Source organism: Persicobacter diffluens (assembly GCF_036244895.1).
Lineage (GTDB): Bacteria > Bacteroidota > Bacteroidia > Cytophagales > Cyclobacteriaceae > Persicobacter > Persicobacter diffluens.
The window spans coordinates 230,685-411,990 of the sequence record NZ_BQKE01000005.1 but is presented as its reverse complement, the minus strand read 5'-3'; the positions used below and the strand labels follow the sequence as shown (position 1 = coordinate 411,990).

Annotated in this window: 97 protein-coding genes and 1 pseudogene; 40 read left to right on the top strand and 58 right to left on the bottom strand. The window is 42.7% G+C overall.

The features are described 5' to 3' along the window. From AAA970_RS24685 to AAA970_RS24660, 6 genes are all read right to left on the bottom strand, one after another. Positions 1–1,312, bottom strand: a 1,312-nt coding sequence (locus AAA970_RS24685) for a GH39 family glycosyl hydrolase (RefSeq protein WP_338239572.1), incomplete at its 3' end; no start/stop codon positions are given. Between the two features lie 198 nt (positions 1,313–1,510). Next, positions 1,511–3,034 carry an IS5 family transposase gene (locus AAA970_RS24680; protein WP_338236349.1) on the bottom strand — a complete coding sequence of 508 codons (1,524 nt, stop codon included), beginning with the start codon at positions 3,032–3,034 and terminating at the stop codon, positions 1,511–1,513. Between the two features lie 446 nt (positions 3,035–3,480). Next, positions 3,481–6,147: a glycoside hydrolase family 2 TIM barrel-domain containing protein gene (locus AAA970_RS24675; protein WP_338239571.1), complete on the bottom strand. Its 2,667-nt coding sequence runs from the start codon at positions 6,145–6,147 to the stop codon at positions 3,481–3,483. Positions 6,148–6,160: 13 nt separating this feature from the next. Then, positions 6,161–7,930: a heparinase II/III domain-containing protein gene (locus tag AAA970_RS24670; RefSeq protein ID WP_338239570.1), complete on the bottom strand. Its 1,770-nt coding sequence runs from the start codon at positions 7,928–7,930 to the stop codon at positions 6,161–6,163. Positions 7,931–8,252: 322 nt separating this feature from the next. Next, positions 8,253–12,803 (bottom strand): Ig-like domain-containing protein, encoded by a 4,551-nt coding sequence (locus tag AAA970_RS24665; RefSeq protein WP_338239569.1) that lies wholly within the window; start codon positions 12,801–12,803, stop codon positions 8,253–8,255. A gap of 949 nt (positions 12,804–13,752) precedes the next feature. Next, the gene (locus tag AAA970_RS24660) at positions 13,753–14,457 is read right to left on the bottom strand and encodes a GntR family transcriptional regulator (protein ID WP_338239568.1); all 705 of its coding nucleotides are present in this window, start codon (positions 14,455–14,457) and stop codon (positions 13,753–13,755) included. Positions 14,458–14,602: 145 nt separating this feature from the next. Here AAA970_RS24660 and AAA970_RS24655 point away from each other — a divergent pair, with 145 nt between their 5' ends. Genes AAA970_RS24655 through AAA970_RS24645 form a run of 3 tightly spaced genes read left to right on the top strand, consistent with a single transcriptional unit; the run spans position 14,603 to position 17,040 of the window. Then, the gene (locus tag AAA970_RS24655; RefSeq protein WP_338239567.1) at positions 14,603–15,463 is read left to right on the top strand and encodes a ketose 1,6-bisphosphate aldolase; all 861 of its coding nucleotides are present in this window, start codon (positions 14,603–14,605) and stop codon (positions 15,461–15,463) included. A gap of 4 nt (positions 15,464–15,467) precedes the next feature. Next, complete coding sequence (locus tag AAA970_RS24650) at positions 15,468–16,034, top strand: D-lyxose/D-mannose family sugar isomerase (RefSeq protein WP_338239566.1); 567 nt, start codon at positions 15,468–15,470, stop codon at positions 16,032–16,034. Between the two features lies 1 nt (position 16,035). Next, the gene (locus tag AAA970_RS24645) at positions 16,036–17,040 is read left to right on the top strand and encodes a carbohydrate kinase family protein (RefSeq protein WP_338239565.1); all 1,005 of its coding nucleotides are present in this window, start codon (positions 16,036–16,038) and stop codon (positions 17,038–17,040) included. Positions 17,041–17,280: 240 nt separating this feature from the next. On the opposite strand, the gene AAA970_RS24640 is transcribed toward AAA970_RS24645, so the two are convergent. The 10 genes from AAA970_RS24640 to AAA970_RS24595 all read right to left on the bottom strand — a co-directional run bounded on the left by AAA970_RS24640 (position 17,281) and on the right by AAA970_RS24595 (position 34,964). Further along, positions 17,281–18,804 carry an IS5 family transposase gene (locus tag AAA970_RS24640; RefSeq protein ID WP_338236349.1) on the bottom strand — a complete coding sequence of 508 codons (1,524 nt, stop codon included), beginning with the start codon at positions 18,802–18,804 and terminating at the stop codon, positions 17,281–17,283. A 151-nt stretch (positions 18,805–18,955) separates the two neighbouring features. Continuing rightward, complete coding sequence (locus AAA970_RS24635) at positions 18,956–19,540, bottom strand: alpha-amylase family glycosyl hydrolase (protein WP_479531372.1); 585 nt, start codon at positions 19,538–19,540, stop codon at positions 18,956–18,958. A 30-nt stretch (positions 19,541–19,570) separates the two neighbouring features. Next, complete coding sequence (locus AAA970_RS24630) at positions 19,571–20,611, bottom strand: alpha-amylase family glycosyl hydrolase (RefSeq protein WP_338239563.1); 1,041 nt, start codon at positions 20,609–20,611, stop codon at positions 19,571–19,573. Positions 20,612–20,740: 129 nt separating this feature from the next. Next, on the bottom strand, positions 20,741–21,874 hold the full coding sequence (locus tag AAA970_RS24625; protein WP_338239562.1) for an alginate lyase family protein: 1,134 nt from the start codon (positions 21,872–21,874) through the stop codon (positions 20,741–20,743). A gap of 192 nt (positions 21,875–22,066) precedes the next feature. Further along, a complete protein-coding gene (locus AAA970_RS24620; protein WP_338239561.1) occupies positions 22,067–23,617 on the bottom strand; it encodes a RagB/SusD family nutrient uptake outer membrane protein in 1,551 nt (516 codons plus the stop codon). Between the two features lie 23 nt (positions 23,618–23,640). Next, a complete protein-coding gene (locus tag AAA970_RS24615; protein ID WP_338239560.1) occupies positions 23,641–26,700 on the bottom strand; it encodes a SusC/RagA family TonB-linked outer membrane protein in 3,060 nt (1,019 codons plus the stop codon). A 471-nt stretch (positions 26,701–27,171) separates the two neighbouring features. Beyond that, entirely contained in the window at positions 27,172–28,173 is a 1,002-nt protein-coding gene (locus tag AAA970_RS24610) for a hypothetical protein (RefSeq protein ID WP_338239559.1), read from the bottom strand. Positions 28,174–28,403: 230 nt separating this feature from the next. Beyond that, the gene (locus tag AAA970_RS24605) at positions 28,404–30,245 is read right to left on the bottom strand and encodes an AGE family epimerase/isomerase (RefSeq protein WP_338239558.1); all 1,842 of its coding nucleotides are present in this window, start codon (positions 30,243–30,245) and stop codon (positions 28,404–28,406) included. Positions 30,246–30,400: 155 nt separating this feature from the next. Then, positions 30,401–32,602, bottom strand: coding sequence for a glycoside hydrolase family 2 protein (locus AAA970_RS24600; protein WP_338239557.1), 2,202 nt, complete (start codon positions 32,600–32,602; stop codon positions 30,401–30,403). A gap of 193 nt (positions 32,603–32,795) precedes the next feature. Beyond that, positions 32,796–34,964: a GH36-type glycosyl hydrolase domain-containing protein gene (locus tag AAA970_RS24595; protein ID WP_338239556.1), complete on the bottom strand. Its 2,169-nt coding sequence runs from the start codon at positions 34,962–34,964 to the stop codon at positions 32,796–32,798. Between the two features lie 455 nt (positions 34,965–35,419). Here AAA970_RS24595 and AAA970_RS24590 point away from each other — a divergent pair, with 455 nt between their 5' ends. Next, the gene (locus tag AAA970_RS24590; RefSeq protein WP_338239555.1) at positions 35,420–36,631 is read left to right on the top strand and encodes a glycoside hydrolase family 88 protein; all 1,212 of its coding nucleotides are present in this window, start codon (positions 35,420–35,422) and stop codon (positions 36,629–36,631) included. A 287-nt stretch (positions 36,632–36,918) separates the two neighbouring features. Here AAA970_RS24590 and AAA970_RS24585 read toward each other — a convergent pair whose 3' ends face one another. The 3 genes from AAA970_RS24585 to AAA970_RS24575 all read right to left on the bottom strand — a co-directional run bounded on the left by AAA970_RS24585 (position 36,919) and on the right by AAA970_RS24575 (position 43,743). Beyond that, entirely contained in the window at positions 36,919–38,040 is a 1,122-nt protein-coding gene (locus AAA970_RS24585; RefSeq protein WP_338239554.1) for a redoxin domain-containing protein, read from the bottom strand. A 728-nt stretch (positions 38,041–38,768) separates the two neighbouring features. After that, positions 38,769–41,162 (bottom strand): glycoside hydrolase family 94 protein, encoded by a 2,394-nt coding sequence (locus AAA970_RS24580; protein ID WP_338239553.1) that lies wholly within the window; start codon positions 41,160–41,162, stop codon positions 38,769–38,771. A gap of 298 nt (positions 41,163–41,460) precedes the next feature. Further along, positions 41,461–43,743, bottom strand: a complete 2,283-nt coding sequence (locus tag AAA970_RS24575) for a glycoside hydrolase family 3 N-terminal domain-containing protein (RefSeq protein WP_338239552.1) — start codon at positions 43,741–43,743, stop codon at positions 41,461–41,463. Between the two features lie 676 nt (positions 43,744–44,419). On the opposite strand from AAA970_RS24575, the gene AAA970_RS24570 reads away from it, so the two are divergent. Then, positions 44,420–45,340, top strand: a complete 921-nt coding sequence (locus AAA970_RS24570; protein ID WP_338239551.1) for a DUF4380 domain-containing protein — start codon at positions 44,420–44,422, stop codon at positions 45,338–45,340. Positions 45,341–45,349: 9 nt separating this feature from the next. Next, complete coding sequence (locus AAA970_RS24565; protein ID WP_338239550.1) at positions 45,350–46,282, top strand: alpha/beta hydrolase; 933 nt, start codon at positions 45,350–45,352, stop codon at positions 46,280–46,282. 815 nt (positions 46,283–47,097) lie between these two features. Here AAA970_RS24565 and AAA970_RS24560 read toward each other — a convergent pair. The 6 genes from AAA970_RS24560 to AAA970_RS24535 all read right to left on the bottom strand — a co-directional run bounded on the left by AAA970_RS24560 (position 47,098) and on the right by AAA970_RS24535 (position 52,652). After that, positions 47,098–48,048, bottom strand: coding sequence for a phosphotriesterase family protein (locus AAA970_RS24560; RefSeq protein WP_338239549.1), 951 nt, complete (start codon positions 48,046–48,048; stop codon positions 47,098–47,100). Continuing rightward, positions 48,038–49,426, bottom strand: a complete 1,389-nt coding sequence (locus tag AAA970_RS24555; RefSeq protein ID WP_338239548.1) for an FAD-dependent oxidoreductase — start codon at positions 49,424–49,426, stop codon at positions 48,038–48,040. Before AAA970_RS24555 ends, AAA970_RS24560 begins: the two co-directional genes overlap by 11 nt. Next, a complete protein-coding gene (locus tag AAA970_RS24550) occupies positions 49,410–50,204 on the bottom strand; it encodes a sugar isomerase domain-containing protein (RefSeq protein WP_338239547.1) in 795 nt (264 codons plus the stop codon). Before AAA970_RS24550 ends, AAA970_RS24555 begins: the two co-directional genes overlap by 17 nt. 2 nt (positions 50,205–50,206) lie before the next feature. Further along, positions 50,207–51,094, bottom strand: a complete 888-nt coding sequence (locus AAA970_RS24545) for an ROK family protein (protein ID WP_338239546.1) — start codon at positions 51,092–51,094, stop codon at positions 50,207–50,209. Between the two features lie 62 nt (positions 51,095–51,156). Continuing rightward, positions 51,157–51,939, bottom strand: coding sequence for an SDR family NAD(P)-dependent oxidoreductase (locus tag AAA970_RS24540; RefSeq protein WP_338239545.1), 783 nt, complete (start codon positions 51,937–51,939; stop codon positions 51,157–51,159). After that, positions 51,939–52,652, bottom strand: coding sequence for a GntR family transcriptional regulator (locus tag AAA970_RS24535; protein WP_338239544.1), 714 nt, complete (start codon positions 52,650–52,652; stop codon positions 51,939–51,941). Before AAA970_RS24535 ends, AAA970_RS24540 begins: the two co-directional genes overlap by 1 nt. A 733-nt stretch (positions 52,653–53,385) precedes the next feature. Between AAA970_RS24535 and AAA970_RS24530 the strand changes: the two genes are divergently transcribed. Further along, the gene (locus tag AAA970_RS24530) at positions 53,386–54,975 is read left to right on the top strand and encodes an ATP-binding protein (protein ID WP_338239543.1); all 1,590 of its coding nucleotides are present in this window, start codon (positions 53,386–53,388) and stop codon (positions 54,973–54,975) included. Positions 54,976–55,095: 120 nt separating this feature from the next. On the opposite strand, the gene AAA970_RS24525 is transcribed toward AAA970_RS24530, so the two are convergent. The 3 genes and pseudogenes from AAA970_RS24525 to AAA970_RS24515 form a co-directional block, all read right to left on the bottom strand. Next, positions 55,096–56,781 (bottom strand): AAA family ATPase, encoded by a 1,686-nt coding sequence (locus AAA970_RS24525; RefSeq protein WP_338239542.1) that lies wholly within the window; start codon positions 56,779–56,781, stop codon positions 55,096–55,098. Between the two features lie 140 nt (positions 56,782–56,921). Then, positions 56,922–57,446, bottom strand: a pseudogene (locus tag AAA970_RS24520) (RNA polymerase sigma factor); the annotation flags it as partial. Between the two features lie 134 nt (positions 57,447–57,580). Then, the gene (locus AAA970_RS24515) at positions 57,581–57,835 is read right to left on the bottom strand and encodes a hypothetical protein (RefSeq protein WP_338239541.1); all 255 of its coding nucleotides are present in this window, start codon (positions 57,833–57,835) and stop codon (positions 57,581–57,583) included. A 52-nt stretch (positions 57,836–57,887) separates the two neighbouring features. On the opposite strand from AAA970_RS24515, the gene AAA970_RS24510 reads away from it, so the two are divergent. Then, complete coding sequence (locus AAA970_RS24510) at positions 57,888–59,081, top strand: IS256 family transposase (protein WP_420916752.1); 1,194 nt, start codon at positions 57,888–57,890, stop codon at positions 59,079–59,081. A 1,827-nt stretch (positions 59,082–60,908) separates the two neighbouring features. Here the strand turns inward: AAA970_RS24510 and AAA970_RS24505 are convergent. From AAA970_RS24505 to AAA970_RS24415, 19 genes are all read right to left on the bottom strand, one after another. Continuing rightward, positions 60,909–61,166: a beta-galactosidase small subunit-related protein gene (locus AAA970_RS24505; protein ID WP_338239539.1), complete on the bottom strand. Its 258-nt coding sequence runs from the start codon at positions 61,164–61,166 to the stop codon at positions 60,909–60,911. Between the two features lie 32 nt (positions 61,167–61,198). Then, a complete protein-coding gene (locus tag AAA970_RS24500; RefSeq protein WP_338239538.1) occupies positions 61,199–62,050 on the bottom strand; it encodes a beta-galactosidase small subunit-related protein in 852 nt (283 codons plus the stop codon). A gap of 15 nt (positions 62,051–62,065) precedes the next feature. Then, a complete protein-coding gene (locus AAA970_RS24495) occupies positions 62,066–63,919 on the bottom strand; it encodes a glycoside hydrolase family 2 TIM barrel-domain containing protein (protein WP_338239537.1) in 1,854 nt (617 codons plus the stop codon). Continuing rightward, complete coding sequence (locus tag AAA970_RS24490) at positions 63,916–66,015, bottom strand: glycoside hydrolase family 3 N-terminal domain-containing protein (protein WP_338239536.1); 2,100 nt, start codon at positions 66,013–66,015, stop codon at positions 63,916–63,918. The genes AAA970_RS24495 and AAA970_RS24490 overlap by 4 nt, the downstream gene beginning before the upstream one ends. 254 nt (positions 66,016–66,269) lie before the next feature. Further along, on the bottom strand, positions 66,270–68,174 hold the full coding sequence (locus AAA970_RS24485) for a right-handed parallel beta-helix repeat-containing protein (RefSeq protein ID WP_338239535.1): 1,905 nt from the start codon (positions 68,172–68,174) through the stop codon (positions 66,270–66,272). 13 nt (positions 68,175–68,187) lie between these two features. Next, positions 68,188–69,732 (bottom strand): RagB/SusD family nutrient uptake outer membrane protein, encoded by a 1,545-nt coding sequence (locus tag AAA970_RS24480; RefSeq protein ID WP_338239534.1) that lies wholly within the window; start codon positions 69,730–69,732, stop codon positions 68,188–68,190. A gap of 11 nt (positions 69,733–69,743) precedes the next feature. Next, a complete protein-coding gene (locus tag AAA970_RS24475) occupies positions 69,744–72,443 on the bottom strand; it encodes a SusC/RagA family TonB-linked outer membrane protein (RefSeq protein WP_338239573.1) in 2,700 nt (899 codons plus the stop codon). After that, positions 72,410–73,237 carry an STN domain-containing protein gene (locus AAA970_RS24470; RefSeq protein ID WP_338239533.1) on the bottom strand — a complete coding sequence of 276 codons (828 nt, stop codon included), beginning with the start codon at positions 73,235–73,237 and terminating at the stop codon, positions 72,410–72,412. The genes AAA970_RS24475 and AAA970_RS24470 overlap by 34 nt, the downstream gene beginning before the upstream one ends. Before the next feature lie 48 nt (positions 73,238–73,285). Then, complete coding sequence (locus AAA970_RS24465) at positions 73,286–74,350, bottom strand: FecR family protein (protein WP_338239531.1); 1,065 nt, start codon at positions 74,348–74,350, stop codon at positions 73,286–73,288. Positions 74,351–74,433: 83 nt separating this feature from the next. Beyond that, the gene (locus tag AAA970_RS24460) at positions 74,434–76,788 is read right to left on the bottom strand and encodes a hypothetical protein (protein ID WP_338239530.1); all 2,355 of its coding nucleotides are present in this window, start codon (positions 76,786–76,788) and stop codon (positions 74,434–74,436) included. Between the two features lie 483 nt (positions 76,789–77,271). Beyond that, on the bottom strand, positions 77,272–78,795 hold the full coding sequence (locus AAA970_RS24455; RefSeq protein ID WP_338239529.1) for a RagB/SusD family nutrient uptake outer membrane protein: 1,524 nt from the start codon (positions 78,793–78,795) through the stop codon (positions 77,272–77,274). A 21-nt stretch (positions 78,796–78,816) separates the two neighbouring features. Continuing rightward, the gene (locus tag AAA970_RS24450) at positions 78,817–81,867 is read right to left on the bottom strand and encodes a SusC/RagA family TonB-linked outer membrane protein (protein WP_338239528.1); all 3,051 of its coding nucleotides are present in this window, start codon (positions 81,865–81,867) and stop codon (positions 78,817–78,819) included. 1,021 nt (positions 81,868–82,888) lie between these two features. After that, positions 82,889–83,191 (bottom strand): early set domain-containing protein, encoded by a 303-nt coding sequence (locus AAA970_RS24445; protein WP_338239527.1) that lies wholly within the window; start codon positions 83,189–83,191, stop codon positions 82,889–82,891. Then, the gene (rbsK, locus tag AAA970_RS24440; protein ID WP_338239526.1) at positions 83,181–84,116 is read right to left on the bottom strand and encodes a ribokinase; all 936 of its coding nucleotides are present in this window, start codon (positions 84,114–84,116) and stop codon (positions 83,181–83,183) included. Before rbsK ends, AAA970_RS24445 begins: the two co-directional genes overlap by 11 nt. Positions 84,117–84,161: 45 nt before the next feature. After that, the gene (gene deoC / locus AAA970_RS24435; protein ID WP_338239525.1) at positions 84,162–84,875 is read right to left on the bottom strand and encodes a deoxyribose-phosphate aldolase; all 714 of its coding nucleotides are present in this window, start codon (positions 84,873–84,875) and stop codon (positions 84,162–84,164) included. Between the two features lie 593 nt (positions 84,876–85,468). Then, positions 85,469–89,083 (bottom strand): malectin domain-containing carbohydrate-binding protein, encoded by a 3,615-nt coding sequence (locus tag AAA970_RS24430; protein ID WP_338239524.1) that lies wholly within the window; start codon positions 89,081–89,083, stop codon positions 85,469–85,471. A gap of 198 nt (positions 89,084–89,281) precedes the next feature. After that, positions 89,282–90,190, bottom strand: coding sequence for a glycyl-radical enzyme activating protein (locus AAA970_RS24425; RefSeq protein WP_338239523.1), 909 nt, complete (start codon positions 90,188–90,190; stop codon positions 89,282–89,284). Positions 90,191–90,194: 4 nt separating this feature from the next. After that, on the bottom strand, positions 90,195–92,408 hold the full coding sequence (locus AAA970_RS24420; protein WP_338239522.1) for a pyruvate formate lyase family protein: 2,214 nt from the start codon (positions 92,406–92,408) through the stop codon (positions 90,195–90,197). Positions 92,409–92,421: 13 nt separating this feature from the next. Beyond that, a complete protein-coding gene (locus AAA970_RS24415; RefSeq protein ID WP_338239521.1) occupies positions 92,422–93,177 on the bottom strand; it encodes a phytanoyl-CoA dioxygenase family protein in 756 nt (251 codons plus the stop codon). Between the two features lie 122 nt (positions 93,178–93,299). On the opposite strand from AAA970_RS24415, the gene AAA970_RS24410 reads away from it, so the two are divergent. The 3 genes from AAA970_RS24410 (at position 93,300) to AAA970_RS24400 (ending at position 95,960) form a co-directional block, all read left to right on the top strand. After that, a complete protein-coding gene (locus AAA970_RS24410) occupies positions 93,300–94,184 on the top strand; it encodes an AraC family transcriptional regulator (protein WP_338239519.1) in 885 nt (294 codons plus the stop codon). A gap of 569 nt (positions 94,185–94,753) precedes the next feature. Beyond that, positions 94,754–95,014, top strand: coding sequence for an SDR family oxidoreductase (locus AAA970_RS24405; protein ID WP_338239518.1), 261 nt, complete (start codon positions 94,754–94,756; stop codon positions 95,012–95,014). A 1-nt stretch (position 95,015) separates the two neighbouring features. Beyond that, positions 95,016–95,960 (top strand): NHL repeat-containing protein, encoded by a 945-nt coding sequence (locus AAA970_RS24400; protein ID WP_338239517.1) that lies wholly within the window; start codon positions 95,016–95,018, stop codon positions 95,958–95,960. A gap of 222 nt (positions 95,961–96,182) precedes the next feature. On the opposite strand, the gene AAA970_RS24395 is transcribed toward AAA970_RS24400, so the two are convergent. The 10 genes from AAA970_RS24395 to AAA970_RS24350 form a co-directional block, all read right to left on the bottom strand. Beyond that, complete coding sequence (locus tag AAA970_RS24395) at positions 96,183–97,136, bottom strand: hypothetical protein (RefSeq protein WP_338239516.1); 954 nt, start codon at positions 97,134–97,136, stop codon at positions 96,183–96,185. A gap of 801 nt (positions 97,137–97,937) precedes the next feature. Then, complete coding sequence (locus AAA970_RS24390; protein WP_338239515.1) at positions 97,938–100,460, bottom strand: TonB-dependent receptor plug domain-containing protein; 2,523 nt, start codon at positions 100,458–100,460, stop codon at positions 97,938–97,940. Beyond that, positions 100,444–101,385, bottom strand: coding sequence for a FecR family protein (locus AAA970_RS24385; protein WP_338239514.1), 942 nt, complete (start codon positions 101,383–101,385; stop codon positions 100,444–100,446). Before AAA970_RS24385 ends, AAA970_RS24390 begins: the two co-directional genes overlap by 17 nt. 63 nt (positions 101,386–101,448) lie before the next feature. Continuing rightward, entirely contained in the window at positions 101,449–102,018 is a 570-nt protein-coding gene (locus AAA970_RS24380; RefSeq protein WP_338239513.1) for an RNA polymerase sigma factor, read from the bottom strand. Between the two features lie 848 nt (positions 102,019–102,866). Further along, positions 102,867–103,670 carry a glucose-6-phosphate isomerase family protein gene (locus AAA970_RS24375; RefSeq protein WP_338239512.1) on the bottom strand — a complete coding sequence of 268 codons (804 nt, stop codon included), beginning with the start codon at positions 103,668–103,670 and terminating at the stop codon, positions 102,867–102,869. Beyond that, the gene (locus AAA970_RS24370; protein ID WP_338239511.1) at positions 103,667–105,403 is read right to left on the bottom strand and encodes a class I mannose-6-phosphate isomerase; all 1,737 of its coding nucleotides are present in this window, start codon (positions 105,401–105,403) and stop codon (positions 103,667–103,669) included. Before AAA970_RS24370 ends, AAA970_RS24375 begins: the two co-directional genes overlap by 4 nt. Continuing rightward, positions 105,396–106,352: an ROK family protein gene (locus AAA970_RS24365; RefSeq protein WP_338239510.1), complete on the bottom strand. Its 957-nt coding sequence runs from the start codon at positions 106,350–106,352 to the stop codon at positions 105,396–105,398. The genes AAA970_RS24370 and AAA970_RS24365 overlap by 8 nt, the downstream gene beginning before the upstream one ends. Further along, positions 106,349–106,909, bottom strand: coding sequence for a glucose-6-phosphate isomerase family protein (locus AAA970_RS24360; RefSeq protein ID WP_338239509.1), 561 nt, complete (start codon positions 106,907–106,909; stop codon positions 106,349–106,351). Before AAA970_RS24360 ends, AAA970_RS24365 begins: the two co-directional genes overlap by 4 nt. 5,254 nt (positions 106,910–112,163) lie before the next feature. After that, a complete protein-coding gene (locus AAA970_RS24355) occupies positions 112,164–113,189 on the bottom strand; it encodes a ParB/RepB/Spo0J family partition protein (RefSeq protein ID WP_338239508.1) in 1,026 nt (341 codons plus the stop codon). Beyond that, a complete protein-coding gene (locus AAA970_RS24350) occupies positions 113,182–114,156 on the bottom strand; it encodes a ParA family protein (RefSeq protein WP_338239506.1) in 975 nt (324 codons plus the stop codon). Before AAA970_RS24350 ends, AAA970_RS24355 begins: the two co-directional genes overlap by 8 nt. Before the next feature lie 888 nt (positions 114,157–115,044). On the opposite strand from AAA970_RS24350, the gene AAA970_RS24345 reads away from it, so the two are divergent. Then, positions 115,045–116,544, top strand: a complete 1,500-nt coding sequence (locus AAA970_RS24345) for a replication initiation protein (protein WP_338239505.1) — start codon at positions 115,045–115,047, stop codon at positions 116,542–116,544. A 135-nt stretch (positions 116,545–116,679) separates the two neighbouring features. Here the strand turns inward: AAA970_RS24345 and AAA970_RS24340 are convergent, their stop codons facing one another. After that, positions 116,680–117,558 (bottom strand): AraC family transcriptional regulator, encoded by an 879-nt coding sequence (locus AAA970_RS24340; protein ID WP_338239504.1) that lies wholly within the window; start codon positions 117,556–117,558, stop codon positions 116,680–116,682. 246 nt (positions 117,559–117,804) lie between these two features. Here AAA970_RS24340 and AAA970_RS24335 point away from each other — a divergent pair, with 246 nt between their 5' ends. The 28 genes from AAA970_RS24335 to AAA970_RS24200 all read left to right on the top strand — a co-directional run bounded on the left by AAA970_RS24335 (position 117,805) and on the right by AAA970_RS24200 (position 180,298). After that, positions 117,805–119,223, top strand: coding sequence for a sugar porter family MFS transporter (locus tag AAA970_RS24335; RefSeq protein WP_338239503.1), 1,419 nt, complete (start codon positions 117,805–117,807; stop codon positions 119,221–119,223). 64 nt (positions 119,224–119,287) lie between these two features. Further along, the gene (locus AAA970_RS24330) at positions 119,288–122,584 is read left to right on the top strand and encodes a DUF5107 domain-containing protein (protein ID WP_338239502.1); all 3,297 of its coding nucleotides are present in this window, start codon (positions 119,288–119,290) and stop codon (positions 122,582–122,584) included. 439 nt (positions 122,585–123,023) lie between these two features. Next, a complete protein-coding gene (locus tag AAA970_RS24325; protein WP_338239501.1) occupies positions 123,024–123,611 on the top strand; it encodes an RNA polymerase sigma-70 factor in 588 nt (195 codons plus the stop codon). Positions 123,612–124,450: 839 nt separating this feature from the next. Next, on the top strand, positions 124,451–127,618 hold the full coding sequence (locus AAA970_RS24320; RefSeq protein ID WP_338239500.1) for a glycoside hydrolase family 2 TIM barrel-domain containing protein: 3,168 nt from the start codon (positions 124,451–124,453) through the stop codon (positions 127,616–127,618). Positions 127,619–127,672: 54 nt separating this feature from the next. Continuing rightward, a complete protein-coding gene (locus AAA970_RS24315; protein WP_338239498.1) occupies positions 127,673–128,980 on the top strand; it encodes a GH39 family glycosyl hydrolase in 1,308 nt (435 codons plus the stop codon). 105 nt (positions 128,981–129,085) lie between these two features. Then, positions 129,086–132,112, top strand: coding sequence for a SusC/RagA family TonB-linked outer membrane protein (locus AAA970_RS24310; RefSeq protein ID WP_338239497.1), 3,027 nt, complete (start codon positions 129,086–129,088; stop codon positions 132,110–132,112). A gap of 30 nt (positions 132,113–132,142) precedes the next feature. Further along, a complete protein-coding gene (locus tag AAA970_RS24305; RefSeq protein ID WP_338239496.1) occupies positions 132,143–133,900 on the top strand; it encodes a RagB/SusD family nutrient uptake outer membrane protein in 1,758 nt (585 codons plus the stop codon). A 79-nt stretch (positions 133,901–133,979) separates the two neighbouring features. Next, the gene (locus tag AAA970_RS24300) at positions 133,980–135,221 is read left to right on the top strand and encodes an FISUMP domain-containing protein (protein WP_338239495.1); all 1,242 of its coding nucleotides are present in this window, start codon (positions 133,980–133,982) and stop codon (positions 135,219–135,221) included. Positions 135,222–135,340: 119 nt separating this feature from the next. Continuing rightward, entirely contained in the window at positions 135,341–137,638 is a 2,298-nt protein-coding gene (locus tag AAA970_RS24295) for a sugar-binding protein (protein WP_338239494.1), read from the top strand. Positions 137,639–137,766: 128 nt separating this feature from the next. Continuing rightward, on the top strand, positions 137,767–140,877 hold the full coding sequence (locus AAA970_RS24290; protein ID WP_338239493.1) for a sugar-binding protein: 3,111 nt from the start codon (positions 137,767–137,769) through the stop codon (positions 140,875–140,877). 33 nt (positions 140,878–140,910) lie between these two features. Further along, positions 140,911–142,284, top strand: coding sequence for a DUF5018 domain-containing protein (locus AAA970_RS24285; RefSeq protein WP_338239492.1), 1,374 nt, complete (start codon positions 140,911–140,913; stop codon positions 142,282–142,284). A gap of 227 nt (positions 142,285–142,511) precedes the next feature. Beyond that, positions 142,512–144,956, top strand: a complete 2,445-nt coding sequence (locus AAA970_RS24280) for a glycoside hydrolase family 2 TIM barrel-domain containing protein (RefSeq protein WP_338239491.1) — start codon at positions 142,512–142,514, stop codon at positions 144,954–144,956. A 395-nt stretch (positions 144,957–145,351) separates the two neighbouring features. Beyond that, complete coding sequence (locus AAA970_RS24275) at positions 145,352–147,157, top strand: heparinase II/III domain-containing protein (protein WP_338239490.1); 1,806 nt, start codon at positions 145,352–145,354, stop codon at positions 147,155–147,157. Between the two features lie 4 nt (positions 147,158–147,161). Further along, entirely contained in the window at positions 147,162–149,696 is a 2,535-nt protein-coding gene (locus AAA970_RS24270; protein ID WP_338239488.1) for a BNR-4 repeat-containing protein, read from the top strand. 1,401 nt (positions 149,697–151,097) lie between these two features. Beyond that, positions 151,098–153,560: a glycosyl hydrolase 115 family protein gene (locus tag AAA970_RS24265; RefSeq protein ID WP_338239487.1), complete on the top strand. Its 2,463-nt coding sequence runs from the start codon at positions 151,098–151,100 to the stop codon at positions 153,558–153,560. A gap of 110 nt (positions 153,561–153,670) precedes the next feature. Continuing rightward, on the top strand, positions 153,671–156,094 hold the full coding sequence (locus AAA970_RS24260; RefSeq protein WP_338239486.1) for a T9SS type A sorting domain-containing protein: 2,424 nt from the start codon (positions 153,671–153,673) through the stop codon (positions 156,092–156,094). A gap of 101 nt (positions 156,095–156,195) precedes the next feature. Next, the gene (locus AAA970_RS24255; protein WP_338239485.1) at positions 156,196–158,268 is read left to right on the top strand and encodes a glycoside hydrolase family 2 protein; all 2,073 of its coding nucleotides are present in this window, start codon (positions 156,196–156,198) and stop codon (positions 158,266–158,268) included. Between the two features lie 542 nt (positions 158,269–158,810). Then, positions 158,811–160,283 carry a sulfatase family protein gene (locus AAA970_RS24250; protein ID WP_338239483.1) on the top strand — a complete coding sequence of 491 codons (1,473 nt, stop codon included), beginning with the start codon at positions 158,811–158,813 and terminating at the stop codon, positions 160,281–160,283. A 385-nt stretch (positions 160,284–160,668) separates the two neighbouring features. Beyond that, positions 160,669–162,012 carry a trehalase family glycosidase gene (locus AAA970_RS24245; protein WP_338239482.1) on the top strand — a complete coding sequence of 448 codons (1,344 nt, stop codon included), beginning with the start codon at positions 160,669–160,671 and terminating at the stop codon, positions 162,010–162,012. A gap of 752 nt (positions 162,013–162,764) precedes the next feature. Further along, complete coding sequence (locus AAA970_RS24240; protein WP_338239481.1) at positions 162,765–163,763, top strand: FecR family protein; 999 nt, start codon at positions 162,765–162,767, stop codon at positions 163,761–163,763. Positions 163,764–163,820: 57 nt separating this feature from the next. After that, positions 163,821–167,105, top strand: coding sequence for a SusC/RagA family TonB-linked outer membrane protein (locus AAA970_RS24235; RefSeq protein ID WP_338239480.1), 3,285 nt, complete (start codon positions 163,821–163,823; stop codon positions 167,103–167,105). 1 nt (position 167,106) lies between these two features. Then, positions 167,107–168,585 carry a RagB/SusD family nutrient uptake outer membrane protein gene (locus tag AAA970_RS24230; RefSeq protein ID WP_338239479.1) on the top strand — a complete coding sequence of 493 codons (1,479 nt, stop codon included), beginning with the start codon at positions 167,107–167,109 and terminating at the stop codon, positions 168,583–168,585. A gap of 528 nt (positions 168,586–169,113) precedes the next feature. Further along, entirely contained in the window at positions 169,114–171,306 is a 2,193-nt protein-coding gene (locus AAA970_RS24225; RefSeq protein WP_338239478.1) for a glycoside hydrolase family 3 C-terminal domain-containing protein, read from the top strand. A gap of 27 nt (positions 171,307–171,333) precedes the next feature. Beyond that, the gene (locus AAA970_RS24220) at positions 171,334–173,757 is read left to right on the top strand and encodes a glycoside hydrolase family 2 TIM barrel-domain containing protein (protein ID WP_338239476.1); all 2,424 of its coding nucleotides are present in this window, start codon (positions 171,334–171,336) and stop codon (positions 173,755–173,757) included. 262 nt (positions 173,758–174,019) lie between these two features. Continuing rightward, positions 174,020–176,167: a glycoside hydrolase family 3 N-terminal domain-containing protein gene (locus tag AAA970_RS24215; protein ID WP_338239475.1), complete on the top strand. Its 2,148-nt coding sequence runs from the start codon at positions 174,020–174,022 to the stop codon at positions 176,165–176,167. An 85-nt stretch (positions 176,168–176,252) separates the two neighbouring features. Further along, positions 176,253–177,164, top strand: coding sequence for a family 43 glycosylhydrolase (locus tag AAA970_RS24210; RefSeq protein WP_338239474.1), 912 nt, complete (start codon positions 176,253–176,255; stop codon positions 177,162–177,164). 299 nt (positions 177,165–177,463) lie between these two features. Then, the gene (locus AAA970_RS24205; RefSeq protein ID WP_338239473.1) at positions 177,464–178,732 is read left to right on the top strand and encodes a glycoside hydrolase family 27 protein; all 1,269 of its coding nucleotides are present in this window, start codon (positions 177,464–177,466) and stop codon (positions 178,730–178,732) included. An 18-nt stretch (positions 178,733–178,750) separates the two neighbouring features. Continuing rightward, positions 178,751–180,298, top strand: a complete 1,548-nt coding sequence (locus AAA970_RS24200; protein WP_338239472.1) for a sulfatase-like hydrolase/transferase — start codon at positions 178,751–178,753, stop codon at positions 180,296–180,298. The last annotated feature ends 1,008 nt before the right edge of the window (positions 180,299–181,306 follow it).

The window sequence follows — 181,306 nt, the reverse complement described above, 5'->3', positions numbered from 1 at the left end:
CCATCAATGCCACCCCGCTTTTATCTTTTGTAGCCATACAGCCGTAAAGGTTACCCGCTTTTAGGTTCTTTACCTTTACACGTGTTTGCTTTAATTGAGCAAGTAATTCATAGGCCGACAGAATGGGTTTAGGTACATTTCCGCGTGTCATCAGGTCTCGTGAACCACGGAAGATCGGTCCCGTTTTGGCATTGAACCAACTTCCCCAATATCCCAACAGGCTTGTTTTTAAACCGTGATTATCTTCAATCGCAAATAGACAATCGACCAATTTCACCATGAACAAAGCCGAAACCTCTGAATTTCTGTATTCCAACTGAGGATATTCATCAACGAATTTACTATCGCCATGCGAAGATAAGCCCCACTCATTCAGATGAACCTCCACCCCTTTTAGCGAAGGGTATTGATACCTCAATCGTTGCAACCAAAGCATATCGGCTGAAAATTTGGAAACCTGTGGGTAGATATCGGGTGCAGGCTTGAGCCAATAACCCGACAATGCATAGATGTGATAGGAAAGGAAATCGACAGGAGAGCCCGTCTTTTTGGTGATATAGTTTTTGCCATGAACCACATGCTCAATGAATTGCTCGAGGAATGATAAGTGGTAACAGGCAGGGCCACCCACTTTAAAATCGTTATCGTATTTTTTGACTGTGTAAGCGAACAAATCATACATTCTGAAAAAGTCTTTCAGGTCTTGTCCTTTCCAACCATCAGGCTCATTCCACACCTCAAAATACCAAGATTTTATTTCCTCTTTGCCGAACTCATCGACCAAATTTTTCATGAAGGCGTTCAGTAAATCTTCCCACGCATTCCAATCTGCGGGAGCACCGACCATCGCCTCAAACTCTTCGTCATTCATCTTGCGCTGCCCTTCGGAGGCAAAACCATCAGGATAAAAATCACACTCGACGATTGGCTTCATTCCTCTTTTGACATACTCGCGGAAGGTTTGATTGACAATGGAAAAGTCGTAATATCGTTTGCCGTTTTTGTCGGTACGAACGACTTGCCCACCCACTTTTCCACCTGCGCGTTCATCGACCATCGAGGTATTGGAAAAGGTATAATGTGCTCGGTAATATTTTACAGAATGCTTTTGTTGAGCCCTGTCCAAGAAGTAATGACCTTCGGGCTCATTGACGATTTTGAATAGAAAATCATAGCCCAAAGCTTTCCAGAATTGGTGGTTTGCTCCCAACTCTTCTGAAAGGTCAATATTTATGTCCACCTGCTCCTGCTTTAGCTGAAGATTGCTGCAGGAAAAGCAAATCAAAAAAATTAAAAAATAGGTGTTCTTCATCGTATAAAATATACAATTAATTCTCAAAACTATTGATAGACAAACAAAGAATATTTCAACTATAAAAGGGTGGATATAAACTCTTACTAATTGCATGAATAATCACTCACTCATTAGTAAAAATAGAGCAACAAATGAAAATTACTGAGGTTTAAGGATTTACATTTTGATTACTGAAAGAAAATTTGAAATGGCTAATTAGGGTCTGCTTAAAAAGGTCTCTTTATTTTTCTTGAAATTTGGTTGACCAATTCCAGCTTCGATTATTGATGTTACTAATGCCCATAAATCATATTCATAAATAATGAAAAAAAGGTCAAAAAAGATTCCTTTCATGAATCTTTCAAGGTTAGCAATAAAGAAGATGGCACCAATCCAAGAATTTGTGGTGTCTGATCTTCGTGCCTTAATATTATTCAATCCATACCCTCTTTTAGTTTGTCCAAATTTTCCTTCTACATGACTCCTCAATTTTTGATGGATAACCTTATTCTCTTCCCGCTCTTTAATTTTTTCAGGATCTTTAGGAGGAGCTCCAAGAGGTGAGCCGACGAAAGTTATATCATTTTGATCATAAACTTCTCTAGCATTTCGATTTCCATAAATTTTGTCTCCAACAATTCCATTTAGCTTAGTGTGAGGGTGCCGTAGTTTATGTGCTTCAATATGCTTTTTGATAATCTCCTCTTCCCCTTCATAGTATGCTTCAAAATCATGATGGTCAATATAAGAATAGCCTTGGTCAATAGATATTGATATTTTAGCTCCAAATTCAACATTCGCTCCAGACTTCCCTCTTATGATGGGGCGAATATGTGGTTGATATAAGTTTACAATACGGAAACCAACCGTATTTTTCTTCTCTTCAATCATTTCCATTTGTTGGCGATACACTTCTTGAATAACATACAATAGCTTCAAAAAACGCTTATTCAAAGGAATACCTACCTTAATTTGGTCTAATAGACGATGAATATGCCCTATATTTCGATGAAGATACTGTAGTTGTTTTCGATTTGCAGCCCTCCAAAAATCGGCGCCTTTCTTCTTTTTTCTTGTCAACGCTAGAAATTCTTTTTGGGCTTTTTGTCGATAGCTTCTAGGTTTCTTAGCATCTGTTTTAACAAATTCCCATAATATATCGATGATTTTTTCTGATTCAATGCGAGCCTTATTGATCAAAGCCAGGTCGGTCGGATAAGGAATTTCTTGCACCGCTACAGTAGCATCAACTGAAATCGAGTTTTCAATTTCAGGCTTCTTATATTTTGTATCACTTTCTACATTTTTTTCATCACGAAGTTCGCTTTGCTCATCAATACTAACGTCATGACTCTGGAGTAAGTGACTTAAATCATTAAAGTCTTTTATGGTCAAACGCTTTCTAATTGTCGGAAATAATGAAGAATCGAATACCTGATCATGTTGAAATTTATGCAATCCAACAAAGTATTGTAGATATGGACTTTCTTTGATTTGTTCAATTGTTTCTCTATCAGACAACTTATATTTGTGTTTGATAATCAAGGCTCCAATCACTAAACGCGCTGGTTTAGGTCTAGCTCCTTTGTCGAAGGACATGTTCCGTTCATAGATCCTTTTTAATTGACTCCAAGGAATTTCTTTGGCCATAATAATCCATCTATTATTGGGATTAAGGCCACCCAAATACGGGTCCATAAAATCAGAAATCTCAAGTTGATCAGGGGAATGCTTAATCATAGTGCAAGCTAAAAAAGTAGGAAAGGAGCCCTGGGGCTATTTAAAGGACAATTTACAAAATTTCCCCTTGCACTAAAAGAGATTTAATGTGATTTAATGAGCTGATCTTCAGTCGTTTTTAGATAATTCGAGCTATTTCAGCAGACCCTAATTACCCTCGGGTATTCTCCTAAGGCAATTGGAAAATCTCATAGGGTGATGGCTAAATATTAGCCCGGATTATTCATGCTTTAATCCTCCTTTAGCTGCAAGGCGGGAAAAAAGAAGGAATAGTTTCCTATTTCGAGTTTTTTCCAACGAAGCAGATGAATGAGGAGAAAGCAAGCTTGCCCAAATTTGGGCTATAAAAAATCAGCTGGCTCGAGAATAATGAGTTGATAATAGGTTAATTAAGGCGAGTCACTAAATCTAGCGGTGAATAATTCGGGTTAGTTCTCGGTTAAAGCCTATTTTCCCATAGGCGTAATCTTGATTCCGTTCAAAAATGCTTGTCCGTGGACGGCTTCAAACTGAATCCCGATGTATCCATTTTTATCGGTCTGACAAATCACCTCTTTCTCCAAAGCCTTCAAGACACCTGCTTCTTTTTTGATATTTAACTTCGATATTTCAAGACTTCCATTGATGCGGAGATTGAAAATATCTTCCGATGTAGCGACCTTTCCGTCTTGCTCTCCCCAGGCAATTTCGGCCTGAGAAAGTGGTCGATTTTTCTGATCTTTGAATGGATATGCCCAATAGAAAGTCAATTTATATTTGCCAGTTTTGAGCTTCATATTTAGTGCTTCCACTCCCCAACGGAAAGTCTGATACATCGGATCATCATCACTGTTGAAGATGTTATCGAAGATTCCTTCACGTACGCGAAGGGCGGGATTACCTTTGTAAGCTTGATGATAAATCTCTCCACCTAATATTTCAAAGTTATGATCATCAGCAAATGCCGATGCAGGTAACCATCGTTCGTTGCCTTTGAAATATCGGTCAGTTTGTCCGATATTAATCGCCAGTCCCTCCGTTGGTATTTCGATTCCCTGCGTATTGCTTTTGACCGTTTTCAGGAAGATTTTTCTTTCGTATCCGCAGTTGTTTTGTACATCAATTGCCTCAATTTTATTCCATCCTTTTTGTAGATCAATGTCAAATTCAACTTCCCTTTGCTTCAGTACGAGCTCTGAAATGGATTCTTTATTGTGGCGTAATTTTACTTTGTCGCCATTACCGTAAACATGTAATTTTACTGTAAAAGTATTCCCCTCGGTAACAGCCACCACGGTGTCCATCGGCGCACCTTCGATATAAACCATCGGCTTTTTCGACCAGTTTGCCTGCACGAAATAATAGGCATCTTTGGGCTGACGATCCGTTGAGATTAAGCCTTTGTTGTTCACATTCGGAACGGCATCCTTACGGCTGTCGCGTTCAAAATCATTCAAAATCCAGATGCTATATCCGACCATCCACGGGCTTTCTTGGTGGGTGGCAAGGTAGGGTTTCAGAAAATCCACCTGATAGCGATTGCTGAAATCATGAATGCTCGGTTTTGCGCTCCAAATGCGGGGATCGGCGCCCGCCCCAAATTCTGATAGCATGATGCACTTGTTCGGAGAGTAGCTTTTCAGGCTGTCCATATAGGCGTCAATGGTTTTGTAAGTATCCTGATACCAACCCTGATAGACATTGAAACCATTGATGTCGGAAACGTTGAATATTTCTTCGCCCAATTTCCCTTTATAATTCTTCAAAAAAGTACCCTGAAAAGCCATGGCCGTTAAACGGGATGGATCCGTTTGTTTCGAAATTTGTTCCATGGCTTTGGCATGCAAAACCGCCTCTTCGTGTGCTTGCCAGATCTCGTTATGATAACCCCAAATAATGACTGATGGATGGTTATAGTTTTGATAAATCATCTCGCGCATCATCGTTCGGCTGTTGTCCAAGAAGGGCTGACCGAATGGCACCCAGTTCACACAAGGTATCTCGCTCCAACTCACCATGCCGAGTGAATCACAGGCTTTGTAAATCTCGGGCGAATGCGGATAGTGGGAAATACGGACGAAATTCGAGCCCAAATCCTTGGCAATGAGCATATCCTTTTGATGTTGATCATCGGTCAAGGCGCTTCCCTGATGATGGTATTGCTGATGCCTTGCCACCCCTTGCAGTTTGATCGGCTCATCATTCAAAAGCACGCCTTTTTGCTGACTGATGCTTACAGTTCTAAAACCGATTTTCTGTTCAATCTCATCAATCACCTTATTGTCTTTAGCGTCGATGATCTGACTTTTAAGGGTGTACAAATTGGGTTTTTCAACGGACCATGTCTGAATATTATTCGCCTTGCTGTCGATTTCCCAATGGGAAATATCACCTGAATGAGTAAGTTTGTCAACTGAGGTTTTCCAAATGACTTTCTGATTTTTGTCTAATATCTGATGACGGAAAAGCACCTGACGATCAAAGGGTAATTCCTGACGGTAGTGGGTACTGATCTTGAATTGCGCTTTGTTGTTTTTCAGTCCTGTGTTCTGAAAAAAGACCCCCGATGCGCCATAAAAGTTATGATCAAAATAGAGCTTGTTTTTGGTGACCAAGAAGACATTTCGGTGAATGCCACCGAACATGCTGAAGTCCCCTCCAACGGGCGGAGCGGTGAATTGCAGGTTTTCCGAATTATCCGTTTTGATAGCCAATTGATTTTCTTCCCCAAAATTCAATAGCCCTTCGATGTCTTTGTAGAAGGAAGTATAACCGCCCAGATGTTCGCCAACATAATGATCATTAACATAAATTTCACATTTAATGGCTACGCCTTCAAAGTTTAGACTTACTTTTTTATGGCGCCAATCCGTTGGTACCTCAAACTTTTTGCGATACCATGCTTCGCCTCGATAATATCCTATCGGATCATCAATGATGTCCTGATCATTGTATGTATGTGGTAGGTGTACTTTTTCCCATTTACTGTCGTCGAAGTCATGCTTCAAAGGAGCATCTTTCAGACTGCCCTTATGGAATAGCCAATCGGCATTGAAATTGACTTTTTCTTGTTGTGCAAAGGCTGATACCGCCAAGGCAAGGGTCAATAAAATATTTAAAAATAAAGTTCTCATCAATCTCCAAAAATTATTCAATGATAAAAGTTAGTGCGCCCGCTTCTTTGGCATTCAAGTCTATGCTCAACATACTGATTTCCTTGTTCGGGCTATCCATTTCGGTGAAGTGGGGGTTCATCACTACTGTATTAAATCGAGCGTCTTTTACGCCTTTTAATTTTATGGTCAGGGATTTTCCATCGCGTTGAAGGGTGGCTTTTTTACCATTTTTCGCAACGACTACTTTGACTTTTGTGAAGAATCTCCAATTCAATTCCTTGCCTAAAGATGATGAAAACTGATCGGTCATTTTCAGCTTTTCACCATCACAAAACCAGTTCCTTTTGACTGCCTGTTCCTGCGTATAAAGTGGGGAAAGATCAGCGCTTACCTCAACCATTTCGTTGCTGATTTGATTGACATCGAGGGCAACAAAACCATCGGGATTGAAGGCCTTTTGATCAATAGAAACAGTATTATGACCAAGGTTGTGATGGCGGAAAAATTCCCATCGGGGAGCTTTGCTGTCATAAGTCCAAACATATTTCCCAAAGCTTTCGATGTGGGTGTAATTCTCCCGTCCGAGGTCTTCAAACCAACGGATGCCGTCTTTCTCATAAATAAAACTTCCCGCATCGAGGTGCCCATGGCTGAGGTTTCCCTTTCCTCCTTTGACTCCCAAAAAGACCGCTTTACCATCTTGCTGATGATGCCAAAAGATCACGGGGTTTTCTCCCCCACCCACAAAATAAGTTTGGTCATTACCCACTTCTGCCGAGGAGCTGTTGCCCACCAACCACAGCAAAAACAAAGGAGCAAGTCGATCTTTGGATGATTTGACCTGTTGCTCACCGTAGTTCTCCATGAATGTTTTCATTACGGCTCTTTCGGCGGTCAGGAAGTCGGGCCTGCCATTGATTTGAGAGAGCATCGCCATGGCGGGAGACAGTCGTATGGGTCCTTTGCAGTCGAAATAATTGTAATAGGCATTATTGCTTCCGATGGACCAGCGATAGTAATCCCCACTTTTCCAAAATCCAGCGTATTGTTCAAAAGTAGAATAATCTAAGTTATTGACCTTGAGTAAATCGTAAAGGATAAGATTAAAGGAGGTGCCGTAGATCCAGTAGCTTGCCCCTTCGGGGAAGTTGCCACTGATGTCATAGCTCTGAAGACCATTTTTGATTTCCTTTTCGGCACGATGAATCAAAAAAGAAGCTTCTTTTGGATATTGTTTTTGACATACCAAAGCGGATGAGGTAATGCCCGCATGACATACGGCATTCCAATTGTTGGTGCCCTTGACATAGGGGCGCTCCTCCATCGAGGGAACAATGGCCAAGCGATATAGCTGATCCACCCAAGTTTTGTGCTTTGGATGTTCTTTTAAGGTATTGATCCCGATACTCACCCCCAATGCCATTTCTGCCACATCGAGGTAATGTTTGGGGTTCCAGCTATCATAACTTAGTGCCTCATCCAACAACTCGGCGATCTTATCAGCATATTTTTGCTGATGGGTAAATTGATAGGCATAGCTGAGGTGAAAAATGTATTTTTCGAAGGTGCTACAGGTATTGAGCAACCGTCGGCCCGCCATCTTTTTTTCGGGTACAGGTAGGGTACACAATTGATCTGCGGTATGGATCAAATGTTGATGAAACTGCTGATAGAGTTCATCCTGTTCGACGAGTTTTTCGATTTTATCAATCCTGTCTTGGGTGAAGAATAAATGCTGAGCATGAACTGATCGAACCGTTAGGCTAAATATTAAAACGAATAAAAAATACTTCAACTTCATGGCTAAAAAATGTTTGAGGCAAGGTCTTACATTTTCGATGGTATTTTGTGCATGAACCTACCTAAAAGGAGGACAATTGTAATAGGTGGCGAGTTATTTGTTTTGTCCACCGATTACACAGATTTCCAAAGATTTTCTTTGCTGAAACTTTTACAGTCGATACTCACAAATAGAAAACAAATAGTCGTGGCAAACCTATAAATCAAGGTAATCTTGGCCTGTAACAGCCAACCAATTTGTAGTTTTTATCCTTTCCCGAACACAAAAAAAAGACCCAACAAAAATGTTGGGTCTCCGAACTTTTTATGCTTAACGTATTAAATTATTGTTTCACGAATCGATGAACCTGAGAGGATCCATCGGAATGAATGATCGTCAATAAATATATTCCCGATGGCATCGCCGATAGGTCAATTTGCTTTTGTACATGTCCATTCATTGTTTGGTTCAATACCAATTGCCCACTGATGCTATTTACTCGGAGGCCTGTGAAGGCTTTCTGCGTTTTGATCGTCAGGCTGCCATTGGTTGGATTTGGATAAATTGAAACTGAATACTTTCCATCTACATCCGTTGGGACTTCGGGTTCAGGCTCCACCACCGTTATCGTCAATGTATCTGTCAATTGCTTGTCCATATTGGCTGTGGCAATGATTTGTGCCGTGCCCAAACCGATGGCTTTAAGCATACCATTTTCATCAATCACTGCCACTTCTTCGTCTGAACTTGTCCATACTGCGGTTGGATCTTCCACTACTACGGGCAGCACCCTTGCGAAAAGTGCCGTGCTGTCACCGAGCGTCAATTCGATGTTTTTCTCTCCCTCGATGGAAATAGATTCCGCTTTTACTCCCGCAAAAGCGATATCATCCACCAAGATGTCCATCCGTGAAGTGTTGCCAACATCGGGCATGATGATGAATTGCTTCACCTTTGTCAAAGACTTGCTGTCGTCGCCAGCAAAAGTCATATCGGCAATCGGAAATTCAATGGTGATCCATTCGTTTGGTCTGACATTCGGTGTATCGATTGTTCCTTCCAAACTGCGCAATTCCTTCTCCTCTTCCTCCCCGTCTACTTTGCCATATTCCACAATTTTCAACAGACAACGCTCCATATATTCAGTCGTTTTGACCTTCATGGTTACTTTGGCTGCCCTTCCCAAATCATATGCATTTTTTACCTGAATACCGAAACCTGCTCCAGCGTTATTCCCTGTACGGTTGAATTCAAATACTTTTTTGGATGGGTTAGCTTCAGAAGAATCGTTGTCAATGATGTTATAGTTGAAATTCGGTTTACCGTTGTCAAGTGTATCCTGTGGATCATTCCATCCAAAAGAGCCATACCCACTTACCCAGTCGAGCTTGATGTTTTCAAAATCAAGTACCACGCGGGTGTCATTTTCCTCTTCACACACTGCATTGGGATCCTGTCTGAATTTAAAATCATCAAAATACATGTCATAACCTCCAGCTGCATCTTCGGGATTGGTGAAGATCACAAAGGACTTCATCAATCCATTAGCAGGGACAGGCAGGCTTACCCTTGTCCATGTGGTAGCAGGTTCGACCGTAATTCTTTCTTCAATTTTATTGCCTGAAAAGGTTTCCATGGAATAAAGTACATCTGTTAAATGCTCTCCATAATACAGGAAGGTCAGTTCGTTGTGTTCACACATTGAAAATGGCTCGTAATTAGGTGATGAAAACCCAAATAACTTCCACTCACCATCGGCTTTGGTAACCTTCAAGACTTTGTCTGATGTATTCAAACCCTCTTTCAGGGGGTTTTCTGCTTCTATATCCACTGCCGCATTGGTGGTGAAGATCTCTACGGCTTCATTTTGTGGCCCTTCATTAAAAACGGGAATGTATTCGTCAAAATCCGCCACTACCGTGTAGGCAGCGGCATTAACCTTTACCGATAATGCGGCTGTGGCTTCATCGTTGTTGTTTGAAACGGCATGCACCGTTGTTGTCCCTGCTTTCAAAGCAACAATAAATTCGCCATCAACGCCTACAATGGTTTCATCTTCCGACTCCCAGTGCCATGTTTTATCTGTTGCGTCTTCAGGTAAAATTTCCACATAAAACTTGCGTCGGGCGCCTTCCAAAACTTCCAATTGATCTTCATCAAAATCAATGCGGATACTTGATACAGGACGTTCCTTCAGATTGGTGTTTTCGACGTCAAAAGTAGTAGATACCGAGCCATCCAAAGTCTTACAGGTAATTGTTGCGGTACCATTTCCGACTGCTGCAAGGCGACCAAATTGATCTACTGCCATTACTTCAGGGTTTGAACTTTCCCATTTCAGCGCTGCGATCGTTGCTTTTTTATTGTCAATTTCTACGCCGATAACAGCGGTCTCATTGAAATATTCAAAAGTGTGATCGGTATTCGTTAGGGTGATGTTTCCTACTTTCTGAGCGGCGGTTGCATTGCTAAACTGGCGACCATTGGCTACGCCATAAGCTATCGCGGCATAGACTGTATTTTGGTGAAGTGTATTCTCCGAACTTAATGGAGTAAACACGTTATTCACCTTGCGCTCGTGTCCAGGCCAGTGATCAACGATTGGTGTCAAAGAGAAATTAAACCAGTGCGAAGACCATGGTCCTTGTCCACCCTGACGCTCAATACCGTCGGGCATCGTCCATTTTTGTCCATCCACTCCTGCTCTGTCCTTATCCATATAAGTCCATGGTCCGTAAGGAATCCAACCAGGATAAACGCCCCAGTTATCGGTAATTATGCGACCATCCAGGTTGAATGCCTTGGTCATCGGCCGTGGTCCCACGCCTGTCATCCAAGTGGTGTGATTTGGGTTTGTTCCGAGGAAATAACTGGTGGTATTGTCCACAACATCCAAATAGGATTTGTCTCCTGTATATCCATAGGCAACGATATTTTCAAATACCCATGGAGTTGTTCCTTGCCCAACCAACATTGGGAAATCGAATAATCCACCCCAACGACAAGCACGACGTTCCGCAGATACCGCCCCAAGGTTGTTGGCGGTTGACCTCATCGTTCCTTCCAAAGCGGTTTTCAATTGCTCATCGACATTATAATTGTCAGCCAACAAATAGGAATATACCGCCCAGCGTTGGTCTTCGGCCAAAATCGTTGCGCCTTTCATGCGGTTCAATCCTTCGATGGCTTCAGCATGATATTTGGCTTTGCCAGTCAATCGATAAAGGTTGACCGCTGCATAGGTGCGGTAGGTATATAAATCTGACAATTCCTTATTTTTTCCTTCAGGCTGATTTTTTGCTGCATGTGCCCAGTCCCAGCTTTCTTCTGCTTCTTTGATCAAATCCACTTCATCACGGCTCATTTGGTCAAAGTCCACATTATCCAACATTTCGATTGGGAATTTCTGTGGATCGCGACCCAATTTTTTCAGAATCATCGCCAGCTGTGCTGCTTCACCCGCATACATATAGGTCATGAAAGCATCCGCTTCCGTAACGGCATAAAAACGTTCATCTTGCCATGAAGGCTTTCCTTCATCTTCGGGGTTACCCGCACCTTCTCGGTGCGTAAAAGGGTCAGGAGCTACACGCGCACCACCTACTCCACCATCAGAGTAGCCTTTGGCCATAGTTTCTTTTCTTAAGCGATAGTTGAATTTAATCAACCAGGAAGCCTCATCCACAATGTCAGGAATACCATTGCCGCTTTCGGGCAAATCCATTTCATCATCGCCAAACATCTGTGGCAAGTATTCATAAGTGGCCATCAACAACATCGGTATGCGCTGATGGGAATAATAACCATCCCAGTCACCTGCGTCATGATACCATCCAGCGACATTCAGCACATTGCCCTTGGCTTTGGCGATAACTTCATCACGGGCATCCCCACCATCCTGACTTGTCCATTTTGCAAAAGGAACTTTGGAATAAAGGATTTTATCTTTGAAACTGATTCCTCCTTCTCCCTGAACCATTGGGTTTTGGGTAACTGGGCGAACATAAGGTGTTTTGATACCATCTCCGTTGATGTCGTATGCTTCTTCAATTCGGATACCTGAACGCTGATGATACAGCGCACGCATTGTTGTACGATAAGCGGCCAATATCGGGTCGTCCCCAATTTTGAAAGGGAATGAACAACCCATCCCTTCGACCGAAACGACGTACTCACCTGGGGCGCTCAGACCTGAAAAGTCAGCATCATAAACATCCGCCCCTAAAAAGTTTTGGTTTGGTGTGTCTTGTTTCTGAGCTGTTTCGTGATTGTCTTTGCTTTTTCTGAAACTCAAGGTTCCTTCATAGGCAACAGAACCGTCATGTGTATTCACTACCTCAAATTTCTTCCCGTCATAATAAGTCAAATCGATTCCGCCCAGGGTACCTGCCCAATGATAGATATAAGCAAATTTTTGCTCGTCAGGTCGGTAACCAAGGGTGTTTACGTGTACCGATTCGGAACGCAATTGATGGGTGTTGAAAGTGAATGTTTGCTCGGGAGCATCGATGGTTCCGAGCGCCGAAAGGTTCAGGGTATAGGTTTTTCCTTCTTCAAATGCCTGATCAAACTTCAAATAAACCCAGTGTTCTGTGATCCAAGGTTCTGTTCGTGGGTCAAAGGCGCCACCTGCCCATTGCATTCCTTTATAGGTGAAATGATCGGCCTTGGATTTACGTCCCACTTCAATAGGCTGTAAATTGTTAAAATTACCATCATCAGCGCTGTTAATGGTATAGGAGGTGGCATCGTCGGCAAGCTCAATGTTTAATGCCGTTTTATTAAGGGCGAAATCATTCTTAGTTTCTCGCTCATAGAGCACCTCCCCCTCACTTAGATGTACCATCAATATGTTCTGGGTAACAGGCGTGATGTACTTCACTTTTTGCGCCATTGACTTACTAAAAGTCCCTATTAAAAAAAATAGAATAGCAAAAACTGTAAACCTACAATTTCTCATCGCAATACTAATTAATTAAAAAATGTTCCTTACAAACATGCGAGAAGCATGGATGAATTCTGTGGACTTTTTACAGAATAAAGTAAATAAATAGACAATGATTCGCTTTTTTAATAAAAATTGATCACTCATCACAAAGGCCACCAACCTAATACATTAAAGGAAAAACGCTCCAATAAGCCGGATTATTCATACTTAAATCCTCGCTTAAAGCGGGTTTAAAAAGCGAAAATTTGAAGTACTGCAGAAGCGGTAACCGATTATTATGAGAGAATAGCATCACTATTATTGAGAATTTATCCAAAATCGCTGCCAATAATTCGAATTTGCAGCCGGATAGTGTGCTTTAAACTTGCTCATAGCTGTAATAAAAAAATGAGCAAATTTTTCCTATTTCCTTTTTTCTCAATCAAGCAGATGAATGAACAGGAAGCAAGCTCAGGCGAATTTCAACTTAAAAAATGAGCAAGATGAATCATAATGCGTTGAATTTGAGGTCCTAAAGTCGTAGGTAATAAATCTTGATAATAATAATTAAGTAAATAAATACTTATATTATAAAAATGAATGAAACCACATAAAAAAAGACATCACCTTAATAAGTAATGTCTAATGGTAAGTCATGAAAATATCAAAAATCTTACTCAAATTAAATCGATCACTTTCCCCCAAAAGATAATCGACTATATATAATTGCAAACACATAACTAGGCCGAATAAAATAGTTAGATTATTTTATCCACCAACAGGTAATGCTTCTAAAGCATTGCCATTTTATTTACAAACAAATATAAACCTCCGTCAAGTTTATAAGGTGAATAAATCACTTTCACTGGAAGACATTTAATCATTTATTGCTTTGAAAGGGATCATATCAAGGGTGCTAAAACCTCCCCTGCAGAAAATAATCAACGGTTAAACAGTGGATTGAAGAATAAATATTAAATCCGATTTTATTAGTTTCAATTTTTCGCTCCAAATGTAGAGTAGGGAAATCTTTCTCGATTTTTAGCTTATCAGCAAGTGCCTGATCCGCAGTGATAGCCCGAATTTTTTGGTCCCCACTCATCGGTTTAATATTGAATTGGTGAAGCAAAATCTGAAACAAAGATTTATTTTCCAGATTGATCTCCATAAAACCCCCTAGATAAAGGTTGGGAAGATAAGTCACTTCCAATAACAGCGGCTTCCCTTTTATTTCCCTAATTCGTTCGAATGTGATACATCCGGCCTTTTGTTCCTGTTCGCTTAAGGGATACCAGAAATCTAATGGCCATTGCTGCTGAACTGGCGCATGAATAATTTTGGTGTACATTTCTTCCGGTGCAAAATTTGAACTTGTTCCCTCCAAGGAAAGGATACCGATCCCTTTTTTTACCACCTGTACAATACTTCCCTTACCATGTTGTTTCTTAATCAGTCCCTCGTGTTCGAGCTCAGTCATCGCCTTACGAACAGTAGCTCTAGTCGTATTAAAATCCAGACATAGCTGATTTTCAGAGGGTAGTAAATCGCCAGCGGAATAGTTTCCCGCCTCAATTAGTTGTTTAAATTTGAGATACAGGGTTTTATAAATGGGTTTTTTCATAGGGTTAGGCTCAAATCCTTGCCACTCTTGGGCAATGGTGCTCCTCCAAAGTTTAAAATTTTAGAGAAAAATACAAAACCAACTTGTGTATACAAGTTAGCCTTTCTATATTTATTCCATCATCATTTTTTAAATATTATCAGCTATGGCTTTAGTAAGTTTGCGCGAAATAGTCCAGGATGCTTATCAAAAGCAATATGGGGTGGGCGCATTTAATGTGGTAAATTTAGATTTTTTAGAAGCGATTGTAGATGCTGCGGAAGAAAAGCAATCGCCTGTCATCTTGAATATTGCAGAAATTCATTTTCCCTTTGTTACGATCGAACATATCGTACCAGCGATTAAGGCGATATGTGAAAAATCAAAGATTCCTTTTGCGCTCAACTTGGATCATGGTTTAACTTTTGAGGCCATTATGCGGGCTGTACGAAATGGATTTACTTCCGTGATGTTTGATGGCAGCCATTTGAGCTTTGAAGAAAATATCAAACAGACCCGTAAGGTAGTAGAAATTTGCCATGCCGTTGGTGTATCCGTAGAGGGAGAACTCGGGGCAATTGGAGGAGAAGAAGGCGGAGGACTTGTTGGTGAAGCCAATCCAGATTTGTTTACCAATCCTGATTTTGCGGCGCAATATGTGGAACAAACCGGGATTGACGCATTGGCGGTGGGCATTGGAAATGTACACGGAAAATACAAAGGAGAACCGGACTTGGACTTTGCGAGATTAGGACAAATCCGTGAGTTGGTCAAGATCCCTTTGGTACTTCATGGTGGGTCAGGCATCGGTAAGGAAGATTTCCAAAGAGCGATTAGCATGGGTATCAGCAAAATCAATTTCTTTACAGGCATGTCCCAAGTGGCACTTGAAACGACGGCTTCCACTTTGCAAAAGACAGGAAGAAAATACAATGACTATCCATTGATGCTGAATGAAATTAAAGCGGGTATCACGAAGGTAGTCGGTGAGCAAATGGATATTTTTATGTCAACCAATAAAGCATAATTTTATGAAACGTTCGACAATCAATCAGGCAATTAAAAGGGCTACGACATTTTTTGAATCCAATGGTTGGGTGTTGCCGCATAATGCCCAATGGGATGTTACCGATTTTGGTTTGGGAGATTTTCAGGATTGCGGATTGGTGTTGGTGAATTTGGCGGAGGAAGAGGAATATTGTGAAAAGCTGATGTATGCGCAGCAAAACCAGGTAACGCCCATGCACTGCCATGCCCAAAAAAAAGAGGACATTATTGTTCGGACTGGCGCCATGGCGATCGAGATCTGGAAAGGAGTTCCAGGTAAAAACACTGATGAGATTGATGTCAAAATCACGGGTGAATATCAGAAAATCAAGTCAGGTGATATTGTTGAATTGAAGGCGGGAGAAAGGGTAACGTTGACTCCTGGTTTATACCATAAATTCTGGCCTACCACTTCCGAATGTATAATCGGTGAGGTATCGACGGCAAATGATGATGTGAACGACAACTTTTTCATTAATGCTGACATCGGTCGATATTCGGAGATCGAGGAAGATGAGCAACCGTTGGTTTCACTGCTAAGCGATCATTGATATGGAAAAAAGTGGAATCACGGCTGCAGGGAACTGGATCGTTGACAAAACGAAAGTTATTGACGATTTCCCGCCGCAGGATGGTCTGGCCAATATTTTAAATGAAACCGCAGCCAATGGTGGATCGCCTTACAATATCCTGAAAGATCTTTATCAGTTGGGTGCTGAGTTCCCTTTGCAAGGGATTGGCACCATTGGCAATGACGATGCCGGGCAGTTTATCATAGAGGACTGTGCCCGACATGCTATTGACAGCCAATATTTGAAAACCGTTCCTGAGGTAGGCACCTCTTTCACTGATGTAATGACTTCGAAAGCGACTGGTCGCCGGACCTTCTTCCATTACCGTGGGGCGAATGCGGTATTGGATCAGGATCATTTTCCCGTGGATCTACTCGACTGCAAAATCTTCCATTTGGGGTATTTGTTGCTGTTGGATAAATTGGATCAGATCGATGTGGACGGAAAAACGGGCGCCTCCAAAATCCTCCAGGCTGTTCAGCAAAAAGGAATTAAAACGGCGGTAGATATTGTCAGTGAAAATTCTGACCGCTTTCAGCAGGTGGTCATACCATCCCTTCCTTTTGTGGACTACTTGTTTGTGAATGAATATGAAGCGAGCAAGATTACGGGCGTCAATGCCGATCCCACGGATTTGGAATCGATGTTTGCGGCATCGCAAGCTTTACTTGATGCGGGGGTGAAAGAGATCGTGTTTTTACATGCCTCCGATGGTGCGGTTGCTTTGACAAAGTCGGGAGAACGTTTTGTACAGGGAAGAATTCAATATCCAAAAGAACTGATCAAAGGAGCTTCGGGTGCGGGCGATGCTTTTGCAGCTGGGGTGCTTTATGGATTGCATGAAGGGTTTTCAATTGAAAAATGTCTGCAGCTTGGTGTTGGTACTGCCGCCTCATCTTTGAGCGAACCGACCTGCTCGGACAGTGTCTTGAAAGCAAATGAAGCATTGGCTTTGGGTGAAAAGTACGGTTATCTTAATTGGTAATTGAGATTGCATTCTACTGAAATAAAAAAGCCGATACATTGGGTAGATCCCATCGTATCGGCTTTTCTTTATTGTCTTATGAAGTGTATGATGCCATTACGTTGAATGTGAATTTGTATGTATGTAGAGACGTTCGGCAGAACGACTGACACAATTATTTGTGCCGTTCAAATGCATTCTATCAAAATTCAGCATTCCGTTAGACGTTCTCCCGAATGTCTCTACATAAAATAACCTTAATTAGGGTCTGCTTAAAAAGGTCTCTTTATTTTTCTTGAAATTTGGTTGACCAATTCCAGCTTCGATTATTGATGTTACTAATGCCCATAAATCATATTCATAAATAATGAAAAAAAGGTCAAAAAAGATTCCTTTCATGAATCTTTCAAGGTTAGCAATAAAGAAGATGGCACCAATCCAAGAATTTGTGGTGTCTGATCTTCGTGCCTTAATATTATTCAATCCATACCCTCTTTTAGTTTGTCCAAATTTTCCTTCTACATGACTCCTCAATTTTTGATGGATAACCTTATTCTCTTCCCGCTCTTTAATTTTTTCAGGATCTTTAGGAGGAGCTCCAAGAGGTGAGCCGACGAAAGTTATATCATTTTGATCATAAACTTCTCTAGCATTTCGATTTCCATAAATTTTGTCTCCAACAATTCCATTTAGCTTAGTGTGAGGGTGCCGTAGTTTATGTGCTTCAATATGCTTTTTGATAATCTCCTCTTCCCCTTCATAGTATGCTTCAAAATCATGATGGTCAATATAAGAATAGCCTTGGTCAATAGATATTGATATTTTAGCTCCAAATTCAACATTCGCTCCAGACTTCCCTCTTATGATGGGGCGAATATGTGGTTGATATAAGTTTACAATACGGAAACCAACCGTATTTTTCTTCTCTTCAATCATTTCCATTTGTTGGCGATACACTTCTTGAATAACATACAATAGCTTCAAAAAACGCTTATTCAAAGGAATACCTACCTTAATTTGGTCTAATAGACGATGAATATGCCCTATATTTCGATGAAGATACTGTAGTTGTTTTCGATTTGCAGCCCTCCAAAAATCGGCGCCTTTCTTCTTTTTTCTTGTCAACGCTAGAAATTCTTTTTGGGCTTTTTGTCGATAGCTTCTAGGTTTCTTAGCATCTGTTTTAACAAATTCCCATAATATATCGATGATTTTTTCTGATTCAATGCGAGCCTTATTGATCAAAGCCAGGTCGGTCGGATAAGGAATTTCTTGCACCGCTACAGTAGCATCAACTGAAATCGAGTTTTCAATTTCAGGCTTCTTATATTTTGTATCACTTTCTACATTTTTTTCATCACGAAGTTCGCTTTGCTCATCAATACTAACGTCATGACTCTGGAGTAAGTGACTTAAATCATTAAAGTCTTTTATGGTCAAACGCTTTCTAATTGTCGGAAATAATGAAGAATCGAATACCTGATCATGTTGAAATTTATGCAATCCAACAAAGTATTGTAGATATGGACTTTCTTTGATTTGTTCAATTGTTTCTCTATCAGACAACTTATATTTGTGTTTGATAATCAAGGCTCCAATCACTAAACGCGCTGGTTTAGGTCTAGCTCCTTTGTCGAAGGACATGTTCCGTTCATAGATCCTTTTTAATTGACTCCAAGGAATTTCTTTGGCCATAATAATCCATCTATTATTGGGATTAAGGCCACCCAAATACGGGTCCATAAAATCAGAAATCTCAAGTTGATCAGGGGAATGCTTAATCATAGTGCAAGCTAAAAAAGTAGGAAAGGAGCCCTGGGGCTATTTAAAGGACAATTTACAAAATTTCCCCTTGCACTAAAAGAGATTTAATGTGATTTAATGAGCTGATCTTCAGTCGTTTTTAGATAATTCGAGCTATTTCAGCAGACCCTAATTAAATCCCTACATTCCTTAACTTAAAAATCTGGTAACACCTGCCCTCACACTCCACAACGGTTTGTCCCTTTTGGGCTTTTAGCTTTACGCCTCCACCCATCAGACTTTTTGGACGGCTTGAGGCTTCAATACCGATACTCACCTTTTGTTTTTCAGCAGAGGGATTCAGTACCACTAGGATTTCTTCCTTATCCAACTTACGGGTAAAAATCAACGGGTACTGGTCTTTTTTGGCGTAAAGAATATCGTAGTCCGCTTCAATACCAAGGGCGGGCTCCGATTTCCTTAATTCAATCAGCGCTTTTACCCTGTAAAACAAGCTTTCCTTGTGCTTTTGTTGGGCTGCCACTGATGGCTGCGTTTTGTCTGTTGGCATCGGCAAATACAATTGATCTGCAGAAGCGGTGGAAAATCCCCAATTTTCACCCTGGTCCCATTGCATTGGGGTACGATTTCCGGAGCGGGTGCCGAAGGAACCTTCAACAGCCAATTCATCATCAAGGGCTTGCTGAAACATGCCAATCTCGTCACCATAATAGACAAATGGAATGTTGGGGAAGGTAAATTGAAAGGCATAGATAATCTCCAGGTCCTTCTCATCTCGTCCATAATTTCATACCCGGACCATGTCATGATTATCCACGGGAATACTGATAAATCCTTTGCCTTTTGTTCGTTCATATTGGCTTTCAAATGAACGTAAAAACTCGGTGATATTTCCTTTACCTGCTGCCTCAAAAAAACTGTGTTGGGTAGGGTCATCTTTATGAAACCACTTTTTATGAAACAAATCATCGTAGCCCTTGAACCAGTGCATAAAGTCGGCATGAAAACCAGACTCCACCGCCATTGCAGGTTCTCCCCATTCGGATATCAACAATGCTTCAGGATATTCCCGATCAAAAGTGGAGCGTACATCTTTCCAAAAATCCGCACCTGCACTGCCCGCCATGTCCACACGGAATCCGTCTGCGCCAGCTTTCAGCCAAAACTTCAAGACGTTTTTCATCTCATTTTTCAAAGCCATCACGTCAGGATGATCCAGCGGCAACTGCCAGTCATATTTGATTTGATCCTCGGGGAAGCCATAATTCAGCTTGGGCTGACAATAAAAATAATTGGTCATAAACGCTCCTTCCCGCGGTCCATAGCCGATGATGAATTTACCCGCATACTCCTTGGGGATGTTCCAGTTATCTTCGGTCCAGATGAACCAATTTTTATATTTAGGATCGTTTTGTGATGACGCTTTGAACCACGGGCTTTCTTCACTGGTGTGGCCGACCACAAAATCGAGAATGATTTTGATCCCCCGTTTATGGGCTTCAATAAATAACATTTCAGCATCTTCATTGGTGCCATACCGTTCGGCTACTTTGTAATAATCCGCCACATCATAACCCGCATCACAAAAAGGCGATTCATAAAAAGGGCTGATCCATACGGCATTCACACCAAGGGAATCCAGATAATCGAGTTTGGAGATGATCCCCTGCAGATCACCAATACCATCGCCGTCGGTATCTTTGAACGTCTGAGGGTATATCTGATAAAATACCGCCTGAGAAAGCCATGATGGATAATGATAAGGTTGCCCCAATAAAACCGGGGCAGATATCACCAACAAAAAAAATAAGGATATTAAAGTTCTCATAACCAAAAATGCGTTTAATTATTCCTATAAAACAAAAAATAAATTATTGTTTTAGGTAAACTTACATACAAAAATATTGCATTCAGTTCTCCACATTTAATTATCCACATCTAATGATTAAGCTTCCACCTAAGATCGACCCTTGGCCATACTTCTGGCTTTGATGATAAGCGATTCGATGCTTTCATATTGCTTTTTCTCCTTGATATACATCTTCACATATTGGTTAAGTTGATAATCAAAAAATTGCGCCAGTTTCATCACTTCCAATCCACCTTCGGGATCCCATGGTCGCCCTGGACGGTAAAAGTCATCACCCGATTCCCAGCGTTCCCGATCAAAAGCTACCTCGGAATTTCTCCACTGCGGGTAGACTTTCTCTTTCTTCATATAAGGAATGAGCAATTCCACTGATTTTTGAATAGAACCCTGGTTCTGATTTTCCCATGGATAATAGCCCTTGCCGTTTTCACCCATTGCTAAAAGCGTCGAAAGGATCGGTTTGAGTCCTCCGCAGTGATAACTCAATGCATCGCGATGGCGCAGGTCGATGGTGGTGCTGTCGCCAAAAAAATTACGGTTGATGTAATCCTCTACGCCTTTAGCTACAAATTGCTCATATTTTTGATCTTCAAGTAACTGACTGCTGAGGGCGATGATTTTAATTCTTTTACTTCGCCAATTCCCTCGCTCCCCATCATATCCTGCCTTGATACAGGTATCAGAAAGTTCGACCAACCATTTTTGGATCAGCTGCTGTTCACTTCGGCTCGCAAAATCCATCAGAAGCGGAAGTGCCGTCAGCATGGGCGTCAGTTTATTTTCATTGATGGGGTTGCCATTCGGTACATAAGTTTGCATCCAGGCCAAGGATAATTGAAGCGCTTTTTTGGCGTATTTAGATTTGCCCGTACCCGCATAGGCATAGGTCAGCTGTTGAATACTTTCCATCTGCTTGAGTTGCTTAATCGACTGAATACGGTCGGGATTGCTACTGACCAATCCTTCATAATTGATAACTGCAAGGGGAACAGGTTCTTCCTTGAGGTGAGTATTGGCTTTTTCAATTATGGTGTCAAAAAAAACGCGAGCTTCAGGATCATTTTTGAGCAATTCTTGAATCTGTTTACAATCCTGTTCTGTGAGCGGAATGCTGGTTTTCAAATTCAGCTTGGCGGAAAAGCCTGTCAGGGATCCACAGAATAAAAAGCATAAAAAAAGGGTCTTAATCATGGTTTGCATCGTCTCTATTATTTTGAGCATGTTTAAAAATCTATCCTCCACAGCCACCGAAATTTTGAATTGGGTTGGGTATTATTTTTCAACCATAAGGTTGCTACACTCCCAATATCGCTTTACAATACTCCGTATTTTCGTTAGAAATTTCAAATTTTAAACACGCGCTGCATGCAAAAGCCCCAAACAGATGAATGGGGCCTTTGAAAAAATGATCATTTATTTATAATTCGGGGACTGAATCAACACCCCTCCACTCTTATCAATTTCCTGTTGCGGAACAGGATAGAAAGCCCTGCCTTCAATATATCGGGACTCCCCGTCAATTTTAGAGACAATGGTATTTAAATCTCCCCAGCGCCGCAAATCATTATAGCGGTGTCCTTCAAAACACAGTTCCTTCCGCCTTTCATCCTTAATCACCTGCATCAGCGATTTACCCCCATTGACCAATTCCTGAGTGCTTAGGTGAGGTCTTACTTCCTGATCAATAGGGCTGTAAAAAGCACGATCGCGCACCAGGTCAATGTATCGCATGGCTTCGGCCTCATTGCTGCCAATCAGGGATTCCGCATACATCAGATAAATATCTGCAAGGCGCATGACTGGAAAACTTTCGTCATTCCCGGCAGGATTGTTGGCCTTCGATGTCAATCCTTTGGCAATCACTGGATCATCACTGGTTGAAATTACATAATCTCCAACTTCCCCCCCGATAATTCGTGGATTTCGATAATAGAGGGTATCTCCTTTTTGCCGGATAAATGCCGTAAGTCTGAAATCGCCCGGTTCAAAGGTATTGATTAAATCATCGGTGGGGCGTAAATTTTGGTATCCACCAATTTTATCCGGATCGTTACCATCCTGGACCATTGCTTCCAGATACACATTTCGCTGCGTCCCTTCTGAGGCATTTAATCCATCATCAAACCAAAATAAAGGCCCACCCACCTGGTGGTCGTAAAGCACTTCGAACAAATTTTCAGGACTAAAGCGATTATTTACATTCATGATATCCTCCGCATTCTGCATCAACACAAAACCACCATTTTCAATAATATCTTTGAACAGAGGCTGCGCTTTCTCGGGTTCATCAAAGAATAAATATGATTTTGCCAAAAGGCCTTTGGCAAACCACATGGTTACCCTACCCTGCTCCTCATTTACCTTACCACTATAACTATTGGGTAATGATTTTTCCGCTATAATCTCCTTTAATTCCAACTGAACGAAATCAAGTATTTCCTCTCTTGTGAATTGTGGCACCGTAAATAAATCCATATTATGCTCGTCACGGAAAGGAACAAAATCCCATTGCATAATAAGAGTGAAATAATAGTTTGCTCTGAGCAATTTAGCCTCTGCCTTTGCCCGTTTTATCAGGAGGCTATCTTGTATGGTCTCAGGTCGCTCCTTGATGACGGTATTGGCCCGGCGTATCCCTTTATACAAGGAAGACCAGATTCCCCGAAGCTCCTTACTATCTTCACGAAAATTAAAATTATAATTCCCAGCCAGATCATCTTCTGTTTCAATGGTAAATACATCATTGGTCAATAATGCTCGTTGCCTCCAATAATGATTGGCATATAAGCGCACATCCGCCATATTGGAATAACTTGCTGAAAGCATGCGCATCAAATCCAGGTCTGTCTGGAAATACGTATCACGATCGAGCAAAGTATTATTTTTAACATCCAAAAAGTCGTCACAGGAACTGATCAATGCCCCTGCCAATATCAATAAAAAATATATTTTTAGATTTTTCATATCCTTTAAATTATTGCGGTTCATTAAAAATTCATCTGTACTCCGGCAGTATATACTCGTGGCGTAGGCCTGGCATTATAACCCTTTTCAATGGAAGCACCGGAAGAAGATCCCGAATCCCACACATCAGGATTATAACCTTGATAATTAGTGAAGATATAGGCATTAGAAATGGCGATATAAGCACGCAATCTTGTGATGGTGTCCAAATTAATTAGATTTTGAAAATCATATCCTAATTGAATGTTTTGTATATTCAAATAAGCACCATTCTGTATATGTCGGTCAGAAAACCTATTGGAGGCAGAAGAGGCATTAACCGTAGGATATTCCGCATTGGGATTCTCCTCCGTCCAGGTATTCCCCACCAATTCTTTCAATCTGTTTTCTTTCTTATTGGTTAATGTAAAATTGTAAAGATTTTCATTAAATACTTTATACCCCGCCTTACCCTCCAATAAAACACTCAGGTCAAAACCTTTATATTGAGCACTGAAATTCAGCCCAAAATAATACTTGGGTATGGAAGACCCGAGATTCACACGATCGTCATCATTTATTTCACCATCTCCACTGACATCAACAAAGCGCACATCTCCGGCTTGGGCGGTAGGCTCAATATCCTCATCCTGTTGATCCGTACTATATAGCCCATCTGTTTTATAGCCATAGAAATACCACATACTTTGATCCACCTCTAATCTTTGATATCCATCACCGGACATAATAGGCGTATCTCTACCATCCACTTTAACAAGTTCTGAGGCCTTATTGGACACATAGGTGAAATTACCCCCTATGGAATAAGTAAACGCTCCTTCAAAATTATCATAATTAAGTCCCAACTCCACCCCTTGATTTTGAATGGAACCTACATTCCTTAACCCATTACCTATATAATCCCCATCCACATCTGTACCAGTTCCAATATCGGCCATTTGCTGAACGCTCAGAATCATATCCCTTGAAGTTTTTTGAAAAATTTCTCCGGTAAATCTTAGCTTGTTATCAAATAAGCCGGCATCTATACCAAAATTAAGTTGCTCGCTGGTCTCCCAACGTAAATCATCAGCAGGCAATCCTGCCACAATATGAGCAGTCGTATTCGGGTTGCCGGCTCCCCCTGCCCAGGGATAGTTAATATTGGGCCACATGGCCGCTACAAACCTGTCGGTCAAACTTAAATCACGACCCACTTCACCATAACCGAGGCGTAATTTCAAATTATTAATTACCGCATGATCCCTTAAAAAAGCCTCCTCGGAAATCGTCCATCCGGCAGATAAAGATTTAAAAATACCTGTTCTATTCTCAGCTTTAAATTGGGAGCTGGCATCTCTACGAATGGACCCATTGAGGGTATATTTGGCATCATAGGTATAAATAAAACGTGCGAAGCCCGATAACATTCTTTTCGTAAAATTATCAGCGCCGTAAACTTGTTTACTGCCTCCCACTATTGATTCGAGACCATCCCGATTGCCATCTGCGGTAGCGAAGGTGAAGGATGTTTGTTCATTTTGCACAACACCACCTGCGGTAAGCACCACATCGTGACGATCGGCGAAGGTTTTTTTATACGTCAGGTAATTGTCCCAGAAGAGCCCCAAATACCGCGAATAATTTTCGCCATATCTGGAATTTACAGAAGCATACAAGGCGGTACCCTGATCCATTTTTGGATTTCTGGTTTGTTGAAAACTACTGGAGAATGACCCATTAAGATTTGATTTAAACGTCAGTCCCTCAAAAATATCGACCTCTGCCCACAGGCTTAAACTCGTCCCCACAGATTGTTGATCCTTTTCTTTAATGGTCATGGTGTACACCGGGTTGGCAGTATTAACTGCGCCAGTAGTTTCCACAGTGGGTACGCCATATCCATGGCTTAAAATGTTGGCAGCATCGTATACCGGGATTTGGGGTGCAATCTGATACACCGCTGAAGGATCGCCCTGCTCTGGCGTTTGCTGGCGTTGCGACAAGTTAAACATGACCGTTTCTCCCATTCTGAATCGACCTCTTTTCAAATCCGACTTGACATTCAGGTTATATCGCTGGTATCCCGTATTGATTTGCATTCCCTGCTGATCGGTATATCCCATTGAAACGCGGTAATTGCCACTCTCTCCCCCACCCTGAGCGGAGAAATTATACCTTGAAATTGGCGCTGGCTTAAAAACCTCCTCTGCCCAACGGGTATTGGTGGTAATATTTTCGTCTCTTACCCAACGATTTTGACGAATCGTCCCATTCTTAACAAACAGCTCATCCGCATAGGCCTTATATTCATCAATATCCATCGCATCATAGAGGTTCATAGGCGTTTGCACGCCATATTCGGCGGAGAAATTAAATTTTGCTTTCCCCTTTTTGCCGCTTTTGGTGGTAATGATCACCACCCCATTAGCACCACGGTTACCATAGATAGCCGCAGAGGCCGCATCCTTCAAAACATTCAACGATTCAATATCATTCGGGTCAATATTCAACATGGAATCTGTCAGCACTCCATCAATCACATATAAAGGATCAGACTTTCCTGACACCGTTCCCACCCCCCGAATTCGCACTTTAATTCCTCCTCCGGGTGTGGTGGAATTACTGACTTGCACCCCTGCCATACGTCCCTGCATGGCTTGGGCCGCATTGGCTGTAGGGATTTTCTGAAGCTGCTCAGACTTAACCATACCTATAGAGCCTGTGATATCCCTTTCTTTTTGTTCCCCATATCCAATAACCACTACCGTTTCAAGTTCCTTGACATTGGGGGCCATAGTTACATCGATGACCGACTGGTTTCCAACTTTTACCTCCTCGGCCATATAGCCGATGAAAGAAAAAACAAGCACCTCCTCCGGGCTGGCAGAAATGGAAAATTTACCGTCGATATCCGTTACCGTGCCGACAGTTGGTTTAGATTTTAGCGTGATATTTACCCCTGGCAAAGTGGCGCCGTCCCTCTCGGTCACGGTTCCGCTGACCATCTTTTGAGCGAAAACACTATCTCCCAAACCTATAAACACCCCTATGAAGAACAACACAAAAAATAACTTACGGCCTATAGTATTATTGCATATCATATCAATAATAAATGTTTAATTATAAAAAAATTATATGGTAAATAAATTATACATTTAGAGAACCATTTTTAATAAATAAGAATAGTATTAATGGTTCAAAAAAGCTACCCAAAAGATAGCTTTTTTGAGATTTAGAGCATGTTCGAATACACAGCAATAGGCTGCAAATTTCAAATATTAAACACGCTCTTAGCAACAGCATTAAAACCAGAATGCCCAATAGATTGATCCTATAAGTGGTTTATTCAAAAGGACCACTTTTAACTCTAAAGATATAGTGATCCTTTTAAAGACATATAATTTTAGATTGACTAGTTAATCACCACTCATTTTGACTACAGCAACTGGTTATTAGAGCACAATTCCTAGCGTATCCTGATGCTCGGTATGCCATATGCTAAAAATAACCTTGTATCGTTGTTGCAATAATTCCCTACTGCTTTGAGCGTGTGTATCCCACGCTTTAAAGCATTACTCGTTGATCTCGAATAAAAATGCTTGCGTCTCTACATTGAAAGTGAGGTGTAAACCTTTATCCGCACTTCCCGGTACTTTTACTCTACACCCTCCCGTGTTAGGACCTTCATTTACCCCCTCGTCATTAATTTTATCCGGAGCATTAGTGCATTCTGCAAGCGTTTCATTTCCATCTTTATCTTTCGTAAAAGATTTCACATACCAGGTACCGGATAAAGATTCGGTATCATCTTCAGGCCCATTTCCCCAGTCCACATTATAAGTGCCGTCGTCCTCTCCCCATACGCCTTGTGCATTATATACTACTTTGAAATTGTAATCTTCCAAATGGGCATTGGGTGTTTCAGACCAGGGGTTATACCCCCAAATATCAGCCTCCCAGATGGCAGGATTATCTGCTGACTGTGTCATCGGTACACCTTGCCCCCAAGCATTTTCAGGCGCCTGATTAGGAACGGTATTCACCTGTCCAACCATCCAAAGTATTTTCTTATTACCTTCGGCATCAGTATGGTCCCAATTGAAATCAATACAGGTAACCTGATCTACCACCTCAACCGAATAAGTCTTCTTATCTGCATGAGCATTGATGGCAGCTACCTTAGCCTCTGCGTTGGGAACCACAATTTTATCCCAAAGCTCTCCGCAATCTTCCCCTTTCACCTGTAGATCTCCGGCCAGTTGATCCCCTTTGCCTGAAACTGCCCCATAAGTAAAGGCATTATCTGAGGTCGCAAAAGAAAACTCTGTGTCCCCACTATTCCCCAAAACTACTCGTTTTACAAATTCGCCCAAATCATTGCCCTCATTCATGAGGATTTTCTCTTCTCCTTTCATAAGCACAAAATCATCAGGAGTAGCTACATTACACTCCTCCACTGGTGGATCAACTGGTTCGGTAGGTTCATCGGTTGTTGATTCTGAACAAGCCGACAAAAAAACAATAGGCAGTGAGAAAGCAATGGCTTTCAAGGTCATAGAGTTAAATACTTTCATCTTAAAAATAAGTATAGTAAAAAAAATAATTTCCGAATTAACGCCGGCCATTTAGGCGGGCTGGTTAATCATTTGATAGTTCCAAATTGGAGGCTGATGAAAGATTTAAGGTGGATTAACCTTCAATTATTAGTGTAATTTTATTCTAATCATTGATCCCACTACCTTCCAAGGGCTCATTGTAGCAGGTTAAACATTTCTCCACTGTAGCAGAGATGATTTATCAACCTTTACCGCTGTTTCAAAAGTTTAATCATTTGTGTCTGCTGATTAATACCGTCTAACCGAAGCAGATACATCCCGGTAGCCAGCGTATTAAGTTGTAATTTTTGTTGATCAAGGGAAGGATCAAGGTGATAATGCCCCACTTTTTTTCCGCTTATGCTGAACAGGCCTGCTTGTTGAATGCCTTTCCCCTCAATCGTCAATTGCTCATTAAAAATGGTCGGATAAACTTCGAAGTTCTGAGTCTTTTCAGCCAATAGTGGTGTTTGTGGATCAAGTGGATTACTGTTGGGTTGATAAGTAACCTTAAAAATGCCCGAAGTGCTTTCATCCAAATTCACCGTCATGGCTTGGGCGTCAAAATCGGTATAAGGCTCCCCGTTGAGGGTAATGGATGCAATGGATAATCCGTCTTTCTTAACAATGACTGGCGCTAACTGAACCTGCTCGGTGGTTTGGCCATCAAAGTGATAATACAATGAAAAGGGCCGTGCATGCAAATAAGTGTTGGCATACAAATAGGTCATATAGCCTAATTCCGCATCGTGGAAGCCTGCTTTGAAAGTGTTGGCCAATAAATCCCCAAAAGGCTGACTGCCATCTTGTGATACGTTCATATACGACACGCCATGAGCACTTAATAAATGCTGTTCAAAGAATGCCATGGATTCATCGGCTAATTGAAGGTATTTTTCCCTTTTTTGATCATCAACCGTACTGTAATAATTCATCAGGCCTCCTGTAAGCCCTTGCTCGAGCACCCAATGATTCTTGGTCGCATTTTTCCTTTTGCCTGTCTTCCAGCTGATATCCGAAAAAGGTGCACCGTAATGGTAGTCGTATAAATCTTCATGCTCATGATTATTACGCTCCAACACCTGATCAAGCAATTGTTCTGCAGCGGTTTGGTAACTTGCATTTCTAAAGAAAACGGCCGCCCTGCCCAAGCACCAGGCCGTTTTCAGAACATGTCCCACCCCGCAGTGGTCGTTAGATTGGTCAATATTCCAATTACTATCAAAAATCTCCGGAAAACCTGCTTTTACAGCAGTTAACTCCATCGAACCAGCCAGATGATCCCTTGCAATATCAGAGAGGTCTTTAAATCTCTGAATGGTTTCCGGAGTCCGGTAGCTATTGGCCAACAAGGCCGCATGTGTATTAATGCCATCAATGGTACCGGTAAAACCTTTGCCCTTTTGGCCGGAATTTCGAATGCTGCCTTTTTCATAAAAACCAAGATAATTATCCCGGCTATCCCACCAATTTTCATCCAGGTTTTGAAGCGATTTATCTATAAATTCCTGTTCGATTGCAATTCCATTAGATTCAAAAGGTGTTCCGCCGAGAGCTTCTTCCATGGCTACAATTCCCACCATGGCATATTCTTGTTGGAAAATCCATCGTTCGTTTTGAGCCCAGGGTGTGCCAAAGGACTGATCATTATCGGTATCATAGGTAAAAAACCAGCCGTCATTTTGTTGATCCCAACCTTTATCATACAAAAAATCAAGTGCCTTTCTCGCATGTTGTAAATATTTAATATCACCCGTCATCTGAAATGCGCGGGCAAAAGCATAGGCCGTTCGGCTTGTGGCGCAAAGGCTCTTGTACTGAAATCCTTCCCAACCTCCGCTTTGATCCGCTTTGGCATGACCATCCAATCCGGCAAAGGTATGGTAACCCCCGAGGTTTTTGTCCTCCAGTTTAATATGAAAATCAGCCACGCCTTTCACGAAGTCAATATTTTTGTCGGGGTTTTTAAGGTGTTCAGCAATAAGTTGATATTGACTAAAGCCTGTATGATAAAAAAATAGCAGGCATAGAATAGATATAATTTTCCGCATTGTCATACTTTTAATGTAAAATCATAAAAGTACAATCAACCCGTTTTTATATAGATACTCATGTTCTGAATTAGGAGACAATTAATCGGATAAGAAAAAAGGTCGGAGTAAAGTGCTCCGACCTTCATATATGAAATATTACGACTAATTATAAATCAAATATTCAACACTGCAATAGCGTCTTTCCACTTTTCCATTGGCTTGACCATCAACTCGTAATAGCTGTCCAGTGCAGAATGATTTTCCACTTTTAATTTTATATTAAATAAACCTTGATGATGCTGTGGAATCTTCACACGCAAGCGAGGACCGACTGTATTTTCAAACGACTTGACGGCGATACCATTCCAATATTGTTCCTGAGATTCTTCTCCAAAACAAACTTCAATGGTCATGTTCAATCCGTCGAACTGCTGTGCTCCATCATTGAGCATCCACAAATCCATCTCCATCCACTCGCCAGCATCATAGGAGAAACGCTGGAACTGAGCACTTGCCAATACGGGCCGCAAGGCATCTTTGATACCATAAAAGGCAGGCTTGATCTGATTGTCATAATCGATAATGGAGTTATTGGCAGCCGTTGGCCATGGTTCATTGAAGCACCAGTTCAGCGCCATGCTACAATAAGGCTGTTTTTGGCGGGCCGCTTCAAATATACACTGATAACCAATCCTTTGCAGTTGCTGACCCCGAGCTACCAAAGTGGATAAATCTTCACTTTTCCCGAAAAATTGCTCGATAATGTGGGCATTCAACCACGTTTTTTCAGTCCAGGCATCATAGGCATGATGCGCTTTCCACGCTTCCGTTGGGCTTGGTGGGAACTGTTCCTCGGCGGGAATGATTTTTTTGATGGTATTTTCGAAAGCGGGAGATGGCATTCCAAATTCAGAGTAGGCCGTGCAATCTGCCGAGAACATCCACTGAAAAACATCCTGTTGGGTATCCTCATCAAAGAAAGCATAATGGCCGTGCCCCATACCCATCACGGGTGCGGTAGGCAAAAACGGGGTGTTGGAATCATGCTCAAAACACACACTATTTAACAGACGCAAGGCATGCGATTGATCGGTCATGCCCGACCAGCTGTTGAACAGTTCATTTCCCCCGCACCACAGCACCGTTGAGGCAAATTGCTTCAATCGCTTCACGATCGCTGTCGCCTCCGATTTCAACACCTTCAGGTATTGCTTATCATCGGGATGGTTGTTACAGGCCAAAGGAAATTCCTGCCAAACCAACATTCCCTTGTCATCGCAATACTGATGGAAAGCATCCTTATTCACAATCCCGCCGCCCCAAACACGTAGGATATTCATGTTCGCTTCCAACGCCAGATCAATCAATTCATGGTAGCGCGCATCGGTGATGGTGCCAGGGAAAATTTCAGGGTTCACCCAGTTGGTGCCTTTCAAAAAGATTTTTTGCCCATTCAATTCCATCTGAACCGGAGGGCAACTGCGGGACTTGGGGAAAGTATTGGTCCGCTCATAAGCCCCCTCATTCATCACCAAGGCCACTTTTCGGAAGGCGACCTTACGACTGATTTGCTGTTTCGTTTCCAGATCAGTCAATACAAAATCATACTGAAAAGGATCGCCCTGCCCGACACACCACCATAACTTAAGATCCGCCAATTCAAAACTTGAGGTATTTCCATTGAATCGAATTTCCTTTACACATTTGCCCTCGTCCAACACTTCTAGCAGGTAGGATCCATCCCAAAAATTACCTCCCCAATACGACACCTCCATATTCACCTGCGCCATCCGCTGCTGCAGATCAAGCTCATAATCCACCAACAGACTTTTTACTGCCTGCGGTCCTATGACGATACAGCGCGCCTCGTCCCAGATCCCCGATGGGATCAAGCGTGGGTGCCAGTCCCAGCCGTAGCTCACTGCAGGCTTAGCAGTATGGTCGGCCTGCGATCTGTCATAGGAATTGTGATGTGATTTTGGAACAGGAAAAACAATCACCTTTAACTGATTTTTGGCTTCGGTCATATAAGGATTAAGCACCACTTTCACCTCACTGAACATCCCGGTATGGTGCGTGAGCAATTGATCATTCAGGTAAATTTCACATTCATAATCAATGCCTTTCGCCTGGAAAAACACCTTCTTTCCTTCCACATCGTTCGGAAGGTCAAGCACCGTTTGGTAGGTCCAATAACAGTCTTCCATCCAAACCCATTGTTTGTAATTGTCGCCGAAATGGAAGTCGGGATAGTCGTTCGCCCTCGCCCAATCCAACTGCGCATTGCCGGGAACATTTGCTTTTACCCATTGCTCAGGTGTCTGCTCTTTTCCAGTATGATGCCCGAGTTCCCAATTCATTTCTATATTTTTCATTGCTTATATTTTCTAAGTTCTTGATCCATTTACAATTAAGCAATACACTGTTGGAAGGGTGCTAAAGGCCAGGATTACCATAGTTTATTATTTTACCTACAATGTTGATTTATTAGAATAGATCCCGTCAAAAATAATCTGTATAAATCTGCGTAACCTGTGGACAAATCAACACCTCAAATTCCTACCGTACCTATCCTTCTAATTCCTTCAATCGGTAATAAGTATAAAGCGGATAGGCATGCGCATGGGCATTATAAGGCATATTGAAAGCATGGCCCTCCGTTTCAGAAAGCGAGCCGTCGATATAATCCGATGCCGTCCATTGCCCTAACCAAAAATCAGGAAAAACCTGCCCGATATGCCGAAGGCTCATGCGGTTAAAAAGATCCCAGGCCAATGATAAATTTACCTGCGCCACCCCAATGACATATTGAGCGTAAGGAGCAAACCAAAAGCCGCCATTCTCACCAGCACCATCCTTGCAATAATGTTCCTTTACGCCAGGCAATGGTCCTTCCATCAATCGCCCACCCGCTTTTTCGGGATAAACCAAGCGCTCATTGACCACCTCAATCATTTTTGCTTTCAGCTCACTATCCAAATGAGGGATCTGCAAACCAAAGGCCTGTGGCCACATATAAACCTCCTCTTCTCCAATCGGCTCATCCACCCAATAGAAACGCTTGAAAAAGGAGGCACTCCCAATGTCTTTCATTAAATTTTCATACAAAACAGTTGCCTGCGTTTGGGCAATAGATTTCAGCATATCGACCTGATAGGTATATTCATCAGTGGGCGTTAAGGACGAAAAATTTTGAGCCAATTGTTGATACATCACAATCGCCATTGTGGTATTCAAATGCGATTCGGATTTTTCATACATTCGGTTAAAAGGCTCTTTTGCCAATACAAAATGAATATCATCGTTCCAGTCCGAATTCAGCAACCGCACCAATCCACGCGGACCAAGGCCAATTTCATCCCGAAGAAACAAAATCAGTTTTTCAATATGGTCAAGCACCGTTCCTTCCGCCTTGCTCTCCAGGGGGTAATAAGGAAGCAGCTCGAATAAAAAATCGATATCACCCGTGATGCGCAAATATTCATTGATTGCATGCAGTAAGAATAGCTGATTATCAGACTGTATATAGACATCGTCGGTCTGATAGCCAAAGCCTTTCTCCATGATCGGCACTTGTCCTCGCGCATTTTCCTTTTTCAACGCATAGCGCAAAGCTGATTTGGCCACCGTGGGGTTATAATAACACATCGGTAACAGGTGTTGCAGGTGATCCCGAACGCTTGCATGTAAGCCCCACCAAAAATCATATTGACTTCCCTGCGGTGTTTTGGTTTCTTTGAAATACCGAGAATATTGCGACATGGCCTCCAATATATGAGCATGCCAGATCAGCTCCGACCGTCGGTCATTATCCAGCCCAAATTCAGGCAGCACCTGTTTCCATTGATCTGCTACGGAAGTTTTTTCTTCACAAAATGCGTTCCATTGGGCTTGATAATCTGTATCAAAACTGAAGCCCAATTGATAACTGAAGGACTGTTTATACCCCCCTTTCAACTTCACTTCATAATTGGCTTGAAGATAATTTGCTCCTCCATTAGCATTATGTTCAATAGAGGTTTTATCCTTTGATCCCATGAAAAGCACAGGTGGAAATCCCTCATATGCTGCAATAGTATCTTTGTCTTTCCATAAAAAGGGCTCCCGTGGCTTGGCTTCGAAGGCGATGGCACAAAAATCAACACCACGCTCCACTTCCCGCACTCCATAATCCACTTTCTTTGGCCATTTTTGCTGATAATGCATTTCATAATCCGCAACAATCGCATCGATAACCTTCAGTTGTTGGCAATGCGTATTATTGTTCTTTATTTCGATATCTACCTGCATGATGGACTGCCCCCCTGTTACAGAAAGCGATGGTCTGACGGATATTTTTTTGGTAATGACCATTTCATTAAACGCATATTCCCAAATCACATAACCTACCCCACATCGGCAATTCCGTTCAATTTGAACCTTATCCTGATTAATATCTGTCAGGTCAATTTTATGCCCATCCCATTCCACAATAAGATGATTCGCCCCACTGTTATCTTCTTTTCCCAGATTGAGCCTTCCCCACGATCGCTCCCCTGTAATCAGTTGATATTTTCCACTGACATGAGGCAAAAGCAAGAGCCGGTAATTCCCCAAAAGGAAATAAGGATCCTCGGTTTGTGAGGTATCAGAACGATCCAATTCCATTGGAAAAGGAAGTGGGCCGGTATATTCCACCACAGGAAAAAAATCATCATCCAAAAGCCATCTGCTTACTGTTGTATCTTGTGTTATCATAGCACTCATATTTACTATAAATAAACACGGTCAGTACTTGAAATAAAAACTATAGCTTAAAACTGTACTTATTTAGTAAAATAATACCCTTCAACATTTCACCCTAATAAAAATGCACATCAAATGGACATTTATCCTCTTTTTCCACCAAAGGCCTAACGATCTTAATCTCATTAATTCATATTAGCGAGCATAAAAGCTAAAATTCGCTACGGAATTTTGATTATTGCAGAAATGTTACTCAATTTTTTTGAGAGCATAGCATCGCTATTGTTGAGAAATTATCCAAAAGCACTTCCAATAATTCAAATTTGCAGCCGGATAGTGTGCTCTTAAACACGGTCAAAAGAAAACCCTTAACCAAGCACGTTTTATGAACTCCAAATTTTCAACGTAAAAAGTACGTTTTCAAAGTACCCTTTAAATTGACTTCATCATATTTTTATTTAGGCTCTATGCGATACTTCATTACTTTTTTTCCCATTTTTTTGCTTTTGACCAACTGTAGCCAAGAGCGCCGTACACCCCAAAACAAAACATTTTCCGCTCAAAAGGCGAAACAGGCCATGGCTCTATGCGCCCTCCAATACGAGGGATTGGCCAAACAATTGAGCCCGGGACAATTTCCCAGATCATTCGAAAAGGGCAAAATGATTACCAGTGATAAATTCTGGTGGTGCAGTGGTTTCTATCCGGGAACGATGTGGTATTTGTATGAAGCCACCAAGAATGAAAAGTGGAGGGATCTGGCCACCGAAAAAACCTTGGAACTGGACTTGGTCAAAAACCAAACAGGACATCATGACCTTGGTTTTATGCTTTTTTGCAGTTATGGGAATGGCTTTAAAATCACAAAGGACGAAAAGTTCCTGGAACCATTAACCACCGGTGCCTATACTTTAGCCAGACGTTTCAACCCCAATGTGGGCGCCGTAAAATCCTGGGACTGGGATGGTCGTCGTGGTTGGAAATACCCAGTAATTATTGATAATATGATGAATCTGGAATTACTTACGTGGGTTGGCGGACGTGAAGGACAGTCGTCATCCTTGTTGAAAATCGCCAACGAACATGCACAAACCACGATCAAAAATCATTTTCGCGATGATTACAGCTCTTATCATGTGATTGACTATAATGCGGAAGACGGATCAGTTTTACACAAAAATACTGCCCAAGGATTGAATGATGAAAGTAGTTGGGCACGTGGCCAAGCATGGGGGTTGTATGGCTATACGATGATGTACCGTTACACTAAAAACCCAATTTATCTGGAGCAGGCTCAACACATTGCCGGCTTTATCCTATCCAACCCGAACTACCCTGCCGATGGCGTTCCTTATTGGGATTTTGAAGATCCCAAAATACCGCATGCCTACCGTGATGCCTCAGCGGGAGCAATCATGGCTTCAGCGTTGATTGACTTATCCAAACTAACTAAGGATGAGGTTTTAGGGAAGAAATATTTTGATCAGGTGGAAACGATTTTAAACACCTTGAGTGGACCTGAATATTTGGCTAAAGTAGGTGAAAATGGGCATTTCTTACTGAAACATAGTGTGGGGAATTTGCCAAGAAATTCGGAGGTGGATACGCCGTTATCCTATGCTGATTATTATTATGTGGAAGCCTTAGTGAGGTATTTGGCTAATGAAAATGAAGTTTAGATTGTAGGTATAATTTGAATTTTAAATGTTGGTTGCCTCAGATTTATGTGAAATCTGAGGCATTTTTTTGCCATCAAATAAACTTGTATTGTTATCCCATAGAGATATTATTTTTAACATCTAACACATTGCTGATGGTATGTAAGTCGTTAAGAATAAACCCTATACAGGTATTTAAAATTTCAGGGTTTAGTACCATTGAAAATCTTTCACTTAATAGCATGTGGTCAGCCCATACAGCGAAAAAAATATTCCATTGTACAATACCCAACTATCGCCAATACCATTTATAATTTTTCATTTAAAAGCAAATTTAGTTCTCCCAGCGGGATATTTTTAGCAATTATTTTACCATCTTTATCAATCAAAAAATTTGTTGGGAAAGCTCTGACAGATAATCTCTTTGACTCTTCACCATTCATATCCCAATACTGCTTCCAAATAAGCTTTTCAGTTTCAATTACATTTTCCCACTTCTGCTTATCCCTTTCTTTATCTATTGAAATAGCAACTATTTCAAATCCCTTTGTGTTAAACTGACTATGTAAATCTTTTAGCTTCTCGAATTGAGCTCTACAAGGGCCACATCCACTATACCAAAAATCAACTAATGTGAATGTATTGTCTGTAAATAAATCTAAAGCAAATGGTTCATTATTTTTATTGACACATTGGATTAATGGAAAGTGTTTTCCTACGGAAAGCTGTTTCCCCTCCAATAATTTCGATTTAAGAACTCTTCCTGCATCCCCATTCTTTAGGTTATCAGAAAAGGCATCGTAAATAGAATCAAATATGGGTTCATACCCCCAACCCATTAAACTAACAAGCCTCCAAAAAGCGATTTCTGACTTTGGATTTTTTTCAGTATAGCTTAACAGTAACTTATCATGTTCTTTATGTAGAATATCAAGCTCTTTTTCCATTTTAAATCTAATATCTTCAGGAAGAATGTAATTATTGTCCCTATATATTTTATTATATTTTTGGTCGTGTGTATCCCTCTTCCTCTTGTGCTGTTTAAAAAAGGCTAAATAAAGTGGATACTCCTTTTGCATTATACTATTGGATACATCAGGTACCTTATCACGCTCATCTTTATTAATAGCAACTGTTTGCACGCCATTTTCTATAACAAACGGTGCTGATCTATATCCACCATCAGAATAAATAGTTACTCCCTGTGGTTCTGATAGGAATCCAGAAAACGAGAATTTGTTATTTTTTACTGTTGTAACGAGTTTACCCAGTTTATTTTCATTGTAGTCACTTTCGAACATTAGAGTTATCTTTCCTGAGTCAGCTTTTATAGTGCCATCAATTTCAAATTTAAACTGTTTTTCGGTTTGCGCCTGGGCGGTAATTTTTACTAAAATTAATATGATTAATAGAAGAATACTTTTTTTCATTTGTTCGTTCAATTGAATCTCCCTTTTAAGTTGAAATTTTTGAATTGGTTAAGATACCTTGTAATACTCGGTCTTTTGGTTTGAGACTATCATCCGGGTATAGGTAACCAATTAAAATGATCGCCTCACGGACAGCCCCAAGTAATTAACAACAATATATTATTACGCATAGTCACCCTATACCGTAGCTAAGCATGACTTTCAAATTATATATAATCATTCAACAATCCTAATGTAGCAACTCCAACAATCAGCCATGGTAGTGTTCACCACCAACGAAAAGTATACCACCTACCAATCAAAACGTGTCTCCTTTCACCTATTTAATCCTATAAAATATCGAGGTATAATTTATTCTTATCCAAGGACTTTGGTATTGTAAAACTATACTACATCATTCTTGCTACTCTAATTGAATAAATTTATAAGGGGTAAATTAGGCGCGGACAGCCTAAAGGAGTTTCAAGAACAAGCCTATTCTTGTTATTCCAGGGTAATTATTAAAAAGCGTAGGAAGGAATTTCAAATGAGCCAGCAGAATTTGGCCGATACGGTGAGGAAAAATCGTCCTTAAATCACAAAAAAACAGGAAATCTTCAAGCGTGCCTTTCAGAACTTATGAGCCGAAAGTACATTTTGCAAAAGCTTCGAATTTTAATCCGATGTAAATAAGTATTGAAATAAAACACTGATTAAAGCGATCCGCTTAAACCAGTATTTTATAAAAATTATTTCATCACCACCAATATTTCCATCTGATCAACCAACAATTCGTTAGGAATCAGGCTTCCCTCGATGCGTTGATCGCCAATGACGATATGGCTTACACCACTGCAATTTCTATTAGGATTTTGCACCTTGATATTGATCTTTTTATCTCTGAACAAACGGCTACACTCGAAACCATCCCAGCTTGACGGAATACAAGGATTCACTTCCAGTCCTTCCAACTGAGGGCGAACACCCAAGATGTGTTGGGTAGCTGAGAAGTACAACCAAGTAGCTGCACCCGAAAGCCACGGCACACGTGAAGCACCGAATCGAGGGCTGTGTTTGGAGTGTGTTGATTGACAAACCACATAAGGCTCAATCTGACGGATCTCTGCCTGATCATTGTAAGAAGCAGGACTGGTCGCTTTGAAATATTCATAAGCCTGATCGCCATTGCCTACCATCGCTTCAGCCATGATTCCCCAACCTTGGGTATGATTGAAAATACCTGCATTTTCTTTCATTCCAGGGTTCATCAAAGTCGCACGAACCACGCGGTAATCGGTCTTAACGAAAGGAGGTGTACAAACCATGATTCCGTGGTCCGTTGCCAACTGCTTTCTTACAGCAACCAATACCTGCTCGGCGCGTGTTTCTTGAGCGTACTCACTGATCACCGACCATGCCTGTGGGTTCAAGAAGATTTTTCCTTCTTCGGCTTCGTTGGTTCCGAACTTCATACCGTCATCACGGAAAGCACGCAAGAACCACTCGCCGTCCCAGGCGTGATCTTCAATATTTTTATCAATAACAGCCAATTGCTCCGCTGCCCATGTTTGTTCTGCTTCTTGCTTCAGCATTTGAGCGATTTCGCCATATACTTTCAAAGCATAACGCAATTGGAAAGCAACGAAAACGGTCTCTCCTTTTTGCCCCAATTCCAAACAGTCATTCCAGTCTGCCAACAAACCACATGGTAAGCCATGCGCACCCAAACGATCCAGGTTGAACTCAATCGCTCTTCTCAAGTGCCCAAAAACAGTCGCTGATCCTTGGTCTGCAAAAGGAATGTCCAATTGATAGAAATCAACATCACCCGTTTCACGAACATACAATGGCACGGCATTGAACAACCACATCGCATCATCCGAACGGTATTCTTCTGCTTTTGGCGCCGACATTTGACCAGGGAAATGTGCGTAAGGCTTCACTACTGGAATCGCTCCACCGTTGGCTACCTGACCCGAAAGCATCAAAATCAAGCGCTCACGAACTTCTGATGGAATCAAAGCGGCGGTACCCATCACATCCTGAACAGAATCACGGTAGCCCAAGCCGTCACGCTCACCATTATAAATCAACGATGCGGCACGCGACCAGAAATAAGTGATCAAACAGTTATAAGGGCTCCAGGTATTGATCATGCTATCAAAAGAAGCGTCAGGTGTTTTTACCCAAAGGCTTTCAATTTTGCGGTGCCAGTTGTTTTTCACTTCTTCAAAAGCGACTTTAGCTTTCTCAACAGTATCGAAAGTGGCAACGGCCTCAGCTCCTTCTTTTTCTGCTGATCCCACACCCATCAATACCACAAATTCTTTCTCTTCGCCAGGCTGCAACGCTACCGGAACCTGGAATACACCACAGCCATTATCACCAGCTGCCTCAGTATTTCCACATTCGCCACGCTCTACCACCAATGGGTTAGCGTAAGTGCGGTATGGTCCAATAAATGCCTCACGGTCGGTATCAAAACCTTTCACCAAAGCACCAGCAACCCCCATAAAGGTATGTCTTCCCTGATCTTTCTCTTCGAAATTTTCAGGAAGCGAAGGTAGGTTTACGTTCGTTCCGTGATCAATCAAATTGCCTTTGGCGGTCATCTTGACCGTATATTGGGTGTACTGCAAGTTTACCTGGTCGTCTTGCGCATTCCAGTTACCAGCATACTCCACATAGGTGAACAATGACATCTTGCGGAAACGATCGCTGTCATTTTTCACTTTTACAATCCAACACTCATAATGCTTCCCTTCAGGAACAAAATAAATAACCTCACTATTGATGCCTGAATATTCAGCAGAGATTTTGGTATATCCCGTGCCGTGACGACAAACACTTTTGAACTGATCCACTGGTTTGCCTACTGGCTGCCAACTGTTTGACCAAAAGTCTTTGTTTTCGTGATCGTGCAAGTAAATATATCTACCCGGCTGATCCATCGGAATGGAATTAAATCTCAATCGTGTAAAACGGCCTTGTGCCGCAGACCTGAAAAAACTGTAACCGCCCGCATGGTTGGTGATAACCGACCCAAAATCTGTTGAACCCAAATAATTGGTCCACGATCGAGGAGTTTCGGGATTTGTAATCACATACTCTTTATTCTCATCATCAAAAAATCCGAATCTCATAACTATTTGTAAAGGGATGAAAATGATTACATAAGCGCTAAACAAGAATATTGGAGAGGAGTTAAAGGCCATGATTTCCTTAATTTAAAGGTTTACCATGATTATTTATTGCCATATTAATTTGTGACCAACAACAGGATAGATCTGATCAAAAATATCTGTGCAACCTGTAGTCAGGTCAATCCCCTTTCCTTTTTTTGTTTGGTGCTTACCTATATTTTATAGGTAAAAGTATTATATAAAAAAAAGAAAGATGACTGTTCATTTCTCAAAAACAGCCACCATTTCCCTCAACCTATTATTGTACATTTTTGCTAAAGGATGACTTATAGCCTTTTAGCTCAACAGTAACCTCTTGCACGTTATCTGAAGCTGGGCCGACCATGATCTTGAAGGTTCCGTCTTCAACATCAAAGTTCATTTTGTCATTCCAGTATTTAAGGTCATCAAGCGTCAAAGTGAATTTAACTTCCTTCTGCTCGCCTTTTTTCAAAGAGAAACGCTGGAATCCTTTCAATTCTTTAACCGGTCTTGCTACTGAAGCAGCAATGTCTCTGATATAAAGCTGAGTGATCTCGTCGGTATCATAGTTACCGGTATTTTTCACCGTGCAGCTTACCTCCAAAGTATCGTCTGGTCCGAAAGTGGTTTTGTTTACTTTCAATGGACCGTACTCAAATTCAGAGTAAGTCAATCCATGACCAAAAGCGAACAATGGCTCATTCGGTACATCCGACCAAGAATTCAAACCCCATCGTTTGTCGGTGGGATCCAATTTTGGACGACCAGAGCTCAACTTGTTATAGTAAATCGGCACCTGACCCAAAGCATATGGCAAAGTCATTGGCAATTTCGCACTTGGTGATTTTTTACCGAAAACCAAATTAGCGATTGCCTCACCTGCCATGGTGCCTGGTTGCCAACAGTAAAGCACAGCAGGGATTTTGTCAATAACAGAAGTCAATACCAATGGACGCCCCGCCATTACCAACACCGCGAAAGGCTTGTTCAATGCAGCGATTCTTTCGATCAATTCTTCTTGATTACCTGGCAAAGTGATGTCAGCGCGAGAGCCACACTCCCCAGAGTTGTAGCCTTGCTCACCCAATGCCAAAACAATAAAATCTGATTTTTTAGCGATTTCTACCGCCTCATCCATCAAAGCATCAGGACAGTTGCCCCACGCTTCACATGCTTGGCTAAAAATAATTTCCTGATCTTTGGCTTTCACATCGTTGAATCCCTGATCAAGCATAATGGCATCTTCTGGTTTAGAAAATCCAGTCCAGTTACCAATCAAATCCTTGAACTCTCTTGAATTTACCAATGGCCCCATCAAAGCGATTTTCTTTGTTTTTTTAGTGATTGGAAGCGTATGATTTTCATTCTTCAACAATACCATTGACTCTTCCGCCAATTCTAAAGAAGCCTGTTGATGTGCTTTGGTAAATATTTCTTTTTTAAATCTTTTTTTGTTGAAATACTGATAAGGATGATCGAACAATCCCATTTTATATTTATAGGTCAAGATCTTTCTTACTGAAGCATCAACGTCTTTTTCATCAATGTATCCTTCTTCTACCAATTCTGGCAAATATTCCATATATACATTGGCCCAAAGGTCGGTGTCCGAACCAGCAGTAAAGGCTTTGTAAGCAGCTTCTTTTTTGTCGGCCGCATAACCATGAGGGATCAACTCATAAATCGAGTTAGCATCCGATACCATGAAGCCTTTGAATTGCCATTCTTTTCTCAACACTTGCTTCAACAAAAACTCATTCGCTGTCGCTGGAATACCGTTGATTGCATTGAAACCATTCATCATACAAGCGATGCCCTCTTCCTGAGCCGCCTTAAATGGAGGCAAGTAGATTTCTCTTAGCGTGCGCTCTGAAACCTCTGTAGAGTTATACTCCTGCCCACCTTCGGCACGGCCATAAGCTGCAAAGTGCTTGGCTGTAGCCATCATGGTGTTCGGTTTTGAAAGGTCATCGCCCTGAATACCACGCACACGAGCACGGGCAATCTGCGATACCAAATAGGGGTCTTCTCCCCCACCTTCCATCACACGACCCCATCGAGGGTCACGGGCAATATCCAACATCGGAGTGAAGTTCCACATCAAGCCGGCCGCCGTTGCCTCAACGGCAGCAATGCGCTCAGCATTTTGTATTTTTTCCATATCCCATGAAGAGGCCTGCCCAATCGGTGCCGGGAAGATCGTGCGGTAACCATGGATCACATCTGCTCCGTAAAGCATCGGGATTCCAAGGCGAGAACTGTCTACAGCCAATTGCTGCCATTTCTTCATTTGATCCAAATTGGTATAAGGAGTCAATGCGCCCACTTCACCTCTTTTGATCGCTTCGTTCAGATCAATATTCTGTTCGTAAATGTCCGTTGAATAATTTCCCTTTAACTGATTGAGCTGCCCTATTTTTTCCTTGAGGGTCATTTTCTTCAGCAAGGCGTCTACTTTCTGCTCGATTTGCTGGTCATTCATTGCAGGCTGCGCAAAAGCGGTCATGCTGCAAAAAATAAAAAGTACAATCGAGAGATTGATTTTGTAATGAGTATCCATAAAAAATATCCTGTATTTACTAAGCGCATGTTAACCCGAATGATTCACCGCTAAATTTATTCACTAATCGCAAATAATTTATTTTCAGTGTATTAAAACATATTCCTTTGACATTTAATCGCCCAAATTAAGACAAGCTTGCTTTCTCCTCATTCATCTGTTTCGTTGAAAAAACTCGAAATAGGAAACTATTCCTTCATTTTTTCCGCCTTACAGCTAAATGAGAATTCAAGCATGAATATTCCGGGTTTAACAGTCAGAATTCAGAATGAAAATTTGATTATTGCATCAAGCAATAATCAAGTAATTTTCTGGAATTCGAATTCACAGACGGATGATCCACCTTTAAACATGTGCTAACAAAAGAAGAATTTTATCCAAGCTCAAACGTGGAGAAAGAATTTAAATAATGGCACAAATAAACCAGCTGCGATAAATAAATTGTAATAATGGCACTGCAGGCGAAGAATAGCATGATTCCCGAAGTTTTCGGGCAATTATTGCCCTATTATGTAATCACCAAATCTCTTACCAGCACTTCTACCTGAAAAAGGGGACATATCACCTCAATAGGTGTGCACTTATTCTTCCCTTTTTAGAATAATGGAAAAGTTTAGATCTTCCCCAAAAGTAAAATTTATATTCAACAAAGAAGGTGATGTTATATTTCTTAGTTTTGTGGGGAATTATTCCATTTTTTAATAATAACATAAAGAAAAGGGTGATTGAATCAGGCACAATTCGAATCGAAATTGACGGCAATTTCGGCGGACGGGTAAACCAAATATTTTTTAAAGACCGGCCATTATTATTTTCCTCTAAGGAGCACGAAGAGTATTATGGATCTATTTGGTGGCCAAGTCCTCAACGTGACTGGCATTGGCCTCCACCAGCATGTATCGACAAAAACCCCTACAGGGTCGCAATTGGAGAAGATAAGGTTTCAATGCACAGCGTTCCAGTTCAGGGAAGTGATTTAAAACTCCATAAGCAAATTCAAATCATCAATGATCATAAAATTCGGTTTATTTATACCGCTACCAATATTGGTCAACAGCATAAGCAATTTGGACATTGGGAAGTCACAAGGTTATTTAAGGGGGGAAGATTAATATTCCCCGCAGGAAAACCTTTTGAGCAGTCGGCTTATGGAAAACTTCCGGGGACTTTATTTTTTACCCATGGAGATGCCACAGCTAAATTAATAAATGAAAAAGAATACTGTTTTGATATCCCGATCCAAACAACAAATAAAAGCATACCATATACTGAAAAAACTAAATTACTGGCAGATGCGCGCGAGGGTTGGGCTGCGTATTTAAATGAAGGAATACTACTTATTAAACATTTTGGCAACACTCCCCTGGAAGAAATCGCACCTGAGCAAGGAGAGGTAGAGCTATTTGTTAATCCGGAGTTGGATTTCATCGAATTTGAACAGCATGGTGCTTACCAGTTGGTTAAACCTCAGGAGTCATCTATTTGGACTGTGGATTGGTATATTTATCAATACCCGGAAAATTTACCGGATAGTACGCATAATATTCGTGAATTTATATATAGCAAAGTAAATCTTTTGAGTCAAAATTTGGACTAATCTTAAATCATGAAAATAATACTTTTTTTCTTATTAATCCCTTTTTTTGCCATGGCCAATAAGGATAATGATCGTCATCAAATCATCCCATTATATGATGGTGTGCCCCCAAACAGTCTACATGATATTAGAGAGGAAAAACAAGACTTTTCAGATAATATTCTAAAAATATCTCATGTCACCCGACCTACCATTGAAGTATTTTTGCCAACACCAGAAATCGCAACAGGGGAAGCAGTGGTCATCTGCCCCGGGGGTGGTTATTGGATTTTAGCTTATGACCTTGAAGGAACCGAAGTAGCCAAAATGTTCAACGAGCAGGGTATCGCAGCCATAGTTTTGAAATACCGTTTACCCACCAGCCATGAAAGTAAGGTACGTCATGAGTCCGCATTAATGGATGCTCAACGGGCGATAAGAATGGTCAGGAAAAATGCAATACAATGGGGGATCGATCAACAAAAAATTGGCGTTATGGGCTTCTCTGCCGGAGGACATTTGGCTTCAAGTGTGAGTGTACAATATGATTTAGGGAAGGCTAATGATGAGGATCCCGTTGAACGATTTTCCTGCCGACCCGATTTCAGTTTATTAATCTATCCCGTTATCAGCTTTGAGGGTGAATTCGTACACAAGGGTTCCCGTCAAGCCTTATTAGGAGAGCATATCTCCTCTCCTTCTTTACGTAGGCGTTTTAGTGCAGAACGACATGTGGATCGACTGACGCCTCCTTCTTTTTTGGTGCATTCAATTGACGATGATGGAGTTCCCTGTGAAAACAGTATGTTTTATTTCAATGCGTGCAGAGCCGCAGGAGTTAAAACCGAATTACATCTTTTTCCAATGGGGGGACATGGATATGGACTGGGAAAAAAATTTGAAGGCCTGCGAGAATGGCCTCAATTAGCCGTGACCTTTATCCGTCAATTAGAGGGTATTTAAAAGCGCACCATCCGGCTGCAAATTCGAATTATTGGAAGCGATTTTGGATAATTTCTCAACAATAGCATTGCTATGCTTTTATAATAATCCTTTATCGCTTCTGCAGAAATCAAATTTCCGTTGCGAATTTTGCCTTTTAAACACGCTGTTACATAAAGAGATCGGCCAATAAAGATGGCAAAAGTGATTTTAATGGATTTTCACTAGCCCAATTTACCTGTCATTAACCCAAATCAATCATTAATACAAATGATTATTACGATTCTCTGCTATAGATTAAAATTAATAAAAACCATATTTATTAGTCAAAATTTGTAAGGAAGTTTTGAATCCATGGATGATAGAATTGTTATGGAAGAATTTTCAGAGAATAAACTCGCTATCAATAGAGGATTTCCCAAAACAGCTTCCCATTATTCTAATTTGCTTTGGATGGTATCGTTTAAAATAAGTTCTAAACCAATTTATTAACCTCCAGATTCATCAAATCGACCTAAACAACTCATTATCTTTGTTTTTCATTTGAATTTTCCGATTTTTCAATAACCCAAATTTGAGAAAGCTTACTTTTTTCTCATTCATCTGCTTCGCGGGAAAAAACTCGAAATGGTAACCTTTTCTTTTATTTGCCACGCCTTGCAGCTAAAGGAGGATCATTTGTCGATACATATTATGGTTAAATTCCCAGGATGTCAATGACTTTTTAGGTCAAAAATTACGCTTACATTTAGCACTCAACGAACCGGACAATCAAAAAAAGTGATCCATAAAATCGTTCTCACCTACCGATGTTGACCTTATTTTTTATATACAAATTATAAAAAGAAAGAAAATAATTCCATAGGTGTTTGGTGAAAAATATTATTCAAATACTTCTCTTTTCCATTTTCATACAACACCTCCTTTATTTTTGGATACAAATAGCATAAGCCAGGAGTACCGCCGTAAGATTCCCAATAGGCATTTTTTGCCATGTCCATCCCCACAACAATCTGCTCGGGATAACTTTCAATGAGTGCAAGCAACTGATCTACCGAGTGATTGTCCTCTCCTTTCCACCTGAAGAAACTGTCATATTCCAAACTCACTCCCAGATCAAGAATACGGCGGTGCTCATCCAAATCAAGGTTCCTGTCCACATGAGAAAGCACCACATGCCGCAGGTTGGCACCAAGTTCGGCGAAGCGTTTCCCCTGTGCAAATGCCTGTTTCCCAAAATTGGTATGGGTCAAAATCGGTGCTCCTGTCTGCAAGTGCGCATCCACTACAGCGCGAAAAATCATCTGCTGATGATCTGTAAATGCATCATTGTCCGTAGCCAATTTAATCAGCCCCGCTTTATGGTTCGTTCGTTTGATGATCGGACTGCCATAGTCAAATGCGTCAATTCCGAGTTCAATATCATCAATAAACAGTTGCGTTAATTCTTTTTGATTAATATGATATCGCCAGTGATTTTTGGGGTAATATTGCTCGAGGTGTATCCCTGTCGGAATGATCATGTTTACTCCTGTTTTTTTGCTGATCTCTGCCGACAAAACAGGGTTGCGCCCTGCATTCGCAGGCATGGTGTCGACCACCGTCTGTCCTCCCATAGCTTTAAAAGCAGATAATTCCTGCGAAATGCGCTGCTTATCATTAAGCAAAAACTCAGGATGTGCCGCCGTTACGTACCCATCATCAATCACAATATGCTCATGTGAATAGGTCAGCCCGAGTTCTTCTTTAGGAATATCCCCAAGGATGGTTCTTACTTTATTTTTCATAGCTCACTTTATTTTTTGTCCATGCATTTCGGTCGGTTTGTGCAATCTCAGAGGGGCTTTCAAGGACTGCCCCAAGCTTCAACAGGCGATCACAAAGCGTTCCTCGGTTGATGTCCCACGCCCCACAATCCTGTTCAAGCGACAGCACGGCCGAGAGTCCTGCTGCCTGCCCCATCGACATGGTCTGCCCCATGGATCGGCAAGAGGCATGTGCCTGATGGGTAGCCGAAAAACAACGCCCCACCACCCAATCGGTTTGACTTTTTTCAGGGACAATACAACCATAGGGAATGCCGTAAGTCCCCTGATCGGGAATGTATTTCCAGAAGGTTTCAGAACCTCCATCGGGGGTTGATCGATGGTCCTCGACAGGTGCACCACAGATCAGAATCTGATCCTCAAATTGCCTTCTTTGATCAAAATCATCCATGCTCAGGCGATATTTTCCATACACCCGACGGGTTTCCCGAACGCCTATCTGTGTGGACAGCCCGATGATTTTTGAATGCTCGTAGCCAGGGACCATATCACGGAAAAAAGCCTCAAAAATAAATGCCTGACGACGCCCCTCGATTTCGGCAAGGGTCAGACTTTGCGGATCGAGCGCATCATGCCCTGCGACCTTAACTGCAACGGTTGAGACACACCCCATGACATTCATCTCATGTGCAGAACCTTCTTTTCGTGGCAAAGGGTGTTTTCCGCTTTCCACTGCCAAGTGCATCTTTTCTTTCAGCATTTTCTTGCCACCCGCTTCTTCAAACTTCCGCAAGTCCACATTCGCCATTCGAAAAGTGGTTGTCATGCTTTGGGCAACTTCCTGCTCTCCCGCTTTCTCATAATCATGCCCCTTCCAGTGGCAATAATCAGCATCGCCCGAAGCATCAATCACACGTTTACAGATCACCTCAAAAACACCCACTCCCTTATGAAAAAACAGGCATTTTTGCTGCTCACCATAAGGCTCAACGCCAATCAGGGTGCTGTGATAAATCACGTCCACCCCATGACTCAAAAACAGCTCATCCCAGACCCTTTTCAGCCGTTCAGGATTATAATTGACTCCCGTACCTGCACCATAGGTGTTGGGTCGAAGGAAAATATCCCCACTTTCAATCAGGCGATTAACCACCCAGTCGGGTATGCCTCCGACAATCTTCCAAGGACTTTCCCCAGGTGTAAAAAAACCATAGAAGGTATCCAGCATTTGGGTCGAAGTTCCCCCCGCAAAGCCCAGCCGCTCGACAAGCATCACCTTATAATCGGATTGCGCCGCCGCAATTGACGCTACGGCTCCCGCCGACCCACTACCTATGACGAGGATGTCGGTGAATTTTCGGTTGGCAGATGAGCGATGGATATTATACAACGGTTTCATCGGCTCCTATATTTTGGTATTGCTTGGCAATCAATCGGGCATGCTGATCATAAGCCGATTCAAAAAGTTCCGTGGCACGTTGCTGCCCGACAATCTTACCACTGCTCAACACCTTGGGCGTATGCCCCATCTGATGCAACAGTGCCGCGGTTTCCGCCTTGATGCAGTTGATCAAAGCCACGCCTCCGAGGGTACTTCCAGGCGCCACGGGCGTATCCATGCCCTCGATTCTGATCATCGCATCTCCGAGTGGTGCACCCGTGTCCAGCACCAGATCAGCAAAATCCGTCAGCTTTTTACCCCTCGAATCTTTGGAATCTGAACCTTGAAGATGTTCCATAGAAACCAGAGTCACGACCTTCAATCCTTTCTTTTTAAAACCTTCCGCCATCTCAATTGGCGCCACATTGCAACCACTTGAGGAAACTACCAGGGCAGCATCCTGATCCGAAAGGTCAAAATTCCGCAAAATGCGATCTGCCAATCCAGGAACATTCTCCAAAAACATCGCCTGTCGTTGCCCATTGGCACCGATGACGAGGTTATGAAAAGAAAGCGAGAGCTCAACAATGGGGTTGAAACCAGGAAAGGAGCCATAGCGAGGCCACATTTCTTCCACCATCATGCGGGAGTGACCCGATCCAAACAGATGCACCATGTGATCGGTCGCGATGCTCTTAGCAAAGAGTTCCGCTACTTCCTTGATCGTGTCGGACTGTTGGCTCACCACCTGACGGATGCGGTCCATTTGCTCAAGGTATTTTTCAGTATAATTCATCTTTAAGGTAAGTTTGGAATACAAATTTGTTTATTGGCAAAAAGAGCGGCTCCAATGGCTCCCGCAAAATCATCAAATCCTGCGGGTACGATGGGAGTAGATTGCCCATTGGGGCACCACTCATATTGTGTCATGAAGTTATTGAGGGGAGTAAAAAGGTCTGCTTTGGCAAGTGTCAAACCGCCTGCGAGTACAACCGCCTCAGGAGCAAAAGCATTGATCAGGCCGCTTATGCCCACGGCCAATGCCTCCATCATTTTGAGCCATAGCAACTGCCCAAAAGGCTGACCCGATCGATAGGCCTGCAGGATCTTGAGGTTATCCGCAAAAACACCATCGCTACGCTCGGTAGCTGAAAAATTGCCGAGGTGCCATTCCAGACTACCTGGCATTTGGGTCATGGTTTTTCCCAGATTCATCTGCAGGGGGGTATGCCCCAAATGACCCGCCCGCTGTTGTGCTCCCTGATACAACTGCCCGTTGATGATCACGCCCCCACCAACACCCGTACCCAAAGTGAGCAATAAAAGGTGTTCGTATTTATCCCGAAAATGACACTCATATTCAGCCATCGTTGCCGCATGCGCATCATTCAAAACAAACACCTGATCCATGCCCAAAAAGGAACGCCAATCCAGCCCCATAATTCCTGCGAGCCGCTCAGGCAGGCAGACAATCTGATCATTTTCTTTATTGACAAGCCCAGGAGCGGCAATGCCCAGCGCATGAGTCCCGAACCGTTGTTGAACCTGCCCAACAGTCTTTTCAATTGCCGATTGCCAGTCGTCTTTGGTAGGATACTTGGACTGATGCACCACCTGTTGGTTACCGTCAAGCACCACCGATTTGATATAGGTTCCACCAATATCTATTCCATGATAATATTCCATAAGCACGCATTTAGAGTTAAAAAGTAATCTGCCTGCCCCTCGAAACTTACCCCTCAAAAAATCTATGCATATTGACCTTCAGACAAACACCATCCGCCATCAACAGCGAGTACCTGCCCAGTCATAAAATTATTGTCCGTCGAAAGAAACATCTTTACGGCATCATTCAAATCCTTGTCAATCCCCATTCTTCCACCGTCCAAAGGCTGCTTCGTTTTAATGAAAGCTTGAATTTGGTCATCCTCCTTTGCACGCTGTGCCATGGGGGTTTCCACCAGTGCAGGCGCAATCACATTGACCTGAATACCATCCTTGGCATAATGTGCCGCAATACTTTTACTGAAACCGATGATGGCAGACTTGGTCGCCGCATAGGCATGGGTGGTGAAATAGGCAGGGCTCGGAGAAAAGCCGAGTACTGAACCCATATTCAGGATTTTGCCTGCAATGCCGTGCTTCAAAAAGTATCGGATAATCGCCCGATTGGAAAGCATGATGCTGGTGAGGTTAAGCTCAAAAGTCTTGTTCCAGCCCTCATGCGTCATCTCATGCAAGGGGCCATCACCGAAGCGTCTGCCACTGCCTCCCGCCACATGGTACAGCCCGTCGATCCTGCCCCAATGATGGTGCATTATTTCGATCGCTGCTTCAATCGTTTCGGCTTGACAAGCATCCCCGACATGCCCCATACACGATTCGCCAAGTGCACGCTGTGCAGCTTCAACAGTATCCTGATTTCTACCGATAATCATCACTTTTGCCCCCGCATTTACCAGAGCTTCTGCGGCGGAAAATCCCATTCCCGTACTGCCGCCAACAATCAAATAGTGGTTAGATTTTATCATTATACAGAAATTAAAAAATGTTCCGTTTTACAATACACCGTAGAGAAAAGCACCACATTGGGGTCATTGGTGTGCAACACCCGATCTACCCGAAGGATGGGAAAACCGACCGAAACCTCAAGGTGCGCGGCGATCTCGGCAGTACAAGCAATCGCCTGAAAAGCCTGATTGACCTTCATGATTTCCACCCCACAAGCATGATCCAAAAACTGGAAAATAGAAGTGGTTGAAAAATCAGGAATATCTGCCTCGGTCATTTCCATGCCAGCAATATAAGTATGCTCAATCATGACCGCTTCCTTATCCATTCCCCGCTTTCGGAAAACACCGATGACCGAATCGAACTCATTCGCCTCCTCAAAGAGCGTTTTCAAATCTGCGGGAATCTCTACCCACTGAGTCGCTGAAAGCAAGTCCGTCCATTGATCTACATTCAACTTCTTGGACAACTCACTGAAGCCCTGAAGCGAAAGCAAGCCCACCGTTTTTCGATTACGAACCACCTTGCTCCTTTTTCCTCTGTGCCGAACAATCAAGCCCTGATCCGTCAGCGTTTGTAGCGCCCTTCTGACCGTCATCCTGCTGCATTGATACTGTTCACACAGCTCCTTTTCCGTCGGTAAGTGCGCACCGATTTCAAACTGCTTCTCGGTGATCTGCCGAGACAGGTCCTTTGTAATTAACTCACTTGTATATTGTTTGGCTTGTTCCATGATGAAACTAATGTACAACAAAAAAGTTGTCTAGACAACTTCCTTGAGAAAGTCATTGGATTACTCCAGTTACTTTTGCCCTACACTTACCTATCAAAATTGATCTAAGCCGAATTATTCATGGCTAGATACATCCCGTTACTTTCCGTGACTTTATTTATTTAGATTTGTAAATACTGTGTTTCCTAATTTTCCATTAGCCCAAAATTGGTTAAGCTTGCTCTCCTCATTCACCTGTTTCGTTTGAAAAATAAGATATAGAAAACTATACTTCATTTCTCATCCTTGTACATTAAAGAAGGATTCCAACATGCCTATCCGGGCTAAGCCCCCTGGGTTTCTGAAAAAATTACACTGTTCATTGACTAACTCTTTTCATATCAGCAGAGAAAGAAATCCACCCTGGCTAACTAGAGGCAATTGAGCAGCGAAGCAAAAAGCTCAGCGATGACCAAGACCGTGATTAACAGCCATAATTCGCAGCAAAAATTTAAAGTCTTGCAGAAAGGATACCGGATTATTTTGAGAGAATAACATCGCTATTGAGGAGGAATTATCCGAAATCGCTTCCAATAATTCGAATTTACAGCCGGATGGTGTGCTTTTCAACGCGCTTTGGTGGAAATAAAAAGTGCAACCAAGTTTAACCACCAAAATAAGCTTATCCACATTTCACCCCCCTTTCCTAAAAAATCAGTATCTTTAACCACCAATTCAAAATTTGGATAATCCCATGAACCAAAGAAAAGCATTACCGATCGGAATACAGACGTTTGAAGACCTCCGCATCAAGGAAGCGAATTATGTTTATGTTGATAAAACTCAACATATCCATAATATGGTTGCTTTGCCCAAAGGTTATTACTTCCTGTCACGTCCGCGCCGTTTCGGAAAATCCATGCTTTGTTCAACCTTGAATGCACTTTTTGAAGGAAAGCAAGAACTGTTCGAAGGCTTATATATTTATGACAAATGGGATTGGGCGCAAAGTTATCCTGTGGTTCGGATCGACTTGAGCGGGGTGAATTACAAATCGGTTGAGGACTTAGAAAACCATTTAACCAATAGTCTGATTGACAACTGCCATAAGCATGAGCTGGCCTTTGAGACTTTCAAAAAATTAGGCCATGGCCCACAGCTATCAGAGCTGATTCAAAGGCTGTATGAAAAGTACAATACCAAGGTGGTCATCCTCATTGATGAATATGACAAACCCGTGCAAGATACGCTATCCAATGATGACCAATTAGCTTCTGAATCTTTGGATGTTTTGCGAGGGTTCTATTCGGCTATCAAGGCATCGGATCAATACACCCGTTTTTGTTTCATGACAGGCATTACCAAATTCACAGGAGTTGGACTGTTCAGTGGGGCTAATAATTTTAAAGACATTACGCTGAGCCCTCAATACGGAGCAATCTGCGGTTTTACACAAAATGAGTTGGATTCATGTTTTGGGGACTTCTTCGATCATCTCGATATGGAAGAGGTAAAAGCATGGTACAATGGCTATAATTTCCTCGGAGAGTCAGTTTACAATCCTTTCGACATATTGTTGTTCCTTAGTGAAAATGGTGCGTTTGACAATTATTGGTGGGACTCAGGACAGCCTAATTTCTTAATTAAAATGTTCGAGAAGGGAGTTTATGAAACTTATGAACTTGATAATCTGGAGCTTTCATCTCAGGAGCTGAAGCAGTTTTCATTATCGAATCTAAATTTGGTTTCATTGCTTTGGCAAGCGGGTTATCTGACGATTACTGAAGTCATTCAAGAGCCATACGGCGGGAAAAGCTATGTACTATCGACCCCGAACAGAGAGGTTCAGATGACCCTTAACATGCTTTTTCTGATGAGTCTGACGACGGTAGAATCCAATCGCCTATTGAAAAGAAATGATGCCATCCGAAGCCTATACAAAAATGACCTAAGTCAATTTGAGGCAAGTGTTCGGGCGATGTTTTCAGCCATTCCATTCAACAACTATGTGCAAAGCAACATCCAAAAATATGAAGGCTACTATGCTTCGGTGATGTTCAGCTTTTTGGCAGGACTTGGGCTAAAATGCCGCACTGAAGAATCCACTTCCAAGGGACGCATTGATATGATCTTGGAAACACCCACCCATATTTATGTGGTTGAATTCAAGGTAAATGCCCCGAAGCCTGAGAACAACAAAAAAGGAGAAGCCATCCATCAGATCCACGAGAAAAAATACTATAGCCCCTATTTAAATGATGGGCGAAAAATCATTTTGATCGGTATGCACTTCAATGAGCAGGAGCGTAATTTGGATTGGTTTGAGGTGGATGAGACTATTTAATGTAACCAAGAATAAAGCCTTGCGATAACAGAGATAACCCCATTGAAGTAGGTTGATCTTTCACCTATCGAAAATGATCACCCTTTCTTTAACATCCTTCTCATGATAGCCAACAATCCGTCATTTTTTATCCCAGGCACAAACAACTTCTTTCCCATCAAAAGCGACGCCCATGGCTAATATCTCAGTATGACCTGACTCGATCAGTTCCGTGTAATATTGCTTGGTTTTGATTTGCTTCAAAGCGATATCTGCCAACTCGGCTAGGCTTTGTTTAATATCCAGATTCTTCTTTTTAAACTCTAAAATCCATGCTTTCGGATTGGTGTAATCTTTGGGAAAAATAATGATATCCGATCTACCCAAGCCACTTTCGCGATTGGATTTAACATGATATTCTTCGCTCAAATGTGCCATCAAGCCCAGCATAAAGGCGTGATAAATCTTTTCGGGAGATTCTCCCCGATGGTCAAAATCAAAAAAGCTAAAAGAATTCAGGAAGAACCGCTCCAACAGATCTGCAAAAGTTGCGGGTTCCTGACGTAAAAAGGATTCGATCAACAGGTTTTGTTTAATCGAAGTCGCATCGAGATAGTGCTTCAAAATCCGCTGATACATCTGCTTAATTTCCAGGTTGGGGATGCGCAGTTTCTTCTTTCTGGTTTCCGAATATGACGCGGTGGTCAGATAACCACTAAAGAGCAACAAGCCTAAAACCATTTCGGACTTTCCATCATACAATTCCTCAAATACCATGGAGTCTTCTACCTCTGCCTCGACCGTTTTTCCTTCCAAAAGTCCAAATAGCAGATCCTGGGTGATCCTATCCGATTTGGGCAATATTTCTTTAATCAGGTCGTTGGAAGAAGTATTCACCCAGTAAGGGATTAATCCATCCTGCAAATGAGCCACAAAATTCAATATTGACCAAGGGTTGTACATTTGGCTTTTCCCGCCAAAGGAATAGCCATTGTACCAGTGGGCCACCTCTTCCCGACGCGCTGAACTACCCGAATCCATCAACAACTGATCGACTTCTTCCTGCGTCAAGCCAAAACAGTCCGAAAACTGATGATTCAAAATTGAATAGGTAACAATATTGTTTAATCCCGAAAAGATATTTTCCTTCGCCACACGAAGAATACCCGTGATCACCCCTTTGGTCAGGTTTTCATTGTCCTTAAAGCCTGCCGAGAGGAAATTACGCATGAAAGAGATCATTTCCTCCAAATATCCATTTTTATAAGAAGCATGGATAGGCGCATCGTATTCATCAATAAGAATGACCGGGCCCACCCCATGGTATTTATATAAAAAATTACCTACTTCCCCCAAAAACTCCTCAAGGTCATAACGATCTAACTGCCCTTTTTTAAGCTGATCCAGATAGTCACGTTCGTGATCCTCCAAATGATCAGACGTCAGCAAATAGGAAAACTCATCCAACACGTACTTTTGAAGCATCCGACTCAATTTCTTTATTGTCCCCTCAAAAGAAGCCTGTTTTAAATCCTTAAAACTCAAAAAAATCACTGGATACTTTCCCTGATGCTTCCATGCCTCGGACTGCTCAATGGCTAATCCTTCAAATAGCGTGCTATTCTCCTCTGCTTGTTCAATGTTGAAAAAATAACTAAGCATGCTCATGTTAAGTGTCTTCCCAAAACGGCGGGGACGTGGAAAAAGAGATACCTTCGCCTGATTATCACTCATTAATCCTTCAATCATAGCGGTCTTATCGATATAATATGCCTGTTGCTCGATAAGCTCTTTGAAGTCCGATGAACCGATAAGGATGTGTTTCATGATGCTGCTTGTGCGATTTTCATGCAATATAAATATTTTTCAAGGAAATCGCTTTTATCATCGATGCACCACTACCCTTAACCTCCCGGATGCACAACATGCTTTGCTCGTAGGCTCCTGTATTCGCTCCCATCAAAAAATCACCCCATTAAAAAGTATAAACTTATTATCAATAAAGTAACCACCTTCACCATCACGGTTTTCAATTTATCCAGTCCGCGAGTAACCAAATTTCGGGCGGACTGCTCATTGACTTCCATTACCTGAGCGATTTCTTCATAGGAGAAATTATTATAGAATTTAAGGATCAAGGCTTCGTATTGGCGAGCGGACAAACCGTTCATCTCGGATTTGAGCGATTGGATGTGTTCATCCCTGCTTTCATCGGCAATGATTTTTTCCTGAACATTGAGGGATTCAAATGCCTGATCGAGGCTCAGGTCATAGTCAAAGATTTTTTTGCGGTCAGCGAGCTGATCGTTTTTAACAATTTTTCGGCGTAAGGATCTGAAGAGATAGAACTGTACAGAGGTGGTGTCCGAAAGCTTCTCTTTGTATTTCCATAAATCTAAAAATAAATCATGGATAGCATCTTCAACCACATCGTGATCCTGAGCGATTTTCTTTCCATAACTATAGAGCCGATTAAAAAATGTTTGGTATAGCGATTCAAAAGCGAGATAATTTCCCTTTTGGACTTGCTTCTAAAGTAATTGTTCTTCCATAGGTCATGTCTTTCTATTAAAATAATAAAATTTAAATAAAATTTAAATAAAAGCTAACATAAAACCTTAGAAAATTACATCAATCCCTTCTGATAGACCAATAGGCATGCTCCACTTTTCAGCACTTTTGGAGGACTACTAACTACCTCATTATAAATATTTAGAAATTTATCATATTTAAAAACATCGTTTGCACTTACCGTTTCTTCACCAATATTCACCCATAACTCAATCTTTGTATTATTATAAACAAAGGGCAAGCGTAAAAGCCCGATGAGACTGTAAAATAAACGCTGTCCATATTTGTTAAATTTATAACTTGCAAACATTATGGATACTTACCAGAACAAAGACCAGCAGTCAGAAACTAATTTCGAAGAGATGCGCGATTTAGCCATCAAGCAACTTAAATCAGGCAAATCCTTGACAGGAGAAGGTGGCGTTTTTGCCCCTTTACTTAAACAATTCCTAGACAGTGCTTTGGAGGCTGAGATGGAAGCGCACTTGCGAAAGGAGAAGCAGTCTGACAAGAAAAATAAAAGAAATGGTAAGCGAAAGAAAACGGTTAAAACCTCAGCTGGAAAGGTTGAACTAATCACTCCTCAAGATAGAGAGAACAGTTTTCAGCCTGAAATTGTGCCTAAACGTTCGACTGTTTTAGCAGATAGTCTATCCGCTAAAATCACGGCTCTTTATGCTAAGGGGATGAGTCTTAGGGATATTTCCGAGTACATTGAAGACATGTATGACACGAAAGTAAGCGCACAAACGCTCTCTTCGATAGTTGACAAGATTTTACCAGAAGTTAAAGCCTGGCAAAACAGAGATCTTAAATCGGTGTATCCCATTGTCTGGATGGATGCATTTCACTTTAAGGTGAGAGGAGAAGATGGTCGGGTAACTAGTCGAGCCGTTTACAATGTTCTTGCACTGGATGAAGAAGGTAAGAAAGAATTAATTGGCATGTATGTATCTGAATCCGAGGGCGCTAAGTTTTGGCTAAATGTTCTGACTCATCTAAAAAATAGAGGGGTTGAAGATATTTTGATTGCCTGTACCGATAACCTGAAAGGTTTTTCAGAAGCCATCCAGAGCATCTTTCCAAAAACTGAAATTCAGAAATGTGTCATTCACCAGATTCGTAATTCGACTAAATATGTGGCCTCCAAAGATCAAAAGGAATTCATGAAAGATCTTAAACTGGTCTATAAGGCAACAACTAAGGAAGTGGCTGAAACAGAGCTAGGCAACCTGAAAAATAAGTGGGGCGGTAAATATCCGGTGGTGATCGAGTCCTGGGAACGTAATTGGGAGGAATTAACCCATTACTTTCAGTATGATACGCACATCCGTAAGATGATTTACACCACCAATGCGGTAGAGGGTTTTCATCGTCAGGTTCGTAAAATCACCAAAACCAAGGGTGCTTTTACCAACGATAATGCGTTGCTAAAACTCATCTATCTGGCTTATATGAACATCTCCAAAAAATGGACCTCTGCTGTTCAAAACTGGGGAATAACCGCTCAGCAGCTTAGAATCCACTTCGGAGACAGAATGCCAATGGATATCTGATCCCACAGAAAACAAAGTGTCAGATACAAAAATAAGAGATGAGCGCATCCACGCAAGGGTATATAAATAGGCTCCTTCGTCGCCTACCCTTGCATGGAGCCAGCACATCTCTTAAAAAGTACTGAACACTTGGCTTTCAAAAGAAATAATCTGATATTATTTCTTTAGCTTAGCAGGGCTTATCTGCAGAGAGGAGAATTTTTAAGAGACAGCGTTCAGTTTACACTCCCTTTTGAATTTTAAATAAAAACCAAAAACCATGGGGGAAACATCTTTCCATAGTAAATAATTTGGGTGAGAAAAAAATAATAAAGTCCCCAATTGAGCATATCAAATACAGGAATGAAGATCAATCCCTGATCTGTAGTATGCAGCATTTGGAAAAAATTTACATGGAGGTCTTATCTCTATAAAGGTTGAATACCAAACTTTTAACTCAGTGGAAATAAAAAAATTAGGTAGAAAATTTCTACCGACCTGAAAAATGGTTCTCTCCGCTGTTCGTAGACTCTGATCTATATCCCATCCACGCTGTAAAGGCATAATTTATTATGTCTCACGGCTCGCTTGTATTATTATTTCTCACGGGTTGGACCCGAGGCTATTGAAAATTACCTTCGGCACATTCCCTTTTCTGATCGTAGACTCCGATCTACGATCCATCCATTATTTAACCAAGTTTGAAACCTTGGCCTAACAAGGTGAAACCCATTAAAATGGGTTGGCCTTGATATTCAAATGAATGCCCGCAGTAGACAAAAAGGTTTTATGTCTGGGGCGTTTTAACCATGAAATCCGCACCAACCTGCTTTAGCAGTTTTAACGCTGTTAGGCCATTGCTTTAGCTGTGGTTAATAAAAAAATCGATGGAACCTCCTTTTGATTGAGGTCTTGATCATAGATCGCTACGATATTTCCTAATGCATCTCGCACGTAGTATTCGGTTGATTGAGATTCTAAATAAACCTTTTTCGCACGGAATCCAAGGGGGTGTAGTGATAGCTTGCCAATGGATTGCTGTCGGTCATGGTTATTGCGAAAAATTAAACTTCATTCATAATCACGGTTAAAAAAATATACTATATCATTGAAATAGTATTAACAGAAAAGAATTTATTAGCAATCTGATAAAGCCCCCTATACTAGAGATTACTAAGTACTTATTTATCCTTATCCAACTCAAGGCAATCTTCATTCTTTTATTTAACTCTACATTGTCACATCCAATATCAATATTCCTATGAATAAGTTTTTGGGACGAAACCCAAACATAACTATTCTTATCACAAATAAAATCCTTTTCACTCTCTATGTACAAACTAAAATATACTCTATACACAACTATACTAAGGCAGTAAGCAATAAATGACGTTACACAAAAATAACCAAATATAGCACCCATAAAATTTAATTTGCAACTCCCTTTATTTCAATCTCCACAATATCAAAGATCCACATTAGCGGTAAAAATGAACACCCAATCGGCCACTACCATAGAGCGGTATCTCCTTTTGGTTGAGGTTTTGATCATAGATCGCTACGATATTTCCTAAGGCATCTCGCACGTTGTATTCGGTTGATTGGGATTCTAAATTAACCTTTTTCGCTCGGAATCCAAGGGTTTTGTAGTGATAGCTTGCCTATTGGGATGGATGCGCCGAAGGTACATTTTCAATAGCCTCGGGTGAGAACCCGTGGAAAATAATAATAAAAGCGAGCCGTGAGACATAATGAATTATGCCTTTGCAGGATGGTAAAAAAGCTATCACGAGAGGGACTCTCGCGATAGAAAGGCAAGAGAAGATTCTCGTGATTGTGAAATGAATTTTATAGCTTTGACAATGATTGATCATTTCCTATTTCAACCACCAACTCCCAACTGATCGCCTTCGGATAAATCAAATATTGTGCATGTGGTTTAGCACCCCAGGAAGTATCGCCCCCAACGCCCATGTGTAGGGCATCGATTTCGAGTATCGGCTCGTCGAGTGGAAGCATATCGGTGGTATGCAAATTCCGCTGATTTGCTTTTTGGGGAGAAAGGGCTTTGGACTGAAGATTGAATTCAAAAGTGGGTTGGCCCATGAATCGGAGGTAGTCCCCTGCTTCATTGGTGATTACACTGTTCTGTGCCCGTATTCCTGCGGACGAACATAGGGCACGTAAAATTCAGCTACAGATTGTTCATAATGACCCAAAAATGCTCCTGAGTTGCGGTCAATGTAGTTTTCATAAGGCCCCCGACCGATATATTTTACTTTTGAAAAATCCTTGTTGATTGCTGTTTTGAGTCCAAAACGGGGCATCAAGGGTAAGTCTTTTTGCAAAGGCAAGAATTGCGTGCTGATCTTGATTTGCTGATCCCCCACCAAAATGATGCTTTGATCGATCTGACAAACACCGTCGGCATGCCATGACAATCGCCAGCCGTTTTCAAGCTGTATTTGCTGTGTCAATACTAAATTATTCTGAAGGTCTTTCCATATTTTTGAATGCTGATCGAGCTGATAGCCATAATCATTATCAATCGTTCTTCGCCAAAAATTAAAGGTCAGAGGCTGAGCCAAAAGCGCTTTTCCATCGAATGTTATGGAAGCAATTTGCCCCTTTTCATTCAGGCTCAATTTCAATCGATCTTTACTCAATTCCTGTTCCGAAAGATGGTCAACTTTCATTTGAGTAGCTTGAAAAGCCATCGGAAATTGAACCACCACTTGCTCCTGTGCAATCACATTTCCTGCGCTCACAACATCGAAATTCAGCCATTGAACGCCTTTCCGTTTGACTTTTTCCCACTGATCCCATTGCCAAATCTTCCGTTGCTGAGGTGAAATTCTCAAAGAGGTATTACGATAAACGCCTACTTTTTTCCCTTGATCAAAAGCCGTAATGACCATCTCTACATCTGATAGGTTTTTGAAGAAATACTCATTAAAAATCTCAAATTCGCCCTTGTTCAAATCATGCACTTGCAGGTGAATATCCTAATACACCTTCTTGACTTCTGCCAAAGCGGGCTGTGGTCTGCCATCGGGAAAAACCAATCCATTCAAGCAAAAACTGCTGTCATTATACACCCCATCAGGCTCAAAATCGCCTCCATAAGCAAAATATCGCTCTCCCTTTGCATCGATTTTTTCCAATCCCTGATCCCGCCAGTCCCAGATAAATCCTCCTTGATGCCGTGGATTCTTACGTACTTCTTTCCAAAGATCATTCAAGTTACCTGTGCTATTGCCCATCGAGTGGGCGTATTCACACCAGATAAATGGTCGGTTGGGATTCGTCCAAAGTATATAATTCAACTTTTCTACACTTGCGTACATCCAACCCAAAACATCGGAATGGCGGGTATGGGCGAAGGCAGGATCAATCTCCGCCCGATCATACACACAAAGGCGTGAAGGGTCGGCTTTTTTTGTCCATTGGTAAGCATCAATAAAGGCCTGACTGCTCCCACTTTCATTCCCCATCGACCAAGCGATGATGGAAGGATGATTTTTATCCCGCTCCACCATTCGCTGTGTCCGCTCCATGATCGCCTTTTTGTAATTGGGCATTGTCGCCAACTCATTCACGCTCCAGCCATAGTCATGCGCCTCCATATTCGCCTCATCATAAACATACAATCCATACTGATCGCAGAGTTTGTACCAATAGGAATCATTGGGGTAATGGGACGTTCGTACCGCATTGATATTGGCTCGTTTCATTTGCTGAATCTCCCTTTCCATCTCCTGCCGACTGACCACATGGCCTGTTTTTGGATCATGCTCATGACGATTTACCCCCTTGATCAATATCGGCTGACCATTGACCAGCATCTGACCACCCGAAATTTCAACGGTTTTAAAACCTACCCTCATCGGTACAAATTCAACGGTCTTCCCAGCCTGATCTATTCCCGTCAATTCCAAGTTGTAAAGGTACGGACGCTCTGCCGACCACGAATGAACCCTGCCAATATTTAAAGAATCCATCACAAAAGGAGCTTCCAAAAATCCCGCTGTCTTCACTTTTCCCTTCAGATCCAACAGTCGGTATTCAATTTTTTTTAGGTGATTTTGATCCGCTTTGACCTTCAAGCCAAAGATGCCTTCTTCATAATTTTCACCCAAAGATGCGGTCAGCTGTATGTCCTCCATCGCTCCTTTGCCTTTACTGAAAAGTTCGACGGAACGCTGAATGCCTGAGAGTCGCCAGAAGTCCTGATCCTCCAAATAACTTCCATCGCAATATTGATAAACCGCCAAAGCAATCGTGTTTTTCCCTGTTCGAACAAATGGACTAATATCAAAGTCTGAGGATAATTTGCTGTCTTGACCATAGCCCACAAATCCCCCATTGATATACAGGTAAAAAGCAGATTTCACCGCCCCGATACGTAGGATGGTCTGTCGGTTTTTCCATGATTTAGAAAGGGAAAATGTCCGTTTATACTGCCCTACTCGGTTAAGTGAGTCGGGAACAAAAGGTGCATTTTTTGGGAAAGGATATTTGATGTTGGTATAATGCGGATAGCCATAGCCGTGCATTTCCCAATTGGAAGGCACGGGGATTTCGTCCCAATTATTGGTCTTATAATCTTTTTCAAAAAAGGATTCAGACCATAAAGAAGGCGCAACGCAATACCTGAACTTCCATTGGCCATCCAAAGAAAGATGATACTCATTTTCATCTTTCTGCCAAGCTGTTCGGTTGGGGAAGCTTATAAAATCCGCCACCATTTCCATTCGGTTCACAGCCGTAATTTCGGGATCCTGATGATAAGCAGGCTGTGCATAAAGTAGTCGCCCCATCAGAAACAATAACAGTAGAATAAAGAGTGCCTTTCTCATGACGATGAAATGTTGATTGGGGTAAATGATTTGACCTGAGCATCTTTACCTGAAAAAATATGGATAGCACCTTCTTCCAAAATGTACTTTCCTTGTGAATCGTAATATCCTAATGCCTGCACAGGAACTTCAAATTTAACAACCTGCTCATCTCTGCCTTCCAAATCAATCTGTTTGAAAGTCAATAAGCGTTTAACAGGTTGGCTCTGCCACGCCACAGGATCATGGAAATACACCTGAACCGTTTCCTTTACAGTAAGATCCGAATTATTTTTCACCTTAACTTCAAAAGTCAAAGTATCAGATTTCTGAAAGGTATCTTTTGAAAATATAGGCTCGGAAATTTCAGTATGCCCATAGGATAAGCCGAAACCAAAAGGATACAGCGGTTGCCCCAACTCCCCTTTATAGTTATTGCTTTGGGGTCGGCCACTTGGTTTATGATTGTAATAAATAGGGATCTGCCCCGTGGACTTTGGGAAGGTGATCGGTAATCGACCCGATGGATTGTACCTGCCCGTCAATACATCCGCAATCGCATGCCCAGACTCAAGCCCCAAATGCCAAGCGAGCACAATGCCCTCGACCTGCTTTTCTTCTTCGGTCAGCACCAAGGGGCGACCATTGAAAACCACCAACACAACAGGAATGTCCCCTTCGGACAAGGCCTGAATTTCTGCCCTTTGTTCTGCGGACAATCGGCAATCATACTTACTGTTGGCCTCTCCAAATTCCTCTTCCTGCTCCCCTGCACAATAGATGATCAAGTCGGTTTGTGGGCTTATTTTCGGAGAAATATTTAGACCTTTTTCCATGGACAATGCCTTAGACAGGCTAACAGCATCTGCTGACTTACCAATTGATTTCCAATAGCCCAATACCTTTTGGGTATCGGCGAAAGGTCCCATCAATGCAATATTTTTCTTACTTTCTGTTAAAGGTAAAACCTGATCATTTTTAAGTAAAACGATACTTTGCTGTGCGATTTTTTTGGCCAATTTGCGGTTTAGCTTTTCTACCGAAGGGTCTTGTGAAGCATAAGGATTGTCGAACAAGCCCAGTTTAAATTTTGCGGTCAAAACCCTTCGACAGGCTTCATCGATCGCCGATTGCTGTTCTTCAGTAAGTCCTTTTTCCAAAGCTGAAAAGTAACTGTCCGATTTCATTTCCACATCGACACCCGCCAACAAAGCTCGCTTTCCTGCCGTGGATTTGGTGTCTGCCACCCCATGATCCATCAGTTGCACCACCGCATCCCAATCGCTGACCACTACCCCATCAAATTGCCATTGTTCTTTCAATATATCGGCAATCAGATTTTTGGAAGCCGTTACGGGCGTCCCATCAATTTCATTGAATGAGCTCATGGCACTAAAAGCCCCTGCCTCAACCGCTGACTTGAAAGGAGGCAGATAGGTATTGAAAAGAGAGGTTTTGGAAAAATCTGTGGACTGATAATCCCGCCCGCCATCAGGTGCTGAGTAACCTACAAAATGCTTCATGCACGCCATCAAAGCCGACTTCTCCGATAATTCATCTCCTTGATAGCCCTTCACCACTGCGGATCCCATCAAAGCATTAAGCAATGGATCTTCGCCATAACATTCACTCACCCGACCCCATCGAGGATCACGACTAACGTCCATCATGGGGGCGAATGCCCAGTCCACACCCTGCGAACGGGCCTCTTTCCCTGCTACCACTGCCACCTGCTGAACCAAATCAGGGTTCCAGCTACACGCCTGCGCTAAATTGATCGGAAAGCTTGTTTTGAAGCCATGCACCACGTCATGAGCGAAAAGCAAAGGAATGCCCAATCGGGATTCTTCCACCGCTATGCGTTGCATTTCATTTCTATCCTTCAGGGTATAAAAAGTGGTTCGGCCATTGAGCATGGAACCCATTTTTCCAGCTTTGATTAAACCCATGATGCTGTCGGTGGGGCGCTCAACATATGCCTGATGCAGTTGTCCGACCTTTTCTTCCCAAGTCATTTGGCGCATCAAAGCATCCACTTTTTGCGGAATACCTTCGGGCGTTTTTTCGGCTTGACAAGAAATAAAAAATAGGTACGAAAGAAAGATATAGCGTTTCATAGGCGGTAAAAAAATGGAAGGTGTTATTAATTGTGTTCAAGTGCGATGCCTGAGCTGAACATAGATTGAATGTTTATCTATCAGGAGAGGGACGCTCGTGATAATGGGAGACTTTGTCCCGTAATCATCATTTGATTTTGTATTAGAAAATTTTATTTGATCGCTGTATGGGCTGACCTATGTGTCTGCCCAAATCATTAGAAATACTGAATAGTTTGGATACACACATAGGTGCATCCGAACAGTTCATAAAACTACCTTTCCACATACCCAATATCAGGAGCCGATCCATTAAAAGGATCCTTCAAAATTTTTCCAGCATCAATCAAAGGACTTCCCTGCTCGGGGGTATAAAATTGATAATCATCCCCACTGCCATTAAGCATTGCATCGCCTGTCAGATTGTATTCGGCAGATTGGGGATCTCCATCAATCACCCATTCCGTTTGGTGTTTGAAGTTATTTGAAAAGTAAAGCTGTCCCCCATCGATTTTCAGATCTGCGGTCTTCGAATCGATGAACAGGTTGTTGGTGATCTCCACCTTTTTGATTTTCGCTCCTTTTACCTTGATTCCGAAAACATTTTTATCAAAAACATTATGATTAATGCGGAAATCATTGAAATCATTATCTGTACTATTATCGATATAAATTCCACTTCCTCCAGCCCAGTTAAATTGGTGTTTTTCGTTAATAAAGAGGCTATGGTGTATCTGAATGTTGTGATTTCCTGCATTCCAGATGGCAATGCCCATTCCTTTATTTTTGACCAAGACCTTACTGATGTCCACATGTGGCAAGCCAATCTCTATTCCTTCTTTGCTACTTTTGCCATCATTGTCTATCACCTCAATATCCCGAACGGTCAGATTCCAACCGCTTTCAGGTTTATCGGTAAAGATTCCACCGTGATTTACCAATGATAGCCAGGTGTTGGACTTCACATTTTCCACCAGGTTATTTTCTCCCAAATTCCATAATTCCACACCAATGTCCTCGCCCCATAGTTTGTCCTGCTCACTGAGTTGGGTTTCAATATTTCGGAACACACAATTTTTGTAATAACCATCAATGATGAACTTGAGGCCATAACCTTCATCATCTTCAATAAAAATATCCTCAATTAGGGCGCCATCCAACTGTGCCACATTCAGGTTTCCGATACTTTCATCTTCAAGATCCTTTCCACTGTTTTTAAAAGACAGGTCGTGCAGGTGAATATCGGTCAAATAAAATTCAGGTTCCAGCATCCAAAGTTTAGGTGCCGACATCACCACCATACCCCGATATTTCATATTTTCGATGTGCTGATCAGCAATCTCAACGGCATTTCGGTTTTCCACCCACAAGCCCGTTTTGGCTTGTTTGTTTTGCCCGTCCAAGGTCAGATTTCTCACCTGCTGATTTCCCTGCATCGGTGCAATCGCTTTTGATGCAGGATTTCTCATCGTTTCCCTTGAAGGAGAAACGAGCTGAATCATCGACCCATCGAAAAAGAGCTTGTCATATTTTTCCTCCAGCGGATCGTAATATTTGGTGATTTCGGTACCAAACAAACGCACCCCTTCCTTGCTCTCCCCTATCAAATGCGTACCCGTTTCAAGGAGGATCGGGTCGGTGATTTCATAACTTCCATACTTGATAAAAATCTCATCGCCCTCATCTTTTGGAACCAGTCGGGAGGCATAGGCAGGACTTTTCCACGGGCGGTCTTCTGTCCCTGCCTCGGGCGTATCTTCCCCATTAGGAGCAACAAAATATCGACTAATATTCGGAGAAGAAGCAAAACGAACCAAAGGGGTTTTGAAATGAAAAACTTCACTGCTTACGCTAAGATCCGATTCACTCATTGCCTCAACTTTCCAATAGTAAGTCTGATCCATGGACAGCGCATCTAGCACCATCGTAGTATCTTCGATGTCCATTTGTTCGAAGAATATTTCATCAAAAGCGAGCGAAGTGCCGACCGTCAGGCGATAGCTAGTTGCCCCTTCGGAAGCTAACCAAACAAGTTGTGCCTGTAGTTCCTCTTGCATACTACCATCGACAGGCGCAAACAATGAAAAGTCTTGAGGCTCAATTTTAATTGGATCAGGCTCGATCGCTGTTTCTTGACAGGCACACAGAACACATATCAAAAGGAAAAAATAATTTCTCATCAGGATGATCGGTTTAATAATAGATCCACTCTTCCGCAGGAATTGCCCAGACTAATTTACCATCGTCAAATGATAAAGGAGCAGTATTTTCACGGTCGCCAGCGGGAATATCCATTTTTAATGCCCGCAAATATTCTATTCGATCAGCCTCATTGAACATCTCAATCACCCGCTCCAAATGAATCATTTCTGCCGTAATTTCTGAAGCAGTAACAGGTACAAAGGGGCCTCCGACGGTTTCATCCCAAGCCCTTTGCTTTACCATATTGAGATCGTCGGTGGCTCCCTGCTTGTCATTTTCCATGAATCGGATAATTGATCTTGTCAAATAAACCTCCGCCAACCGAATCATCGGAACATTGGTGTTGAGGTTGTCAGGGCTTCGGAAATATTTGTAGGGCCACAAACTCATGCGGTCGGAAATTTCTTTGCGACCATCCACCACGCCTCCTTCAGGGGCTTTTCCCTCCGGATAGCGTACGGCCATCAACTGCTGAAACCGCTTATCTGCCTTAGCCTTGATGCTGAAATCCGTTTCGGTCATTGGATCCTGCATCCAGTCGAGCTGACGCATCATGCTTTCGGACATGCGGGTTTCTGCCCATGCGCAGATATCTCTTTCATTGGTATAGGTATGATTCAAAACACTCAGGTGGTGGGGTGTTCCCAGGGTGGTATCGAAAAAGGGAACATAAAAAATCACCTCACGTCCACGGTTTACGCCCGACTTGTTAAAGGCCTCAATGGGATCCTCCGTTAGGTCAAAAAGTCCTCCATTGTTATCAATTAATTCATTGGCAAATTTGAGTGCCTGATCGTTTTCTCCTCTCAGAAAATGCAGGCGCATCAACATAGCCGAAGCAACAAACTTGTTGGCACGTACTTCATAACTTGGATGATGACTTCCCTGAACAAACTGATCGGGTAACAAATCATGCGCCCTTTCAAAATCGGATAAGATCAAGTCAAAGATCTCCTGCGTTGTTCCGATGGTTGGTGTCCGTGCCTCTTCCAAATTCTTAGGATAGTTGAGCCGTAGCGGAATACTCTCTTCTCCATTCCCTGATGGTTTATAGGTCGGCCCATAGAAGGTCTGAAGAAAATAATAAGCCATTCCACGCATGAAATAGATCTCTCCCAAAATACGGTTAAAGCCATTGGTAACTTCTTTGGGCGTCAAGCCTTCGAAGGGCATGCCGCCTGCTTCTTCGACAAACTCCAATGCGAGATTAGCCGAGGAGATGGTTCTGTACAACAGGTAAAAATTCCGCTCCGACCATTGATTGTGCTGATCGGTTTCTCGCCAATATCCCCAGCTTGCATCCGACACCCAGGCAATATCATCTCCCATGGAGGTTTTAAACATATAATAATTTACAAAAGGGATGTTCCAGTTATCCCCCGAAAAGACACTCGCATACAAACCGATGGGAACCCTTTCAAACTCCTCCAAAGACGTCCATGGGTTCTGAGGTGGTCTTTCCAGCTCAAAAAAATCATTACAGGAAGCCAAACTCAATGGCAATAACAAAGCAATTATTTTAAAAAGTTTTCTCATCTCCATCATCATTAAAAAGTTACATTTGCACCAAAGGTAAAGGAAGTGGTTTGAGGGATTTGGGTATTGTATTTCACAAAAGCCATTCTCTCGGGATCAAAGCCAGGATAATCGGTTGAAGTCCATAAATTATTAGCCTGCACATACACGCGCATGGACTGCATATGAAATTTGTCCGCGATCGTTTTTGGTAAATTATAACCGAGGGTGATGTTTCTTAAGCGAATGAAATCCCCTTTGAAAAGTTCCCGATTGTGGTACATGTCAGGATTATCAAAACCATTGACCGTTTTGCCATCAATAATGTACCTTCCTCTTTGGGTCAGTTGCGGATATTTGGCCACGTCGCCCTCCTGCTTCCATGAATTTTCTTCTATCTCTGCCAACATGTTCCGGGTTTCATTCGGCATGGTGGCAATCGTGCGATCCACATCCAAAATGTAATTACCACCAGAGAAGGAAAACATAAAGCTGAAGTCAAAATTCTTCCAGCTGAAGCTGTTGTTTATACCGCCATAATAGGTCGGATCCGCCGACTTACCTTCCTGAATAAATCGGTTTTGTTGCATGTTGGAAGGATCCGCAGGAACACGCACATCGTTGCCGTCGGCATCGGTGAGTCGTTTGGTTTCACCCGTAACATCAAAGTGATCTTTGTCCAAGGCATAAATCATCGGCACGCCCGTCTGTGGATCGGGTCCTGCCCAATCGGCAATGTACCACACCTGTCGCTTCTCCCCTGTCCGAGAAATCGTCGGCGTATCCGAGTGAATGATGCCCTTTCCTGCATCATCCAAACTTGGCGCCAGGCTACCGATAATATTTTTATTGAAAGCGATATTGAAGCTCGTTTTCCAAGTAAAATTTCCTTTATCGATATTGATTGAATGCACATCAAACTCCCAACCGCTGTTGAGCATATCGCCTACATTACCCCAAACAATATTGACGTCCTTATCATAAGATCCTTGTCCAAAATCAGAATTGTCCGAAGAAATACCCGACGACCACGGCACAGGAACAGGCATCAACATATCGGTTACATTACGCTGATAGTAGGCCACCGAACCATTAATTCGGTTGTCCAAAAAACCATAGTCAATACCAAAATCCAAACTTTTGGTGGTTTCCCATTTTAGCGTAGCTACTGGAACATTAACAGGCATCGATCCATTAACGCCCGAAACGCCAGGTCCACCATAGGAGATATTCCCCAAAAAGCTGATCTGATTCAATCCCGAAGGAATCGCCTGATTACCGATTTCACCATAGCTTCCCCGCAGTTTTAATGTTGTTCCACTGCCCACAAAATCCATAAAAGGTTCATCTGACAAAAACCACCCTGCCGAAAAAGCCATGAAATTTCCCCATCGATTTTCAGGAACAAAGGTCGATGAACCATCACGTCGAGCACTCAAACCAAAAAGGTATTTGTTGTTCAGCTTATAATTTGCTCGTCCAAAAATTCCGAAAAGGTACCTTTCCTCCCCGAATCCACCGAATAAATCAGTACGCAAATTGGGCTGTCCTATTTCCTGATAACGGCCGTTGAGTTCCTGTCCCATCATGTAACGGGTGTATTGACCTTGCCTTGTGGCTTCAAGTCCACCAACCACATCGAGTTGATGAATACCGAAGGTTTTGTTGTAAGTGCCGTAGGCATTGATGTTGGTTCCCACATAAGTGATGGCCTCTTCCATTGCTTCGGAGGTAGGCTCAAATTTACTATTGACGTTGATCGTTTTCCCTCTCCAGTCCACATTATTGCTTTGCACAAAATCCATGGAGACTTCAGAACGGAATTTCAACCCTTTTACCCAAGGCACACTCCATTCGACAAAGGCGCCCCCCAAAACTCGGTATTGCTTAACGTTGAGCTTAACATGCTCGGGGTCATTTTGAGCCGTTGGATTTCCGGCCGTAAGCGGATTATAATATTGGTTCAAATCATAAGGATCCTGCACGGGAAACCACGGCAGGGCATAGAAAATGATGCTTGTGGTCCCACTTTCCCGCTTCTCATTGTTGGTGTATCCCATATTGACCTTCAGCCCGACCTTGACGTTTTTCCCGGGCTTGAAATTAAAGTTAGAATTGACAGCCAATCGCTCAAAATCATTATGGCGCTGTACCCCTTTTTCTTTGCGATAATTGGTCGAGATATAAAAACTTCCTCCCTTGAATCCTTTGGAAGTACTGACATTGAGATCTTGAAAAGTTCCGGTCCGAAAAACCTGATCATACCAGTCGGTAGAAATGTCTTCGGCCAATTCGCGGGATATTTTTGAGCTCGCATTGGCTACATATTGATAATGGTCGGTGGTAGTGAAATTCCTGTTCAGCGAATTTTGATAGGCCCTGTCCATGATCGAAAACCATTGGGAAGTATTGGCATAGCCAATATCCTGTGGAGTGCGGATCAGGTTGGAGATGCCTGTGGTGTAGTTAAAGGTAGTGGTCGCCTCTTCATTGCCTTCCCCTGTTTTAGTCGTTACCAGAATCACCCCATTTGCTGCCCGGCTACCAAAAATAGAGGTGGCAGCCGCCTCTTTCAATACTTCTATGCTTTCGATATCGTTGGGATTGATCGTTGCCATCGGGCTCTGCCCCGAAGACCCCAGGCCCGAAGGGTTGGAGATCACCAGCATCCCATCGATCACCCACAACGGATCCGTACTCATGGAAATAGAGTTCGTACCACGGATCTTGATGGTCGAAGGAGCACCAGGCGCACCACCCTGCGTCTGAATGGAAACCCCTGAAGCGACCCCTGAGGGCCTGCCTCAAAACTCGAATTGGCCTTGATCGCCAAATCAGCTCCCTTTACCGAGGCTATGGAACCGATAATATCTGATTTTTTTTGGGTACCGTAACCTGTAATAATCACCTCTTCCAAATCCGTAACGGTCGAAAGCAGGGTAATATTGATGGTCGATTGGTTGCCCACCATGACGGTCTGCTCTTCAAATCCTACAAAGGAAAAAACCAATTGATCCGTAGCAGAAGGCACCTCGATACTATACCGCCCCTGCATATCGGAAAAAGTGCCGGTTGTCGTGCCTTTTATATAGACCGTCACCCCGGGCAAGGGACTATTCCGATCATCATAAATGCCCCCACTCACCTTAATAGGTTGGTCGGGCTGAGCTTGCCTGGTCGGTTTGGGTGCACCAACATTTTTCAGCACAATCTGACCAAATTGTATATTGTAGCTGATGCCGGTATTCTTAAAAACCTGCTCCAACACCTGTGGAACCGTCGCCTGATCCAGCTCTACCGAAACATTTCCCCGTCCGTCGAGCAGCCCTGTAACATATACAAAATCGAGCCCGTGATCCGTTTTCAGTGTCTGTATAGCCGTAGGAAGTGGTGTGTTTTTAAAGCTCACACTTAACCTCTTTTCCTGCTGAGGCACTGCCCATCCCTGAATTTGAAACAGGCTGGTAAAGACCCACAGGAGCCCAAAAACAATTTTCCCCTTAAAAGAATGATGTCGAATATTCATCGTCAAAAAGTAGTCAATTAAAAAATTAAGGGGATATGGTTTCACACATTAGCACCCCCCACCGACTAATGCAACGCTATTTTTATCGAGTTTAAACTCACAGCCCAAGGCTGCACTTAATAATGCTATTTTATGTTGTAATGACATGTCCAGCAATTTGGCGTTGAGTTTACAATTGCCAATTTGCTGTTGGTCATAACTGATTTCAACGCCATACATCTGTTCTAATACCGACACAATTTCCCGAACAGGCGTGTGCTCAAAATTCAGGGTTTGACTGATATGGTTCTGATAAGCATTCCGGCTAAATTTTGACTCCTCAGGATAGAAAACCAAGCCTTCCTCCGCCTGTAAAAGCTCTGCAGTGGCCACCCCATTTTTGATATCCTGATGCCCTATGGTGGACTCATAAACAGCCACCTTTCCAGTAACCACCCCCACCTCAGCACGGTAGGCTTCATCATTATCCTTAATCATAAAACTTGTACCGAGCACCTTGGTGGTCAAATGACTTGACTGCACCAAAAATGGTCGATCCACCGATTTGGCCACTTCAAAGAAAGCTTGTCCTTTCAGCGAAACTTCCCTGATGTCCGCAGCAAACTTCTTAGGGTAAGTCAACGACGCCCCAGAGCTCAAAATAACAGAACTTCCATCCTGCAACATGACGGTGCTTGCCTCTGCCTTGAGGTTTTTCACTGTTACCAGATCATGGTTTTGACGGCTAAAGTGGTATAAAATCCCACTGCAAAACGCCATTAACAAGAAAGCTGCAGCCACTTTCATCCATCTTCTTTGGGATGGATAGGCGACAGGTAATGCTTTCTGTTTCCCTTTGGCCTGCTCTATTTCCGTTTGCTGTTCCGCAATGATGGATGATTGTAAGCGGGACCATACCCGTGATTTCTCAGTTTCAAAGGGACCTTCCGGCATTGCCAGAAGATCATGAATGTTTTTTGCTCGCTCTATTTCCTGCCTTTTTTCAGGATGAAGCGCGACCCACTGCCCCCAGAAGCGAATATCCTCCGTTTCTCCGTCAGGGTTTTTGCCCCAATCCACAAAGCCATCTTCCTGCAGGAAGTCCGTTGCTTTGTATGCTTCAAATTTTTTCATCAATTAATCAATAAAATAAAAACCGGTTTTCATTGATATAAAGACCAAGCGATGGACTTTTAACTCAGTTGAGCAATCTTTTTTTATAATTTTATTTTTCTCAGTTTTACCTGCTGACTGAAGTAGGGATGAGGGTATTGGAGCAGGTGAATGGTGGGGGTAAAGTCCAAATGTTGGGCATCCATTCCAAGGACAAACACTTCAATGGTCTTAGCCTGATATTCCGCAGGCATTGGAAAAAAGAAGGTATAATTGGCATCCATCGGTTTAACACGATATTCCCATGGAACCACAGGATAGGAAGGAGCCCGATCCTTCGGGCCCACCCACCGTCCATCGACTCGCAATGCACAAACAGCACCCTCAACACCATGCTTCCCTTCGAGAGCCACACACAAATAGCTGTTTGGACTCAGCTTGCCGACGGTCAGTTCCTTCTTCCACACTTTTTGGGCATAGTGGTGTTCCTCCTTGTTCCAATGCCAATCAAAAACATAGGGCGCCTGAAGGTTGGAAGCACGCCAGCGGTCCATCGGTAATGCTTTTCCATTATAAAAAGCCTGAACCTCCGACAGCCTGATAAATGCATAAGGAAAAGTGAAGTAACGGACCGCTTCCTTGTGATCCAGTTTGACGACCATTCGCTTGCCTGCCAAAACAGAAAAGTCTTTCCATTCAGCAAAATCTAAGGTAGCCTTAACGGTAAAAGCTTCTCCCATTGGATAGGGCTGAAGGGCAAAGGCATCGGGAACGGTCAGTACCAAGGAGTCCAGTTTCATGGCCGAAGGTGCCTGAATACGCAAAGCATGCTGGTAAGGATTGTAGGGCAAATGACGAAGGGGCACACTGAAATGAGTGGCTAAATTGCCATCAAAAAGATAATGATCCCATGCCTCCCGCTCAACAAAAGCCTCCTGTTCAAAAAAAGCATTTCGAGCATTGGTCACCGCCTCAAATTTGGTTTCACCCGCCCGATAAAACGCATCTACCTCCAATGCACTATTGCCCACAGCATGTTGAGCGGCCTCATAAATGGAGTAGATTTCCTTAGGTGTTTCGATCACTGCAAATGGATCAACATCAATATTCACCCTCCCAGACTGTTGATAATTTCCTCCTTCATTGGACAAAACCTCCTTTTGATTGCCTTCAATCTCTACGTGCTCCCGAAAGGAGTTGGTTAATAATTTCACTGTTAAACTCGTACTGTCTGTGGTCGGCTCGCTTAGATAGGGCGTTTCTTTCACCAAAACATCTACCGATTCAGGCGTCCCGATTTCTACCAATGCCACACGAAAGGGAAGGACCTCTATTTCAATTTCATCCTTCAAATTAAAATCGCCCAACCATTGCTCCCACGGATGATGCAACTTTACCCGCCAATGTTTTGCTGTTCCCAAACCAAGCGACTTGTCCAGCTTCAGTCGTTGCTTTTTGGGTTGCCAACTTAGATTCCTTAAAATAATAAACCGTCGATGCTCATCCCCCCGGCTGACGATATCATCATCCTTTTTGCCTACCCATTGTCCATTTACCAAAAGGGCTTTATGCTGTCGATGTAAATTCCATAAACGAGCCAGTTGCCCAAACTCTTCATCTTTGAGCAACCAGGGATTTCCATAAATCTGTGGGGAAACGATCAAATTTCGACCAAAAGCGTGCAAGACAAAATCATCCTCCCAATAGTCCGTTCCCGAACCAAAGCAAACGCCATGATCCTCGGCCAGACGTTTCAATTCCGGATCATAGGCCCTGCTGATCGCTTTCACCCGATGATGTCCTCCGGTGGTTTGGTTCACCTGATGCACATCGATATAAGATTCCTCACCACCTAATAAATAAGTGGTGGCGTATTGCTGACCTTTTTCCCCAAGGTCGAGTCGGTGATTCAGCACCACCAAATCAGGATTCGAAGCATAACATTGTTCCATCATTCTGATGAAAAGGTTTCCATGCTCAGCGGCTAAGGGTCCACAAACGGCATCAAATTTAAAAAGGCCAAAATGCTTTTCCCTGACCAAACCCACCATCATTTGCAATCGCTGATCGGCAGTCGTTAGGCTGTTACCAAAACCATCCGGTCCAGCCCATAAGCCCAAGCGGGTATTTATAGATTGGGCTTTTTTAACCAAAGGATCAAAACCGTTCGGGAACTGCTTTTTAAATCGGGCTGATGTATCTGAACCATAAAATCGAAAACCGTCGATAGCGCCAGCATCCAAAGCATAGATATCCAACTGAACACCATACTTTTTATTCATCCATTCAAAAAATGAAAGATTCGCTAAAGTTTGCTCCGCCGAGGGACCTTCATTGGTATGATTGATCCAGCTGAAATATTCCGAAACACTGGGAGAGGAATTGGTGTAATTACGCTGTCCAAAGGTTATGCGGAACGAAAAAATAAGCAACAAGAGAAGGGTAAAAAATATTCGCATTTTATTTTATAAAAGGCGAAGAGGAGGGGTTTTAACTCAGTGTACTTATATTAACCCGAATCATTCAACGCTATATTTATCAACCGATCGCAAGTAATTTAATTTCAGTTTATTATAATTAATTTTCTTTGATTTATAATAGCCCAAATTTGGGCGTGCTTGCTTTCTCCTCATTCACCTGTTTCGTTGGAAAAAACCCGAAATAGGAAACTATTTCTTCCTTTTTTCCGCCTTACAGCTAAACGAGGATTTAGCATGAATTATCCGGGTTAAACTTGAATAATTCGGCATAGATAGCTCGCTTCAAATTGTTCAGGATCCAACTTTGCTCCATGGCAAGTTTTCATTTTGTAAACTTGATCTATGCTAAAAATGGCGGCTGCCTTGTTCTACACAAAAAAACCTCCATAAAGGAGGTCTTTATTGTAAATAAAAATTGGCTTTGTAAATGACACAGGCTACTAATTTACCCAGTCCCCAAAATTATGGCGTATAGTTGGGTGACTGCGTCATGAGTCCTCCGGATTTGTCAATCTCCTGCTGTGGTACCGGATAATAAGCCCTTCCTTCTATAAAGCGCTGTTCACCGGAAATATGATCCACCAGAGTTGTTAACATCCCCCAACGACGCAGGTCATTATAACGATGACCTTCAAAACAAAGCTCCTTTCGGCGCTCCTCTTTAATGACATCCAATAAACTTTTTCCCGAATCCACTAATTCCTGCGTACTTTTGTGCGGTAGTACCTCATCTCGCCATGGGTTGTAAAAAGCACGATCTCGTACCAGATCAATAAAACGCTTCGCTTCCGCCTCATTCTTTCCCACTTGCGTTTCGGCATACATTAAATAAATATCCGCAAGGCGCATCACTGGAAAACTTTCATTATTTCCAATGGCATTAACAGGCATAGAGCTATGCCCCTTAGCCACCACGGGGTCCACCCGATCGGAGAGAAAGTCGTCCGGACTTCCGCCCACAATTCTCGGATTACGATAATAAATGGTATCACCTAACTGTCGGATAAATGCGGTTAATCGGAAATCATCCTCCTCAAAAGTATCAATAAACTCCTGAGTAGGACGCAAATTCTGGTAGCCGCCAATGTCTCCCATCGCTTCTAACCATATATTGCGCTGCGTACCCTCAGAAGATTCTACCCCATCATCAAACCAGAAGTTTCCCCCACCCACATCACGATCATACAATACTTCAAAAAGATTCTCCTTGCTGAAGCGGTTGTTCACATTCCAAATGTCTTCGGCATTTGGCGTCAGCTCAAAATCACCATTGTCTATTATATCTCTAAAAAGTGATGCCGCCTGGTCCATCTTTTCCTGAAACAGGAAAATTTTACCCAATAGCCCTTTCGCCAACCAAATAGTGGCTCTTCCCCGCTCATAATCTTCACTTCCATCATAGGAAACAGGCAAAGCCTTTTGATCAATCAGATCCTGTAAATCTGCTATTAAGAATTGATATACCGTCTCAATATCAACCTGCTCAATGGCATAGGCATCCATATTTTCAGGAGTACGCAAAGGAATAAAATCCCATTGTTGTACTAATTGAAAGTAATATAAGGCCCTTAGTACCCTGGCCTCCGCTTTTACCCTTGCCACTAAATCGGGATTTTGAACCGTTGCGGGCACCTCCCGAATCACAGTATTAGCCCTACGAATCCCTTTATAATGCGAAGACCACAAGCCCCTCAATTCTCCACTGGAAAGGGAAAAATCGAAACGATAATTTCCTGCCAGATCGGCATCTGTTTCAATAGTAAAGGCATCATTGGTTAACAGTCCTCTTTGCTTCCAATAATAATTGGCATAAATCCGGACATCCTGCAAATTAGAATAAGAGGTGGACAACATACGAAGTAAATCCCGATCGGTCTGAAAATAGCTGTCCTGAGAAATTAAAGTCTTATTGGGTACATCCAGAAAACTATCACAGGCTCCCATACTGATCATTACTGCTGCGAAAAATATTTTTAACTTTTTCATCTTAAAAATCTGATCATCATACTAAAAATTCATTTGTAAACCCGCCAGGTACACCCTCGGTGTAGGCGTGGCATTATTTCGGAACTCAATGGAGGCGCCGGAGGAAGATCCCGTATCCCAAACGTCCGGATTATAGCCATCGTATGCCGTTAAAATGTAAGCATTATTCACCCCTACATAAACCCGTAGACGATTGATGACATTAGATTGAATCAATGACATTAAGTTATAGCCGATTTGGATATTTTGAATATTGAGGTAGGCTCCGTTTTGCAAATGACGATCGGAAAAATTTTGCGAAGCACTGCTGGCATTAATCACCGGGAATTCGGCATTTCTGTTTTCCTCTGTCCAGGTATTGCCATCTAATACCGCCAAACGATTAAACTTTAGGGTAGTATTGGTTAACTCGAAGTAATTTTGATTAAATACTTTATATCCGGCTTTCCCTTCCAGAAGCAAAGAAACATCAAAACCCTTGTATTGAGCACTAAAATTCATACCATAAAAATATTTCGGTAATGAATTCCCCAAATTAACGCGGTCAGCATCTGTGATATCGCCACTATTATCAGTATCCACAAAGCGAACATCCCCGGCTTTGGCCAATGGCTCCAAATCATCATCGGTCTGATCTTCATTATAAAAACCATCCGTTTCATAGCCATAAAAATACCACATAGGTTGATTCACCTCCAGCCGTTGATTGCCCTCCATAATCGGGGTATCAACCCCTGCCACCTTCACTAACTCGGTCGCTTTATTGACAATATAAGTGAAATTACCCCCGATTGAATAGGTGAAATCCCCTTCGAAGTTATCATAATAAGTACTCAGCTCGACCCCCTGATTCCGGATCGAACCAATATTTTTTAAACCTACTCCCATAAAATCTTTGTCCCGGTCAATGCCCGTACCCAGATCATTCATCTGCTGAACATTCAGAATCATATCACGGGAAGTCTTTTGAAAAAACTCGGTGGTAAAACGGAGTTTGTTCCGGAAAAGTCCCAGATCCACCGCCAGGTTGATTTGTTCCGAGGTCTCCCAACGCAGGTCTGTGGCCGGTAATGAGGCGATTACATGCCCTCCGGTATTGGGGTTGGCGGCACCTCCCTCCCAGGGATAATTGATATTGGGATACATAGCGGCCACATAACGATCCGAAAGGGCAAGGTCGCGACCTACCTCTCCATAGCCGGCTCTAACTTTGAGCAAATCTACTCCACTGACCTGCTCCATAAAACTTTCCTCACTGATCGTCCATCCCGCAGATATCGATGGAAAAAATCCAAGCCGGTTACTTTTAGTAAACTGAGAGGTGGCATCTGCCCTGATGGAGCCATTTAGGGTATATTTACCATCATAGGTATAAATAAAACGACCAAAACCCGAAAGCATTCTTTTAGTGAATTTATCCCCACCATAGGTTTGCTTCACCCCTCCGACAATACTTTCCAGCCCATCACGGTTCCCATCGGCGGTGTGAAAGGTAAAAGCAGAGTTCTCATTCTGCAATACGCCCCCGGCAGTTACGGTGAGTTCGTGTTTATCCGCAAAAGTATTTTGATAGGTCAAATAATTATCCCAGAAAATCCCACTGTACCAGGAAAAATTCTCATTGTACCGAGATAAAATGGTAGCGAAAAGCGCCGTTCCCTGGTCCATAGCAGGATTCTTGGTCTCCTGAAAAAAAGCACTGAAGCTACTGTTGACATTAGACTTAAAACTTAAACCCGGCAACAATTCCACTTCAGCCCAAAGGCTTAAATTGGTCCCAAAATTTTGAGCCTCCCGCAATTTCATTTCATTAATATATACCGGATTCGCCGTATTGACACTTCCGCTAATTTCTTCCGTAGGGATGCCATATCCATGGGAATTAATGTTCAGAGGATCACGCACCGGAATCTGTGGCGCAGTATGAATCGCAGCGCCGGGATTGGATTGTTCCGGTCGCTTTTTCGTCTGGCTAACATTAAACATCAGGGTCTCCCCCATCTTGAATCGCCCTTTTTTCATATTTGATTTCACCGCCACATTATAGCGTTTGTAACCCGTTTCCAGCATCATCCCCTGTTGATCCGTATAGCCTAACGAAACCCGATAATTGCCCATCTCACCCCCACCTGCAGCAGAAAAATTATATCTTTGAACTGCCGCCGGGTTAAACATTTCTTTGGACCAGTCCGTGCTTTGGCTAATATCATCATCTCGCACCCAACGGTTTTGGCGGATAGCGCCATTGGCCACAAAGAGATCATTTGCATACGCTTTATAGGCGTTGATATCCATCATTTCATATAGGTTCATAGGCGTCTGCACCCCAAACTCCCCATTGAAATTAAATTTTGTTTCCCCTTTTTTACCACTTTTCGTCTGAATAATCACAACCCCATTAGCACCCCGATTTCCATAAATAGCGGCTGAGGCCGCATCTTTGAGCACTGTCAAGGATTCGATATCATTCGGATCAACTGAAATCATAGTAGTAGAAAGCACCCCATCGATCACATATAAAGGGTCCGACTGCCCCGAGACCGTTCCTACGCCTCGAATACGGACCTTTGTACCCCCACCAGGCTCGGTGGAGTTGGATACCTGTACGCCGGCCATCCGCCCCTGCATAGCCTGAGCGGCATTTGCCGTGGGAATTTTGGTCAGCGTCTCTGGTTTTACCATCCCAATGGAGCCGGTAATATCCTTCTCTTGTTGCTCTCCATAACCGATCACCACTACCGACTTCAATTCTTGAATATCCGGTAACATCGTTACCTGAATTTGGGTTTGATTACCCACTTTTATTTCCTGAGTAGTGTAACCAATGAAAGAAAAGACCAAAACATCTTCAGGGGATGCCTCCAAAGAAAATTCTCCTAGCACATCTGTAACTGTTCCGATAGTGGGCTGGTTTTTTATAATAATGTTAACGCCAGGTATGTGGAAGCCATCTTCCATGCTAACCGTCCCTTTTACCTGCTTTTGCGCCCAGCTAAGTTGAGGGAAATGCATAACCATCAAAAGGAGCAATATCCACCTGAGGTGCTTTTTAGAAAAAATCATGTATTTCATTATAACCTACTTAAGGATTAAAAAATAGGTATGCCGTTCAAATTCCCCAATGGTAATCAGAGTGCTTTTATGGCATACAATTAATTATTAACCGCGTTAATAATTAATTAGATTCTAATTAAATGGATGGTACTCACAAATTCAAGCTCTGGATAGCAAATGATTATTTATACACTTTTTTAAAATAATACTGCATCAAAAGATCAATAATTAGAGCAATGTTTAAGTAATAAATCCACAGGTCATGACCTGCAACGGACAAAGCCTAAGCCCTATTTACAGGTAAACATAAATCGGTAAGCCCACGTTTTGCTTAACCTGGGTGGAAACATTCCATAAAAGGGAGAGGGGCGATGCCTCTCAAAAGCATCCGGCCATTATTGCCCTTAGCCCAAATTATTCTTATTCACCCCTAAATAAATTGAGTTGACTTAAGTCCCTTATTTTCACCTCAATGACATTGTGATTATTGAGGTGTTAATAGCCTAAATTTGGATGAGCTTGCCTTCTCCTCCTTCATCTGCTTCCTTTGGAAAAACGCTAAAGTAAAAGATTATATCTTCATTTTTCCCGCCTTGCAGCTCAATGAGAATTTAAACATGAATGATCCGGCTTAAGCATCATTAAATCACATAAAAGCTGTAACGGGCCATTCTGATGCATTCTATTGCCATGCATCCTCCTGAAAAACAAAAAAGCCACTGTATAAGGAAATACAGTGGCCCCAACCTTACTACTAAACTACAGAAAGTTATTCTTGTTGAGGGGCATTAAAACCTGCAATTTTTTGTTTTCAGTGAAATTGAAAGTCTTATGATTAATTTTCACATTATCAAAGGTTAAATTAATAACATAATTATACTCCAATGCATGTTGTGGCTCCTCGATTTCACCGATACTAATATCCTTTAATACTATATTTTCCAGAATGGCATCCGCCCAGCCAAAAATCCGTACTCCCCGATGTGCTTGCGCTACCGATACGTTTTCAATTAGAAGGTAGTATCATTTTCGTTGGTGGTTACACTCGGTGCTCCACATGGTAATGCCCTTCGGCAACGCCTTTAAAAGTGGCGATCCAGCACTGCGCACCCCATACATTTCCCCATTTGACCCAGTTTTGTTCATAAGCGGTATCCGACTGCTCGCCGACTAAATGACAGCTTCCCTGTTCCAATTCATAGGTCTCTGGCAAACGTAAAATCACATTGTCCGGGCGGTCAGGATGATAACCAATCTGAGAAAATAGCAATCCAAACACCTCATCTTCTGAAGTTGCTGATGCTGATAATTTATTGATATACTGATATAGGCTACTGTTCAAAACTATGCAGGTTATGTGAAAAATCTTCAATCTCTTGTTGTGTCGGGATAGAACTTTGCGCACCCAATCGCTGAACGGTAATCCCCGCGGCTGCATTGGCAAAGACAATCGCCTCCGGAATGGACGTACCATCAACAATCGCCTTGGCGAAACATCCGCAGAAGGTATCTCCTGCCGCAGTGGTGTCCTCAACCTTTACTTTATTGGCCGGCACAAAACCCGACTCCTCGTCATTGGCATAAGCAACGCCGTCGCCCCCCATGGTGATGATCGCACATTTGACCCCCAACTTCAACAGGGCCGTCATGGCTTGCTGAGCATTTGCCGGCGAGATCTCAGCAATTTCGGTGATAAAGGCCGCTTCCACTTCATTGACAATCAGATAGTCAATACCCTGAAAAATCTTTTTGTCCTTCGGGATCGCCGGCGCATAATTCCAGACAATTGGCGTCTTGTGTGCCACCGCTTCCGAGATGATCAACTCGTTGGTTTGCTCAGAGATTTCATTTTGCAAAACCACCACGGAGGCATCATGAATCAGTGCCTCATTTTTTGAAACAGCAGTGGGGGCCAACTTTTGGTTTGAGCCCGAGTCCACTGCCAAATAATTATGCCCTTCTTCACCAACCATCACAAAGGCGCATCCGCTGTTGACTCCATCAATATACTCCACATGATCGCAATTGATCTGATCGTTCTCAAAATTGCCGATCATCTCCGCAGTATAATTATCCTGCTTCCCCACTGCAGTAATGAAAGTAACCTCTCCACCCGAACGGGCGGCAGCAACTGCCTGATTTGCTCCCTTGCCCCCAAAATATTGGTGGAAATTCGCATTCGTAACGGTCTCACCGACTTGAGGCAATCGTGGCATTTTCATCACCAAATCCACGTTGGATGAACCAATAACCAATATATTCTTCATAGTTAAAAATGATGTGTGGCTGATAAAAAATAGGTGTCTTCAGGCTTAGTCAGCTAACTGAGCCATCGCTTCTTCTAACATATCGATTGTTGCTGTCGCTCCTGCGCGGTGGCAACCAATTTCTTTAACTTCCAAAAGTCTTTTCAGGCTACGGATACCGCCTGAAGCTTTGATTTTTACGTTCGGTCCAACGCTTGCTTTCATCAATTTAAGCACCTCATCAGTAGCACCTTCATAGCTGAAACGGCCATCATCACCTTTAACAAAACCAAAACCAGTAGAAGTCTTCACGTAATCCGCTTCTACCTCTGTACAGATCTGACACAACTTAACGATTGACTCCTCTTCCGTGATATAATCGGTCTCGAAAATAACTTTCAAAGTTGCTCCACGCTCGTGACAAGCATCCGCCAAAGCCTTGATCTCTTCTTTCAAATAAGCCCAGTCTTTTTGCATCGCCTTGCCGATGTTGATGACCATATCGATCTCCTGTGCACCATCCTTGATCGCTTGTACCGTTTCGTAAACTTTTACATCGATGGATGAAATTCCGCCAGGGAAACCTACCACACAACCTACTTTAACGGCTGTTCCTGCCAATAATTTTTTGGCTTGGTCCACTGCGAAAGGCTTCACACAAACGGAAGCGACATTGTATTTGGCCGCTACCTGGCAGCCGATTTCCAAATCTTTGTCCGTTAATTGTGGGTGAAGGATCGTATGATCGATCATGGATGCTAATTCTTGCACATTGCTCATAGTTGTAATTTTATTTTTGACCAATAAGCTAAATCTTAAGTCAGTTTTGGATTAAAAATATTCTAATTGGGAGGACGACTCAATAATGACCACCGCCATTCTTCCGCCATTTCTTATATTTTGTTTCGGAGGAATTCCCTTTCAACAAATTGATCTTAATGTTAATGTTTTCGCTTCCGTATTCTTACTTGTTATAGAGGATGAGTGATGGTATGAATTTTTGATAGAAGCATTATTGATATGATTTACTTCCATACCGTTCCACACTCGCCATGACACGAAAGGATTTTGATCTTGTAAAAGTTACTCGATTTTGGCTAGGTGCATGTTTAAAAACCAAAACTTGCAGCGAAAATTTTATTCTCGGGTAAATAATTCGGATTTAGAAAGTAAAAACAAAAGCCACTATACTTAATTGTTCGGTGGCTTTTTCTATCAGTCCCCTTGCTCCCTCCTAAATCCAACAGTCCAATATGAGGCTATAATGAAGATGTATGCTGGGAAATCGTGTTAGCGTTTGTATAAAAACAAGAATAGTCCCCTAAAGAAATGGTATTTCCTCTGGGGACTTCAACATCGACTAATCTATTTCTTTAGTCCATCAGGTTTTCACTTATCGATCTATGGTTTTTGGAATATAATTTATTAAATGTATTGACTAGTATTTGCTTAGCAAATGCCTTACTAATTCGCTCATCTTCCCGCTTGGCAATATTGCCCAGACCGTAGAAATTATGGACGATCACTGTTCCATCTCCAACCTTTACGGAAAAGGATGCGGCACCAATATTTCGGTTGTGATCTCTGGCATAGCCGGCATCAACGGCAATATTTTTTCCACTGATGATCATCCCGTTGGCATCTACGGCCCCAATTTGGTAATCCCCTGCAAAGGCGGTGTTCTGTGGAAGATGCTTAAACAAATCTGATGTTTTAGTGAAAATCCATGATCCCATCCAAGCCTGCAAAGCATTACCGACCTGACCGTCGAAATTTAGTGCCTGCTCATCTTCCAAAATCTGCCCGTAGGTTACTACTGCCCCGGCATTCAGTGGCATCATCAGCATTTGCGTTCCTGCTTTTATTTTGGCAAAAAGCGCAGGAATATCAATGTGATGCTCAATACCTTCCGCACTGAAATCCAAAGAAGGAACAAAGGCGGTCTGCTCCACATACTGCTGCCATTTCAATCCTTTCACATCAGTGTATGCCTCACCTCCAAGGTTAAACGCCTGCGTTTTTCCGTTGGCATCCACCACTTTGAAAGCACACATCTTCGCCATATTGCAACTGATGCGTGGGATATTAATCACCAACTTACCATCAATGATATTTGCCTTGTATTCGCGGTCGATCGCCTGAGCAAATCCACCTTCAGTGAAAAGGTCAAAGTCATGCTCTACCACCTTGCCATTCAATGCCACATCGAACATTCTTGTTTTTGGCGCATTACAATATACCTCTGCATATTTCAGCGTAACATCAGCCTGTCCGTTAGCCAAGACCTCAACCGTGAAAGTCATATCAAGGGTATCGCCATAGACTTCTGTCTGATACAAATAGTCATCTCCCGTTCCTTCGATTGGCGTTGGAACTTTCACTCCTCTTGCTTCTCCCCCAATCAGAATTTCATCACTCAAAATCAATAGGTCATACTGATTTTTTGGCTGATAATATTCCGCATCCATTCCGAATTGATCGTGGATATATGCCTTCAGACTTGGGTTATTTCCCACAATTCCTACCCGGTAGTGCTTCGGGTTGAAGTTAATTTTTGAGTCAAGGATCGTCAGCTTTTCATTCGCAACAGCAGTTGTTGGCAAGCCACTGACCTCCAATGACAACTCATATTTTCCTTCCGCCAAGGTAGCAGGCAATGCCACTTGCTTGGCGATAGGATAAACAAATTTATTTTTTTTGAAGGCCGGTACAGAAAAATCCTTGCTCCAAACCACCTTGTTGGATTTGCGCAAAACAAGCTTCGCCGGCTTGGCATGTGCCTGATGTGATTCATTGACCAAATACAAATCAGCCAAGAACTGCTCACCGGCCTGCACTGCCTGATGATTCAAGCGGATCGTTGAGCGCAATGCCTGTACCCTGTTGGCTACCAAAGCCGGGTCCGACTTATGTCGGCGTTGATTGTCCACCAAGCCAGAATGGTTTTCGATCGCTGTACTTTCCCAGCCATTCATGATAAACCCATCGTTCTCATCAGACAGTTTTGCCGTCTCGATGACCTTACCCCAGAACTCATAACTCTTGCGACCAATGGCTTTGAACAACTCTCCGGCATCGGCATAAGAACCTTCAAATCCCCACTTTTTAATGAAGTCACCATAGGCTTTGTTCATCTCCTGCTGATCAATCAAATCATAACTTTTCCCGCCATGCTCATTGATGTATTCAATCATCATCTTGGCGTTGTCTGGCGTAGCTGCGCCCAACATTTCACCCCAAACAACAATCTGATCTTTGATTTCTGTTCGGTGCGTAAATTCTTTATCCGACTTATAAAGCTCGTCTTTCCAAACACCAGGGCCTCCAACCGTATGCTCATCAATCCAACCTCCAAAGCCATCTCCCTTGTCATAAATCGGTGCTTCGATATAAGGCAAGAAGGTCACCTGTCCTTCAGGGTTCACCCCCGATTTCAGGGTAATCACCCGGCTTGGATCCTCCTGTTGCATTCTTCTGAGCACATGCCAGATGCGTGGGTTGGCCAAGTCAAAAGTTACCTCATTCTGCAAATTATAAGCCACCAAAGACGGGTGACTTCTTGCATCACGAATCATCTGAATGATTTTTGCCTCCATGTACTTTTGAGCAAAGGTTTCCGCTTCTCCATCTTTACCCCAAACATCGATGGCATGTGATGCCGGAATCACGCCTTCCCAGTCCAGTTTATAGTCATTTTGTAAAGCGGTACGCCCACCACCGGGCTCCATCATGCGAAGCAATCCCAACGAATCCTGTAAATCAAAAACTTCTTTGCGACCAATGTTTCGGTGAAAATGAAGACAGTTCATCCCCAAATTTTTCGCCGCCATTACTTCCTTTTTTGCTAACTCATGCGAAGGAAACAGTCCGTTCAATCCCCAGAAGCCCCAAGAGATCGCACTCAATAAACGAATACGCTGATGGTTCAGGCTTAAATAAGCATCTTTACCGATCCCTTCGGCATTGAACCAACGGAAACCAAAAGTTTGTGTGCGGTAGGCCAGCTTGGATTTTTTAGCCTTGAATTGCGCCTTTACCTGATACAAGTTTGGATGCTCAAGGGTCCACATTTTCGCCCCTTCCAATTGACAAGCTTCTTTGACAGTGGTCGTCTGATGTGCGTCAATGGTTATTTTATCACTCTTGAATGTTTTTACCGCCGTACCTGTTTGATCATATAGAGTATATTCTATTTCACCTTTGACTGGCTTATCCGTCGCATTATGTAAAACAACATAAACACCTACCTTATCCAAATCGGAAGTATTCAGCACGTAAAGGTCCTGCATTTGGATATTTTTGTCCTGCACTTCAATGCTCAATCCTCGATCGATACCTCCGAATCCATGCGAACGGTGGAAGGCATATTTGCCCCACTGCAAGAAAATTGGATCGATCCAGTCCATCTGCCCACCCGGGTTGGTAATTCTAATGTCCAAGTCATTATTTTGTCCGGCGATAAACGCTTTACTCAAATCACACTGAAAAGAAGTTTCACTGATGATATTATATCCCACCAATTGCTGATTCAAATATACTTCAGCACGCAAACGGGCGCCACGAATATTCAGTATCAGTTTTTTGCCTTTGGCACTTTTGGGGATAAACACTGATTTGGACCACCAGGAAACGCCCAAATAACGACCGTCTTTTACCTGCTTGTCTTCTGTCTCAAAACCATAGGCATCCTCATAGGCTTTCAGTCCAATGGTTCCCCAGAAATGTTGCTCCACAGTCGTTGGAAGGCTCACTTCCATCCCTTCTTTTTGTTTACGCAGTTCTGCCCAACCACAGGTCGGTGCATTAACGGGCAACTCCTCAATATTGAAAGTGTTAGGTAAATACAAGTCATCATTTTTCCATTCTGCGGACTTGTCCGGCCACAATCGCCATTGACTGTCTTCGATCACGATTTGCTCCTGGGCAAAGGTGATGGAGATTTGAAAACAGCATAATGTCAGTAAAAAAAATATCTTTTTTGCGCTCATATTCATAAAAAATAATTGAACTCAAAAATGGTCATTCGCTCCTCCCCAATGGCTGAAATTTGATTTAAAAAAGATAAAAAGCGTTCAGTGATCCCCAGAAATCCCGTGCATAAAAAAAAAGAGGAAGTAAAAAAGGTATCCTATTCCCCTCGATTAGAGGATGAAATACCTTTAAAAAGGTAGGAATGGTTGTTTGATCTATTTACCGATCGTAAATTCCTTCTGACAGTATTGTTTCAGCAATTGGGCATAACGGCTTTTATCCTCTTGGCTAGGAACCTGATATTGCAACTGTCCGGGCACCGCTTCTATTAGTTGTTCGGCTTTATGGATACCCATGGTATGATAAGGTAAAATATCAACCGTCTGAACCGCCGGAAGGGAGTTGGCCAATTCAGAAAGGGCCTTTATGTCCTCCTCTGAATCATTGAATTCCGGAATCGTCGGACATCGCAATACGATCGGGCAAGCCTGCTGACCGAGCCACTGAAGGTTCTCCAAAATGGTATGATTGACAACACCGGTAGCCTCCTTATGCTTTTGCGCATCTAAAGATTTTATATCAAAATGAATCAGGGAGATATAGGGAAGAATCTTCTTGAAATTTCCCAGAGAAGACTGTCCACTTGTATCCAGACAGACCGCAATACCCAATGCATGCAGGCGTTTGCAGACTTCAAGCAAAAAGGGGAACTGACTCATTGGCTCCCCCCCCGAAAAAGTAATGCCTCCATCGGAGTTTTTATAATAATCAATATCCTTCAGCAATACCTCCATCACCTCCTCTATCGATTGATGATTGCCCCAAATCTTAATCACATCCTTGGGGCAAGCCTCAACACAATGACCATCAAGTTGGCAACTCGACTGATCAAATTCGTGCTTCCCTTTAACCATAGGGTGCGCTTCTCGCTCACAGGCTGAGGCGCAAGCCCCACAGCTGACGCACTGGTCAAAATCAATACTGATGCCTTGGCCCATCTTCTGAGATTCAGGATTATGACACCATTTGCACGACAAGGGGCAGCCTTTCAAGAACACGGTGGTTCGGATGCCCGGCCCATTGGTCAATGAGAAACGCTGAATATCAAAAACGACAGCCTCCATTTGATCAATATAAAGTACGGTGAAGGATTTCCTGCTGAACGTCGGGGGCCAGATCAATGAACCTTGAACTGAATCCCCCCACGCGCACAATCAGGTTCGGATAATCCTGCGGACGCTCAATAGCTCCCTGCAGATCTTCCTTTCCTAAAACAGAAATCATTGCCTGAGATCCGCCATTTTCGAAATAGGTGTTCAGCAGTGCTTTGGTTACCAAACGACGCTCATTGAACATCTCTTTGGAGAACTTCATATTTTGTACCGCTCCTGCGTGAATATCGATCGCCGGCTTGATTAACGAATTCAACACGGCAGTAATCCCATTTTTATCCTGCCCGCTTTGCGGATTGTTGGCATTGGCCATATGGGCCCCATCCTTACGCCCATCAGGAGTAGCCCCCGTATGGCGACCGAGAATAGTGTTGGCGTGGTTGTTAATATTGACCACCAAATAGGAATCCAGGCCTACTTTTGGTCCTTGCTCCCTCACAAAATTACAGACATGGTTATGGACGTTGATCAGCATCTGATCCGCTACGTCCATATCATTTCCATACTTGGGAACATTCAAAAAGGCTTTCTGTGCTGAAGGGTTCTGCTCATAGTTCGACGCCATCAACTCCATCACCTGCCGACCGGTAAATTTTTTCTGCTCAAACACTAGTTGCCTGATCGCCAAAAGGCTGTCGGCGGCATTGGTATTTCCATAGGTTTCAATGGTTCCACCCAAATGACGTAAACCACCCGCAAAAATCGGCTTGGCACGACCAATACAATCATCGAATAAGGCGGAATACATCAAAAAGCCCGCTTCCTGCCCTACCACCTCATATTCTATTTTCTGCTGCTTCGCCAATGCGGTAACATAGCGCTCCACAACTGCTTTATAATTTTGCTCAAACTCTTCGAATGTTGCTACTTCTGCCAGCGTTTTGCATTCTACGCCCATGATCTTTTTCAGATGCAAATCATATCCACCATACAGACAGACTTCCACCGCCTTGGCCAGGTTAATCACGCCATTCGGTGTACCGATACTGCGGTGATCCAGCACATATTCCCCGCATCCATAAGGCAAATAATTTTCTGCATCTTCCATCGAAACCCCAAAAGCCTTTGATACGGCAGGGATGTTCACCCGGTCATTGTAGAGCATGGGAAAGGAACAGCCCTCGCCAATAGCCTCCAATGCGTCATCGTACAAAGTCGGATCCTGTCCTTCATCAAAGCGCAAAGTCAACTGAGGTAAAACGCCCGCCACATTCCTGGAGGCCTGAATCGCCAGTTTGGCAAAACGATCGGCATTCTCAGGATTTCGGCGACCACGTCCGCCAATAATTACACGCCCATCGAAAATGGTATTGCGGAAAATAATCAGACGCCAAAGACTTTCCATATAGCTGACTGCCTCCTGCTCCGAAATAATGCCATTGTCCAGATCAGCCACCAATAAATCGCCCAGATAGACGTCCATGCGGGAATAGTTGAACGCTCCAGACATCATGCTCCAAAGCTGCACCAACTGAATCCCTTCGTAGAAGGATTGAGGTTTTTGCCGGGCCACACTTCGAAGTGCCTTGCTCATTATATCCCCTGCCCGGTGGTTGAGGGTATCGATATGATCGGCATACTTTTCCGCGGTTTCCGATACGATATTCAACATCGAAAGCATTGCTTTCAGAAAAGCCACCTTTTCTGCATCATCAGCGTATTCGTTCATCCGACCCAGCACCTCATCTTTCAGGCCAGGCAAACCTTTGCGAATGAGTGCGTCGTAATGCTGATGTGCCCCTGCCATGCGATACAAAGGAAAACCAATACCCGACTCGTGAAACCAATTATCTGAAGGCAATACCTCGGCAACATCCGCGGGATAAGCCTGACGGGTATTATAAGTAGTGGTTTTGTCCTTCCAATAACTTTTCAGCTTGGCGATGCGCTTCAGGTCCTCAAAATCAAGGGTATACTCCTGCTCAAACGCCTCCCACATTTCCTCCATACAGTGATAACCCAAGCCACCTTCCTGTGGGAAAAATCCTATTGGCAACAACTTCACTCGTCCCCACACCAAATCATCCTGCTCGGGATCCAGAAAAATCGCCGGGAACTGAAGCTTCAAATATTCTATTTCTAACTGGTATCTATCGGTATTGAACAAAGCCTGATGACATTCGGTCATTGCTTCCATCAGGCTTAATTTTTCCTTTGCACTCTTCATCATCTCTCTAAAAAAATTATTTGTATATCAGTGGATTATTTCCTTTGTTTTCACCTCTGCAATGCCACATTTTATGCCCCTCCGCTTTTGGGTGATCATGGTTATAGGCTAAATCCAGACTAAAATAACGCATGGTATAACCGCATCTTCGAAAATCTGAGGTGTTGGCATTGGCACCATGAATTATGCGACTGTCATGGAAGGAACATTCGTTTTGTCCTAATTCAAACCAGACGACTTTCTCAAGCTCCTGTTTAGATAGCGGAATTTCTTCTTCGAACACATTCGTGGTATTGTCCACTTTTTCATATTCCGAGAAACCATGGGCATGTGTTCCCGGAATTACCCCCATACAGCCATTTCCCTGAAAGGAACGATCCAATGCGAGCCATACGGTCACAATCCCATCGAACTGATCGAATCGGCCTTCCCAGTAAGCAGAATCCTCATGCCATGGCGTACGGCGGCCCGTTTTAGGTTCTTTACAAATAAAATGGCTTGACCACAGCCCGATATTTGGACCGATCAATTGTTCCACTTTATCAAGAACAGTATCTGAAAGCAAAAAATCCAACAGGCGCGGGTCGTGGAAATGCGGGGTATCCAACTCATCGGGACGCTTATTGCCACGATCTGCCAAATGCTCTTCCATAATTCCATGCAGGCGGTTGAATTCTTCTGCAGAAAATAATGGTCGGTTATGCAAAACGTAACCATGATCGTGGTAATTCTTTACTTCTGTTGCTGAAAAGTTAGTCAGTATTTGTTCCATGCGGTTTATTGGTTTGGGTTGATTTATTTGATGCTTCAAAATTGAGCAGAAAAGCGGTTCAGATCTTCTACAAAATCGCTACATTTATAATACTATATTGAATTTTTCTTTTGGATCTAACTATGATTTTTGATAAGGTACCTTTGGCTGAACACCAGCCCTATATGATCCGGAATTTCGAAATTCCCTATGTGGATTATCCCCTTCATCAGCATGATGCTTACGAACTAACATTTACCCAAAACAGCTATGGAACCCGCCTAATAGGTAATTCTATCGACCCTTTTCATGAAAATGACCTGGCTTTGATTGGTCCGAATCTTCCGCATCAGTGGCAAAATGATGAGGCCTATATCAATAGTAAACATGAAAAAATATTATTGACGGTGGTCCATTTTACAGCCAATAGCCTAGAACCAATATTGGAACAACCCGCTGGACAAAAAATCAAAAAGCTATTAGTGGATAGCCAAAAAGGAATCGAGTTTGAAGCCCACATCGTTGACCAAATCCCTGTTTTATTGCGAAAAATGAAATCGGTCGATACCATGGAGGGCTACCTTGCTTTCCTGCAATTGCTCCACCTACTGGCGGATGAGCAGCACTATCGCCAGCTCTGCACCGCTGCTTTTATAAGTGGTAATGAACGCAATGATCATCGCGTAAAAACTGCTTATCGCTACATCCACGAAAACTTCAAGACTGAGATTCACCTGAATGATGTGGCCGACCACCTTTGTATGTCTGCTTCCGCTTTTGCTCACTTTTTCAAAAAAAATACAGGCTTCACTTTCTCCTCTTTTATTAATGAGTCCCGCATCGCCGTAGCCTGCGAAATGTTGCAATACGGTGAACAATCCATCAGCAGTATTTGCTACGAAATAGGCTTTCAAAATCTGAGCTATTTTAACCGGGTTTTTAAAAACATAAAGGGCATGAGCCCACAGGAGTTTCGTCAGACTTTCCGAAAAAAATATGCTCCAAAAGCGATTCGGCAAAACGACTGAAACCTTTTACAATTGACCGGAGGGCTGACTGAAAGCAAAAAAGCAGATTTGTCCCCCAAAAAGACCTAATATTAACCTTCATTCCGGGGGTGAATTTGAACATTGATCAAAAAGCAATTTGAATGGTTTGAATGGTTCAACTGTACGATATGAAAAATAAAACCGCTGTCACCTCTGGCGGTGTGGGTGTTTTGGGTTTGTCCGGATTATTCATACTTCAATCCTCCTTTAGCTGCGAGGCAGGAAAAATGAAGGAATTTTTCTTATTTCGAGTTTTTTCCAAAAAAGCAGATGAATGAGGAGAAAGCAAGGCTGCCCAAATTTGGGCTGTATAAAAATCAGTAGTGATTAAAATAATGAATTGATAATAAATTAGTTAAGTCGACTTACTGAATCTGACGGTCAATAATTCGGGTTAGAAATTACCGGTTATTTACTAAAGGAAGTTTAAAAGTTTTTAGAGCATATTTACAAGCGCAGCATCCGGCTGCAAATTGGAATTTTAAGGATAACCTGCTTACCGATACCATCCACAAGCCAGAAGCTTTTGGTAAGGCCAGCGGATTTGCGTGCAACAGCCTGAAGGAGAAATTTTTAAAACCAAAAATGCAATTCAGGAGCAGGCCGGTCAGTTTGGTATTTTGATTAATGAAGACGGCCGCCTGACTGAACAATGGAAGTTGGTCATACAAAAAACATCTAAGAAGCACTTTGGTAAGCCTGAAGAACATTGCGGTGCCATTCAATTTCCTTGCACTGAGGCTTCCTCATTTATCACAGGAACCATCAATCCTATCGATAGCGATTTTTCATCATTTTCAGAAAAATAAAATGAAGCAATCTAACATGATCACCTCCGGAGATTTTTCCTATGCTATTGAAAAAGACTGGGCGGAAAAGCACCATCCGGATTTGAATGTCCATCATTGTCATGAAATGGTTATTAACCGAGCAGGACAAATCATTTTGGTGAATACCGAGCCCAAAAATAACATTGTCATCTTTGAAGCTGACGGAAGGATTATTCGCACTTTCACTTTCGGAATGAAAACCGCCCACGGGCTTACGATTTCCCAAGAAAACGAACAGGAGTTCATTTATGTTACCGATGCGGAACAAGGGCACCGGGTCATTAAATCTGACCTTTCAGGAAATATTATTCAAGAGTTTATTGCGCCGATCGGTTGGGGGACTTACCGTTCATTGGAACAATGGAAGCCCACCGAAACGACGGTTGCCCCTAATGGTGATTTGTATGTAGCCGATGGTTATGGCGAAGGATATATTACCCATTATAATGCTGCGGGGGATATCCTTAATGTTTTTGGTGGCAAAGAGGTTTTTGATTCCCCACATGGAATAGCGATTGATTATCGCTTTGAGGAGCCCCGATTGCTTGTAACCTCACGTGGAGAACAGTCATTCTATATTTGCCATCTATCAGGAGAAATCAAACAAAAGGTACATCTACCGGACTGCTGGATTTGCCGCCCTGTCATCAAAGGAGAGCTGTTATATTTTGCAGTGATTGTCACAAAAGACTGGTTTGTTTATGACGGCGGAATACTGATCCTGAACAAGAAAAATCAGGTCATCAGTGCACCGGGTATGAATATGGAAAAAAGCCGTTTGGATAAAGCGCAATTTTATATCGAAAGTGATTATACAACTTTCTTGAATCCTCACGATGTGGCCGTTGATGATGATGGCAATATCTATGTCCCGCAGTGGTTGTCCGGCAAAACTTTCCCCTACAAACTACATCGAATTAAGTAATAGGATAAAAACCTGTTGATCAGGGAGGCAACAAACCTAAACCAGTGCTTTTTTGGGTTGGATTTAAGCCGGATTATTCCGGCTTATAAATGGCACAAATTGTAAAACATGCTTTCTCCTCATTCAGCCGTTTGGCGGAACATTATTCGAACCAGAGGGCTATTCCTGCAATTTTCCTTTGGCAACTGAACGAGGAGGTAAGCATGCATTATTCAATAAGGATTAGCGCGCCCGACGTACCTGTCTGATGGCCCGGGGACCAATTTTTCCACTAAGGATCACTTCTTTCAAGTCCACTTCTGTGATCACGCCATCTTTGGTGATCTCTACAAAAGTATCGCAGGAGCCATCTCCATAGTTGATGGTAAAAGTCCCATTTCTAGTCGTTACCTCTTCCACCCCTTGCAATGGAAATCGAACGGCATCCTCACATTGACGGGTAAAATATAAAGGCTCTAAAATTTTAATACTAAAATCTGCACCCAGTGAATTGGAGTAACTTAACGCTCCGCTTCTAAAGCGTCCCTGTCCGTCACCCTCTACGGTAAAGTCCGTCATAATGGTTTCAGAAACCGCCTCCTGATCTTCGGAAGCAGGAAACGCAATCGATAATTCTTCCTTCAAAGTGCCCGTCCATGAATCGTAGCTCATCCCGCTTTCAAGAGAAATATTTACTCCTTCTACCATAAAAGTTCTGTGGCGTTGACCATTTTTAATGACGCCCTCCCGACCGAAATTTTCAAAGGTAATTTCATGCGCCCGACTATTGGTGGTCCAGGAAATTTTATCAATGATTTTCCCGGAGAAATTGCGATCTACATCGGTGCATTCTCCCAGGTCATAGTAAAGGGTAACAATTTTTCCTTGCTCCATTTCCTCTACGGTGCGCTCGGCACAATCATAAAAACCGACCGGGCGAAAGCGTCCACGAAATCGCGCCTGCATGCGTTCTTTAAGACTAAGACGCATGGTATTGCCCTCATAATAATTGGCTTCACGAGATTCATCCTCATCACGTCCGTTTTCCAGATCATTGGTGAGTACAATATGATCCAAAACGGCCTGATCTTCCTGAATATTACTACTCATATTCAATTCAGCGGCATCCTGCTGATTACAGCTCCACAGATAAGTGGACAAAGAAAGGATAAACAAGGTTTTAAGAAGAATTTTCATTACTGTATAGATTAAGGTCTAAAATTCAATTTTTTCTTTATTTCGAAAGGTGCACCACTTTCAACTTCTATACAGTAAATGCTAAAGGGGTATTGATGTACTCAAAATTTTTGAAAAAAAATCATATAAATTTTCCAAACGATATAATTAGCTTATTTTCAAGTATTTGTAACGGTTATTTTTTCTGTCTGTATTTTAAAAGATCATTATCCCTCTTTCTCCGCTGATCGATAAAAGCCCCTTTCTTTATAATGCGGAAGGCTTTGGAGCGTATTTAAAAGTACACCATCCGGCTACAAAGTCGAATTATTGGAAGCATTTATGAATAATTTCTCAACAATAGGGATGCTATTCGCTCAAAATAATCGGGTATCGCTTCTGCAATAATCAAATTTACCCTACGAATTTTGGTTTTTAAACACGCACGTAGTCCGAATTATTCCCCAACAGATTAAGAAATCAATGCTCAAACTCAAATTTACGTGTAGTTCATCCCCAATTATGCTCCGCAAAATTAAGTAAGTCAACTTAAGTGCTTTATCTTAAACCGAATTATTCAGCGCTATATTTATAAATCAATGGTAAGTGACTTATTTTCAACTCCTTCAAACTTATTTTTTTGAATTATAATAGCCCAAATTGGGGCCAATTTGCTTTCTCCTCATTCCTCTACTTCGTTGGAAAAAAATGAAATAGGATAAATTCCTTCATTTTGCTCGCTAAGCAGCTAAACGAGGATTTTCTAATGAATAATCCGGGCTAAGACGGTCGCCACTGGCATGTCAAAAAAAGTGAACAGGATTATTTAGCATAGCGCCAGGTCAGCGAAAGATTCGGAAAGAAACCCATTTGGGTTACATCGGTCATTAAATATTCCTGACTAAATATTTTGGAGATAGGCAGCTGATCCACTGAACGTTCCTGAATATTTTTTTGATTATAAAAATCATAAATGTTGAGTGCCAATTCCAGTTGTTGCTGCGATCCGATCTGCCAATGGTAAGCCACCGAAACATCCATTCTATGATAAAAAGGGATATTATATATTTCCTCCCGCTTGGCGACCTCCTCCTCTGTTACAAAATTTTCAAAATTATAAGCAATAATTTTCCCAATCCAGGTACTGCCTATTTGCCAGTTTCCTTTTTCAAAAACCAATGCAAACTGCGCAATATGACTATTCCGAATTTCCTCCAGACCACGATGAAATTTTAAATGGTAATGGTTGTAGGCATATGCCAAAAAAACACCCCATGGTTTCACCTGATAATTCATATATGTATCTACCCCTTGTGTCAGACCATCTGCAATATAGAAACGCATCGGCAAGGAAGTTCTCATCGCCAATACAGAAAGGTCATTACGATTATATTTGGCATAATATTCTGCATCCACGGTAAGCCTGCCGGTAAAATGCTGCAAGCCCACACTCAATTGATCCGAAACCATGGTGGGCAATTGGTCAGGATCTGTGAGTCGCCATCGAAATTGCGTACTTAGCGGATCGGTGATTTGGTGAAAAAATTGATAATAACGTCCCATTCCCAATTTAAAATTTGTTCCCCCGCTTCCTGAGGTCACCACTTGTAATCGAGGAGAAAACAACCAGCCATCCGATGGATAATAAAGCCCATTCATCCCTAATTCCACTTTAAGCCAGGACCATTTTTTGAGGTAAGCTCCATAAATATTGGCAAGAGAACTGCTTTGTTCCATGCTGGTGTCTTTATTCGCTACGCTCAGCTTATAATTGGTCAAATCAAAGCCTGCTTTCCAGTCACCATGACGGATAATCGCTCCTCCATAGGCAGTTTTGAGTTGCTGTTCATGCTGTTCAGCAATTTTGATGGAGTCGCCATCATTAAAATCGCGATGCTTAAAAACGCTATTGGCGCCATTAGACCAATTCGAAAAGACCTCCAATTGACTTTCCGATGACCACCATTTGGTGAAATTTATGCCAGCGGATTTATTGGACCACTGCCTGCTTTCATTTTGCTCAATAGTCCAAAAAGGACGATTCTGAATGGGTCGATTCCTCTTGCTGCGTAAGTAAAGACGATGGTCATAGTGGTCCCAGGTGCTAAGCCCACTGAACTCCAATAAGCTATTTCCAGCCAGTCGAAGTGCAGATTTAAAATAAAGGTCACCAAAGTGGATGTCGGGCTGCACTTTTTGATTGATAACGGTCCCTTTTTCCGGAAAATCTATGGCCTCCGGTTGCTCATTTCCGAATCGGCTTAGATACCATTCCGCAAAAGGGGTAAATGATTGCCTCAAAGCGCCAAAAACGTACCATTTGTCTTTAATAAGGGGAATGGCAAGGTCTGCATTAAGTCCTAACAGATGAGCGGAAAGGCCCACTTGTTGCTGACTGAAAAAATCGTTTTTCGTGTTTACTTCCAATAAACCCGCCACACTCTGTCCCCTGCTTACGTCATAAGTCCCTTTATAAAGGGTAATATCTTGAGTCGCCACCGGATTGATCACATTGAAAATTCCATAATAATGATCCGGCAAAAAGACCTGCTGTCGGTCAATGGATATTTTGGTTTGCCCGCTGCTCCCTCCTCTGACTTGCAAATTACTCGAAAGGCCGTTGCTATTGACTCCAGGCATAAACTGCAAAGCGTAAAAGGCATTGCTTTTGCCATTGGCAGTATTTGCTACTGGGCTCAATTTTTGCGCATACTGTCCGGGAAGCGTGGGTAACAAAGCCGGATTATTTTGAATGGAAGAAATAAGAATGGCGTCCAACTGCCGGATATTTAAATCCAGGTTAACCGTGTTGGGATTATGTGGCAGTAGCTCTTTCACCGCCACGGCCATTGGCTCATAGCCAATATAAGTAAAGACCAAAGTATCCGATAATTCCGCCCTGATATGAAAATTACCATCTGGATCAGAGGTCAGCCCCTGATCGGTCCCCTGAATACGAATCACGGCGAAGGGCAACTTATAATTTTCAACCCCTAAGATGGTTCCATAAATGGCGTGCCGCTTCACGCTGGGTGCTTCAGGCTCAGCGTGCGGGATACTTTCCTCTTTCCGGTCAATGATGATAAAAGATTTGGCTTCGAGTTGCTGAAAAGTGAGCTCGGTAGCAGCTAACCATTGCTGCAGCAGGGCTGATGGAGCCGCTTCAAATGAGGGGCTATTTACCTGATAAGGTGCTACCCTGGCCTCGTCAAAGGCGATAAATAAATCCTGCTCCTGCGCCAATTGCTTTAATACCTGTGAAAGTGGTCGTGACTGCTGTTGGCCCATGGCCAGCAAGGGTAGGCAGGCCAAAAGCAGCGCACAAAACTTATTGAATGATAACATGCTGGTCACGGATTTCGTAAGTCAATGCCATGGGAGCACATACCACCTTCAACGCCATATTTAAATTTTTATTGGTAATGGTTCCGGAAAATTTTCGTTCAGCCTGTTTTTTCGGCAGGCTCACCTGAATATTGTATTGCCTTTCAATAGTGGCAAACACCTGGCTGAGCGGTTGATTATCAAAAGAAAATAAACCTTGATTCCATTGTGGCTGAAGCTGGCCTGATCTGTTAAATTCCTTTTTTCCTAATTTTTGTCGCCCGCTACTCTTTTCCCCGGGAACCAAAATGACCTCCTCCAGGGCATTGCTAACCCTTACCTTTCCGGTATAACAACTCACCTCCCAATCCTGACTACGAGCGTTCACATTAAAGGAAGTTCCCAATACGGTCACTTCCCCATAGGGTGTTTGCACCTTAAACTGGCTTCCCTTTTTTACTTCAAAGAAAGCCTCTCCCTCGAGGAGAAGCGTACGGTCCTGCGTCCACGAAGCGGGATTAAATTTAATGCTGGATACCGCATTTAGGATGGCGACCGAGCCGTCGGGTAAGGTATATTCAAATTGTTCCCCGGCCTGAGCCACCACTGATTCCTGCTTAGGAAGAAAAAATTTCAACAGGCCGATCGTTAGTATAATAAGCGTTACACTGGCGGCAAGCATCATGGGCCAGGATCTTCTTTTTGACAATTGGGCTTGCTCTTGGTCAGTGGTAATCCGCGCCCATAACCGCTCCTTCTCCGTCAGAGAAAATTCAGGTTCCTGCACCTTTAGCCCAGCCTGCAGCAAGTTACGTGCGTGATCCATGGTCTTCTTTTCCTCCGGAAACTGACGCAGATAGGCCTCCCATTTTGGCTGCAGATTATGATCTCCCAGTGCCCAAGCGATAAAATCAGTATCGTATATGTATTTATCAATTTTTGCCATAGTTCCTTATAAAATCGCCCTCAACTCTAAATGATAAATTCCCGGCGATGTACTCTATTTTTTTTAAAAAATTTGGGTGATCAAGGTCAGTATCAATCCGATATCTCCCATGTCATTTTTTAATTGCTTCAGGGCACCACTCTGCAGGTTCCGTACTGACTGGTAATTCATTTGCATGATTTCAGCAGTTTCTTCATAGGAAAGTCCCATGAAAAACCGATGATAAATAAGCTCTCGCTGCCGGGGCCGGAGGGCTTGAATGGCTAATTTCAACTTATGAAGATTTAGCTGCTGATGCTCCGCTAATATGGTGGCCTCCTCAACAGAAAATACCACTTCAAAATGATGTTCCTGAGGGTCCTGCTGCAGGTAATCCCGTTTTTTCAGGCGCTGATACAGCTCCCGCTTTAGTGCCACCATTAAATAAAACTTGGGATTATCAGTCTCCCCAAGGTGCTCCCGCTTCTCCCAGATTCGTACAAATATTTCCTGAACGGCGTCTTCCACTACAGCGCTTTCCTTACAGATTTTATGTCCGTATTGATACAATAAACGAACATGCTCTTCAAACAACTGCTGATAAGCCGCCGAATCCCCTGATTTAATTTTCTCCCAAAGCAAATGCTTGCCCATAGTTATGAGGTCAATAAAAAATGTTAATCTCACTTTAATATTACAAAAAAATCCGACTTATCACCAATGCTTATGCCATCTGCATTAAGTAATTAAGCCAATGAAAGCGACTGGCCACAATGCAGTATCCCGCCTGGACCTCGGGTGACATTCCCCAAAAAACTGTCTCTCAGCACAATAAAATGTCTATTTTTGATCGAAAAAAAGTCGAAATACGAATTACTCCAATGCAAAAAGTGATTTTAAAAATATCACGAATTATTCACCAATAGATATAGCACGTCACCCTAAGCGGCTTTCTGTTGTTTGTTTGACGTTGATATTTTGATTTTCGAATCGCTCAAATTGTGGGAAGCTTAGCCAAATTTAGCCCATTAATAAATTAAAAAAACAGGACCTTATTAAGCTGAAAAATAAGTCATTTGTTTGAATGGCTAAATCCAAGGATTATTCATTCGGATTAAATTTTCATATCGGAAATATTTGTAATTCATAGTGAAAGGATCGACTGCCCATATTTCGGGGCAACAAGCTAACTTTAACCCGAATTATTCACCGCTAGATTTAGCGTCCCCATCTTAAAATAGCTCATTATCAATTCATTTCCCTCACGCTAACTGTTTTTTTTATAGCCCAAATTTGGGCAATCTTGCTTTCTCCTCATTCATCTGTCGTTGGAAAAAACTCGAAATAGGAAAAACTCCTTCATTTTTCCCACCTTGCAGCTAAAGGAGGATTACATCATGAATAATCCAGGTTAAGCATGAGTGATCCGAGCTAAAAAAAAAGCATGCCTCCAAACAAGCCATGCTTTTCCTATCAGCGATCTTTTGACGGCTCCCCAGCGCTTAGGGAATGAAATTTTCCCAAAGATGGGCATATTTATCCGGTCGGGGAACGAAATTAAACCGAGCCGGATCCTCCTCAAACTGTTGGTAGATCGATTTTTTTGGATCAATATTAAACTCGCTGTAACGACGCGGCGATTGCTTTATGATCAGTTCACTCTTTTCATAATTCGGATTAGCCAACCACCGGAGTTGGCCATTATTGGAATCACAAATTGGGAAATAACTGAGCCCCTGGTGTGCACGCACCCCATCATAATCAAAGCCATAATCCCGATCACACCAGGCGCCGAAAGTAAGCGGCATTTCAGGATTCGCCGAAATGGTTGCGTGAGCCCAAAAGGGAGGCACAATCACCACCTCGCCGGCCTTTGCGTGAACGGCAAAACACCTGCCGGGATGATCCTCCGCATACTCTTGCATATAAATCACGGCTTCCCCCTGCCAAATTTCATAGACTTCCGGAGTAGACCAACCGTTGGCATGGCGGGATCGCTTATGGATATGCCCCTGACTACGAACAGGCTCCTGTCCCAATTGTCCCGCAGCATATGTTACCGCTCCATATAATAGGTGTAGCTCTTTTAATAAAGGTAAATGCACGGTTTTACCTACATCCATAGCAATGGCATACACAATTTCAGGTCCGGAGCAGTTCGGATCACGTAGACTTTTCCGGATGGTATCTAAATAACGATGTTCCACCTTCGGCCCAAAATGATCAGATCCGTAAGTAAAACCCTCGACCATATCTGTGGGCACCACCTCAATGCCCGGATCAAATTTTTCAGTTACATTTTTCATGCTTGTGTTCTAACAAATGCTTTCATGGTACAACACGTTTTTCCCTCTGCAGGTCCATAAGGACGAATACTGTAGGCCCCTAATGCTGCCGGTAAAATGACAACCTCTGCAAAATTTAAAACAAAGGGATCAAATTGGCCTTGAGGAGACTCAATGATGGCCTGCTCTCCTTCTACCAAGGCCAAAACATGAACGGAGTCCCCGGTATGGTGATGAGTAATTTTGGAAAACCAATGACGACGGGTTTCAATAAATTCAGCGGCATGCAAGCCCGTTTTTTCCTCTATCCAGCCATCTCCTTCCGCTATTTGCTGCACCTGATTCACCAGATTTTTCCTGGTCCAGTCCGAAGTGCGATTCCACTGTATGACTTCCTGTCCATGCGCAATATTAATGGGACGGGGGCGTCCATCCATGCCCACACGGCCCCAGTCATATAGCTTAAAGGTGAAAATATATGGGGTGGCGCTAATCTCCAATACCATGGAATCTTTCCCCTGACAGTGGACCGTTCCCGCGGGAATCAGAAAATGATCATGCTTATTCGCAGGGAAAGTTTGTACAAACTGCTCATCATCAAAGGTACTTCCATCACTTTGCGCCTTTTGCAAAGCAGCGATAAAGGCCTCCGGCGCTACTCCTTCTTTCAAGCCTAAATATACCTGTGCCCCAGGCTTAGCATCCATAATGTAATAGCTCTCGTCCTGCGTATAGTGCATACCAAATTCCTGTTGGATATATTGGGTCAGGGGATGAACCTGCAAACTGAGATTACCACCTCCCATTGTATCCAAAAAATCAAAACGGATGGGAAATTCATCCCCAAATCGACCGTATACCGGAGCCCCCAGCAGGGCTTCAGGATGACGGAAAACAAGGTTGATGGATGGAATCTCAATTTTATCTGTACCTAAATCCAATAATAGGCTATTCTCCTCGGGAACCCCATTAAAGCACCAGGCATAATTTTTTTCCGCTCGGTCCAGCCCACACACCTCTTTCATCCATTGCCCTCCCCATGGTCCCGGATCAAAAAATGGTACCACACTAAAGGGTTGCGAAATTGCCTGATTGTAGCCCTCCAGAACAGCCTGATAACTGACCATTTTGGGTTGATCAGGGTTATTGGTATCCAATAGGTAGTCAATCTTATCAAAAAGTTGCTTCTTCAACCGGTCCAATACCCGCCAATCCACAAAAAAACCTTGTTTATAGAGCAGCATCCAATCTGAAATATGGCGGTTTTTGAGTCCGAGATTGTCCACCTCATGTCGGCGCATACGCTGCTGAATTTCCCATCGGGCCATATCTGCATATACCAGCAAATCCCATTTCTCCATAACCAGAGTAGCTCCGCAACCTATGATGACTACCAGCCCATCCGTCTGCTGAATCTGATCCCGAAGTGCCGCAATCTTTTGAGAGTCAAAAAAAGCAGAAATCTTTAGGCGGGTCAAATAGCCGAAAACACGATCATCCGTGACATCAGGTTGAACCATCTGCTGAATTTGTGCAGGTTCAAGCATTGCTTCCTGGCTATTTATCAATAAGGCCGGCTTCAGATGGTCCTCTATTTCCGCAATTACATTTTCAACATGAACTCCCTGATAACATTCCACCACTAACACCCTGGCGGAGGCTGCCGCTAGTTGGGCGGCGATTTCTGCCCATCCTTTTTGACAAGAGTATTGATGCTTAACCTTGATAGAAGGTTGTAAATTAAAATTAGACATTTGCTAATTGATGTTTTTGTTGAAGTAAATGATTAATCCCCAAGCATCCAGCCATGCTTCCTAAGGCGGCGGTTACCACCTTTACCGGTGCGCAGGGAGTCCACGCCAGTTGTTTTATTCTGTTTTGCAAGTAAGGCAAAATAATATCCCCACTTTTCATCACCCCGCCTCCAACAACCACTACTTCCGGATCATAGGCATGAATCATATTGATGATCCCCGCCGCCCAGGCATCAAGGCAATGATGCGCAACCATTTTAGCGACGGTATCCCCTTGACGATAGGCATGAAAAAGATGATAAAAATCCAGAAGCTCAGCACTGGCTAGTGTGGAGTCGGCAAATTGGGGATGACTTTTTATAAGCCTCGGCAAAGACCAGGAAGCTCCTTCGGTCTCCACACAGCCTATATTTCCGCAATTACAATGCGCACCTTTAAAATTAATGGAAAAATGCCCACCAAGACAGCCCGCCTGATAATGCTTCCCATATAATAATTGACCATGAATCATGGCCGCTCCGCCAATGCCCGTACCCAGGGTAATCATATTGACATGCTCATAGCCCTTTCCGGCACCAAACTGTTGCTCACCAACCAGTGCAGCCCGAGCATCATTGTCCAATACTATTGAAGCAAGGCCTATTTTTCTCGCCCATTGATTAAAATCAAAATCGGTAGCGCCCACATGCTTTTGATTAATGGATAATACACGGTTCTGCCTGATATCTACAATACCCGGGATGCTTATTCCCATGCCCAGTAAATCTTTCACTTCCCAGCCATCAGCTTGGATTAATTGATAGAGTTGCTGTTCAAGTTGTGCCATCACCCCATCGAAATCCCCCTGCGCATTGGCAGGATAGACCTTCTCTCGGACAAGCTGATTATTATTTATTATCGACAGTTTGATCAATGTGCCCCCCATGTCCACTGCCACTACCCTACTCATGAGTCCACCAATTTGGGTTCCCCATCCACCTCAACCAGTCGAGCAGCAAAACCCTTTTCTGCTATCGTAGCATAGTCGTGACCGGCATCTGAAGGCCAACATGCATTAAAAACCAGAAGCTCCTCCCCGACGTTGGCCACACGATGCGCTACTTTCCCCGGAATATAATGTACGGATCCCTCGGACATCTCCTCAGCCCACACATTACGATCCTCATCCATCATTATCAAAATCCCCTCGCCCTTCACTCCCCAATAATACTCTCCCGTATCCAAATTACTATGAAAATGGCCCCTGGTCATATGGTATTCTGCCCCAATTTTTCCAGGATAGATCGTTGAATTGCCAAAGAATAAACCGCCGGATTTTCCTTCTGCGATGGGCATAAAGGCCTGGACCTCATAAATAAGAGACTCTTGCGGCAAAGCCGCACGTATTTGCTCATCCTGGAAAACCCCTTCCAGGTCTTTGAGTTTTTTTTGAGATTTTAAGACTTGATCACCTGTTAACTTACCAGACTGAAGTTTTAAAAAAACGGATGGTTGAACAATTGCCATGATTTTTAATTGTATGTAGACAAAAATCCTAAGAGCACTGGCGCATCTTAATGGATCTTAAAAATTTCAATAAAAACACCATCTGCCCTACCCTCCTATCCTACCTGATGATGACGATCGCAATTTTTGATGGGTTGAAAAAATTGGAGCCAAAGAAAAAAATAGCCTTCTATTCTCAACTATATCGTGAATATAGAATCAAGCATGTTTAATTTAAGTGACATTTGTTTTTTTTGTAGGCACAAATCGTTCCTGCCTGGTCATTGGTAGTTTAAAAACATTTGTACCCGTGTTTAAAACTTAATTCGCCTCATTATATAATGGCGTAAAAACATTTTGCTCCCATTAGGAACAGTCAGATCAACAACCACTTAGAATTCATTTAACAGTCTAGATACTCGATAAGTGAATTCAGTAGGATTTTCCCCCTTTTAGAGCAATTAACCTTTGTGAGAGCTTAAGGCATCTAATTTTTCCTTCAACAAATGGATGCTCATCTTCGCCCATCGCAATGGGTACAAGTATTCGAAGCTAAAAAAGCCAATAAAAAAATAGACAAAAGGTTCTATTTGCTCTGAATAAATATGGTCGTCTTCATTGGCCTCCTATTATCTCTTAATCATCAAACTCCGTAACCATCAAAGGAAGTCCCATAGGGGAGCAACAAGTGACCCCATTATATTTGGCTACATGCCGGAAAATAATATTGTCCCCCTGCAAACTAAAGAAAAGGCCCCATGTCCACAAAATGTTTACTTGATATCCTGTAAATAAAAACACCCTATTCTTACGGCTGAAATTAGCCTATAATCATATCAATTTAAAAATTATGATTTAAGTGGATCTCTCAAAAAGGTGAAAAATGGAAGCCGATTATATTCATTAAATGGGCCAAATAATTCCTGATGAAAAAATCAACCCTGGAATCAAGGAATAAAACAGTTATCAATTGAAGTCCCAATTGGAAGTAAAATACAGAAGCATTAAATAGCACCACATGACTTGGCTTTTGTATTGGAATCACTGCAAGTAGAAGTAATCCACCTAGTGAAAGGAATGAGACCATGTCCACAAAATGTTTACTTGATATCTTGCAAATAATAATTCTCTATTCTTAATGCTGAAATTATCAAGGATCACCTCAATCTATGTTAATCTAAATTCAAAAGGAGTTTAGGAATTATTTTTCATTAAGGCGTATCCTTTAAAAAAAAGTGCAATACGAAAGCAATTAAGCTATACTTACCATATAGAACAAAATCCTCCCCAACAATACAAGATAAAGTCACCATCAATTTTAAACAGTGAGCTAAAGAAATGAGGTCATGTCCACAAAATGTTTACTTGAGGTACTGTAAATAATTACGTGCAATTAATTATGAAAGGCCCCTTCCCCTTATTAATCAATTACCATCTCGATTTAAAAGCAGTTAAAATCATAATTCGAGCTGATCTATCAAAAGAGCGAAGTAGGTAGGCGTTACTAGCGCTGTGGGTACCTAATGTGATAAATAATTCCCGATAATAAATAATCAACCCTGGATATCAAGAAAAAATCAGACATCAAGGGAAGTGTTAATTGGAAGCAAAATACGGATGCATTAAATAGTACTAAATGACTTTGTTTTTTTGGAATGAATCACTACAAGCACAAGTAATCGAGCAAGTGAAAGGAATGAGACCATGTCCACAAAATGTTTACTTGATATCTTGTAAATAATAATTCCCTATTCTTATCACTAAAATAGCCCAACTCAATCTATGACTATGTAAATTCAAAAGGAGTTTAGGATTCATCATAAAGGTGTATCGTTCAAAAAAAGTGCAATTCGAAAGCATACAAGCTATATTTACCATATAAAACAAAATCTTCCAAACAATTCAAGATATAGTCACCATCAATTTTAAACAGTGAGCGAAAGGAATGAGACCATGTCCACAAAATGTTTACTTGGGGTATTAAATAATTACGTGCAATTAATTATGAAAAACCCCTTCCCCTTATTAATCAATTACCATCTCGATTTAAAAGCAGTTAAATCATAAATCGAGCTGATCTATCAAAAAAATGAAGTAGGTGGACGGTACTTGCGCGGGGGCTACCTAATGGGATAAATAATTTCCGATAATAAAAAATCGTTTCTAACAATTAAAATGTGAAGGCCAGCCAATCCTATACGCCTCTACTATCAGCAACACAATAACTTTCTAAGTAGGGTGACTTTTTAGGTCTTTGTCACCTTTTTAAATCGACTTTTATTACAGATTGAAAGGGTAGCGATTATGAATGGATTAACTAAAAAATAGGTATCCCAAACTAAATTATTACTTATATTCTGACTTTTTTGCATGTCAAAAAAACAATAAAAAGGGGATACCACGTCTTTTTTATACCGCTGCAAATGAACAGATAATAGGAGAGTCACATTCAATATCGTTTTTTATAAGAAGTAAGTACTAGTTTATATTCTTAGGCCAACATATTAAATGGTATTGACTGGCTATAATGCCTAAATCTTTCCACTTCAACAGAACGACCTTGATCAATTGGCGAAAAGACATGGATGCTGTTCCCGTGGAGAAGTCATCAGAGTGATAATTCAACAGTATATTCTTTTTATCGTCCGATCTACAAATAAAGCCTTGATAAATTCCGGTAGCATGTTCGATAGCTCACTAGAATTGATCACAGAATTGAAGTATTATTTCTTATCAAGAAAAAATAAAAAAAGGGAAATTAAATAATATGCATTAAATGAATTAGTAAACAAGCACAATTCCTCTAAGATTTTTGGTTCATTAACTTCTCCAACAGGAGATCTAAGAACAAAAAATGCTTGGAGCCGATTTTTCTTTATAGGGAGGATAAAGATTGCGTTTGATAGAAGGTAAATGTAAGGCTAGTAAAAACAAAGTCAATAAGTTGAAAACATAGCGGAATTTGTTTGTGAGATAATTAAACTTTGCTCGTTTGCCCAGATGGCGAAAACAGGAATGAAAGAAATGAAGCCATGTCCACAAAATGTTTACTTGGTGTACCGTAAACAATTACATTCTATTAACTGTGAAATGATCCTGGCCCTATTAGTCAACTTATATCTAGATTCAACCCTAATTAAGATATCATAATTCAAGTTGATCTATAAAAAAAGTGAAATATGTGGGTGGGACACCCGCTTTGGTGGCTTACCAAATGGGGCAAATAATTCCCGATAACTAAAATTACACCCACCATTCAAGTAGTAAATACCTGCCATCCATAGGAGTCGCAACATTGAGCAACAGGAGGACCCTTAAAGAAGGTTTATTTGTCAGGCAATTTTTTGGAGCTCCGCCTACCAACAGAACAATAGCAAGACAGCAAGCTAAAGAAGTGAAGCCATGTCCACAAAATGTTTACTTGGTGCTCCTTTAAAAACCTTTTTGCGACATTCAATCAAAGAAAGAGTAATCGAAAAGGAAGCAACAACCTGCATCATCCATAACAAATCCTTTGAATAAATGCCTTGGAAGCCTAAACCGAAATGAATATAAGAATTTCTACCTAAAGGAAAAAAAAACATTGATCTCCAAAAAGTGAATACCACCGTAACAATAATAAAAGATCCAAAACCTATGGAAGACTAATGAGTAAATTAACCCAATGAAAAAATCGTGATTAAGTAGTTTTAGGATAATGATTTTGATGCTGTTCACTATTAATCCGGAGGAGTATAATAACTTTTAATTAACAACTATAATCCCATTGAATAAAGTGTATAAAAAACAAAATACCTAATGACAATTTAAAGTATTGCAGAAATGAGACAGTAGGGAGATTGTAGCATCGCTATTATAAAAATCTTATCTCAAATCAATTCCAATAATTCGCATTTGATGTCAATGGTACTATTTAATTCCCATTATAAATATTTGACAATTGATAAAATACGAGCAGGAAATAAAAAAGCTTATTCGTAAGGTAAAAGTGAATTTCATTTCTCAGAAGTAGATTTCCGTATTATGGAAACGAACTAATAAGGAGAAATAACACAATTTATAAATCATATAAATGTTGATCTAAATATTCATTTAGCTTGCTGGTAAATAAAGAAATAGTTTGCTAGCACCAGATGTTCCAACGAAGCATTTAAATGAGGAGAAACAGCGTTCTCAAATTTGAGTGATTTGCAAATCGGCAAAATCAATATCATCAATCTGACCTAAGAGCCCTCAGCGTAAATTTCAACCGATCGGAAAATAATTCGAGTCAAAAATTGCGCAGTGGGTCAAAACAATATAGGAATGGGGGGGACCATACAAAACAAACAAAAGGGTAGAGGTAGACGGTAATTTATTCTTAAATGTCCACAGGCTCCGACCTTAAAGAATCTTAACCCAAATTATTCTCCGTTAAATTCAGAAACTACACTTAAGTGAATTATATCCAATTTAATAGGATTGTGTTTTCTAATTTAATAGTAGCCCCAATTGGGCGAAGCTTTTTCCCATATTCATCTACTTTGTTGGAAAAACTTAAAATAAGCGACTCTTCCTTCATTTTTCCCACCTTCCTGTTAAAGGGAAATTGCGCATAATTAAATCAGATTAAAGCAGATCAGGTAATTAATAACGAAAAGCCTATCCTAAAGGAACGATAGCAAAAATTTCAAAACTGACAATAAAAGGTTTGAGGCACCCCATTATTCGCTTATTGGTACTCTTTTCGATTGTAAATAGAATATCCACTTAAAATATAACAGCGAAAAGGCGAAGATCTCTTGATAGTTTATAATGATGTACAAAACACCGTTGGAATTATAGCTGCTTCAGAAAAAGAATAATTGACTTTCGCTCAGACATAGCAGGATGAACCGTGAGATGGGAAAGCGAAAAAAAATGAATTTAGTAATTCAATTTTCGGTGCTTTTAACATAGATCGTAATAAAAACCGTTCCTCCCTTAGAGACAGACTATGGTCAACAAAAGACCTTTACTTTAATTAATTTTCAGGAGGAAAGATTATAATTTATTATACAAAAAATTGAAATAAAAAATAAGCGTGAATAGGTCCCTAACAGTCGAATATTAGAACAGCCACCTCTTCATTTTAAAAAGGAACTATTCTAAAACCGAAGTAAAAAATTAAATAATTCCAATCTGTATTCGTAAAATCCGTATAACCAAATACATCCAGAGGGCTATTATGCTATCGGAATGGAATTGAAACTTATGGTATCCTTAAAAAAAAAGCACCCTAATGGGTGCTTAAAGCTTAATAATTTTTTAGCTCTTCTAGTAGTGATTGATAAAAATTGATAACCTCAATTTTCGTATCGGCATCCACTTTTTTAGCTAGTCTGATAACTTTTGCTCTTTCCTTTTTCTTAAAGTCGTTTAAATTAAATGGGCTAGGGGAGAGGCTTTCTTTAGGTTTAGCGAAGTAGTTAATAAACCAGCTTTTATCCTCCGGACTGGCGTTATCCTCATCTATGTTAAAAGCACCGAAAAGCAACTCTTTTTCCACAACTGTGTTAAAAGCACCGAGTTTTTCGACCGAGGCTTTATTAGCAACCAATATTCGGGCTAGAAAACGGTCTTTTACCTCTTCGGGTAAATTTTGGACCCCTCGATAAAATTTTCCATCCCTTAAAATCGTCATCGCACTCACACCAAATTCGTCGGCAAGCTGCTCGGCATAGCGCCCTCCAACTTCCTGATTTGACCTTTTTCCTCCGTGTTGCCCTTTTAATCTTTCATATTTCATGCCTCGAAAATAGGAGACTTGCCATTTGACCAAGTTCCGCTTTCCCATTTGAAGGTCAATCATGTACTGTTTCACCGCCTCTAAATCAGGGAATTTCATTTCACGATAAGGGATTTCCATCACCTTTAATGCGCGTGCAACCTGCCAACGGTTATGGCCATCAATAATGTAGAAAGTACCGTTCTCTGGCATTTTCCATATTAATACCGGCTCGCGAATTCCTTCCTGCGCTATACTCCCGCTTAGCTTCTCTCTTTCTGCGAGAGTCAAAGCTGGTATCAACCGCTGCAATTCCGGATGAATCTTTATCATCGGATCGTCAAAAGACGTAAACTGTATGCCGGACAAATAACGATCCCGACCCTGAATATGCGCCTTAATTTCATCCTTAATGGCGTAATCGTCTAAACGTGGTTCGTTTACCGCTTCCGTATTTTCGGTGCTTTGTACACTTTTAACGACGGTACTTTCCTGAACCGGATTTATGGCAACCGCCCTTCTTCCTCTTCCTGATTTAATCTGTTTCTTAGCCATTCAATACCTCCTCTGTAAATGATTTATAATCTTTAGCCGCATTACTACGAGGAGAGTATGAATAAATATCTTCTCCCACCTCGGAAGCTTCACTCAAAGAAATTGTATTACGAATTTTGGTTTCGAAAACCCTATACCGATTAAATTCCTCGCGAATTTTTTCCTCTATGGACTGATGCAGTGCGGTGTTACCTTTTACCATAGTCAATAAAATCCCCTCTACAGATATCCCCGGATTTAATCTCATGGTCGTCTCATCCCGAATAAATTCAATCGCATCCGAAAGTCCTTCATAGGGAAGGGAATCCGGAATTACCGGAACCACCACCGAACTCGCCGCGACCATGGCATTCGTAACCAGAATATCCATATTTGGTGGGGTATCAATAATAATATAATCATATTGTTCCCGTACCATATTTAACACTTTCGCCAGGCGTTCCATTCCCGGAATTTGTCTTAAAGAAAGATCTCGCGCAAGTTTGGTCACTGCTAATTCAGAAGGTACAAGGTGAAAATTTTCCAAATCCTCATACACCTGATAAGTACATTGACTAATAGGCAAATTATGCGCCTCCTCGAAGGTGAGCACATTTCGAATGGTATTACTTAAACGACTTTCTCCCTTAAATCCAAAATGCTGAGTAGCGTTAGCTTGCGGATCAAAATCTACAAGCAATACCCTTTGTCCGGCATTGGCGAGTCCTACTGAAAGATTAACAGAGGTCGTGGTTTTGCCAACACCTCCCTTGTGATTGTATATAGCAATAATTTTAGCTCCTGAATCATTAGAAAATCCATATTTCCTCAATACCGGAGCCAATTTATTGATATGTTCATCGGATAATTCCCGGCCCTTCATCGCCTTACTTAAATAGGTGGTGGGAATGCCGGCTTCAATTTCTATTTGTTTAAGGTTTAATGCCGGGTTATTTTTAAAAAATAGCCGGATTTGGTCGTTATTCATAATAATTCCTTTAAGCCCTTGGATACGATAGGCTAAAGGTATTCAAGATTTAATGAATATCAATCCTTTTTTTCAATTTTTATTGACTAAAGCCTTAATTTTTACAATTTGAGGTTAGTTTTGTCTAAAATAAGAACTGATTGACCCGATAAATTCAATTATTTTTGAAAAAAATAAGTGAACTCCTCGTGAGTAAAGTGAAGTATGTACAAAGCACCGATAATAGACGAATAAAAATCGGTGCTTTGTACATACTCCATTTCCATATCAATTTGTTAGAAATTAAAGTAACAAAATGAATTTGCTAGCGAAAAATTGTTCGAAAATGCACCAAAATGACAGAAATCGGTGCTTTGTACATAGTTCGCGCTGTTTATTCGGTGCTTTTAACATACTTAATTCAGATAATCTTCTCTCTTTATCATTTTTAAATGATATGTCAACATGATAATATTATAAATTCCTGACAAGACGTTATACTAGTTTAGTTTTAAAACCTTTATTTAATATTAAGAAGCTCGAAACACGCTAAATACCAAGGAGTTAGGTCACTAAATATGTACTTCTGTACCGTAAAGTATGTACAAAAGTCCCGATGAGCATGTACAGCTTACCGTCAAGATATGTACAATTTACCGTTTAAAGGTGTATGAATTGCCTAAATAGATGTACAAATGTACCGTATTTGGCTGGAAATGTACATTTGTCCCGTAATTGAATGCACTAATGATGTTAAAAGCACCGATTCAGCATCTACTTTTTCCCCTTATTGAGTAAAAATCACTAAACATGTACAAATGTCCCTAAATTAATTTTACGTTTTCCTTTTATATATGCCCAAATGTCCCGTAATTAACCAATGATTTAGCATTATAAACATTTTTTAGTGTGGACTCAAATACATCAACAGTAGACTTTTACATTTCCAAATCTAACAGAATTGTTCAGGCAGGAAAGCGCTATTCCCTCAATTTATTTCAACAAAGGGCTTTTAACAAAATTTCTGAGCTTATCCGAGAGGGAAAAATTGTCAGATCTGTGGATACTGGAAATAAGGTGGCCGATGTAGTGGTGCGTTTACATATACAAGATGTCATCAAATCCTCCCGACTTGGGGGGACAGATTATGCCAAATATGTCAAGTCCATCTCGGACTTGCCCAGTTTTCTTTTACGAATGAAGCAGGTTTTACCTGACGGCACCATTCGCTGGAGTAGTGTTTCGGCTTTTCCCAAAATTTTGGGAGAGGATGATCTGAAGAAAAATCGAAGCATTGTAGATATTCAGGTAGCAGGAGAATTGATTCAGCATGTTATTCCTTCGCAAGCTATTGAAATTGGCGGGTACATCCAATATAAAGCCAGTCGCACATTTGACCTTAAACACAGTTATAGTCATTCCCTTTATGAATTTTTGCGTTCTCACGCTTTTCGAAATAAAAAGGATGGAGTGGCCACGGTGTTATTTGATTTGAATGAATTAGCGCAGGTGTTATGTCCCGGCTCCTATCAGGATCGAAAAAAACCAATGATTGAAGTACATGGCATTAAGGTGCATCCGGTCAAGTGGGTGGAAATGAATCGAAGGGTTTTGGTGCCCTCGATTGAAGATATTAATGGCAATACGAATAGTGATTTGTTTATTGAACGGATGAGTCCGAAAAAGACGGGGCGTGCCATCACTTCACTAGAGTTTACTTTTTATTTAAAAGGGGAGGGGGAAAATGACCCGGTTTATCTGGAGGATTCTTATCGCGATCGTCTCATATCGAAAATCACTGGTCTGAGTGCTTTTAAAAATGAAAAATTATTGGAGGACATTCGCAAGCGAGTGGATGCGATTATTGAAAGCTATCCGGTAGACCGATTGAATGCCAATCTGGAGTATATGCTGAAAAAGAAAAATATTAAACTTCCTTTAAACTATTTTGAAAAGGCAGTGGAGAAGGATTTCGCCTCCGCAAATAATCAAAAGCAGGGCACCTTATCTTTTTCCTCTGCAGATCAGGCACAAGAGGCTTATATTCAGCGAAAAAAGGAAGAGTCTCAAGAAAAAGGAAATAAAAAATTGTGGGAGCAACAAAAGCAAGCCTTGGAGTCTCAATATAACCAATGGTATGATGAGGTACGCCTGAGTTATCTGAATTCTTCTAATTCTTTGCGTTTTATGACCAAATATTTAAGATTTTTGGAAAAGGAGGCCTCCGCTTATGAGCGTAAGTTTTTATCTGAATGGGAATCCGGAGCTCCGGGAGAAAATGCGCAAAAATGGTTTGGTAGGTACCTGATCTCTCAGATCGGTAAAGAAGAAGAAAAGTATTATTTATTAGAAAAGGGGATAAAAGTTTGGGCAGCGGAAAAGCATCAATTTGATATGGATTTGTACTAGAAAATACGTTAACCCGGATAATTCATACTTAATTCCTCCTTTAGCTGTCAGGCGGAAAAAATGAAGGAATAATTTCCTATTTCGAGTTTTTTCCGTCTTTTAGCTCAAAAAGGATTGATGCATGCATATTTTGGCTTAACCCTTAGGGTGCTTTCGATATTCTTTTGGTGATAAGCCCATCACATTTTTAAACACCCTTGAAAAATAGAATGGATCCTCAAATCCCACTTTATTGGATATTTCTTTTATTCTCAGAGAGGTATGATCTAACAATTGGCAAGCTTCCTGAATTCGTAAATGAGTCAAATAATCAATGGGTGTTTTTCCCGTTTTGCGCTTAAATTCCGAGGAATAATAAGAAGGGGAAAGGCAGGCATTTTCAGCCAGTTCGTCCAGTGAAATTTTGCGCTTCCTATTATTTTTCATATAGATAATACTCTCCCCAATCATATCTCCTGCTTTGGAAGTTCTGATATGCCGGAATTGTTCCAGGTACTTGAAGGTGGCCAGAAAGTATCCAAACAAAATATTGCAATAGCCAATCGTGTTTTCGCTAAAACCCATTTCCAGGTTCGCGATGATCTCATTAAAGATTTCCAGCCGATATTTGATACGATCTACCTCACTGGTGGATATTGAATCCGCTTTATCCAGTTCTCTGGTATAAAAAGGAGCATTTTTACCTGCGAAATGTGCCCAATATAAGCTCCAGGGTTGTTTTTCATCCGCTCCATATTGATGTGGTGTGTTGGGAGGGATTATAAAGTATTGGTTCTCGTTGATAATCATTCGTTTATTATAGATTTCAATCCAACCTTTACCTTTTATGCAATACAGGAGGATATATTGAGGGCAGCCCTCTTTTCTTGACCTGTAGTGATTCCGGGCAGCAGGATAGTAGCCTATATCAGTGAGGTACAAATTCCCATGAAAAGTATCATTCTCTAGTTTTGATAAAATATAATCGGGGATAATGATGGTCCTTTGATCCTTAAAACCGTCTGATTTTTTCATTTATTTAAAAATGTAAGGGTGTTTATGCTTAAAAGTTAGAAGTAATAATAAATACACCCTAATTTAATTGGAATATAATATTGATTGATTCTGGCTCTATTCTCCTTTCCAAATAGTGATATTCTCCAGCTATTGACGCTAATTTTCCATTTCTATTTTATTGAGGACGCCCTTAATTTGTAAGGGTTCACGAGAAGGGTCTTTTTTATCGATCCTATTTCACCCTAAAATTTACTTTTTAAGTCTATGGGAAAATCATTTTTTAATACTAAGTACCTTTTATCTATTTCAATGGTCTCGGCTTTGGGGGGCTTACTGTTTGGATATGACTGGGTTGTGATTGGTGGGGCGAAGCCTTTCTATGAACGATTTTTTGAGATCGCCAATTCTCCTTTTTTACAAGGTTGGACGATGAGTTGTGCTTTGATCGGTTGCCTTTTGGGCGCCATGATATCCGGCGCTTTAAGTGATAAATATGGTCGTAAGAAATTACTGATCTTCTCGGCTTTTCTTTTTACGCTATCAGCCGTAGGAACCGGAGCTACTGATCACTATAACTTATTTATTTTCTATCGCATATTAGGAGGTATTGGAATTGGTTTGGCTTCAAATCTTTCTCCTATGTATATTGCGGAGATTTCTCCGGGAAGTTTGAGAGGTCGATTTGTATCTTTAAATCAACTGACGATCGTGATCGGTATTTTGGCCGCGCAGATCGCCAATTGGCAAATTGCAGAGCCTGTAGCGGCAGGTGCCACAGACTTAGAAATTGTTAATTCATGGAATGGCCAGATGGGCTGGCGATGGATGTTTTGGGCAGAAACGATTCCGGCATTGTTATTTTTCTTATTAATGTATTTTGTACCGGAAAGCCCGAGATGGTTGGCGCAAAAGGGAGATAGCAGCAAAGTCAGAGCTATTCTGGAGAAAATTGGCGGCAAAAGCTATGCGGATAGTGAGTTTGAGAATATTCAACAGGCGCTAAAATCCTCTGCCACTTCGGGAAGTAATATTTCATTGCTTCATCCGAAAATGAGAAACGTACTGATTATTGGTATTGTACTGGCTGCCTTCCAACAGTGGTGCGGCATCAATGTGATATTCAATTATGCAGATGAGATCTTTAAAGCGGCCGGCTATGGAGTATCCGATACGTTGATGAATATCGTGATTACCGGTAGCGTGAACCTGGTATTTACCTTTGCGGCCATCTTCACGGTGGATAAATTAGGAAGAAGAGTATTGATGAAAATAGGTGCAGTGTCCTTGATGGCGATATATCTTTTGATTGGTGCAGCCTATTATATGGAAGTTTCCGGTGTGTTGCTACTGGTATTGGTGGTGTTAGCCATTGCCTGCTACGCCATGACGCTGGCGCCGCTCACCTGGGTAATCCTATCGGAAATTTTCCCGAATAAAGTTCGTGGAGCAGCCATGTCAGTAGCGACAGCCTCTTTGTGGATCTCCAGCTTTTTACTGACCTATACCTTCCCGATTCTTAACTCCTCCTTTGGAGCATCCGGTACTTTCTGGTTGTATGGAATCATTTGTGGGCTTGGTTTTGTCTTCATCCAGGCAAAGCTTCCTGAGACTAAAGGAAAGTCACTGGAGGAGATCGAAGAGGAACTTACGGGCGCCGAAAAGCCTGTCTTGACAAAAGTATAAAACACAATTTTAGAACATAAATAGGGGGGATTTCACCTCCCCCTACACCAAATATTTTTTGCTTATGAAATCACCAGTTAAAGCCTGGCATGAAGCGGTAACCATTCCGACTTATGGAATTGGTAAGCCCGAGAAAAATCCGATTTTTTTAGAGAAACGCGTTTATCAGGGTAGTAGTGGAGTTGTTTATCCTCACCCCGTAATCGAGAAGATTATGGACGAGAAGGAGGATAAGGTGTGGAATGCCGTTTATCTAGAGAATGACTTCATTAAAATCATGATCTTGCCCGAGTTGGGTGGTCGTGTGCAAATGGCTTACGATAAGACCAAAGAGCGTCATTTTGTTTATTACAATCAGGTGATTAAGCCTGCGTTGGTAGGATTGACCGGTCCGTGGATTTCGGGTGGTATTGAATTCAACTGGCCGCAGCACCACCGTCCGTCTACTTACGATCCGGTAGATTCCAAGATTGAATACAATGAGGATGGTAGTGTAACTGTTTGGTGTAGCGAGGTAGAGCGTATGTTCCGTACCAAAGGTATGGCTGGTTTTACGCTTCATCCGGACAAAGCCTATTTAGAGATTAAGGTTAAATTATTTAACCGTACCAACCACCCGCAAACCTTCCTTTGGTGGGCCAACCCTGCAGTGAAGGTGAACGATGATTACCAATCAGTTTTCCCACCAGATGTAAATGCAGTATTTGACCACGGTAAGCGCGATGTATCCAGTTTCCCGATTGCTACAGGAGAATACTATAAGGTAGATTACTCTGCCGGAGTAGATATTTCTAAATATAAGAATGTTCCGGTACCAACAAGTTATATGGCCATTAAGTCTGAGCATGACTTTGTTGGTGGTTTTGAAAATGATTCTCAGGGTGGATTGCTTCACGTAGCGGATCACCACCAATCGCCGGGTAAAAAACAGTGGACTTGGGGACATGGTGATTTTGGCCAGGCCTGGGATAGAAACCTGACCGATGAGGATGGTCCGTACATCGAATTGATGTGTGGGGTTTATACCGATAACCAACCGGATTTCACTTGGCTACAGCCATTTGAAGAGAAGAGCTTCAAACAATACTTCATGCCTTACCGTGACTTGGGTGTGGTGAAAAATGCCACTAAAGATGGTATGGTGAATTTGGAAGCTGAGGGTGATGAATATGTAGTGAAAGCTTACACAACAGGTATCTTCCCGAATGCTACCATTTGTTTGAAATCTAATGGTAAAGTGCTTTTCGAAACGCGCGTGGATATGAATCCAGAGATGAGCTTCGAGCACAAATTATCGGCAGAGATCAATATGGAGGATTGCTATTTGGCGATTCTGGATGAAAAAGGCAACGCAATCGTAGAGTGGCAAACCGCTCCTACCGAATTGAAGCCGATTCCTGATGCTGCCAAAGCGGCGAAAAAGCCCGAAGAGATCAACTCTGTTGAGCAATTGTACCTTCGTGGTTTGCACCTGGAGCAATACCGCCATGCTACTTTCAATCCGGTAGATTACTATATGGAAGGACTGAAGCGTGAGCCAAGCGATGTAAGATGTAATAATGCCATGGGCGCGTGGTATATGAAGCGCGGTCAGTTTGCTTTGGCGGAGCCTTTCTTCCGAAAAGCGATCGAAACCCTGACGGAGCGCAACCCGAACCCTTATGATGGAGAGCCGCTTTATAATTTAGGACTTTGCTTACGCTACAAAGGGGAGTTGAAAGAGGCTTATGATCACTTCTTCAAATCTACCTGGAACGGGGCATGGCAGGATTCAGGCTTCTTCCACTGCGCACAGATCGATGCTATTAACGGCAATGACATCAAAGCATTGGATTTGGTAGAGCGTTCTTTGATCCGCAACTGGGTAAACCAAAAAGCGCGTCACCTGAAGATCATGTTGTTGCGTCGTGCCAACCGCATTGAGGAGGCTTCGGCACTTATTGAAGAGAGCTTGAAAATGGATCAATTCAACTTTGGAGCGATCTACGAAAAGTACTTGATCACCAAAGACGAGACGATCTTTTCGGAGCTTAAAGAGTTGATGCGTGACTATGTACACAACTTCATCGAGTTCTCTTTGGATTATGCACAAGCTGGTTTCTATCAGGAAGCAATTGACTTTATCAATATCCACCTGAACGATAAATCAAATGTTTATCCAATGGCGCAATATTTCCATGGATACTACCATCATTTGATGGGTGCAGACGCTGAAGCCCTGGCTTCATTGGAATTAGCCGCTAAGATGGATCCGGAGTACTGTTTCCCTAATAAACTGGAAGAGTTGATTGCCCTGCAATATGCCATGTCAGTGAACCCAACAGATAGCAAAGCACACTACTATGCCGGTAATTTCTGGTACGGGGCACGTCAGTATGACAATGCCGTGACTTGCTGGGAGACCTCAAGAGACTTGGATGCTTCCTTCCCAACGGTACACCGTAACCTGGCCTTGGCTTATTATAACAAGCAAAATGACCCGCAAAAAGCACGTGTTTCTTTGGAAACGGCTTATGAGCTAGACAAAACAGACGCCAGAATCCTGATGGAGTTGGATCAGCTGTACAAGAAAATGGGCGACAGCCTGGACTTCCGCTTGTCTGTATTAGAAGCCAATCTGGAGGCAGTCAATTTCCGTGATGACTTGTACCTAGAGCGAGCAACTTTGCTGAACCTTAAAGGAGAGTGTGCCAAAGCATTGGAGTTGATCATGGCACGCCAGTTCCACCCATGGGAAGGTGGCGAAGGTAAAGTGACCGGCCAATACCTGTACGCACATATCGAATTGGCAAAAGAAGCGATTGCAGCTGGCCTGTTTGAAAAAGCAATTGATCACCTGAAGGCAACGGAGTATTATCCTCATAATCTGGGAGAAGGAAAGCTTCCGGGTGCTCAGGAAAATGACATCCATTTCTGGATGGGTGTTGCCTACGAAGGGCTTGGCGATAAAGAGATGGCGAAGCAATACTTCGAAATGGCGACCATCGGACAATCCGAACCAACGGCAGCCTTGTATTACAATGACCAGCAGCCAGACAAAATCTACTATCAGGGATTGGCACTGGAGAAGTTGGGCAGACATGACGAAGCGCGTGGCCGATACAACAAATTGGTCAAGTATGGCGAAAAGCAACTGTTCATCCCATTTGAAATGGACTACTTCGCCGTTTCTCTTCCGGACCTGCTGATCTTTGAAGAGGATATGCAGAAGCGTCACGAGCAACAGGCCTACTTCCTAATGGCGTTGGGTTATTTAGGACTTGGTAGTGAAAAAATTGCTGCGGATAATTTTGAAAAGGTGTTAAAAATGAATCCTTTTCATCAGGGCGTTTTGGTGCATTGTCCGACTATTCCGGTGTAGAGGGGGAGAGAGGATAATTAAGCCGAATTATTTAAACATGAATAATCCGGCTTAGCGCGTTTTTAAAAGCCAAAATTCGCAGGGAAAATTTGCATATTGCAGAAGCGATAGCCGATTATTTTGAGAGCATATTATCGCTATTGATGAGAAAGTATCCAAAATCGCTTCCAATAATTCGAATTTACAGCCGGAAGATGTGCTTTTAATTACGCTCTTAACTAAGACCTCATAGGAAAGAATGGGGTGTTATTGTTTTTTTGCTAAAAAATAGTATTAAAAATCGATTTATGAAGGTGGTTTAAGCGGGCTCCTCGATCAATTAATTTAAATAGGGCTTTCCTTTGTAATTTTTATTAGAATTTGGAATATTGAACATGGAAGTGAGTTTCTTCTCATAATTAATTGATGGGAATCTATATTGCACTATTTTTTTTAGCTTGTGAAGAATAATTACAAACCCAATTTGAACCTTATCCGCAACGGAGACAAAGCAGAATTCAATCGCCTGTATTTGGCCTATTATGATATGTTGCTCAGTTTTGTTGGACAATATGTCGACCGTTCTGAAGATACGGAAAATATTGTGCAGGATACCTTTATTAAATTATGGGAGTACAAAGAGAAGCTAAAGGAGGATAGTAATCTACGCAATTTGTTGTTCACAATTGGTAGAAATAAAGCCCTCAATTTTATACGGGACAATAAACATTTCATTCCACAGGAAGACTGGCAGTTAATAGAAGCAGAAATGAAGATTTTTTCCCTTCAAAGCTTAGGCGAAAATGTGGGGGAATTTGATGAACTGCGTAATCGTTATGCTCAAGTTTTGAAAAGCATGCCTGAAGAGCAAAAGGTGACTTTCATGATGAGCCGTGAGGAAGGCTTGAAATATGCCGAAATTGCCCAGGCTTTAGATGTCAGTGTAAAAACCGTAGAGGCACGAATTTCCAAAGCCTTGAAATTGTTGCGCTTAAAATTAGCGGGTTTTTATAGTGCCATTTGGTTTTTATCCACCTTCCTTTCCTAAGTGATAGATGCCGTGATTCATCCTTAAAGGCGCTGTATTTGGCCGAATAATATATGGCTAGATTCAGCGGAACTCGAGAAGATATTCAATATCAGGGTAATACGACTTGTTCTCTGATTTTTTAATTGCCCTGTTTGGCTGAGCCAACTTGCTGTTCCTTCCCTTGCTTGTTTCCGGAAAACCTCCAATAGGGATTTATATCTTCATTTTTTCCCGTCCTGCTGATAAATGAGGATTTAAGCCGAATTATTCACCGCTAGTTTCAGAATTTATCATAAGATGGTTATTTTCAATTAGTTGATATTAGGTCTGCCAAATTTCTGATAGCCCAAATTGGGGTAGGATTGCTTTCTCTTCATTCATCTGTTTCTTTGGAGAAAAGTCGAAATAGGAAAAATCCCTTCATTTTTTCTGCCTGGCAGCTAAAGGAGGACTTAAGCAAGAATCATCCGTAATAAGCATGAAATCATCCGGATTAAATATTTACGCGAAAGACTCGTTTTGTAACCAATCGCGCAAGGGCTGATTTTTATAAAAAAAGTATTTAACATAACGATAATCTCTTCCTCTCTTTGTAATTCAGATCGCCATGATCAGTTAAATTTATCTGATTATATCGTTTTTTTTAAAATCATATTGAATTATAATGCACTCAATAACAAGTATTTATGGTGATGGATCGAGAGGTGTTAATCTTTTGATTAAATTATTTTAAAAAAAATTAATTTTGGAGTAGGGTGAGTTTAGTCATGCGTGTTTAGTAAATACAACATGCAGGATGAAAATCCATAAGCATGTAAGGCATTCATTAATTTTTGATCTTTTTTAAATCATCATCAATGCGGATTTTTTACTTGCCTCTTTTTACTTTCTTTATGGCCATTACGGCCTGCTCCTCTTTTGTCGGAGGACAACAAGACCAAAATCAGGACTCCTCGAACCTGGCTGAATGGCAAAAGCCAGAGGTTTTTGGAATTAATAAATTACCGGCTCATGCTTATTTCATTCCTTATGGTGCTTCAGATGAAGCCTCGCAGGGCTCCTCGAAGGTATTTTCTTTAGACGGGGAATGGGACTTCAAATTCTCCGAAACACCGGATGTCCGTCCTGTCAACTTTTATCAGGAAGATTTTTCTCTGGAGGATTGGGATAAAATTACTGTTCCGGGCAGTATTGAGGTACAAGGCTTTGGTTATCCTGTCTATACTAATGTGCAGTATCCTATAGAAAAAAGCAGTGCAGGGATTGTGGATCCTGCTGTTAATCCGGTGGGTTCGTATAAGCGTTCCTTTGAGCTGCCGGCCGTACAGGAAGGCGAGCAAGTGATATTGCATTTTGGCGGTGTTGCCTCCGCATTTTACCTTTGGGTTAATGGCGAAAAGGTAGGGTACAGTCAGGGGAGTAAAACGCCGGCTGAATTTGATGTAACCGAATATTTACGAGCGGGAAAAAACAACCTTTCGGTTGAAGTATATAAATATTCAGATGGTAGTTATCTGGAGGATCAGGATTTTTGGCGCATGAGTGGTATCCATCGGGAAGTATATTTGCTATTCCGTGGGCCAGCGCATTTAAAAGATTTTGCATTAGAAACTGCCTTTGATTCAGGGACTCAAACGGGCTCCTTGAATTTAAAAAGTGTTTGTAGTGCCAAAGCGAAGGCAGTAGTAATAAATATTACTGACAATGGGAAGGTGGTCCACCAACAAAAAGTAGCTTTAACAGAAGGCTTGGGACAATATCAGGTAAATTTAAAAGGCATTAAAGGCTGGTCGGCTGAGTTTCCTAATGTTTATGATTTTAAACTGGAAGTGTTGGGAGAGCAGAATCAGGTGGCGGAGGTGATCCGACAAAAAATCGGTTTCCGTACTGTCGCCATTGAATCAGGCTTGTTGACAGTCAACGGTCAAAAAATTACCATTCGTGGGGTAAATCTCCATGAGCATCATCCGGTTACCGGTCACTATGTGGATGAGGCCACGATGCAAAAAGACCTGGATCTGATGAAAACCCACAACATCAATGCGGTGAGATTTTCTCACTATCCGCAGCCGGAAAAAATATATGAATTATGTCTCCTCAATGGTTTGTATATCTGTGATGAAGCCAATATCGAAACGCACGGCTTCGGCGCGATCAAGCAGGGACCATTTGATACCCTTAACCATATTGCTTACCTCCCACAGTGGGAAGCAGCTCACCTGGATCGCATGGAGCGTATGTATGAGCGGGATAAAAACCAGTCGGCCATTGTATTCTGGTCTATGGGTAATGAATGTGGAAATGGCCCCGTATTTTATACCGGCTATGACATGATGAAAGAAAAAGTAGGGACCAAAGGAGTGGTGGCTTTTGAGCAGGCGGATTTAGAACGCAATACAGAAGTGTTCTTTCCGATGTATTATCGTCCATGGGAGGCGGAAGCCTACGCACAAGCCAATCCGGGTATTCCGTTTGTTATGTGCGAGTACGCTCACGCCATGGGGAACTCTACTGGAGACCTAAGTGACTACTGGGAAATTTTTAAGAAATATGATGTGCTGCAGGGCGGATTCATCTGGGATTGGGTCGATCAGGGATTGCAAACCAAAGATGAGAATGGCCAGGAATTTTATGCGTACGGAGGAGAATTTGGTCCTGAAAACGTACCTTCAGATGGAAACTTTTGTATGAATGGGTTGGTGAGTCCGGATCGTATTCCGCATCCTGCCTTAACAGAAGTGAAAAAAGTCTATCAGCCGGTGGATATTAGCTGGGAAAAGCAGGGCAGCCGCATCCGAATTCAAAATAATTTTGATTTTACCAACCTGAAGGATTTTTATTTGGCTTATGAGTTGAAAAGCGATGGACAAGTATTAGAGCAGGGACGTTTGCCATTGGCCAATACCCCGGCAGGGGCGGGCACCAGCGTAAATTTCCGTCCTAAGAAAAATATCCGCGGATCACATGAGGTTCATTTGATGCTGAGCTTAAAAAGAAAGCAGGCACAAGGCGTATTGGGATCAGATCATATTTATGCCAATGAGCAGCTAACTTTTGCCGAGGGGCAATTACAGTTAAGAAAGGTACCGCAGCAGGTGGCATTATCAGTTTCCAATGACCCTAATGAGTTGCTGATCCAAGGTCAGTCCTTTCAGTTGACAATCGATAAGTCTTCCGGTTATATCAATAGCCTGAAAAAACAGGGAAAAGAAGTTTTGGCAGCACCGCTGTCCTTGAATACAACACGCGCCTTCACCGATAATGACAGAGGAATGAATATGGAAGCCTATGCCGCGGTATGGAATGCGCCGGAAAATCGATTCAAACTCGATCACATCAGCTGGAAGCAACAGGAGGGTTTTGTGGAAGTGCAGACCAAGCTGAAATATGTAAGTAATGATTCCGTCTATGCTCATATTAACCAAAATTATGATGTATACGCGAATGGAGATGTCTTAGTACAAACCCTTTATAAAGGGATTTTGAATGCACCATTTATGCCGAGATTTGGCTATTATACTGCCCTGCAGAAGCCTTATAATCAGGTGAAATATTACGGTAGAGGCCCGGAAGAGAATTATGTGGACAGACAGGCAGGTACTTATGTTGATTATTATCAGTATAATACCAATGAGGTGGATTTCCCTTACAGCAGGCCACAGGAATTCGGCAATCATACCGGCGTTCGATATGTCGCCATGGTGGATCAAGACCAATCCGGTTTAATGTTTGTGGCGGAAAAACATCCTTTAAATTTTAATGCCTCTCATTATGCAATGGCGGACTTGGCCGGAGATTATCGTTATATTCACCAGGTGCCCGTTTCGGAACAAAATTACCTGCATATTGACTATAGCCATACGGGTATTGGAGGGATGGACTCCTGGGGGGCACAGCCTATAGCGCAATATCAGCTTCAGTCTCGATTTATGAATCATACCTTCCGAATTCAGTTTGTGGATGCTGGTACAGATATCCACCAGGAAGGAAATGAACGATTGTTATATCAAACCATTTCACAGTAGTATCTTTTTAGTTATGCGGTCTCCAACCGCATAACTTACCTTTACTTTTTTGATATGAAAAATTTAATATTTTTGGTCAGCATGCTTTGCATGGCCCTGGCTGGTTATGCCCAAACCAATGTGTATGTGGATTGGAATAAGCCTAATTTTGAAGTGACCGCCTACCATTGGGGGATCAATGATGAAAAAGTTTCTGCACCGGATGATGGTAGTGGCACTGCCGACAAGGGCTATAATCAGTATTTTAATGCCTTGTCGCCGGCCTTAATTCGTATTCACCATGCTGAAATGGTAAAGAATCTTTTTGATTCGGAAAAGAAAAGCTGGAAAGTCGAAAAAATGAAAACCACTTTCGGAAATGCGGAAGTGTATAAAAAGGCCGATTTATTGTTCAACCTTTGTGGCTGGCCTGCTTATATGGATAAAGGGGGAATGTTAAATCCGGCTTATGAGGCGGAATATTTACAAATTTTAGCGGATCTGGTACGCGTAATGCGCGATGAAGTAGGTCTTAAAGTAAAGTACTGGGAGTTAACCAATGAAAAAGAGGATGAATATGAAAAACATGATCGCCTCAATGACCTTTGGGACCTTTACCTGAACATGGCCAAGGTAGTGAAAAAGGTAGATCCACTCGCAAAAGTAGGGGGGCCGGCGCTTACCCATCCGGCACCGAAGTGGGTGAACAGTTTTCTTGATCGCGTTCATGATCAGATGGATTTCCTGACCTGGCATAACTACGGCTCTCCTCCGGCACCTGAAAAATACAGCGATAGCGTAGTGGTCAACCGATCGGTGGATGTCATTGCCAATAGTGCCGCATTTGTAAAAGGGGAATTAGCCAAGCGAAATATAGAAGTTGAAACCTTCCTTTCTGAGTTCAATATTCAGTGGACCTGGACCCCGGTGGATGAGCGACATGGGAATAATATTGGCGCACTCTTTCAGGCTTTGGTGGTCACTAAAGTGGCACAGCAAGGCGTTACCGGCGCCTGCGTGTGGCATTTCAAAGGAGATTCCTATGGCCTATTAAGCCAGGATAATACCCCACGTACCCCGTATTATTTATATGATTGGGCAAAGGATTATCTGATAGGACAAATGACGCCCTTCCAAACGGATCATGAGGCGCTGGAAGTAGTCGGTTTCCAGCAAAAAAATGGCCAGCGCGCATTACTTTTGATGAATAAATCGGCCAATGAACTGCCTCTGGCCTTCCAGGAACTCTCCAAAAAAGAAATCAAAACAGTGGAGACCTTGGTGGCCAATCAATATGCACCCAAAAAATTGAAAGGAAAGCACCGCTTTTCTATTCCCGGGCATTCGGTAATGTTAGTGACTTTAAGTAGCGCTGCAAATTAAGGATGAATGATATTAACCTGTAGACAGGCTGTTATAGAAACTTTTTCAAAGTGAATATTTCAAAATATCTATTTATAAAAACTCCAAAATGTAATTTTTTTCTCCATGCAATTTAAAATACTCAATTTTTGTATTGCGCTGTTTTTTCTTTCAACAGCCGCAATGGCCCAAGTCACCATTACCGGGCAGGTATTGGATGAAACCGCTGTCGGACTTCCCGGAGTTTCTGTAATAGAGGTGGGCACTGTTAATGGAACGGTTACTGATTTTAATGGTAATTATGAGTTGAAAGTAAGTGAGGCGGCCAAGGTGCAATACTCCTTCGTAGGGTATCAATCCATTACTGAGGCAGTGGCTGGCCGTTCAGTAATAGAGGTGCAGCTTAAGCCGGATGTGGTAATGATCGATGAGGTGGTAGTGGTAGGTTATGGCGCAGCGAAAAAGGAAGACCTTACCTCGGCCATTGCCATAGTGGAAACAGAAGAAGTGGCCAAAATACCGGTGACGAGCTTTGAGCAGGCCCTTCAGGGTAAAACTGCCGGGGTGACGGTCATCCAAAGTGGAGCGCCAGGTGGAGCGGCCGATGTACGGATTCGCGGTACGGGCTCGATTAATGGTTCCTCTCCATTGTATGTAGTAGATGGGGTCATCAATGCGCCGGCACCTTCGCCGGAGGATATTTCCTCGATTCAGATTCTTAAAGATGCGGCTTCCTGTGCCATTTACGGTTCCCGTGGAGCCAACGGGGTGATTATTGTGACGACCAAGCGAGGAAAAAAAGGCGATGTAAAGGTAAGCTTTAAAACCGTTCAGGGGGTGCAAAGCGTAGCCAAACCGTTGAACCTTTTGAATGCGGATGAATTTATTACCTACTGGAACACCAACTCAGCGGTGGATAAAGTTTATCCAAACGGATCCAGCATCACACGCCCTCAGCGCGTGGATTTGGCGCAAAACGATCCGGATAATTATTACCGGAATACCAGCTGGCTGGATGAATTATATGGAATGGGTTCCTTCTCTACCTATAATGCATCGGTGAGTAGTGCCTCTGAGCATGGGAACCATTATTTTAGCTTTGACCACCGTGATAATAACGGTATTCAAAAAGGTTCCGGCTTTTCTCAGACTTCAGTACAGTTAAATAATGAATACAAAAAAGGCATTTTTACCGTTGGAGAAAACCTGAATGCCAGATTCATCAACAGAGGGGACAATAGCTCACGTCTAGAAACGGCTTTACGCCAATCTCCATTATTGGAAGTATATAACCCCAATAGCACAGGCCGTCATGATCGTTGGGCGGGTAATACCGAGCTGGATAACAGTAACAACCCGAATCCGATTGCCTCTATTGAAGGACGAAATGTTGACCATAAAGAAGATTGGTTGACGGGTTCAGCATATATGGAAATTGAGCCGATGGAAGGCCTGAAGTTTAGAGGTAACTATAATCTGATGTTGCAAAATACGGATGTATTTGTGAAAGAATATGCCCGTCAGGAAGGGACTACCGGTCCTAGTTTACCGACCACTCGTGCTAACCATGATTCCAAACGCGTTTTTAACCAACAATTGGAGTTTACCGGAAGCTACGCCAGAACATGGGAAAATCACAACTTCTCTGCTTTGGTAGGCTTCACCCAGGAAGATAATCGAACCCGGGCACTGGATGCCTTTGCAGATCGTTTCGCTGTAGATGATCCATATTCTCTGAAAGGGCGATTGGATGATGCGAGCATGAACGTGGGAGGATATTATATTGAGAATGCCCTACGTTCGGTTTTGGGGCGTGTGATGTACGATTATCAGGGAAAATATTTGTTCACGGCCAACTTCCGAAGTGACGGAACCTCTAATTTCCAAAAAGGAAAACGATGGAACAGCTATCCTTCTTTCTCTTTCGGTTGGAGGGTAAGTGATGAATCTTTCATGGATAGCTATGATTGGGTAGATTTATTAAAGCTTCGTTCCGGTTGGGGTCGCATTGGTCGCCGCGTTGGCGCTATGGGGAACAACCAGTTGACCTTGTTGAATTCTGCCAATTACATCATCAATGGAGAGTTGGTTACAGGGGTCACCATCGGTAGTATTATTGATGAGGATCTAACCTGGGAAACCAGTACCAACACCGGTGTGGGAATGGACCTTTCCATTCTGAGAAGCAAATTTGAATTTACAGTGGATTATTTCCACAATTTGAGTGATGGGATGATTTTGGCCACCCGTATTCCAAGTTCATCCGGTATGGGATCCGAACACCGTTCGGTCATTATTACCAATGCCGGTGCTTTGAAAAATACCGGTCTGGAGATCAGCGGTACTTACAATAAATTTGAGGGAGATTTCACCTATAGCTTAACCACTGCGTTGACATTCGAACGCACTAAGGTAACTTCATTAGGTGGTGAACCCTTCCTGGTAGGTGGGCAGACCCAATATTACAGAGATGGATTGACGCGCACCGAGGTAGGTCGAAATATCGGAGAATTCTACGGTTATGTGACCGATGGTATTTATCAGGTTGAAGATACCGATATCCCGGTAGGCAAAAGCCCTGGTGATATCCGCTTTAAAGATTTGAATGGAGACGGTAAAATCGATGCAGAAGACAGAACCTATATTGGATCGCCAATGCCGGATTTCACTGGTAGCCTGACCGCTAATTTCGGATATAAGGGATGGGATTTGAGTTTATTCTTCTACGGAGTGTATGGGAATAAAATTTTTAACCACAACCGCTATCACACCGAAACCCTGTCTAAGTCTTTTAACCAGTCGGTGGATGTGTTAAATGCCTGGACGCCGGATAATCCTTCGAACACTATGCCACGATTTACGGATCAGCATACCGATAATTATGATTTGGCCTCTGACCGATTTATTGAGGACGGTTCCTACCTGAGACTTCAAAATGTTTCTCTGGGTTACACGCTTCCTTCCAAATGGCTGGACCGCGTTCAGATAGACAAATGTAGAATTTATGCAACGGTTCAGAATGCTTTTACCCTGACCAATTTCAGCGGTATGGATCCTGAGATTTATGCTAGCGATATGTTGTCTCGAGGAATCAATAATGCACAATATCCTTTGGCCAGAACAGTGGCCCTGGGCTTTGAATTGGGCTTCTAAAGATCTCTTTAATCGAAAACTTGAAACAGAATGAAACGATATAATTTTTTCGCCTTTGTGCTTTTATTCGGCCTTTTGGCTGCTTGTTCAGAGGACTTCCTGGATCGGCCACCACGTGATGAAGCCGGCTCGGATTTTTTAAACGGTGGCGATCAGAATGCTACTGTTATAACCAATGCCGCCTATTCTTCTCTTCAAAAAAATGGCTTATATGCCCGCTTATTGGTGTTGGCTACCCAAAGCCGTAGTGATGAGTCAAGAGTGACGAAAAATACCCCAAAAATGGAGGAGGATGGAATGGCAGCCGCTTCCTATACCAATAATGCCTCGGGTAAAGTAGGGGAGATGATCTGGAGAGACAGCTTTAATGGTATTTTCAGAGCCAATGTGGCCCTGGATTATGTGAAAGATAATGAGAATGTAAACGAAAAACTGCGGAAGCGCCTTGCAGGTGAGGCCTATTTCCTGCGTGCGATGTATTACCTGAATGTGGTGATGCTTTATGGCGAAATCGTACCGGAGTGCAGGGACTCTAAATCGGTGCTTAATCCACCATTTGAGCATGAGGACAATGTATGGAATATGATGATTGAAGATCTGACCAATGCGCAGGAATTGTTTGAGGAAGTGGATTTTACCAATTTGACCTGGGCAGCGGATGACAGGGGAAGGGCCAACCTTGGAGCGGCTACGGCATTACTGGGTAAAGTCTATTTATATTATGCTCAAATGCGCAAAAACAATGATCCCGAGCTGATCAATAAGGCGAAGGCGGAATTGTTCAAGGTGTACAACCAGCAAGTGGGGGCTTATGCCTTAACTTATAATTATCTGGATAATTTCAGAAGCGCGACCGAGTATAATGAAGAGTCCATTTTTGAGGTTGGTTTTGCGGATTACGGTCAAAAAATATGGGAAATCGATCAGGACAATGCCGGCGCCTCTGAGACTAATTTTCTGGCAAAAAGCTCCACCATGTGTGATGGCGTAGGCTTAATGTGGTGGAATGAATCGCCTTCTGCCCGAATTTATAACGAGTACGAGCGTTTCGGAGAAGAGATCATCGATTACCGATGCTACTACACCATGTGGATTCCCGGTGGCGCTTATTTTAATGATTATGAGTTTGGAACCCTCAAGGATCGGGTGTTGAGTTATGAAGATAGCCCCTGGCCAAATAAGGAAAATAATCCGGTGTCCACCATTTGGGGAAAAGAGTATGATGATTACCGTTTTTATGGATGGAGAAAGTATGGATATGACTATAATTTTTGGTTAAAAGATGGTATAGATCCAAACAACACCACCGGTAGTGATATCAACTATCGCTATATGAGATATGCCGACGTTTTATTGCTGTTGGCAGAATGTGAAGCCTACTTAGGAGGAGACGCTTTTACCTATATTGATCAGGTGCGCGATCGTGCCAATCACCAATTGGATGCTATCGAGGATCCGGGACAAGCGGACTGGGGGAATACTGAGCTGCCTTATTTTGCAGCAGAGGGCCGTTTGCCAAAAGCGGTGCTGTCCATTTACAGAGACAACCCGATTGCCGCCGTACAACACGAGCGAATGGTGGAGTTGGCCTGTGAAAGTGCCCGTTACTTCGATATCATCCGTTGGGATGCCGCAGGCGTATTACTTGACTTGCGCAAAGAAGGCTTTCCAAGAGCACAGGCGGATGACGTGATCATCGACCCTGCATTTGATGGAAACTTTTTGTTCCCGATTCCACAAAGCGAATTGAATAACAATAAGTATATGCGACCTAATAGTGCAAATTAAATTTATAGCTTCCCTTTGGTGAGTGTAAAAGGGAAGCTTCACTTTTTAATATTTTATCAAATTAAATTCAATAAGAACTATGAAAAGGAGTTTACTTTTTTCACTGTTTGTTCTGGCTTTTAGCGGGATGGCTTTGGGACAGAATGTGGGGGATACAGGTGAGTTGGAAGATATCGAAGGGAATGTTTATGAGGTTAAATTGATGCCGGACGGTTATTGGTGGATGACCGAGTTTTTGATTGTGCGTAAAAACGCACAGGGGGAAGATATCGACTATCGCATGCCATGGAATGGTACGGAGCAAAGCCAGGCCTATGTGGACGAAGGAAGAGGCTTGCTATATAATCGCGATGTAACCATGCAAATGAGTAAAGATCAACCATTTTATGCATTGCGTCCCCAGGGAATTTGCCCGGATGGCTGGCACGTACCGACCAAAGAGGATTATATTGCACTGACTACCGCTTTAAGAGGAGGGGCAGCGCCGGCCGATGGTTGGGATGAAACTTTTCATTGGACTGAATTGGTAAGTGAATTAGGACTGGATAATTTGGGCGGACAATGGAATCCACTTAAACCAGTTGGTGAGGAACCCAATGTTGATGCGGCACAATTAACTTGGGCAGCAGTCTACACTTCTTCACGTTTTCCATGGGGTTACCATGAGATGTCAGACTTGAAAGTACGTACAGATGGTGGTGCTGCAGGTTTCACCCAAGACAACCCTGAAAGGTATGACAACTGTATTTGTAGAAAGAATAAAGCCGTTTCTTATGAAGTGACCGAAATGACGGACGCTTTGATTAAAGTTGACCTTTCGGAGGCTTTCGTTGAATTAACGGATCAAATTGAAGTTTGGAATATTGAGGATGAAAACGATCCATGGAAAATGGAGGCAGAGGTTTTCTGGGGAATGGATGATCAGGGCGAGGATGATATGACGAAGATAGAAATCGACGGTAACTTCCCATTTGATGATGAAAGCGCCATTGAGATTCGCTTCGCTGATACACAGGAAGCGCTACCATTAGGTGGATATGACATTGCCAGAACCGGTGAAGAGGATATCCCTACTTCCGTAGAAAAGGTTAGTAAATTAGATATTTATCCTAACCCGGCAGAGGATTTTGTTTCCATCTCTGCCGAAGTTGGATCTGTATTGACCATCACCCGTTTGTCCGGCGAGCTAGTAAACAAGGTGACCATAGTAGAAAATGGTCCTACCAAAGTGGATGTGGCCTTTTTGAGTAATGGATTATACTTGTTGAAGTTGGCTTCCCCATCGGGGCAGTTATCAGTATGTAAGTTGATCAAAAAATAAGGCATTCAGCCAGGCAAGATAGCCCTCAACACTTTTTGGGGGCTATTGCTACACTTTTTTTGTTGCCCTGAGCAACAGTCTTATGACCCAAATTTTTTTAACAGTTAATTTCACCTAACATGAAAAACGTAAAACTAAAAAGTTTTTTATTATTGGTTGTAATGCTCATCAGTCAAATGTATCATGTGACTTTAGCCAATACAACTGATGAACCCACTTTAACCTGGAGTTACTTCCACAACCCTTTTAACGGGACTGATTTGAATGGCACCACCCACACCGTAACCACTCATGGTGCCGTTACCGCCTCACAGGCAGATGGGGAACTAGTTATTGAACTCAATGGCCGTGAATCATATCAGAATATTGTGACCATTGAATTTGCCAATACGATTGATGTATCCAATGCCGCTGAAGTATTTTCTACTTTTCAATCAACAGTATTTACGCGGGCTGATGGACAAGCGGTTGACGGAAGAAATGTAGTAGTGTGGCAGTTGGTTGATGTTGATGGCAATGGCACCAAAACAGATGCATGGGAAGCAGAAATCAATATTAATGATGATGCGATCGCTGGCCAGGACTACCTTCACAATAGCTACGCAAACGGAAATGTAAAACAAGGATGTGACCTGACGAAGGTAAAGTCAATCAATCTGATTAACCGTTCCTATCCCGGTGATTGGAGTGTGATAAATTCCTTTGGTACCATCACCATTTCTGACTTAAAAGTAGGAAAAATCATCGAGGCTACCTCTTTTGTTGGAGAGAGCTATTATGAAAATGCCTTTTCTGAGCCAGGTCGTTTGTCTGATGTCAACCAAACTACAGTAGCTGGAGCTGATGTTAATTTGGTACAGGATAATGGTTATTTGATGGCCAGCTTTACTGATTTGGCTGCGGATGCAGAACTTTTCTCTACCATGTTGGAAGAGCCGATTAACCTGGATTTAGCGCTTACCCCTGATTTCGTTTTTGATTTAAGGCCTTCCCTGAACGCAGAGGCTACTATTAAGGCGATGGTCTATGATGCCGATGGTGTTGCTGCGACCAGTCAGGAGATCGTTTTACATGATATGGATTCTACCATTGAATTCCAGGTAGTTGCGGGCGATGCAGACCTGAGCAATATTACGAAGATTGCCTTTGTAAATGGTGGCCAGCCGATCAGCGGTTCTTTTAGTATTGATAATCTTCGTGTAGGTAATCGTGACACCAAATTGGTTTTGGATGCACGTGAAATGGAGGTTGAAGCTCGCCCAGAGGCGGTCATCACGGTTGACGGTATTGCGGATGAAGCGGTATGGGCAGAAATTACAGCTACTGAATTGGATCGTTTGGTTTACTGGAATGATGATTATAAAGATGCACCAACGCCGGAGAATATCAGCGCTACTTATAAAGTCTTTTATTCTGCAACGGATTTACATGTTTTTATAGATGTCACCGACGATTCTAATAGCTCATTACCTGATGGCGCTAGTGATGGTTATAAGTATGACGGTATCGAAATGTATTTCAATACGGATTTGACCAATGACCCTGAGGATGGTTCCTATACCACGGACGTGCACCAGTTAGGTATTAACCGTGAGAATGGTGATCACGCAGGGGAGAAAATCAGTAATAATGGCTTGACGGCAAACTATGCATTTAAGGAAAAAACGGATGGCACGGGTTACACCGCAGAGTATAGTATTCCATTTTCAGAGCTGAATGTTCCGGTAGAGGTAGGGACTTCCTTTGGTTTTGAGCTTTCTGTAACCGATGCGGATATCGACATCAACAATAATGAGCGTACCCGTAAAGTTGTTTGGAATATGGATCGTAATCACGATGTGGCCTGGCAAAACACCAAAGCCTTCGGTACCCTGATATTAGCGGAAGCACCAAAAGAGGAAGTAGCAGTATCAGCTCAGGCGCTTAACGATAAGGTGGTTGAAGTGACCCTATCTCCAGCAGTATTGGATCTGACGACTGATCATTTTGTGTTGACTCAGAAAGGAAATGCAAGTCCTATCACGCTGAAGTCTGCCACTACAGCAGACGATGGTGTGACTTATTTAGTAGAGTCACGCATCGCTTTTGATCCTGCGCAGACCTATATGATTGCCCTTAACCGATTAGGTTTTGACTTTGGGGATGCCGTTGAGTTCACCTACGAAGATGTTGTGGCTTCAAGTGGTGATCAATTGGAAGGATTACGCTATTACCCTTCACCGGTAACGGATGTCCTGAACGTTGAATGCAAAGACCTGCAGAAGGTATGTATTTATACTTTGGACGGTCGTATGCTGGAGCAGGTAGAGGCCCTTTCTGATGATGTGCGCATCGTTACGGCAGGTTTCCCTTCCGGGATTTTGATTGTTAAAATCATTGCCGAAGGCGGGGAGTCTGTGGTAAAAATTGTAAAATAAACACTCCACATAGTTTGAATTTACCTATGTCCCAATTTTGGGGCATAGGTTTCCAAAACCTGTTTGCATATCGAGACAATACTACGCAAGAAAACTACTTAATGCGAATTACATTTTTTTAATACATCATGATAAGAGATAATAAGTTTGTTGCCATACTTTTATGCTTTTTCAGCTTATGTTTTGCTGCCTCCCCGCACCATGTTCGGGCACAGCAAACAAGTGAAGTAGCAGTGACGATCGATTGGGATTCCTCTATAGGGGAGATCACCAACCATCACTGGGGGGTGAATGATTTTAAGGTGGATAACTTTACCAAGGCAGATCCTGAGTATAATGAATATCTGAAACGTGTTAATCCCGGTATTATTCGGATTCATAAGCAGGGGATGATCGGAACCTGGTCCGATAGTAATACCAAACAATGGAGAAAGGATCACATCAAAACCTGTATGGAGAATGCCACTAAAGGTTATCCAGCGGGCACAAAAGTGTTGCTTAATTTCTCCGACTGGCCGGATTTTATCTCTCCTCAGTCCAAATATGTGGCACCGGAGAATCATGAAAAATTGATTCAGTATTTCTTGCAATTACCTCATATCATGAAGGAGCTGGGCTTCCGGATTGATTATTATGAGTTCTTTAATGAAAATGAAAATTACTATCAGGGCACGGATCAAAAGCATGAAATTATCGATTTGACCGGTGAAATTTGCCGTCGATTTAAAGCAGAATTTGCCACCATGGATTTGGATTATACGCCCAAAGTAGGTGGCCCGGCCCTTACCTGGCCGAATCATGAGTGGTATCAGCCAACCCTTGATCGCATTGGGCAGGACCTGGACTTCTTCAGCTGGCACAATTACGGTCGCGGCCCACAGGAGGATAATACTACCGAAGAACAAAGGGATTTAGAGATTTTCAGAACCGTAGAAGATATTACCTCAGCGGTAAACAGGCTTCGGTCATATGCGGAGAGTAAAGGGCTTTATCATTTAGAATATTTCCTGGATGAGTTTAACGTGCAGTGGGTTTGGAATCCTTATGAAAAGCGTCACCATAATAATGTTGGAGCCGTTTGGTTCTCCACCATTATTAAGCGTTTGGCGGAAAATGGCGTGGATGGTGCCATGTGTTGGAATGCCAAAGACGGTGCCTACGGACTGATGCTGAATGATAATGCTTTGTCTGCTCCGGGGCAGCTATACCTTTGGGGTGGCCGCTATTTAGTGGGAGATATGGCGGAGGTAAGCACTTCCAATGCCGATATTGAGGCGATGGCCGTGACCCGTGAAGGAGGAAAGAGAAGTGTATTGATTTTCAATAGAAGCCATGACGAATATGTGGTAACGAATGCTAACAGTTTGCTGGCTACAAATGGTGGTGTATTGGCCAGTAGAATGGACGCTTCCACTCAAAGTGGTCAGCGTAATAATCCGGAAGCGGTAAGTATCGGCAATGACCATCAAATTACGCTGCCCTCCTTTTCAGTGGTGTTGGTGACCGAGGAGGAGATCGATCCTGCCGTTCCGGTGACCAATTTATCCACCGAAATCGTGATGGACAATGGGGCATATTTTGAGTGGGAAGACAATGGCTATAGTAAAGGATTTAATGTTTATGTAAATGGTATTCAGGTGGCAAAAACTACCTCCACCAATATTTGGCTGCAGGATCTTGATCCTGCCACGGCTTACACCATGGAGGTGAGTGCCTTGAGTGAATTTGAGCAGGAATCATCCAAAGTGTCGGCCCAATTTACTACCCTTTCCAGGGGATTGAAAATTAATGATCATACCGAAGGATCGGGCACTCATCTATTCGATTATTCTGAGGGATGGATGAAGATGCAGGAGGAGTCCGCTTATAATGGGGACCTGACCACCACCTCAGGGACAGAAGCTTCGGTTTCCCTGACTTTTGAGGGAGATGCTATTGCAATCAGTATGGCCGTGAATCCACAGAGTGAGGAACTAAAAGTATCAATCGACGGGCTGGAAGAAACCATTGTGGTGAACCAAAATGCGACCAATGTGAAAGGGGACTTTGGGGTGGTTTATATGAAAACCGGCCTTACGGCGGGAACACATAGCTTACAGCTTGAAACCGACGGAACGCCCATGTTCCTGGACTATGTGACGGTTTTCGGAGCGCAGTTTGCTGCAGATACCGAGGCACCTTCCGCAGTGGAAGTGAGCCAGGAGGTAACAACCCATAGCAGTATTCAATTGAAATTTACGCCGGCATCAGATAATACAGGTGTGGAAGGCTACCAATTGAAATTGAACGGGGAGGCACAACAGGAGGTGTTCAGTCCATACATTACTTTTTCTGATTTGGAAGAGGAAAGCAGTTATGAAATCGAAGTAATAGCATACGATGTAGCAGGAAATACTTCTTCCCCTGCAACTTTTACCTACCAGACTAAAAAATATGTTGAAACCCTGGTACATCCGGATGTCGATGGTGGAAAGCCGGAAATCGATGGTCAGATAGATGAGATCTGGAATTTGCAACCACGATATAAGTTAGTGCAGGGGGAAGGGAATACCCAGGCCTATTACTCATTGATGTGGGATAGAAATTACCTCTACCTACTGGCAAAAGTGACCAAAACGCAAGTGGCCACTGATCAGGATGCTGTACATGTTTTTATAGACACCAAGAATGAGAAACTGGGAAATTATGGCAGTAAGGATTTCTTCTTTGACTTTAACCGATTAACCAAAAATTATGAGGAGCAATATAATAATGGCTCGGCCAGACATGAGCTGGTGGATGTTGATGACCATTATGTATTGGAAGCTTCTTTTAAATGGTCTTCTATCGGAGGGCCAAGAACGGCGACTGCCGGGGATGAGTTTGGTTTCGGCCTTCATATAAAAGATCATTCGCAATGGTTAATGTGGGAGGAAGGCACGGAGGATGCCGGAATCAACACGAAGCTACTTGCCAATATGACTTTAACGGATGAAGAAGCACCTGAGCAGGTTACTTCAATCGGGGAGGCTGTGCAACTCAACATTTTCCCAAATCCAGCGACGACAAGTATCAATATTCAGTCGTTGGTGCAGGTGAATCAATACAGTATCATTGGAATGAATGGCCAGTCCATCGCTCATGGTGCCCTTCAGGGCAATGCAGCAACCATAGATATTGCCCATCTTCCACAAGGGATTTATCTACTGGAAGTATCGACCCTTTCAGGGGTAATCATCAAAAGATTTATCAAGCAATAAGCGACCTATTTATTATTTTTTAATGGTGAAAAAATGAGATCAATCAAATCAATTTTAGCAGGTGTCAGTGTGGCCTTTACTTTTGCTTGTCAGCAGGAACAGGTCGCCTTTACACCGGAAGTTTCTCTTCAGGGCTTTACCCTGGATGAAATTGGAGAGAAGGTAAATGAAGTCTCGGACGGTGGATTGCTCGAAACCAATATTGGGGAAGAAGTCCATTTCAAATTTTCGGGTCATGCAGAAAAAGTAGCCATTTGGCCCGGTGACAGTGTGCTGGATTCCAAAGACTTCATTTCACACAATTATTTGAGTTTCCTGGAAACCGGTGATGTAAGAAAATATAATGGATTCAGCCTGAGCCCTTCTCAGGGAGAGACGGATTATAAATATGTATATGATGTCCCCGGCCTTTACCAGGTACATATAGTGGGCTCAAGTGTGGGCAGCCGGGGAACGGAACTGCAGCAGGATACCACCTCTATTTTTGTTCGCGTTAAAGATCAGGGAAATTACTACAATAGCTTTTTTTCCTTTTCCATTAATAGACTGGGAGATAATTATGGGGTTTTTGAAGCTGAAATAGAGGAAAATGAATTAATCTTTGACCTACCGGGCGGGGTAGACCTGAGTTCTGTGATCGCCACTTTTGACGTAGCGCCTTATTCTAAAGTTTTTGTGGGAGAAACCGAGCAGATCTCTCGCAGAACCAGAAATAACTATGGCCGGTCATTGGAATATAGAATTGTATCTCCAAGAGGTGAGGAGAAATTGATGAAAGTGGTGATCAACCAAAGCGAGATTGAAACAGAAGCCAAAATGCTGACTTACTCCATTAGTGAAACAGGGGAGGAAGCCGTTATTGATTATACCACCAACACGATAAGTTTGCCTTTGGCTTATATGCCGGATGAGCAGGGAAAGATGGAATACACTGCTTTGTTTGAATCTACCCCTTATGCCGTGATTTATGATCGCAATGATGCGGTTACAGTTTCCGGGGATACCAAAGTGAACTATCTGGATTTTGAGAATCCGGTATTTTATAGAGTGGTTTCGGAAGATGGACAAAATGAGCAGATATTCAATGTGGTACTTGACCTTGGCCCTGGTTTAAAGAGCGGCAAAGTGGAGAACCTGATGCCCGCACCTGAATTAACGTTCAACTATATGGAGAAAACAGCAAGCTTTTCCGTATTGAATGGCACGGATATCAGCCAATTAAAATTGACCTTAGAAACGGTTAATGAAGGTTCCACCATCAAATTCACCGAAGAGAATGGTCAGTCTCGACCTTTCGTGAATGGAGAAACAGAGGTGGATTTCTCCGCCCCTGTGGCTTTTGAAGTGACCGATGATCAGGGTCGCAGTATCGTTTACCGCATTTCCACTGTTGTTTTAGGAGCTTAAAAGATCATTGAATTTTAAGCACCATATTTTGGGCGCACATTAATATGGAATCGATGCAAGCCGATTAAAATAATGATAGCGCTTTTTGGGGTGGTCATAGACCTGCAAATTTATCGCCGCCCCAATAGATGTATTGCAGATTGCAAAAATATTGGCCCTGTCATTGGAGGTACCTGCCTCTGATGACAGCCAATTTTTATTTTTTAGACTAAAAATATTTTACCATCGTGAGTAAGAAAAAACACCTTCTTGTCCTCTTGATATTGCTCATAGGACAGCTCATTTCCAATCCTGTTAGTGCGGATAGTGTCAGCACTTATAAGCAAAATTTTAATGCCGGCTGGTTTTTTTATATATCCGATACAATCAATATCCATAATGTTTCTGCCTTATCGGGGGAGTGGGTTTCAGTGCACTTACCCCATGATGCCAACCTGATTGATAAGGAAGATCAGTCCCTATTGGGGCAGCAGAATCCATTACCTGCTCAGCTAAAGGCACCCTATCAGGAGAATTTTGGGGATGCCGGAGATGTGGGTTATTTCCCCCCCGGAACAGTTTGGTATAAAAAAGCCTTCCAGTGGGAGCAGAAAGATAAGGCGGTTTTCCTAAATTTCGACGGTATTCATTCCCAGTCCGAGATTTATATCAATGGCCAAAAAGTGGCGGAAAACACCGGCGGATATACCCCTGTCAACATCGACCTAAGCCAATATTTGGTACAAGGAGAAAATACGCTTTATGTAAAAGCCAGTAATCAGGAGTCGGCTTCCCGCTGGTACGCCGGACTGGGGATTTACAGAGATGTTCATCTGTATGTTTTGCCCAGAAACTATGTGAACCCCTTTAACTTTTTTGTTCGCACTTCCGAAGTGACCACCGATCAGGCAAAAGTACAGGTGGATTTTGAGATTGCGGGGAAAAAACAAAAGTCAAAAAAATTAAAAGCCCGCATTCAGTTATGGAGTCCGGATCAAAAGGTGGTTGCGGAACAAACCATCAAGGTAAATCAACCAGGCAAGCACCAGCTGGACCTGACCGTGGATCAACCACAGTTGTGGGATATTGAGCATCCTTTTCTGTATACCCTTTCCATTGAATTGATCGATAAAGAAGGGAAGGTTCATCAATACAACACCAGAACCGGGATCAGGTCCATTGAATTTTCAGCCGATCAGGGCTTTTTGCTCAATGGGAAAAGTGTATTATTAAAAGGGGGCTGTATTCATCACGACAATGGTTTATTAGGCGCTGCGGCCCATAAAGAAGCAGAATATCGAAAAATTGCCCTGCATAAAAACTTTGGTTTCAACGCTATTCGTACCAGCCATAATCCACCTTCCACGCACCTATTAAATGCCTGTGATGAATTAGGCGTATTGGTCATAGATGAAGCCTTTGATGCCTGGAATCATCCAAAAAGAAAAAATGACTACCACCAATTTTTCGCAGACAACTGGGAAAAAGATATCGAAGCCATGCTCCTGCGCGATCGCAACCACCCGAGTATCATCATGTGGAGCTATGGAAATGAAATCCCGGAACGTTCCCGTCCTTCGGGTATTCAGACAGCCCAGCAACTTTATGATAAAATTCATGCGCTCGATTCCTCAAGATTCATCACTCAGGGAGTTTGTAGTTTTTGGGATAACCCCGATTTGAACTGGGAAGAGCATACGCCGGCTACCTTCGAGCATACCGACGTGGCGGGATACAATTATGAGCCTGACCGTTACGAATCCGACCATGAGAAATATCCTCAGCGCATCATTTATGGAAGTGAATCTTTCCCCAACCAAAGCTTTGACTATTGGAAAAAAGTAGAGCAGTTGCCATATGTGGTGGGGGATTTTGTATGGACAAGCATGGATTATATTGGGGAATCGGGTATTGGAATTTCAAAATATGTGAAGGATTCTATTGAAATTGGTCATCCGCGTCCATGGCCCTGGTACAATGCCTTTTGTGGTGATATTGATTTGATCGGAGACCTCAAACCTCAGGGCCGTTATCGTCAGGTGCTTTGGCAGGAAAGTCCGATAGAAGTGATGGTTCACCAACTGGTGCCGGAAGGACAGTTTGAGCAGATATCACGCTGGGGCTGGCCCAAGGAATTGCCGCTTTGGAGTGGAGTGGAAGGCGATACCGTCACTGTTAATGTTTATGCGCAGGCGGCCGCGGTGGGGCTTTATTTAAATGGGGAACGGATTGCTTTTAAAGATATTGACGGGAATAGTTCCCAGACGGCTACTTTTCAATTGCCTTACCAAAAGGGAAAGTTGGAGGCTGTGGCTTACCAAAATGAGGTAGAAATCGCACGGAAGGCCTTATCAAGCCCTGATGAAAAGGCTACTTTGAAATTCGATGCGGAGTTCAAAACACTTAACAGTACCCGGAAGGAAGTAGGTTATATTCAATTGAGCTTAAGGGATGCCCACGGTACCTTACATTTTTCTGATAGGCCATTGAAAATCACCAAAGCTCAGGGAGTTAAGGTGTTGGCTGTAGGAAACGCTTCTCCCTTCATCGATGGCAGCTTTCTGGATGGTGATTTTCGCTTGTTCCAGGGAAGAGCCCAAATTATTGTGCAGGCAAATGCTCCTGCCTCGAAGGGATTCATCATTGTAACGGACGGAGAAACAGCCTATCGCTGCGATATTGCTGTGGAATAAAAACCGGTTGTGGCGAACAGCCCTGATTGATTATGGCTTCCTTTTTTCAGGTCGGGGCTATCAAAATTTGACAGCCCCATTCCCTTATTACAAGAGGGAAAGGGAGTTTACGGACTAAGCCGGATTATTCATGCTAATAGCCGCTTTTAGCTGCATTTGGGAAAAAGCGAAGTAATTTTTCTTATTTCGTTTTTTTCCCACCTGGCTGTTGAAGGAGGACCAAGCAAGCTAGCCCAATTTGGGCTAATAATAATTCAAGAAAAAATACCACCAATAGACCGAGGCTAAACGCCTGGAGTTGGGACCTTAAATTTGACGGTGATTAATTCGGAATAATGTTGGCTGAGGGGGTAAATCGATAGACTTAATTTTTTTAATCTTGATCCTTAATGACGATGAGAACATTTTTTTTAGTGTTTCTATTAATTTTTTCTTTTTCCACCATCCAAGCTCAAACGCTTTTTGACATTGATAAAATCATTCACGAGCCAAAGTCGGAAGCAAGGATAACCCTTGACCGCCTGATGGTCGAGCAGGCGGATCTGATTTTGGAAATGGAGCCTCCTGTCCATACGGTAAAAGGCCGTCGGTTGCGGTATCTGTCCAATTACGTTCAGATGCTCTCGTATTTGGGTTATGTTTATCAATTAACGGAGGATAAAAAGTACGCCCATAAAGCGGAGGAATTATTACTAGTTTTGGCAGATTATCCGGACTGGAATGAATCCCACTTTTTAGACGTTTCGATGATGACTTTAGCCTCGGCAGTGGGATTGGACTGGACGAGAAAAGGGTTGAAGAAATCCACCATTAAGAAAGTGCAACAGGCCATCATAGCAAAAGGACTGCGGAAGTCAGTGGATATGGAATGTGGCTTTCTGACCAATACCAATAATTGGAATCAGGTAAATAATGCTGGGATGGCCATTGGAGCCATGGCCGTTTGGGATCAGGTTCCCGATTTGGCAGACAGCATCATCCAAAGAGCCAATCAGTACCTGACGATCCCGCAGATGTTATTTTTCCCTGATGGCGTTTACCCTGAGGGCCCTTCCTATTGGGATTATGGCAACGCCTTCCATACCATGTTTTTAGATGCTTATTCGAAAAAATTCAAGGGGAAATCATTAGAAATTTATACACCATATCTCAAGAGCAAAGATTATATTTTACATATGACCGGCCCACAGGGAGTATTTAATTATTTTGATAATAAAGCCATGGATTACGTTTCGGCTCCCTTTCTATGGATGTGTCGATATAGCCGTGACTATGCGGCCATGCACTATCAAAAGAAAATGCTTTGGGAAATCATCGATGGTGAGCGAAGTATTGATCCTTCCGGGCGCCATGATCGGTTTTTCGCCTTTGCGCTTTTGTTTCTCAATGATGAAATGCTGGAGGATTCCAGCGAACAGCTTCCACTCAATTGGGCCGGCATGGGGATAAACCCGGTCAGTGCTCACCGTAGTGGATGGGGCGATCATGATGTATTCATTGCCATAAAAGGGGGGACGCCTAATCAAAGCCATAGCCATATGGATATCGGGACCTTCGTATTGGATGCTAAAGGAAAACGCTGGGTGGATGATTTAGGAAGGCATGAATACCATCCACTGGAAGCGGCAGGCTTAAAAATTTGGGATCATGGGCCGGATAGTGATCGTTGGAAAGTGTTCCGCCTCCGCAATCATGCGCATGCGACCTATGTGATTGATGATCAGCCACAGGATTATTACGGTATGGGAAGAATTATTGAGGTGAACCAGGAACCTGATAATCAAAGTACAATGGTGGACCTGACGGAGTCATACCATCAAAGTGTAAAACAGCTGATTCGTAAACTTTCCCTTCCATCCAGGGAGGAAGTTTTTGTGGAAGATATATTGGTCAATAACGGAGAAAAATCAACCGTAAGGTGGGCATTTCCTACCAAAAGTAAGGTCCGGATAGTGGATGCTAAAACAGCCACTCTCACTCAGGCGAATGAACAAATAAAGGTAGAAATTTTGAGTCCTGTCAATGTCAGTTTTTCAGAATTCTCTGCTCAGCCAATACTCGATTTCGAATCACCCAATCCCGGTTTCCGTATGCTCGGCTTCGAGTGGGAGGTAAAGCCAAATCAAAAAGAAATCGTTAAAGTTCGCTTTGATTTACAATACCCTGATACGAACGAATATTTAAATACAATCAAGAAATAACGTTATGATTTTGACTAATAAACAGCGAATCACGTTTTTTTGCCTGCTGGTTTTTTGTGGTATCTCATTCAGCTGTCATGCCGATAGTACGCCAGAATTGACTTTTTCCATTGAGGAAGTATTGAAGCTTGCTCAAACAAAATATCTGAAGGCCTGTGAAGCGCTTGATATAGAAAAAGGCTTCCCACGAAACGCCCATCCGGACGGTAGCTGGAGGCAAGTATCTGCTGATGACTGGACAAGCGGCTTTTTTCCCGGAACCTTGTGGTATATCTACGAAGGTACCAATGACTGGCGGGTAAAGGATAGGGCTATTCAGTGGACGGAGGCCCTGGAGCCGGTTCAATATATGCATTACCATCACGACATTGGTTTCATGATGTATTGCAGTTATGGCAATGGGCTAAGGTTGATTAACAAGCCCGAATACAAAGAAATTCTGTTGCAATCTGCCCGCACCCTAACCTCTCGGTACAATCCCAAAACGGGAACCATTCGCTCCTGGGACTGGGCCGGAGAACCCGAAAAGCATCCGGTCATTATTGACAATATGATGAACCTCGAGCTGTTGATTTGGGCGGGAAATAATGCTGATAATGCGGTTTTCAAAAATGTGGCAGAATCTCATGCCGATACCACGCTAAAACATCATTTCCGCCCTGATGGCAGTAGTTACCATTTGGTGGTTTATGATGGTTTTAAAGGCGGAGTAAGAGAAAAAAGGACCGTTCAGGGCTATGCAAAGGAAAGTAGCTGGGCGCGTGGACAAGCCTGGGGGATGTATGGCTACACCTATATGTATGCGCATTTTGGTAAGCAGGAGTACCTCCGAATGGCGGAGAAAACCACCCAAAACTTTATCAAGCGATTGCCTTCGGATCAGGTTCCTTTTTGGGACTTTGATGCCCCGGAGATCCCCAACGAGCCGCGAGATGCGGTTTCGGGCGCATTGGGAGCATGCGCTATGTTATCTCTCTACGAGCTTACGGAAAAAGAAGAATATTACCATTCGGCAATTCATATACTTAATGAACTATCCTCTGATCAGTACCTGAATCGTGATCCGGATTTTGGTGGCTTGATTGAGCATAGCACCGGGGCAAAGCCGGCCAATTCTGAGGTGGACGTACACCTGAATTATGCAGATTATTATTATTTGGAAGCCCTATTGCAACTCAAACGACTTACAGCCCAACGTAAAGCGAACACCCTGAATCAACAGACGGACGATTTTCAGGGCATTTGGTATGGGATTGGAAAAACAGCGGATGAGCACAAGTTCAAATACAGCGGGGGCATGGGGACTTATCCCGTAAAGCACCGGCCAATGGCCATTTACCATCAGGAAGCCAACAAAACTTTTTTCACTTACGGAGCTTCCACAACTACCGGTCATACCGACTTGCATCATGCTGTAGCTTATTTTGACCATCAGACAAAAAAGTTATCCAAGCCCACTATTATATTAAATAAAGCCACCGGAGATGCCCATGATAATCCCGTAATTGCTATTGATCAACAGGGCTATGTTTACGTGTTCAGTACTTCGCACGGTAATGATCGTCCATCCTATATTCACAAAAGTAAAAAGCCTTTTTCCATTGAGGAATTTGAGCAAGTGCAGGCCACTAAAAGTTGGAACAAGCGAGCGCGTCCATTTGATAATTTTTCCTATGCACAGGTATGGAATAAACAGGATAGCGGTTTTGTGATGTTCTCCACAAAATATTCCTTTCCTGCGCTGCGCACCATTGGTTATCAGTCCACTACCAATGGTCAGGATTTCGACGCCTTCAAAACCATTGCCGCTTTTGGGGAGGGGCATTATCAAATTACTGGGAATTTTGATAATGTCCTGATGTCGGCCTTTAATTTTCATCCGGTTCAATCTCCTATGGGATCAGGAATTAATCATCGTACTAACCTGTATTTTGTGCAAACAAAGGATGAAGGAAAAACATGGCAAAATGTGCAGGGCGAAACATTGGACCTGCCCTTAGTGGTTAAGGATAATCCCGCATTGATATTGGATCTTGAGCAAGTGGGGCAATGTGTATTTTTGAAGGACATAGGAGTGGACCAGGAAGGGCAGCCAATTATTTTGTTCCTCACCAGTAAGGGGGGCTACCCCGGACCGCAAAATGGCCCTTTTGAATGGCATACCGCAAATTATAATCAGGGAAAATGGCATATTGCAAAAGCGTTTGAATCTGACCATAATTACGATATGGGTTCATTGTATGTGGATCAGGACAAATGGCAAATAATTGCGCCAACAGCGGCCGCCGAAGAACCTTATGCCGTGGGAGGTATAATTGAGCAATGGGAAAGTAAAAATCAGGGCAAGAGCTGGAAGAAAATTAAAGTTTTGACTGCAAAGGATGGGAAAAACCATAGCTATGTTCGTCGACCGGTCCATTATCATCCCGATTTTAAGGCCTTTTGGTTTGATGGTTGGGGCCGAAAGCCGTCTTCCTCTCAATTGTATTATGCGAATGAAAAGGGAGAAGTGTTCGAAAGCATTTCAATCAATAAATAGCCATAGACTCTAAGCCAAATTATTCATAGCTGGCATTAGTGGCTCACTATAAGGAGACGTGAATCAGGGGGGGATGATTTACTTTGCGCTTTTTTTAAAGTCTGAATTGGCCAAGCTTGCGTTGTCCTTCTTTATCTGCTTGCTTGGAAAAAACGAAATGAGAGAATTTTTTCATTTTTTCCGATTAGGAACTAAGCGTGTGATTCAAAACGCACATCCGGCTACGAATTGGAATTATTGGAGGCGATTTCGGATCATTTTTTTCCAATAGCGATGGTATGCGTACAAAATAATCGGCTTTCGTCCCTGCAATACCTCAAATTTTTGCTACTAATTTTGGTTGCTTAAAACACTCCAAACGAGTGTTTTAACAGGGATATTCAATCCAAAAAAATAGCAGCATTCCTGTGGCCTAGGAATTTGGCAGATGTAAAAACCGCTGTCTTGGTTAAAACGACAAAAAAAATAAAATTTTCGATAGGGTGGACTTTCGAGCCGGTGTTTAATAGGTACAGCATCTAAGATGAAGATCTTAGGCCAGCGGGAAACACCAAAAACACCAATTTTCAATTGGAAAACTTTGAGGTTAAACAAGCTGGAGCATATGCCAGATATTCATTAATATTGGATCTTTTTTTAAATTAATATCAATGCGAATTTTTTACTTTCCTTTTTTAATTTTCTTACTGGCGCTTAAGGGCGGTTTATTCCGCTTCAGGCAACGGCAAGGTCGAAATCAAGACCAGGCAATTTTTTCACCGGGACAAAAGCGCAAAGGGATGCACTTGACGAAGGACCTGCTACTGCAAGTTTCATTCCTTTTGCAGCCTGCAATCTTTCGCTTAAAATTGCAGAACGCTTACTGGAGTTAGCCAATGAATAGGGGTGCTGTTCTGCCCGATTCCACTGTTGTTCCTCCGGCTGAATAGTAGCATAACAGCCTGATTTCAGGAGGGAAATATGATGGTTTTGAGCCAGATATAAGACTTAGGCTTTCGCGTCCTGACCACCTTACCGCATTTCTACAAATGTTCTTAGAAAGTAATCCGCTCCCTAAAAGGGGATATTTACTTTCTCTAATGATATCAGGAAGTCTCTTCGGGAGACCCTGTAGTTCAACCTGTTGTTTTGGGATCTTCCTCGGGGAATTTCACTGGTTCCCTCAGGCTAGCCCAAACGCAATGACCATTCATTTGCTGTTTTTTAGAATGGTCGACTTATCGAAATCTTTTCCTCCGGATACGCTGTGGAATATTTCCTGAGCGTTGGGAGGGAGATTTTTCGATAGAACCGTTCAGTACCTCCGACGATGGAGGGCTGGAGGGTGCTGCCGAATGGGGCTATGCATCATTTGGCTTTAATTTTTTCTTGCATTTGACTTTGGAAAATATTTCTTCAATCATGTTTGACAGACTGATTATTGCGCTCTTATTAGGCTTCCTAACCGTGGTGTCCTGCCAGCCGGTCGGGACTAGGCCGACTATAGGGATTTCCGCATCCACTAAAATTATTTTGGATCCGAATGCCGATTCCCTGGTGCATTGGGCCGCCCATACTTTAGCACAAGATTTGGAACATCTTTCCGGACATTCCCCTGCAGTGATCATCAGTACCACGCCCTCGGTCAGTCCGGGGGATATTGTAATTGGTCAGGCGGGTACTTCTCTCGCTAATCAATATTTACCTTCCTCCGTTAAAGATTCTCTGGACGGGGCCTGGGAAAAGTTTTATCTCGGTCAGCAGGAAGGTGCTTTTGTAATTGGGGGAAGTGATGTCCGCGGAACAGTCTACGGGCTATTTGAATTAGCGGAACGACTTGGCATTTCGCCATGGATATGGTGGGCAGATGTTAGGCCGACCTTCAACCCAAACCCGACCTGCAGCTTGCCTGATGAGGGGGTACTACAAGGTCCTGCGGTAAAATACAGAGGGATTTTTCTGAATGATGAAGATTGGGGATTGCAGCCCTGGGCGGCGCATACCTTCGAACCAAACGTGGGGGATATCGGTCCTAAAACCTACGAGAAAATATTTCAATTATTATTACGATTAAAGGCCAATACCATCTGGCCCGCCATGCATGAATCTACCCGTGCCTTTTTCAGTATTAAAGGCAATAAAGCCATGGCGGAGAAATATCATTTTTTTGTCGGTTCATCCCATGCGGAGCCTATGCTCAGAAATAATGTGGATGAGTGGGATACCGAGGCATATGGTCCTTATAATTACCTTTCCAATAAATCAAAAGTAAATGAATATTGGGACGAGCGCGTGAAAGAGGTAAAGCGGGAGAACAGTATTTTTACCATGGGCATGCGGGGAACTCACGACTCCAAAATGGAGGGCGTAAGCTCCAAGCAGGAGAATGTACGGGTTTTGGATGAAATCATCACCACTCAGCGCAAAATGCTCGAAGGCCATTACCAGCTGCCTCCGGATCAAATTCCTCAGGTGTTTATTCCCTATAAAGAAGTACTGGAGGTGTATAACCATGGTCTGCAGGTACCGGAAGATATTACCCTGATGTGGACCGATGATAATTATGGCTATATCCGCAGATTAAGTAATGAAAAAGAGCAGCAACGAAGTGGTGGCGCAGGGGTTTATTATCACCTGAGTTACTGGGGCAGGCCACACGATTACCTTTGGCTGGCCACTACGCAGCCCGGGCTGATTTATTTTGAAATGATGCGAGCCTATCAAAATGGGGCACAAACGATGTGGATAGCCAATGTGGGGGATATTAAGCCCGCAGAATATGATATGGAGTTTTTCCTTGATTTAGCTTGGGATGTGGAGTGCGTTGCGCCCCACAATATTGAGGAGCATCTTTTCCTTTGGGCAAAGCGAGAATTTGGTGCCCCTTATGCGGCAGATATACAAGAGGTGATGAGTGAGTATTACCGACTGGCCATGCTTCGAAAACCCGAATATATGGGCTGGAGTCAAACTGAACCTATTACTCAGGTTCGCCCGACAGCCTTTTCTTCCCCGGAAGAAGTGAATGCCCGCATCAGCGCTTATCGTAAGCTCTATGAACAGGTAGACCGCCTGGCGGAAAGAATCCCTCAGGAAAAAGCAGCAGCTTTTTATCAATTGGTGACTTATCCGGTAAAAGGGGCAGCATTGATGAATGAAAAATTTCTTTTTGCACAACACGCCTTATGGAGCGAAAATGCAGATGACAGGGAGGCCTGGAAGGAAAAGTCAGAGCTGGCTTTTGAAGAAATCAGCCAATTAACGGATTATTATAATGATTCCTTGTCGGATGGAAAATGGCATAAGATGATGTCGATGCAGCCTCGGGAATTACCTGCTTATCAAAAGGTTCCTGAGGATTATTATCATCAGCAACACGCTATGGCCTCCTATAAAGAGCATTTGCCAAAACCTATTTTTGTGAAGGCCAGCGAGATTGCAAAAGACCAATCCATATTGCCCTATCAATGGAAAGCCATTAGTAGCCTGGGTTACAGTGACCGCGCCATGACGCTTTGGCCATTAAAACAAGCTACTTTTGATCAAAACTGGCCCTATCTGGAATATCAGTTTGAAATTGAAGAAGCCGGAGAATATATTATTGAGGTACGGTGTTTACCTACGCATGCCAATAATTTTGATCATCAGATTGCCCTACGGATCAATGGGGAATCATTGGGCGCCCGGCAACTCAATACGAGAGGTAGAAGTGAAGCATGGAAACAAAATGTGCTGCGGAATTATGTGGCCGCCCGCTGGAAGGTGCGTTTGCAGCCAGGTGACCTGCAAAAACTGCAGCTTGCTGTAAATCAGACCGGTATAGTGATCGATCAATGGGCAATATTGCCTTCGGGAGCTGAGAAAGTTTATGAAATTCCGTTATAATTATTATAAATGGGTAGTTTTTAATTTTATTATAATTTATATTAGTATATAATTTTTAAAGTCAATCAAATATTATATTGATATTTTTTTTAACCCAAAACTTATTTATTATGACGAATTTTAAACCATTTATTTTTGTGTTTTTTTGTAGCTTATTGCTCTTGTTGGGCAAGGCTACTGCCGCGGATGTGGCTCAGTCCGTTAGCGGGCCTTCCAGTGTATATCCCCAACAGGTGTTTGATGTCACTGTGCAGTATCAGGCGGATGCCAATCGACAAGTCTCCGTTTACCTTTTTAACACTTCCAATTGGCAATTGCACGGCAGTGCCTCTGTGCAGGTTGCTGCAGGTAGCGGTTCGGTAACCCTGCAGGTGCCCGTAAACAACCCACCAGTGGGAACGGATTATCAATGGACAGGAAAGGTTGAGGAACTTAACGGTAATCAGTTGTCGCAGACTTCACAATGGTGTCAGGTTTTATTTGCCCCGACAACGGGCGAAGTAGAGGTGACTGTAGACCTGAGTAATCCTACGGGGAGAAAAGTAAACAAGCGGGTCATGGGACTGAATTTGTTCCAGGCCTTCAAACCGAGTGTTTCCGGGGCCAATGGTAGCGCAGATTATAAGCAAAACCTGGCGGCGATGAAGCCCAGTCATGTACGTTTCCATAGCTGGGAAATGGTTCGACCGGGCACTTCCGGCACCTGGGTAGACAGTAATGGGAATTGGGATTTCGCTAAGGTTAATGATGTTTTGAGCAATGCCATTAGCTTTGATACTGAAGTGTTGATCAATATTCCATGGCCACCGGAGGAAAAAGGATGGTTGAATGCCGATGGAACGCTGAATGTCGCGCACTATCTTGATTTCGCTTTATGGTGTGCCGAATTAGTGGATTATGTCAATAATACTATGCAGTTAAATGTGCGCTATTGGGAATTGACCAATGAGCGAGATGGCGTCTATTACGGGAACTGTGCGGAATTAGGCAAGATTTTCAATTTGATTGCGGCGGAATGTAAAAAGGTAGATCCTAACATTTTGACCGGGGGACCTGCTTTCGAGAAGCCTTTTGCAGAGCATATTCAAAATGTGCGGGATTTTATGGAAACGACCAAAGAAACGGTTGATTTCATCTCTTATCATAGTTATCACCTGTCCGGGGAATTTGATCATCAGCAAATTTTTAATGCGGGTAATTGGGGCTGGGTGACCAATATGATGCGCGGCGAATGGGAAAATATTTCAAGTCGTAAGATCGAATTTCACCATAATGAATACAATATTTCTGCCGATATGCGGACCATCCCTGATCGGGTAAATGAGGCCAGCATGGTCTTTGACGCCATGATGATGGTTTCCCTGATGAATGCCGGAGCGGATGTGGCAGACGCCTGGAATGAGTCCGATGGCTGGTTTGGTAAGTTGGAAGGCAATGGCTCCTTTAGCCGTCGCCCAAGCTCTTATTTGTTTGAGATGCTGAACAAGGAATTTGACCAGGCCAATATTGTGTCCACCAATTCCTCTAATGACAGTAAAATCGTAACACTTTCCGGCTACGGAAATGGCCGGATGCAGCTTTTGCTGATCAACAGATCCGAGGCGGAGCAGCAAGTCACGGTCAGTATCAATGGGTTGGACGGACAGCCCGTAGGCAGTCAGGTAGAAGTGTCTCGCTGTATTCAGTCGGGAGGCCTACAACATACCGATGTGGATTATACCACGGTCAGTACGGGGGATGGCTATGTTTCCAAAGCCTATGAGGTTACTTTATTAACTTTTGATATTGGAGGTGGAAGTGCTTCAGATTACCATTTTTATTCCGAATCGGGAGATGAGTTCCAGCAGGAAAATGGCTTTAACAGCCAATATGCGATGACGGTAAGCAGTAAATCTGATGGAGCGCCTGAGGGTAATAACTATCTACAGCTGGAAACCAACGCCCATTATGCCAATTATGCTTTTAAGTTCCCCTCCACGGTTAATAAAAGCGATTGGAATCAGGGACATAGCCTTTCTTTTCAGTTGAAAAGTACGGTGAATTACGAACTCAAAGTGTTCCAGGGGGATGGACAATCCGACAAGGTTAATCTCAGCAGCTATGCCTCCCTTAGTGGGAATTGGGAGCAGGTGGAAATTCCGCTTTCTGACTTCAACATTGACTACGCCCAGCTGAAAGAAATACAGTTCTATAATTTATGGCAAACGGCTTCACCCTTCGCTTTTGATGACCTGAAAGTGGTGGCCAGCACGAATTTAAGACAGTTTTCGGTAACTTCTGCAGCTGATCCGGCGGATGTTGTCCTGGTTTATCCCAACCCGGCCACCCATAGCCTGATCGTAAATGCTCAGGGGGCAGCAGCGGTTGAAGTGCTGGGAATATATCAGGCATCGGGGATCGCTGCCCAAAATTATCAATTACTGCAGGAAGAAGGACAACTTAAGGTAATGGTGGGGCAACTGCCTGCCGGACTTTATTACCTTAACCTTCGTATCGGCAATGAAAAGATAAGCAAGCCTTTTATTAAACAATAAATTTAATTTTCTAAGTCCATCTCCCCCCAATCAGCGGCGCGGAGGTGGACTTTTTAGCTTGATAAGCTTAGACTAATTTTACTCCATTAATTTTTACGCGCATGAGACAATTGTTTTTTTTAGCATTGGTAATCTTAGGTTTTTCGTTATCTGCCAAGGCAGATAGCCCTCCTTTCTTACAGAACCGAAAACAGGTCAATTTAAAAACCTGGCAATTTAAAAAAGGGGATGTTTATGGCGGACATTGGACCAACCTAAGCACAAATTCCTGGGAAGGCATTGAGGTTCCTCATACCTTTAATATGGATGCAATAGACGGGATAGGTTATTATCAAGGGGTGGTGTGGTACCGGAAAAATATTACGAATGCTGACTTTGTACCCGGTGAACGGATTTTTATTCGTTTTGAGGGAGTGGGGCAGGAGGCTCAATTGTATTTGAATGGACAAGAAGTGGGCAGACATTCCGGAAGTTATGGTGCTTTTTCTTTTGAACTAACGAATTTATGGCAATTTGATGGGGAGAATATTTTAAGCCTGAAGGTGGATAATAGTTTAAGTTTTTCTACTATACCGACCAGCAATTTTCTTTTTAATGCCTATGGTGGGGTTTATCGACCGGTGGCTTTGTTTTCAACGCCGAAGGATTGCGTTTCCCCCTTATATTTTGGGGCCAGTGGCGTATTTGTAGAGGCCAAACAAGTGAGTCAAAAAGCCGCTCAATTGGAGATCAGGAGCCATTTGTTATTGTCCGATCATCAAAATCCCCTCACCTTATCCATTAAAATCCTAGACCCAAAGGGGCAGGTAGTGGCCGCTAAAAATCAGCAGATTCAAGCTTCAGCGGGGGAAAAGATGCAGGCGATGAACTTCGAAATTGCCCAGCCTGAACTTTGGCACGGCAAGCAAAATCCGGCGCTTTATAAGGCAGAGGTGGAATTAATTTCCGGCAACAGCAGGGATCGGGTCTTACAGCCATTTGGAATTCGCCACATTGAGGTGGATGCCAACAAGGGGCTACTGCTCAATGGGGAACCTTATCGTGTCAATGGGGTTTGCCGCCATCAGGAATGGGAACAAAACGCTAATGCGCTGACGAATGCACAGCATGAGACAGACGTAGAGCTGATTAATGAAATGGGGGCTACGGGATTACGACTGGCACATTATCAGCAAGCAGACTATGTTTACCAATTGGCAGATGAAAGCGGCCTGATTGTATGGGCAGAGATTCCTTTTGTGCACACCTGGACCGGACGGGAGCATGACAATGCCCAACAACAATTAAAAGAGTTGATTTTGCAAAATTATAACCACCCCAGTATTTGTTTTTGGGGCCTTTGGAATGAAGTCCGTGCCAATGGTGATCCAAATGCGCCATGCGTGGAGCTTACGCAGGCATTGAATGCCTTAGCTCATTCCCTGGATCCAAGTCGACCCACCACCAGCGCCAGTGATCGGGAAGTGACTGCTCCAATGTCCCGGATTACGGATTTACAGGGCTGGAATAAATATTATGGTTGGTATTATACCGAGTATGAAGAGCTTGGCCAGTGGCTGGAAGAAACGCATCGTCAGTATCCCGATCTTAAAATTTCAGTAAGTGAATACGGTGCCGGTGGAAATATTGCCCAACAGGATTTAACCAAACTGGAGAAGCCGGTGGGTAGATATTTTCCGGAACAGGAGCAGACGATTTGCCATGAGCTTTCCTGGGCCGCCATTCGGGATAAGGATTATGTGTGGGGATCTTTTGTATGGAATATGTTTGATTTTGGGGTGAATGATTGGTACAGAGGAGGAAAGGATCATCGTAATCATAAAGGCTTGGTGACTTTCGATCGTAAGGAGAAAAAGGATGCTTTCTATTTTTATAAGGCGAACTGGTCCACCGAACCGGTATTGCATTTGGTTGAAAAGCGGAATAACTGGCGAAGCGATGCCATTACCACGATCAAGGTCTACAGTAACTTCAGCGAGAAAGTCACTTTGTATTTGAATGGAAAAGCATTTGCAAAAGGGTCTCCGGATGATTTACAGCGCCTGGAATGGAAAAATGTGCCTTTGCAGGAGGGCGAAAATCATATTCTTGTCAAGCTAAAACATAAAGGGGAATACTTTCAGGATGAAATGGTCATTACCAAAGGATCTAAATTTGCCGTCCTGGGGGATTAAGAGCTTGTTTAAATGCCAAAATTGAAGTATTGCAGAAGTGATCAAGGATTATTTTAAAAGAATAGCCATGCTATTGTTGAGAAATCATCCAAAATCACTTCCAATCATTCGAATTTGCAGCCGGATGGTGTGTTTTAACCCGGATTATTCATGCTTCCATCCTCTTTTAGCTGCAAGGCGGGAAAAATGAAGGAATAGTCTCCTATTTCGAGTTTTTTCCAACGAAGCAGATGAATGAGGAGAAAGCAAGCTTGCCCAAATTTGGGCTATTATAAACTAGAGAAAATAAATTATAATAAACTGAATTCAAACCGCTTACACTTAGTTGATGAATTTAGCGGTGAATAATTCGGGTTAAATATGCTCTTCAACATGCTTTTATATGCATCCAGGGAAAAATGTCAACAAATCGAACCGTTCTTTCCTTATTCTGAGTCTGTGGTTAAACGAGGAATTGAGCAGGTATAATTTGGGTTAAGTGGCTGGTTTAGGGGGAGGGCTATTCTGATTTTTTCATGATAAATTCATAAAATATTATAAATATGAGGGCTATATTGATTTTAATTCTTTCCTATATAATCCCTTTTTATGGCGCTGCTCAAGGAAATCAACGCCCTAATATCGTCTTTTGTCTGGCAGATGACTGGGGCTGGCCGCATGCAGGTGCTTATGGTGATCAGGGCGTAAAAACACCGCATTTTGATCGGGTAGCCGATCAGGGAGTTCTATTCCATCATGCCTATGTGACGAGCCCCTCCTGTACCCCAAGCCGTAACTCCTTTTTGACTGGCAAATATCAATGGGAACTTGGAAGTGGGGGTAATTTGTGGAGCAACCTCCCCGTGGAACAGGAAAGTTTTATTCATATGCTGGTGGATCAAGGGTATGTGGCGGGCAGATCGGTGGAGAAAACCTATGGTCCCGGTGGCCTGGAGGATTGGATCGCAGCCCATGGGGCTCATCCGGCCTTTGACGCCTATGGTTCCTTTGAAGATTTCCTTGCCCAAGAAAAGCAAGCGGATAAACCCTTCTTTTACTGGTTAGGCACCTCTGATCCGCACCGGCCTTACGATTTAAATGCAGGCAGAGAAAGTGGTATTGAGGTGAGTAAAGTCCATCTTTTTGATCACTTCCCACAAGTAGATTTCATTAGAAATGATGTCGCCGATTATTATTATGAAGTACAGCGTTGGGATACTTTGGTCGGGAATATGATCCAAACGCTTGAGCGGGAACAATTACTGGAGAACACCATCATCATTATTTCCGGGGATCATGGGATGCCCTTCCCGAGAGGAAAAGGGAATCTTTATGATGCCGGCACGCGGGTGCCTCTGGCGATTATGTGGCCTGAAGGTATTCCAGCAGGCCATCAGATTGATGATTTCGTTTCCTTTGCAGATATCGCTCCCACGCTACTAAAAGCGGCTGGTCAAGAAGTTCCTGATCAAATGACGGGCAGAAGCTTTTTGGATTTGTTACAGGCGGGTAAGTCCGGCCGTTTGGATGCCGAAAACCGGGAGGACATCGTATTTGGTCGAGAAAGGCATGTCCCCGCACAGGAACGCCCCAATAAGGGAGGTTATCCTTCGCGCGGACTCAGGACGGCCGACTTTCTTTACATTCGGAATTATGAACCGGACCGTTGGCCCGCCGGTACTTTCAAAATGAACGCTACTAATTTTGAGGGGCAGTGGTATGCGGATTGTGATGCGGGTCCAACCAAGACTTATATTGTGGCCAACCGCGAGACGGATGAGGAGCACCAACGTGCTTATCAATTATGTTTTGCCAAACGACCGGCGGAGGAACTGTATGACCTTCGTAAGGATCCGGGCCAGCTGCATAATGTGGCGGCCGTATCCCAATATCAAGCTCAGTTAAAAGTCATGCGGGCAAGCTTAGAAAAACGCCTTAAGGCTTTAAATGATCCCAGAGCAGTTGATCCCGACATAAAAATTTTTGATGAATATCCTTATTTGGGCAGTGGTGGGGCAGTCCTCCCGATGAACTAGATTTTGGACGGTAAAGGGACTTTAGCCCGGATCATTTCAGCTTAACCCGGATTATTCATGATTCAATCCTCTTTTAGCTGCAAGGCGGGAAAAATGATGGAATTATTCCAATTTCATTTTTTTCCAACGAAGCAGTTGAATGAGGAGAAAGCAAGCATATCCAAGTTTGAGCCATTAATCAGCATCCTCTGAATTAATGGCTCTTTGCGAAAACTCACCAATTCTAGCGGTGAATAATGCTGGTTAGTGGAGGAAAGGACCGCTTTACTTCAAATAAATGGTGTTTTTTCGGCCAAAAGATAGGGTAAGCCCGAATTCAGGGGTTTAATGGATGTATTTTAGATTTTATATTATAGAAATTTTTTTTTGTTATTTAGGGAATTAAATGATGTATAAGTTTTTTATAACTTGCTTATTAGGGGCTTTTTCTTACTTTTTCTTTGTTGAAAAGAGCAATTCTTCCTTTTCTCAAATCGATCAGATCATTGCCGAACGTTGGGATGATTATATAGGTCAACATGAAAGCCTTCCACTTCCTTTCACCATTTCTTTGGAAGAGCAATCTCACTTCTACTATTGGGACGTATTTTTCACCAATAAAGGGCTTATCCTTCACAAGCGTTTTGATCTGGCCAAAAATAATATTGATAATTTCATTTATGAAATTCAAACCTTTGGTTATATCCCCAACGCCACCGCTTCGTGGGGATATAATCGTAGCCAGCCTCCCTACTTTTCCATGATGGTACGGGATTTTTATGAGGCTAATCCAGCCGTTGGGAAAAAATGGCTTAAGAAAGCGTATTTGGCAGCTTTGAAGGAATATCATTTCTGGACTGCCACAGGGCCTGACATTATAGAAGATCATAGCACCCCTGTTCCGGGTTTACAGCGTTATAGTCACCATGCTTCTGAAGAGGAGTTGGCCAGTGTATATGATGGCATTAAGCATCGCTTTCCTAATCTTAAGCCGATGAAGGAGGAAGAAAAAATAAAATTCGGAGCCGATATCATCGCGGAGTGCGCCACAGGAATGGACTTTACCTGGCGCTTCGATCAGCGTTGTACCGATTTCATCGCCGTGGATTTGAATGCCAATTTGTACCAATATGAGCAGAATTTCATTTGGTTTGAAGAAATTTTAGGCTTGGGCGGGGAAAATGATTGGGCTGCGATGGCCAAGAATAGAAAAAAGCTGATCAATACCTATTGTTGGGATGAGCAGAGACAGGTATTTACGGATTATGATTTTGTTAATAAGCGTTACAACCCTAATCGTTCTTTTGGGATGTTCCTGCCATTTTTCTGGAATATTGCCAGCGAACAACAGGCGCAAGCCCTGAAAACAGCTTACCTCCCTTTACAAAGTGACTGGGGGATTACCGCCACTGAGCACATTGAGGTAGACTACAACTTGCAATGGGATGGAGACGCCATCTGGCCGCCTGTGCAGTTATTAGCGGAGGGTGCTTTTCGAAACTATGGAGAAGAAGAAATTGCCCGTAACATTGGTTTGCGTTATTTGAAGCTGATTAATAAAAACTATGTCAATCCTGTACCTGAGCAATACACCGGAAGTGAGGGGAAGGCACATGAACGTCCTAGTGGATTTTTATGGGAAAAGTACAATACTCAGGGCGAAATTAATGATAAGGATTATGCCGCTCATCAAATGATGGGTTGGTCTGCTGGTGTATATGTTTATTTCTTTTATCGATATATGTCCTGATTTCCTGAGTGAAAGCGCTGAGGCATAGTCCGCAGTAGAAGACTGATATACTTGTTAAAAGTCAAAAATAGTTCAGGGAATTTGATGTTGTGATTCAATATGCTTGGTTTTGCCCGAATAAATTAAGCTGAGGCCCTGGCTTCGTTGAAAAGCGCGAAAATAGGGGAATAGTACCCTATTTCGTGTTTTTTTCCAAGGATGCAGGTGAATGTGGAAAAAGCGGGCTAAGCCAATTTGGGCTTTGGAAAATCAATCCACTCAACCGTAACGCAATGATAATAAATGATTGAATCAAGTGATGAATATTTTGGGATGATGAGCTCAGGTGGAGATTATAGCCTGACTTACTAAGCCGGAGTATTCATGCTTCAATCCTCGTTTAGCTGCAAGGCGGGAAAAATGAAGGAATAGTTTTCTATTTCGAGTTTTTTCCAACGAAGCAGATGAATGAGGAGAAAGCAAGCTTGCCCAAATTGGGGCTATTAAAAATTCAGTTGACACGAATGTTTACTGATTAAAGCAAGTTCCTGAATCTGGCGGTGAATGATTCGGCTTAAAGCCAGGGGGAGATAGATAGCTGCTGAAAGTTTTTTTACCTTAGTTTTTTATTTTTGTAAATACCTTTAAAAGAGGGTGTTATAGTGGGTTATCAGGATCGGAATTGCTAAAATAAAAAATAATGTTTTATTTAGGCATAGGGTATTACCTATAATAGGTGTTTAGTAGTCATACCCATAAGTAGAATTTTTTCAATGGAGGAATTATATTATAAAATAAAGCACGGAAAAGCCACGGAGGATGAGAAAAAGGCTTTTTATAATGCCATCGAATCCTCGGAAGAGGGTAAGGAGGAATTCCTCGATTTAGAAAAAACCTGGATGGCGGCTAGTTTTCGTGACGATGGGCTGAGCACGCCCGCACAGCGACAAAAAAGCTTTGATGATTTTTGGGCTAAAGTAGAACAACCTGCTGCCAGTCCCAGACATCGTATGCTGTTTCCACAAATCGCTCGCTACGCCGCCGCTGTGGTATTATTAATGTGTTTTGGCGCAGGCATATATCATTTTGCGGGACAGCAGTCGCCCTTACCGAATACCATCAGTTTTGCAACCAATGCTTCCTCCACTGCGAAATATGCACTTAATGATGGTTCCGTGGTGACCCTTAATGCCAATTCAAGTATTGACCTGCTGCAGGAAGGCCAGGATTATAGCGTTACCGTGGAAGGTGAGGTTCATTTTGACCTGATTCCAAACGAAGCACGTAACCTGACGGTGCGCTTTGGGCAATTTACCCTCCGGGATATTGGAACCCGATTTAATGTGCGGGTAAACCCGGACCAGCAGCAATATGAAGCGGTGCTTTTTGAAGGGGCTATTCACCTGGAAAATGCCAAAGGAGAAACGGTTTATGCCATTGCTCCGGGGCAGAAGCTGGCTTTTGACCGCTCTGCTGGAAAAGTAAAAGTGAGTAAGGACGTGAATCTGGAGGAAACCTCCGCCTGGTTGGATGATAAATTTTATTTTCAGGAGCGTACTTTGGTTGAAATCTGTGATGCACTTCAGCAATATTATAATATTCCGATTGTATTAGACAAAACGCAAATCGGTGACGACAAGTATTCTTTTTCGGTATCGAATAATCTCGCTTTTATTCAGATTATGGAACTTTTTGCTCAATCAGCAAGTATTCAATATAAATTAGATTACGATGCTGAGGGGAAAATTATTCGTGTGACTATCGATAAATAATATTTTTTATATACTTTTGGTCATCGCTACCCCCTGATCATTTTTTAATCTCTTGCGATGGAAAAAAATTACCCTACTTTACAAGGTTTTATCAAATACCTTGTAATATCTTTATTATGCCTTGTATCTAAACAAGCCAAACCTCAGTCAGCAGATGTAAGGGTTTCCTTGTTTTTAGATCAGGTGGAAATTAATGAAGTTTTTCTGGCCATTCAGACCCAAACCGGCATAGGCTTCATCATCAAGAATAGTGATTTTCAGGAAGGTCAATTATACAGTATAGCTGCGCGGGAGATTACCATTCAGGAGGTAATCAATCGCCTCTTCCCTGAAGGAGATGTTCATATTCAGATTTTTCAAAATAATTTCGTCGTTAGTCGTAAGACGAACAATTCAGAAGATCCATTACAGCCTTTTCTGGTGAGTGGAGTAGTCAAAAGTAAGGACGGTAGTTTATTACCCGGGGTAACAATTCAGTTAAAAGGGAAAAAGTCGGGCACGGTTTCGGATTTAAACGGGACTTTTGAGCTGAGGGCAAGCCCTCGCGATCTATTGGTCTTTAGTTTTGTGGGATTTGAGAAGCAGGAGGTTAAGGTGGAAAACCAGTCCATCTTAGAGGTCGTTATGGTGGAACAGATTGATGTTTTGGATGAATTGGTAGTAGTGGGTTATGGAGTACAGCGAAAAGGGGATTTATCCTCCGCTATTTCCACCATTAATGTGAATGAACTGCCCGTTTCAGGTGTTTCTTCTTTTGAGAATATGCTAAAGGGTGCTGCTGCCGGTTTGCAGGTGAAAACTTATGATTGGAGCCCTGGGGCAGGTTCTCAAACCCAGATACGCGGGGCTGCTTCTATAAATGCCTCCAACGAACCGCTCTGGGTAATTGATGGCTTTCCCCTGGAGCATCCGCCGGGAAATGCTTTGAATTATCATGATGTGGCCTCCGTACAGGTATTAAAAGATGCCTCGGCCACGGCGATTTATGGGGCACGGGCAGCGAATGGCATCATATTGATCACCACCAAGTCCGGTACTGAAGGAGGGACAAAAATTTCCTACAACGGAAAGTATACGGTACAGAAAATCACCCACTTACCCCAAATGTTGAATGCACAGGAATTCATGCAGGAGACCAATGCGGTGGGGAAGGAATTGTGGATGATGGAGCATAAGGTGGGGGTATATGGAGGCAACGATCCATCAAATGTTCCGGCATATCACCCAAGATATTCTCAAAGGGAAATCGATGGATTTCAGGGAGGCGGTACGGATTGGCTGTCCCTGGTGACTCAAAATGGGAGGGTGAATGACCACAACGTTTCAGTCAGCTGGGGAAATCATAAAACCAAATTATTAACTTCCTTGAATTACCTTGATAATCAGGGGGTGGTGAAAAAATCCGCTTATGAGCGGATTGGGCTGCGGCTAAATTTTGATCATGAAATTAACCCCTATATTAAAGCCGGGGTACGGACCTCTACCATATTTGACCGATATGATTTTGCAAAGATTAATAATGACCCTAATGATGATGGGGGCGTGATGATTTCTGCACTGACTTTTAACCCTTTGCTGGAGGTGGTGGATGACAATGGTGATTTTGTAGATGACCCACTGGCCTCCTCCAGGCCGAATCCGGTTTCCCTGTTAGGGATTGACCACTCGATTAACGGGCTTAAACTGAATTCCGTAGGTTTTACTGAGATTTACCTTCTGGATCGGGATCTTATTTTCAAAAGTAACTTTGGGATTAACTATCATGCTTCCAATAGCAGAATGCATGTACCTAAAACGACCCTTCGAGGCGCTCAACAAGGGGGCTATGCGGAGTGGAATTGGTCCCGTCGGATGAGCAAGCTTTTTGATTTTACGCTTAATTACCAGAAATTAATTACCCAACATCACGAATTCAGTGCCATGATGGGTTATTCCTATCAGGATTTTAATAATTACGGTTTTTATTCCTCCAATACAGATTTTGTGCATGATGGCATCGGTTACGGAGATCTGAATTCCGGTGCGGGAACGCGTCCCGCTGTGGGCTCCTGGGGGGAACTCAATAAAGTAGCTTCGGTTTTTACGCGCTTCAGGTATAGTTTGGCTGAGCGATATCTTTGGATGTTTACTATTCGTGCAGATGCCTCCAGTAAATTTGGGAGCAATAACAGAATGGGCTATTTTCCCTCCGGATCTTTCGTTTGGAAGATGCATAAAGAAAGTTTTTTGCAGGACTTCCGACCCCTGTCGCAACTAAAATGGAGGATCAGTTATGGGGAGGTAGGCAATAGTGATATTCCTTATGATTATCGGGAATTGTTTGACTTCAATCATCAGTATTTGTTAGGAGGTGGGGTACGGAAAGGGCTTACCCTGTCACAATTAGAAAATACGGATTTGAAATGGGAGACGACCACCGAGTTTAATGTTGGATTGGATTTTGGCTTTTGGAATGACCGCATATCCGGGAGTATAGACTTTTTTAACCGGGTTATTTCTGATCTTTTGGCCGAACGAAAGCTTAGAAGTTGGGTGGAATTGGAGACGGTAATTGATAATATCGGATCCACCCAAAGTAATGGGCTGGAGCTCACCCTGCGGTCTAATAATATTCATAGACCGCACTTCAAATGGATCACGCAATTTAATGTCGCCACATTTCGGGATCGTTGGAAAGAACGGGATCCGGAGTGGTTTGGTGCTTCCTATGAAAATACAAATGACTTTATTCGTTCTCGATTTGGTTATCAATCACAGGGCCTGATTCAGCCCGGGCAGTCAGTTCCACATATGAATGGGGCATTTCCGGGTACGGTTTACCTCAAAGATCTGAACGGGGATGGATTACTTAGCGATGAAGATAAGGTTTATATTGGAAATGAAGACCCATTGTTTCAATATGGTATGGGGAATTATTTTACTTTTAAGAATTGGGATTTTTCGGTGTTTCTCTATGGCCGTCATGGTTTTATCAAGGAAAATCAAATGGATGAATTCTATACCGGAAAGGTGGATTACTTGTTAATCAGGAATCAGAATAAATCAGTGAAGATTAAAGACCGTTGGAGTTCTGAAAACCTTTCCTCGACTTATCCTAGCGGGATATCCTCCTCCTATGATTATGGTGATTTTTTCTTTGAAAAGGTGTCTTTTTTACGAATTCAGAATATTAGCCTGGGCTATACCATGGAGACACGTTTTCGAGCTAATGCACGTTTTTTTGTTGACCTGACTAATCCATTTGTATTTACAAATTATTCCGGTGGCGATCCGGAGTACCAGGGGATCGGAGAGTACCCTCCTTCAAAAGCATGTACGGTGGGATTAGATATAACTTTTTAGTATGAAACGTATATTATACCTTTTCATTTTAAGCCTTTCGGCCTGTTTTCATAATCTTGACCCCAAGGTCGATGGGAAGCTTTCCCGCGACGATTTGTTTCAAACGGCGGAGGATGTAGAGTCAGCCACCATTGGTTTATATCATGAATTGCAGCATTTTCATAGAATTGAGGAGTGGAATTATACTTCCGGATTTGTGCATGCGGAGGCTTCCACCGATGAGTTTGTAAATAGCTGGAATTCCGAAGGTTTTTTGGTGTGGCAGAATTTCACCTGGACGGTAAACTCGGAATATACCAATGGGGCCTACAGTATCCGCGAAATTACCAAATGCACTAATATGATGTTCCGCAGTCAGGAGGTGGTGATGGATGCACCCTTAAAAGCCCGCTATCTGGCTGAAATGCGACTTATCCGGGCTTTGATCCTTTGGCACAATTACCGTCTATTCGGGCCGGTGCCGGTAGTACTGGATCCGGAAATTTCGATGGATCCCACCTCCAATTATTCGCCCCCACGGCCCTCCGAGCAATGGACGGTGGATTTCATTTTGCAGGAGGTAGAACGTGCGGCAGTGGACCTGCCGGTGGCTTATGATTATGTGGACTACGGTAGAATGACGAAGGGGATTGCTTATTTTCTGGGGATGAAGGTGGCCGCTAATGATCATCAGTGGGATTTAGCCGCAGACTATGCCCGAAGAATTTCTGATTTGGATATTTATAAATTAGAAGATAATTATCAGGATATATTTGATATTAATAACGAAGCAAATGCTGAAATTATTTGGGGAGTTCCCCGGAACAATACCTGGAGCTTTCCGAATCGATGGTTGGCTTTTGTGCTCCCCACGGATTACGTTTCTCCTCAAGGTAACAATATTGTAGGTTGGGGAGGGCACAAAATTCCCTGGAAAATATACGATCGTTGTTTTACTGATTTGGAAGACCAGAGATTAGCCACCATATGGACCGAATATCATATTGGAAATGGTATTTATAAAAAATTGAGGGGAAATGCTGACCCTAATGATAATCAAATTGGCGCCATCCCTGTGAAATATAGTGAAGATCCGGAGGGGATTGGGGACCGGCATGGGCAGGATCGGGTTATTTTTAGATATGCGGATGTACTGCTTATTCAGGCAGAGGCCCTTAATCAAATTTATGGTCCTAATGAGGGCAGCGTGAATCTTATAAATAAAATTCGTAGAAGAGCAGGAGTTGCTGAAGTCACAAAGGATCAATTTCACACCAAACAGGACCTGATTGAGTTTATTATGGATGAGCGGTTTAGGGAATTATTTTGTGAAGGCCATCGCCGGGATGACCTGATACGCAATGGGATGTATCTTCAAAAAGCCCGGGAGCGTGGCGTAAGTTGGGCAGATCAAAAGCATCTTCGATATCCGATCCCTCAGTGGCAAATTAATCAGTATGCGGATGCTCCGGAATTGTTTCCTCAAAATGAAGGCTATTAGCCCTGATGCTTCATGCTTAAATCCTCGTTTAGCTGGAAGGCGGAAAAAAATGAAGGAATTTTTCCTATTTCGAGTTTTTTCCAACGAAACAGGTGAATGAGGAGCAAGCAAGCTTGCCCCAATTTGGGCTATTATAAACCAAAGAAAACAAATTATAATGGCCTGAAAATAAACCACCTGCACTTCATCAATAAATTTAGCAGTAAATCATTTGACTTAGAAATGTAGCAGTTGTATAAAAAATAAGATTTGGCCATAGGGTAAGGGTTTAGCCTGGTGTTTATATTTCAAGAGCGAGTTTAGAAGCAAAAAATGCATACCTGACTATTTTCTCAGGTATTGTAAGGAAGGCGGATAAAATAGCTCTTGCTGAGGTAAGGCCTTGTTGAATACTAGGGGTTTGTACTTGTAAGGTAATTTTTTTTATAGGTATTTAACTTTTTTACTTTCTATTATAGGCATGGTATTTATGTGTATTGGCGATGCTTTACCTTTACTCCTAATGTGCAATTATTTTTATTTTTTATCATGCGGTTTTTATTTACACTGTCTTTTCTTATAATCTTTTCAACAGGCATGGCCGCCTCCGGGGATGTGCCGGGCCAGGGCTGGCTGAATCCTTTATTACCCATTCCCGAACGTGTAGCATTGCTCCTGGAAGCCATGACGTTAGAGGAAAAAATTCAGCAAATGGGAAATAACGCCCCAGCCATCGATCGATTGGGGATAAAAGAATATAATTGGTGGAATGAATGTCTGCATGGTGTGGCGAGAAATGGCCGGGCCACAGTTTTTCCACAAGCCATTGGAATGGCGGCCACCTTTGATGAAGCTTTGATCTATGAGGTGAGTAGTGCCATTGGAAAAGAAGCCAGGATTAAATTTAATATTGCACAGCAATTAGGGAATTATGCGCAGTATTCGGGATTAACTTTCTGGACACCCAATGTTAATATTTTTAGAGATCCCCGTTGGGGTCGCGGTCAGGAAACCTATGGAGAAGATCCTTTCCTGACCAGCCGAATGGGGGTGAATTTTGTCAAGGGTTTGCAGGGAGATGATCCCCGTTACCTGCAGGCTGCCGCCTGTGCCAAGCATTTTGCGGTGCATTCAGGCCCGGAAAAATTACGTCACGAGTTTGATGCCGTTTGTAGCAAGCAGGATTTATATGAAACCTACCTGCCGGCATTTAAAGCCTTAGTGACGGAGGCGAATGTAGAGTCGGTGATGGGGGCTTATAACCGGGTTTATGGAATACCGGCTTGTGGTAGTGAGTTTTTGTTACAGGAAGTTTTAAGGGAGGATTGGAATTTTCAGGGGCATGTAGTGTCCGATTGTGGCGCTATTGAGGACTTTCATGCCCACCATCAGGTAACGCCCAATCCAATAGCCTCTGCGGCCATGGCACTGAAGGCCGGTACTGATCTCAATTGTGGTGGGGTATATGGGACCCATTTGCTTACCGCTGTTGAGCAGGGGTTGGTGAGTGAAGATTTGGTTGATGAGCGCCTTGGGAAATTATTAACTACAAAATTTAAATTGGGATTTTTTGATCCCGTGGAGACATTGCCTTTCAACAGTTTGGACGAATCCTTAGTTGGCGGGGAAGCGCATACGGAGCTCGCCTACCAGATGGCGGCCAAATCTCTGGTGCTGTTAAAAAATGACAACCAAGTGCTGCCATTATCCACCGATATTAAAAACCTTTATGTAGTGGGGCCTAATGCCACTTCCTCTGAGGTATTGTTAGGGAATTATTTTGGATTGGCAGGGCGTACTTATAATATTCTAGATGGTATTGTGTCCAATGTTTCTTTAGGGACTACTATTAATTACAAACAAGGGGTTTTGATGGATCACCCGAATGCGAACCCTATTGATTGGTCCACAGGAGAGGCTAAGGCCGCCGATGCCTGTATCGCGGTAATGGGTATCTCTCCGGCTATGGAGGGAGAAGAAGGGGAGGCCATTGCTTCTGCAGCGCTGGGGGATCGCCCTGATTTGGGATTACCCCAACATCAGGTGGAGTATTTAAAGACGATCAAAGAAGGAAGCGACAATCCGCTTATAGTAGTGTTGACTGGAGGAAGCCCATTTGTGTTGCCTGAAATTGCGGAAATTGCCGATGCCATCATCATGGCCTGGTATCCGGGGCAGGAAGGCGGCCGTGCGGTTGGGGATATGATCTTTGGCAAATTTAGTCCATCAGGCAAATTACCGATTACCTTTCCTCAATCAATATCACAACTTCCGGCCTATGAGGATTACAGCATGAAGGGCCGTACTTATCGGTATATGGAAGAAGCACCCCTATACCCATTTGGGTATGGGCTGAGTTACACCAATTTTGAGATTCTAGACCTTCAGCTTAGTCATAAAAAACTGAAAAAAGGTGCGCCATTGCGCGCAACGGCCACTCTACGCAATTCAGGTAATTTCGATGCTGAAAATGTGCTTCAGCTTTATATTTCCGGTTATCAGGTTCCTTTTGAGGCGCCCAATTATTCCCTGAAAGGATTCGAGCGGATTTATTTAAAAGCAGGAGAAGAAAAAACCATCGATTTCGAGCTGGAAGCCGATGACCTGAGTCTTTATAATGCGGCCGGCGAGTTGGTACAACCCAAGGGAGCCCTGACCATTACCGTGGCAGATCAGTCACCGCATTTGGGTAAATTCCAGCAAGGTATCAATGCCCTGTCTACGCAGGTTATTATCAAATAATTTCCTCTTTTTGGTTCTTTATTATTTATGAGACTTGTTGTTATTTTTTTGTTGCTGATCAGTTCTTACTGCTATGGGCAACGTAATGAGCGCTTATTACAAAAGGGTTGGAAGTTTAGTCGTACAGATGAACCTGCGGCCAAACAGCCTTCCTTTTCAGATAAAAACTGGGAATCGGTGAGCATTCCGCATGATTGGGCGATTAAAGGTCCCTTTGACCCTAAGTGGGACAAACAAGAGGTGGCCATTGTGCAGGATGGGGAAAACAAAGCCACCGAAAAAACGGGCAGAACCGGCGCTCTCCCTCATATTGGCACGGGCTGGTATCGTTTACCCATAACGGTAGCAGAACAAGAGCTGGAAAAAGTTCATTTGTTGCAATTCGATGGCGCCATGAGTCATGCTCAGGTGTACCTTAATGGGAAATATGTGGGAGAACATCCCTATGGCTATGGCTATTTCTACTTTGATATTTCCAGCTATCTGCAGGCCGGGGAGAATCTATTGGCCGTAAGGTTGGAAAATCCACCTTTCGCTTCCAGATGGTATCCCGGAGCGGGGATCTACCGAAATGTCAGATTGATTTCAAAAGCGAAAGCGCATATTAAACATTGGGGCGTGGACGTGACGACTCCTGTGGTAACGACCGCAGCGGCCAAAGTGCGCGTCCAGACGCAAACTAATCAAAAGGAAGGGCTCTTCATTCTTCAAAAAATATTGGATCAGCAGGGAAATGTAGTCGCCAGCCATCAGGATCAGCAATCTTTCCAGGGAACTTTTGATCAGTATTTGCAGGTGGATCAACCAAGGCTTTGGTCACCGGATAGCCCTTATCTTTATCAATTGATCACGCAGGTATTCCAGGCTGGCCAATTGGTGGATCAGATCGAGACGGCTTTTGGGATCCGAAGTATTGAGTATAACCGACAGAAGGGCTTTCTCCTGAACGGGGAATCTGTAAAATTTAAGGGAGTGTGTCTGCATCATGACCTGGGGCCATTAGGCACTGCGGTTAATAAAGCGGCCTTACGTCGTCAATTGGTGATGATGAAAGCCATGGGAGCAAATGCCATACGTACCGCGCACAATATGCCTGCTTTTGAGCAGATTGAATTGTGTGATGAGCTGGGACTGATGGTGATCGCGGAGTCATTCGATGAATGGCAAAAACCGAAAGTGGAAAATGGCTACAATACCTTATTTCAGGATTGGGCCAAAAAAGATATTCAGCATTTGGTGCGTGCCTTGAAGAATCACCCCTCTATCGTGATGTGGAGCTCCGGTAATGAGGTGCCCGATCAAAATACAGAGGAAGGCGCCAAGCTATCCCTTTATCTCCGGGATATTTTTCATCAGGAGGATCCGAGCCGACCAGTAACAGTAGGCATGGACCAGGTAGCTGCCGTCATGGAAAATGGCTTTGGCGCAGCTCAGGATATTCCCGGTCTGAATTACCGCACCCATTTATATGAGGACGCTTACAAGGCCTTCCCTCAGGGATTTTTATTGGGTTCTGAAACCACCTCTACGGTCAGTTCCCGTGGGGTATATAAATTCCCGGTGGCAGAATTTAAGCGGAAAAAATATCCGGATTTTCAAAGTTCTTCCTATGACCTGGAATCCTGCCTGTGGTCCAATATTGTAGAGGATGACTGGGTGTTGCAGGATGACAAGCCCTGGGTCATGGGCGAATTTGTCTGGACCGGTTTTGATTATTTAGGCGAACCTTCTCCCTATAATGAAGAATGGCCGGCCAGGAGTTCCTATTTCGGCATATGTGATTTAGCCGGTATTCCAAAAGACCGCTATTATCTGTATCGTTCCCGATGGAAGCCGGAAGCGGAAACTTTACACATTTTACCCCATTGGAATTGGGCAGGTCGGGAAGGAGAGCCCACACCGGTATTTGTTTACACGAATTATCATAAAGCCGAACTTTTCCTTAATGGTAAAAGTCAGGGGGTTAGGGTGAAAAATAAAGATAGCAGACTGGATCGCTATCGCCTCCGTTGGATGGAGGTGCCCTATGAAGCCGGGGAATTAAAAGTAGTGGCCTATGATCAGGACGATAATGCCGTGATGACGGAAGTGGTGCGTACTGCAGGTAAACCCCACAGCCTTCAGCTTATGGCGGATCGCCGGGAAATACTGGCCGATGGTCAGGACCTGAGCTTCGTCACGGTGCAGGTGGTAGATCAGCAGGGGAACCCTTGTCCTCTGGCGGAAAATGCCCTGCAGGTGCAGGTCAGAGGAGCGGGTAAATTTAAAGCAATTTGTAATGGCGACCCCACTTCTTTAGAGCTTTTCCATTTACCGAAAATGAAAGCTTTCAATGGAAAATTGGTGGTCTTGGTGCAAAGTGATCAAACAGAAGGGGAGATCACCCTCACCGTCAGTGGAAAGGGACTCAAAAAGCAACAACTTTCCCTGAGGGCCAAAACATCATGGTAGATTTTCTATTGAGCCGAATTATTCACCGATAAACTTAGTGGGTCGCCTAAGATGGTGTTTATTGATTTATTAATAGTCCAATTTGGGGCAAGCTCGCTTTCTCCTCACCCATCTGCTTCCTTGGAAAAAAATGAAATAGGGAAAATTCCCTCTTGCAGTTATACGAGGATTTAAGCATAAATAATCCGGCATAACCTTTCCTGGCGGGTCGCTTTAAAAATGAAAAGCCGGGCTTATTTTTTTCTGTATCAATAATTATAAAATGAAATCATATCTCTCTTTTTGTTGTCTTATCCTGGTTTTTTGCGCTTGCAGCCCGGAGGAAAAGCTTTCCCCCATGGATCAGCAGGTGCAGGAATTATTGGCCCAAATGACGGTGGAAGAAAAGCTGGGTCAGCTCTCTCAGCGCCATGTCAATAATGCCACAGCGGAATCAGAACTTCGGGTTGAAGATGTCCTGGAGGATATTCGCGCCGGAAGAGTGGGGTCGGTTTTGAATCAATTTAATCATTTCTTCACCCTCGAAGAGCGCAATTTGATGCAAAAGGTTGCAGTAGAGGAATCTCGCCTGGGTATTCCCATCATTTTTGCACACGATGTGATTCATGGTTATGAAACCGCCTTCCCGATTAATTTGGCTCAATCTTGTACCTGGTCCGAAGAGATGGTAGAAAAGGCGGCCCAATTGGCCGGTAAGGAGGCTGCCATGGCAGGTGTTGACTGGACCTTTGCACCTATGGTGGACATCTCCAGAGACCCACGTTGGGGAAGAATATCAGAATGTTTTGGAGAGGATCCCTTTCTCAATGGACGCTTCGGAGCGGCAACGGTAAGGGGATTTCAGGGGCAGGATTTGGCCGATCCTTACACCATCGCGGCCTGTATGAAACATTTCGTGGGATATGGTGCCGGCCTGGGGGGGCGTGACTATCAGGAAGTAGAGATCAGTGATCGCACCCTAAATGAAATTTATTTACCTCCTTTTAAAGCCTGTTTGGACGCCGGAGTGGTGACCGCTATGAGTGGCTTTCAGGATATTAACGGTCATCCCGCCACCGGTAACCAACGTTTATTTCGAAATTTATTAAAAGAGCAATGGGCTTTTGACGGCTTTGTGGTCAGTGACTGGGAGGCGGTGGCGCAATTGGCTACCCATGGCTATGCAAAAGACAGCACTGTGGCTGCTGAGAAAGCATTAACCGCGGGTATTGATATGGAAATGAAGACGCTTTGTTACCGGGATTTGGGGGAAGCTTTTAAGCGTGGGGCATTGTCCGAGGAATTGTTGGACGAAGCAGTGGGCCGTATTTTAAAGGTAAAGCTTCAATTGGGCTTATTCGATCAACCATTCGTGGAGGAGCAGCCCGAAAATAAGAAATCTGTTCATCAGGAGGCGCAGGTGGTCGCACGACAAATGGCGGCAGCCTCTATGGTGCTGCTTCAGAATAAACAGGGCATACTGCCCTTACAGCAAGATCAACTTCGCCAAATCGCGGTGGTAGGCCCTTTTGCAAAAGAACAAAATTTGATGGGTTGGTGGAAATCTGTTGCCGATCCCGAGGCGGTAACCTCCCCTTTGGAAGGAATGCGACGCAACGCTCCTCAGGGGGTAATCATCAGTGACCGGCTTACTGCTACTACGGATGTGATAATCTTATGTGTTGGGGAAGAATGGACCACCTTTGGGGAAGCACATAGTCGCTCTGATATTAAACTGCCCGGTCAACAGGAGGAGCTGATTCGGCAAATGTCGCAATATGGTAAACCAGTGATTACGGTGGTTTTTAATGGAAGGCCTTTGGATTTAAGTGGTGTTTTGCCGCATACCGATGGATTGCTGTTAGCCTGGCATCCCGGTACTACCGCAGGAGATGCCCTTTCAGATGTGCTTTGGGGTAAATATAATCCGGCCGGTAAACTTACGACGAGCTTTCCAAAATCAGTGGGGCAGCTACCGGTTTATTACAACCACAAAAATAGTGGTCGACCCACTCAGAATAATTATATTGATGAGGATGCTGATCCATTATTTCCATTCGGATTTGGATTATCTTATACGAGCTTTGATTACGCCAATCTCAAGATTGATCAGACCACCCTTTCTGAAGGGGAGACGATCAACATCAGTGTGGAAGTTCATAACACCGGCGCTTATGATGGGCATGAGGTCGTTCAGTTGTATAGCCGCAATATGGTCGGAAGTACTACCCGTCCGGTGAAAGAACTGAAGGATTTTAAACGTATTTTCCTGAAAGCAGGAGAAAAACGATTGGTGAAATTTTCCTTAAGCGCTGAAGACATCAAAGTGCTTAATGAACGCTTTGAAGCCGTTTTGGAAGCCGGACTTTTAAAAGTTTGGCTGGGGCCGAATTCGGCAGAGGGCCTGGAGGCAACCGTCCGCATTCAATAATAAAATCCATACCCTTTAGGCTTTGCCGGATAAAAAGGCAAGCTATTTTGATTGTATTTATTTTTTCTAATACCGTATACAAATCATGAAAAAAATAATTTTTATACTCACTTTTTTTGTCCTTGCCGGAGGGAATCTTTTGGCTCAAAAACCTGTTTTGCCGGACTTCCATGCGGATCCCTCTTTTCACCAGTGGGACGGGAAATACTGGATTTATCCTTCAACAGATGAGCCGGGTAGCACGAGCTGGCTAGAGATGAAACGCTGGCACGCCTATTCTTCACAAGACTTGAAGCATTGGAAAAATGAAGGACAAATTTTTTCACTGGAGGATATTTCCTGGGCGGATCAGGCCGCATTTGCACCTGATATTATTAAGAAAAACGACCAGTATTATTTCTTTTATCCTGCCGGTTTTCAAATTGGAGTAGCCACCTCCAAAAATCCCAATGGCCCCTTTAAAGATCCGCTGGGGAGACCCCTCATTGAAAAAGAGCAGGTAGAAGGGGTACTTTCTTTCGACCCTTGTGTTTTTGAAGATGAGGATGGCCGCGTTTATTTGTTTTATGGTGGGGGAGAAGGCGTTGCTTATGGCGAATTGAATGCAGATTTGCTGAGCTTTAAAACGGCACCCGTCAAAATTCCTTTGCGTAATTATGGCGAGGGCATTTGGGTACATAAAAAAGACGGGCTTTATTATTTTTCTTACCCGATTCACATTGAGCGGGATGGAAAAGTAAAGCAACTGTTGGCTTACTGTACGTCTGATAAAATCTCCGGTCCTTATGAATACAGGGGAATTATCCTGGATAATAATGGTAGAAATTCACATCATAGCATTGCTCAAATTAAAGATAAATGGTATTTGTTTTATCATATAGAAGGAAATAGCCCGTATGAGCGCCAAGTCTGTATTGATGAATTAGAATATTTTGAGGATGGTAGCATTAAAGAGGTGAAAATGACGGATACCGGAATCAGCGCTGTTCCTTTTTAACCCGATTTATTCACCGCCAAATTTACGAATTGAACACAAGTAGTTCATAATTAGGGGAGTATGAGTCGTGGTCTTAGGTTTGTATTAGTAGAAATTTGGGCAAGCTTGCTTACTCCGCATTCATCTGTTTCGTTGGAAAAAACTCAAAATTGGAAAAATTCCTTCATTTTTCCTGCCTTACAGCTAAACGAGGATTTAAGCCTGAATAATACGGGCTAATTTCCTACATTTTATGCGTTACTGATACTATCTATGACCACTGATAGACTGCAATAAAAGTTTAAAATTCAAATGAAGACATGATGAGATTTGGCTTATATATTATTGTAATCCTGGGTGTATATTTCACCTCACCCACGCCTAATCCTGTTCCCGGGGATGGTGGGGAAAAAGCTTATAAACCCCCTATGATGGGTTGGGCGAGTTGGAATAACTATCGAGTAAATATCAATGAGGATATTATCAAAGAGCAGGCTGATGCGATGGTGGATAAGGGTTTGAAAAATGTGGGATATTCTTATATAAATATTGATGATGGGTTTTTCGGAGGTCGGGATGAGCAAGGAAGGCTTTTAGCGCATCCGGAGAAATTCCCTTCCGGCATGCAATCATTGGCAAATTATATTCATTCCTGGGGTCTTAAGGCCGGTATTTATAGTGATGCGGGCCTTAATACTTGTGCGGTACAATGGGATGATGATCCGAATGGCGCTGGTGTTGGCCTTTACGGTCATGAGTATGAAGACATCCATCGATTTTTTATCGAGTGGGAATATGATTTTCTTAAAGTAGATTGGTGTGGCGGCCAAAATCTTGGCCTTGATGAACAGAGTAGATATACCAAAATTGGAGAAATGATACGGGAGATCAAACCTGAAGCCCGCTATAATGTTTGTCGTTGGGAATTTCCAGGCGAGTGGGTTACTTCAATCGCGGATTCCTGGCGTATTTCTCCTGATATCCATAAAAAATTCGAATCCATCATGGAGATCGTTGATTTAAATGCCGATTTATGGCGGTATTGTTCACCGGGTCATTATAATGATATGGACATGCTACAGGTAGGTCGTGGAATGAGCAGAGAGGAGGATAAAACGCACTTCACAATGTGGTGCGTCATGAATTCTCCTTTGATTACCGGAAACGATTTAACTACCATGTCGGAAGAGACACTGGAAATTTTGACCAATTCCGATTTAATAGCCATTAATCAGGATCCACTGGCCTATCAGGCGCGTCGGATGATGGATTATGGTGATACGGAGGTTTGGGCTTGCCCTTTAAAAAGTACCATGAGCGGAGAAGTGGTAATTGTGCTTTTGAATCGGTCGGAGGAGGCAAAAAATATCGCATTTAATGTGGATGATTTAGCCGTACAGTCTTCAAAGGGATATCAGGTCAAAGACTTGTGGACAAAACAAGAAAGCCGGTCGAACGCTGCTGCTCTTGAATATGAAGTACCGGCACATGGAGTTGTCGCTTTAAAATTAAAGGGTATGGCGCATCGGGTGAATCTTTTTCAATATGAAGGGGAGATGCCGGAAGTTACTAAAATCACGGAATTTTAAATCCTAGTCAACCTTCTTATGATCCGATATCTATTACTTCTGGCGGTGATTTTAGGGGCTTGCACCATGCAAAAGAGTCCCTCCGAACATAGCGAGCGACCCAATATTCTAATCCTCTATTTGGATGATTTAGGGCTGGGAGATGTTGGGGCCTATGGTGCTACGGCTATTCCGACGCCGAATATTGATCGGCTGGCTCATGAGGGCTTACAGTTTCTGAATGGTTATGCCACCTCCGCTACCTGTACGCCCAGCCGGTATGGTTTATTAACCGGGGAATATCCCTGGAAAAATAAGCATGCGCAGATCCTTGAGGGAGATGCGCCATTGATCATCCATCCCAAGCAGGCCACATTGCCCCGGAAACTTCAGCAAGCGGGCTATGCCACTGCTGTTATTGGCAAATGGCACCTGGGTTTAGGAGATGGAAAGGTGGATTGGAATGCAGAAGTGAGTCCCGGGCCAAATGCCTTAGGCTTTGATCACGCTTACATCATGGCCGCTACCAATGATCGGGTGCCAACGGTGTATTTAGAAAATGGGAAGGTGCAGGGGCTTGATCCTTCGGATCCCATTAAAGTGAGTTATCAGCAAAACTTTGAGGGGGAACCCACTGCCTTAAGTCATCCGGAATTATTGACCCTCCAATGGCATCATGGACATAATCAATCGATAGTGAACGGGGTGCCCCGCATTGGTTACATGAAAGGGGGGCAGCAGGCACGTTGGAATGATGAGGAAATGTCGGATCATTTTTTAGAAAAGGCCAAAGCATTTTTGAACCAGCAACAGGAGCAGCCTTTTTTTCTATACTATGCCATGCACCAACCCCATGTGCCCCGAATGGCGCACCCTCGCTTTCAGGGCGCCACGTCTTTGGGGGCCAGAGGGGATGTCATCGTGGAGGCCGATGATGCCATTGGTCAATTGATGGCTCATTTAGATTCCCTGGGACAATTGGAAAACACCCTGATCGTACTCACTAGTGACAATGGTCCGGTGCTCAATGATGGTTATATGGACCAGTCGGAGCTGCTCAATGGTGATCATGCGCCCACGGCAGGAAGGAGAGGAGGCAAATATTCTTTATTCGATGGGGGCGCCCATGTCCCTTTTATTACCTATTGGAAGGGACAAATCCTGGCAGGAAAAAGCATGGCGTTGGTCTCCCAATTAGATTTGTTTAACTCTATCAATGCCTTGCTGGCTTTACCGCAGGAAAAGGAGCTGGATAGTCAAAATCTTTTGCCGGTCCTATTGGGAAAACAGGCTAATGGACGGGAAAAGTTTATTGTGGAGGCGAGTCAGAACCTGGCTTTGATTGCCGGAGATTGGGCGATGATTCCGCCTTATGCCGGAGCTCCCCTCTACAGAGATGCGGACATTGAATTGGGTAAAGATCCCCATTTCCAGTTATACCATTTAGAGGATGATCCGGGGCAGCAACACAGTTTGGCCGATTCCCAACCGTTAAAATTGGCGGAAATGCAAAAAATGTTTTTACAAGAAATAAAAGCAACTATTGTGGAAGATCGATTCCTGAATTTAGAAGATGAAATTCCGTAGAGGTGGGTTATAGCGTACGTTAAAGTTAAGTTTCCCGATTAGTGGAGCGCTCCCATTTTTTTGCTTCAATAGTGTTTATTGTTGCCAATTTATCCGGGGTCAATGCCACGTAATCGAATTTGCTGTAGAATGGAACGCTTTTAAACCCGGATCATTCATGCTTAACCCGGATTATTCATGCTGAAATCCTCGTTTAGCTGCTAGGCGGAAAAAATGAAGGAATTTTTCCTATTTCGAGTTATTTCCAACGAAACAGATGAATGAGGAGAAAGCAAGCTTGCCCAAATTGGGGCTATTATAAACCAAAGAAAACAAATTATAATGAACTGGAAAAAAGTTGCTTACGATTGATAAATGAATTTTACGGTGAATAATTCGGCTTAACACGATCTAAATATAGACCGCCCATTACTTGGGGGAGTAATGGGACCTTTTTCGAGTGGTGTGATGTAGGGTGATATTGAAGTTGAACAATAGATGCCCTCATCCACCATTTTTTTTGCGTAAAAGGAAAAATGTCGCCTTGTTCCAGCATTTATTGAAAAGGGGCTTGTCCCGAATTTAAATGCCTTTGTGTAGTCATAGACCGAATTATTCATGCTTAAACTCTCGTTTAGCTGTAAGGCGGAAAAAATGAAGGAATTTTTCCTATTTCGAGTTTTTTCCAACGAAACAGATGAAGGAGGAGAAAGCAAGCTTGTCCGGAATTTGGGCTATTATAATTCAAAGAAATGAGCTTTAAAGGGCTGGAGGTAAGTTGCTTAAGTTTAGTTAATGAATTTAGCGGTGAATAATTCAGGATAGGGAGGAAAACAGGCAGGGATTTATCCTAATTCGTTTTTGCCAATGGAACAAATGAATAGCAGAATAGAAAAGGGAGTTTAAAGGCCAAAATTCGTTGCGATAATCTGATTATTGCATAAGCGAATTTTTATTTCATTGCAGCTATAGTTTATAGGCGAGCGTCATTATCCAATAATAATAGAGGTTTCTACCAAATATCAGGAG

What these genes read in the sequence shown, in the direction of transcription:
- AAA970_RS24680 (WP_338236349.1), bottom strand. Translation starts at nt 3,034, where the DNA reads ATGATTAAGCATTCCCCTGATCAACTTGAGATTTCTGATTTTATGGAC.
- AAA970_RS24675 (WP_338239571.1), bottom strand. Translation starts at nt 6,147, where the DNA reads ATGAGAACTTTATTTTTAAATATTTTATTGACCCTTGCCTTGGCGGTA.
- AAA970_RS24670 (WP_338239570.1), bottom strand. Translation starts at nt 7,930, where the DNA reads ATGAAGTTGAAGTATTTTTTATTCGTTTTAATATTTAGCCTAACGGTT.
- AAA970_RS24665 (WP_338239569.1), bottom strand. Translation starts at nt 12,803, where the DNA reads ATGGCGCAAAAAGTGAAGTACATCACGCCTGTTACCCAGAACATATTG.
- AAA970_RS24660 (WP_338239568.1), bottom strand. Translation starts at nt 14,457, where the DNA reads ATGAAAAAACCCATTTATAAAACCCTGTATCTCAAATTTAAACAACTA.
- AAA970_RS24655 (WP_338239567.1), top strand. Translation starts at nt 14,603, where the DNA reads ATGGCTTTAGTAAGTTTGCGCGAAATAGTCCAGGATGCTTATCAAAAG.
- AAA970_RS24650 (WP_338239566.1), top strand. Translation starts at nt 15,468, where the DNA reads ATGAAACGTTCGACAATCAATCAGGCAATTAAAAGGGCTACGACATTT.
- AAA970_RS24645 (WP_338239565.1), top strand. Translation starts at nt 16,036, where the DNA reads ATGGAAAAAAGTGGAATCACGGCTGCAGGGAACTGGATCGTTGACAAA.
- AAA970_RS24640 (WP_338236349.1), bottom strand. Translation starts at nt 18,804, where the DNA reads ATGATTAAGCATTCCCCTGATCAACTTGAGATTTCTGATTTTATGGAC.
- AAA970_RS24630 (WP_338239563.1), bottom strand. Translation starts at nt 20,611, where the DNA reads ATGAGAACTTTAATATCCTTATTTTTTTTGTTGGTGATATCTGCCCCG.
- AAA970_RS24625 (WP_338239562.1), bottom strand. Translation starts at nt 21,874, where the DNA reads ATGCTCAAAATAATAGAGACGATGCAAACCATGATTAAGACCCTTTTT.
- AAA970_RS24620 (WP_338239561.1), bottom strand. Translation starts at nt 23,617, where the DNA reads ATGAAAAATCTAAAAATATATTTTTTATTGATATTGGCAGGGGCATTG.
- AAA970_RS24615 (WP_338239560.1), bottom strand. Translation starts at nt 26,700, where the DNA reads ATGATATGCAATAATACTATAGGCCGTAAGTTATTTTTTGTGTTGTTC.
- AAA970_RS24610 (WP_338239559.1), bottom strand. Translation starts at nt 28,173, where the DNA reads ATGAAAGTATTTAACTCTATGACCTTGAAAGCCATTGCTTTCTCACTG.
- AAA970_RS24605 (WP_338239558.1), bottom strand. Translation starts at nt 30,245, where the DNA reads ATGCGGAAAATTATATCTATTCTATGCCTGCTATTTTTTTATCATACA.
- AAA970_RS24600 (WP_338239557.1), bottom strand. Translation starts at nt 32,602, where the DNA reads ATGAAAAATATAGAAATGAATTGGGAACTCGGGCATCATACTGGAAAA.
- AAA970_RS24595 (WP_338239556.1), bottom strand. Translation starts at nt 34,964, where the DNA reads ATGATAACACAAGATACAACAGTAAGCAGATGGCTTTTGGATGATGAT.
- AAA970_RS24590 (WP_338239555.1), top strand. Translation starts at nt 35,420, where the DNA reads ATGCGATACTTCATTACTTTTTTTCCCATTTTTTTGCTTTTGACCAAC.
- AAA970_RS24585 (WP_338239554.1), bottom strand. Translation starts at nt 38,040, where the DNA reads ATGAAAAAAAGTATTCTTCTATTAATCATATTAATTTTAGTAAAAATT.
- AAA970_RS24580 (WP_338239553.1), bottom strand. Translation starts at nt 41,162, where the DNA reads ATGAGATTCGGATTTTTTGATGATGAGAATAAAGAGTATGTGATTACA.
- AAA970_RS24575 (WP_338239552.1), bottom strand. Translation starts at nt 43,743, where the DNA reads ATGGATACTCATTACAAAATCAATCTCTCGATTGTACTTTTTATTTTT.
- AAA970_RS24565 (WP_338239550.1), top strand. Translation starts at nt 45,350, where the DNA reads ATGAAAATAATACTTTTTTTCTTATTAATCCCTTTTTTTGCCATGGCC.
- AAA970_RS24560 (WP_338239549.1), bottom strand. Translation starts at nt 48,048, where the DNA reads ATGAAAAATAAAGTAAGAACCATCCTTGGGGATATTCCTAAAGAAGAA.
- AAA970_RS24555 (WP_338239548.1), bottom strand. Translation starts at nt 49,426, where the DNA reads ATGAAACCGTTGTATAATATCCATCGCTCATCTGCCAACCGAAAATTC.
- AAA970_RS24550 (WP_338239547.1), bottom strand. Translation starts at nt 50,204, where the DNA reads ATGAATTATACTGAAAAATACCTTGAGCAAATGGACCGCATCCGTCAG.
- AAA970_RS24545 (WP_338239546.1), bottom strand. Translation starts at nt 51,094, where the DNA reads ATGGAATATTATCATGGAATAGATATTGGTGGAACCTATATCAAATCG.
- AAA970_RS24540 (WP_338239545.1), bottom strand. Translation starts at nt 51,939, where the DNA reads ATGATAAAATCTAACCACTATTTGATTGTTGGCGGCAGTACGGGAATG.
- AAA970_RS24535 (WP_338239544.1), bottom strand. Translation starts at nt 52,652, where the DNA reads ATGGAACAAGCCAAACAATATACAAGTGAGTTAATTACAAAGGACCTG.
- AAA970_RS24530 (WP_338239543.1), top strand. Translation starts at nt 53,386, where the DNA reads ATGAACCAAAGAAAAGCATTACCGATCGGAATACAGACGTTTGAAGAC.
- AAA970_RS24525 (WP_338239542.1), bottom strand. Translation starts at nt 56,781, where the DNA reads ATGAAACACATCCTTATCGGTTCATCGGACTTCAAAGAGCTTATCGAG.
- AAA970_RS24515 (WP_338239541.1), bottom strand. Translation starts at nt 57,835, where the DNA reads ATGTTTGCAAGTTATAAATTTAACAAATATGGACAGCGTTTATTTTAC.
- AAA970_RS24510 (WP_420916752.1), top strand. Translation starts at nt 57,888, where the DNA reads ATGCGCGATTTAGCCATCAAGCAACTTAAATCAGGCAAATCCTTGACA.
- AAA970_RS24505 (WP_338239539.1), bottom strand. Translation starts at nt 61,166, where the DNA reads ATGGGCCAACCCACTTTTGAATTCAATCTTCAGTCCAAAGCCCTTTCT.
- AAA970_RS24495 (WP_338239537.1), bottom strand. Translation starts at nt 63,919, where the DNA reads ATGAGAAAGGCACTCTTTATTCTACTGTTATTGTTTCTGATGGGGCGA.
- AAA970_RS24490 (WP_338239536.1), bottom strand. Translation starts at nt 66,015, where the DNA reads ATGAAACGCTATATCTTTCTTTCGTACCTATTTTTTATTTCTTGTCAA.
- AAA970_RS24485 (WP_338239535.1), bottom strand. Translation starts at nt 68,174, where the DNA reads ATGAGAAATTATTTTTTCCTTTTGATATGTGTTCTGTGTGCCTGTCAA.
- AAA970_RS24480 (WP_338239534.1), bottom strand. Translation starts at nt 69,732, where the DNA reads ATGAGAAAACTTTTTAAAATAATTGCTTTGTTATTGCCATTGAGTTTG.
- AAA970_RS24470 (WP_338239533.1), bottom strand. Translation starts at nt 73,237, where the DNA reads ATGAATATTCGACATCATTCTTTTAAGGGGAAAATTGTTTTTGGGCTC.
- AAA970_RS24465 (WP_338239531.1), bottom strand. Translation starts at nt 74,350, where the DNA reads ATGAAAAAATTTGAAGCATACAAAGCAACGGACTTCCTGCAGGAAGAT.
- AAA970_RS24460 (WP_338239530.1), bottom strand. Translation starts at nt 76,788, where the DNA reads ATGCGAATATTTTTTACCCTTCTCTTGTTGCTTATTTTTTCGTTCCGC.
- AAA970_RS24455 (WP_338239529.1), bottom strand. Translation starts at nt 78,795, where the DNA reads ATGAAAAAGTTAAAAATATTTTTCGCAGCAGTAATGATCAGTATGGGA.
- AAA970_RS24450 (WP_338239528.1), bottom strand. Translation starts at nt 81,867, where the DNA reads ATGAAATACATGATTTTTTCTAAAAAGCACCTCAGGTGGATATTGCTC.
- rbsK (WP_338239526.1), bottom strand. Translation starts at nt 84,116, where the DNA reads ATGAAGAATATATTGGTTATTGGTTCATCCAACGTGGATTTGGTGATG.
- deoC (WP_338239525.1), bottom strand. Translation starts at nt 84,875, where the DNA reads ATGAGCAATGTGCAAGAATTAGCATCCATGATCGATCATACGATCCTT.
- AAA970_RS24430 (WP_338239524.1), bottom strand. Translation starts at nt 89,083, where the DNA reads ATGAGCGCAAAAAAGATATTTTTTTTACTGACATTATGCTGTTTTCAA.
- AAA970_RS24425 (WP_338239523.1), bottom strand. Translation starts at nt 90,190, where the DNA reads ATGGAGGCTGTCGTTTTTGATATTCAGCGTTTCTCATTGACCAATGGG.
- AAA970_RS24420 (WP_338239522.1), bottom strand. Translation starts at nt 92,408, where the DNA reads ATGATGAAGAGTGCAAAGGAAAAATTAAGCCTGATGGAAGCAATGACC.
- AAA970_RS24415 (WP_338239521.1), bottom strand. Translation starts at nt 93,177, where the DNA reads ATGGAACAAATACTGACTAACTTTTCAGCAACAGAAGTAAAGAATTAC.
- AAA970_RS24410 (WP_338239519.1), top strand. Translation starts at nt 93,300, where the DNA reads ATGATTTTTGATAAGGTACCTTTGGCTGAACACCAGCCCTATATGATC.
- AAA970_RS24400 (WP_338239517.1), top strand. Translation starts at nt 95,016, where the DNA reads ATGAAGCAATCTAACATGATCACCTCCGGAGATTTTTCCTATGCTATT.
- AAA970_RS24395 (WP_338239516.1), bottom strand. Translation starts at nt 97,136, where the DNA reads ATGAAAATTCTTCTTAAAACCTTGTTTATCCTTTCTTTGTCCACTTAT.
- AAA970_RS24390 (WP_338239515.1), bottom strand. Translation starts at nt 100,460, where the DNA reads ATGTTATCATTCAATAAGTTTTGTGCGCTGCTTTTGGCCTGCCTACCC.
- AAA970_RS24385 (WP_338239514.1), bottom strand. Translation starts at nt 101,385, where the DNA reads ATGGCAAAAATTGATAAATACATATACGATACTGATTTTATCGCTTGG.
- AAA970_RS24380 (WP_338239513.1), bottom strand. Translation starts at nt 102,018, where the DNA reads ATGGGCAAGCATTTGCTTTGGGAGAAAATTAAATCAGGGGATTCGGCG.
- AAA970_RS24375 (WP_338239512.1), bottom strand. Translation starts at nt 103,670, where the DNA reads ATGAAAAATGTAACTGAAAAATTTGATCCGGGCATTGAGGTGGTGCCC.
- AAA970_RS24370 (WP_338239511.1), bottom strand. Translation starts at nt 105,403, where the DNA reads ATGTCTAATTTTAATTTACAACCTTCTATCAAGGTTAAGCATCAATAC.
- AAA970_RS24365 (WP_338239510.1), bottom strand. Translation starts at nt 106,352, where the DNA reads ATGAGTAGGGTAGTGGCAGTGGACATGGGGGGCACATTGATCAAACTG.
- AAA970_RS24360 (WP_338239509.1), bottom strand. Translation starts at nt 106,909, where the DNA reads ATGGCAATTGTTCAACCATCCGTTTTTTTAAAACTTCAGTCTGGTAAG.
- AAA970_RS24355 (WP_338239508.1), bottom strand. Translation starts at nt 113,189, where the DNA reads ATGGCTAAGAAACAGATTAAATCAGGAAGAGGAAGAAGGGCGGTTGCC.
- AAA970_RS24350 (WP_338239506.1), bottom strand. Translation starts at nt 114,156, where the DNA reads ATGAATAACGACCAAATCCGGCTATTTTTTAAAAATAACCCGGCATTA.
- AAA970_RS24340 (WP_338239504.1), bottom strand. Translation starts at nt 117,558, where the DNA reads ATGAAAAAATCAGACGGTTTTAAGGATCAAAGGACCATCATTATCCCC.
- AAA970_RS24335 (WP_338239503.1), top strand. Translation starts at nt 117,805, where the DNA reads ATGGGAAAATCATTTTTTAATACTAAGTACCTTTTATCTATTTCAATG.
- AAA970_RS24330 (WP_338239502.1), top strand. Translation starts at nt 119,288, where the DNA reads ATGAAATCACCAGTTAAAGCCTGGCATGAAGCGGTAACCATTCCGACT.
- AAA970_RS24320 (WP_338239500.1), top strand. Translation starts at nt 124,451, where the DNA reads ATGCGGATTTTTTACTTGCCTCTTTTTACTTTCTTTATGGCCATTACG.
- AAA970_RS24315 (WP_338239498.1), top strand. Translation starts at nt 127,673, where the DNA reads ATGAAAAATTTAATATTTTTGGTCAGCATGCTTTGCATGGCCCTGGCT.
- AAA970_RS24310 (WP_338239497.1), top strand. Translation starts at nt 129,086, where the DNA reads ATGCAATTTAAAATACTCAATTTTTGTATTGCGCTGTTTTTTCTTTCA.
- AAA970_RS24305 (WP_338239496.1), top strand. Translation starts at nt 132,143, where the DNA reads ATGAAACGATATAATTTTTTCGCCTTTGTGCTTTTATTCGGCCTTTTG.
- AAA970_RS24300 (WP_338239495.1), top strand. Translation starts at nt 133,980, where the DNA reads ATGAAAAGGAGTTTACTTTTTTCACTGTTTGTTCTGGCTTTTAGCGGG.
- AAA970_RS24295 (WP_338239494.1), top strand. Translation starts at nt 135,341, where the DNA reads ATGAAAAACGTAAAACTAAAAAGTTTTTTATTATTGGTTGTAATGCTC.
- AAA970_RS24290 (WP_338239493.1), top strand. Translation starts at nt 137,767, where the DNA reads ATGATAAGAGATAATAAGTTTGTTGCCATACTTTTATGCTTTTTCAGC.
- AAA970_RS24285 (WP_338239492.1), top strand. Translation starts at nt 140,911, where the DNA reads ATGAGATCAATCAAATCAATTTTAGCAGGTGTCAGTGTGGCCTTTACT.
- AAA970_RS24275 (WP_338239490.1), top strand. Translation starts at nt 145,352, where the DNA reads ATGAGAACATTTTTTTTAGTGTTTCTATTAATTTTTTCTTTTTCCACC.
- AAA970_RS24270 (WP_338239488.1), top strand. Translation starts at nt 147,162, where the DNA reads ATGATTTTGACTAATAAACAGCGAATCACGTTTTTTTGCCTGCTGGTT.
- AAA970_RS24265 (WP_338239487.1), top strand. Translation starts at nt 151,098, where the DNA reads ATGTTTGACAGACTGATTATTGCGCTCTTATTAGGCTTCCTAACCGTG.
- AAA970_RS24260 (WP_338239486.1), top strand. Translation starts at nt 153,671, where the DNA reads ATGACGAATTTTAAACCATTTATTTTTGTGTTTTTTTGTAGCTTATTG.
- AAA970_RS24255 (WP_338239485.1), top strand. Translation starts at nt 156,196, where the DNA reads ATGAGACAATTGTTTTTTTTAGCATTGGTAATCTTAGGTTTTTCGTTA.
- AAA970_RS24250 (WP_338239483.1), top strand. Translation starts at nt 158,811, where the DNA reads ATGAGGGCTATATTGATTTTAATTCTTTCCTATATAATCCCTTTTTAT.
- AAA970_RS24245 (WP_338239482.1), top strand. Translation starts at nt 160,669, where the DNA reads ATGATGTATAAGTTTTTTATAACTTGCTTATTAGGGGCTTTTTCTTAC.
- AAA970_RS24240 (WP_338239481.1), top strand. Translation starts at nt 162,765, where the DNA reads ATGGAGGAATTATATTATAAAATAAAGCACGGAAAAGCCACGGAGGAT.
- AAA970_RS24235 (WP_338239480.1), top strand. Translation starts at nt 163,821, where the DNA reads ATGGAAAAAAATTACCCTACTTTACAAGGTTTTATCAAATACCTTGTA.
- AAA970_RS24230 (WP_338239479.1), top strand. Translation starts at nt 167,107, where the DNA reads ATGAAACGTATATTATACCTTTTCATTTTAAGCCTTTCGGCCTGTTTT.
- AAA970_RS24225 (WP_338239478.1), top strand. Translation starts at nt 169,114, where the DNA reads ATGCGGTTTTTATTTACACTGTCTTTTCTTATAATCTTTTCAACAGGC.
- AAA970_RS24220 (WP_338239476.1), top strand. Translation starts at nt 171,334, where the DNA reads ATGAGACTTGTTGTTATTTTTTTGTTGCTGATCAGTTCTTACTGCTAT.
- AAA970_RS24215 (WP_338239475.1), top strand. Translation starts at nt 174,020, where the DNA reads ATGAAATCATATCTCTCTTTTTGTTGTCTTATCCTGGTTTTTTGCGCT.
- AAA970_RS24210 (WP_338239474.1), top strand. Translation starts at nt 176,253, where the DNA reads ATGAAAAAAATAATTTTTATACTCACTTTTTTTGTCCTTGCCGGAGGG.
- AAA970_RS24205 (WP_338239473.1), top strand. Translation starts at nt 177,464, where the DNA reads ATGATGAGATTTGGCTTATATATTATTGTAATCCTGGGTGTATATTTC.
- AAA970_RS24200 (WP_338239472.1), top strand. Translation starts at nt 178,751, where the DNA reads ATGATCCGATATCTATTACTTCTGGCGGTGATTTTAGGGGCTTGCACC.